Annotated in this window: 194 protein-coding genes and 3 pseudogenes (1 of these 197 only partly in view); 113 read left to right on the top strand and 84 right to left on the bottom strand. The window is 75.3% G+C overall.

What is annotated here, in order from left to right; translation table 11 throughout:
* Window positions 1–4,199 carry the 3' portion of an FxSxx-COOH system tetratricopeptide repeat protein gene (gene fxsT, locus ACIQBJ_RS14070; RefSeq protein WP_400708564.1) on the top strand. Its footprint begins 145 nt before the window's first position, so only the last 4,199 of its 4,344 coding nucleotides appear in the window; its start codon lies beyond the left edge, outside the window; its stop codon occupies window positions 4,197–4,199.
* Window positions 4,200–4,311: 112 nt separating this feature from the next.
* On the top strand, window positions 4,312–6,390 hold the full coding sequence (gene ligA, locus ACIQBJ_RS14065; RefSeq protein ID WP_400708562.1) for an NAD-dependent DNA ligase LigA: 2,079 nt from the start codon (window positions 4,312–4,314) through the stop codon (window positions 6,388–6,390).
* A 77-nt stretch (window positions 6,391–6,467) separates the two neighbouring features.
* Here ligA and ACIQBJ_RS14060 read toward each other — a convergent pair whose 3' ends face one another.
* From ACIQBJ_RS14060 to ACIQBJ_RS14030, 7 genes are all read right to left on the bottom strand, one after another.
* A complete protein-coding gene (locus ACIQBJ_RS14060) occupies window positions 6,468–6,599 on the bottom strand; it encodes a hypothetical protein (protein WP_400708560.1) in 132 nt (43 codons plus the stop codon).
* A gap of 74 nt (window positions 6,600–6,673) precedes the next feature.
* Window positions 6,674–7,804 carry a DUF4037 domain-containing protein gene (locus tag ACIQBJ_RS14055; protein ID WP_400708558.1) on the bottom strand — a complete coding sequence of 377 codons (1,131 nt, stop codon included), beginning with the start codon at window positions 7,802–7,804 and terminating at the stop codon, window positions 6,674–6,676.
* Window positions 7,805–8,088: 284 nt separating this feature from the next.
* Entirely contained in the window at window positions 8,089–8,469 is a 381-nt protein-coding gene (locus ACIQBJ_RS14050) for a hypothetical protein (protein WP_400708556.1), read from the bottom strand.
* Between the two features lie 296 nt (window positions 8,470–8,765).
* Complete coding sequence (locus ACIQBJ_RS14045; RefSeq protein WP_400708554.1) at window positions 8,766–9,422, bottom strand: hypothetical protein; 657 nt, start codon at window positions 9,420–9,422, stop codon at window positions 8,766–8,768.
* Between the two features lie 53 nt (window positions 9,423–9,475).
* Window positions 9,476–10,549, bottom strand: a complete 1,074-nt coding sequence (locus ACIQBJ_RS14040) for a MerR family transcriptional regulator (protein WP_400708552.1) — start codon at window positions 10,547–10,549, stop codon at window positions 9,476–9,478.
* 150 nt (window positions 10,550–10,699) lie between these two features.
* A complete protein-coding gene (locus ACIQBJ_RS14035; protein WP_400708550.1) occupies window positions 10,700–11,005 on the bottom strand; it encodes a hypothetical protein in 306 nt (101 codons plus the stop codon).
* Between the two features lie 327 nt (window positions 11,006–11,332).
* The gene (locus tag ACIQBJ_RS14030; protein WP_400708548.1) at window positions 11,333–11,923 is read right to left on the bottom strand and encodes a TetR/AcrR family transcriptional regulator; all 591 of its coding nucleotides are present in this window, start codon (window positions 11,921–11,923) and stop codon (window positions 11,333–11,335) included.
* A 100-nt stretch (window positions 11,924–12,023) separates the two neighbouring features.
* Between ACIQBJ_RS14030 and ACIQBJ_RS14025 the strand changes: the two genes are divergently transcribed.
* From ACIQBJ_RS14025 to ACIQBJ_RS14015, 3 genes are all read left to right on the top strand, one after another.
* A complete protein-coding gene (locus tag ACIQBJ_RS14025; RefSeq protein ID WP_400708546.1) occupies window positions 12,024–12,602 on the top strand; it encodes a dihydrofolate reductase family protein in 579 nt (192 codons plus the stop codon).
* A 121-nt stretch (window positions 12,603–12,723) separates the two neighbouring features.
* Window positions 12,724–13,473 (top strand): dienelactone hydrolase family protein, encoded by a 750-nt coding sequence (locus tag ACIQBJ_RS14020; RefSeq protein ID WP_400708544.1) that lies wholly within the window; start codon window positions 12,724–12,726, stop codon window positions 13,471–13,473.
* Between the two features lie 164 nt (window positions 13,474–13,637).
* Window positions 13,638–13,847, top strand: coding sequence for a hypothetical protein (locus tag ACIQBJ_RS14015; RefSeq protein ID WP_400708542.1), 210 nt, complete (start codon window positions 13,638–13,640; stop codon window positions 13,845–13,847).
* A 68-nt stretch (window positions 13,848–13,915) separates the two neighbouring features.
* Here ACIQBJ_RS14015 and ACIQBJ_RS14010 read toward each other — a convergent pair whose 3' ends face one another.
* Window positions 13,916–14,701 carry a GNAT family N-acetyltransferase gene (locus ACIQBJ_RS14010; RefSeq protein WP_400708540.1) on the bottom strand — a complete coding sequence of 262 codons (786 nt, stop codon included), beginning with the start codon at window positions 14,699–14,701 and terminating at the stop codon, window positions 13,916–13,918.
* Between the two features lie 673 nt (window positions 14,702–15,374).
* Between ACIQBJ_RS14010 and ACIQBJ_RS14005 the strand changes: the two genes are divergently transcribed.
* The 7 genes from ACIQBJ_RS14005 to ACIQBJ_RS13975 all read left to right on the top strand — a co-directional run bounded on the left by ACIQBJ_RS14005 (window position 15,375) and on the right by ACIQBJ_RS13975 (window position 25,199).
* Window positions 15,375–16,373 (top strand): TauD/TfdA dioxygenase family protein, encoded by a 999-nt coding sequence (locus ACIQBJ_RS14005; protein ID WP_400708538.1) that lies wholly within the window; start codon window positions 15,375–15,377, stop codon window positions 16,371–16,373.
* Window positions 16,374–16,438: 65 nt separating this feature from the next.
* The gene (locus ACIQBJ_RS14000) at window positions 16,439–17,689 is read left to right on the top strand and encodes an ROK family protein (protein ID WP_400708536.1); all 1,251 of its coding nucleotides are present in this window, start codon (window positions 16,439–16,441) and stop codon (window positions 17,687–17,689) included.
* A 63-nt stretch (window positions 17,690–17,752) separates the two neighbouring features.
* Window positions 17,753–19,381 carry an ABC transporter substrate-binding protein gene (locus ACIQBJ_RS13995; RefSeq protein WP_400708534.1) on the top strand — a complete coding sequence of 543 codons (1,629 nt, stop codon included), beginning with the start codon at window positions 17,753–17,755 and terminating at the stop codon, window positions 19,379–19,381.
* A 3-nt stretch (window positions 19,382–19,384) separates the two neighbouring features.
* The gene (locus ACIQBJ_RS13990; RefSeq protein WP_400708532.1) at window positions 19,385–20,329 is read left to right on the top strand and encodes an ABC transporter permease; all 945 of its coding nucleotides are present in this window, start codon (window positions 19,385–19,387) and stop codon (window positions 20,327–20,329) included.
* Window positions 20,330–20,336: 7 nt separating this feature from the next.
* The gene (locus tag ACIQBJ_RS13985) at window positions 20,337–21,182 is read left to right on the top strand and encodes an ABC transporter permease (protein WP_400708530.1); all 846 of its coding nucleotides are present in this window, start codon (window positions 20,337–20,339) and stop codon (window positions 21,180–21,182) included.
* Between the two features lie 46 nt (window positions 21,183–21,228).
* A complete protein-coding gene (locus ACIQBJ_RS13980; RefSeq protein WP_400708528.1) occupies window positions 21,229–22,866 on the top strand; it encodes a dipeptide ABC transporter ATP-binding protein in 1,638 nt (545 codons plus the stop codon).
* Entirely contained in the window at window positions 22,863–25,199 is a 2,337-nt protein-coding gene (locus tag ACIQBJ_RS13975; protein WP_400708526.1) for an arylsulfatase, read from the top strand. Before ACIQBJ_RS13980 ends, ACIQBJ_RS13975 begins: the two co-directional genes overlap by 4 nt.
* A 39-nt stretch (window positions 25,200–25,238) precedes the next feature.
* Here ACIQBJ_RS13975 and ACIQBJ_RS13970 read toward each other — a convergent pair whose 3' ends face one another.
* Window positions 25,239–25,661, bottom strand: a complete 423-nt coding sequence (locus ACIQBJ_RS13970; protein ID WP_400708525.1) for a GNAT family N-acetyltransferase — start codon at window positions 25,659–25,661, stop codon at window positions 25,239–25,241.
* A 187-nt stretch (window positions 25,662–25,848) separates the two neighbouring features.
* Here ACIQBJ_RS13970 and ACIQBJ_RS13965 point away from each other — a divergent pair, with 187 nt between their 5' ends.
* Window positions 25,849–26,532: a maleylpyruvate isomerase N-terminal domain-containing protein gene (locus ACIQBJ_RS13965; RefSeq protein ID WP_400708523.1), complete on the top strand. Its 684-nt coding sequence runs from the start codon at window positions 25,849–25,851 to the stop codon at window positions 26,530–26,532.
* Window positions 26,533–26,684: 152 nt separating this feature from the next.
* A complete protein-coding gene (locus tag ACIQBJ_RS13960; RefSeq protein ID WP_400708521.1) occupies window positions 26,685–27,449 on the top strand; it encodes a metallophosphoesterase family protein in 765 nt (254 codons plus the stop codon).
* A 20-nt stretch (window positions 27,450–27,469) separates the two neighbouring features.
* On the opposite strand, the gene ACIQBJ_RS13955 is transcribed toward ACIQBJ_RS13960, so the two are convergent.
* Window positions 27,470–28,072, bottom strand: coding sequence for a DUF2867 domain-containing protein (locus ACIQBJ_RS13955; protein WP_400708519.1), 603 nt, complete (start codon window positions 28,070–28,072; stop codon window positions 27,470–27,472).
* A gap of 100 nt (window positions 28,073–28,172) precedes the next feature.
* On the opposite strand from ACIQBJ_RS13955, the gene ACIQBJ_RS13950 reads away from it, so the two are divergent.
* Window positions 28,173–28,811 carry a TetR/AcrR family transcriptional regulator gene (locus ACIQBJ_RS13950; protein WP_400708517.1) on the top strand — a complete coding sequence of 213 codons (639 nt, stop codon included), beginning with the start codon at window positions 28,173–28,175 and terminating at the stop codon, window positions 28,809–28,811.
* Here the strand turns inward: ACIQBJ_RS13950 and ACIQBJ_RS13945 are convergent.
* Together ACIQBJ_RS13945 and ACIQBJ_RS13940 are read right to left on the bottom strand one after the other, a co-directional pair.
* On the bottom strand, window positions 28,760–29,428 hold the full coding sequence (locus ACIQBJ_RS13945; RefSeq protein WP_400708515.1) for a response regulator: 669 nt from the start codon (window positions 29,426–29,428) through the stop codon (window positions 28,760–28,762). The two genes, ACIQBJ_RS13950 and ACIQBJ_RS13945, sit on opposite strands and share 52 nt — an antisense overlap.
* Window positions 29,425–30,702 carry a sensor histidine kinase gene (locus tag ACIQBJ_RS13940; RefSeq protein ID WP_400708513.1) on the bottom strand — a complete coding sequence of 426 codons (1,278 nt, stop codon included), beginning with the start codon at window positions 30,700–30,702 and terminating at the stop codon, window positions 29,425–29,427. The genes ACIQBJ_RS13945 and ACIQBJ_RS13940 overlap by 4 nt, the downstream gene beginning before the upstream one ends.
* 275 nt (window positions 30,703–30,977) lie before the next feature.
* Here ACIQBJ_RS13940 and ACIQBJ_RS13935 point away from each other — a divergent pair, with 275 nt between their 5' ends.
* The gene (locus ACIQBJ_RS13935) at window positions 30,978–31,571 is read left to right on the top strand and encodes a TetR/AcrR family transcriptional regulator (RefSeq protein WP_400708511.1); all 594 of its coding nucleotides are present in this window, start codon (window positions 30,978–30,980) and stop codon (window positions 31,569–31,571) included.
* 367 nt (window positions 31,572–31,938) lie between these two features.
* On the opposite strand, the gene ACIQBJ_RS13930 is transcribed toward ACIQBJ_RS13935, so the two are convergent.
* Together ACIQBJ_RS13930 and ACIQBJ_RS13925 are read right to left on the bottom strand one after the other, a co-directional pair.
* Complete coding sequence (locus ACIQBJ_RS13930) at window positions 31,939–32,454, bottom strand: STM3941 family protein (protein ID WP_400708509.1); 516 nt, start codon at window positions 32,452–32,454, stop codon at window positions 31,939–31,941.
* 38 nt (window positions 32,455–32,492) lie between these two features.
* The gene (locus ACIQBJ_RS13925) at window positions 32,493–33,617 is read right to left on the bottom strand and encodes a hypothetical protein (RefSeq protein WP_400708507.1); all 1,125 of its coding nucleotides are present in this window, start codon (window positions 33,615–33,617) and stop codon (window positions 32,493–32,495) included.
* A 203-nt stretch (window positions 33,618–33,820) separates the two neighbouring features.
* Here ACIQBJ_RS13925 and ACIQBJ_RS13920 point away from each other — a divergent pair, with 203 nt between their 5' ends.
* Window positions 33,821–34,477, top strand: a complete 657-nt coding sequence (locus ACIQBJ_RS13920) for a hypothetical protein (RefSeq protein WP_400708505.1) — start codon at window positions 33,821–33,823, stop codon at window positions 34,475–34,477.
* A gap of 34 nt (window positions 34,478–34,511) precedes the next feature.
* Here the strand turns inward: ACIQBJ_RS13920 and ACIQBJ_RS13915 are convergent, their stop codons facing one another.
* Entirely contained in the window at window positions 34,512–35,210 is a 699-nt protein-coding gene (locus ACIQBJ_RS13915; protein WP_400708503.1) for a class I SAM-dependent methyltransferase, read from the bottom strand.
* 385 nt (window positions 35,211–35,595) lie between these two features.
* Here ACIQBJ_RS13915 and ACIQBJ_RS13910 point away from each other — a divergent pair, with 385 nt between their 5' ends.
* Entirely contained in the window at window positions 35,596–36,750 is a 1,155-nt protein-coding gene (locus ACIQBJ_RS13910; RefSeq protein WP_400708501.1) for an ROK family protein, read from the top strand.
* Window positions 36,751–36,770: 20 nt separating this feature from the next.
* Here the strand turns inward: ACIQBJ_RS13910 and ACIQBJ_RS13905 are convergent, their stop codons facing one another.
* Both ACIQBJ_RS13905 and ACIQBJ_RS13900 read right to left on the bottom strand, forming a co-directional pair.
* Window positions 36,771–37,460: a hypothetical protein gene (locus ACIQBJ_RS13905; protein WP_400708499.1), complete on the bottom strand. Its 690-nt coding sequence runs from the start codon at window positions 37,458–37,460 to the stop codon at window positions 36,771–36,773.
* Window positions 37,461–37,634: 174 nt separating this feature from the next.
* Window positions 37,635–38,402: a GntR family transcriptional regulator gene (locus tag ACIQBJ_RS13900; RefSeq protein WP_400708497.1), complete on the bottom strand. Its 768-nt coding sequence runs from the start codon at window positions 38,400–38,402 to the stop codon at window positions 37,635–37,637.
* A gap of 253 nt (window positions 38,403–38,655) precedes the next feature.
* Here ACIQBJ_RS13900 and ACIQBJ_RS13895 point away from each other — a divergent pair, with 253 nt between their 5' ends.
* Window positions 38,656–39,483 carry an exodeoxyribonuclease III gene (locus tag ACIQBJ_RS13895; RefSeq protein WP_400708495.1) on the top strand — a complete coding sequence of 276 codons (828 nt, stop codon included), beginning with the start codon at window positions 38,656–38,658 and terminating at the stop codon, window positions 39,481–39,483.
* 298 nt (window positions 39,484–39,781) lie between these two features.
* Here ACIQBJ_RS13895 and ACIQBJ_RS13890 read toward each other — a convergent pair whose 3' ends face one another.
* Window positions 39,782–40,315 (bottom strand): hypothetical protein, encoded by a 534-nt coding sequence (locus tag ACIQBJ_RS13890; RefSeq protein WP_400708493.1) that lies wholly within the window; start codon window positions 40,313–40,315, stop codon window positions 39,782–39,784.
* A gap of 641 nt (window positions 40,316–40,956) precedes the next feature.
* Window positions 40,957–41,424 carry a hypothetical protein gene (locus tag ACIQBJ_RS13885; protein WP_400708491.1) on the bottom strand — a complete coding sequence of 156 codons (468 nt, stop codon included), beginning with the start codon at window positions 41,422–41,424 and terminating at the stop codon, window positions 40,957–40,959.
* Window positions 41,425–41,696: 272 nt separating this feature from the next.
* Here ACIQBJ_RS13885 and ACIQBJ_RS13880 point away from each other — a divergent pair, with 272 nt between their 5' ends.
* Window positions 41,697–42,029: a hypothetical protein gene (locus ACIQBJ_RS13880; RefSeq protein ID WP_400708489.1), complete on the top strand. Its 333-nt coding sequence runs from the start codon at window positions 41,697–41,699 to the stop codon at window positions 42,027–42,029.
* Window positions 42,030–42,156: 127 nt separating this feature from the next.
* Here the strand turns inward: ACIQBJ_RS13880 and ACIQBJ_RS13875 are convergent, their stop codons facing one another.
* Together ACIQBJ_RS13875 and ACIQBJ_RS13870 are read right to left on the bottom strand one after the other, a co-directional pair.
* A complete protein-coding gene (locus ACIQBJ_RS13875; protein ID WP_400708487.1) occupies window positions 42,157–43,041 on the bottom strand; it encodes a geranyl diphosphate 2-C-methyltransferase in 885 nt (294 codons plus the stop codon).
* 64 nt (window positions 43,042–43,105) lie between these two features.
* The gene (locus ACIQBJ_RS13870; protein ID WP_400708485.1) at window positions 43,106–44,503 is read right to left on the bottom strand and encodes a family 2 encapsulin nanocompartment cargo protein terpene cyclase; all 1,398 of its coding nucleotides are present in this window, start codon (window positions 44,501–44,503) and stop codon (window positions 43,106–43,108) included.
* A 473-nt stretch (window positions 44,504–44,976) separates the two neighbouring features.
* On the opposite strand from ACIQBJ_RS13870, the gene ACIQBJ_RS13865 reads away from it, so the two are divergent.
* From ACIQBJ_RS13865 to ACIQBJ_RS13840, 6 genes and pseudogenes are all read left to right on the top strand, one after another.
* A complete protein-coding gene (locus tag ACIQBJ_RS13865) occupies window positions 44,977–45,780 on the top strand; it encodes an NUDIX hydrolase (protein WP_400708483.1) in 804 nt (267 codons plus the stop codon).
* A gap of 102 nt (window positions 45,781–45,882) precedes the next feature.
* Entirely contained in the window at window positions 45,883–47,052 is a 1,170-nt protein-coding gene (locus ACIQBJ_RS13860; protein WP_400708481.1) for an AAA family ATPase, read from the top strand.
* A pseudogene (locus ACIQBJ_RS13855) lies at window positions 47,049–47,420 on the top strand (hypothetical protein); the annotation flags it as partial. The gene ACIQBJ_RS13860 and the pseudogene ACIQBJ_RS13855, both read left to right, overlap by 4 nt.
* A pseudogene (locus tag ACIQBJ_RS13850) lies at window positions 47,357–47,638 on the top strand (hypothetical protein); the annotation flags it as partial. The pseudogenes ACIQBJ_RS13855 and ACIQBJ_RS13850, both read left to right, overlap by 64 nt.
* 39 nt (window positions 47,639–47,677) lie before the next feature.
* Window positions 47,678–49,405, top strand: coding sequence for a hypothetical protein (locus ACIQBJ_RS13845; RefSeq protein WP_400709817.1), 1,728 nt, complete (start codon window positions 47,678–47,680; stop codon window positions 49,403–49,405).
* 85 nt (window positions 49,406–49,490) lie between these two features.
* Window positions 49,491–52,391 (top strand): bpX6 domain-containing protein, encoded by a 2,901-nt coding sequence (locus ACIQBJ_RS13840; RefSeq protein WP_400708480.1) that lies wholly within the window; start codon window positions 49,491–49,493, stop codon window positions 52,389–52,391.
* Window positions 52,392–52,398: 7 nt separating this feature from the next.
* On the opposite strand, the gene ACIQBJ_RS13835 is transcribed toward ACIQBJ_RS13840, so the two are convergent.
* From ACIQBJ_RS13835 to ACIQBJ_RS13820, 4 genes are read right to left on the bottom strand one after another with little or no spacing between them, the layout of a single operon-like run.
* Window positions 52,399–55,728 carry an SAV_2336 N-terminal domain-related protein gene (locus ACIQBJ_RS13835; protein ID WP_400708478.1) on the bottom strand — a complete coding sequence of 1,110 codons (3,330 nt, stop codon included), beginning with the start codon at window positions 55,726–55,728 and terminating at the stop codon, window positions 52,399–52,401.
* 3 nt (window positions 55,729–55,731) lie between these two features.
* Complete coding sequence (locus tag ACIQBJ_RS13830; protein WP_400708476.1) at window positions 55,732–56,838, bottom strand: AAA family ATPase; 1,107 nt, start codon at window positions 56,836–56,838, stop codon at window positions 55,732–55,734.
* A complete protein-coding gene (locus ACIQBJ_RS13825) occupies window positions 56,835–59,027 on the bottom strand; it encodes a hypothetical protein (RefSeq protein WP_400708474.1) in 2,193 nt (730 codons plus the stop codon). Before ACIQBJ_RS13825 ends, ACIQBJ_RS13830 begins: the two co-directional genes overlap by 4 nt.
* A 1-nt stretch (window position 59,028) precedes the next feature.
* On the bottom strand, window positions 59,029–59,394 hold the full coding sequence (locus ACIQBJ_RS13820; protein ID WP_400708472.1) for a trypco2 family protein: 366 nt from the start codon (window positions 59,392–59,394) through the stop codon (window positions 59,029–59,031).
* Window positions 59,395–59,619: 225 nt separating this feature from the next.
* Between ACIQBJ_RS13820 and ACIQBJ_RS13815 the strand changes: the two genes are divergently transcribed.
* The 8 genes from ACIQBJ_RS13815 to ACIQBJ_RS13780 all read left to right on the top strand — a co-directional run bounded on the left by ACIQBJ_RS13815 (window position 59,620) and on the right by ACIQBJ_RS13780 (window position 67,841).
* Entirely contained in the window at window positions 59,620–61,371 is a 1,752-nt protein-coding gene (locus ACIQBJ_RS13815; protein WP_400708470.1) for a hypothetical protein, read from the top strand.
* Window positions 61,372–61,591: 220 nt separating this feature from the next.
* Window positions 61,592–62,287: a Crp/Fnr family transcriptional regulator gene (locus ACIQBJ_RS13810; RefSeq protein ID WP_400708467.1), complete on the top strand. Its 696-nt coding sequence runs from the start codon at window positions 61,592–61,594 to the stop codon at window positions 62,285–62,287.
* A 115-nt stretch (window positions 62,288–62,402) separates the two neighbouring features.
* On the top strand, window positions 62,403–63,296 hold the full coding sequence (locus ACIQBJ_RS13805) for a hypothetical protein (RefSeq protein ID WP_400708465.1): 894 nt from the start codon (window positions 62,403–62,405) through the stop codon (window positions 63,294–63,296).
* A gap of 40 nt (window positions 63,297–63,336) precedes the next feature.
* Window positions 63,337–65,259 carry a hypothetical protein gene (locus tag ACIQBJ_RS13800; protein ID WP_400708463.1) on the top strand — a complete coding sequence of 641 codons (1,923 nt, stop codon included), beginning with the start codon at window positions 63,337–63,339 and terminating at the stop codon, window positions 65,257–65,259.
* On the top strand, window positions 65,256–66,122 hold the full coding sequence (locus ACIQBJ_RS13795) for a hypothetical protein (protein WP_400708461.1): 867 nt from the start codon (window positions 65,256–65,258) through the stop codon (window positions 66,120–66,122). The genes ACIQBJ_RS13800 and ACIQBJ_RS13795 overlap by 4 nt, the downstream gene beginning before the upstream one ends.
* Window positions 66,119–66,616, top strand: coding sequence for a Pycsar system effector family protein (locus tag ACIQBJ_RS13790; RefSeq protein WP_400708459.1), 498 nt, complete (start codon window positions 66,119–66,121; stop codon window positions 66,614–66,616). The genes ACIQBJ_RS13795 and ACIQBJ_RS13790 overlap by 4 nt, the downstream gene beginning before the upstream one ends.
* A 120-nt stretch (window positions 66,617–66,736) precedes the next feature.
* Complete coding sequence (locus tag ACIQBJ_RS13785) at window positions 66,737–66,922, top strand: hypothetical protein (RefSeq protein ID WP_400708457.1); 186 nt, start codon at window positions 66,737–66,739, stop codon at window positions 66,920–66,922.
* Between the two features lie 172 nt (window positions 66,923–67,094).
* On the top strand, window positions 67,095–67,841 hold the full coding sequence (locus tag ACIQBJ_RS13780) for a class I SAM-dependent methyltransferase (RefSeq protein ID WP_400708455.1): 747 nt from the start codon (window positions 67,095–67,097) through the stop codon (window positions 67,839–67,841).
* A 27-nt stretch (window positions 67,842–67,868) separates the two neighbouring features.
* Here the strand turns inward: ACIQBJ_RS13780 and ACIQBJ_RS13775 are convergent, their stop codons facing one another.
* Both ACIQBJ_RS13775 and ACIQBJ_RS13770 read right to left on the bottom strand, forming a co-directional pair.
* Entirely contained in the window at window positions 67,869–68,954 is a 1,086-nt protein-coding gene (locus ACIQBJ_RS13775) for an LLM class flavin-dependent oxidoreductase (protein ID WP_400708453.1), read from the bottom strand.
* On the bottom strand, window positions 68,951–69,706 hold the full coding sequence (locus ACIQBJ_RS13770) for a GNAT family N-acetyltransferase (RefSeq protein WP_400708451.1): 756 nt from the start codon (window positions 69,704–69,706) through the stop codon (window positions 68,951–68,953). Before ACIQBJ_RS13770 ends, ACIQBJ_RS13775 begins: the two co-directional genes overlap by 4 nt.
* 264 nt (window positions 69,707–69,970) lie before the next feature.
* Between ACIQBJ_RS13770 and ACIQBJ_RS13765 the strand changes: the two genes are divergently transcribed.
* The 5 genes from ACIQBJ_RS13765 to ACIQBJ_RS13745 all read left to right on the top strand — a co-directional run bounded on the left by ACIQBJ_RS13765 (window position 69,971) and on the right by ACIQBJ_RS13745 (window position 74,241).
* Complete coding sequence (locus ACIQBJ_RS13765) at window positions 69,971–70,129, top strand: hypothetical protein (RefSeq protein WP_400708449.1); 159 nt, start codon at window positions 69,971–69,973, stop codon at window positions 70,127–70,129.
* A 130-nt stretch (window positions 70,130–70,259) separates the two neighbouring features.
* Window positions 70,260–71,522, top strand: coding sequence for an LLM class flavin-dependent oxidoreductase (locus tag ACIQBJ_RS13760; RefSeq protein ID WP_400708447.1), 1,263 nt, complete (start codon window positions 70,260–70,262; stop codon window positions 71,520–71,522).
* Between the two features lie 28 nt (window positions 71,523–71,550).
* On the top strand, window positions 71,551–72,939 hold the full coding sequence (locus ACIQBJ_RS13755) for an NtaA/DmoA family FMN-dependent monooxygenase (RefSeq protein WP_400708445.1): 1,389 nt from the start codon (window positions 71,551–71,553) through the stop codon (window positions 72,937–72,939).
* Window positions 72,940–72,997: 58 nt separating this feature from the next.
* Window positions 72,998–73,837: a DUF1684 domain-containing protein gene (locus ACIQBJ_RS13750; RefSeq protein WP_400708443.1), complete on the top strand. Its 840-nt coding sequence runs from the start codon at window positions 72,998–73,000 to the stop codon at window positions 73,835–73,837.
* A gap of 50 nt (window positions 73,838–73,887) precedes the next feature.
* A complete protein-coding gene (locus tag ACIQBJ_RS13745; protein ID WP_400708441.1) occupies window positions 73,888–74,241 on the top strand; it encodes a hypothetical protein in 354 nt (117 codons plus the stop codon).
* Between the two features lie 10 nt (window positions 74,242–74,251).
* Here ACIQBJ_RS13745 and ACIQBJ_RS13740 read toward each other — a convergent pair whose 3' ends face one another.
* Window positions 74,252–74,725, bottom strand: coding sequence for a hypothetical protein (locus tag ACIQBJ_RS13740; protein WP_400708439.1), 474 nt, complete (start codon window positions 74,723–74,725; stop codon window positions 74,252–74,254).
* A 173-nt stretch (window positions 74,726–74,898) separates the two neighbouring features.
* On the opposite strand from ACIQBJ_RS13740, the gene ACIQBJ_RS13735 reads away from it, so the two are divergent.
* Both ACIQBJ_RS13735 and ACIQBJ_RS13730 read left to right on the top strand, forming a co-directional pair.
* Window positions 74,899–76,668, top strand: a complete 1,770-nt coding sequence (locus ACIQBJ_RS13735) for a hypothetical protein (RefSeq protein ID WP_400708437.1) — start codon at window positions 74,899–74,901, stop codon at window positions 76,666–76,668.
* Between the two features lie 128 nt (window positions 76,669–76,796).
* Window positions 76,797–77,882, top strand: a complete 1,086-nt coding sequence (locus tag ACIQBJ_RS13730) for a PQQ-binding-like beta-propeller repeat protein (protein ID WP_400708435.1) — start codon at window positions 76,797–76,799, stop codon at window positions 77,880–77,882.
* A 127-nt stretch (window positions 77,883–78,009) separates the two neighbouring features.
* Here the strand turns inward: ACIQBJ_RS13730 and ACIQBJ_RS13725 are convergent, their stop codons facing one another.
* The gene (locus ACIQBJ_RS13725; RefSeq protein ID WP_400708433.1) at window positions 78,010–78,453 is read right to left on the bottom strand and encodes a VOC family protein; all 444 of its coding nucleotides are present in this window, start codon (window positions 78,451–78,453) and stop codon (window positions 78,010–78,012) included.
* A 309-nt stretch (window positions 78,454–78,762) separates the two neighbouring features.
* Here ACIQBJ_RS13725 and ACIQBJ_RS13720 point away from each other — a divergent pair, with 309 nt between their 5' ends.
* Window positions 78,763–80,049 carry an MFS transporter gene (locus tag ACIQBJ_RS13720; RefSeq protein ID WP_400708431.1) on the top strand — a complete coding sequence of 429 codons (1,287 nt, stop codon included), beginning with the start codon at window positions 78,763–78,765 and terminating at the stop codon, window positions 80,047–80,049.
* Between the two features lie 100 nt (window positions 80,050–80,149).
* Here ACIQBJ_RS13720 and ACIQBJ_RS13715 read toward each other — a convergent pair whose 3' ends face one another.
* Window positions 80,150–81,037 carry a GyrI-like domain-containing protein gene (locus ACIQBJ_RS13715; protein WP_400708429.1) on the bottom strand — a complete coding sequence of 296 codons (888 nt, stop codon included), beginning with the start codon at window positions 81,035–81,037 and terminating at the stop codon, window positions 80,150–80,152.
* 231 nt (window positions 81,038–81,268) lie between these two features.
* Here ACIQBJ_RS13715 and ACIQBJ_RS13710 point away from each other — a divergent pair, with 231 nt between their 5' ends.
* Entirely contained in the window at window positions 81,269–82,378 is a 1,110-nt protein-coding gene (locus ACIQBJ_RS13710) for a hypothetical protein (protein ID WP_400708427.1), read from the top strand.
* 7 nt (window positions 82,379–82,385) lie between these two features.
* Here the strand turns inward: ACIQBJ_RS13710 and ACIQBJ_RS13705 are convergent, their stop codons facing one another.
* Window positions 82,386–83,510: an NlpC/P60 family protein gene (locus ACIQBJ_RS13705; protein ID WP_400708425.1), complete on the bottom strand. Its 1,125-nt coding sequence runs from the start codon at window positions 83,508–83,510 to the stop codon at window positions 82,386–82,388.
* A 137-nt stretch (window positions 83,511–83,647) separates the two neighbouring features.
* On the bottom strand, window positions 83,648–84,115 hold the full coding sequence (locus tag ACIQBJ_RS13700; RefSeq protein ID WP_400708423.1) for an ester cyclase: 468 nt from the start codon (window positions 84,113–84,115) through the stop codon (window positions 83,648–83,650).
* Window positions 84,116–84,272: 157 nt separating this feature from the next.
* Here ACIQBJ_RS13700 and ACIQBJ_RS13695 point away from each other — a divergent pair, with 157 nt between their 5' ends.
* From ACIQBJ_RS13695 to ACIQBJ_RS13680, 4 genes are all read left to right on the top strand, one after another.
* The gene (locus ACIQBJ_RS13695) at window positions 84,273–85,250 is read left to right on the top strand and encodes a universal stress protein (protein ID WP_400708421.1); all 978 of its coding nucleotides are present in this window, start codon (window positions 84,273–84,275) and stop codon (window positions 85,248–85,250) included.
* Window positions 85,251–85,463: 213 nt separating this feature from the next.
* Complete coding sequence (locus tag ACIQBJ_RS13690; protein ID WP_400708419.1) at window positions 85,464–86,516, top strand: ADP-ribosylglycohydrolase family protein; 1,053 nt, start codon at window positions 85,464–85,466, stop codon at window positions 86,514–86,516.
* A gap of 378 nt (window positions 86,517–86,894) precedes the next feature.
* Window positions 86,895–88,139: a 2-isopropylmalate synthase gene (locus ACIQBJ_RS13685; protein WP_400708417.1), complete on the top strand. Its 1,245-nt coding sequence runs from the start codon at window positions 86,895–86,897 to the stop codon at window positions 88,137–88,139.
* On the top strand, window positions 88,136–88,864 hold the full coding sequence (locus ACIQBJ_RS13680) for a hypothetical protein (RefSeq protein WP_400708415.1): 729 nt from the start codon (window positions 88,136–88,138) through the stop codon (window positions 88,862–88,864). Before ACIQBJ_RS13685 ends, ACIQBJ_RS13680 begins: the two co-directional genes overlap by 4 nt.
* Here ACIQBJ_RS13680 and ACIQBJ_RS13675 read toward each other — a convergent pair.
* Window positions 88,827–89,366, bottom strand: a complete 540-nt coding sequence (locus ACIQBJ_RS13675; RefSeq protein ID WP_400708413.1) for a hypothetical protein — start codon at window positions 89,364–89,366, stop codon at window positions 88,827–88,829. The genes ACIQBJ_RS13680 and ACIQBJ_RS13675 overlap by 38 nt on opposite strands.
* Before the next feature lie 144 nt (window positions 89,367–89,510).
* On the opposite strand from ACIQBJ_RS13675, the gene ACIQBJ_RS13670 reads away from it, so the two are divergent.
* Window positions 89,511–90,095, top strand: coding sequence for a flavodoxin family protein (locus ACIQBJ_RS13670; RefSeq protein WP_400708411.1), 585 nt, complete (start codon window positions 89,511–89,513; stop codon window positions 90,093–90,095).
* Window positions 90,096–90,119: 24 nt separating this feature from the next.
* Here the strand turns inward: ACIQBJ_RS13670 and ACIQBJ_RS13665 are convergent, their stop codons facing one another.
* The 3 genes from ACIQBJ_RS13665 to ACIQBJ_RS13655 all read right to left on the bottom strand — a co-directional run bounded on the left by ACIQBJ_RS13665 (window position 90,120) and on the right by ACIQBJ_RS13655 (window position 92,759).
* Window positions 90,120–90,737, bottom strand: a complete 618-nt coding sequence (locus ACIQBJ_RS13665) for an XRE family transcriptional regulator (RefSeq protein ID WP_400708409.1) — start codon at window positions 90,735–90,737, stop codon at window positions 90,120–90,122.
* A 61-nt stretch (window positions 90,738–90,798) separates the two neighbouring features.
* Complete coding sequence (locus ACIQBJ_RS13660) at window positions 90,799–91,254, bottom strand: VOC family protein (RefSeq protein ID WP_400708407.1); 456 nt, start codon at window positions 91,252–91,254, stop codon at window positions 90,799–90,801.
* A gap of 74 nt (window positions 91,255–91,328) precedes the next feature.
* Window positions 91,329–92,759 (bottom strand): cell surface protein, encoded by a 1,431-nt coding sequence (locus tag ACIQBJ_RS13655; protein ID WP_400708405.1) that lies wholly within the window; start codon window positions 92,757–92,759, stop codon window positions 91,329–91,331.
* 450 nt (window positions 92,760–93,209) lie between these two features.
* On the opposite strand from ACIQBJ_RS13655, the gene ACIQBJ_RS13650 reads away from it, so the two are divergent.
* Genes ACIQBJ_RS13650 through ACIQBJ_RS13640 form a run of 3 tightly spaced genes read left to right on the top strand, consistent with a single transcriptional unit; the run spans window position 93,210 to window position 95,736 of the window.
* A complete protein-coding gene (locus ACIQBJ_RS13650; RefSeq protein ID WP_400708403.1) occupies window positions 93,210–93,569 on the top strand; it encodes a PadR family transcriptional regulator in 360 nt (119 codons plus the stop codon).
* On the top strand, window positions 93,566–94,486 hold the full coding sequence (locus ACIQBJ_RS13645) for a hypothetical protein (protein WP_400708401.1): 921 nt from the start codon (window positions 93,566–93,568) through the stop codon (window positions 94,484–94,486). The genes ACIQBJ_RS13650 and ACIQBJ_RS13645 overlap by 4 nt, the downstream gene beginning before the upstream one ends.
* A 56-nt stretch (window positions 94,487–94,542) precedes the next feature.
* Window positions 94,543–95,736 carry an MFS transporter gene (locus ACIQBJ_RS13640; RefSeq protein ID WP_400708399.1) on the top strand — a complete coding sequence of 398 codons (1,194 nt, stop codon included), beginning with the start codon at window positions 94,543–94,545 and terminating at the stop codon, window positions 95,734–95,736.
* Window positions 95,737–95,772: 36 nt separating this feature from the next.
* Here ACIQBJ_RS13640 and ACIQBJ_RS13635 read toward each other — a convergent pair whose 3' ends face one another.
* A complete protein-coding gene (locus tag ACIQBJ_RS13635) occupies window positions 95,773–96,318 on the bottom strand; it encodes an EF-hand domain-containing protein (protein WP_400708397.1) in 546 nt (181 codons plus the stop codon).
* A 272-nt stretch (window positions 96,319–96,590) separates the two neighbouring features.
* Between ACIQBJ_RS13635 and ACIQBJ_RS13630 the strand changes: the two genes are divergently transcribed.
* Both ACIQBJ_RS13630 and ACIQBJ_RS13625 read left to right on the top strand, forming a co-directional pair.
* Window positions 96,591–97,865 carry an esterase gene (locus ACIQBJ_RS13630; RefSeq protein ID WP_400708395.1) on the top strand — a complete coding sequence of 425 codons (1,275 nt, stop codon included), beginning with the start codon at window positions 96,591–96,593 and terminating at the stop codon, window positions 97,863–97,865.
* Window positions 97,866–97,979: 114 nt separating this feature from the next.
* The gene (locus tag ACIQBJ_RS13625; RefSeq protein WP_400708393.1) at window positions 97,980–99,344 is read left to right on the top strand and encodes a Fic family protein; all 1,365 of its coding nucleotides are present in this window, start codon (window positions 97,980–97,982) and stop codon (window positions 99,342–99,344) included.
* A 306-nt stretch (window positions 99,345–99,650) separates the two neighbouring features.
* On the opposite strand, the gene ACIQBJ_RS13620 is transcribed toward ACIQBJ_RS13625, so the two are convergent.
* The gene (locus ACIQBJ_RS13620; RefSeq protein ID WP_400708391.1) at window positions 99,651–100,175 is read right to left on the bottom strand and encodes a 2'-5' RNA ligase family protein; all 525 of its coding nucleotides are present in this window, start codon (window positions 100,173–100,175) and stop codon (window positions 99,651–99,653) included.
* Window positions 100,176–100,272: 97 nt separating this feature from the next.
* Here ACIQBJ_RS13620 and glgB point away from each other — a divergent pair, with 97 nt between their 5' ends.
* Window positions 100,273–102,246 carry a 1,4-alpha-glucan branching protein GlgB gene (gene glgB, locus ACIQBJ_RS13615; protein WP_400708389.1) on the top strand — a complete coding sequence of 658 codons (1,974 nt, stop codon included), beginning with the start codon at window positions 100,273–100,275 and terminating at the stop codon, window positions 102,244–102,246.
* A 40-nt stretch (window positions 102,247–102,286) separates the two neighbouring features.
* Window positions 102,287–103,225 (top strand): transaldolase family protein, encoded by a 939-nt coding sequence (locus tag ACIQBJ_RS13610; protein WP_400708387.1) that lies wholly within the window; start codon window positions 102,287–102,289, stop codon window positions 103,223–103,225.
* A gap of 79 nt (window positions 103,226–103,304) precedes the next feature.
* Here ACIQBJ_RS13610 and pabB read toward each other — a convergent pair whose 3' ends face one another.
* Together pabB and ACIQBJ_RS13600 are read right to left on the bottom strand one after the other, a co-directional pair.
* Entirely contained in the window at window positions 103,305–105,449 is a 2,145-nt protein-coding gene (gene pabB, locus ACIQBJ_RS13605; protein ID WP_400708385.1) for an aminodeoxychorismate synthase component I, read from the bottom strand.
* A 20-nt stretch (window positions 105,450–105,469) separates the two neighbouring features.
* Entirely contained in the window at window positions 105,470–106,156 is a 687-nt protein-coding gene (locus ACIQBJ_RS13600; protein WP_400708383.1) for a methyltransferase domain-containing protein, read from the bottom strand.
* A 312-nt stretch (window positions 106,157–106,468) separates the two neighbouring features.
* On the opposite strand from ACIQBJ_RS13600, the gene ACIQBJ_RS13595 reads away from it, so the two are divergent.
* The 6 genes from ACIQBJ_RS13595 to ACIQBJ_RS13570 all read left to right on the top strand — a co-directional run bounded on the left by ACIQBJ_RS13595 (window position 106,469) and on the right by ACIQBJ_RS13570 (window position 114,319).
* Window positions 106,469–108,241 carry a helix-turn-helix domain-containing protein gene (locus tag ACIQBJ_RS13595; protein ID WP_400708381.1) on the top strand — a complete coding sequence of 591 codons (1,773 nt, stop codon included), beginning with the start codon at window positions 106,469–106,471 and terminating at the stop codon, window positions 108,239–108,241.
* Window positions 108,242–108,487: 246 nt separating this feature from the next.
* Entirely contained in the window at window positions 108,488–109,843 is a 1,356-nt protein-coding gene (locus ACIQBJ_RS13590; RefSeq protein WP_400708379.1) for a sugar phosphate nucleotidyltransferase, read from the top strand.
* 72 nt (window positions 109,844–109,915) lie between these two features.
* A complete protein-coding gene (locus tag ACIQBJ_RS13585) occupies window positions 109,916–110,620 on the top strand; it encodes an NAD(P)H-binding protein (protein ID WP_400708377.1) in 705 nt (234 codons plus the stop codon).
* A 44-nt stretch (window positions 110,621–110,664) separates the two neighbouring features.
* Complete coding sequence (locus ACIQBJ_RS13580; RefSeq protein WP_400708375.1) at window positions 110,665–111,852, top strand: IS701 family transposase; 1,188 nt, start codon at window positions 110,665–110,667, stop codon at window positions 111,850–111,852.
* A complete protein-coding gene (locus ACIQBJ_RS13575) occupies window positions 111,849–113,330 on the top strand; it encodes a maltokinase (RefSeq protein WP_400708373.1) in 1,482 nt (493 codons plus the stop codon). Before ACIQBJ_RS13580 ends, ACIQBJ_RS13575 begins: the two co-directional genes overlap by 4 nt.
* The gene (locus tag ACIQBJ_RS13570; RefSeq protein WP_400708371.1) at window positions 113,327–114,319 is read left to right on the top strand and encodes an NAD(P)/FAD-dependent oxidoreductase; all 993 of its coding nucleotides are present in this window, start codon (window positions 113,327–113,329) and stop codon (window positions 114,317–114,319) included. Before ACIQBJ_RS13575 ends, ACIQBJ_RS13570 begins: the two co-directional genes overlap by 4 nt.
* Here ACIQBJ_RS13570 and glgA read toward each other — a convergent pair.
* The 6 genes from glgA to ACIQBJ_RS13540 all read right to left on the bottom strand — a co-directional run bounded on the left by glgA (window position 114,283) and on the right by ACIQBJ_RS13540 (window position 121,581).
* Window positions 114,283–115,452: a glycogen synthase gene (gene glgA, locus ACIQBJ_RS13565; protein WP_400708369.1), complete on the bottom strand. Its 1,170-nt coding sequence runs from the start codon at window positions 115,450–115,452 to the stop codon at window positions 114,283–114,285. The two genes, ACIQBJ_RS13570 and glgA, sit on opposite strands and share 37 nt — an antisense overlap.
* Before the next feature lie 62 nt (window positions 115,453–115,514).
* The gene (locus ACIQBJ_RS13560) at window positions 115,515–116,483 is read right to left on the bottom strand and encodes an aldo/keto reductase (protein WP_400708367.1); all 969 of its coding nucleotides are present in this window, start codon (window positions 116,481–116,483) and stop codon (window positions 115,515–115,517) included.
* Window position 116,484: 1 nt separating this feature from the next.
* Complete coding sequence (locus ACIQBJ_RS13555) at window positions 116,485–118,128, bottom strand: MFS transporter (RefSeq protein ID WP_400708365.1); 1,644 nt, start codon at window positions 118,126–118,128, stop codon at window positions 116,485–116,487.
* Window positions 118,125–118,811 carry a type 1 glutamine amidotransferase domain-containing protein gene (locus ACIQBJ_RS13550; protein WP_400708363.1) on the bottom strand — a complete coding sequence of 229 codons (687 nt, stop codon included), beginning with the start codon at window positions 118,809–118,811 and terminating at the stop codon, window positions 118,125–118,127. Before ACIQBJ_RS13550 ends, ACIQBJ_RS13555 begins: the two co-directional genes overlap by 4 nt.
* 86 nt (window positions 118,812–118,897) lie before the next feature.
* The gene (locus tag ACIQBJ_RS13545; RefSeq protein WP_400708361.1) at window positions 118,898–120,070 is read right to left on the bottom strand and encodes a ferritin-like protein; all 1,173 of its coding nucleotides are present in this window, start codon (window positions 120,068–120,070) and stop codon (window positions 118,898–118,900) included.
* A 140-nt stretch (window positions 120,071–120,210) separates the two neighbouring features.
* Window positions 120,211–121,581, bottom strand: a complete 1,371-nt coding sequence (locus ACIQBJ_RS13540) for an MFS transporter (protein WP_400708359.1) — start codon at window positions 121,579–121,581, stop codon at window positions 120,211–120,213.
* A gap of 245 nt (window positions 121,582–121,826) precedes the next feature.
* Between ACIQBJ_RS13540 and ACIQBJ_RS13535 the strand changes: the two genes are divergently transcribed.
* The 15 genes from ACIQBJ_RS13535 to ACIQBJ_RS13465 all read left to right on the top strand — a co-directional run bounded on the left by ACIQBJ_RS13535 (window position 121,827) and on the right by ACIQBJ_RS13465 (window position 137,267).
* Window positions 121,827–122,534, top strand: coding sequence for a DJ-1/PfpI family protein (locus ACIQBJ_RS13535; protein ID WP_400708357.1), 708 nt, complete (start codon window positions 121,827–121,829; stop codon window positions 122,532–122,534).
* Window positions 122,535–122,560: 26 nt separating this feature from the next.
* A complete protein-coding gene (locus ACIQBJ_RS13530) occupies window positions 122,561–122,851 on the top strand; it encodes a putative quinol monooxygenase (RefSeq protein ID WP_400708355.1) in 291 nt (96 codons plus the stop codon).
* A 28-nt stretch (window positions 122,852–122,879) separates the two neighbouring features.
* On the top strand, window positions 122,880–123,410 hold the full coding sequence (locus ACIQBJ_RS13525; protein WP_400708353.1) for a VOC family protein: 531 nt from the start codon (window positions 122,880–122,882) through the stop codon (window positions 123,408–123,410).
* Window positions 123,407–124,915, top strand: coding sequence for a mycofactocin system GMC family oxidoreductase MftG (gene mftG, locus ACIQBJ_RS13520; protein ID WP_400708351.1), 1,509 nt, complete (start codon window positions 123,407–123,409; stop codon window positions 124,913–124,915). Before ACIQBJ_RS13525 ends, mftG begins: the two co-directional genes overlap by 4 nt.
* A gap of 76 nt (window positions 124,916–124,991) precedes the next feature.
* Window positions 124,992–125,417 carry an ester cyclase gene (locus ACIQBJ_RS13515; RefSeq protein WP_400708349.1) on the top strand — a complete coding sequence of 142 codons (426 nt, stop codon included), beginning with the start codon at window positions 124,992–124,994 and terminating at the stop codon, window positions 125,415–125,417.
* Entirely contained in the window at window positions 125,414–126,493 is a 1,080-nt protein-coding gene (locus tag ACIQBJ_RS13510) for a nuclear transport factor 2 family protein (protein WP_400708347.1), read from the top strand. The genes ACIQBJ_RS13515 and ACIQBJ_RS13510 overlap by 4 nt, the downstream gene beginning before the upstream one ends.
* Before the next feature lie 5 nt (window positions 126,494–126,498).
* Window positions 126,499–127,776, top strand: a complete 1,278-nt coding sequence (locus ACIQBJ_RS13505; RefSeq protein ID WP_400708345.1) for a low temperature requirement protein A — start codon at window positions 126,499–126,501, stop codon at window positions 127,774–127,776.
* Window positions 127,769–129,604 carry an AGE family epimerase/isomerase gene (locus tag ACIQBJ_RS13500; RefSeq protein WP_400708343.1) on the top strand — a complete coding sequence of 612 codons (1,836 nt, stop codon included), beginning with the start codon at window positions 127,769–127,771 and terminating at the stop codon, window positions 129,602–129,604. The genes ACIQBJ_RS13505 and ACIQBJ_RS13500 overlap by 8 nt, the downstream gene beginning before the upstream one ends.
* The gene (locus ACIQBJ_RS13495; protein ID WP_400708341.1) at window positions 129,601–129,954 is read left to right on the top strand and encodes an STAS domain-containing protein; all 354 of its coding nucleotides are present in this window, start codon (window positions 129,601–129,603) and stop codon (window positions 129,952–129,954) included. The genes ACIQBJ_RS13500 and ACIQBJ_RS13495 overlap by 4 nt, the downstream gene beginning before the upstream one ends.
* On the top strand, window positions 129,951–132,095 hold the full coding sequence (gene glgX, locus ACIQBJ_RS13490; RefSeq protein WP_400708339.1) for a glycogen debranching protein GlgX: 2,145 nt from the start codon (window positions 129,951–129,953) through the stop codon (window positions 132,093–132,095). Before ACIQBJ_RS13495 ends, glgX begins: the two co-directional genes overlap by 4 nt.
* Before the next feature lie 32 nt (window positions 132,096–132,127).
* Window positions 132,128–132,439, top strand: a complete 312-nt coding sequence (locus ACIQBJ_RS13485) for an STAS domain-containing protein (RefSeq protein WP_400708337.1) — start codon at window positions 132,128–132,130, stop codon at window positions 132,437–132,439.
* 4 nt (window positions 132,440–132,443) lie between these two features.
* Complete coding sequence (locus tag ACIQBJ_RS13480) at window positions 132,444–132,944, top strand: ATP-binding protein (RefSeq protein WP_400708335.1); 501 nt, start codon at window positions 132,444–132,446, stop codon at window positions 132,942–132,944.
* Between the two features lie 5 nt (window positions 132,945–132,949).
* Window positions 132,950–134,188 carry a PP2C family protein-serine/threonine phosphatase gene (locus ACIQBJ_RS13475; protein ID WP_400708333.1) on the top strand — a complete coding sequence of 413 codons (1,239 nt, stop codon included), beginning with the start codon at window positions 132,950–132,952 and terminating at the stop codon, window positions 134,186–134,188.
* Between the two features lie 11 nt (window positions 134,189–134,199).
* Window positions 134,200–134,955 carry a MinD/ParA family protein gene (locus ACIQBJ_RS13470; protein ID WP_400708331.1) on the top strand — a complete coding sequence of 252 codons (756 nt, stop codon included), beginning with the start codon at window positions 134,200–134,202 and terminating at the stop codon, window positions 134,953–134,955.
* A 170-nt stretch (window positions 134,956–135,125) separates the two neighbouring features.
* Window positions 135,126–137,267, top strand: coding sequence for a maltotransferase domain-containing protein (locus ACIQBJ_RS13465; RefSeq protein ID WP_400708329.1), 2,142 nt, complete (start codon window positions 135,126–135,128; stop codon window positions 137,265–137,267).
* Here the strand turns inward: ACIQBJ_RS13465 and ACIQBJ_RS13460 are convergent.
* Both ACIQBJ_RS13460 and ACIQBJ_RS13455 read right to left on the bottom strand, forming a co-directional pair.
* A complete protein-coding gene (locus ACIQBJ_RS13460) occupies window positions 137,254–137,544 on the bottom strand; it encodes a DUF427 domain-containing protein (RefSeq protein ID WP_400708327.1) in 291 nt (96 codons plus the stop codon). The genes ACIQBJ_RS13465 and ACIQBJ_RS13460 overlap by 14 nt on opposite strands.
* A gap of 77 nt (window positions 137,545–137,621) precedes the next feature.
* The gene (locus tag ACIQBJ_RS13455; protein WP_400708325.1) at window positions 137,622–137,792 is read right to left on the bottom strand and encodes a hypothetical protein; all 171 of its coding nucleotides are present in this window, start codon (window positions 137,790–137,792) and stop codon (window positions 137,622–137,624) included.
* Between the two features lie 121 nt (window positions 137,793–137,913).
* On the opposite strand from ACIQBJ_RS13455, the gene ACIQBJ_RS13450 reads away from it, so the two are divergent.
* On the top strand, window positions 137,914–138,486 hold the full coding sequence (locus tag ACIQBJ_RS13450; RefSeq protein WP_400708323.1) for a TetR/AcrR family transcriptional regulator: 573 nt from the start codon (window positions 137,914–137,916) through the stop codon (window positions 138,484–138,486).
* Window positions 138,487–138,489: 3 nt separating this feature from the next.
* On the opposite strand, the gene ACIQBJ_RS13445 is transcribed toward ACIQBJ_RS13450, so the two are convergent.
* Together ACIQBJ_RS13445 and ACIQBJ_RS13440 are read right to left on the bottom strand one after the other, a co-directional pair.
* Window positions 138,490–138,993, bottom strand: a complete 504-nt coding sequence (locus tag ACIQBJ_RS13445; protein WP_400708321.1) for a hypothetical protein — start codon at window positions 138,991–138,993, stop codon at window positions 138,490–138,492.
* A complete protein-coding gene (locus ACIQBJ_RS13440; protein ID WP_400708319.1) occupies window positions 138,990–139,925 on the bottom strand; it encodes a class I SAM-dependent methyltransferase in 936 nt (311 codons plus the stop codon). The genes ACIQBJ_RS13445 and ACIQBJ_RS13440 overlap by 4 nt, the downstream gene beginning before the upstream one ends.
* Window positions 139,926–140,049: 124 nt before the next feature.
* Between ACIQBJ_RS13440 and ACIQBJ_RS13435 the strand changes: the two genes are divergently transcribed.
* A complete protein-coding gene (locus ACIQBJ_RS13435) occupies window positions 140,050–141,102 on the top strand; it encodes a hypothetical protein (RefSeq protein WP_400708317.1) in 1,053 nt (350 codons plus the stop codon).
* Window positions 141,103–141,109: 7 nt separating this feature from the next.
* Here the strand turns inward: ACIQBJ_RS13435 and ACIQBJ_RS13430 are convergent, their stop codons facing one another.
* A complete protein-coding gene (locus ACIQBJ_RS13430) occupies window positions 141,110–141,808 on the bottom strand; it encodes a type 1 glutamine amidotransferase domain-containing protein (protein WP_400708315.1) in 699 nt (232 codons plus the stop codon).
* A gap of 192 nt (window positions 141,809–142,000) precedes the next feature.
* Between ACIQBJ_RS13430 and ACIQBJ_RS13425 the strand changes: the two genes are divergently transcribed.
* On the top strand, window positions 142,001–143,038 hold the full coding sequence (locus ACIQBJ_RS13425) for a potassium channel family protein (RefSeq protein ID WP_400708313.1): 1,038 nt from the start codon (window positions 142,001–142,003) through the stop codon (window positions 143,036–143,038).
* A gap of 35 nt (window positions 143,039–143,073) precedes the next feature.
* On the opposite strand, the gene ACIQBJ_RS13420 is transcribed toward ACIQBJ_RS13425, so the two are convergent.
* The gene (locus ACIQBJ_RS13420) at window positions 143,074–144,117 is read right to left on the bottom strand and encodes an FUSC family protein (protein WP_400708311.1); all 1,044 of its coding nucleotides are present in this window, start codon (window positions 144,115–144,117) and stop codon (window positions 143,074–143,076) included.
* A gap of 173 nt (window positions 144,118–144,290) precedes the next feature.
* On the opposite strand from ACIQBJ_RS13420, the gene ACIQBJ_RS13415 reads away from it, so the two are divergent.
* The 3 genes from ACIQBJ_RS13415 to zwf are packed head-to-tail and all read left to right on the top strand — an operon-like array spanning window position 144,291 to window position 148,134.
* Window positions 144,291–145,202, top strand: coding sequence for an aldose 1-epimerase family protein (locus ACIQBJ_RS13415; protein WP_400708307.1), 912 nt, complete (start codon window positions 144,291–144,293; stop codon window positions 145,200–145,202).
* A gap of 27 nt (window positions 145,203–145,229) precedes the next feature.
* The gene (locus tag ACIQBJ_RS13410) at window positions 145,230–146,669 is read left to right on the top strand and encodes a sugar porter family MFS transporter (protein WP_400708305.1); all 1,440 of its coding nucleotides are present in this window, start codon (window positions 145,230–145,232) and stop codon (window positions 146,667–146,669) included.
* Window positions 146,670–146,715: 46 nt separating this feature from the next.
* Window positions 146,716–148,134, top strand: coding sequence for a glucose-6-phosphate dehydrogenase (gene zwf, locus ACIQBJ_RS13405; protein ID WP_400708303.1), 1,419 nt, complete (start codon window positions 146,716–146,718; stop codon window positions 148,132–148,134).
* 49 nt (window positions 148,135–148,183) lie between these two features.
* Here the strand turns inward: zwf and ACIQBJ_RS13400 are convergent, their stop codons facing one another.
* Window positions 148,184–149,239: a PP2C family protein-serine/threonine phosphatase gene (locus ACIQBJ_RS13400; protein WP_400708301.1), complete on the bottom strand. Its 1,056-nt coding sequence runs from the start codon at window positions 149,237–149,239 to the stop codon at window positions 148,184–148,186.
* Window positions 149,240–149,646: 407 nt separating this feature from the next.
* Between ACIQBJ_RS13400 and cobF the strand changes: the two genes are divergently transcribed.
* A complete protein-coding gene (cobF, locus tag ACIQBJ_RS13395) occupies window positions 149,647–150,408 on the top strand; it encodes a precorrin-6A synthase (deacetylating) (protein WP_400708299.1) in 762 nt (253 codons plus the stop codon).
* Between the two features lie 21 nt (window positions 150,409–150,429).
* Here cobF and ACIQBJ_RS13390 read toward each other — a convergent pair whose 3' ends face one another.
* The 4 genes from ACIQBJ_RS13390 to ACIQBJ_RS13375 all read right to left on the bottom strand — a co-directional run bounded on the left by ACIQBJ_RS13390 (window position 150,430) and on the right by ACIQBJ_RS13375 (window position 153,612).
* Window positions 150,430–151,035: a histidine phosphatase family protein gene (locus ACIQBJ_RS13390; RefSeq protein WP_400708297.1), complete on the bottom strand. Its 606-nt coding sequence runs from the start codon at window positions 151,033–151,035 to the stop codon at window positions 150,430–150,432.
* Between the two features lie 452 nt (window positions 151,036–151,487).
* A complete protein-coding gene (locus tag ACIQBJ_RS13385) occupies window positions 151,488–152,408 on the bottom strand; it encodes an NADP-dependent oxidoreductase (protein WP_400708295.1) in 921 nt (306 codons plus the stop codon).
* 205 nt (window positions 152,409–152,613) lie between these two features.
* Window positions 152,614–153,369, bottom strand: a complete 756-nt coding sequence (locus ACIQBJ_RS13380) for a CbtA family protein (RefSeq protein WP_400708293.1) — start codon at window positions 153,367–153,369, stop codon at window positions 152,614–152,616.
* A gap of 24 nt (window positions 153,370–153,393) precedes the next feature.
* Complete coding sequence (locus ACIQBJ_RS13375) at window positions 153,394–153,612, bottom strand: CbtB-domain containing protein (RefSeq protein ID WP_400708291.1); 219 nt, start codon at window positions 153,610–153,612, stop codon at window positions 153,394–153,396.
* 278 nt (window positions 153,613–153,890) lie between these two features.
* Here ACIQBJ_RS13375 and ACIQBJ_RS13370 point away from each other — a divergent pair, with 278 nt between their 5' ends.
* The 3 genes from ACIQBJ_RS13370 to ACIQBJ_RS13360 all read left to right on the top strand — a co-directional run bounded on the left by ACIQBJ_RS13370 (window position 153,891) and on the right by ACIQBJ_RS13360 (window position 158,860).
* Window positions 153,891–154,481: a histidine phosphatase family protein gene (locus tag ACIQBJ_RS13370; RefSeq protein WP_400708289.1), complete on the top strand. Its 591-nt coding sequence runs from the start codon at window positions 153,891–153,893 to the stop codon at window positions 154,479–154,481.
* Between the two features lie 130 nt (window positions 154,482–154,611).
* On the top strand, window positions 154,612–155,880 hold the full coding sequence (locus ACIQBJ_RS13365; RefSeq protein WP_400708287.1) for a response regulator: 1,269 nt from the start codon (window positions 154,612–154,614) through the stop codon (window positions 155,878–155,880).
* 46 nt (window positions 155,881–155,926) lie between these two features.
* Window positions 155,927–158,860 (top strand): ABC transporter substrate-binding protein, encoded by a 2,934-nt coding sequence (locus ACIQBJ_RS13360; protein ID WP_400708285.1) that lies wholly within the window; start codon window positions 155,927–155,929, stop codon window positions 158,858–158,860.
* A gap of 98 nt (window positions 158,861–158,958) precedes the next feature.
* Here ACIQBJ_RS13360 and ACIQBJ_RS13355 read toward each other — a convergent pair whose 3' ends face one another.
* Complete coding sequence (locus ACIQBJ_RS13355) at window positions 158,959–161,142, bottom strand: carbohydrate-binding module family 20 domain-containing protein (RefSeq protein WP_400708283.1); 2,184 nt, start codon at window positions 161,140–161,142, stop codon at window positions 158,959–158,961.
* A gap of 357 nt (window positions 161,143–161,499) precedes the next feature.
* On the opposite strand from ACIQBJ_RS13355, the gene ACIQBJ_RS13350 reads away from it, so the two are divergent.
* From ACIQBJ_RS13350 to ACIQBJ_RS13340, 3 genes are all read left to right on the top strand, one after another.
* Complete coding sequence (locus ACIQBJ_RS13350) at window positions 161,500–163,896, top strand: ABC transporter (RefSeq protein ID WP_400709749.1); 2,397 nt, start codon at window positions 161,500–161,502, stop codon at window positions 163,894–163,896.
* A gap of 280 nt (window positions 163,897–164,176) precedes the next feature.
* Complete coding sequence (locus tag ACIQBJ_RS13345) at window positions 164,177–164,497, top strand: trypco2 family protein (protein ID WP_400708281.1); 321 nt, start codon at window positions 164,177–164,179, stop codon at window positions 164,495–164,497.
* Between the two features lie 2 nt (window positions 164,498–164,499).
* Entirely contained in the window at window positions 164,500–167,619 is a 3,120-nt protein-coding gene (locus tag ACIQBJ_RS13340; protein ID WP_400708279.1) for an NACHT domain-containing protein, read from the top strand.
* A 159-nt stretch (window positions 167,620–167,778) separates the two neighbouring features.
* Here the strand turns inward: ACIQBJ_RS13340 and ACIQBJ_RS13335 are convergent, their stop codons facing one another.
* From ACIQBJ_RS13335 to ACIQBJ_RS13320, 4 genes are all read right to left on the bottom strand, one after another.
* On the bottom strand, window positions 167,779–168,546 hold the full coding sequence (locus ACIQBJ_RS13335; RefSeq protein ID WP_400708277.1) for a TIGR04222 domain-containing membrane protein: 768 nt from the start codon (window positions 168,544–168,546) through the stop codon (window positions 167,779–167,781).
* A gap of 117 nt (window positions 168,547–168,663) precedes the next feature.
* Window positions 168,664–169,470 (bottom strand): SUKH-3 domain-containing protein, encoded by an 807-nt coding sequence (locus tag ACIQBJ_RS13330; protein WP_400708275.1) that lies wholly within the window; start codon window positions 169,468–169,470, stop codon window positions 168,664–168,666.
* A gap of 113 nt (window positions 169,471–169,583) precedes the next feature.
* Window positions 169,584–170,825, bottom strand: coding sequence for an RCC1 domain-containing protein (locus tag ACIQBJ_RS13325; protein ID WP_400708273.1), 1,242 nt, complete (start codon window positions 170,823–170,825; stop codon window positions 169,584–169,586).
* A gap of 35 nt (window positions 170,826–170,860) precedes the next feature.
* Window positions 170,861–172,108, bottom strand: coding sequence for an RCC1 domain-containing protein (locus ACIQBJ_RS13320; RefSeq protein WP_400708271.1), 1,248 nt, complete (start codon window positions 172,106–172,108; stop codon window positions 170,861–170,863).
* Between the two features lie 381 nt (window positions 172,109–172,489).
* Here ACIQBJ_RS13320 and ACIQBJ_RS13315 point away from each other — a divergent pair, with 381 nt between their 5' ends.
* From ACIQBJ_RS13315 to ACIQBJ_RS13305, 3 genes are read left to right on the top strand one after another with little or no spacing between them, the layout of a single operon-like run.
* Window positions 172,490–173,389: a hypothetical protein gene (locus ACIQBJ_RS13315; RefSeq protein WP_400708269.1), complete on the top strand. Its 900-nt coding sequence runs from the start codon at window positions 172,490–172,492 to the stop codon at window positions 173,387–173,389.
* Complete coding sequence (locus ACIQBJ_RS13310; protein WP_400708267.1) at window positions 173,389–174,843, top strand: hypothetical protein; 1,455 nt, start codon at window positions 173,389–173,391, stop codon at window positions 174,841–174,843. Before ACIQBJ_RS13315 ends, ACIQBJ_RS13310 begins: the two co-directional genes overlap by 1 nt.
* A complete protein-coding gene (locus tag ACIQBJ_RS13305) occupies window positions 174,840–175,754 on the top strand; it encodes a hypothetical protein (RefSeq protein ID WP_400708265.1) in 915 nt (304 codons plus the stop codon). The genes ACIQBJ_RS13310 and ACIQBJ_RS13305 overlap by 4 nt, the downstream gene beginning before the upstream one ends.
* 55 nt (window positions 175,755–175,809) lie before the next feature.
* Here the strand turns inward: ACIQBJ_RS13305 and ACIQBJ_RS13300 are convergent, their stop codons facing one another.
* Together ACIQBJ_RS13300 and ACIQBJ_RS13295 are read right to left on the bottom strand one after the other, a co-directional pair.
* Window positions 175,810–176,748: a hypothetical protein gene (locus ACIQBJ_RS13300; protein ID WP_400708263.1), complete on the bottom strand. Its 939-nt coding sequence runs from the start codon at window positions 176,746–176,748 to the stop codon at window positions 175,810–175,812.
* Complete coding sequence (locus tag ACIQBJ_RS13295) at window positions 176,745–177,677, bottom strand: hypothetical protein (RefSeq protein WP_400708261.1); 933 nt, start codon at window positions 177,675–177,677, stop codon at window positions 176,745–176,747. Before ACIQBJ_RS13295 ends, ACIQBJ_RS13300 begins: the two co-directional genes overlap by 4 nt.
* Window positions 177,678–178,102: 425 nt before the next feature.
* On the opposite strand from ACIQBJ_RS13295, the gene ACIQBJ_RS13290 reads away from it, so the two are divergent.
* A complete protein-coding gene (locus ACIQBJ_RS13290; RefSeq protein ID WP_400708259.1) occupies window positions 178,103–181,282 on the top strand; it encodes an AMP-binding protein in 3,180 nt (1,059 codons plus the stop codon).
* Here ACIQBJ_RS13290 and ACIQBJ_RS13285 read toward each other — a convergent pair.
* Window positions 181,254–181,523 carry a hypothetical protein gene (locus ACIQBJ_RS13285; RefSeq protein WP_400708257.1) on the bottom strand — a complete coding sequence of 90 codons (270 nt, stop codon included), beginning with the start codon at window positions 181,521–181,523 and terminating at the stop codon, window positions 181,254–181,256. The two genes, ACIQBJ_RS13290 and ACIQBJ_RS13285, sit on opposite strands and share 29 nt — an antisense overlap.
* The gene (locus ACIQBJ_RS13280; RefSeq protein ID WP_400708255.1) at window positions 181,520–181,885 is read right to left on the bottom strand and encodes a winged helix-turn-helix transcriptional regulator; all 366 of its coding nucleotides are present in this window, start codon (window positions 181,883–181,885) and stop codon (window positions 181,520–181,522) included. The genes ACIQBJ_RS13285 and ACIQBJ_RS13280 overlap by 4 nt, the downstream gene beginning before the upstream one ends.
* Before the next feature lie 70 nt (window positions 181,886–181,955).
* Here ACIQBJ_RS13280 and ACIQBJ_RS13275 point away from each other — a divergent pair, with 70 nt between their 5' ends.
* Window positions 181,956–182,603: an NADPH-dependent F420 reductase gene (locus tag ACIQBJ_RS13275; RefSeq protein ID WP_400708253.1), complete on the top strand. Its 648-nt coding sequence runs from the start codon at window positions 181,956–181,958 to the stop codon at window positions 182,601–182,603.
* A gap of 39 nt (window positions 182,604–182,642) precedes the next feature.
* Here the strand turns inward: ACIQBJ_RS13275 and ACIQBJ_RS13270 are convergent, their stop codons facing one another.
* The 4 genes from ACIQBJ_RS13270 to ACIQBJ_RS13255 all read right to left on the bottom strand — a co-directional run bounded on the left by ACIQBJ_RS13270 (window position 182,643) and on the right by ACIQBJ_RS13255 (window position 195,463).
* Window positions 182,643–183,149 carry a DUF2004 domain-containing protein gene (locus ACIQBJ_RS13270; protein ID WP_400708251.1) on the bottom strand — a complete coding sequence of 169 codons (507 nt, stop codon included), beginning with the start codon at window positions 183,147–183,149 and terminating at the stop codon, window positions 182,643–182,645.
* A 104-nt stretch (window positions 183,150–183,253) separates the two neighbouring features.
* Complete coding sequence (locus ACIQBJ_RS13265) at window positions 183,254–186,433, bottom strand: amino acid adenylation domain-containing protein (protein ID WP_400708249.1); 3,180 nt, start codon at window positions 186,431–186,433, stop codon at window positions 183,254–183,256.
* The gene (locus ACIQBJ_RS13260; RefSeq protein WP_400708247.1) at window positions 186,430–192,234 is read right to left on the bottom strand and encodes an amino acid adenylation domain-containing protein; all 5,805 of its coding nucleotides are present in this window, start codon (window positions 192,232–192,234) and stop codon (window positions 186,430–186,432) included. The genes ACIQBJ_RS13265 and ACIQBJ_RS13260 overlap by 4 nt, the downstream gene beginning before the upstream one ends.
* A 67-nt stretch (window positions 192,235–192,301) precedes the next feature.
* Window positions 192,302–195,463 (bottom strand): amino acid adenylation domain-containing protein, encoded by a 3,162-nt coding sequence (locus ACIQBJ_RS13255; RefSeq protein ID WP_400708245.1) that lies wholly within the window; start codon window positions 195,461–195,463, stop codon window positions 192,302–192,304.
* On the opposite strand from ACIQBJ_RS13255, the gene ACIQBJ_RS13250 reads away from it, so the two are divergent.
* Window positions 195,386–195,688, top strand: coding sequence for a hypothetical protein (locus tag ACIQBJ_RS13250; RefSeq protein ID WP_400709814.1), 303 nt, complete (start codon window positions 195,386–195,388; stop codon window positions 195,686–195,688). The two genes, ACIQBJ_RS13255 and ACIQBJ_RS13250, sit on opposite strands and share 78 nt — an antisense overlap.
* A 161-nt stretch (window positions 195,689–195,849) precedes the next feature.
* Window positions 195,850–196,458, top strand: a complete 609-nt coding sequence (locus tag ACIQBJ_RS13245; protein ID WP_400708243.1) for an SMI1/KNR4 family protein — start codon at window positions 195,850–195,852, stop codon at window positions 196,456–196,458.
* A gap of 22 nt (window positions 196,459–196,480) precedes the next feature.
* On the opposite strand, the gene ACIQBJ_RS13240 is transcribed toward ACIQBJ_RS13245, so the two are convergent.
* Both ACIQBJ_RS13240 and ACIQBJ_RS13235 read right to left on the bottom strand, forming a co-directional pair.
* Window positions 196,481–197,689 (bottom strand): enoyl-[acyl-carrier-protein] reductase FabV, encoded by a 1,209-nt coding sequence (locus ACIQBJ_RS13240; protein ID WP_400708241.1) that lies wholly within the window; start codon window positions 197,687–197,689, stop codon window positions 196,481–196,483.
* A 664-nt stretch (window positions 197,690–198,353) separates the two neighbouring features.
* A complete protein-coding gene (locus ACIQBJ_RS13235; RefSeq protein WP_400708239.1) occupies window positions 198,354–198,944 on the bottom strand; it encodes a TetR/AcrR family transcriptional regulator in 591 nt (196 codons plus the stop codon).
* A 178-nt stretch (window positions 198,945–199,122) separates the two neighbouring features.
* Here ACIQBJ_RS13235 and ACIQBJ_RS13230 point away from each other — a divergent pair, with 178 nt between their 5' ends.
* Window positions 199,123–200,364, top strand: a complete 1,242-nt coding sequence (locus ACIQBJ_RS13230; RefSeq protein WP_400708237.1) for an FAD-dependent monooxygenase — start codon at window positions 199,123–199,125, stop codon at window positions 200,362–200,364.
* 122 nt (window positions 200,365–200,486) lie between these two features.
* Entirely contained in the window at window positions 200,487–201,866 is a 1,380-nt protein-coding gene (locus tag ACIQBJ_RS13225; RefSeq protein ID WP_400708235.1) for a glycosyl hydrolase family 28-related protein, read from the top strand.
* Between the two features lie 102 nt (window positions 201,867–201,968).
* On the opposite strand, the gene ACIQBJ_RS13220 is transcribed toward ACIQBJ_RS13225, so the two are convergent.
* The gene (locus ACIQBJ_RS13220; RefSeq protein ID WP_400708233.1) at window positions 201,969–203,492 is read right to left on the bottom strand and encodes a flavin-containing monooxygenase; all 1,524 of its coding nucleotides are present in this window, start codon (window positions 203,490–203,492) and stop codon (window positions 201,969–201,971) included.
* 150 nt (window positions 203,493–203,642) lie between these two features.
* Between ACIQBJ_RS13220 and ACIQBJ_RS13215 the strand changes: the two genes are divergently transcribed.
* The gene (locus ACIQBJ_RS13215) at window positions 203,643–204,860 is read left to right on the top strand and encodes a PucR family transcriptional regulator (protein WP_400708231.1); all 1,218 of its coding nucleotides are present in this window, start codon (window positions 203,643–203,645) and stop codon (window positions 204,858–204,860) included.
* Window positions 204,861–205,076: 216 nt separating this feature from the next.
* Entirely contained in the window at window positions 205,077–206,981 is a 1,905-nt protein-coding gene (locus ACIQBJ_RS13210; protein ID WP_400708229.1) for a cellulase family glycosylhydrolase, read from the top strand.
* A 94-nt stretch (window positions 206,982–207,075) separates the two neighbouring features.
* Here the strand turns inward: ACIQBJ_RS13210 and ACIQBJ_RS13205 are convergent, their stop codons facing one another.
* Window positions 207,076–207,882 carry an SAM-dependent methyltransferase gene (locus ACIQBJ_RS13205; RefSeq protein ID WP_400708227.1) on the bottom strand — a complete coding sequence of 269 codons (807 nt, stop codon included), beginning with the start codon at window positions 207,880–207,882 and terminating at the stop codon, window positions 207,076–207,078.
* Window positions 207,883–207,989: 107 nt separating this feature from the next.
* Between ACIQBJ_RS13205 and ACIQBJ_RS13200 the strand changes: the two genes are divergently transcribed.
* On the top strand, window positions 207,990–208,463 hold the full coding sequence (locus tag ACIQBJ_RS13200; protein ID WP_400708225.1) for a MarR family transcriptional regulator: 474 nt from the start codon (window positions 207,990–207,992) through the stop codon (window positions 208,461–208,463).
* A gap of 220 nt (window positions 208,464–208,683) precedes the next feature.
* Window positions 208,684–209,040: a PRC-barrel domain-containing protein gene (locus ACIQBJ_RS13195; protein ID WP_400708223.1), complete on the top strand. Its 357-nt coding sequence runs from the start codon at window positions 208,684–208,686 to the stop codon at window positions 209,038–209,040.
* A 31-nt stretch (window positions 209,041–209,071) separates the two neighbouring features.
* Here the strand turns inward: ACIQBJ_RS13195 and ACIQBJ_RS13190 are convergent, their stop codons facing one another.
* Entirely contained in the window at window positions 209,072–209,467 is a 396-nt protein-coding gene (locus ACIQBJ_RS13190) for an SsgA family sporulation/cell division regulator (protein WP_400708221.1), read from the bottom strand.
* A gap of 92 nt (window positions 209,468–209,559) precedes the next feature.
* The gene (locus ACIQBJ_RS13185; RefSeq protein WP_400708219.1) at window positions 209,560–209,940 is read right to left on the bottom strand and encodes a hypothetical protein; all 381 of its coding nucleotides are present in this window, start codon (window positions 209,938–209,940) and stop codon (window positions 209,560–209,562) included.
* A 325-nt stretch (window positions 209,941–210,265) separates the two neighbouring features.
* Here ACIQBJ_RS13185 and ACIQBJ_RS13180 point away from each other — a divergent pair, with 325 nt between their 5' ends.
* From ACIQBJ_RS13180 to ACIQBJ_RS13170, 3 genes are all read left to right on the top strand, one after another.
* On the top strand, window positions 210,266–211,105 hold the full coding sequence (locus tag ACIQBJ_RS13180; protein WP_400708217.1) for a SigB/SigF/SigG family RNA polymerase sigma factor: 840 nt from the start codon (window positions 210,266–210,268) through the stop codon (window positions 211,103–211,105).
* 127 nt (window positions 211,106–211,232) lie between these two features.
* The gene (locus ACIQBJ_RS13175) at window positions 211,233–211,601 is read left to right on the top strand and encodes an STAS domain-containing protein (protein ID WP_400708215.1); all 369 of its coding nucleotides are present in this window, start codon (window positions 211,233–211,235) and stop codon (window positions 211,599–211,601) included.
* Between the two features lie 235 nt (window positions 211,602–211,836).
* On the top strand, window positions 211,837–212,304 hold the full coding sequence (locus ACIQBJ_RS13170) for an ATP-binding protein (RefSeq protein WP_400708213.1): 468 nt from the start codon (window positions 211,837–211,839) through the stop codon (window positions 212,302–212,304).
* 40 nt (window positions 212,305–212,344) lie between these two features.
* On the opposite strand, the gene ACIQBJ_RS13165 is transcribed toward ACIQBJ_RS13170, so the two are convergent.
* The 3 genes from ACIQBJ_RS13165 to ACIQBJ_RS13155 all read right to left on the bottom strand — a co-directional run bounded on the left by ACIQBJ_RS13165 (window position 212,345) and on the right by ACIQBJ_RS13155 (window position 214,456).
* Window positions 212,345–212,644 carry a WhiB family transcriptional regulator gene (locus ACIQBJ_RS13165; RefSeq protein WP_400708211.1) on the bottom strand — a complete coding sequence of 100 codons (300 nt, stop codon included), beginning with the start codon at window positions 212,642–212,644 and terminating at the stop codon, window positions 212,345–212,347.
* Window positions 212,645–212,807: 163 nt separating this feature from the next.
* On the bottom strand, window positions 212,808–212,990 hold the full coding sequence (locus ACIQBJ_RS13160) for a hypothetical protein (protein WP_400708209.1): 183 nt from the start codon (window positions 212,988–212,990) through the stop codon (window positions 212,808–212,810).
* A 497-nt stretch (window positions 212,991–213,487) separates the two neighbouring features.
* Window positions 213,488–214,456, bottom strand: a complete 969-nt coding sequence (locus tag ACIQBJ_RS13155) for an oxygenase MpaB family protein (RefSeq protein ID WP_400708207.1) — start codon at window positions 214,454–214,456, stop codon at window positions 213,488–213,490.
* Window positions 214,457–214,627: 171 nt separating this feature from the next.
* Here ACIQBJ_RS13155 and ACIQBJ_RS13150 point away from each other — a divergent pair, with 171 nt between their 5' ends.
* The 3 genes from ACIQBJ_RS13150 to ACIQBJ_RS13140 are packed head-to-tail and all read left to right on the top strand — an operon-like array spanning window position 214,628 to window position 218,677.
* Entirely contained in the window at window positions 214,628–216,016 is a 1,389-nt protein-coding gene (locus ACIQBJ_RS13150) for a hypothetical protein (protein ID WP_400708205.1), read from the top strand.
* A 58-nt stretch (window positions 216,017–216,074) separates the two neighbouring features.
* Window positions 216,075–217,361, top strand: coding sequence for an AAA family ATPase (locus ACIQBJ_RS13145; protein ID WP_400708203.1), 1,287 nt, complete (start codon window positions 216,075–216,077; stop codon window positions 217,359–217,361).
* Window positions 217,358–218,677: a VWA-like domain-containing protein gene (locus ACIQBJ_RS13140; protein ID WP_400708201.1), complete on the top strand. Its 1,320-nt coding sequence runs from the start codon at window positions 217,358–217,360 to the stop codon at window positions 218,675–218,677. Before ACIQBJ_RS13145 ends, ACIQBJ_RS13140 begins: the two co-directional genes overlap by 4 nt.
* Before the next feature lie 12 nt (window positions 218,678–218,689).
* Here ACIQBJ_RS13140 and ACIQBJ_RS13135 read toward each other — a convergent pair whose 3' ends face one another.
* The 4 genes from ACIQBJ_RS13135 to ACIQBJ_RS13120 all read right to left on the bottom strand — a co-directional run bounded on the left by ACIQBJ_RS13135 (window position 218,690) and on the right by ACIQBJ_RS13120 (window position 221,846).
* Window positions 218,690–219,574 carry a biotin-dependent carboxyltransferase family protein gene (locus ACIQBJ_RS13135; RefSeq protein WP_400708199.1) on the bottom strand — a complete coding sequence of 295 codons (885 nt, stop codon included), beginning with the start codon at window positions 219,572–219,574 and terminating at the stop codon, window positions 218,690–218,692.
* 19 nt (window positions 219,575–219,593) lie between these two features.
* A complete protein-coding gene (locus tag ACIQBJ_RS13130; protein ID WP_400709746.1) occupies window positions 219,594–220,226 on the bottom strand; it encodes an allophanate hydrolase subunit 1 in 633 nt (210 codons plus the stop codon).
* Between the two features lie 407 nt (window positions 220,227–220,633).
* A complete protein-coding gene (locus ACIQBJ_RS13125) occupies window positions 220,634–221,227 on the bottom strand; it encodes a DUF6114 domain-containing protein (RefSeq protein WP_400708197.1) in 594 nt (197 codons plus the stop codon).
* Window positions 221,217–221,846 carry a DUF6230 family protein gene (locus tag ACIQBJ_RS13120; RefSeq protein ID WP_400708195.1) on the bottom strand — a complete coding sequence of 210 codons (630 nt, stop codon included), beginning with the start codon at window positions 221,844–221,846 and terminating at the stop codon, window positions 221,217–221,219. The genes ACIQBJ_RS13125 and ACIQBJ_RS13120 overlap by 11 nt, the downstream gene beginning before the upstream one ends.
* Before the next feature lie 695 nt (window positions 221,847–222,541).
* Between ACIQBJ_RS13120 and ACIQBJ_RS13115 the strand changes: the two genes are divergently transcribed.
* Window positions 222,542–223,504 carry a hypothetical protein gene (locus ACIQBJ_RS13115; RefSeq protein ID WP_400708193.1) on the top strand — a complete coding sequence of 321 codons (963 nt, stop codon included), beginning with the start codon at window positions 222,542–222,544 and terminating at the stop codon, window positions 223,502–223,504.
* 191 nt (window positions 223,505–223,695) lie between these two features.
* A complete protein-coding gene (locus ACIQBJ_RS13110) occupies window positions 223,696–224,361 on the top strand; it encodes a Tat pathway signal sequence domain protein (protein ID WP_400708191.1) in 666 nt (221 codons plus the stop codon).
* 69 nt (window positions 224,362–224,430) lie between these two features.
* On the opposite strand, the gene ACIQBJ_RS13105 is transcribed toward ACIQBJ_RS13110, so the two are convergent.
* Window positions 224,431–225,156 (bottom strand): helix-turn-helix domain-containing protein, encoded by a 726-nt coding sequence (locus ACIQBJ_RS13105; protein WP_400708189.1) that lies wholly within the window; start codon window positions 225,154–225,156, stop codon window positions 224,431–224,433.
* 64 nt (window positions 225,157–225,220) lie between these two features.
* Between ACIQBJ_RS13105 and ACIQBJ_RS13100 the strand changes: the two genes are divergently transcribed.
* The 3 genes and pseudogenes from ACIQBJ_RS13100 to ACIQBJ_RS13090 form a co-directional block, all read left to right on the top strand.
* A complete protein-coding gene (locus ACIQBJ_RS13100) occupies window positions 225,221–226,837 on the top strand; it encodes an FAD-dependent oxidoreductase (RefSeq protein ID WP_400708187.1) in 1,617 nt (538 codons plus the stop codon).
* Between the two features lie 149 nt (window positions 226,838–226,986).
* Window positions 226,987–227,433 (top strand): hypothetical protein, encoded by a 447-nt coding sequence (locus tag ACIQBJ_RS13095; RefSeq protein ID WP_400708185.1) that lies wholly within the window; start codon window positions 226,987–226,989, stop codon window positions 227,431–227,433.
* Between the two features lie 124 nt (window positions 227,434–227,557).
* A pseudogene (locus ACIQBJ_RS13090) lies at window positions 227,558–227,649 on the top strand (electron transfer flavoprotein subunit beta); the annotation flags it as partial.

The following is a 227,649-nucleotide window of genomic DNA, read 5'->3' as shown; positions in this document are numbered from 1 at the left end:
GGGACCGCACCCCGCCGGTCCCCCGGCGGCCGGCCGACCGGCCCGACCCGCCGCCGGACCCCGGTCACGGGCCGGCGGCTCCGGAACGGACCGCCCCGGTGTCCGCGAGCCGGCCGGGCGGCGGCACGCCCGTGCGCGGGGTCCCGCTGTCCCTGCGGCGCCCCGGCGCGCTGCCCGACGCGCCGGCCCTGGGGCGGGCCCTGCGGTCGTTCCGCCGTCCCTGGCGGGGCGGCCCGCGGGTCGTCCTCGACGTGGAGGCGACCGCGGACGGCTACGCTCGCGGCGGCAGCCTGCTCCCGGTCCTCGTCCCCGCGCCGGAACGCTGGTTCGACGTCGTCCTGGTCGTCGACACGGCCCTGACCATGGCGCCGTGGGCCGGGCTGGCGCGCTCCGTCGGACGGCTGCTGGAGGACCTCGGCGCCTTCCGCAGCGTCCGCACCTGGCACCTCGGCTGGGACGGCGACGAGCCCCGCCTGCGCGACCACCGCGACCGCCCCGTCCCCGGCCGGCGCGCGCCGCAGCACAGCGGCAACCCCGTGGGCCGCCGGCTGTTCCTCGTCATCACCGACTGCGCGGCCCCCGGGTGGCGGTGCCCCGAGCCCTGGCTGCTGCTCCGGCACTGGGCGCGCTCCTGCCAGACCGCCCTGCTCAACCCCCTGCCGCGCCGCCTGTGGCACCGCTCGGCCCTCGACCAGCCCGCCGGTCGCAGCGTCTCCCCCGCCCCCGCCGCCCCCGGCCGGACCCCGCAGGACCGGCGGCGCCCGGACTCCGGCGCGCCGTTCGCGCTGCCGGTGCTGACCTGCACCGCCCCGGCGCTCCGGTCCTGGGCCCGCGCCGTGATGCGCGCCGATCCGGCCGGCTGCGCGGCCGTCCTCGTCCCCGCCGAGGGCCGCGCCGTCCGGACCGCCGGGCCCGCCGCCGGACCCGCCGACCTCGCCGACGCCTTCCTCGCCTCCGCCCCGCCGGGGGCCGTCCGGCTCGCCCTGCTCGCCGCCGTCCTGGACGGCTTCACCGTGCCGGTCCTCGAGGTGCTCCGCGCGCACCTGCCCGGGTCCGGCCCGTCCGATCTCGCGGAAGTCCTGTGCAGCGGCCTGCTCACCGTGGCCCGCCCCGCGAGCGGCGAGGCCGTGCTCCGCTACGAGCCCGCTGCCCGCGCGCGCCTGGCCGAGGGCCTGACCCGCCGTCACGCCCGCCTGGTGCACGAGGCGATGAGCGCCCACCTCGCGGCCCACCCCCACGGGCCGCACGGCATCGGCGCGGTGGTCGCCGACCCGGAGGCCGACCAGGACGTTCCCGCCGACCTGACACCGTTCGCGGAGGCCGGCGCCGCGACGCTCGCCCTGCTCGGCATCGGCGCGGGCCGGGCGTCGGCGCCGCCGCCGTCCCCTCCTTCGGCACCGCCGCCGCCCTCGGTACCGTCGCCGTCGCCGTCGCGGACGACCGGCTCGGCTCCCGGCCCCGGCCCGGGCCCGCGTCGGCTGCCCCGCGGCGTTCCCGACGCACCGCGGGCGCCGCTCCGGCCCGTCCGCCGACCGGAGGCGAGCGCCTCGGACCTGGTGATCGACCGGAGCACGCCCCTCTCGATCGTGGTCGGCGCGCAGGCGGCCGCCCCGATCCCCCAGTCGCCCCACCCCGTCGCCTTCGCCGCAGCCGACCAGGTCTCGGTCAACCTGCACGGGGCCGCCCCCGCCGTTCCGCAGGACCCGCACGACCCGGCGTCCCCGCCCCGGCACAACCTGCCGCCGGTGGGCCGGTGCCACGGCCGGGAGGACGAACTCGCGCTGATCCACGGGCTGCTGAACGACCGTGCCTCCGATCCCCGGAGGACCGTGGTCCTGCAGGGCATCGGCGGTGCCGGGAAGAGCACCCTCGCGGCCACCTACGCCCACCGTCACCTGGACGGATACCGCCTGGTCTGGTGGGTCGGCGCCGACTCGGCCGCCCGGATCGAGCAGTCCCTGGCCGACCTGGCCCGGAGCCTGGACCCGGCCCTGGCGCAGCACCTGTCGGGGGCCGAGCTGGCCGAGCGGGCGACCGACTGGCTGGCGTCCCACGGCGACTGGCTGCTGGTCCTCGACGACGTCGACGCCCCGGAGGACCTGCTCCCCCACCTCGCGGCCCTCCGCTCCGGGCACGTCCTGGCCACCAGCCGCAGGCAGGACGGTTGGCCCTACCGGGCCGAAACCCTCCGGCTCGGCTCCTTCACCCCCGACGACTCGACCGCGCTCCTGTGGTCACTGGCCTTCGGCGACGCCCCGCCGAGGGACGCGGACCTCGACCGGGTCCGGCTGCTGGCCGAGGACCTCGGGCACCTGCCGCTCGCCGTCGTCCACGCGGGCGCCTTCCTCCGGCAGAACCCGGACGTGACGGTCGAGGACTACCGGGCGCGGCTGGCCACCGTGCTGAACACCGCCCCCGAGGGCTTCGACAGCGAGCAGACCATCAGCCGGATCTGGACCCGGACGCTGCGGGTGCTGACCGAGCAGGACGCGAGCACCGTGGCGCTGCTGCACACCTTGGCCTGGCTCGCGCCCGAGCGCGTCCCGCTCACCCTGCTGGAGGCGCCCGACGGTTCCGGCCACCCCGACGGCCCCGACGAACGGCTCCGGGCCGCCCTCTCCCTGCTGGCCTCGTACAGCCTGGTCACGCTCTCCACCCAGCACGTCGGCGTCCACCGCCTGCTGCAGACCGTCCTGCGCAACACGGCCCCGGCCGCCCCCGACGGCACCCCCGCGGGGCGGCGCACCGCGGAACGGCTGCTGACCGCCGCCCTGCTCGCCCCTGCCGACGACTCCGCCGACCCGTCGTCCCGCTGGGAGGCCCTGCTGCCGCACGTGATGGCCCTCGCCGCCGGCAGCCCGCCGGGGCACGACGACGCGGACGCCGTCCCGCTGTACCGGGCGGCCGCCCGGCACCTGTCCGCCCAGGGGCACGCGGCACGGGCCGTCCCCCTGCTGGAGCTGGTGCTCGGCACCCTCGAACGGGCCCCGTCCGCCGCCCGTCTCGACACGGTCGACGCGCGGAGCGAGCTCGCCGCGTCCTACTGGGAGGCCGGGCGCGCCGCCGAGGCCGCCGACCTGCTGGAGCAGGTCCTCGCCGACCGGCAACGCCTCCTCGGCCCCGACCACCCCGACACCCTGACCAGCCGTCACAACCTCGCCGTCTCCTACCAGCAGGTCGGCCGCCTCTCCGAAGCCATCGACCTGCTGGAGCAGGTCCTCGCCGACCGCGAACGCGTCCTCGGCCCCGACCACCCCGGTGCCCTGACCAGCCGTCACAACCTCGCCGTCTCCTACCAGCAGGTCGGCCGCCTCTCCGAAGCCGTCGAACTGCTGGAGCAGGTCCTCGCCGACCGGCAACGCCTCCTCGGCCCCGACCACCCCGACACCCTGACCAGCCGTCACAACCTCGCCGTCTCCTACCAGCAGGTCGGCCGCCTCTCCGAAGCCGTCGACCTGCTGGAGCAGGTCCTCGCCGACCGCGAACGCGTCCTCGGCCCCGACCACCCCGGTGCCCTGACCACCCGCAGCAACCTCGCCACCGTCCACAGCGACCTCGGCGACCTCACCCAGGCGACCACCTTGCTGCGAACCGTCCTCACCGACAGCCAACGCCTTCTCGGCCCCGACCACCCCGACACCCTGACCAGCCGAAACAACCTCGCCTTCGTACTCCACAGAAACGGGGACCTCCCGCAGGCCACCGCGCTGTTCGAGGGAGTCGTCGCCGACAGCGACCGCGTCCTCGGGCCGAACCACCCCGACACCCTGGCCACCCGCAGCAACCTCGCCGCCGCCTACCGCGACCTCGGCGACCTCACCCGGGCCACCGCACTGTTCGAGGGCGTCCTCGCCGACCGTGAACGCGTCCTCGGGCCGAACCACCCCGACACCCTGGCCACCCGCAGCAACCTCGCCACCGTCTACCGCGACCTCGGCGACCTCACCCGGGCCACCGCACTGTTCGAGGGCGTCCTCGCCGACCGTGAACGCGTCCTCGGACCCGAGCACCCCGACACGCTGCGCTCCTCCTTCGCCCTCGCCCTGGCCCTCCTGGAAGCGGGCGACTCGGCGCGCGGCCTCGCCCTGCTGGAGGACGTCCACCGGCGTCGGCGGGTGCTCCTGGGCGAGGACCACCCCCAGACCCGTGCCGCCCTGGACGCCCTCGCCGCCGCCCGCGGGAGCGCCTCCGGCTCCTGACGGCCCGCCCCGACGACGCCGTCCGAACGGGGCCGCGGCGGGGGCCGCGGCGGGGGCCTCGGCGGGGGCCTCGGCGGGGTCGATTGTCAGTGCGAGCAGGGAAGATGGGTCCATGACCGAGACCGCTCTGCGCTCCTCCGGCGCGTACGCCGATGCCGTTGCCGCCGCCGTTCAGGCTGCCGCCGCCTACTACACGGACGGCGTGACGCCGCTCGGGGACGACGAGTACGACGCACTGGTGCGGGCGATCGCCGCGTACGAGGACGCGCACCCGGACGAGGTGCTGCCGGATTCGCCGACCGGGAAGGTCGCGGGCGGCGCGGTGGTCGGCGACGTGCCGCACAGCGTGCCGATGCTGTCGTTGGACAACGTGTTCTCGGCGGAGGAACTCGCCGACTGGGCGGCCGGGTTGGAGCGCCGGCTGGGGCGCGCCCCGGCGGGGTGGTGCGTGGAGCCGAAGCTCGACGGGCTGGCGGTCGCGGCCCGCTACCGGGGCGGGAAGCTGGAGCGGGTGCTGACCCGGGGCGACGGTCTGGCGGGTGAGGACATCAGCCATGCCGCCGAGGCCGTGCTCGGGCTGCCGGCGGTGCTGACGGAGCCGGTCGACGTCGAGCTGCGCGGTGAAGTCCTGCTGACGACCGCCCAGTTCGAGGAGGCGAACCGGATCCGGCTGGCGCACGAGGCCCCTCCGTTCGTCCACCCGCGCAGCGGCGCGGCCGGGACGCTGCGGGCCAAGGACCGCCCGTACCGGATCGAGCTGACGTTCTTCGCGTACGACGCCGTCGGCCTGGACGAGGAGTCGGCGCACAGCGCGCGGCTGGAGCGCCTCGCCGCGCTGGGCGCGAACACGGCGGCCAGCACGGCGGCGGCGCCGCTGCGCTGCGGGAGCGTCGAGGAGGTGCAGCAGCGGGTCGAGGAGATCGCCGCGCTGCGGTCCCGACTGCCGTTCGGGATCGACGGCGTGGTGATCAAGGCGGACGACGCGGGCGACCGGCGGGCGGCGGGTTCGGGTTCGCGGGCGCCGCGCTGGGCGGTGGCCCGGAAGCTGGCGGCCGAGCACAAGGTGACCAGGCTGCTGGGGGTGGAGTGGGCGGTGGGCCGCACCGGCATCATCGCGCCGCGCGCCGTCCTGGAGCCGGTGGTGATCGACGGCGTCACCGTCACGTACGCGACGCTGCACAACCCGGCCGACATCACCCGGCGCGGCCTGATGCTCGGCGACCAGGTCTTCGTCTACCGCGCGGGCGACGTGATCCCCCGGGTGGAGGCCCCGCTGGTGGAGCAGCGCACGGGCGAGGAGCGGCCGATCGTCTTCCCGGAGGTCTGTCCCCGCTGCGGGGACGCGATCGACGCCTCCGAGCAGCGCTGGCGGTGCGTGCGCAGCCGCAACTGCCAGGCGGTGGCGTCGATCGTCTACGCGGCGGGCCGCGACCAGTTGGACATCGAGGGCCTCGGCGCCACCCGCGCCGTCCAGCTGGTCGAGTCCGGCCTGGTCAACGACATCGCGGACCTGTTCACGCTGACCCGCGACCAGTTGATGACGCTGGAGCGGATGGGCGAGACCAGCACGGTGAACCTGCTGGCCGCGATCGAGACGGCCCGGACCAGGCCGCTGAACCGGGCGCTGTGCGCGCTGGGCATCCGCGGCACGGGGCGCAGCATGTCGCGCCGGATCGCCGCGCACTTCGGTTCGATGGCGGCGATCCGGGCGGCGGACGCGGAGGCGCTGGCCGGGGTCGACGGCATGGGGCCGGAGAAGGCCCGCGTGATGGTCGGCGAACTCGTCGAGCTGGCACCGCTGTTGGACCGCCTGGCGGCCCTCGGCGTCGGCACCGCCGTCACCGAGCCCACCGCGCCCCGGCCGGTCGAGGCGGCCGAGGCGGCCGGGGCCGACGGCGCGGCCCCGGCCGACGTGGCTGCCGCCGCCGGTACCGGCCCGCTCAGTGGTGAGGCCGTGGTCGTCACGGGCTCGATGACAGGCCCGCTCGCCGCGCTGTCCCGCAACGAGATGAACGAGCTGATCGAACGCGCGGGCGGCAAGGCGTCCTCCTCCGTCTCGAAGCGGACCACCCTGCTGGTGGCCGGCGAGAAGGCCGGCTCCAAGCGCGCCAAGGCCGAGGAGCTCGCCATCCGCATCCTCACCCCCGACGAGTTCGCCGCCCTGGTCGCCGAGCACCTCCCCGCCGCCTGACGCCCCGTCACCTCCTGTCACCACCCGACGCCGGGCGGGGTCGTCCGCCCGGCGTCGGTTGCCGACGCGGTTTCGGTTCAGGCGGTGAATCCTCCGTCGACGGCGATCTCGGCCGCTTGCGCGTAGCGGCCCGGCGCGGTGGACCCGGCGATCGCCTCGGTGCCGGGGAGCGGCCCGGGGCCCGTACCGGAGTACTGCCGGAGCCGCACCGGAGCAGTGCTGGGAGGCCCGTCGACGCCGAAGCGCCCGGCCTCCGACCGCCCCGCTGCCGCCGGGCGCTTCGTCACGTCCCTTGCCCCGAGGAGTCGGTGAGGGCTCGGACGGCGGCCCGGACCGGGGCGGGGCGGGCGAGCAGGTCGGTGTTGTCGGCCCACTGGTCGACGGCGCCGGTGAGGGGGAGGGCGCGCAGGCGGGGGTCGGTGAGGGTGGCGGCCAGGGCGCGGGCGAAGCGTTCGGCGTGCAGGACGAGGTGGGGCCGGCCGTGGTACGGGCGGCGGGCGGGGTCGACCGGGGCGGTGAGGCCGGTGGCGTTGTGCAGGCGGGCCACGGTCTCGTACGCGTCGCACAGGTGCCGTTCGCGGTCGGCGGGGTCGGTGGCGGCCAGGGCGTCGCGCAGGACGGGGGTCAGCCGGGGTGCGGCGGCGGTGCGGGCGAAGGCGCTGCCGAGCCACTTGGTGTAGGGCGCGTACCGGTGTTCGAGCAGGAGGCACAGGCGCATCAGGTCGCGGACCAGGCGGCCGGCGGCGAGCGCGGAGCCGAGTTCGTCGCCGACCTCGGCGCAGCGGCCGACGAAGGACTCCTCCTGGGCGAGGCGCTGCCACTGGCAGGCCAGCAGGTAGCGCCGGACCTGGTCCGGGTAGCGGGCGAGGCGGTGGCGGGCCGCGGTGAGGATGCCCGGGTCGTCGTGGAAGACCGCTCCGCCGGTGGCCTCGGCCAGTCGCTGCTGCGGCATCGCCAGCCAGTCGGACAGGGTCGGGCCCGGGTCGGTGGCGGCGGTCGCGGTGCCGAGCCGGTCGGTCAGCCAGGTGTCGACCCGGCGGACCACCACCCGGTGGGCGACCGGCCCTTCGGTGGCTTCGAGGTGGCCGACCGGGTCGTTCGGGTCGCCGCTCGCCCGGAAGTGGGTGGGCCAGCCGCGGACCTGCTTGGGCAGGCGCCGGGCGAACAGGTCGTGGAGGTCGGCGGCGTACCGGTCGGCGTCCTCGGCGGTGAGGAACAGGTCCAGGCGCGGGCCCCAGTCGTGGTCGACGGAGCGCGGGGTGTCGAGGCCGAGCACCTCCGAGCCCGGCCCGACCAGGGCGGCCGCGTGGCGCAGGCCCGGGTGGGCGGCGTCCAGCAGCGGGCGCACCGCCTCCGTGTAGAGGATCCGGGAGAGTTCGACGCCGGGGAGGAAGGCGGGTGCGGGAGTGGACATGGGTGCCACTGTGGCCGAGGGTGGTCGCCCGGTTCCAGCCGTTTACTTCCGTGAGACCCTCTCACGGGCGTGAGCGCCCCATGCGTGCATGAGAGCCCGTTCACGGACGTGACGATCCGTCACGGACGTTGGAAGGTCTCACCCGAGTGACGGCCTGCCGTGGATGTCAGCGGGTCTCGCAGAAGTGACGCGTCGTCATGTGGGCAGGACCGTCTCGCCGAGGTCATTGGTCATTGCGGACGCAAGACCCTCTTACCGATCATTTCAGCATGAGAGCTGGCCGGTCATTCCTCGTCGATGTCGACTCGCCGGAGGACCTGCGTGAAGTCGCCGTCGTCGAGCAGTCCGGCCAGCACCTGCGTCATGTTGTCGATGCCGGGCTCTCGGACGACGAGGCCGTCGGAGCACCAGAAGTAGCGGCCGCCCAGGGCCTCGCCGGTGCGGGACCACCTGTCCATGATGCGTTCGACCTCGGCGAGCGTGAACACGGTCGCACTCCAGCGTGAGCCGTCCGCCGTCAACCGGACCTCGACGTCGACGTTGCAGACCGCGTCCAGGGGCTCGTCGGCGTCGGGGACGAACGACGCCTCGAACCGATTCGTCCGGACCCGGTAGAAGGGACCGTCCCACCCCTGCGCCACGGTTTCGCCCCCGGTGTTCGCCACCCGGGGAGTATGTCCGGTCGGCCCGAACTGCTCAACCGGTTTCCCCGGCGGGCTCAGTGGTCGACGCTCGAAGTCCTTCGGGGGGTGACCCAGCAGCGCACCGCGGACCCGGAGACGGTGTCGGTGGTCCCGCGTGCGGTCGGCGCCACCGCCGCGGCAGGCGGATGGGCCGGCGTGCTTCCGACCGTCCACCGCTCTTCCCGCTGCCGCGTCGGATGCCCGAGGAGACGGAAGGAGGAGCGGTGGCGACCGGCATGTCGACGGCCCACACGCGTGTCACCGGGGAGCGGGGACGCTCACGCGGCGGCGGACCGGCCCTTGATCGCGTGGCTGAGGGCGGCCTGCTCGTCGTCGGGAAGGCGACGCTCGACGTGGAGCATGCGCAGGGCGGTGGTGATGCGTTCCTCGTCCTCGGGTGTGCCGAGGCTGCCCATGTACGGGGGCAGCAGCAGGCTCAGGGCTTCGAGGTCCGCGCGTGCGCAGAGCGTGGTGAGGAGTGCGCCGACCGGGTCCTCGTGCGGCCGGGGGGCGGCCGGAGCGGTGGCCCGCAGTCCTGCGGCGATGCGGTGGCGGAGCCACTGCTGGTGGGGGCCGGCCGGGACGTCGTCGATGCGCGAGGCGGCGGACTCGAAGTGTGCGCGGGCCCGGTCGACCTGGCCCAGGTCCCGGTGGGCCCGGGCGATGTTGGCGTGCAGGGAGGCGTAGAAGCCGCGGACGCGCTCGTCGCCGACCTTGTCGGCCCGGTTCAGGCACTCCTGGTTCCAGCGCAGGGTCTCCTGCGGCGTGGGCTGGTGCCGGGCGAGGTAGTGCGCGGCGATGCAGGCGTCGTAGTCGTCCTCGGCGGCTTCCCACGCTCGGAGGAAGAGGTCCCGTGCCCGGGCGTCCTGTCCTTCGGCCTCGGCCTGCATGCCCTGGGCGCACAGCTGCACGACGGTGTTCTCGGGGTCGATCACGGTTCTCCTGGGGTGAGGGGGATGCGGTACTGGGAGAAAGGGGAAAGGGGAAATCAGCGGGAGGCGTCGAGGGCGACGGGCATGACCAGCGTGGTGAAGCTGCCCTGGTCCGCGGACCGCACCACGACGGGCCGGTCCACGGCGGAGATCTCCAGCAGGACGTCGGGCCCGACACCGGCCTCCAGCGCGGGGCCCAGGACGGCGGGGTCGAAGCCGATCCGCCGGGGCAGGTCCTGGTGGCAGACCGCGGGCAGGGTGACGGCGCTGGAACGATCGGCGAGCGAGACGGTCAGCTCGTCGCCGGCGAAGCCCAGAGCGATGCGTGCGGCGCCCGCGTGGCTGTTGACCGCCTCGCACAGCGCCGGGCGGTCCACGATCACGCGGTACTCGGGCGGGGCCAGGGCCGAGAGCGTCTCGCGGTAGTCGGGGAAGAGATCGTCGACCGTCGCCAGGACACGGGACTCCGACGTACTGCGTGCGCGGGCGCCGTCCGGTCCGACCTGGAGGGTGACCTCGTGGACCCGCGCCGCCCATTGCCCGAACTCGATCAGGTCGGCCGTCCGCACCAGCAGGCGGCGGGGACCTCCGTCGAGTGCCGCCGGCCTCAGGACGCGCATCGACAGGCGGTAGCGATCGGTGGCCACCAGACGCACCTCGCCGTCATCGATCTCGACGAGGACGCAGCCCAGCGCGGGGAGTTCCACGTCGGAAGCCGCGGCCGGCACCACCTGGCGGACCGCGCTCGCCAACTCCACGCCGCCGATCCGCGCTTCCGTCGTGCCGCCGGCGGTCGAGAGGGAACGCAGCACCACGGCGATGGCGGCCTCGGCCTTCCGCGTCCGGTCCCGCATCCTCTCCAAGTGCCGCTCCAGCACCTCCCGGCCCTCGTGCTCGGGCCCGTCGAGCACCACGGTGACCTCGGCCAGCGGCAGTCCCGCTTCTCGCAGACCGCGCAGGAGAGCGGCCCGGGCCTCCTGCGCGGGGCTGTAGAAGCGGTATCCCGTCGTGCCGTCGACCCACGCCGGCAGCAGCACGCGGCAGTCGTCGTAGAAGCGCAGGGCGCTCGGAGCGAGGCCGACCCGCCGTGCGAAGGCGCTGATGCCGAGTAGTTCCGTGGTGCCGTCCATGGCCCGATTGTCGACGTTCATCCCACTTGAAGGTCAACTCGCCCTTCGTCCCGGCGACGGGTTCCGCGGCACCGCCGTTCCGCCGTTCCACCGTTCTGCTCCGGCGCCGGTCGCCGTGCGGGCCGGTGGTCGACGTCCGGGGCCGGGTGATCAGGGCATCCGCTTCAGTCGCACGGGTCGACGGGTGGCGGGTGTCCTCATGACCCGGTCGCCGGTGCTGAGCCTGCGGTAGGTCACGCCGTCCACGTGGACGGTGAGCTCGCATCCGTCGTCGGTGCGGATGCGCATCCGGTAACTGGTGGTCGGGCCGTGGGTGCCGGTCTCCGTCGTGGTCCACCGTTCGACGACCTCCCCGACGTAGGAGTCGTCGAACGACCTTCTCCGCCGGTCGGCGCGGGCCACCAGGACCAGGACGAGCGGCCCGGCGACGAGGGCCAGAAGGACGAGGTACGACATGTGCCCCCCGTGTCGGTGGCGGCGCGGCCTGTTCGCAGCAGCGTACCGACCGCGCGGGCATCGGCCCAGAAGGCTTGCACGGCAAGGGACGGCAGGGGACGGCAGGGGAGGGCAAGGGGATGGGGACGGACACGGCTGCGTGATCGACCCGTTCCGGGCGCGGGGACGAAGACGCGCGGCCGGGTGGCGTGGCGCCGTGGGCACCACGGCCCCTCGGCGGGGTGGCGGGGAGCCGCTCTCGCCTGTCCCTCTCACCGAGGTGACACCCCTTCACTTGCACAACGGCCTCTCACCGGAGTGAGGGGGTGTCACTTCCGGGTGCGCCCTTCACTCCGGGTGGAGTTCTCCGGCGAGGAGGCGGGTGACCAGGGCGTCGACCAGGGCGGTGCGCTGCTGGGGGGCGAACAGGTCGGGGAGGGTGAGGCGTTCGAGGATGAGCCAGTTGAGGGCGAGGTAGAGGAGCTGGACGGTGGTGGCGTCGCCGGGGAGGCCGGAGGCCCGGTGGTGGTCGACGTTGAAGCGGAGGTCGGCGGCGATCCGGGTGGTGAGCACGGTGCGCAGTTCGGGGCGGCGCAGTGCGGCCAGGCGCAGTTCGAGCAGGGCGAGGAAGCCGGTGGGGAAGTCGGCGACGCGGTCGACGAGTTGGTGCATGAGTTCGGCGACCCGGGCGGCGTCGTGCGGGCCGGTCAGGCTGCGGGCGAGGGTGTCGGCGTCGGGTTCGAGGCGTTCGTAGACGCGGGCGGCGCTCTGGACGAGCAGGGCGTCGCGGTTGGCGAAGTAGTTGGAGGCGGTGCCGGCGGGGACGGCGGCGCGCTGGTCGACGGCGCGGAAGGTGAGGCCGCGGGCGCCTTCCTCGGCGAGGACGTCGATCGCGGCGTCGAGCAGTGCCGCCCGGCGTTCCGGATTGCTGCGGGCCATCGGTTGTCACCACTCCACTCGTAGTGCTAAGTTCCTACCACTCCACTCAGAGTACTACGCACCGAGTGGTCACCTGATTCCCTACGAGAGGTTTCTCGGCTTGCGCAAGCTCGTGTACTACGTCGCCGTCTCGATCGACGGCTTCATCGCCGGCCCGTCCGGCGAGTTCGACTTCTACCCGGAGGCGCCCGACATGGTCGAGTACCTGCGGGCGGAGTTCCCCGAGACCATGCCCAGCCACATCCGGCCGGCCATCGGTCTCGCGGACACCCCCAACAAGCGGTTCGACACCGTGCTGATGGGGCTCAACAGTTACCGCCCCGGCCTGGAGGCCGGTCTCACCAGCCCCTACGCGCACCTGAAGCAGTACGTGGTGTCCTCCTCCCTCCCGGAGATCGACGACCCGGCCGTGACACTGGTGCGCAGCGACCCCGCGGCCCTGGTCCGGAGCCTGAAGGAGCAGCCCGGCGAGGGCGACCTGTGGCTCTGCGGCGGCGGCCTGCTGGCCGGTGCGCTGCTGCCGGAGATCGACGAACTGGTCCTCAAGCGCTACCCGGTGGTGGCGGGCGGCGGTGTCCCGGCCTTCGCCGGCGGATTCCGTCCGCGCCCGTTCGCGCCGGTGGAGACGCTGACGTTCAGCCACGGCGGCACCGTCACCACGTACCGCCCGGTCGGGTAACGGCCACCCGGGCCGCGCCCCCGCCGCCCGACCGGCGCCCGCCCGGCGCCCGACCGGCCCCACCCGTCCGCCCGCGCCCCGGGAGTAGCCTGGGCGGGGACGCGGGGGACGGGGGAACGGGATGAACGGGCAGGCGCCGGAAGGCCGTTGGGTGCGGCCGGTGGCGGGCGGGCCGGAGGTGTACGCGGTCGTGCCGGAGCGGCCGCGGGCGACCGTGGTGGTCGGCATGGAGCTGTTCGGGGTGACGGCCTGGGTGCGCGGGGTCTGCGCACGGCTGGCCGGGGCCGGGTACGCGGCCCTCGCCCCCGACTTCTACGGGCGGCAGGCCGAACGGGTCGAGCTGCCGTACGACGACACCGGCCGGGTGGACGGGTTCCGGCTGCTGGGGACGGTGACGGCCGATCAGGTCGTCGCCGACACGGCCGCGGCGCTCGCCGCGGGCGAGCGGGCGGGCGCGGGCCCGGGCCGGGCGTTCGTCGGCTTCTCGGTCGGCGGCCACCTCGGCCTGCTCGCGGGCGCCCGCCTCCCGCTGGACCTGATCGCCGCCTGCTACCCGGGCTGGGCGCTGGAGGACCCGACGCCGCTGGCGGCCTCCGCCCCGCCGCTCGGCGCGGAGGGCGCGGCCGCACTCGCCGCGTACGACCCCTCGGTGCTCGGCCTGGTCGGCGCGGCCGACCACGTGGTGCCGCCGGAGCAGTGGGCGCGGATCGGCGAGCGCCTGGCCGGGGCGGGCGTCCGCCACGAACTGGTGACGTACCCGGAGGTACCGCACGGCTTCCTGTGCGCGGACCGCCCCGGGACGTTCCGGGCGGCGGAGAGCGCGGACGCCTGGTCCCGCATCCTGTCCGCGCTGGGGGAACTGCCCTCCTGACGGCGCGACCGGTCGCCCGGAGGCGTTCCGGGGTGCCCGGGAGGGGCGTCGGGAGTTTTCTTGCGTCCGAACGGGCGGTGCCGCGTCACCGGCACCGCCCGCGGCGCGTTGAGCCTCCGTCAGCACTGTCAGCACCGCCCGTCCGTACGCCCGGAGGACCCGCCATGCGCACCGCACTCTCCGCCCTCGCCCTGGCCGCCGCCGCCCTGTTCGCGGGCGGGGTGCCCGCCTCGGCCGCGGCTGCGGCCGAGGAGCCGGCCGGTCCGGTCCCGAACCAGGGCTACAGCATTCCGGTCGGCGCGATCACGGACCTCGGCGCGCTCCCGATGCTGGGCGGCCTGGGCAAGGACTTCGCCCACCTGCTCGGCCAGTAGCCGGAGCAGGCGGGGGCGGGACAAGGTCGGCGGGGCGGGTTCGGCGGGGCGGGTTCGGCGGGGCGGCGTCAGCGGAGCGGGACGGCGTAGACCGGTTCGGGGCCGAAGGGGGTGAAGCCGACCTTGCGCAGGATCGGGCCGGAGGTGGTGGGGTTGGCCTTGACCAGGGCCATCCGGGCGCCGTGGGCGGCCGCGTAGGCGAGGCGGGCCCCGATCAGGGCGCGGTAGACGCCGCGGCCCCGCCACTGTTCGGCGACCACGCCGCCCGTCAACCGGGCGACGCCGTCGACGAGTTCGACGCCCGCGCTGCCGACGGGGACGCCGTCGAGGTGGGCCACCAGGGTGCCGCCCCGACCGGCCGGGACACTGTCCCGGTTGCGGGCGGCGGCGGCCTCGAAGCGGTCGGCGGGCGGGAGTTCGCCGCCGAAGGCGGACTGCTGGAGGACCAGCGCGTCGCGGGCCGTCGCCGGATCGGTCGCCCAGCTCGTGGCGACGTCCAGGTCGGACGGGCGCAGCGCGGGCACGCCGTCGGACAAGTCGGCCGCCAGCACCTCGAGTTCGAGCTTGACCCGGCCGCCGCGGGCGGCGAGTTCGGCGGCCAGTCCGGCGGGGGCGCCGATCAGCACCTGCCAGTCCAGGACCGGCACGTCGAAGGTGCGGGCCCGCTCCAGCAGGGCGTCCACGGCGGGGCCGAGCGGTCCGGCGGGCGTGAACGAGACCACGGAGAGGTCGAATTCGAAGTAGTCGGGGAGACGGACCAGGGTGTACCCGTCCGTGCTGACGACCTCGGCGTCGGGCGGCGACCAGACCCAGGCGTCACCGGCGGCGGCGACTTCGGTGGCGGAGAGACTCATGCCGAGCAGCCTAGGGACCGTTCCGACACGTATCGCCGCCGCTCGGGACACCGTTGCCGGACCCGGACCCGACAGTGACACGGCCGGTGCACCCGCGCGGGAACCGAACGGGCCGCCACGGCGTGCAGCGGCGGGGCGGACCCGCCCGGGCAGCGGGGCGCCGACGGCAACCGGGGAGGGGCAGGGCAGGGGGCGGCTTGTTTCCGCTCCGAGAGTTTTGCCGGGCGGCGGGGCGGTGACAAGGGCGGACGGGGGTTCGTGGTGGCCCCTTCACTACTGCGCAACGGGCCGAAATACTCCGCAACACCCTCTCCCAACTGGGAAGATGGCGATTGACAGCGGGCGTCCGGCCCGAGCACGATGAGCGCCGAGCCCACTCGCAGCGAGCCGGAAGGAGGGCCGATGCGTACCGCCGTTGTCGTGTGTTGTCCGTCGTGCCCGGTCCCGGTGGACGTGTGCCGCGAGGGCTGTTGTCGGCGCCGCCGCGCGTAGCCCTTCCCCGCTTTCCCGCTCCCTCTCCGTCACGGCAGTGCGCGGTGCGCCCTCGGGCTGCCCGGCGGCCGTGGCACCTCCGACCGACGTGCCCGACCGACGTGTCCGGTCGGCGCGCCGGCGCCCGTGCCTCGGCGCGCCCTGTTTCCGCTTCCCCCTTTTCTCCCGGAGGAGTTCGACCATGTCCGTTTCCACTCCCACTTCCGCTCCCGCTCCCGTTTCCGCTCCCGTCGGCACCGAGCTGCGGCTGACCCCGGCGGCGGGGCGGATCGGCGCGATCGTGCACGACGTCAGGCTGGGGGCCGAGCTGCCGACCGCGACGGTGGCGGCGCTGGAGGCCGCGCTGTACGAGCACAAGGTGCTGTTCTTCCGCGGCCAGCAGCACCTGGACGACGCCGAACACGAGGCGTTCGCACGGCTGTTGGGGCAGCCGGTGTTCCACCCGACGGTGCCGAGCGCGGACGGCCGGTACATCTTCGAGCTGGACGCCACCAAGGGCGTGCGGGCGAACAACTGGCACACCGACGTGACCTTCGTGCCCTCGTACCCGAAGGCGTCGATCCTGCGGGCGCTGGAGCTGCCGCCGGCGGGCGGCAGCACGGTGTGGGCGAACACTGCGGCCGCGTACCGGGACCTGCCGGAGCCGCTGAAGGCGCTCGCGGAGAGCCTGCGGGCGGTGCACACCAACGACTACGACTACGCGGCGAACCTGGCGCTGGCGCCGGAGCTGGCGGAGAACGCCGAGATCGCGAAGCTGTTCCGGCAGGTGTTCGTGTCGACGGCGTTCAAGACCGAGCACCCGCTGGTGCGGGTGCACCCGGTGACGGGTGAGAAGAACCTGCTGCTGGGGTCGTTCGCGCAGAAGATCGTGGGCGTGTCCGGCAAGGACAGCCGGGCGCTGATCGAGCTGTTCCAGCGGTACGTGGAGCGGCTGGAGAACACGGTGCGCTGGGACTGGCAGGTCGGCGACGTGGCGATCTGGGACAACCGGGCGACCCAGCACTACGCGGTGAACGACTACGGCGACGAGCCGCGCCTGGTGCGCCGGATCACCCTGGACGGCGACCTGCCGGTGGGTGTGGACGGGCGGCCGAGCCGCCTGCTGGAGCCCGCCGACCCGCCGCGGGTGGCCGGTCTGGTCCCGGCGGCCGAGCTGGAGGCCGAGTCGCTGGCCCGCTGAGCCCACCCACCCCCTCCGCAGCCCCGTCCCCCGATCGCCTTGCGCAGAAGCGGAGTTCGACCGCCGTGACCAGCACCGTCGTGACCGGCGCCGCCACAGGCAGCATCGCCACAGGCAGCGCCGCCACAAGCAGTACCGCCACCGCGCCGCGGGCCGGGGACGACCGGCGGGAGGCGAACGCGTCCACCGTGCTGCGGACGGTGCTGGACCACGGGCCGGTGGCCCGCAGCACGGTGGCCCGGTTGACCGGGCTCAGCCCGGCCGCCGTCTCGCGCCAGGTGGTGGACCTGATGCGGCTCGAACTGGTCTCCGAGCGACCGGAGTTGGCGTCGAACGCGCCGGGGGTGCGGGGCCGTCCGCAGCTGCCGCTGGAGGTGGACGCGGAGCGGCTGGCGGTGGCGGGCCTGCACGTCGGGGTGCCGTACAGCACCTTCGCGGTGCTGGACCTGCGCGGCCGGGTGCTGTTCCGGCAGGAGCTGCCGAACGGCGGGCGGCGCGGATTCGCGGTGCTGCGACCGCTGTTGGCGCGGTTGCCGCGCCTGCTGGCGGTGACGGCGGCGGGGCGCCGGCTGGTCGGGCTGGGCGCGGTGACGGGCGGCGCGGTGGACGCCGAGCGTGGGGTGACGGTCCGTCATGACCCTTTGGAGTGGCGGGAGATGCCGCTGCGCGGACTGCTGGAGCAGGCCACGGGGCTGCCGGTGCGGGTGGACAACCACGCCCGGGCGCTGGCGGCGGCCGAGGTGCTGTTCGGCGCCCCGGCGGCCCGGCGCTCGATGGTGCAGCTGTTCGTCGGGCACGTGGTGGACGCGGCGATCGCGGTGGCGGGGACGGTGCACCAGGGCCCGCCGTCGGTGACCGGCGACGGCGGGCACCTGCCGGTGCCGGGCAGCACGGCCCGATGTCACTGCGGGCGACGCGGCTGCCTGTCGGTGGCGGCCTCGGACACCACGCTGTTCGAGGCGGCGGCCGCGCAGGGCGTGATCGCCCGCCCGGACCGGCAGTTGCTGCTGGCGGCGGTGCGCGCGGGCGACGCCCGGGCGGACGCGCTGGTGCGGCAGCGGGCCCGGACGGTGGGCGGTGCGCTGGCGCTGCTCGCCGACGTGGTCAATCCGGACCTGCTGGTGCTGACCGAGACCTTCGCGCTGGCCGATCCGGTCTACCTGGACGCGGTGCGCGCGGAGTTCGCGCTCCGCTCGCACCTGCACAAGGACGCCTCGCTGCTGGTGGCGCAGCGTTTCGGTGCGGACGCGCTGGCCGTGGCGGCGTGCGCGCCGGTGCTGGGCGAGCTGTACGCCCGGCCCCTGCCCGGCCCCTGACTTCCCCCTGCTCCCCCTCCTCCTCTCTTCCCGCAACTCGCTTCTTCCGAAGGACTGTTGACGATGACCCTGTTCTCCGCCGATCCGCTCCCCCGTTCGGCGTCCTCCGCTTCCGCGCTCCCCGTTTCCGCGCTCTCCCGCCGGTCCGTGCTGCGCGGCGGTCTGGCGGGCGTCGGTCTGCTGGCGCTGTCGGCGTGCCGTTCGGCGGCGGACTCCGCGCCGGGAGCGGAGGCGGCGGGCGGCGCGGCCCCGCCGCGCCGGGGCGGGGTGCTGACGGTGGGTGTCGGGGTGGACTTCACGCCGGCCCTGCTGTTCGCGCAGAGCGCCAACTCGCTGCTCCAGCGCCTGGTCTTCAACACGCTCACCCGCTACGACGACCAGCTGCGCCCGCAGCCGGAGCTGGCGAAGAGCTGGGAGGTGGCGGCGGACGGGCTGAGCGTGACGTTGAAGCTGCGCGAGGACGTGGTCTTCCACAGCGGGCGGAAGTTCACCGCGGACGACGTGGTGTTCGCGGTGAAGAACCTGCAGAACCCGGTGCGTTCGGCGCAGTTGAGGTCGACGGCGCTGACCGTGACGGACTTCCGGAAGAACGGCGACTTCGAGCTGACGCTGGTGCTGGCGCACCAGGTGTCCAACCTGTTCGACCTCTTCGAGTTCATGATCATCCCGGATTCGGCGAGCGTCGAGGACGCCGTCGCGGGCACGAAGCTGATCGGCACCGGCCCGTTCACCTTCACCGACCGCAAGCCGGGCTCCTCGCTGAGCTTCGCCCGCAACGAGAAGTACTGGAACCCGGGCCGGCCGTACCTGGACGGCGTGGAGATCAAGGTGATCCCGCAGGCCGAGACGCTGCTGTCGTCGGTGAAGACCGGCCAGGTGCACCTGTCGTACGCGGTGCGCGGCAAGGACGTGGCGACGCTGAAGGACGACAAGCGGTTCCGGATCACCCAGTACGACACCGGCGCGGGCGCGTACTACATCGGCGCGAACCTGTCCGTCCCGGAGGTGCAGGACAAGCGGGTGCGGCAGGCGATCGCCTGGGCGATCGACCGGGACCGGCTGGTGCAGCAGGCGCTCGGCGGGTACGCGACGGTCTCCTCGGTGCCGTGGCCGAAGTCCTCCCCGGCGTACCGGGAGCAGGACGCCGTCCGGTACCGCCACGACCCGGAGAAGGCCCGGGCGCTGCTGAAGGAGGCGGGCGTGACCTCGCTGTCGCTGCCGCTGGCGCACCAGTCGGACGCCGGGTCGACGGCGGTCGCGCAGATCCTGCAGTACGACCTGAAGCAGGTCGGCATCGAGGTGCAGCTGCAGCCGGTGGACTCGCCGACCATGCAGAAGCAGCTGATCTCGCAGACCATGCCGGCGCTGTGGACGCTCAGCCACAGCTTCTCGCAGGCGCACCCGGCGACACTGGCGGTCAGCGCGTACCCGTTCAACGAGGCGAAGAACACCTCGAAGTTCTCCTCGCCCGCGTACACCGAGGCGGTGCAGAAGGCCTGGAACCGCTCGGACGCGGACAGCCCGGAGGCGAAGGCGCTGTACCAGCAGGTGACCGACATCCTGCTGGAGGAGCAGTTCATCATCGACCTGGCGATCGCCGGGCTGGTGGAGGTCGCGGGCGCGCAGGTGCGCGGGGCGACCCTGAACAAGTACTCGTACCTGGTCCTCGACGACGCCTACCTGGCGGGCTGAGCCGTGCGGACCTTCCTGTTCAAACGGCTGCCGAGCGGGCTGGCGGTGCTGCTGGCCGCCTCGTTCGCGGTGTTCCTGATGCTGCGGCTGATCCCGGGCGACCCGGCGACCACGCTGGCCGGGCCGGACGCCTCGCCTGCCGCCGTCGCGGCGATCCGGCAGCGGCTGGGGCTGGACGCGCCGCCGGCCGCGCAGTACCTGCACTGGCTGGGCCAGGTGCTGACCGGCGACCTCGGGCCGAGCTACGCGATCGGCGGGCAGGTCTCCGCCCTGATCGCGGACGGCCTGGCCGCGACCGTCCAGCTCACCCTGGCCGCGCTGCTGCTGGTGGTGGCGCTGGCCGTGCCGACCGCGCTGTACGCGGTGGCGGGGCGGCGGCGGGCGCTGACCGGGGCGCTGCGGGCGCTGACCACCGGGGCGCTGGCGGTGCCGCCGTTCGTGACCGGCGTGGTGCTGGTGCTGGTGTTCGCGGTGGGCCTGGGCCTGCTGCCGGCCGGCGGGCACGCCTCGCTGTTCGACGCGCCGGACCTCGCGGTGCAGTACCTGGCGCTGCCGGCGCTCTGCCTGGCGCTGCCGAGCGCGGCGATCCTGGCCCGCTACCTCCAGGACGGCCTGGAGCGGGCGCTCGCCGAGGACTACGTGCGCACCGCGACGGCGCTCGGGGTGCCGCGGCGTCGGATCCTGTGGCGGCACGCGCTGCCGAACGCGCTGCCGTCCGCGGTGACCGTGCTCGGCCTGCAGATCGGACAGCTGATCGCGGGCGCCGTGGTGGTGGAGCGGATCTTCGCCTGGCCGGGCCTCGGCCAGCTGATCGAGCAGGGCGTGGCGCGCCGCGACTACCCGGTGGTGCAGGACCTGCTGCTGCTGGTGGTCGCCGGGTACGTGGCCGTGCAGCTGCTCACCGACCTGTTGTACTCCTGGCTCGACCCGCGCGTGCGGTGGGAGTGATGCGACGATGACCACGATCCCCCTTCCCGCGGCGGCCCGTCGGGGCGGCCGCTACACCGCCGGGCTGCGCTCCTGGCGGGGCGTGACCGGCCTGGTGCTGGTCGGGGCGGTCACGCTGGCGGGGCTGCTGGCCCCCTGGCTGACCGACGCCGACCCGAACGCGCAGGGCGCGCAGGCGCTGGCCGGGCCGGGCGGCGACCACCCGCTGGGCACCGACGACCTCGGGCGGGACCTGCTCAGCCGGATCCTGCACGGCATCCTCACCGACCTGTCGATCATCCTGACCGCCGTTCCGGCGGGCGCCCTGATCGGCGCGGCGCTGGCGCTGCTGGCGGGCACCTCGCGGGCCGCCGACCTGGTGGTGCAGCGGCTGTTCGACCTGGTGCTGTCCTTCCCCGGGCTGATCCTCGGCCTGGCGGTGACCGCGATCCTCGGCCCGGGCCGCTGGCCGGTGGTGATCATCGTCGCGCTGGCCGAGATCCCGTACTTCGGGCGGCAGTTGCGGGCCGGCGTGCTGGTCCAGCGGGAGCGCGAGTACGCGCTGGCCGCCCGGATCGGCGGCGCGGGCCGGGCCCGGGTGCTGCTGCGGCACGTGCTGCCGAACGCGGTCGACCCGCTGGTCGTGCAGGCCGCGGTCGCGCTGTCGGTCGGCGTCTTCATCGAGGGCGCGCTGAGCTTCCTCGGCCTGGGCGTCCGCCCGCCGGACCCCACCCTGGGCAGCCTGATCAGCGGCTCGGTCGCCTACCTGGACACCCGTCCGGTGCTGGCCGCCGCCCCGCTGGCCGTCACCACCGCCCTCGTCCTGGGCTTCACCCTGCTGGCCGAGGCCCTGAACCGGGGCGTGCGCTCGTGAACGCCCCGACCCGTCCGAACCCCGGCCCGCTCTGGAGGGCAGCCCGATGACCGAACTGATCACCCGTCCTCCGCTGGACGGCCGGCCGGCCTCCGCCACCGCCGCGCTGCTGCGGGTGCGCGGCCTGCACGCGGCGTTCGGGGAGCGGACGGTGGTGCGCGGGGTGGACTTCGCGCTGGGGGCCGGGGAGAGCCTGGGGATCGTCGGCGAGTCCGGGTCGGGGAAGTCGACGACCGCGCTGGCGCTGCTGCGGATGCTGCCGGCCGGGGGCCGGATCACCGGCGGGTCGGTGGAGCTGGACGGCCGGGACCTCGCGGGGCTGCCCGAGGAGGCGCTGCGGGCGGTGCGCGGCAAGCGGATCGCGATGATCTTCCAGGATCCGATGTCCTCGCTGAACCCGGTGCTCTCGGTGGGCCGCCAGCTGGACGAGGCGCTGCGGGCGCACGGCGGGCGCCGGCCGAGGGCCGAACGGGCCGCGCGGGCGGCGGAGTTGCTGGAGCTGGTGGGGGTGCCGAAGGCGGCGTCCCGACTGGGCGACTTCCCGCACCGGTTCTCCGGCGGCCAGCGCCAACGGATCATGATCGCGCTGGCGCTGGCGCACGACGCGCAGGTGCTGGTCGCGGACGAGCCGACCACCGCGCTGGACCCGACCGTGCAGCGGCAGATCCTGCGGCTGCTGGCCCGGATCAACCGGGAGCGCGGCACCGCGCTGGTGGTGATCAGCCACGACCTGGGCGTGATCGCGGAGACCTGCTCCCGGCTGCTGGTGATGCGCGACGGCGAGGTGGTCGAACAGGGGCCGACCGAACGGCTCCTGACGGATCCTCAGCACAGCTACACGAAGTCCCTGCTGACCGCCGTCCCCCGGCTGGACGCCCCGTCCCGGTCCGCCGCCAACAGCACCCCGGGCACCGAACCGCTGCTGGTGGTAAAGGGGTTGGCGAAGGAGTACGGCCCGCGCCGGCGCCGCACGACGGCGCTGGAGTCGGTCGACCTGGAGCTGCACCCGGGCGAGACGCTGGGCCTGGTGGGCGAGTCCGGTTCGGGCAAGTCGACGCTGGCCCGGGCCCTGGTGGGCGCGCACGCGCCGAGCGCGGGCAGCGTCGTCTTCGACGGGGAGCCGCTGCTCGGCGGCCGGGCCCGGCGGGAGATCCAGATGGTCTTCCAGGACCCGTACGCCTCGCTGAACCCGCGGCTGACGGTGGGCCGGATCGTCGCCGAGCCGCTGATCGCGCACCGGATCGGCGACCGGGAGCAGCGGCGGGCCCGGGTGGCCGAACTGCTGGAGCAGGTGGGCCTGGAGGCGTCGGCGGCGGACCGTTCGCCGCGCGAGTTCTCCGGCGGCCAGCGGCAGCGGATCGGCATCGCCCGGGCGCTGGCGCCGCAGCCCCGGGTGCTGGTCTGCGACGAGCCGGTGTCGGCGCTGGACGTGTCGATCCAGGCCCAGGTGATCGACCTGCTGGCGCGCCTGCAGCGGGAGTTGGGCCTGGCGGTGCTGTTCATCGCGCACGACCTGGCGGTGGTCCGGCAGGTCAGCCACCGGATCGCGGTGCTGCACCAGGGCCGGATCGTCGAGAGCGGCCCGGCCGACCGGGTCGTCACCGCCCCCGAACACCCTTACACGGCGGAGCTGTTGGCGGCCGTCCCGTCCCTTCCCACCACGACCTCCAGGAGCCGGGCATGAGCGAGACCGAGGCGGCGGGCCACCGCCGCGACCCGTACCAGGGCTTCCCCGGGCGGGTGGGGCGGACGTTCGGCGAGTCGGTGCCGTCCTGGCCGGACCGGGTGCGGCCGCGCGCGGGCGCGCCGAACGTGGTGGTGGTGCTGGTCGACGACCTGGGCTACAGCGACATCGGGCCGTTCGGCTCGGAGGTGCCGACGCCGACCCTGGACGGCTTGGCCGAGCGGGGCGTGAAGCTGGCCAACTACCACACCATGCCGCTGTGTTCACCGGCCCGGGCGGCCCTGCTGACGGGGCTGAACCCGCACCGGGTGGGGTACTCGTTCGTGGCCAACGCCGACCCGGGCTTCCCCGGCTACGGCATGGCGATCGCGGACGACGTCCCGACGCTGGCGCAGACCCTGCACGACGCCGGGTACGCGACGTACGCGGTCGGCAAGTGGCACCTGACCCGGGACTCGGCCTCCTCGGCGGCCGACGACCGGGCCAACTGGCCGCTGCAGAAGGGCTTCGACCAGTACTACGGGGTGCTGGAGGGCCTGACCAGCCTGTTCCACCCGCACCAGCTGGTGTGCGACAACTCGCCGTTGGACATCGACGAGTTCCCGGACGGCTACTACTACACCGACGACATCACCGACCGGGCGATCGGCATGGTGAAGTCGCTGCGGGCGCACGACGCCGACAAGCCGTTCTTCCTCTACCTGGCGCACAACGCGGTGCACGGCCCGCTGCAGGCCAAGCCGGAGGACCTGGCCCGGCACCGGGGCCGCTACGACGGCGGCTGGGACGAGCTGCGGGCCGAGCGCTTCGCCCGACAACTGGCGGCCGGGCACTTCCCGCCCGGCACCGGACTGCCGGAGCGCAACGGCGAGGCCGGGTACGAGGTCGGGGCCTGGGACGAACTCGACGAGGTGAAGCGGAAGTTGTACGCCCGCTACATGGAGGTGTACGCCGCGATGGTCGACAACGTCGACCGGAACCTGGGCCGGCTCACCGATGTCCTGGAGCAGCTCGGCGAACTCGACAACACCGTCGTGGTGTTCACCTCCGACAACGGCGGCACCGGCGAGGGCGGCGCGGAGGGCACCCGCAGCTACTTCAGCCGCTTCGTCCACCACCCGAACCTGCCCGCCGACTGGAACCCGGACGTGCAGCGGGAGATCGACCTGATCGGCGGGCCGCAGTCGCTGGTGCACTACCCGCGCGGCTGGGGCATGGCCTCCAACACGCCGTTCCGGCTGTACAAGGGCCAGACGTACGCGGGCGGGGTGCGCGTCCCGTTCGTGCTGTCCTGGCCGGCCGGGCTGCCGCGCGCGGCGGGCGACGACGGGGTGCGCGGCCAGTACCAGTACGTCACCGACCTGCTGCCGACGCTGCTCGAACTCGTGGGCGTGGAAAGGCCGGTGGAGCGCGGCGGGGCACCGGTGCAGGAGTTGGACGGGGTGTCGTTCGCGTCGGTGCTGCGGGACGGCGGCGCGCCGTCCACCCACCGCGAGCAGTACTGCGAGATGACCGGCAACCGCTCGTACTACCGGGACGGCTGGAAGCTGGTCACCCTGCACCGCCCCGGCGCGCCGTACGACGACGGCGAATGGGCGCTGTACGACCTGCGCGCCGACCCGACCGAGATCCACGACCGGTCCGCCGAACACCCGGAGCTGGTGAAGGAGTTGGCGCGGGCCTGGGAGGACGCGGCCTGGCGCAACGGGGTCTTCCCGCTCGCCGACGCCTCCGGCGGCTTCGTGCTGCGCGGACCGGCGGAGGAGGCGCTGCGCCGCCCGGTGACCCTGCTGGCCGGCACCCCCGAGCTGGAGCGCTACCGCTCCTCCCGGCTGATCGCGTTCCGCTCGTTCACGGCGGAGGTCGCGCTCGACCGCCACGGCGTCGACGACCAGGGCGTGCTGGTCTCGCACGGCGACCAGGGCGGCGGCTACAGCCTGTACGTGGAGGACGGCCGGCTGCGCCTGGCGTACAACCAGTACGGCGAGCTGTTCGAGACCGACGCGGGCGAACTCCCGCCCGGGGCGCACCTGGTGGCGCTGGAGGCGACGGCGGTGGCCGACCTGAGGTGGCGGTTCGAGGTGCGGGTGGACGGTGCGGTGACGGGCGCGCTCGGGCCGGTGCACCAGCTGATCGGGATGGCCCCGTTCCAGGGCATCAGCGTCGGCGTGGACCGCAAGTCCCCGGTGTCCTGGCCGCTGTGGGAGCGGCACCGGACCTTCCGCTACACCGGCGGCCTGCGTTCGGTCACCTACCGGCCGGGCCCGGCCGCGCCCTACGACCCGGAGACGGTGGCCCGGGCGCTGCGGGAGGCGGCGGCGGCCTTCGAGTGAGGGCGGGCCGCCACCCGGGGCGGCGGAGGTGACGGTGCGTCAGGTCAGCGGCCTGGTCCAGCGGCGCCACTGCTCCTCCGGGGCGTAGCCCGCCGCGCGCCAGGCGGCCCGGCCGAGGTCGTTGTGCTCCAGCACCATCGCGTCGGCCCGGCGGCCGCCGAGCGCCTCGAACCTGGCGTGCGCGGCGGCCAGCAGCGCGCTGCCGACGCCCTGGCGGCGGGCCGCCGGGTGGACGGCCAGCCGGTACAGGTGGCAGCGCCAGCCGTCCCAGCCCGCGATCACCGTGCCGAGCAGCACGCCGTCCCGCTCGGCCAGCAGCAGCGCCCCCCGGTCCCGCTCCAGCAGCCGGGCGACGCCCGCCCGGTCGTCGGAGATGCTGGTGCCCTCGGCGGCCAGCGCCCAGAACGCCAACACCGCGTCGATGTCGTCGGGGCCGGCCGCCCGCAGTCCGTACTCGCTCATGCACCCCTTCCTACCAGCGCGAACGCCGCGCCCACCAACCCTTTACGGCTCAGCTGCCCGCCGTCGATCATCCCGAGGCGGCGCAGCTGCCCGTCATGCTCCGGAGCCTTCCCGGCGGCGGTGCCGGGGAGTCCGGCGAACTGGCGTGCGGTCGGCGGCCCGTGGACCGGCCGGTAGCATGCCGATCATGGATCTGGCCGAGGTGTCGACGGTGTTCGCAGCGGAGTCCGAGGCGCTCGGCCGGGCCCTCGACGGGCTGCCCGAGGGCGGCTGGGACCGGCCGACGCGGTGCGAGCCGTGGCCCGTGCGCGAGTTGCTGGGGCACCTCTGCGTGGTGCTGGACTGGGTGCCCGGCATGGTCGACGCCCCGGCCCCGCCCGTCCCGGAGGTCTCGGCCACCGGGTACTACCGGCCGGACCACCGGTTCGACGCCGCGACCGACGCCGCCCGGATCGGCCTCGGCCGGGACCGCGCCGCGCACCACCCGTCGGGGCCCGCGCTGCTCGCCGACTTCACCCGCACCTGGCGGACCGTGGCCGCCCGCTGCCGGGACGAACCGGCGCGGCGGGTGGTGCGGACCCGGCACGGCGACGCGATGCTGCTCGCCGACTTCCTGCTGACCCGGATCGTCGAACTCGCCGTGCACGGGCTCGACCTGGCCGACGCCCTCGACCGCGAGCCCTGGCTGACCGCACCCGCCGGCGACGCGGTGCTGCACCTGCTGGCCGGGCCCGGGGCGCGGGGCGCCGCGGCCGAACTGGGCTGGAGCCGGGCCGACTTCCTGCGGCGCGGCACCGGCCGGGCCCCGCTGGCCCCCGACGAGTCCGCGCGGCTGGCCCGACTCGGCGTCAACCGGCTGGCCCTGGGCTGACTCCGGCGGGGCCGCGCCCCGCCGGGGCTCCGGGCGGCTGCGGTTCGGCTGCCTGCGGTTCGGCCGTCTGCGGTCCGGCCGTCTGCGGTTCGGCCGTCTGCGGTCGGCGAAAAACCGGGGTGCCGGGCCGGTCGTGGCGCACAGTGGTGGGCATGTTGAACCGCGTAGCCGTCCTGTCCGATGTCCACGGCGTCCTGCCCGCGCTGGAGGCCGTGCTCGCCGAGCCCGAGGTGGCCGCCGCCGACCGGATCGTGCTGACCGGCGACATCGCCGCCGGTCCGCAGCCCGTGCAGGTCCTCGACCGGCTGCTCGGCCTCGGCGGGCGGGTGGTGTGGGTCGGCGGGAACGCCGACCGCGAGCTGGTCGAGCACCGCCGCGGCGGGTCCGGACCGTCCCCCGACCCGGTCGTCCCGTGGGCCGCCGAGCAGTTGCGCCCGGACCTGCTCGACCTGCTGGCCCGGCTCCCCCGGTCGGTCACGCTGCCGGTGCGCGGCCTCGGGGCGGTGCTGTTCTGCCACGCCACCCCGCGCGACGACGAGGAGGTGGTCCTGGTCGACTCGCGCCCCGACCGCTGGCGCGAGGTCTTCACCGGCCTCGCCCCCGAGGTCCGCACGGTGGTCTGCGGCCACACCCACATGCCCTTCGTCCGCCTCGCCCACGGCCGCCTCGTGGCCAACCCGGGCAGCGTCGGCATGCCCTACGGCCGCCCGGGCGCCCACTGGGCCCTCCTCGGCCCCGGCACCGACCTGCGGGTGACCGCCTTCGACCCGGCCGCCGCCACCGCCGCCGTCAGCCGCGACTCCGCCTACCCCGACGCCGCCGCCTGGGCCGACCACTACCTGTACGCCCGCTCCACCGACACCGAGGCCCACGAAGCCTTCGCCCCGCGCGACGGCCGCACCGCCCCGCCCCGCTGAGGCCGGGAGGGGCGAGGGGGTCAGGGCGCGCTGGGCGGGGTGGGGCGGTCGCGCCAGGCGCTTTCCCAGCGCCGGGTGAGGGAGGGGTAGATGACGAGGTGGCGGAAGGGGGCGATCAGGGCCATGTAGAGGCGGCCGAGGCGGCCGTTGGGTTTGACCAGGACGGCCATCCGCAGTTCGTGGTCGCCGTCGGCGCCGCGGACCCAGCCCAGGTGCATCACGGTGTGGACCGTGCGGTTGGCCAGCTCGCGGGCGGACTCGTCGTGGAGCTCGTAGACGGCCTTGAGCGGGAGGGAGTCGTCGTCCGTGCCGCGCGGGGCGTCGCGGAGGTCGGCGGGCAGCCGGTCGCGGAGCGAGGCGACCCGCGTGCCGGCGCCCTGGGCCGGGTCGTCCCAGCCCAGCAGGGCGCCGAGCCGCCGGCGCACCGCGAACAGGAAGCGGGCCACCGCGGGCTGGTTGTCGATGCCGCCGGCCGTCCGGAGGGCCTCGACCATCACCGGGAAGTCGTCCGGCCCCGCCCCCGGCGTGCGGAAGGACCACACGTCCTCGACCGCGAAGTCCCCGGCGATCGCGTGGACCCGCCACGGTTGCCCGGTGAAGGCGGCAGTGCTGAGTCGCGCCATGGCCCGCTCCCTTTTGTACGGCACCGAATATTTGATCTGTACGGCAGCGTATAACATGGGTGCGCCCGAAACCACCGAACCGACCGCAGGAGGTGTCCGGATGCCCGCCGTCGCCCGCACGACCCGGGAGCGCTGGATCGAGGCGGGCCTGCAGGCCCTCGCCGAAGGAGGGCCCGACGCCGTCCGGGTGGAGGTGCTGGCCGGACGGCTCGGCGTCACCAAGGGCGGTTTCTACGGGCACTTCGACGGCCGCCCCGCGTTCCTGGCGGAGATGCTCGACACATGGGAGCAGCAGAGCACCTCGGAGGTCATCGCCCGGGCCGAGGCCGAGGGCACCGACCCCGCCGAGACGCTCCGGACGGTCGGCCGGCTGACCTACTCGGCGGACGCGCACCCGATCGACCTCGCGGTGCGGTCCTGGGCCCGCCACGACCCGGAGGTGGCGGAGCGCCTGCGCCGCGTCGACAACCGGCGGATGGCGTTCCTGCGGAAGATGTTCGGCGCCTTCCTCACCGACCCCGACGAGGTCGAGGCGCGCAGCGTCCTGATGTTCTCGCTGGCGATCGGCCGCCACTTCATCGGCGCCGACCACCCCGGGCACACCAGGCCGCAGGCCGTGCAACTGGCCGGCGAGTACCTGCTCCGGCCTTCCCCGGTTCAGCCGTCCCCGACTCAGCCGTCCTCGGTTCAGCCGCCGCCGGTCCGGCGGTCCCCGGCCGTGACGAAGCCGCTCTCGTAGGCGGCGACGACCGCCTGGGTGCGGCCGCGCACCCCGAGCTTGCCGAGAATCCGGGCCACGTGGGTCTTGACGGTCTCCGCGCCGACCCGCATCCGCTCGGCGATCTCCGCGTTGGTCAGTCCCGCCGCCATCAGCCGGAGCACCTCGCGCTCCCGTGCCGACAGCCGGTCGGTCCGCGCCCGGTCGGGGGCCAACGGCGCGTGCCGGAGCGCGAGTTCGCGGACGGCCGCGGGGAAGAGCAGCGCGTCCCCGGCCGCCACCAGGCGCACCGCGTGCACCAGCGTCTCGGCACGCGAGCGCTTGGGCAGGAAGCCCTGCGCCCCGGCCCGCAGCGCCTCGTGGACGTGCACGTCGTTCTCGAAGGTCGTCACCACCAGGATGCGCGGGGCGTCCGGCACGGTGCGCACCAGGTGCGCCGTCGCGTCGATGCCGGAGAGGCGCGGCATCCGCACGTCCATCAGCACCACGTCGGGACGCAACTGCCGGGCCAGCTCGATCACTTCGAGGCCGTCGGTGGCCTCGCCGACGACGTCGAGGTCGGGCTCGGAGCCGAGGATCGCGCGGAAGCCGGTGCGGATCAGGTGCTCGTCGTCGGCGATCAGGACGCGGATGCTCACGCCCGCCCCCGCAGCGGCAGGCGGACGGCGAGCCGCCAGCGGCGGCCGGATTCGTCGGGCCCGGCCTCGCAGCTGCCGTGCAGCGACCGCGCCCGTTCGCGTATCCCGGCCAGCCCGCGGCCGCCGCCGGGGCCATCGGGGCTCCCGGGTCCATCGGGGCCCCCGAGCCCGGGCGCGGTGCTGCGCGGTCGCAGCGGGTTCGTCATGGCGATCTCCACCCCACCCTCCCGGACGGACAGTTGCAGAAGGACGCCCGCGCCGCCCGCGTGCTTGAGCGCATTGCCGAGGCCCTCCTGCACGATCCGGTACGCCTCCCGGGACACCGCTCCCGGGAGCGCCGCGAGGCCCGACCAGGTCTCCTCCTGCACACAGTCCACCACGGCCCCGGCGGCCCGGGTGCGCGCCAGCAGGGCGGGCAGGTCGGCCAGCGTGCGCGGCCCGGCCCGGTCCTGCTCGTCCCGCAACAGGCCCAGGACGTGGTCGAGTTCGGCGGCCGCCTCGCGCGCGGCCTCCTCGATGGCGGTCAGCGCCGTGGCCGCGAAGCCGGGATCGGTGCCCAACTGCCGTGCCGCCGCCGCGGCCTGGATGCCGACCACGCTCAGCGCGTGGCCCACCGAGTCGTGCAACTCCCTTGCCACGCGGGCGTGTTCGACCACCGGGCGGGCGGGGAGGTCGGCGGGCGGGTCGGTGAGCGGATCGGCGGGCGGGTCGGCGGAGGCCGGGCCGAGGAGGCGCGGGGCCAGCCGGGCGAGCCACCGGCCCGCCGCGCCGGAGAACAGCACGGGCAGCGCCAGCAGGACCGGGCCCAGCAGCGGCAGCACCCACGGATGCGCCAGTACCGTTGCACCCCGGGGCAGTTGGGCTTCACCGATCCCGAGCAGGGGCCACAGCAGGAGCAGCACCCCGGCGGGCGGCAGGGTCAGCGACAGCACGCCGGTGGCCGTGCCGAGCAGCGTGTGCAGGGTGAACCAGAGCGAGGTGCGGCGGCGGGCCGCCCAGGTGTCGGCCGGGGCGGCCGGCACCTCGCCGGTCGCGCCGCACAGGGTGCGGGCCATCGCGCCCTCCAGGGAGCGGGCGACCGGCAGCAGTCCGGCGGCGGCCGCCAGCGGGACGGCCAGGGCGAAGGCGAGCAGTTGCGGCAGCGGGGCGAAGCCCGCCGGGAGCGGGACGACGACGCCGACCGCGGTGGTCGTCAGCAACTGGAAGGGCGTCAACAGGGCCGCGCCGAGCAGCAGGTGCATCCAGCGCAGCCCGGCGCGACGGTCGACGAGCACGCGCAGGCCCCGGGCAGCCCTCGCCACCCTCGCCGCCCTCGCCCCGACCCCCGCCACCCCGACCCCGCCTCCCTGCGGTGAGCGCCCTGCCCCGCGCGACCGCGCAGAACGTCCGGGCCCCGTCCACCGCGTGAGCCGGGAACCCGCCGTGCACGGAACCGTTCTGCCGCCGTCGGCCCCGGTGGACGAGGGCCTTCCGGACCGGACCTCGGACGGGGCGGCTCCGGGTGGTGGAGCGCTGGCTCCCGAACGTTCTGGAGCGTACTCTCCAATTCATGGCCCGACCACCCCGTTACGACGAGGCACTGCTGCTGGACACCGCCGTACGGCTCGCCGCCACCGCGGGCCCGGCGGCCGTGACGATGTCCGCCGTCGCCAGGGCCGGGGGCGTCCCCAACGGGTCGCTCTACCACCGCTTCCCCCAACGGCTGGCGCTGATGGCCGAGTTGTGGCTGCGCACGGTCGAACGCTTCCAGCAGGGCTACCTCGCCGCGCTGCACTCCGACCCGGACCCGCTGCGCGGCGGGGCCGCCGCGGCCCGGCACGTGGTGGCCTGGAGTCGCGCCCACCCGCAGGAGGCGGCGGTGCTGCTGCACGGACCGCAGTCCTTCGGCCGGGACGAGTGGTCGACGGAGTACGCCCGGCGCGCCGAGACCGGCAACCGGCGGGTCCTCGACGCGGTGACGGAACTCGCCGCCCGCGCGGGCGCCGCCACCGAAGCGGACCTCGACCGGGCCGTCCTGGCCCTCGTCGAACTCCCCCTGGCCGTGGTCCGCCGCCACCTGCGCGCGGGCAGCCCGCTGCCGCCGCACGCCGAGGACCTCGCCGAGCGCTGCGCGACGGACCTGCTCGACCGGCAGTGCGGGTGAACACAAGCGCGGGCGAGCGGGCGAGCAGCGACCGACCCGGCCGCGCTCCCGCGCCCGGGTCGGTCGCCCACCGCTCCCACCGGCGCGACCATGACTTCGGCCGCCGACGGTCCGTCAGCCCCTGTCCCCGGCAGGGCGAACGTCAGGTCGAGCAGGCCGTCGCCCGGCCGGTCACCGCCCGCCGGGTGGGTCCGGCCGCGGTTGGCCGCGTGTCGGCCGGCACCTCGACGCAGCATCGGCCCCTCGCCCGCCACGCCGCGCGGATCGGGTCGGCCGCCGCGTGCGGGTCGCGGCCGGCGTCGGCATCCGCTCGCCCGCGCGATGACGTCGGGCAGCCCGGCGGCGGCCCCCGGTCAAGGGCGCCCCGTCACGGTCGGTGCTGGAGCCGCGGGTGGTGGCGAACCATCACCTCGACGAGCCGGTCCAGGTCGACGGGGAGGGTGTTGGCGGCGATGTTCGTCGGGGCGAAGCCGAGGCCGCGGTTGAGCGGGGCGGTGATCCGGGTCGTCCTGGGCGCGCGGGCGAGGTAGGCCGCGGGGTCGTGCAGCACCAGCTCCAGCATGCTCTGGCCGGACCCGAGCTGCCGGACCCGGACGACGGCGATCTCCTCCCAGGCGATCCGTCCGAGCCGGTCGTGCTCCAACCCGGCGGTGTCCAGCACCAGTTCCGGGCGGCGGCGCAGCAGCTTGCCCGCGTACAGGACGGCGGTGAGGCCGAAGAACGACACCGACAGGACGCCGACCAGCACCACGAGGGCGCTGCCGGAGAACAGGAACGCCGTGCCGACCGCGACGAAGCCCAGCGAAGCCAGCAGCAACCTCAGCACCTTGCGCGGGACGAACGGGTACACGGTCGGGGGCGGGGCAGGTATGTCCTCGTTCACGCGGGACAAGGTACCGCCACCCGTCCGCGCGCCGGGGACTACTCCCCGTCGAGCCCGTCGAGCCCGTCGAGCCCGTCAGCCGGTGCCGAGGCCCGGCCGCCGAGCGCCGCCAGACCGGCCCCGACGACGAGGAATCCGGCGGCCGCCTCCGCGAGGCAGACGGCGGTGGCGATCGCGGTGGGTAGCCGGCCGGTGGGGAACGCGCCGAGGCCGCCGATGAAGCCGCCCCAGCCGAAGGCGGTGGCGCTGCCCACCCAGGCCGCGACCAGGGGAACCCGGACCCGGGTTCCGGCGCGGCCGCGGGCCAGGACGGCGAGGCCCCCGGCGGCGGCCAGCGCCAGCACGCCCTGGACGGCCTCGACGAGCCGCAGGGAGGAGCGGTTCGCGCCCGCGACCTGTACGGCGCTCAGGCCGAACTCCGCGCCGGACGCCCAGGCGATCCGCACGGCGGCGGTCACGGCCAGCAGCCCGGCCGCGACCGCGACGGCGGTCCGGACGCCGCCCGGCACCCGCCGGGCGAAGGCCCGGACCGGCGCGTCCAGGACCGGCCCGAGCCGGTCGTGCGCGTACAGCGCGAACGCGCCCAGCAGCGCCACGCCCTCGACGAGGAAACCGCCGTACACCAGGCCGAAGACCCAGGGTTCGAGGAACCCGTCGGGCTTCCCGAGCAGGCCCTGCCCCCGGAACAGCCCGGCCAGGGTCTGCAGCGGGACGGCGATCATGATCGGGGCGAGCAGGCCGGAGGCCACCCACATCGGCAGGGCCAGGAACGGGCCGCGCATCCGGGGCCCGCCGGGCCGGGCCAGTTGACGGGCGATCAGGGCGGCCGTCGCGTCCATCAGGAAGGTCAGCAGGTTGGCCACCGCCCAGGCGCCGACGCCCAGCCGGCTCCGGTCGACCACCCCGACGTCCACCCCGCAGACCCAGAGCAGTTTGAGGCCGAGGTAGGGCAGGCAGGCGATGACGGCGGCGAGGCCGAGGCGGCGGCGCAGACGCTCCCGGCGAGGATGTCCGGCGGCCGGGGCGGCGCCGGGCGCGGCGGCGGGCGCGGCGGCGGCGATCGGGGCGGCGGCCGGGGCGGCGGCCGGGGCGGCGGTCGGCACGGCGGCGATCGGGGCGGCGGCGATCGGGGCGGCGGCCGGTTCGAGGTTCGTGGGCTCCATGGCGCCAGCCTGTCCGCCGTCCCCGGGGCGCGGCCTCCGGCGCGGTGCTGATCCCGGTCCCCCGTACGGGGGACAGCGGCCGCGTGACCGGACGTCAACCCGCGCCCGACGGTCGCCCCTTGACGCGGCGGGACCGGAACGGCACGCTGTGGGCCACTCCCCCGCACCGCTGACCATCGGTACTCCCCCACACCGGAGATGGCATGCGTGCACCCCTGAACGGATCGCGCCGGCACGTCGGCGACGCCTCCCCGCTCGCGCTCGGCCTCGGCGCGCTCGCGCTGGCCGCGACGGCCACGCTCGGCCTCGGCGGGAGCGCCGCCGCCGGGCCGCAGAACGTCGAGCTGCTGGTGAACGGCGTCTTCGACTCGGTGCCGTGGATCTGGGACTGCCAGCACGCCTGGCCCGCCAACGTGCCGCACGAGCACTGGATGGAGGGGCGGCCCACGGACGAGGACACCGCGGGGTGCACGCAGCGGGCGGCGGTGCTGCCGAACTCGACGTACACGCTGCGGGCGACGGTGCGCGGGCCGTTCGCGTTCGTCGGGGTCCGCGGGACGGGCACCGGGACCGGGGAGGTCGCCACCTGGTCGAGCGGCGCGGACTGGAACGACCTGTCCACCACCGTGACGACCGGCCCCGACACCACCTCCGTGACGGTGTACTTCCACGGCTGGTACGGCCAGGACCCGTACCGCGTCCGGTGGATCTCCCTGGTCGGCCCGGGCGTCCCGCCCAACCCGTGCGGCCCCGCGACCGGCACGGCGACCGGCCCGGCGGGCGGCACCGCGACGGCGGGCGGCGGTTCGCCCACGCCCACGCCGTCGTCCAGCTGCGTCCGCACGCCGATCGGCTTCTGACGCGACGTCGCTCCCCCACCGGGCCGCAGAGCCGTCAGGGGCGCAGCGACCAGACCGTGGTGGTCTTGACGGCGGTGTCCTCCAGGTCGGCGGCGACCGGGACGGCGTACTCGGCGAGCGCGGTGAAGCGGCCGCGCGGCAGGTAGGCCCGGCCGGGGTCGCCGACCACCACGGTCGCGCCCCGGGCGGCGGCCCGCTCCAGGAAGGGCAGGAAGCGGGCGGCCATCGCCCGTTCGTAGAACACGTCGCCCGCGAGGACGACCTCGCAGGGCGCGCCGTCGCCGTCCAGCACGTCGGCGAGTTCGGCGTGCACGGCGACGCCGTTCAGCTCCGCGTTGACGGCGATCGAGGCCACCGCGTACGCGTCGATCTCGGCGGCCCGCACCTCGGCCGCGCCGCGCAGCGCCGCCGCGACGCCGACCAGGCCGGAGCCCGCCGCCAAGTCCAACACCCGCAGTCCGGCGACGAGTTCGGGGTGGTCGAGGACGTAGCGGGCGACCGCCACGCCACCCGCCCAGGGGAAGGCCCAGAACGGCGGCGCCAGCCCCTCCGCGCCGCGGGCCCGCTCGGTCAGCTCCCACAGCGCGATCGCGTCCTCGGCCATCCGCAGCCGCACCTCGGGCACGAACGGCACCGGCCCGGGCTCGGTGTGCGCGCGGACGAACGCGGTGTCGGCGGCGGCGGGCCCCTCGGCGGCAGCGGCGGCTTCGATGGTGGCGGCGTCGTTCCCCATGGCGGAAGCCTATGGCCACCGGAACACCGCGCCGGACACGACGTGGCCGACCGGGCCGGACCCGACCTGCCGACCGTGCCGACCCGCACCTGCCGACCGTGCCGACCGCGCCCGGACCCGGCCTGCCGCCCCGCACCGTCACCGGGCCATCACGCAGGACGTACCGTTTCGATACCGAAGCCGTTATGAGCTGCGGAAACGCTCGCCCCGCGCAGGTCGCCCGAGTACGATCCGGGCAGACGCCCCGGTCCGGGCACACGGTCGTGCCGGCCTGCGGGCGAGGGCTCCTCGCTGGCGCGTTCCGACCGTCCCACACCGGTCGGCGCACGCCCGCGTCCACGGCACCGCGCGCCAGGGCAGTCGCGCGAAGCGGAAGGGCAGCGACTTGACGGACCGGCTCACCGGAGGGGACTCCTCACTGCTGCGGCGGATCAACGCGGCGGTCACCCTGCGGTCCCTGCGCGACGGAGCGGCCGTCACGCTCACCCAACTCGTCGGCGACACCGGCCTGTCCCGGCCCACCGTCGAAGGAGTGATCGAGGGGCTGCTGGAATCGGGGCTGGTGGCCGAGGTCGAGCACGTCCAGGAGTCGGGGCGGCAACGCGGCCGCCCGGCCCGCTGGTTCCGCTTCCGGGCCGAGGCCGGGCACGTGCTGGGCATCGAGATCGGCGTGCACGACCTGCGGGTCGTCCTCGCCGACCTGGCCGGGCAGATCCTCGCCGGCCACGCCAAGTCCGTCGACGAGGCGATGGAGGCCGAGGAGCGGCTCACCCTGGTCCGCACCACGGTCGCCGAGGTGCTGCGCAAGGCGGGGGTGTCCCGCGACAGCCTGTGGGAGGTCGCGGTCGGCACGCCCGGCGTGGTCGACCGCGAGGGCACCGTCCGGCTCGGCACCGCGATGCCCGGTTGGACCGGGCTCGACCTCGGGGCCCGGCTGCGGCGCTCCTTCCGCTGCCCGGTGGTGATCGAGAACGACGCCAACCTGGCCGCGATCGCCGAGCACTGGAAGGGCTCGGCGGTCGGCAAGGGCGACGTGGTCTTCGTGATGGCCGGGCTCAGCCCGGGCGCGGGCTCGCTGATCGGCGGGCGGCTGCACCGCGGCCACGGCGGCGCGGCCGGCGAGATCGGCGCGCTCCACCTGCTGGGCCAACAGGCCACCCCGGAGCGGCTGTTGTCCACCACCGGCAAGCCGCTCGACCCGCTGGACGAGGCCGCGGTGGCCCGGGTGCTGCGGCTGGCCCGGGAGGGCGACGAGGTCGCCCGGGACGCGCGGGACCGCTTCCTGGGCCGGCTGGTGCACGACGTCACCGCACTGGTGCTGGCCCTCGACCCGGAGCTGGTGGTGGTCGGCGGCTGGGCGGCCGGCCTGGACGGCGTCCTGGGGCCGCTGCGCGAGCAGTTGGCCCGCTACACGCTGCGCGCGCCCGAGGTGGCATTGGCCGCGCTCGGCTCCGAGGTGGTGGCGATGGGCGCGCTGCGGGTCGCCCTGGACCACGTCGAGGAGCAGCTGTTCGCCGTCGACCCGCCGACCGCCCGCTGAGCCTGCCGGCTCCTGCGCGGCTACTGCCCGTCCGGCAGGCAGACCAGGTCGTACTCGCCCCCGAAGCGGTCCCGGGCGTGCGTCCGCATCCGGTGCGCGTACCGGACGTCGGCCTTCAACGAGTCGTACCCCTCGGCCAGTTCGGCGTCCTCGGCGTCCTCACCGTCCCCGTTGTCCCCGGCGCGGACCAGGACGCCGGCGGTGTCGGCGAGGTACACGTCGAAGCCCGGGTACATCAGGACCGCGCACGGCAGGTCGTCGACGTCGAGCGCGAACACCGGGTACTCGCCGAGTTCGTCGCGCTCGCCGTGCGGGCCGACCGAGAGGATGCGGCGGGAGTCGGAGCCGCCGGGCAGCAGGAAGCACTCGCCGAACCGGTCGGAGAACGGGGCGAAACAGGAGCCCCACATGTCGCCGAACTCGTCCTCGGCGATCTGCGCGAAGGTGCGCGGCGCGAGCGCGCCGTCCGCGTCGAACCAGCCGTGGCGCTCCAGCATGCCGCTGTCGTACGCCAGCCAGGTGCGCAGGCTCGGCGGCAGCGGGTGGCCGCTGGGGAACGCCTCGATCGTGCGCGGGCCCGGCCCGTCCTCGACCCACGGCCCGGCGAACCGGTTGTACGCCAGCACCGGCCGGGACGGGTCGGCCCGGACCGCCTCGATCGCCCGCTCGGCGAGCGCGCTGCCGTGGTCCTGCGGATCGGTCGAACTCATCGCCGTGCCACCCCTGTTCACTGATCGCCAGTACTCCGGACCCCGGCAGGCTGCCGTGCCGGTGAGCGGGAGCGTAGCGGGGACGGCCGACAGCCCCGGCGGGGGCTGCTGCCTGCCGGGGCTGTCGGGGGGCGTCGGGTGGCGCGTCGGGCTCGGGGCGTCGGGCGCGGCGCGTCAGGAGACGGCGGCGGCCGCGGTGGCGGGGACGGCGGCGACCTGGACGATGCCGGACTCGCCGAACGTCAGCTTGCAGGTGTCGGCGCGGTAGGTGGAGACCGCGACGGCCGCCAGCCGGCCCGCCGAGGCGTACTGGGTGGTGACGACCAGCACCGGGGTGCCCGGGGGGCGCTCCAGCAGGGCGGCCTCGCCGGCCTCGGCGACGCCCAGCTCCACCGAGCGGGACTCGCCGTCGATGCCGAGCCGGTCGAGCTGGCGCAGCACGCCGCGGGCGCGGTCGTTCTCGTCGACCACGACGGCGAGGTGCGGCAGCGCGGCGGACGGCACGTGCAGCGACTCGGCGGCGACCGTCACGCCCTGGACGACCCGCAGGCGGCGCACCGTGTGCACCTGCTCGCCCTCGGCCAGGCCGAGCGTGCGGGCCAGCGCGGCGGGGGCGGGGCCGGTGACGCAGTCGACGACCTTCCAGTCCTGGCCGCGGGTGGCGCCGGGGCGGCCGGCCTCCCGGTCGGTGACGGGGACGCCGACCCGCGGCGCGGCGACCAGCGTGCCGATGCCGCGGCGGCGGACCAGGCGGCCCTCCAGCTCCAGCTGGTCCAGCGCCTGCCGGAGCGTCGCCCGGGCGACGCCGAAGCGGGCCGCGAGGTCGCGCTCGTTGGGCAGCACCTGGCCGGTGGAGAACTCGGCGTCCATGGTGCGCAGCAGCACCGTGCGCAGGTGCCAGTACTTCGGCTCCGGCGTCGCCGTGAGCGTTCCTTGCCCCACCGTGTCCTCCGCCCTGAAGGACGACGGGCCGTCCTCCTCCTGCCGTTCGGGCTGGTGGGGAGGGCGGGCTTTATCCGTCCTTCTTTATTAAAGGTCTTTGCAGTAAGTGACAGTAGGGCGTGGCTCGGGAGATGGTCAAGACCAATGGTGGGGTTTCCTTGCGGATCGCCCGGCGACCCGGTATGGCGCGCCACCGGGGCCGCCGGAGGTGGTTCGCCGGTGCCGGCCGGGGCCCGCCCGGTAGGCTCGCCGGGTGCAGAGCAACGCGACAGCCATCACGACAGTCAACGTCAACGGGATCCGGGCGGCCGCCAAGAAGGGCTTCCTGGAGTGGATGGACGCCACCGGGTCGGAGGTGGTCTGCCTCCAGGAGGTGCGGGCCGAGCAGGAGCAGTTCGCCGAGGTGATCGCCCGCCTGGACGGGTGGCACGCCGTGTGGGCGCCGGCCGCGGCGAAGGGCCGGGCCGGGGTCGCGGTGCTCTCCCGCCGGGCGCCGGAGGCGACCCGGATCGGCTTCGGCTCCACCGAGTTCGACACCTCCGGCCGCTACGCCGAACTGGACCTGCCGGGGCTCACGGTCGCCTCCCTCTACCTGCCCTCCGGGGAGGTCGGCACCGAGCGGCAGGACGAGAAGGAACGCTTCATGGCGGAGTTCCTGGTCCACCTCGGGGAGCTGAAGGCCCGGGCCGCCGCCGGCGGCCGCGAGGTGCTGGTCTGCGGCGACTGGAACATCGCGCACCGCGAGGCCGACCTGCGGAACTGGAAGGCCAACCAGAAGAAGGCCGGCTTCCTCCCCGAGGAACGCGCCTGGCTCTCCCGCGTCCTGGACGAGCACGGCTACGTCGACGTCCTGCGCAAGCACCACCCCGACCAGGAGGGCCCCTACTCCTGGTGGTCCTACCGCGGCCGCGCCTTCGACAACGACTCCGGCTGGCGGATCGACTACCACATGGCCACCCCCGGCCTGGCCGCCCACAGCCTGGAGGCCCGGGTCGAACGCGCCGCCACCCACGCCGAACGCTGGTCCGACCACGCCCCGGTGACGGCGGCCTTCGACCTCGACCGACTCCTCCGCCCCTGAACCGAGTTCGGGAAGCCGGCTTCAGCCGTGGCGGTTCGTCGCACACCCCGCCGGCACTGCAACCGCGCGGTGCGGCGATCCGTCGCTCCGACCGATGGACTCGGTGGTCGGCCGACGTTCGGCGTCTCGCCGCCCCCGCCCCCGCCCCCGCCCCCGCCCCCGCCCAATCCGACCAGGAGCCCGCCGCCCTCCAGCAGTGGCCTCGGCCCGACGGACGCCGCCCCGGGGAGGGGACGGGCGACCCGGACACCGGGCGGGGCCTCCGCCTCCTTTCCGGATCAACGCGACGAGATGCGCGTCAGTCCTCGACGACGAGTCGGACCTCGGGGGCGAAGGCCGTGACCGCCGCCCGGAGACGGGCGGGGTCCAGCTCGCACCAGGACAGCCGCTTGCTCGCCGGCGGGAGCAGGGCCGCCACCTTCGCCGGACGGAGGAAGTCCGGGTGGCCGTGGAGGGAGGGGGCGCCGCTGCGCTGCTGGAGGCTGAGGTACTGCCCCCTCGACTTGGTGCTGTTCCCCATGCGCAGGTGGTGCACGCGGATCAGCTCGATGTCCTCCCAGGCAACGGTCTGGGTCCGGGAACCGGTGGGCAGCGGCACCCGCCCCAGCACCACTCCGCGGTCGTCGACCCGCACGGCGACGCGACGGCTGCCGGCCACCACCACCGTCGTGACGAAACCGATGCCACCGGTGAAGACCGCGGCCAGGACGGCGCACCACACCGGCGCCTGCAGAGCGACGACGGCGGTGGGAAACAGGCTGAAGAACGCCCCCAGGACGGATCGGCGGTACCAGCCGTAGCGCGCTTCGTAGGCAGAAGGGTGCGATTCCATGACCGCGATCATGTCGGACCCGACCGCGCGGGCGAAAGGGATATGCGAACAGCTCACGCGCGGCAGCGGGCGGGGCGGGCGTCGGGTTGGCGTGGCGCTCGCGCAGGCGGCCGACGTGGGCGCAGGTGCGGGGACGGGCGGTGGCGGCCTGCCACTGCCGGGCCGTACCGCCCTGCTGCCCGACAAGCCCCGGCGGATCGGCGCCGAACTGCCGGCACCTGTCCCGTCCTGTGGCGCTCCGGAGGGTTCAGCACGGTCCGGTTCGACTCGGCTTCCTCCCCGCCGCCCAAGCAGGGCGTCGTATTCGGCGAGCCGGCTCCCACGATGACCATGAGCATGGGCGCCGTACGCGTCAAGGGAGTTGCCCAGCACCTCAAGCAGGCATTCACCGACCCGGGAAGCACGCCTCCGGTGAAGTCCGGCAATTCACCCAAGGCTGTCCCGGGGAACGCCCAGCGGGGCTCCACGCCGTCTCGCCGCTGCTCCGGAGCCAACCCGTTGGCCGCCCGGGCGTATGCGGGCCACCGCAGTGCCGTGGGCAGGGCGTGCGCCCCCTTGCGAGGAGTGCGACGAATTCCCGTTCTCAGCGGGTTCTCCACGACGACAAATTCAAGGCCCCGGCCACCCCGCAGGGCGGTTGGTCACCGGCAGGGCGAGAAGTGGAACCAGTATTCTTCAAGATCTTCCGGCACACCGAGCGGAATCTCCTCAGCGGGGAGAGCCCCCTCCGGCCTCCTGCGGAAGATCTGCAGCCACAAGACCGACTGCGGCTCGCCGAGTTCGAGCTCAACACCGGCCGGACCCGAGAAAAGCGACCACAGCTCCACCGCGGCGCCCCGAGTGACGTACCGGTACGCGCCGATCATTTCCCAACCGTGCGCCGTTGCGAGAGCGTCCTGACCGTACTCCAGGGTGACTGAGGCGTAATGGTCCTTGTACTGGCTCCGCACTTTGACACGGCCCTCGTCGACGGTGGCGAAGGACGGAGGGTCCGCGATCTCCAGAGCCGTCCAATAACCGCCCCCTTCATCGAAAGGGTCGTCCTCCCAGAGACCGAACTGGCTGTTCTCGACCGACACCTCGCCGCTGACCCGCCCCGATGGACCCATGCTTCACATCGTGCCATGGGCAATACGGCCCATGAGGTAGCCGTAGAAGGTGATGCACTGCTTGGCCGACCGGCGCGTCAAGCGTGTCCGGGTCGGCGCCAGGCTGTGGGACCGGCCGGATGTCAGTGCCGGGCGAGACAATGTATGTGCTGGCCAAGAGGGGTGCAGCACCTGATTCACCCGCTTTTCGCCCCCGACTTCCGTGTCCTTTCCGCTCACTTTGGAGGCTTGCTGTGAAGACCAATATCGGCACGGCCGTTTCCTTCCAGCCCGTGGGAACGCCCGGTGAGGTCTGCCGTGCGCACTCGCGGGCGGCGCTGGCGACCGGTGCCGCCGCGATCGCGCTGCGCCGCGGCCTGGGTCCGGACCTGACCGACGATCAGCTGCTGGAGTGCATCGCCGAGGCGCGGGACAACGACGCGGCGCCGGCCCCTTCGCCGGAGACCCGCCTGGCGGTCCGGGGCGCCCTGCGGGAGCCGCTGACCCGGGCCACGGACCCGGAGGCGGTGGTGGACGCCGTCTTCGAGTCGCTGCCCGACACGCCGCTGCGCATCGTGGGCCCCGACGGGCGCGCGTTCTTCCTGGTGCCCATCGCCGCCCCGTGAGCACTGCGGGGTGAACCGCCCGGAGCCCCCGACCGGCCGGTGGCGGGAACGGCCGGTCCCCGGTGCCGGGCACGGCACCGGGGACCGGTGGGGTGACGGCCCGTCACCCGGGGCCGGGGCGGCCGGGTCAGACCCGGTCGGCGGCGATCAGGACGTACTGGAAGGAGCCGTCCTTGTAGGACTCGATGAAGGCCTCCTCGATGCCGGTGACCAGCGAGGAGGTGGCCCGCAGCTCCCAGTACGGGAGGGTGTCGGGGGTCAGGTCGATGATCGCCTGCGGGACGAGGCGGTTGTCGGCCATCGCGCGCAGGTACTCGCGGCGGGAGTGGATGTTGCACTCGAAGTGGGCGTTGATCTGCGAGACCCACTTGGAGGGCTGGCCGTAGCGCGGGTTCCAGCAGCCGGTGATGGTGACGTAGCGGCCGCCGACCTTCAGTACCCGGGAGTGCTCGGCGAACAGGTCGTGCAGGTCGACGTACATGCTGGACTCGTTGTTCCAGGAGCCGGACATCTGGCCGTTCTGGAACGGGGTGTCGAGCATGTTGCAGACCCGGGAGTGCACGTGGTCGGCGATGCCCAGCTCCTCGACCCGCTGGTTGCCGAACTCGGCCTGGGTGGAGGAGAGCGTGACGCCCTCCACCTTGCAGCCGAAGCGCTGGTGGGCCATCACCATCGAGCCGCCGCGGCCGCAGCCGGCGTCCATCAGGGTGTCGCCGCTGCCGATCGCGCCGAGGTGGTCGAGCAGGACCTCGGCCTGGGCCGACTCCAGCCGGTGCAGTTCGGCGACCAGCTTCTTCTCGTACTCGGCGTCGGCCGGGTCGCCGAGCGCCGCGTGGTCGACGTCGCCGATGCCGTAGTGGTGGTGGTAGAGCCCGTCGACGTCGCCGAGGCGCAGGTTCACCGGCCTGGCCTCGTTGTTCCAGTAACGGGCGATGTCTCCCTGGTAGGGGGTCGCGGGCGACGGGACGAACGCGGAGGTGCCGGCGGTGGTGCTGAACTCGGTGCTGGTCACAGAAGTGCAATCCTTTTCGTAGCCAATAGTCGGGGCTGGTCGGGCAGTTGACAGGTGCCCCGGCTCACCAGAAATCGGGCAGCCGGTAACGGTAGGTGTTGGTCCGGTGCCAGTAGTGGTTGCCGTCGACCCAGGCCGCGACGCCGCGCAGGAAGCGCAGCATGGTCGGCGCGGGGCAGGCGAGGGCGAGGGCGGCGGACTCCGCCTCGTAAGCGTGCATGAGTTCGTTGTGGACCTCGACCGCCTTCAGGTAGCCCTCCTTGGCGGAGAGGCCCTCCTGTTCGGCGATCACCACCGGCAGGTTGAGGTGGCGGCCGGGGCTGTCCAGCTCCTTGGTGTAGGAGTACAGGTCGTTGACCAGGGTGGTGGCGTTGCCCGCCAGCGCGATCACCCGCTGGGTGGCGGGCAGCGCGTGCAGGTCCGCGGGCAGCTCGTAGCCGCCGACCGTGTCGGTGATGGTCGGGCAGGGGCGGAAGTTGTTGAACTGGCGCATCGCCAGGTACTCCCACACCTCCGGCACGTGGTCGGTCTCGGCCCAGGCCGCCTCCGCCAGGTAGCCCAGGTGCAGCCGCGCCATGTCGTGCCGGTACCGGTCGGCCTGCGACGGGGTGGACATCGCGGTGAAGTGGCCCATCGCGGACCGGTAGGCCCGGCGGGGCGCGTCCGAGCCCAGCGACGCCAGCCAGGCCGGCTCGTACTCCGGCGTGGTGTGCAGCGGGTCGAGCGCGGTGTGGGCGAGCAGCAGCCGGCTGCCGAGGCCGACCGGGGAGCCGCCGTGGTCCTCGCAGTAGCAGTCGTCGACGGCGTTCTCGGCGACCATCAGGCGGGTGGCGAGCATCAGGTGGTCGACCGTCGGCGCGTCCGGATGGCAGGCCACCATGTACCGGCCGACCGAGAAGCCGTCGAACTCGCCCTCCCACTCGTCCGGGAAGAGGTCGACCTCGTCCACCGCCCAGTCCTTGATCCGGCGGCTGACCTCGGCCACCCGGACCGGGTCGGGCTCGGCGATCGGGTGGAAGTAGAGGCCGGGGACGGGAGTGCCCTCCGCCAGGTCCAGCGGCGCGACCGCCTCCAGCAGCCCCGCCAGCGTCGGCACGCCGGGCAGCACCGGAGCGGCGGGCAGCACCGGCGCGGCGGCGGGCTCCGGCACGGCGGCCTGAGCGGCGGCCGGGGACGGAGCGGCGGCCTGAGCGGCGGGTGCTTCCGGGGCGGCGGCGGGCGGCTCCGGAGCGGTGGTCGGCTCCGGAGTGTGGACCGACCAGAGGCCGGACGTCCCGAGACCGCTGGGGCCGCGCAGGATGCGCTCCAACTCGGCGGCGGGGACCGGTGCTTCGGCGGGCGCCGGCACCTCGACCCCCACGGAGAGGAACGGCAGCGGGGGCGGACCGGGCAGCGGCGGCGGGAGGACGGACGGTGCGGCGGCCGGAGCAGGGGGCGGCGAGGAAAGCCCGGGGTCGGGCATCCGTGGCTCCTTCTGGCAGGACGGGTGCGGGGAAGGGGGCGGAGAAGGGGTGCGGGAAGGCATGCGTGAAAAAACGGGGAGGTCGAACGGACGGGGGCGCCGGCGCTCGTGACCGGCGCGGTCGGCCCGGGTGGAACCGTATTGCGCCGTGCATGCCGTTCGCCCGGAAGGCGGGGGGCGGTTACCTCGATACGGTGATCCCCAGGACCGGGAGGTTTATCAGGCGGACGACAGCGTTCCGGCCAGCCGCCCCGGACGGCCGCCCTCTCCCGCCCCCGTCACCACCCCGCCCACGCTCGGGTTTCCGGCCCCACCCGCCGGGCCCGCCCCGGCACCCGCCCCGGCGCTGTTGATCACTTTTCGGCCATCGGCCCGGGGCACGCGCTCTCACCCGCACGGGCGACCCCGCCCCCGCGCCGACGGGCCGTCAGGATGGACCCGGCCACCCCAGGACTCCGAAAGGGACACCCCCGTTGAAGAACTCCCCCGTCACCCCTCCCCCGGCCCCCGCCGACATGCCCGCCGACGTGCCCGCCGGCGTCCGGCCCGTGCGGGTCCTCGACGCCGCGGACCTCCGGCTCGTCGAGACGCCCGTTCCGGTGCTGTCCGCCGAGCACGAGGAGGGCATGGAGCGGGCCTGGGCGCGGGCGGTGGCGGCGCAGCCCTCGCTGTTCGACGGCCCGGCCGCGGTGTGCACGGCCCTGGAGCCGGAGCCGGACGGGTCCGCGCTGCGCCTGTCCTGGGCCCGGACCAGCTACCGGCGGCTCGCGCTGCGGCGGGTGCCGGGCGCCCCGGTGGTGTCCTCGGTGTTCGTGTCCGTGGTGCTGCCGGTGGAGGGCGGCCGGATCGTCGTCGGGCGGATGTCCGCGTCGACCGCCGCGCCGGGCCGCTGGCAGCTGCCGGGCGGCAATGTCGAGCCCCCGGCCCGGCACCGGGCCCTCGACGAGGGCGAGTTGCGGCGGCAGGCCGCGAAGGAGCTGTCCGAGGAGGTCGGCGTCGACACGGACCCGGCCGGACTCGTCCGGCTGGCGGTCACCGTCGGCGAACACGGCAACGTCGGCCTGCACTACCTCGCGCCGCCGCTGCCCGAACAGGACGTCCTCGCCCGGTTCGCCACCCTGCTGGCCGCCGAGGCCGCCCGGGGCCGCGCCGCCGAACTGGCGGAACTCGCCCTGCCCGCCTCCCCCGCGGACCTGGCCGGGATCGACGGCCCCCACGTCGACTACCTGGCACCCCTGCTGGAGCACTGGTCGATCCGGCGCGGCGCGCCCTCCTAAGACCGGCCCGGAGGCGTCGTGCGGCAGTCCCGCCCGGGGGCGGTGGGGTGATCGTTTATTCGGATGGTGTGGCCGGCGTTCTTGCCCGTAGGCTGCCCGGTCGTGAACGACTTCTGGGACGCGGGCCTGACGGCGGATGCGAAGCGGGTCGGCGAGGCGGTGGCCGTCGCCGGGGCCGGGACGGTGGATCGGGAGGTGCTGGCCGAGGTGGTCGCGCTGTGCGCGGTCGCCGGTGAGCACCTGCTGGTGGTCGGGGCGCCCGGCACCGCCAAGTCCGAGGTGGTGCGGCGGGTCGCGGGGCAGTTGGGCGGCCGGTACTTCGAGTACCTGTTGGGCCGGTTCACCGAGCCGAACGAGCTGTTCGGCTCGGTCGACCTGGCGCGGCTGCGCGAGGGCCGGGTCGAGTACGAGACCGGGGGCATGCTGCCGGAGGCGGAGATCGCCTTCCTGGACGAGGTGTTCCTCGGTTCCACCGCCGTGCTGAACACCCTGCTCGGCCTGCTGAACGAGCGGGTGTTCCGGCGCGGCGCGACGGTGCTGGCCAGCCCGCTGCGGGTCTGCGTCGGTGCGGCCAACGGCCTGCCGGAGGACCCGGCGCTGGAGGCCTTCGCGGACCGCTTCCTGGCCCGGCTGTTCGTCGAGCCCGTCCCGGACGACCGGCTGGAGGACCTGCTGGAGGCCGGCCGCCGCCCCGCGCCCGCGCTCCCCGAGGGCCCCGGCCTGGTCGGGGCCCTCGACCGGCTGGCGGCCGCCGCCCGCCACTGCGCGCTCGACCGCGTCACCCCCGAACTCGCCACTGCGGTACGGCGGCTGCGCGCGGCCGGCATCCCGCTCAGCGACCGGCGGGTGGTCCGCTCGCAGCGGCTGGTCGCGGCCGCCGCGACGCTCGACGGACGCACCTCGGCCGCCTCCCGCGACCTGTGGGTGCTGCCGCTGATCGCGCCGACCGCCGACGCCCAGGCACTGGCCCGGAACACCCTCGCCGACCTGGTCGGCGACGCCGCCAACGCCGGACTCGTCTACGCCGCCGAGGAGTTGTCGCGCGGACCGCGGGCCCGGGCCGCCCGGCTGGCCCGGGTCGGCGCCGGACTGCTCGCCGAGGCCGCGGCGGCGGACCCCGAGAGCGGCGCCACTGCCGGCAGCGCCACCGCCGATCTGCGGCTGCGCCTGGAGGCGACCCTGCGGGAGATCGACGCCTCCTTCGAGCCCGCCGACCTGCCGGAGGAGCTGGCGGCCGTCCGGACCCGGCTGGTCGAGGCGGTCCGGCCGTGACCGCTGCCGGGACCGCTGCCGGGACCGCCGGTGCGCCCGCCGTCGCGCTGGGCTGGGAGCGGTGCGAGCCGCCGCTGGCGCCCGTCGCGGTGGTCGCGCTGGGCCCGGCCGTTCCGGCGCTGGCCGAGGCGGCCCGGCAGCGGACGGGCGCCGGGGCGGTGCTGCGGGCGGCGGCGGACGGGGAGGCGCTGGTGGTGCTCGGCGACGCCGGGGACCTGCCGTGGGCCGCGGACGTCCGCTACCTGGGCTGGGACGGCGGCGTCCTGGTGCCGACCACGGCCCGCCCGCGCCCCGCCGCGGCGCTCTGGCGGGACGCCCTGACCGGCCCCGGCGCGGCCGCCGCCTTCGACCACCCGCTGCTGGTGCTGCTCCCGCCGGGCCTGGTCCTGGTCACCGAACTGCCGACCCGCCAGGCCGACCCGGCGGCCCTGGCCGCCCTGGCGACCCCGGCCGCGCCCGCCGTTCCGCGCCCGCGCCCGCGGACGGAGATGGAGACGGAGACGGAGACGGAGACGGAGACGGAGACGGAGACGGAGACGGAGACGGAGACGGAGACGGAGACGGAGACGGAGACGGCAGTGGAGACAGGCGCGGGTGGACCGGTCGGCGGCGGGCGGGACGACCGGTGAGCGCCACCCCCGCTGCTCCCACCGGCCTGCTGCCGGCCGCTCTCGCGCCGTGGGCACCGGAACTGTCCGCGCTCACCACCGCGTTGGCGTCGGCGCTCGGCCCGCTGGTGCGCGGGGTCGACACGCTGATCGCCGAGCGCGAGTCGCGCACGGCGGCGTTCGGCGAGCCGGACGGCTGGGGCGGGTTGGCGCGGCGCGGCCGACCGGACCGGCTGCGGCCCGCCGAGTGGCTGCTCGCCCAGGAGCTGCCGGAGGAGTTCGTCCGTCGGCACCAGGACGGCGAACTGCTCTACCTGGCACCGGAGTTCCGGAAGCCGGGGCGGACCGGCCGGGTCGTCGTGCTGGCCGACACCGGGCCGCGGGCGGCGGGGGCGGCGCGGCTGGTGCAGCTCGCGGCGCTGGTCGCGCTGCGGCGGCGGGCGACGGCCCGGGGTGCCGAGCTGGTGGTGCACGTCCTCGGCGACCCGCCGGAGGAGGTGCTGACGGGCGACCTGCCCGAGCTGCTGCCGCAGTGGCTGGGGGCCCGCCGCACCGCCGACCCGGACGCCGCGGCGGTGGCCGGGGCCCTGGCCGTCCTGGCGGCGCCGGACGAGTCCTGGCTGCTGACCACTCCCGAGCTGGCCGCGCACCTCCCGGACCGGCGGCGTACGTTGACCGCCGAACCGGTCGGCTGGGGCGCGGGCGGGGCGACCGGAGTCCGGATCGCGCTGCGCGGATCGACCAGTGAACTCCCGTTGCCCGAAGTCGAGTTGGCTGTCCGGGCGCTGCGCGGGGCGGAGTTCGCCCGGGTTCCGGAGCAGGCCGCCGCGACCGAGGTGTTCCGGCTGCCGGTCTTCAACAGCGTCGCGTCGGCGCTGCTGGCGCGCGGCGCGAAGACCGGCCAACTGGTCACCACCGCGCTCCGCCCGGACCGGCCCGGCTTCCCGGTCCGGGCCCGGGTGCACGGTCTGGGCCTGCCCGTCGTCGCCGCGGCGCAGTACCCGCGCCGCCTGGTCGCTCTGGTCCACGACCAGGGAAAGTTGCGGGTCAAGGTGGTCGGCCGCCCGCTCACCCCGTCCGAGTGGGTGCCGGTGGACGCGCTCCGGCTCGGCCTGGACCGGGCCGACCTGGCGGCGCTGGCGGCGGGCCCGGTCCTGCCGCTGCTCCGGGGGGACGGCAGCGTCACGGTGCCGCTGGCGGGCCACTGGTGGACGCTCGGCGCCGACGGCGGAGCCTCGAACGACGGCCCCCTCGCACCCCGGAACGCCGACCGGGACGCCGACCGGAACGCCGACCGGAACGCCGACCGGAACGCCGTCGAGGGCTTCCGCTGGGCGTACGAGCCGCGCCTGTACGGGGACCGCCTGCCGCCCGGGGCCGTCGACGCGCCGCACCGGGTGTTCGCCCCGGACGCGGTCGCCTGGTCGCAGGACGGTGCGCACTGGCTGGCGGCCCACCGCAGCGGCGGGAGCGTCGAGTTGACGGTTCCCGAGGGGCACGCGCCGATCGGCCTGGTGGACCGGAACGGCGAACTCGCCCTGGTCACCTGCTCCGTGGCGGGGCTGCTGGTGCGCAGCGTCCGCCCCGGCGGTTCCCGTACGCTGAGCGGCCTCTCCGGCGGTCGCAGCGCGCCCGTGGTGCATCCCGGCCTGCCGCTGATCGTGGCCGAGCCGGAGCCCGGCCGGGTGGTGGTCGGCGACGCCTTCAGCGGGAAGGTCCACGCCCGGATCGAGGCCGCGTCGTGATCCGCCGCCCCGACACCGCCCTCCCCTCCTCCGGACGGCCGTTGCCGCCGTCCGGGCCGATCCGAACCGCCCTCGGGAGCACGACGTGACCGCCACCGCCGCCGGCCGCCACCGCGCCTCGGTCGACGCCGCCGGCTTCGTCCTGGACGTCCCCCTGCTGGGGGCCGACGAGGCGGCGGCCCGGGTGCTGCGGTACTGGCAGGACGGCGCCCGGCTGACCGAACTCCCGTGCGGTTCCTGGCTGTTGCAGTTGGCCGAACCGGTGGCGGGGCGGGCCGATCGCGGCCCGGGCCTGCCGCTGCTGGCCCGCTCCGGCGGGCTGGTGTCCCCGGACGCACTTGAGGGGGAGGACGGCGAGGAGGCCGCCGGGTACCTGGTGCGGCTGCACCACGGCGTCCGGGAGCGGCACTGGCTCGCCGACCTGCCGCCCGTTCCGCTCGCGCACCGCCTCGACACCGGAAGCCTGACGGTCCGTCGGCTCGCTTCCCTGGAGCGGGAGCCGGAGCCGGAGCCGGTGGTGGAGTCGCTGCTCCGGGTACCGCGTCCCGACCTCCGCGCGGCGGCCCGGGTGCGGCCCGCCTCGGAGCGCGCCGTCCGGGCCCGGAGCACCGATCCGCGCACCGCCGGGGCGCCGGGGTTCCCGGCGGGTGTGCTGCCCGCCGTGGGACTCGCGGCAGTGCTGCTGGCACTGGGCTGGACGTCCGCCACGCTGTTCGGGGCGTCGACCGGGCCGGCGCTGTCCATCGCGGTGGTGTACGCCGTGCTCGTGGCGACGGCCGCCGGCCTGGCCGCGGCCCGCCGGGCCCGGGCGGCGTCCCAGGAGCCCTCGGCGTCCCCGGCGGACGGGGCGCGTGCGACGGGCGGGGCGGCGGCCGGCACCCGGCGAGGCCGCCCCCGGTGGTTCGCCCGGTTCCGGCGCTCGAACCGCACGACCGGCACCGGCACCAGCCCCGGCAGCAGCCCCGGCCGCCCCGCGCGCACCGCCCGCCCCCGGCTGGCGGCCCTGACCGGGCTGCTCTCCGCACTGGCCCTGCGCACCCCGGCCGACCGGCTGATCCGGGGGCGGCACGTCCGCTACCTGGACGACCTGACCGGCGCGTTCCGGCGGCGCGACTGGGACGAGGCGCTGCGGGAGGCGATGGCGCTGGGCGGGGAGCGGGAGCCGGGCGGCGCGTCCTGGCTCAGCCTGGCGCTGCCCCGGCGCCGGACCGGACCGCTCCGGCCGAGCCGGGCGCAGGGGACGACGGGGGCGGTCTCGGCGCTGTCCGGCCCCACCGTGCACCAGCACCTGACGGAGCTGTACCGGAACGCGGCGGAGGCGCTGGAGCGGGAGGGCCGGACCGACGAGGCCGCGTTCGTGCTGGCCGACCTGCTGTCGGCCCCGGCCGAGGCGGTGGCGCTGCTGGAGCGGCACGGCCGGTACGCGGACGCGGCCGCGCTGGCGGAGGGGCGCGGCCTCGATCCCGAACTCGTCGTCCGGTTGTGGTGGCGGGCGGGCGAGCGCGACCGCGCGGTCCGGCTGGCCGAGCGGCACGCGGCGTTCGCGGTGGCGGTGCGGCGGCTCGCGGACGTCGCCCCGGACCAGGCGCTCCGGCTCCGGGAGGCGTGGGTGCGCTCCCGGCAGGCGGCGGGCGACCGGATGGGCGCGGTCGAGGCGGCCTGGCCCGAGGAGCGGCTGCGGCCACTGGTGGCCGGGGACCTGCGGGACGCGGTCGCGCTCGGCGGCACCGTCCGGGCCCGGGCGTTCGCCCACCTGCTGGCCCTCGGCGCGGGGGCGGCCTGCGCGCCGCCGGTGCGCGCGATCCTGGCCGGCGGTGAGCCCGAACTGACGGATCAGCGGGCGCAGTTGGCTCTCTCGATGGCCCGCCTGCCGGGCCTCGACCCGGCCCTGGACCGGGAGTTGGCGACCGCGGCGGCCCGCGCGGTGGTGCGGGACGGCGGCTTCGGCCCCGACCTGGACGTCCGCGGCGGCCGGGAGGCGCTGCGGTCCCTGCTGGAACGCGCCGACCCGCTCGCGGCGGCCGACCTGCGCCCGCCGACCGCCCGCCCCGCCCCGGCGCGGCCGGACACCGTGACGGCGGACGGGCTGCCGGGCCGGCTGCGGCTGTCCGACGCGGTCGCGCTGCCGTCCGGGGGCGTCCTGGTGGCCTGCGGGCAGGCGGGTGTCCGGCTGCTCATCGCGGACGGCCGCACCAAGGCCCGCTGGGACGTCCCGGCGGACCAGCTGGTGGTCGCCGACCACGGCGGCACGGTGCTGCTGGTCGCCCACTACGGGCGGGCCCGCGAGTTCTCCCGGCTGGACCTGGCGACCCGCGCCGTCCGGCCGTGGACGGTGCTGCGCGGCGGCGAGCCGCTGCCGTCCTTCGACGGCCGGCTGCTCACCGTGGTCGAGGACCGCGCGCTCACGGTGTACGACACGCACGCGGACCGGCCGACCGTGGTCTGGCGTGAACTCGGCTCCGGGACGGTCCTGTTGGCGCCGCCGGTCCGCACGCCGGGCAGCACCGCGGCGCTGGTCGCCACCGGCGCGCTGTTCGAACGCTGGCGCTGGGACCTGCCGGACTGGCAGCTGCGCTCCCGGCTGCGGGTGGCGGACCCGGAGCCGTCGAGCGCGGTGCTGGCCGACGGCAGCGTGCTGGTCCTGGAGCCGGACGGGCACCGCTGGACGCTGGCCCGCACCAACGAGAACGGCACCTTCCGCCGCCCGCTCCCGCCGCTCTCCGGCGAGGAGCCGGTCCTGCTCGCCGACGGCGACCTGTGCGGCGTCGCCACCGCTGCCCCGGACGGCGGCACGACCGTCCGACTCTTCCGCGGCACCGGCCTGGACGTCCTCGCCCAGCTGCGCTTCCCGGCCGCCGAACCGGCCGACCTCGCCCTGCGCCACCATCCGGGCACCGTGACCGTCCGCCACCGCGACGGCCGCCTGCTCGCCCTGACCGACGACGGCATCCGTCTGCTCGCCAACCTCCGCCTCACCGACGCCTGACGGTTCGTCAGCTCTCCTGCCCGGAAGCCAGGTCGAGCCATTCGCCGACCTGGCGGGCCCGGCGGAGCGCCTCCTCGTCCGGGGGGTCGGGGGTCGCGGCCAGGTCGCGGCGGATCTGCTCGGCCTCGTGGTGCGCCGCGCGGGCCTCGGTGTGGTTGCCGACGACCGCGAGGCGGACCGCGAAGTTGTCGAGGGCGACGGCGAGTTCGGCCAGCGCGGGGGCGGGCTGCCGCCGAACGGCCAGCCGGTAGAGACTGACGGCGTCCAGGGCCGCGTCCACGGCCTCCGTCGAACGGCCCACCGTCGCAAGACGGTTGGACAGGGCGTGGAAGGCCCGGGCGATGTCGGCGGTGTGCTCGTGCGGGTGGGTTCCGGGCAGCTCCTGATAGCAGGCCACTGCCTCGGTGGCGGCCGCGAGCGCATCGGCGGGCCGACCGGTGTCGGCGAGCAGGTTCGACAGGTTGGTCAGGGTCAGCCCGAGGCCGGGGTTGTACACGACCGGGTCCTGCGCACACGCCTCCCGGTACAGGTCGACCGCCTCGCCGGCGGCGTCCAGGGCCCGTGCCGACCCCCCGGCCGCACGGGAGCGCACCGCCAGGTTGCTGAGCGCCCGGGCGAGTTCGGTCCGGGAGGCCGTGGTCCCGTCGTGGAGCGCGAGTTCGCGGAACACGGCGACCGCCTCGGTCCCGGCGGCGGCCGCGGCCGCCCACTGCCCGGCCTCGGCCTCCCGGTCGGCGAGGGCGTTCAACGCCCTTGCCAGCAGCAGACGGTGAGGGTTGCCCGGGTCGTCCGAGGCGCGCAGCAGCTCCACCTCGCGGCGGGCGGCGGCCACCGGATCGGTCCGGCGGCGCGCCGCCGAGCGTGCCAGGATCGCGCGGTCGAACGACTCGACCAGGTCCTGCGCGGTCGGCCGGACCGACTCCCCGCTGTCCAGGCAGCGCCACAGGGTGTCGGCCAGCGCGGGGGCGAGGCCCGCGGCGTCGAGTTCCGCCCGGATCGCGCGGTCGGGCCCGATCTCGTCCCACCGGTCGACGGCCAGGGCGATCAGCAGCGCGCCGACGACCGTCGTCTCCCCGCGCGCGGTCGGCCGGCGGTCCGTCTCGCTCCGTTCGCCGGAGGCCGTCATGCCCAACTCGTAGAGGCGGTTGCGCCGGTGCGCGGCCCGGTACGGGCTGTGCTGCCCGTCCACCGAGGCGGTGATCCAGCCGATCAGCCGGGCCTCGTCGTCGGCCACCAGGACGTTCTGCGGCGTCAACGAGCCGTGCAGGATGCCCAGTCGGTGGGCCCGGCGCACCGCGTCGGCCAGCGAGCGGCCGATCCGCAGGTACCGGTCGAGGTCCGGCGGGCCGTCGTTGTCCGCGCAGAGGCCCTGCAGGTCGAACACCGGTCCGCCGTCCCCGGCCTGCACGAAGGAGGCCGCCAGCCACGGGGTCCGCGACTCGTGGCTCGGCGAGACGCCGAGCAGGCGGGGGGCGCCGATGCCCTCCATCCGCCGCAGGCAGGTCGCCTCGGTGCGGATCAGGTGCTGGGCCTGCTTCGGGTCGGAGGCGAGCAGCCGGTCGGCGGCCCGGACCGTGGCCAGGCCGCCGTCCCGGTCCCGGGCCAGGTAGAGCCCGAGGTGCGGCCAGCCGTGGTCGCTCCGGGCGATCAGCCGGAACTCGCCCAACTGCCCTTCCTCCTGGGCCCGGAGCGGTCTCCAACCCGGGGGGAGCACCTCCTCGCGGCGGATCGGCGCCCGCCCCGGCGGGCTCGCCGGGGGGACGCCGAGGTGGTGCAGGAGGCGGTCGGTGAGCCAGCCGAAGGACGGGGTGTCGGCCGTGGTGCGGGTCCGGCCCTGCGGGTGGCCGACCCAGGCGGGGAACTCGGCGGAGCGGCCGAGGGTCGCTTCCAGGCGTTCGGCGACCGTCCCGGCGGTGCGGAGCAGTTCGTGCGGGGCGACCGCCCTGAGCAGGGCGCGCCGGATCGGCGGGGCGAAGTCGAACAGCCGCTGGTGGGGCGGCGGTTCCGTCCCGCCGGAGTCGACCTGGTGCATCAGTCCGCCGAGGAAGACCTCGGCGAGGTGGCCGCTGTCGACCGGCGCGCCGAGGGCCGCGCGGACCAGCCGCATCACCGGCGGGCTGACGGGTGCAACGGCGGCGAGGTGCGCGGCGAGCCGGTACGCCTCGGGGGAGGCGGCGTCCCGGAAGCGCAGCACGGGGTCGTCCGGCCCGGGCACGGCCGGGCCGGGACCGTCGGAGGGGGCGGGGTCGGGGGTGTCCTGCCAGAGCGGGAGCAGGGCGCTCCCGCCGGGCGCGGCGAGCAGCTGGGCCCAGGTGGCGAGGGCGGCGGGCGAGGGTTCGAGGACGGGGACCGGGACGGCCCGGTACTCGGCGAGGGCGGCGGGCAGGACGGGGTCGGCGGCCTTCCAGTGGGCGGTCGGGCCGCCGCGCCGGTGCGAGCGGACCTGCCAGGGGCGGGCGGCGATGCCGGAGCCGCGCCAGAGCCGGGTGGGCAGGGCGTGCACGAGGGCGGTCGGGCCGCAGTGCGCCCACCGGTCGACCGCGGTCCGCATCCGGCCGTCGCGCCAGGCCGGTCCGACGCCGTCGCTGACGACCAGGACCAGGGTGGTGCCGGTGGGGTCGGCGAGGACCGCGGGCGGCAGTTGCGGCCCGCCCGTGCGGTAGGGCCGGGCGGTGAGGAGCGGGGCCCGGTCGCTGCGGCTGTCGAGCCCGTACACCCGCACGTCGCGGAACGCGCCCGCGCGCTGGAACAGTTTCCGCAGGTCGGAGGCGATGCGCTGCCACAGCACCATGGACAGGCCGTCGTCGACGACCAGGGCCAGCGAGAGCCAGCGGCTGCGGCGGGGGCGGGAGGCCGTCACGGGCAGGCCGGTCTCGGCCATCGCGGCGACCGTGCGGGCGAGGTCGAGTTCGGGGCGGCGCGGGTCGGGGAAGCGCTGCCGGAGCGGGCGCAGCGACCGGGCGGAGGCGCGGGTGTCGGCCTCGGCCGGGCGGGCGTCGGGCACCCGGACGCCGAACGCCCTTTCCGGGGTGGGCGGTTGGCTTGTGGGCGGCGGGGCCGGGGGGCGGTCCGCCGGGCGCGGCGGGCCGACGTGCAGGGGGTGTTCGGCGGCGGGGTCCGGTGCCGGGGCGTCGTCGGGCCCGGCCTCCGGCACCCCGGGAGCGGCCGGGCCCTGCCGGGCCTCCGACCCGACGCCGGGCGGGGGCGCGGGGGCGGTCCGGGCGGCGGGGCCGACGCCGGGGGGCAGGGTGCGGGCGAGCCAGAGCGCGTCGAGGAGTTCCTCCTCGGCGAGCTCCAGCCCGCTGCCCGCCAGTACCTCCCGCAGCCGTTCGAGCATGGCTCAGACCGCTCCGCCGAGCTGGTGCAGGACGGCCTCCAGCAGGCGTCCGGCGTCGAGGTCGACGCCGCCGCGGCGTAGGAAGACGGCGTTCAGGAGCTGGTCGGTGGCGAGTTCGCCGGGGGCGCGGCGGCCGAGGAACTCGGTCAGCAGGTCGTCGATGTCGGCGGTGGCGTCCGGGCCGAGGTGGGCCTCGACGATGGCGCGCAGGCGCTGCTCGTCGGGCTCGGGCAGGTCGAGTCGGACGCAGCGGCGCAGGAAGGCGGGCGGGAAGTCGCGTTCGCCGTTGCTGGTGATGACGACGACGGGGAAGGCCCGGCAGCGGATGCGGCCCCGGGTGACGGGGGCGGGCCGGTCGGGGTCGTCGGTCTGCACCTCGACGGGGCGGTCGCCGTCGGCGAGGCGGACGAGTTCCGGGACGGTGAACTCGCCCTCCTCGAAGACAGTGAGCAGGTCGTTGGGGAGGTCGACGTCGCCCTTGTCGAGTTCGTCGATCAGCAGGACCCGGGGCCGGTCGGCCGGGACCAGGGCGTTGCCGAGCGGGCCGAGCCGGATGTACCGGCCGACGTCGCCCGCCCCGCTGTCACCGGCGGCGGTGCCTCCGGTGCTGCCGCCCGGGCCGCCCGCACCGTCCGCTCCCCCGCCGTCGCGGCGCAGGTGCGCCTCGCGGAGGCGGCCGACGGCGTCGTACTGGTAGAGCGCGTCCTGCAGGGTGGAGCGGCTGTTGACGGGCCAGTGCAGGACCCGGCCGAGGCCGAGTTCGCGGGCGACGGCGTGCGCCAGCGAGGACTTGCCGGTGCCGGGGTGGCCGGTGACCAGCAGCGGCCGCCGCAGGTGCAGGGCGGCGTTGACGATGTCGGCCTCGTCGGGGCCGATCAGGTAGGGGCGCGGCCCTGCACCTGCGGCGGCCTCGTCCGGCCCGGCGGCGGTGAAGCGGCGCCACGGCGGGGGCGGGGGGAAGTCGACGGCGCGGACCGTCCCGTCGCCGCGGAACAGCCGCCACGTGGACGACGGGGTCTGCTCGCCGGGGGCGCCCCGGTCTTCGGGGTCCTGTCCCGTGGGGTCCTGGCCGGTGGGGTCCTGGCCCGTGGGATCGGTGCTGGTGGTCATCCGGTGTGCGTCCCCTTCCGAGGGTCCGTCAGCTGCAGCGGCGCGGTCTTCGGGCGCCCGTCGACGCTCTCCCAGAGCAGCGCGGGGCGGGCCGGGTCGGGGGCCGGCCGGTTGCGGAACGCCCGGACCCGTTCGGGGAGTTCGGGCAGCGGGCCGGTCGGTTCGAGCGGCCGGAGCCGGTCGGCGTCGGCGTGGCCGGCGGCCTGCCGGTCCCACAGGACGACGGGCACGCCGAGCGCCAGACAGTACGTCAGCATGGTGGTGCGGCGCTCGGGCGGGCCGTGCAGCACCACCCGGGCGGTGTCGCGGTGCCCGGTGTCCAGCAGGCTGTGCAGCTGGGCCTCGGTGGCGGTCTCCGGGCCGACGACCAGGGTCGCGGAGCGGCCGTGCTCCCAGCGGCGGCGCAGGTCGTCGGCCCGGCTCTCGACCAGGTCGCCGATCTCGGGGCAGCTCAGCGTGACCCGGTACTCGGCGCCGATCGGGCGGCCGGGCAGCAGCGGGTTGGGGGCGCCCGGGTTCCACTCGTCGACGGCGAGGCCGAGCCCCTCCCGGTCGACCAGCACGGTCACCCAGGGCGCGTCGGCGGCCAGGTCGCCGCGGGCGGCCGCGGCCCGGACCTCGTCGCGCAGCCGCCGGGCCACCTCCTCCGGCGTCCGGAGCACCGTCTCGGGCTCGTGCAGGACGGTGCGGCTGCCGTCCTGCCGGGCGAGCAGCACCCGGCAGGTGTACCGCTGCCCGTCGGCGGCGCCGTCCGCCCCCGCGGGAGCGGCGGCGGTGAGTTCCAGCTCCACCCGGGTGACGGGCGACGGGGCGCGGTCGGCCCAGCGGCGGGCGTCGCCGCGGCGCTCGCCGAGGGCGGTCGGGTGGATGCCGGTGCGCCGGGCCACCTCGTCGGTCCAGGCCCGCAGTTCGCCGGCCAGCACCGGGTCGGTGACGGCGGCGGCCGCGTACTCGACCACCTTCACCAGCGCGGGCACCGGCGGGGTGCCGTCCGGTCCGGGGTCGTCGGCGGGCAGGTCCTCCAGTCCGGTGACGATCCCGTCCAGGTCGTCGGCCGCCGGGCCGGGGCGGGACAGCGCCGCAGGCAGCACGGCGTGGCGCAGCGCCTCGCGGGAGGCGTGCGCGAGCAGGGCGGGGCTCAGTTCGGCGACCCAGCCCAGCAGGTCGAGCAGGCGCTGGTGCTCGCCGAGCGAGAGCAGCGGGGCGCCGCGCAGGACGCGGTCGCGCTGGAGCAGCCGGGCCAGGTCGGCGCGCCGCTCCGGGTCGGCGAGGGCTTCGGCGAGGGTGCCGCTGAGCGTGGCGAGGCCGCGCGGGTGCACGCCGGCCAGGGCGAGCAGCCGTCCGATCGAGGGCTGTTCGCCGGTGGGGACCCGGTAGCCGAAGGCCGCGGCGAGGGCCCGGTACTGGGCGGCGCAGGCGTCGGCGCCGGGGAGGCACTGCCACAGGGTCTGCTCGACCTCGCGTTCCCAGCCGCTGTACTGGGCGGCGGGCCGTTCCGGCGGCAGGGCGGCGCCGATCTCGGCCAGCGGGGGCGGCCCGCCGGCGTACTGGTCGAGGGCGGCGGTGAAGAAGCCGTCCGCCAGGAAGACGTGCGCGGGGCAGGCCAGCAGGCGGCCGCTGCCGAAGCTCCGGCGTTCCTGGACGACCACGCACACCAGGTGGCCCTCGCAGAACACGGCGGCGCCGGACGCGCCGGACCAGAGCACCCGGTCGCCCGGCCGGGGGTCGGGCACGGTGTCCTGGTCGAGGACGTAGCGCCCGCCGCCGCCGGACAGCGGCGGCAGCGTCCCGCGCAGGTGCTCGACCTCGCGCTCGACCTCGCGCCCGGCCCCGTCGACGGTGCTGGCGGCGGGGTAGCCGAGGCCCTGGTAGGGCAGCGGGTCGCGCCCGACGGGGCGGCCCCAGCGGACGGGGTCCGGCACCTCGTGGTCGCGGTCGAGCAGCAGCAGCGCGACGTCCAGGTCGGGGTGCAGCCACGCCTCCGCGACCCCGGACGCCTTGGTGCCGCCGTCGCGCACGTGCCCGATCCACACCTTGATCCGGGGCCGGCGGACGCCGGTCTCCTTCTCCGTCACGACATGACGGGCCGTCAGGACCAGCCGCGGGGCGATCAAGTAGCCCGAGCCCAGGCCCACGGGGTCGCCGACGGCCGCCCCGCTGCGGATCAGCGCCAGCCTGCGCGCGTCCATCTCACTCCCCGGAGCCGCCCGCGGCCGCGTCCGGTGCGGCGGGCTCGCCGTCCTCGTCGCCCCAGCCCCCGGTGTTGCCGCTGTCGCTGACCTCCGGGTTGGCCCCGCCGGCGGCCCGGTCGTGGATCTCCAGCTTCAGCGTCAGCTTGTGCGTCCGGACGCTGCCGTGCTCGCCGCCGAGGCCGACCGTGGCGACGCCGAACGCGAGCTTGGCCTCGCCCTTGCCGACGTTGCGCAGCTCCAGCAGCAGTTCCAGCTGGGCCTCCTTCACGGTGAAGCCGAACTGCTGGTCGGCTCCGCGCTCCTGCGCCGTGTACAGCTCCTGCCGCAGCTCCTCGATCGCCGCGGCCAGCCCGATCTCCGCCATCCCCTGACCCCCCAGGTGCCTGCCGTGCCTGCCGTGCCCGTCCGCGCACCGTGCCGCCCGACCAACGGGAAACCGCTTTCCGACCAGACGGATTGACGGTGCGTCACGTCACGTTACCGTCCGCCGGAAGGGTTGCGTCAAGCGGCTGCCGGGCGCTCCCGGCGGCAGTACGCTGCGGTGGCATCGGGGCGGGCCGGTCGGGGCCGCCGGGGGAGGTGCGGGCACGTGGTGGACCTGGTCGCGTTGGCGACGGTGTCGGCGAACGCGCTGACCACGGCGGCCGGGACGGCCGCCTGGGCCGAGATCCGGGAGCGGGTCGTCCGGATGCTCGCCCGGGCCGACAACACCCCGGACGGGCGCGCGGAGACCCTGGCCGACCTGGACCGCACCGCCGGGGAGGTCGCCGCCGCCGACCCGCGCCGGGCCGAGGACGCCCAGCGCCGGGCGGCGAACACCTGGCGACACCGCTTCCTCGACCTGCTGGAGCAGAGCGTCGGCGACGACCGCGAGGCGCTGCTCGGCGGCCTGGAGGAACTCGCCGCCCTGGCCCGCGACCGCTCTGCCGGGGGCGGCATCACTGTCAGCGGCAACGTGAACGTCCAGGCAACGAACGGTTCGGTGGCCGCCCACCACATAGGACGGGTGGATCAAGGGTGGTTCCCGGACACGGAGGGGCGCGGCCCCACCGGCCGCTCCCCCGACCTCTCCGTCGGCCGGGACGCCTACACGGTGCACGAGCCGCCGTACCTGCCGCCGCTGCGCTGGCCGGTGCAGGTCGGCGGTGTTCCCCACCCCGCCGCCGCCTTCCGGCCCCGCCCGGCCGTCCGCGAAGGGGCGCTCCGCGTCGGCGCGTCGGCCGCCCAGGTGCTCTCCGGCGGTGCCGGCACCGGCAAGACCCAGCTGGCCGCCCGGTACGCGCGCGAGGCGCTCGCCTCGGGCACCGAGCTGGTGCTCTGGGTGGACGCCTCGCTGGTCGCGGGGATCGTGTCCGCCTACGCCGAGGCCGGGACGAGGGTGCACGTCACCGGCCGCAACCGGGAGGAGACCGCCCGCGCCTTCCTGGACTGGCTCACCGTCACCGACCGTTCCTGGCTGGTGGTCCTGGACGGGCTCACCGATCTGGAGGCGGCCCGGCCGTGGTGGCCGCTGCCCACCCGCAGCGGCCGGGTGCTGGCCACCACCCGCCGCCGGGACGCGGCGGTCACCGCCGCCGACCGGGTGCTGGTCGAGGTGGGCGCGTTCACTGCCGAAGAGTCCGTCGAGTACGTCCGGGAGAGGTTCGCGGCCGTCGGCATGGCCCACCTCGGCGACAGCCGCACGGCGGACCTCGCCGAGTACCTCGGGCACCTGCCGCTGGCGCTCGCACACGCCGCCACCCTCATGATCGACGAATACCTGGGCTGCTCCGCGTACCTCGACCGCCTCACCGACCGGGTCCGCACTCTGGGCGAGCTGCTGACGCCGGAGGCCGACGTGGACGGGTACGGCCGCTCGGTGGCCGCCTCGCTGCTGACGGCCCTGGAGTCCGCCGACCGGCGCGGCCCCACCGGGTTCGCCGGGCCGGCGCTCCGCCTCGCCGCACACCTCGACCCGGCCGGCCATCCCGACGGGCTCTGGGCCACCGCCGCGGTCGGCGCGTACCTGGGAGCCGATCCGGACCGGGCCCGGGCCGCCATGCGGCTGCTGCACCAGCACCACCTGCTCCAGCACGCCGACGGCACCGTCCGCCTGCACCCGCTCACCGCCCGGGCCGCCCGCGAGGCCACCCCGGCCGACGAACTCCCCGCCCTGGCGGAGACTTTGACCGCAGCCCTGGCCGAACTCCGGGCCGCCCTCCCCGCCACCGCCGGCCCCGTCCTGGACGCGAACGCCGCCGCCCTCGCCGACCACCTCCCCCACCTGGCCCCTGCTCCCGCCCCCACCCGCTCCGTCCCGGAGCCGCCGCCCGCCACCGACCTGTACGGGCTGTTCTCCTGAACCCGGACGCTGACGAACCACTCGGGTTATGCGAAATCGCGAAGCCCGCGTCCGGGATTCATCAGGAGAGGGACGTTCCCCCGCCACGCCCTGCGTCCAACGGGGTACCCGAGCTGCCCGGACAGGCAGCCCGTCGCGTCCTCCGGCGGGTCCGCACGAATCGAGCCATTGTCGGCGAACGCGGATCCACGTCTCTCCTCCCGGCGGTAGAACCGTGGGCATGGCAACCGCTTCGGAAACGATTCCCGAGAACTCCCACCGGCTTCCCATGGAAATCTGGCAGGAACTCTGTGCGCTCGGCCGCGAACGGCGTTATCCAGCGGGAAGTCTGATGCTCCATCAGGGTGATCTGGGGCTGCACCTGCTGGCACTCACCGAGGGCCTGGTCAAGGTGGTGCGGCGGGAGGAGAACGGTGAGACGACCCTGCTGGCGTTCCGCGGGGCCGGCGACCTGCTCGGCGAGGGCACCGCGTTCGACCGACTGCATGCCCGGATCGCGGACGTGGTCGCGCTGCGGCCCTGCCGGGCCGTAGTACTGGAAGCCGACCGGTTCCGGCGGTTCGTGGAACAGCCGAACCGGGGCAGTCACGTGATGCGCCAGACCATCGCACGGCTGCGGGAGTCCGACCTGCGGCACGCCGAACTGCGAACGCTGTCGCTGTGCACCCGCCTGGCCCGAACGCTGCTGCGCCTGGTGCGGCTCACCACTCCGGCCGTGGGCGCCGCACCGCTGGTGCTCACGGGGCTCACTCAGGAGGAACTCGCGCACTCGATCGGGTCGAGCCGGGCCGCCATCGTGGTCGGGCTGCACCACCTCCGGGAGGCCGGGGCGATCGGAACGGCCCGCCGGGCCATCACCGTCCTGGACCTGGCGGTGCTGAACTCCTGGGCCCACGAGGCACCTGACGGTCTGTGACCGCCGTCACCGCCCGAACGCCCAGCGCTGGGCATTCGCGGGTCTCCGTCCTCCCGATGCTTGGTGACGCCGCCACCGCACCGGTGGCGCACCGCCGGACCGAGGAGATCCCGACGTGACCGTCCCCCTGCCCGTCCCGTGGGCCGAGAGCCTGCCGATGCCCGACTACTCCGCCCTGCTCGCGGTCGACGCCAAGGACTTCACCGGGTTGCCGTCCGTGCTGCACGCCCCGGTCAGTGAGCTGATCCCGGAACTGGTCGACCTGGCCCTCGCCAAGGCCGGCCTGGACGACCTGGTGGCGGGAAAGCGTTTTCCGGCCGGCACCGGCGACGGTGTCGTCTTCGGGTTCGCTCCCACCCGACTCCCGTTCGTGCTGTCGCCGCTCCTGGACGTCCTGGACGAGGCACTGGCCCGGTACAACGCCGAGACCACCGGCCCGCGCATCCGGCTCCGCGCCAGCGTGCACGTCGGCCCGCTGCCCGTCGACGACCGGCCGGGCGACGGCAACGGAACCCCCCGCAACGACACCCACCGACTGCTGGACTCCCGCCCGGTCAAGGCGGTGCTCGCCGCCTCCAGCGACCGCACCACCCACCTCGCCGCGATCATCTCCGACCGGGCGTTCACCGACGCGGTCCTCGGCGGCTACGCCGGGCTGCACCCGGACCGCTGCATCGAGGTCCCCGCCACCGTGGAGGGCAAGCCCTTCGCCCAGCGGGCCTGGCTGTACGTCCCCTCCCCGTCCGGGGAGCTGCTCCGCTCTGGTGTCCTGCCGCAGCCCGCCGAGGAGCCCGAGCGGCCTGCCGAACCGGCGGGCCCCGCACCGGCACAACCGCAGAACACCCAGCACGTCCGGGACGGGGTCGCCGTGGTCGGCGACGTCTCCGGCGGCATCAGCTACACCGGCGCCGCCCGCTACCGGGCCGCCAACCAGCACTGGGGCAGCGGCGACAACGTGTCGGGCGACAAGCGGGCCGACGGCTCCGAGGGGCGGGGCCGGAATGTCTGACCCGCTCGCCCGACCGGCACCTCCCGATACCCACCAGCGGGTGAGTCACGGTTTCGCCATCGGCGGCGACGTCGCGGGCAACGTCATCTTCCAGCAGGTACTGGGCTTCGAGGAGAAGATCGAAGCACCCCGGTTCCGCGAAGGCCCGTACCCGGTCGAGGAAGTGACGGAGCGGTTGCACGCGTTCGTCGAACCGCCCGGCTACGACCAGATGCGGAAGAAGCTCGTCTCCCGTCAGTTACTCCTCCTGGTCGGTGAACCGCGCACGGGCACCGGTACCACGGCGCTCGCACTGTTGGACGATGTGACCGGCGGAGCGCAGATCATGGGCGTGGACCCGGAGACCGATCTCACCTCGTGGGTGCCCTCCGCCTCCACCGGCTACCTGGTGCAGGGCCTCACCCCTGACATGTGCGCCAGGCTGGACGAGGTCGCGCTCAACCGCCTCAGGGCGGCCTTGGAGGCACAGCAGGCCCACCTGCTCGTCGTCGTGAACCGCTCCACCGGGCTCCCCCGCGCACCGGCCGACTGGCGTGAGGACTACCTGCCGCCCGACCCCCTGCACATCGCCCATGCGCGGCTCGAACAGATGACCAGGGACGGGCTCATGGACCCTGAGCAGCTCCTCACCGGCAGGAGCATGCTCGCAGAGCCGCCGTTCATCGACTACCTGGCGGCGGCCCACTCCCCGGCCGCCGGCGTCGAGGCCGCGGCCGAGCTGTGGGAGGTCGTCACCAACGGCCGCAGACGCGAGACCGCTGCGGAGAACCTCCGCACCAACAGCGCCGAGACCGTCGTCCACGTGTTGGCCGCGGCCGCCGGAAGCGCGGACGACCTCGCACTCGCCGCAACGGTCGCGCTCCTCGAACAGCAGGACAGGTCGGTGGTCGAGCACTGCGCCGCGCAGTTGCGGGACCGGCTCCGGGCCCGGGCCGGTTCCGAGGGCGTGTCGACGCCCCGGGCGAACCTCCTGGGTCGCAGCACCGAGGAACGTCTCAAAGCGGTGCAGGTCCGATTGCTGCCCCGCAGCGTGTCCCTGGCCGGCGGTCTCCGCCACTGGTCCCAGCCGGTGGCCTTCCGGGGCAAACACCTGGCCGAAGAGGTGCTCCGGCAGCTCTGGCTCGACTACGAGGGGTTCTCCGAACTCCTTCTGGAGTGGCTGTTCACGCTTCCGCACGCACCCGGTATCGAACGCGTCGCCGGTCGCCGGATCGGACAGGTCCTCTGCCACGCGTCCGGCTCGAAGGTCCTGCGACCGCTCAACCGGTTCGCGGATTCCCAGACCCGCTGGCATCGGCAGCTGGTCGGCCACGCCTTGGGCGAGGCGATCGAGGACACGGTGCTCTCCCAGTCGGTTCGGACCAGGCTGCGGCAGTGGAGCCAGAACGCCTCGGTCCCGAACCGCTGCACGGTGGCCGAAACCTGCGCAGGAAGCGTCGGGCTCGCCCTGCCGGCCTTCGCCCTCTCCCTGCTTCACAACGTGCTGGCCATCGCCCCACTCGACGAACAGGTGCGCAGGTCGGTGTCCGGGGCGCTGGCCGCGCTGCTCACCGAGAGCGCCAATCGGGCACCGGTCCTCGAACAGCTCACCGCCTGGCTCGCCGCACCCTTGGACACGGCCAGGCACGCGTTCGCCGCACACGCGGTCGAGGCTCTGTGCCACGGCGGCTTCCCGGCCACCGCCAGAGCCGGCAGCCGTCTGACCTTGGCCGGTCTGCTGGCCGACGGAACGGAGTCGTTGGTGCCGTTGGCGCTGGCCGCGCTGGATGACCCGACCCTGCACGAAACCATCCACACGGCACTCGTCGAGATGCAGCGGTCCGGGCCGGAGGGCCACGAGCGGGCGTACCGGTTCGTCACCGCTCTGGCCACGGCCACAAGCGGCCACCCCGGTTTGCAGAGGTTCATGCTCTCCGCGTACCGGCACCTCCCGCAGGTCCTCGCCCCGGCGGTGGTCCGATGAACGACAGACTGGTCGAGACGATCGCCGTGTCGCCGCTGCGGAGCCTGTTCCAGGCCCGGTTCGGGTCGCGGATCGACCGGGCTCTGGTGTTCCTGTCCCGGGAGGGCGACCACCGGATGGTCCATCCGCTCGGGCCGAAGGCCGCCGCCCGTCCGCCCTCCTTCGCCATGGTGCACCGCCGGGCCTTCGGCCGGGTCTGCTGGGTGTCGCTGGCCGACCGGGAGGCACAGGTGGAGGTGGCCACCCGGACCACCGGGGGGCGTCGGCTCTCGACGCTCCGGCGGACCGTGACCTGGCGGGCCTCCGACCCCGTCGAGGTCGCCCGGCGGTGGCTCTCGGCCGAGGAGGCGCTGCGCTGGATCGCCAGGGACGCGGAGCACGCGTACCCGGAGCCGTACACGCAGGACGGGCAGCCGGTGTCCGAGCGACAGGTCGCCGAGATCGGCATCGCATACCGGCTCCGCAGCTTCCTGCCGGAACCCGCCGAGGTGCCCTCGCACTCCCCCGACACACCGGCGGGCTGGGGCCAGGAGCAGCGCGACACCTACCGCTTCTATCAGGAGGCGTTCGCACAGGGCCCGCGGAGCCTCGCCGCACTGTGGCTACTGCACCACCCCGACCAGGCCCGGGACGTCCTGGAGTGGAGCGTGCAGCACAAGGCGCTGCTCACCGAGCGCGCGGAGTGGGAGTCGGCCCTGGTCGGCCTGCTGCAGGGCCTCGGGGCGGAGCACCGGGCCTTCCTGGGGGTGAAACTCGCCGAAGTCCTGGGCGAGTTCGGGGTGGCCGGAGCGGGCCCGGTCCTGGACCGGATCCGCGGTGAACAGCCGCCGCACCCGCCGCTGGCACCGGGGGTGGCTCCGTGACGGCCGCACGGCCCGAGCGGGACATCCCCGCTGAGCAGGTGTTGAAGGACCTGCTGGAGCAGAACTTCGCCGAGATCGGGCGGGCGGACGGCAAGGCGGGCATGCTGCTGGCCCTGACCGTGGCACTGCTCGGACTGCTGACGGTCGGTCACGGGGAGCAGCTCGCTCTGGTGGCGGCCGTCCGGTGGGCGGCCTGCGGGGCAGCCGTCGCCGCCCTGCTGAGCACGCTGCTGGCGCTGCGTCCCCGGCTGACCGGGGAGCCGCGGCACGGGCTCCGGACGGTCGCCTACTTCGAGGATGTCCGGCGGACCGGGTACGGTGGCGCGCTGGCTGCGTCCGTCGACCGCAGCGCCGCGGTGCCCCGAGTCCGGCTGGCCCGGGCGGTGGAGGGGACCAGCCGGATCGCGCACGCGAAGAACCGCTGCCTGCGCTCTGCGGTCGCCCTGCTCGTCCCGGCGGTCGTGGCCCTGCTCTGCACCTCGTTGCTCCGTTGAGCCCCGTTCCGTCCTGTCGACCCGGGTTCTGGGAGGAACCGTGTTCGCGATCGTTCGCATCCGCCGCGCCTCGACGGCGGCCCGGCTGTCGGCGGGGCCGGGGTGAGGAGTGCGGCCCGAGTGGCGGCCGCCCGTTGGCTGCTCGACCCGGCGACCAGCGTGCTGGCCCTGTTGGTGTACTGCCGCCGACCCCGGGCACTGTCCTTCGACACGGCCTGGCAGTTGGCCCGGGTGGGCCGGCACCCCGACGACCTGTCGTACCGGGTCCAGCGCCGCCGGGACGGGGTCCGCGACCGGCCGCGGTGACGTGACACCGGACGCCGACCGGCCCGGGCGGGCGGCCCGCGCCCGGACCGCCGCCGCACTGCGGACCGAGTAGCGCCGCAGGCCCGCCGCCCCGGCCCGACGAAAAATCAACTCCCCTTCGGGAGAAGGTAATTCGGTTGGCGGGGCGGTGGGGTCCGCCGATACTGGGGCGGTGTACTCGGATGCCGAAGCCGCCGTGCTGTACGACCTGCTGAACCCCTGGGACCCGGAGGGGTGGCCCGGCGACGCCTTCTACGCCCGGCTGGCGCACCGGGCCGGAGCGGTGCTGGACGTCGGGTGCGGGACGGGCGCGATGCTGCACCGCCTGCGGGCGGACGGGCACACCGGCCGGCTGGTCGGCCTCGACCCGGACGGCGCCGCGCTGGCCCGGGCCCGCCGCCGGGCGGACGTCGAATGGGTGGCGGGCACCGCCGCGACCGCCGACCGCTGGGACGGCGAGTTCGACCTGGCCGTGATGACGGGGCACGCCTTCCAGTTCCTGCGCACCGACGAGGAGATCCGGGCCTCGCTGGCCGCCGTCCGCGCCGCGCTGCGCCCCGGCGGCCGGTTCGCGTTCGAGACCCGCCACCCGGCGGCCCGCGCCTGGGAGCAGTGGAACCCGTCGAACGCCGCCGAGGTGACGGACGCCGCGGGCCGCGCCCTGCGGGTCTGGCACGAGGTCGAGTCGGTGGCCGACGGCCTGGTGACCTTCCTCGGCCGGATCGCCGACGCCCGGGACGGCGCCCTGCTGCGGACCGACCGGGAGCGCCTGCGCTTCCTCGCCGAACCGGAACTGGACGCGCTGCTCGCCGAGGCCGGTCTCGCCGTGGCGGCCCGCCACGGCGACTGGACGGGCGGGCCGGTCGGCCCGGCCAGCCGCGAGATCGTCACGGTGGCGGTGGCCGCCCCGGGCGACTGAGCGTCGTCACAGCGGTCGCAGCAGCCGTCACAGCAGCGGGCGGACGCGCTCCGCGAAGGTGTACGCCTCCTCCAGGTGCGGGTAGCCGGAGAGCACGAACTCCTCGACGCCGACGGCCCGGTACTCGGCGATCCGTTCGGCGACCTGCTCGTGCGAGCCGACCAGCGCGGTGCCCGCGCCGCCCCGGACCAGGCCGATGCCCGCCCACAGGTTCGGCGCGACCCAGAGCCGGTCGCGGTCGCCGCCGTGCAGGTCCAGCATCCGCCGCTGGCCGACGGATTCGAGCGCGCGCAGCCGGCGCTGCCCGGCGGCGACGGCGTCCGCGTCCAGTCCGGCGATCAGCGCCCCGGCGTCGGCCCGGGCCCGTTCCGGGGTGTCCCGGCTGAGCACGTGCACCCGCAGGCCGAAGCGCGGCGCGCGGCCGTGCGCGGCAGCGAGTTCGCGCACCCGGGCGATCTTCTCCGCGACCTGCGGGACGGGTTCGCCCCAGGTCAGGTAGGTGTCGGCATGCCGGGCGGCGACGGCGAGCGCGGCCCCGGAGGAGCCGCCGAAGTGGATCGGCGGCACCGGGTCCGGGGGCCGGCGCAGGTGGCCGCCGTCGATCCGGTAGTGGGCGCCGCGGTGCTCGTAGGGCTCGCCGCGCCAGGCGGTGCGCAGCACGTCGAGGAACTCGGCGGCGCGGGCGTAGCGTGCGTCGTGGCCGAGCGGGTCGCCGTAGGAGCGCTGTTCGGCGTCGCTGCCGCCGGTGACGACGTTGAGCAGCAGGCGGCCGCTGGAGAGGCGCTGGAAGGTGGCGGCGCTCTGGGCGGCGAGCGCGGGTTCGACCAGGCCGGGCCGGAACGCGACCAGGAACTTCAGCCGCCGGGTGGCGGCGATCAGCGCGGCGGTGGTGATCCAGGCGTCCTCGCAGTGCGCGCCGGTCGGGGTGAGCACCGCCTCGTAGCCCAACTGGTCCGCGGCCTGGGCGAGTTGGGTGAGGTAGCCGAGGGTGGCCGGGCGGTCGGCGGCGGCCGTCCCGGCCCGGGCGGGCCCGCCGATGCCGGTGCCGTGGGCGGCCCCGCCGAGGTCGCGGGCGTCGCCGCCGGTGGGCAGGAACCAGTGGAAGGCCGTCACCGCGGGTCGTTCCCGCCGGGGCTGCGGACCAGCAGGAAGGCGGTGCGGCGGCGCAGGGTGAAGCCGAGCGACTCGTAGAGCCGGATCGCGGCGGCGTTGTCGGCGGCGGTGTGCAGGAACGGGGTGTCGCCGCGCTGCTCGATGCCGTGGGCGACGGCCCGCACCAGGCGGGTGGCGAGGCCGCGGCCGCGGTGCGCGGGGTCGGTGCAGACGGCGCTGATCTCGGTCCAGCCGGGCAGGCGCAGCCGTTCGCCGGCCATCGCGACCAGGCGGCCGTCGACCCGCAGGCCGAGGTAGTCGCCGAGCAGCACCGTCCGGGACAGGAACGGCCCCGGCTTCGTCCGGGCGACCAGGTCGAGCATCTCGGGGACGTCGGCGGGGCCGAGCCGGACGGCCTCGGGCGCAGGTTCGGTGCGCAGCGCGGTGGCGACCAACTGGACGCCCGCGCCGGACTCCTGGGCCTCCCAGCCGTCGGGGGCGTGCTCGGCGGCGGTGACGGCGAGGGTGCTGCCGGGGGCTCCGGCGAGCGCGGCGAGGTCCTGCCAGGCGCGCGGGTCGGCGGGGTCCTCCAGGGCGGTGAACGGGGAGACGTCGACGGGGTAGCGGGCGGCCCGGCCGAGGCGTTCGGCGAGGTGCGCGTGCGGGCCGGTGAGCGCGGCCCAGGCGGGGTTGTCGAGCAGGGCGGCGTCGGCGGGCGGAACGGGATCGGCGGGCGGGGCGGCGTCGGAGGGCGTGGCGGTGCGGACGGTCACGGCGGCGGTACTCCCGGGAGCAAGAGGGCAGCGCGGCGCGGCCCGGAGCGGGCGGCGGCATGGTGGGTGAGCCGTCAAGCTAGGCGCGCCCCGGGGCGGCTGTCAACGTCCGACGGACCGTCAGGAAGTGCTTCGTTACCGCTGCGTGAACAGCACCGGGAACAGCGTTGTGCCAGGCCGGGGGCCGGGGTTACGGTGCGAGGACGGCGGCGCCCGGTGCCGCGGGGCGCGGGGCCGGACGACGGTCGAACGGTGGAGGCGGTGATGGCGGTGCGGTTCCCGAACGCGAACGCGCGGGTCGCCGTCAAGGCCGCCTGCCGGGTCACCACCACCCGCGCCCGGCTGCACATCGACCTGCTGCGCGTGACGACCGCGCTCTGTCGCCCCGTGCCCGCGCTCCCCGCGCCGACGCCGGCGGTCTGACCACCCGACCCGCCGTCCGCCCGGCCGCTCCCGTTCTCCCCTTCTCCGCTGCCCTTCCCCGTGCCGCCGCGCGCCCGCGCGGACCCGGCGCGTCCCCTGTCGCCCGCCTGTCGAAAGTCGTAGGTCCGCCATGCCCGAGAACCCCGTACCCCTGCACCTGGCCGTCGCGCTGGACGGCGCCGGCTGGCACCCCGCCGCGTGGCGGGAGCCCGAGGCCCGGCCCGGGGAGCTGTTCACCGCCGGGTACTGGGCGGACCTGGTGGCGGAGGCCGAGCGCGGCCTGCTCGACCTGGTGACCTTCGAGGACGGGCTGAGCCTGCAGTCGGAGCACCCGTTCGAGCCGGACGCCCGGACCGACCGGGTGCGCGGGCGGCTGGACTCGGTGCTGCTGGCGGCCCGGATCGCGCCGCTGACCCGGCACATCGGGCTGGTGCCGACGGCGGTGGTGACGCACACCGAGCCGTTCCACCTGTCGAAGGCGGTGGCGACGCTGGACTTCGTCAGCTCGGGCCGGGCGGGGGTGCGGGTGAAGGTGTCGGGCCGGGTGGACGAGGCCGCGCACTTCGGCCGCCGGACGGCGCCCGCGCTGCGGCTGGACGCGCTGGACGACCCGGCGGCGCTGGCCGTGCTGGCGGCGGAGTTCGGCGAGGCCGAGGAGTACGTGGAGGTGCTGCGCCGGCTCTGGGACAGCTGGGAGGACGACGCGGAGATCCGGGACGCGGCGACCGGCCGGTTCGTCGACCGGGACAAGCTGCACTACATCGACTTCACGGGGTCGCGGTTCAGCGTCCGGGGCCCGTCGATCACGCCGCGCCCGCCGCAGGGCCAGCCCCCGGTGGCGGCGCTGGCGCACCGGGGCGAGCCGTTCCGGCTGGCGGGGCGCGCCACCGACCTGGCGTTCACCACGCCCGCGGACGCCGCCGACGCCCGCGCGGTGCTGGCCGAGATCCGGGCCGCGCAGGACGGCGCGGGCCGGGCGGACGACACCGTGCACGTCTTCGCCGACCTGGTGGTGTTCGTCGACGAGCGGCCCGGCGCGGCGGCGGAGCGGCTGGCCCGGCTGGACGCGGCGGCGGGCGCGCCGTACGCGAGCGACGCCCGGGTCTTCGCCGGGACGTCCGCCGAACTCGCCGACCTGATCGAGGAGTTGGCGACCACCGGGCTGACCGGTTTCCGGCTCCGGCCGGGCGCGCTGCCGTACGACCTGGAGCGGATCACCCGCGACCTGGTGCCGGAGCTGCAGCGCCGGGGCCGGTTCCGCACCGCCTACGAGGCGGCCACCCTGCGCGGCCTGCTGGGCCTGCCGCGCCCCGACAGCCGCTACGCGGGGGCCGCCTCCGCGACCGCGACCGCGACCGCCACCGCGCCCGCGACCGCCTCCGCCTCCGCCTGACCCGCCCGCCGAGCCCCGAGGACATCCCATGAGCACCGACCGCACCGACCGCACCACCGGCAAGCCCGTCAAGCAGATCCACCTCGCCGCGCACTTCCCGGGCGTCAACAACACCACGGTGTGGAGCGACCCGGCGGCGGGCAGCCAGATCGAGTTCAGTTCCTTCGTCCACCTGGCGCGGACCGCCGAGCGCGCCAAGTTCGACTTCCTGTTCCTGGCCGAGGGCCTGCGGCTGCGCGAGCAGAACGGGCGGATCTACGACCTGGACGTGGTCGGCCGGCCCGACACCTTCACGATCCTGGCGGCGCTGGCGGCCGTCACCGACCGGCTCGGCCTGGCCGGGACGATCAACTCGACCTTCAACGAACCGTACGAGGTGGCACGGCAGTTCGCCTCGCTGGACCACCTCTCGGCCGGGCGCTCGGCGTGGAACGTGGTGACCTCCTGGGACGCGTTCACCGGCGAGAACTTCCGCCGCGGCGGGTACCTGGCCGAGGCGGACCGGTACACCCGGGCCCGGCAGTTCCTGGAGGCGTCCTGGCGGCTGTTCGACTCCTGGCGCGGCGACGAGGTGCTCGCCGACCGGGCCTCCGGGGAGTTCCTGAGCACCCCGGAGGCGGGCCGCTTCGCGCACCGGGACAGCCAGTTCGACATCGCCGGGCGGTTCGACGTCCCGCGCGGCCCGCAGGGGCGGCCGGTGATCTTCCAGGCCGGGGACTCCGAGCAGGGCCGCGAGTTCGCCGCCGCCTCCGCCGACGCGATCTTCTCCCGGCACGGCACCCTGGAGGCCGGGCAGGCGTTCTACGCCGACGTCAAGGGCCGGCTGGCCAGGTACGGGCGCACCCCGGACGAGCTGAAGATCCTCCCGGCGGTGACCTTCGCGCTCGGCGCGACCGACGCCGAGGCGCACGAGCAGGCCGAGCTGATCCGCCGTCAGCAGGTCAGCGGGCAGACCGCGATCCGGCTGCTGGAGCAGGTCTGGAACCGCGACCTGAGCGACCACGACCCGGACGGCCCGCTGCCCGCGGTCGACCCGCTGGTCGGCGAGCACACCGTGGCGCAGGGCCGGGCCTCGGTCCGGATGAACCGCGACCCGCTGGCGGTGGCCCGCGAGTGGCGGGCGCTGGCCGAGGCGAAGAAGCTCTCGGTCCGCGACCTGATCATCGAGGTGACGGGCCGCCAGACCTTCATCGGCACGCCGTCCCGGGTCGCCGAGGAGCTGAACCGCTTCGTCCAGCAGGACGCCTCGGACGGCTTCATCCTGGCCCCGCACCTGACCCCGGGCGGCCTAGACGAGTTCGCCGACACCGTCGTCCCGCTGCTCCAGGAGCGCGGCGTCTTCCGCACCGAGTACGCGGGCAGCACCCTGCGCGACCACCTCGGCCTGCCCGCCCCGCGCACCGCCGTCACCGCCTGACCCCCGCCGTCCCCCTCCGTCCCCCCTCCGCCCCTTTCCGCCGCACCGAGGAACCGCCATGACGACCGCCCCGCCCACCGACCCCGCCCTCGACCCCGCCGCCTTCGCCCGCGAGTGGGAGGAGTGGCACACCGCCAAGGACCGCGCCCTCGGCGACCCGCACGGCTTCCTGGCCGTCACCGGCCTGCACTGGCTGGACACCGAACCGGCCCGCTTCCCCGACGCGCCCGGCGCCTGGTCGACCGGCCCGGACGGGGTGGTGGTGGAACTCGACGCGGGCGAGGAACTGCTGCTGGACGGGGTGGCGCTGCGCGGGCGGCACGCCTTCGGGCCGATCGCCGAGCGCGACAGCGTGTACGCGGCGGCGGGGGACGCGCTGGTCGAGGTCGCCCGGCGCGGCGGCCGCGACATCGTCCGGCCCCGGCACCCCGACCACCCGCCGGTCCGGGACTTCACCGGCACCCCGGCCTACCCGGCGGACCCGCGCTGGGCGCTGACGGGCCGTTACCTGCCGTTCGACGCGCCCCGACCGGTGACCGTCGGCGCGGCCGTCGAGGGCCTGCGGCACGTGTACGACGCGCCCGGCGAGATCGAGTTCGAACTGCCCGACGGCTCCACCCACCGCCTGACCGCCTTCAACGGCCACCAGCCGGGCAGCCTCCAGGTCCTGTTCACCGATGCCACCTCCGGCGTCACCACCTACGCCGCCAACCGCTCCCTGCACATCCCCGCCCCGGACGCCGAGGACCGCGTCACCCTCGACTTCAACCGGGCCACCAACCTCCCCTGCGCCTACACCGACCTCGCCACCTGCCCCCTCCCGCCCACCGAGAACCGCCTCCCCGCCGCGATCGAGGCCGGCGACCTCACCCCGTACGAACGCACCGGCCGCCCCTGACCGCCCCGCACCCCCGGGGAGCGTCGGACCCCCGTCGTACGCTCGGCCCCATGAGCGTCTCCGTGTACTACTCCGCCAGTCGCGCCACCGCCCTGACCGCCGCCGAGACGGCGGCGGTCGGGCGGGTCGCGGCCGACAGCGCCACCGCCTTCCCGTTCCCGGACGAGGAGTCCCTCTGCCTGTACGAGGGCGACTCCGAGCACGTCGTGCACGGCTCCACCAAGCTGCCGTCCGACCCCGAACGGATGCTGCCCGCCCTGGCGGCCGTCCTGGGCTCCGTCACCGCCCTGCGCCGCGCCGTCCCGGACGCGGACTGGCACGTCCACCTGGACGACCTGGACGTCCCGTGGGACGAGACGGAGGGCTACGCCTTCCCCGGCCTGTCCGGCGGCGAACTCGCCTGACCGGGGCGGGCTACGACGCGCCGATGCCGGTCGACCAGGCCCAGGGCGAGCCGTTGCCGTTGCTGGAGACCCGGGAGATGGCCCACAGGCCGTTCGCGCAGTGCAGGCCGTAGACCTCGCCGGTGGTGAACCAGCCGGACTGGCCGACGTAGTAGTGGTTGGCGTTCGAGTCGCCGTTGATGCCGTACGTGACGCCGTTGCAGGAGTCGTAGACGCCGCTGTACACCCGGACGTCGGTGGTGCCGCCGGTCAGGTAGGTGGTGGTGTAGAAGCCCCCGTCATTGGCCTGGACGATGCAGGGGGTGAGCTTCCACCGGTTCCAGGGCGAGCCGTCGGCGCCACCCTGGTTCACGGTGCCGCACCGCTGGGCGTCGGCGTGGGCGGGGACGGCACCGAGGAAGGTGGCGCCGGCGGCGAGCGAGAACCCGGCGGTGGCCACGGCGATGCCGCGGCGGAGCCCGGGCAGCTTCGAGAGGATGGGCACGACGTTCCCCCGTACTTCGTTCGATCGTCTGACATGGCCACGGGCACCGGTGCCCGGCGGCCTCCTCCCCGTCCGAAGATCTGACGAACCCTCAAATCTGGTGAAAATCACGCACGGTTGACGGTGGCGGGTGTCACTCTTCCTGTGGGGGCGGGTCACGGGGAGGAGTGGGCATGTCTCGGCGTGAGATACGGAACACCCTGTTGGGGTTGGCGGCCTGGTGGCTGTGGATGCCGCTGGTCGCCCTGCTGGTGTGGGTGGTCAAGCACTTCGTGTTCGGCGGGTTCGGGCAGCAGGACCAGAGCTACGTGCTGCTGATCCGGCAGGAGTTCTTCCCGCACGGCGGGCCGTGGGACGCGGCGCCGCTGTTCTGGTTCTGGGTGGCGGCGGGCCTGGTCGGCACGGCGTTCGGCTGGTCCCTGGTGGCGTCGGAGACGGGCGTCAGCACGCGCGGGTGGCGTTGGCGGCTGACCGTGGCGGTGACGGTGCTGGCGGTGGTGGCCTCGCTGGTGCGGGCGGGGACCGGGTTGTGGGACGACGACAAGGACGTGGGCCGGTTCTACGCCTCGGCGACGGTGCTGGACGTTCCGGGCACGGGGGCGGGTACGCCGCGTTCGGTGCTGCCGGTGACGGAGGGCGCGAAGCCGGGCGACGGCAGGCGCTGCGACCTGGTGGGCGCCGCGGACGTGCCGGCCTGCGTGAAGACGGAGCCGATGCCGGACTTCCGGTTCGAGGCGCGGACCGCCTCGTACGCGGCGGCGACCAAGGCGCTGACCGACAGCGCGGGCCTGGCCTCGGGCGTCCAACTGCTCGGGCACAGCCTGCACTACCTGCCGGACGGGCGGGGGTCGGGCCGGTGGACCGCAGTCCTGGACGGGTCGGACGAAACGCCGTTGGAGGGCGTCGCGGTCTGGGACGGCCGGACGAACGAGGTGGCGAGCTGCACGTTCCGCGACGACCACGCTTTCGACCGGGCGTTCGGCGGCACGGGGGCGGTCAGCCTGCGCAACCTGCTGGCCGAGCGCTTCCCCGACCTGCTCTACAGCGACCAGGACATCTGGGGCTACTGCGACGGGCCGGACGTGCGGACGGCGCAGCCGGTGGTGGTGGTCTCGGTGACCCGGCAGGTGGCGTGGAAGCAGCGGACGGTGCTGGAGCCGGCCGGCGTGCTGGAGCTGCGGGGTTCGGCGGACGGGCACCCGGCGGTGACGTACCGGGAGAAGGTGGCGGCGGGCGAGCTGCCGGGCGGGGTGTACCCGGCCTCGGTGGTGCGGGAGCAGATCCACGAGGTGCAGTGGCTGGCCGGGCGCGGCGCGAAGGACGACCGGGGCTTCGGCTACGACCACACCTCGGCGTCGACCAACGCCACCAACCCGGGCGAGTTCCTGCTGCGTTCGGAGAGCGACGGGCACCTGTACTACGTCACGCCGCTGGTGCCGCGGGAGAGTTCGTCCCAGCTGGTGGTGGCGTTCGCGGTGCTGCGGGCCGACACCGTCGGCACCGGGCTGAACGACCTGCACGTGTACGTGCGGGCCGACAACGCCCCGTCGGTGAACCTGGACGTGCTGGCCAGCCGGATGGTGTCGTACATGGCGCAGCGGACGGCGATCACGATCAGTGCCGGGCAGGGCGGGGCGCTGCAGGAGATCGTGCCGTTCGGGACGGACATGTGGCGGGGCTTCGTGGACTTCAACGGGCAGACCCAGGACTACATCGACCTGTCCGGCGACGCCACGGTGACGCCCAACCTGGTGGCGTTGAACGGCAGCATCGCCGCGCCGGGCGGCCAGCCGACCCCGGCGCCCTCGCCGTCGGCCGCCCCCTCGTCCGGACCGGCGCAGGGGGCGAACTGCGGCTCCGATCCGGGGCAGTTGACGACTCCTCAGCTGGCGGCGTGCGTGGCGGATCTGTCGAAGGCCCTGCAGGGCCGGGTCCAGCAGTAGCGGCGGGTGGCCCGGCTCCGCCCATGGTCGGATTGACCGGGGCGGGGCCGGGCCGCACCCTGGAGCCGCTGGCGTCGGCAAGTCTCTTGCTGCACAAGACAGTTGGTTCCCGCCCTGGGGAGAGTCGGATGAAACGGCTGCGCGTCCTCGGCCCCCTGCTGGCCGCCCTGCTGACCCTGTTCCTCGGCGCCGGCCCGGCCGCCGCCGTCCCGGGCGCCGTCCTGTGGACGGGGAGCACCGGCGGCTCGCAGGCGGGCGTCCCGCCGGTGGTGTCCGGCGGGATCGCCTACTACGGGGCGGGCGGGCACACCCTGACCGCCTTCAACGCCACCACCGGCGCCGTGCTGTGGACGTACTCCTTCCCCGGCACCACCTCGGCGGTCAACGCCGCCCCGGTGATCGTCGGCAGCACCCTGTACGTCGGCGGCATCGCCGGGCCGATCGCCGCGCTGAACGCCGCCACCGGCGCGGTCCTGTGGATGGGCAGCGCGGGCAGCTCGCAGGCGGGCGTGCCGCCGGTGGTCTCCGGCGGCATCGCCTACTACGGGGCGGGCGGGTCCGCGCTGACCGCCTTCAACGCCACCACCGGGGCCGTGCTGTGGACGTACTCCTTCCCCGGTTTCGGGACGGCGGTGAACGCCGCGCCGGTGGTCGTCGGCACCACCCTGTACGTCGGCGGCGTCGGCGGCGGGATCGCCGCCCTGAACCCCGCCACCGGGGCCGAGCTGTGGAGCGGCAGCGCGGGCGGCTCGCAGGCGGGCGTCCCGCCGCTGGTCTCCGGCAGCACGGTCTACTACGGGGCGGGCGGCCACACCCTGACGGCCTTCAACGCCACCACCGGCGCGACCCGTTGGACGTACTCCTTCGCCCTCGGCTACAGCGTCAACGCGGCGCCGACGGTCGTCGGCAGCACCGTCTACGTCGGCGGTATCGGCGGGCCGGTCGCCGCGCTGAACGCCGCCACCGGGGCCGAGCTGTGGAGCGGCAGCGCGGGCGGCTCGCAGGCGGGCGTGTCGCCGCTGGTCTCCGGCAGCAGCGTCTACTACGGGGCGGGCGGCCACACCCTGACGGCCTTCAACGCCACCACCGGCGCCGTGCTGTGGACGTACTCCTTCCCCGGCACCACCTCGGCGGTCAACGCCGCCCCGGTGGTCGTCGGCAGCACCCTGTACGTCGGCGGGATCGCCGGGCCGATCGCCGCGCTGACGGCCTGACGGGGCGTCGGCGCCGGCCCCGGTCCCGGCGGGGCAGCGGGGAGTCGGGCAGCGGCGGCGGGTCGGGTCCGGCGTGGCGGACGGCCCTCCGGGTGCCCCGCTCCGGGCCGTGGGCGAGGACGGTGCGTCAGCGCAGTTCCTCGGCGAGGCCGACCACGATGCCCTCGGGGCCGCGGACGTAGCAGAGCCGGAACAGGTCCTCGTAGGGCACCACCTCGCCGACCAGCTCGGCGCCGTGGCCGCGCCGCAGGCGGGCCAGCAGGTCGTCGAGCTCGTCGACGGCGAACATGACGCGGCGCAGGCCGAGGGTGTTCGCAGGGGCGTCGACGGGCCCGGACCGGACGGCGGGCGGCCGGTGGAACCTGGCGAGCTCCACCCGGCCGTGGCCGCCGGGCACCCGCAGCATCGCGACGTCCTGGCGGACACCGGTGAGGCCGATGACGCGCTCCGCGCCGGGCCAGTCGAGCGGGCCGCTGCCCTCCAGCTCCAGGCCGATCTCGACGAAGAACGCGACGACGGCGTCCAGGTCCTCGACGACGATGAGCACGTTGTCCAGCCGGCGGACCGCCACGGCGGGGCCTCCTCGGGATGTCCTGGGGATGTCCTCGGGTGTCTCCGGGAGCTCTCCCGGGTGTCCCCGCCACCGTAACGGGGTCGGCCGGGCGGTGCGCGGAGGCTCCGCCTGACGGGCCGTGAAACCTGTCCGGCCGGGGGACTGATGGCGAATATCGGGACAAATGATCACGGCGGGCTTCCCCCGCGCCCCGTCCTGGCCCCACGATGGCCTCTGCTCCGGAGCCCCCCGTTCCGGTGCGCCCGGGTGCGCGCCACCGCCGTCGCCGTCCGGGCGGTACGTGTCCGCCCCCGAAACGGAGCAGCCATGCCCCCCGCCATACCCACCGACGCCGCGTCGGCCCCCGCGCCCGAGGCCGCCCCGGCCACCGCGTCCGAGGCCGCCGAGGCCACTGAAGCCACTGAGGCCGCCCCCGTCGCACTGGCCCGTCCCCGGCTGACCGCGGTCCTGCTGATGGCGGGCAGCTGCCTGCCGATCCTGGGCGCCGTGCTGATCGCCCCCGTGCTGCCGAAGCTGCAGGAGCACTTCGCGGCCACCCCCGGCGCGGACGCCCTCGCCCCGATGGCGCTGACGATCCCCGCGCTGTCGCTGGCGGTGATGGCCCCGTTCGCGGGCGCGATCATCGACCGGCTCGGCCGCCACCGCCTGCTGGTGGTCGCCACCGTGCTGTACGCGATCGTCGGCACCGCCCCGCTGTGGCTGGACTCGCTGCCCGCGATCGTCGCCAGCCGGGTCCTGGTCGGCATCGCCGAGTCCGCCATCATGACCTGCTGCACCACCCTGATCGGCGACTACTGGTCCGGCAAGCAGCGCGAGAAGTACCTCGCCCTGCAGGCCATGTGCGCCTCGATCTCCGCCACCGCGTTCTTCGCCCTGGGCGGCGCGGCCGGTTCGGCCGGCTGGCGCGCCCCGTTCTGGGCGTACGCCGTCGGCCTGCTGCTCGCCCCGCTGCTCGGCCGGTACCTGCGCCCCGCCGTCGGCCGCGCGCAGGGCACCGCCCGGGCCGCCGCCGGTGGGCGCGCCCCGCTGCTGCGCCGCCTGCTGGCGCCCTGCGCGCTGACCTTCTTCGGCGCGATCGTGTTCTACACCGTGCCGGTCGAGACGTCCTTCCTGCTCGACGACCTCGGCACCACCGCGCCCGCCACCATCGGCCTGTGCACCGCGATCGCCAGCGTCGCCACCGTGGTCGGCGCCGTCGCCTTCACCCGGCTCACCGACCGGGCCGAGCGCCTGCTGCCCGCCGTCCTCACGCTCTGCGCACTCGGCTTCGGCGTCATCGCCGTCGCCGACAGCGTGCCGCTGCTGGTGGCCGGCGCGGTCGTCAACTGCCTGGGCGGCGGCATGCTGCTGCCCACCCTGATCACCCGCACCATGGTCCTGCTGGGCGCCGCCGACCGGGGGCGCGGCACCGGCCTGTGGAACAGCGCCTTCTTCCTCGGCGAGTTCGTCTGCCCGCTGATCCTGCTGGGCGCGGCGAAGCCGGCCGGCAGCCTGGCGGGCGCGGTCGGCGTGCTCGGCGCCGCCACCCTGGCGGTCGCCGCCGGCCTCGCCGTGCTGCGCGCCCGCCGACCGGTCGCCGCCACCGCGGCCTGACCGCACCGGGCCCGGGCCCCGGGGCGTTCGAAGCCCCGGGGCCCGCAGGAGCCCCGCCACCGATCCCCGACCCGCCCCCGGCCGACCCCGCCGTCCCGCGCTACCTCGCGGTCCGCAGCACCGGGACCCACAGCTGCGACACCGACTGCGCCGGGTCCTCCGGCAGCGCGCGGGTCCGCAGGATCTCCGGGCCCGGCCGGTACTCGTACGGGTTCGACGGCATCCACTGCGCCGCGACCTCGCCCCACATCCGCTGCAGCGCCTCCGGGAACGGCCCGGTGTTCTCGAACACCGCCCAGCTGCCCGCCGGGCACTCCAGTACGTCCAGGTCCGCCGGAACGTCCTGACGGTTCGTCACCACGGCCTGGTAGTAGTCGAGTTCGCTGCCCTCCTCGAAGCCGTCCCTCCCGGACGGGTCCGGCAGCCGGACGGTCGCCGAGACCACGCCCTCCGGGTCCTGATCGGAGAGCGCCGCGATCCGCAGCATGGTCTCCGGCGGGATGCCGCGGATGTGCTCCGCGATGTGCGGGTTGACCCCTTCGTGGATCAGGGGGACGCGGGCCTTGCTGCCCACGACCCGGAACGCTTCCTTCTGCACGATGCGGTACCGCATGGTGGTGCTCCCTTCGACGACGAGACGGAAGGACAGCCGGGGCTGCGCGTTCAGCGCCGCGCCGGGGCGTCGCGCCTCGCCGGGGCCGACCCCGTGCACGGCGCGGAACGCCCGGGCGAACGCCTCCCCCGAGGTGTAGCCGTACCGGACGGCGATCTCCAGCAGGGTCGGTTCCCCCGCCAGCACCTCGGCGCCCGCGACGGTGAGCCGGCGCCGCCGGACGTACTCCGACAGCGGCATGCCCGCCAGCGAGGAGAACAGCCGCCGGAAGTGGTACTCCGACGTGACCGCGATCCGCGCCAGCTCGGCCGCCTCGATCCGCCCGTCCAGGTGTTCCTCGACGTACTCCATCGCCAGGTTCAACCGCTCCAGCACCCCGGCCTCCTCCCGTTTTCCCTTGCGCCACCGACGTTACGGAGCCCCCACCCTGCCGCACCCGACATCCGGTGCCCGCTCCGGTCGGGCCCCGCGCGCCGGGCGCGCGCCCGCCGCCGGGCCCGCTCCGGCGCGCCCCGGCCGCCCCGTCCGACCCGGTGGACAGGCCGACGGGGCGTCACTAGCGTCACCGTCCGGGGGACATCCTTGCGACCGATGGGGGGCCATCGCATGTACACCGTTGCCGGTCAGCAGTACACCGGGCAGCAACTCCTCGACCTGCTCCGCCAGTTGGCGGCCCCGGTGGGCAGTGCCGTGGTCTGGCACGACGAGTACGTGGCCGCGCTGCCCGAACTCACCCGGACCGACTACGCCTCCACCGACGCCGTCCTGCTCAGCCTCGGCGGCTGCCTGGTGGCGGGCGACAGTTACGCCTACAAGTACCGGGCCCAGATCGACATCCTGGCCCGCCGCATCCTGGCCGGCCGCCCGCGCTTCGAGAACAGCGGCACGCCCAAGGCGTACAACCGGCTGAACTGGACCCAGCAGGGCGTCGGCGACGACGCCTACCTCCAGCTCAACAACAACCGCTCGCCGCACGCCGCCCTGCTCGACCTCGCCGCCACCTCCGGCACCTGGACCCTGGACTGCGCGACCTTCGTGCAGGCCGTCCAGCTCGCCGCCCGGGCCGTCGCCCTCGGCCCCGCCGAGTTCGACCGGACCGCCCGCCGCCCCTTCCTGCTGAAGGAGCACGACTCCACCGGCCTCACCCACGCCAAACTCTGGTACCGCACCACGCACGGCGGCGAACTGCGCCTGCGCACCCCCGCGAGCGACCGCGGCCAGACCGGCGAATCCACCGTCACCACCCCGGACGACGCGCTGCTGCTCGCCGCGCCGCCCGGCAGCCGGGTCGCCTTCGTCAACTCCGACCCGAGGGCCGAGGGCACCGACTTCGAACGCGAGAACACCGTCAAACTCCCCGACGGCACCTTCGCCTCCCACCCCTTCGGCATCCTCACCGCCGCCGCGATGAAGCGGCAGCTCGCCCTGCAGACCGTCCAGCGCTACGGCGACGAGATCGACGCCACCCTGGCCCGCGCCGCCGACGGCCGCCACGACACCATCACCCCCGCCGAGGCCCGCACCGCCCAGGCCGCCCTCGACCGCCTCCTCCAGGCCGGCGACCGCGAGGCCCTCGCCGCCTGGATCATGGCCCACCGCACCTGGACCGAGAACCTCCTCTACGACGACCTCGACGAGTACCTCGACGACCTGCTGTACCTCGGCGAGATCGAGGTCTACACCATCACCCCGGAGACCACCGCCAAGCGCCAGTGAGCCCCCGTCAGGGCGAGGGCGACGGCGAGGGCGACGGGCCCGGCTGCGCGGGGGCGTCCGGGTCGGGGCGGACCGCGCCCAGGATCGGGAGCATGGTGATCGGGGCGAGCTTGACCACGGTGCCGGTGTGCGGGGCGTGCACGACGGTGCCGCCGCCCAGGTAGAGGGCGACGTGGCCGGCGTCCGCGTGGTAGATCACCAGGTCGCCGGGGCGGAGGTCGCGCAGGGCGACCCGGTGCAGGCCCGCCCACTGCTCCTGGCTGGTGCGCGGGATCGCGGTCCCCGCCGCCCGCCAGGCCTGCGAGGTGAGGCCGGAGCAGTCGAAGGCGTCCGGGCCGGTGCCGCCCCACAGGTAGGGCTTGCCGATCTGGGCGAGCGCGAACGCGATCGCCCGGCGGCCCGCCGCCGACGCCTCGCCGCCCGGCCCGAACGCCCCGGCGGCGAGCAGCTGTTCGCGGGCCCGGTCGGCGAGCGCGCTCTCCCGCTGTTCGAGCAGGCCGAGCTGTTCGGCGGTCGCGGAGGCGAGGAGCTGCTCGGTCCGGGCCTGCAGGGCCTTCGCCTCGTCCAGGGCCCGCTGGGCGTCGGCCGCCGAGCCGGCGGCCGAGCGCTCGGCCTGCTGGGCCTGCTCCGCGGCGAGCACCAGCCGGTTGCGGGCGTCCTGGAGTTGGCGCAGCACGTTCGCGGCGCTGTGGGCGTGCGAGCCGTCCTGCTGCTGCCGGTCCAGGAAGTCCTCGGGGCGGTCGGCGAGGAACAGCCGGGCCAGCGGGCCGAGTCCGCCGCTGCGGTACTGCGCGCCGACCATCCGGGCGGCCTCCGTCTCGGCCTCGGCGACCCGGTCGCGCTCCGCCCCGGCCTGCGCGGCGGCGGTCGCGGCGGCGGCCCGACGGTCCGTCAACTGCCCGGCGGCGGCGGTGTAGCGCTGCTCGGCGGCCTCGGCGGCGTGCCGGGCGTCCTCGACGTCCTTCGCCAGCCGGTCGAGCGCGGCCTCCCCCGTCCCGGTCCCCGCCGCGGCCGAGGCCTGCGCCCCGGGGACCGGGACGGGGTCGGCGGCGGCCGGAACTGCCGGGGCCAGCACCAGGGTTGCCACCAGCAGGGCGGCGGCCCGCCAGGAGCGGGGGGTTCCACGGGACACCGCTGCGCACCGTCCTCGGTCGGATGATCGGACGTCCGACACTGTGGCATCCGCCCCGCCCGCCCCCGGGGACCTCGCCCCCCGGCCCCGGCACGCTCACCCGCGTGGCGCAAACCCCCGCCCCCGCCGGGGCCCGCTCAGAACGGCGGTATCCGCTCGGGGACCAGCCCGGCCTGCCGGAGCAGCCCGTACAGGTCGGTCTCGCCCCAGAACTCGACGATCCGGCCCCCGTCCAGCCGGTACGACTTCAGCCCGGTCATGGTGAGGTCGCGGCCGGTGCGGTCGTGCGTGTAGGTGAGCGTGAAGGCGACGGTGACCCGGTCCCCGGCGGCGGCCAGGTCGTCGACCCGGACCCGGCAGTTCGACAGGCCCGGGGTCAGCACGGCCCCCTCCGGCAGGTGCCGCCCCCGCCCGTGGATGCCCGCGCCGTGCACCAGCACGTCCTCGGCGACCAGTTCGGCGAGTTCGGCGACGTTCCTGGTCTCGAAGACCCGCAGGTAGCGGCGGACGGTCTCGGTGTTGCGCCCGGCCTCGGTGTTGCGCCCGGCCCCGGTGGTCGGGTCGACGGTCGGGTCGGCGGACGGGTCGGCGGTTTCGGTGGTCATACCGGCACGCTACGCCGGACGGGTCGCCCGCCGGGCGGAGATCACGGGGACCGGCATGCGGCGGCCCGCCCGGGGTAGCCGAGGCGGTGCCCGGGGCCGAGTCGCGCACCGGGCGGGGGCGGCGGACGGGCCGTCCGGAGGAGAGGAGACGCGGAAGATGCAGGAGACGGCGGAGCAGACGGTGCCGGTGACGACGGCGACGGCGACGGCAGTGCCGGAGGCCGCCCCGGAGGTGGCCCCGGAGGCAGTGCCCGGGGCGCTGCCGGAGACGGTGCGGGAGACCGCGCCCGGGGTCGTCGCCGGGTACGACGGTTCGGCGCAGTCCCTGGCCGCGGTGGAGTGGGCCGCCGCCGAGGCGGGACGCCGGGGCGCGGAGCTGACGGTGTTCCGGGCCTGGCCGTGGCTGGGCCTGAACGACCCGGAGGCGGACGAGTCACTGGACCCGGCGCAGTCCGCCGAGCTGGCCGAACTGGAAGCGCTGGCGGTCGGCCTGGCGGCGCGCCACCCCGGTCTGGTGGTGTTCACCCGGACCGGCGCGGGCGACCCCGCGGACGCCCTGGTCGCGGTGGCCGAGCACTACGACCTGGTGGTCCTGGGCTCGCACGGGCCGGGCGGCCTGTCCGGGATGCTGGCGGGCTCGGTGGCGCTGGCCGTCGCGGCCCGGGCCGGACGGCCGGTGGTGCTGGTCCGCGAGGAGCCCCTCCCGGCCCCGGCGGGACCGCCGGAGGTGGTGGTCGGCCTGGCCGGCGAGGAGTCCGCGGCCGCCGTCGAGTTCGCCCTCGAAGGGGCCGGACGGCTCGGCGGCCGGGTCCGGGCCGTGCACGGCTGGGACATGGTGCCGCTCTGGTCGGCGGCCGTCCCCGGCTGGATGCCGCCGATCACCGACACCGACGTCCAGGACGCCGCCCTCCGCGAGGAGCTGGCCCGCGTCACGGCGGCCCGGGCGGCCGCCCACCCGGACGTCGAACTGACCGTCGAGACCGCCCTCGGCGGCGCCGGCCGGGCCGTGCTGGAAGCCGCCGACACCGCCGCCCTGGTCGTCGTCGGCCGCCCCGGCCACCACCTCGGCCCGGTCGCCCACGCCGCCGTCAAGCACTGCCTCGCACCGGTCGCCATCGTCCCGCACGGCGCCTGAACCCCGCTGCCGCGCCCCGGCCCGGGCCCCACTCCCCTCCGGCGCTGTGAGGGACTGTCACTCCTGGACCGCTGACGGGAACGGGGGCGACGGCATGGCACTGCCCCGCCCCTGTCGCCGTTGCCCCGCGCCTTCCCCCGGCCCCGCTCCCCCTTCCCCTCCGCCGCTGTGATGGAGTGTCCCTCTCGGACGACCGACGGGAACGGGGGCGGCATGGCACTGCCGGTGCGGGTGGACGAGGCCCGGGTGCGCGGGCTCGTCCTCGGGGCGGCCCTCGGGGACGCGGCGGGCGTGGTGCGCGGCAACTGGCCGGCCGGCGGGCCGCTGCGGACCGGCGTGGCCACCCAACTGGCCGCGTTCACGGTGGAGGGGACGATCCGGGGCTCGGTCCGGCGCAACCACCGGGGCATCTGCCACGAACCGTCGCTGATCCGCAGCGCCTACGCCCGCTGGGCCGTCCTGCAGGGCGTCCGCCCCGAGAGCCCGCTGGACGGCTGGCTCGCCCAGGTCCCGGCACTGCGCGAACGGCGCGGGTACGCGCCCGCGACCGTCGACGCCTTCACCGACCCCGAACCCGGCCGGCCCGCCGCACCCGCCCGGCCGAGCCGGGGCGCGCACGCCCTCACCCGCGGCCTACCGCTCGGACTGTTCTGGCTGCTCCGCGGCCAGGGCGAGTGGGCGGAGCAGGTGATCCGGGAGACCGCCGCGCTCACCCACGGCGCGCCGGACGCCCAGGAGGCGGCCCTCGCCGGCGCCGAACTCGTCGGCCACTGCCTCGTCACCCCCGACCCGTTCCGGGCCTGGACGACCACCCCCGCCGGGCCCGGACACCCGCTGCACGACCTGCTGCACCGCCTCCCGCTGCCGGGCGGCGCCACCCCCGCGGACATCCTGGCCCTGCTCCGCGACCCCGCCGCGCCCGCCCCGTTCGCCGACCTCGCCCCGGACGCCACCGCCGTCTCCGCCCTCCTCGGCGCCCTCCTCGTCGTCACCCGCCACCCCGACCGCGCCACCGTCGAAACCGCCCTGCGCCACGCCGCCACCGCCCCCGACGCCTCCTCCGTCGCCACCACCACCGGCGCCCTCCTCGGCGCCGCCCACGGCATCGACGCCCTCCCCGTCCCCCTCCTCAGCCGTCTCGAACTCGCCTGGGAACTCGACACCCTGGCCCGCGACCTCCTCCAGGAACTCACCGACTCCCCCGCCGGCAGCGAATACTCCCCCGGCCGCGACCCCCACTGGTGGTCCCGCTACCCGGGCGGCTGACACCCCCTCACCCCGCACCACCCGCCTGCGACTCCCCACCCCCCGCCGCACAGCAGTTCAGACGTTCCCCCACCCCACCCGGCAGCGCTGCGGCGGGCCGCCCCCGCCGCGCAGCGTTCCTGTCTCTCCCTCACCCCACCGGGCGGTACTGCCGTGTGCCGCGTCCCCCTATCCCTCTCCACCCCTGCCGCGCAGCGTTCCTGTCTCTCCCTCACCCCACCGGGCGGTACTGCCGTGTGCCGCGTCCCCCTATCCCTCTCCGCCCCCGCCGCGCAGCGTTCCCGTCCCACCTCACCCCACCGGGCGGTACTGCCGTGTGCGGCGGCGTGGCGGGCCGGTAGGTTCTGTGGCGGATCGGCCGGGGCGGGAGGGGCGAGGGTGGATGCGGTGCGGGAGTCGGCGGCGGCCGGCCGGGTTGTGGTGTGGGAGGAGTCGGCGCGGGACGGGGCGCAGGCGAAGACGTTGATGTCGGGGGCGTTCCGGGTCCGGTTGGCGCGGGAGAGCGGGCGGGTCTTCGGGGCGGACGGCCCCCGGCACGTGGTGTTCGCGGCGGGCTTCCCGGCCGTCTGCGGCGAGGAGTTCGAGGCGGTCCGGCAGGTCGCGGTGGAGGCCGAGGGCAGTGTGGGGGTGGCGGCGGTCTGTCGCGGCCACCGCCGCGATCTCGCGCAGGCGCTGGCCGCGGTGCGAGGCAGTCGGCACGCGCGGGTGATGGTGGTGGTGCCGGCCTCGGAGGCGATGGCGGGGGTGATGGTGCACCGGTCGGCCGCGCAGGCGCTGCTGGACGGGGTCGACCTGGTGAAGGCGGCCCGCGACCTGGACCCGGACGTCGCGGTGGACATCTGCCTCGCGGACGCTTCCCGCGCCGACACCTCGCTGATGGGCGGGGCCGCCGCGGCGATGACGGCGGCGGGCGCGGGCCTGGTGCTGCTCGCCGACACGGTGGGGGCCCAACTCCCGCAGCAGTGCGGGCGGATGTTCGCGGAGGTCGCCGCCGCGGCCGGGCCGGAGGCCGTCCTCGGTTCGCACCTGCACAACGACCTGGGGCTCGGCCTGGCGAACACCCTGCAGGCACTGGCCGCGGGGGTGCGGGTGGTGTCCTCGTCGTGGCTGGGCCTGGCGGAGCGGGCCGGGATGGTCGCCACCGAGCAGCTCCTGCTGCTGCTCGCCCGGCATCCGGGCGAGTTGCTCGGCCCGGACGCCCGGCCCTGGTGGACGGCGCCGGACCTGCGGCGGCTGCCGCCGATCGCCCGGATGGTGGCGGAGGAGACCGGTGTCCCGCTGACCGTCACCACGCCGGTGGTGGGCACGGGCGTGGGGACGATCTCCACCGGCACGCCGTTCGTCCACCCGGAGCTGTTCCAGCCGTACGACCCGGCCGAGGTCCTGGGCGTCGAACCCCGGGTGCTGCTGACCCAGTTGGCGAGCGCCCGGGTGGTCGCGGCGGTCGCGGCCCGGCTCGGGCACCGCCTGGACGAGGCGCAGACCCGGGCCGCGCTGGGCTGGGCCAAGTCCCGGGCCTTCCGCACCGGGCGGGCCGTCGTCCCGGACGCCGACTTCGCCGCCTACCTGGACGGCCTCACCCACACGCCCGCGCCCGTCCCCTCCCCCGGAGCCGACCGATGAACCGGACCCCCGCCGCTGCCCCCGCCACCGCCACCGCCGCCGAGGTCGCCGCCGCGCTGGGCGACGGGCGCGCCGTCGTGCTGCCCAATCCGGCGCCGCTGACCCGGGTCGTCGCCGGGCGCCGCGCCCCGGCGGTGAACGAGGCCAAGGGCCGCCCGGCCGCGCAGCCGGTCGCGCTCTGGGCGCACCACCCGGAGACCCGGCGCGCCCTGGACGGGGTCTGGGACCTCCCGGCGGACCGGCTCCCGTTCGTCCACCGGCTGCTGACGGAGGAGCACCTCACCGTGCTGCTGCCCGTCCGCGCCGACGCCGCCCTGCCCGGCTGGGCGGCCCCGGCCGTGCAGGACGGCTGGATGCTGCTGTTCGGGGCGCGCTGGGAGCCGCTGCGCCCGCTGCTGGACCCGCACCCGGTGCTGTACGTCAGCAGCGCCAACCGGACCGGGCAGCCGCCCGCCGCCACCGCCGCCGACGCCCTCGCGATGTTCCCGCCGACCGTCCCCGTCCTGCCGGACCCGGACCCGGCCCCGGACCCGGTCGCCGGAGTGCCGACGACCCGCCGGGCCACCACCACCGTCCGCCTCCACCCGGACGGCACGCCCGCCCTGCACCGCCACGGTGCCCAGGACGCGGGCGCCCCGGACGCCGCCCACTACCTGCGCGGGCTCGCCGCCCGTCTGGACCGACCCGTCACGGGGCCGAATTCCCTTCGAAGTCACCGAAGTTGATCAGGCTCACCCGGTTGCCGCAGGCGTCCCAGGCCACGTGCTTCCGCGCGCCCCAGTAGTAGGCGTCGTAGCCCATCAGGTCGCCGTACTGGACGTCCTCGCGCACCCGGTCGGGGGTGCCGAACGCGGCGAGGAACTGCTCGTAGGACGCCAGCCCGGGGAAGCGCCGGTGCAGGTCGGGACCGTAGAGGGCGAAGCCCACCACGCTGCCGCCCACGACCTTGTAGCTGAACCCGCCGACGCAGTAGAGGCCCCCGTCCGACCGGACGACGTGCGCCACCACCTCGTCGAGGCTCAACGGCCGTCCCTCGGCGTCCTGGTACTCGCTCTCGACGTCGTCCCCGCCCCGGTACCGGGCGACCAGCGCGGAGTGGGCCTCGTCGATCCCCGGGCGCGGGACGTCGGCGGCCGGGGCGCCGAGGGCCACGCCGTTCAGCGTGAGGGCGGAGAGGTCGAGGTGCGGCCGGTACAGCGCTTCGGTGTCGTCGAGGATCTCGGTCATCGGCCGAGTCTAGGCCCGTCGGCAGCCGCACCGCGTGCACGTTCCCGACCGGCCCGGGTTCCCGGAATGCCCGGCAGCCCCGGCCGGTTGGTCCTTGCACACGCAGGTACCCATGGTGTGCAAGGACCAGCTCCGGAGGCCCAGATGACGAACCGCTCCTTCCTCTTCCTGCTCGGCAGCACCCGTACCGGCGGCAACACCGAGGCGCTGGCCCGGGCCGCCGCCGAGCAGCTGCCGTCCGACGTCGGGCAGCGCTGGCTGCGGCTGGCCGAACTGGACCTGCCGGACTACGCCGACGTGCGGCACGGCTCGGGCGACGCCGAGGTCGCGCCGGGCGCCGAGCGCCTGCTGCTGGACGCCACGCTCGCCGCGACCGACCTGGTGATCGCCTCGCCGCTGTACTGGTACTCGGTCTCCACCCCCACCAAGCGCTACCTGGACCACTGGTCCCGCTGGCTGCGCACCCCGGGGCACGACTTCCGCGCCACCATGGCGGGCCGCACCCTGTGGGGCGTCACGGCGATGGCCCACGCCGAGGAGGAACTCGCCCGCCCGCTCGAACTGACCCTCCACCACTCGGCCGCGTACCTGAAGATGCACTTCGGCGGCGTCCTCCTCGGCAACGGCACCGCCCCGGGCCAGGTCCTCGCCGACACCCGCGCCCTGGCCCGCGCCAAGACCTTCTTCACCGGACCGGCCCCGCTCGCCCGCTTCCCGCACGAGCAGTAGCCGGGCCCGGCCCGACGCCGGCCGCTACCTGCCGCCGGGGTCGAGCCCGGCGATGATCATGACGTCCTCCTCCGGCATCCCGAGGGCCTCGGCGACACCGCGCGTGAGCATCGGCGTCGGGTTGTGCCAGCCCCCGCCCAGACCGCGGACGGTGCTCTGCGACAGGGCGGCCCCACGGGCCATCTCCAGGACCACGATGCCGCGCCGACGCATCAGCCCCCGGAGGGTCCGCCCGAACGGGTGCGGCTCGTGCTGCCCCGCCGGAGTGGTGGCGGGGCCGACGACCGCGTCCCCGACCTTGGCCCGGAACTCGATCAGTTCGTCGCCCGCGAACCCGACCTGCCCGACGAAGGGCAGGTCGGCACCGCCACCGGGGCCGACCGTTCCGGGCACGGACACCTCGGTGAACCGCGCGGCGTGGCCGCGATGGTCGCTGCGGACCTCGTGCGGGCGGGCCGGTTCGACGTGGGTGACCCGCCAGTCGGGGTTCCACCAGGGCAGTTCGCGCAGCACCTCGTCGAAGAACGGGCACAGCACCGCCGCCACGTCCGGCGGGTCGACCCGCTCTCCCCCGACGACGCCGGGCCAGTACGTCAGTGCCGAGAGCACGTCCACCGTCAGCACGCGATTCGCCTTCTCCACGGCCTCACCCTCCCACGGCCGGCGGGGCGCGGACAGCCCCCGGCCCCGGCCCGACGCCCCGTCAGACGATGTCGAACTCGTTGCCCTCGGGGTCCCGCATCGCCGCGGCGTAGCAGCCGGTGTCCGGGTCGTCCTTGATCCGCAGGACGGTGGCCCCGGCGTCGACCAGTCGTTCGACCGCCGCCGTGACGCGGCGGACGCGGACGTCGCGGGGGACGTCGCGGCCGCCGCCGGCCTTGAGGTCGAAGTGCCAGCGGTTCTTGGCGGTCTTCGGCTCCGGGACCTGCTGGAACCAGACCCGCGGTCCGCGCCCGGCGGGGTCGACGATCGACTCGGGGACGTCGCCGGCCCCGGGCGGCAGTTCCTCCGCCGGGACGCCCAGGGACGTCCAGTAGGCGCGCCAGGTGGGGTGGCCGTCCGGCGCGGGCTCGGGGACGTAGCCGAGGGCCTCGGCCCAGAAGGCCGCCATGCGCTGCGGGTCGGCGCAGTCGATCGTCACCTGCACGGTCATCTCCATGCGCGGAGGATGCCGGACGCCTCCGACAACCGCCCCGGCCCGGGGGCCGGGGCGGGGCGTCGACGCCGGCGCGGTCAGGCGCAGTTGACGATCAGTGCGGTGAGCGCCGCGCAGCTGCGGCTCGCGCTGTCGTTGGACGGCTCCGGGTCGGCCGGGCTGGAGGCGGTGCGGGTGGCGGTCACCTTGTAGGCGGTGCCGAGCAGGCCGAGCGGGAGGCTGAAGGTCCGGGTCGCGGTGGCGCCGGGGGCGATCGCCGGGAAGGCGCAGGCGACGGTGCCGGGCCCGGCGGTGCAGCCCGCGGCCAGTGCGGTCGCGGTGACGGTGTTCGGGGTGACGGCGGCCGAGACGGTCGCGGTGGCGGTGGCGGTGGCGCTGCGGTTGGTGACGGTCAGCGTGTAGTCGATCCGGCCGCCGAGCAGCGCGGGCGCGGGCACCGCCGTCAGTCCGACGGCGAGGTCGGCCTGTGCGGGCGGGGTCGGCGGGGCGGGCGCGGCCACCAGCACGTCCACCGGCCGGTCGCCCGCGCGGACCCGGTCGACGACGGCGGCGGTGGCGACGTCCACCACGGTCAGGTAGCCGTTCTGCGGGTTGGCGATCCAGAGCCGGGCGCCGTCGGGGGTGAGGGCGAGCGCGCCGGGGCTGTCCGGGGTCTCGACGATCGGGCCGACCTGGCCGGTGGCGGTGTCGAACCCGGCCATGGTGGGGCCGAGTTCGGAGGTGGCGTAGGCGTGCGCGCCGTCCGGGGCGACGGCCACGCCGACCGCGCCCGCGTAGAGCTGGATCTCGCGGCCGACGGTGCGGGTCGCGGTGTCGAGGACGGCGACCACGCCGGTGTCGTACTCGGTGACGTAGGCGTGCCGCCCGTCGGGGGCGAAGGCGACCTGCCGGGGCGAGCCGGGCAGGGCGACGGTCGCGGCCACGGTGTTGGTGCGGGTGTCGACCACGGTGACGCCCTGGGGCTGCGTCAGGTACAGCTCGGTGCCGTCGGGCGAGACCGCGGCGTCCTCGGCGGTGGCGCCGATCGGCACGGTCGCGGTGACGGTCCGGGTCGCGGTGTCGACCACCGACACCCGGCCGGCGCCGTTCCGGTCGCCGACGTACAGGTGCGCGCCGTCGGGGGCGACGGCCGCGGCCTGGGTGGCGCCGCCGGTGGCGACGGTGCCGAGGACGGTGCCGGTGTCGGCGCCGATCACCGAGACGGGCGCGCCGCCGCCGTCGGTGACGTAGATCCGGCGGCCGTCGGCGGAGGCGGCCAGCCGGGCCGGGTCCGCGCCGACGGCGATCTGCCGGACCTGCTGGCGGGTGGCGGCGTCGACCACCGTCACGGTGCCCCGCCCGGCGTTCGCCACGTACGCGAGGGGTGCGGCCGTCCCGGCGGCGTGCGCGGGGGCGGCGGCCAGCACGGGGGCGCCGAACCCGGCCAGGGCCAGCGCGAGCACCCCGGCGGCGGCCCGGGCGGGTCGGGGTCTGCGGCGGGACGGGGACGCCTGGGGATTCGATCGCACGGCTACCTCTTCTGCTGGGCCACGGGGACGCGGGCGTCGGCGGACCGGGGCGCCGGTGCCGGAGGGCACCGCGCCGCGCCGGGGCCCGCCCGCGGGCGACCGACGGTGCGACCGTGATCACCGGGAGTGCATGCTGCTGGCCCGCCCGCGCGCCCCGCAAGAGCGCTTTCGCGCCACCCCGGCGGCCCGCCGGACCCGTTCCGGCCATCGGTGCTGGCCGCCGGGCAGCCGCCCCGGCGGGGGTGTCCGAAACCGCTCCCCGCCGGTCGCACACGTCATTTCCGGCCAACCCCCTTTGTCCGCAAGGGAGTTCGACTCCGGGCCGATCATCCGAACATCCGCCCGCAGCACCCCGGGGGCCCACCGCGCACCCTGATCCGCCGTCAACCCCCGCCCCTCCCGGGCCGATCCCCCTGGACCATAGTCAGTCAGCCGGTATATACAGGGTGCATGAGTGAACGCAGCAGCCACAGCCAGCCGATGCGGGAGCCCACCCTCCTGCTGCTGGCCGCCCTCGCGGACGCGCCCCGGCACGGGTACGCCCTGCTCGGCGAGGTGACCCGGATCTCCGACGGCCGGGTCCGCCTCCGCGCGGGCACCCTCTACGGCGCGCTCGACCGCCTGCTCGCCCAGGGCCTGGTCCGGGTCGAGCGGGAGGAGGTCGTCGACGGGCGGGCCCGCCGGGTGTACGCCCTGACCGAGCAGGGCCGGGCCGACCTCGACGCCGAGGTCCGCCGGATGGAAGCCGTGGCCACGGAGGCCCGCCGCCGGATGCGGCAGGCCCCTCGAGCACAGGGAGCGACGGGATGACCGACGAACGACTGCTGGCGTGGGCCCTCCGGCTCCACCCGGCGCCCTACCGCCGGCAGCACGGGCCCGAACTGGCCGAGGCCGCACGGGCCTCGATGGCCGACCGGCCGCGCGCGGGCGTCCTGGCCGAGGCCGCCCACCTCGCCGCCCACGGCCTGCGCCTGCGCCTCGGCCTGGGCGCGGACCGCCCGACCGGCCGGGCCGCCGCCGGGGCCGCCCCGCTGGTGCTGACCGTCGCCCTGGCCGGCGGCACCGGCCTGCTGCTGCGTCAGCGGTGGGACCTGGGACACCAGTTGCTGCCCCCGGACGGGCCGCTGCTCACCGGCGGCGACCGCCTGGTCGGAGCGGGCCTGGCGCTGACCGCCCTGGCACTGCTCGCGCTGCTGCTCGGCCGGGTCACCGCCACCCGTCTGCTCGCCACCGCCGCGGCCGGGGCGGCGGCGGCCGCCACCGTCCTGTCCGCGCACAGCTGGGTCGGCGCGGGCGCCTCGCACCTGCTCGGCACCCTCGGCGGCCCGCTGGCGGTCTGCCTGTTCCTGTGGCTGGCCCCGCTGAGCCTGACCGAGCGGCCCGACCGGCGCACCGCCGCGCTCTCCGTCGCGGGCGGCCTCGGCGTCGCGGCGGTGGTCGGCGCGGTCCCGGGCCTGCTCGACACCCTGGTGCTCGACGCGGCGATGCTGCTGGCCGCCGGCCTGGGCCTCCGCCGGACCGGACGCCCCGCCCTGGTCGGACTGCTCGCCCTGCTCCCGCTGCTGCCCCGCGCCCTCGGCCCGGTCACCCTGTTCGCCTCCTACGCGCAGCACTCGCTGCTGGCGGGCGCGCTGGCGGCCGCCGTCGCGGCGGTCCTGCTCCGCCTGCCGGCCCGCACCCCGACGGCCCCGGCGGCCCCGGCGGTCCCCACGGCGGACGAGGACTGACGGGCCGTCACCGCACCCTGCTGCGGCCGCCGCACCCGAGCACCTACCGTGGACGGATGACCGACCGACCGCGCCGTGCCTACCTGGGGGCGGCGGCCGCCTTCGCCGCCTGCATGACCGGCACCACCCTGCCCACCCCGCTGTACGGGCTGTACCAGGAGCGGCTCGGCTTCTCCGAGCTGATGGTGACGGTGGTGTTCGCGGTCTACGCCTTCGGCGTGATCGGGGTGCTGCTGCTGTTCGGCCAGGTCTCGGACACGGTCGGCCGCCGGCCCGTGCTGCTGTGCGGGCTGGCCTGCGCGGCGGCCGGTTCGGCGGTGTTCCTCGCCGAACGGGGCCTGGCCTGGCTGTTCGCGGGCCGGCTGCTGGCCGGGTTCGCGGCGGGCCTGTTCACCGGCACCGCCACCGCGTACGTGCTGGAGCTCGCCCCGCCGGGCCGGACCGCCCGGGCCGCGTTCGCCGCCACCGCCGCCAACATGGGCGGCCTCGGCTGCGGGCCGCTGCTGGCGGGCGTGCTCGCCGAGTACGCCCCCGCGCCGCTGCGACTGCCCTTCCTGGTGCACCTCGCCCTGCTGGCGGGCGCGTTCGCGGTCGTCCGCGCCCTGCCGGAGACCGTGCCGGACGCCCGGCCGGCCCGCACCGCCCGGCCGCGCCGGCCCGTCCTGCCGCCGCAGGTGCGCGGGGTGTTCGGGCCCGCCGCGGTCGCCGCCTTCGCCGGGTTCTCGCTGCTCGGCCTGTTCACCTCGGTCACCCCGGCCTTCCTCGCCGGGAGCCTCGGCGTGCACGACCACGCCCTGGTCGGGCTGATCGTCTGCGCCGCCTTCCTCGCCTCCACCGGCGGCCAGCTGCTGGTGCCCCGGCTGGGCGCCGCGCGGGCGGTCCCGACGGGCTGCCTGGTGCTGATCGGCGGCCTCGGCCTGCTCGCCCTCTCGCTCGCCACCGGCACCCTCGCCCCGCTGCTGCTGGCCGCCCTGGTCGGCGGCGCGGGCCAGGGGCTGGGGCTGCGCGGCGCCGTCACGCTGGTCGCCGCCGCCGCGCCCGCCACCCACCGGGGCGGGGTGCTCTCCGCCCTGTTCGTGGTCGGCTACCTGGGGATCTCGATCCCGGTGATCGGCGTCGGCCTGCTGGACGGCCCGCTCGGCCTGCCGCACGCCGGGCTGGTCTTCACCGCCTGCATGGCGGCGCTGGCGGCCACCTCCGCCGGGTGGCTGCTGCTGCGCCGCGGCGGCCGGCCTGCCGACGACCACTGACCCTCCGCCGGCCTGCCGACAACCGCCGACCCGGCGTCAGCCGCCGACCGGCAGCGGGCCGCAGAGCAGGTTGCCGGGCTCCGCCGGGTCGCCGCTCATCCAGAACTGCGCCCAGAGCTCACGGAACTCGGGGCGGCTCAGGTAGCCGTCGCCGTCCAGGTCGAGCCGGTCGAAGACGTCGCCGGTCTCGGTGGGGCGGCCGTGCCAGAGGTCGACCAGGCGGCGGTGCTCGGTGCGGGAGATCTGCCCGTCCCCGTTCTCGTCCACCGCGTCGAAGACGGTGTCGGCGGTGGCCAGGACGGTGTCGCGCAGCTCCGGCAGCCGGTCCACCATGGCGAGCAGCTCCTCCAGGTCGACCCGCCCGTCGCCGTTGGCGTCGGCGGCGGCCGAGAGCAGGTCCCACCAGCCCGTCATCAGGCTCTCCACCCGGGCGGTCAGCCCCGGGTCGCCCGCCACCCGGGGCAGCCGGTGCCAGCGGTCGGCCAGCGCCCGGAAGTCGCTCCGGTCGAGGTAGCCGTTCCCGTCGGCGTCGAAGGCCTCGAACATCTCGGTCATCTTGATGCGCTGGAACGCGTTCGCCACGGCGCCGCCCTTCTCCCCGGAGGTGTCCGGCCCGCTCCCCGGCGGGCCGTGCGTGACGGGAATCCTCTCCACCGCCCCGCCCGAACCACCGGCGCACCGGTGCGCGACCGGCGCACGCGCCACACCCGCACGCCCCGTCCGGCGCGCACCACCTGAACGGGCGTCATACCCGGGTACCACCCGGCCGATTGGCTCCCGAGTATGACGCGGAACGCCCGTTCGCCCCCGTACGGTACTGCCGTTCGAGACGGCGTGGACGAGGAGGACCGACGATGGGCACACGGGGACGGATCGTGGCGGCGGCCGCACTGGCGGCGGTGACGGCGCTCGCGCCGATCTGCGCGCCGGGGGCGCAGGCCGTGCAGCGGGCCCCCGACCAGCACCGGGCGCGGGCGCTGCTGCCCGAGCCGGGCGGGCCGTACCCGATCGGCACCACCTCGCTGCGGCTCGCCGACCCGGGACGGCCGGACCCGTGGGTGGCGGGGCGGTCGCGCGAGCTGATGATCAGCCTCTGGTACCCGGCCGCCCGCGCCCCGGGGCCCGCCGACCGCCGCGCGCCGTACATGGCGCCCGCCGCGGGGGAGCACTTCGGCGGCCCGGACGGCACCGCCCTGCTCAACTACGGGGTGACGCCCGGCAGCACCGACTGGTCGGGCATCCGCACCCACGCCGTCGCCGACGCCCCCGCGCTGCCCGGCGCGCCGCGCCCCGTCCTGCTGTACTCGGCGGGCCTCGGCGACCCGCGGACCTGGGGCACCGCCCTGGTCGAGGACCTCGCCTCGCGCGGCTACGTGGTGGTCACCGTCGACCACACCTACGAGGCGTCCGAAGTCGCCTTCCCCGACGGCCGGTTGGCCACCTCCGTGCTGCCCGGCATGCTGGGGTCGCCCGGCCTGGACATCGGCGCGGTGCTGCGGACGGCGATGGCCGCCCGGGTCGCCGACACCCGGCTGGTCCTGGACCGGCTCCCCGGCCTGGGCGGACTGCCGGGCCTGCCGGAGCACCTGGGCTCCGTCCTCGACCCGACCCGGATCGGGATGCTCGGCCACTCGGCGGGCGGCTTCACCGCGCTCCAGGCGATGCACGACGACCCGCGGATCGCCGCGGCCGTCGACCTCGACGGCCAACTCCACTTCCCCGGCCCGGACGGCACCGGCGTCCACCTCTCCGAGGTCGCCGAGGACGGCCTCGACCGGCCGTTCCTCCTCCTCGGCACCCGCAGCGAGGACTCCGGCGGCCACCGCGTCCAGCCCGGCTGGGACGCCCTGTGGCAGCACAGCACCGGCCCGCGCGCCGACTTCACCCTGGAAGCCTCCCGGCACGGCTCACTCACCGACGCCGAACCCCTCCTCCCCGCCCTCGCCCACCAGGGCGCCCTCCCCACCGACCGCCTCCGCGCCGACCTCGGCGACCTCCCGCCCGCCCGCGCCGGGACCGCCCTCCACACCTACGTCGCCGCCTTCTTCGACCACTGGCTCCGCCACCGCGACACCCCCCTCCTCGACGGACCCTCCCCCCGCTTCCCGGAGATGACGTACCACCCCTGACCTTGCCGGGGGACGACTCCGCGCAACGCAAGCGGCGCCCGAGTCGCATTCCTCGTTCGGTCGGCCGGGGAAATGCCGTTGCCCGCACCGCCGGTCCCCGTGCACCCTGGCCGGGTGTCCAGAGTGCCTTACCCCGGGGACCTGTCCTGGGACGATGTCGATCCCGCCGGCCATCCCTTCGACCCCGATGCGGTGGCGCAGGTGGTCCAGTCCCTCGGCCCGGCGAGGCGGGTGCCCTCCCGGACGGACCCGGACGTCGACCTGACCAGGGTCAACTGGGCTCACGAGGTGGCCAGGCCCTGGTCCGACGCCATGACGCATGCGCTGGTCGAGCATTACGACCCGTGGGCGGCAGGATGGCGCTGGTCGCACGGCGAGGGGGACATCGACGGAGGGCCGATCGGGAGCTGGTGTTGCGGCTCGCACTCGATCGCCACCCCGCAGCAGACCCTCGAGCGGGTCGCGGCGGCGCTGTGCGAGTGGCGTGACTGGCTGGAGCGTCTCGTGGAGTGGTTCGAGGCCTACCCGCTGGACCCGGAGACCGTGACGGCCGACCGTGTCCTGTGGGAGAGCGCCGCCCGCAACGTGATCCTGCAGGTGGCGGACTGGACGGGTGCCGAAAGCGGCTGGCACGGGCACTGCGAGCAGGTCCTGGGCTGGTTCCTCACCTACTGGGGTGTCGCCCCGGAGACGGCCAAGAACCTGGTGGGCCAGGCGGTCGGGGGCCGGTTCAAGAGTTGGACCGCGCCGGACACCGTCCTGGCCGATGACATCGCGGAGCGGCTCGTCGGCCCCTTGCGGCCCGAGGACACCCGCTGGTCGCCCGAGCCCGGCGAGTTCCCGGACCACCTGGAGCGCTGGTTGGTGGTGCGCGAGACCGTGCCGTGGCCGGAACACGAGGCCAGTGCGGTCGTCGGACCGGTGGTGCCCGCCCGGGACGGCGCGGTCGAGGAGTTCCGCTTCTTCGACACGGCCGTGGACGCCGCTCGCGGAGCGGGCTTGCTCGCCGCACTCGAACTGGTACGGGCCGACGCCGCACGGGGCGCCGCACTCGACTTCGAGCTGATGCGCGGCTGGCAGCAGCACGTACTCGGCGCCCCTGGGCTGCCGCTGCTGCGCACCCACCCCGCCTTCGCCAAGGGCGGTGCCGAGCGCTACGGGATCGGCCCCGACACCCGCGCCCGCCTCGACACCTGCTTGGCACAGGCCACCGACGGCCGGCTCTCGCTCGCCGCCAGGGCGGCCCGCGCACATCTGGACGTTTGCTTCTTCCACCCGTTCGACGACGGCAACGCCCGCGCCGCCCTGCTCACCTTGCTGTTCGTGCTGGCCCGCGAAGGCGTCACCCTCGACTCGGTGTTGCTCATCCGTCGGTTCAGCCGCCGGGCCGACAACCCGCAGGACGCCCTGGGCCTGTGCGGTTCCGTCGAGTACCACCTTGAGCAGAGCCGTGCCTCTGTCGCTCAGCTCGGCGGTTAACCGTTTGCAGCGGTTCGTCGCGGTCTGGTGCCCTTCTTGTGGTGGGCGGGCCGGGCGTACGCCTCACCGGTGGCCAGGACTCTGCCCACCTGGTGGATCCGGCGCCGGATCCACCAGGGTCTTCACCGGCCCGTCGGTGCACAGCACCGCGCCTGCCAGTTCGAACAGTGCATCGCGCCGCCCGGTCGGGGGGTCGGAGAAGACTCCCCGGAAACACCCGCACGAGTGATCAACGGGGCCGCCTGTTCGAAGCCGGACGTCAAACGTCAAGCCGACGCCCCGTCACCCGGGCTCCGTCGGGGGCGGTCAGGGGTGGAGCGGGAACGAGGCGCCGCGCTGCCAGCGGGTGCCGTCGTGGGTGAGCAGGTGGGCGGCGGTGATCCGGGTGGTGACGGGCAGGCGGGGGGCGAGGGCGGCCTCGATCAGGTCCAGTCGGGCGGGGTCCGGGTGGTGGGCGACCGTCAGGTGCGGGACGAGTTCGGTGAACCGCCCGCCGAACGGCGGGACTTCGGGCCAGCGGGCGGCGAGCGCGGCCATCAGGGCGCGCAGCGGCCCGTCGGGGTCGGGGGCGAGGTACAGGAGGCCGGGGAACCGTCCGCAGGCGGCGAACCGGACGTCGAAGGCCCGGTGGCCGGCGAAGAGTGCGCGGAGCGCGGCCAGGACCGGGCCGTCCACCGCGGCCGCGTCGAGGAACGGGAAGTGCAGCGTCACGTGGGCGGGCACGCCCGCCCGGGCGCCCGGGTCGTACTCCTCGCGCAGGCACGCGACGGCGGCCTCCGCCTCCGGCACCTGCACCACCAGACCGGTCTGGCCGGCCCGAAACTCCGCCATGCCCGACATCCTGTCACGGGGCGCTGCCGGGACGGGACTTCAGGAAGTGCGCGGGAGTCGGTCGCCCGGCGGTGGGCCGGGTGTGAGGGTGGGGGGCGTGACCGTGGTGGTGGGGCAGGGGGAGACCGGAGAGCCGGAGGGCGCCGGGGCGGGGGCGGAGCCGGGTGCGCTCGGCGCGCTGGACCTGCACCTGATCGGGGAGGGGCGCCACGAGGAGCTGTGGCGCGTCCTCGGCGCGCACGAGCGCCGGACGGTGCGGGACGGCCGGCCGGTGCGCGGCGTCTCGTTCGCCGTGTGGGCGCCGCGCTGCCGGGAGGTCCGGGTGGTCGGCGACTTCAACGGCTGGGACGGCTCCGACCCCCGGTGGGCGATGCGTCCGACCGCGTCCGGCGGCCTGTGGGAGCTGTTCGTCCCCGGGGCCCGCCACGGCGACCGGTACAAGTTCCGGCTGCGGACGGCCGACGGGCGGTGGCTCGACAAGGCCGACCCGCTGGCCCGGGCCGCGGAGGCGGCGCCGGGGACGGCCTCGGTGGTGCACTCCTCGTCCTACGCCTGGGGCGACGACGCCTGGCTGGCGGGGCGGGCGGCCGCGGACGGCAGCGGGCCGATGCGGGTCTACGAGGTGCACCTGCCGTCCTGGCGGCCGGGGCTCGGCTACCGCGAGCTGGCCGGGGAACTGCCCGCGTACGCGCGGTCGCTGGGGTTCACCCACGTCGAGTTCCTGCCGGTCGCCCAGCACCCGTTCGGGGGCTCCTGGGGCTACCAGGCCACCTCCTACTACGCGCCGATGGCGGCGCCGGGCTCCCCCGACGACTTCCGCTTCCTGGTGGACCGCCTGCACCGGGCCGGGGTGGGCGTCCTGCTGGACTGGGTGCCCGCGCACTTCCCCCGGGACGACTGGGCGCTGGCCCGCTTCGACGGGGAGCCGCTGTACGAGTACGCGGACCCGCGGCGCGGGGAGCACCCCGACTGGGGCACCCTGGTCTTCGACCACGGGCGGCCCGAGGTGCGCAACTTCCTGGTCGCCAACGCCCTGTACTGGTGCGAGGAGTTCCACGTCGACGGGCTGCGGGTCGACGCGGTGGCCTCGATGCTCTACCGGGACTACTCGCGCGGGCCCGGCGGCTGGACGCCGAACCGGTACGGCGGGCGCGAGGACCTGGAGGCGATCGCCTTCCTCCAGGAGTTGAACGCGACGGTGCGGCGGCGCTGCCCCGGCGTGGTGACGATCGCGGAGGAGTCGACGGCCTGGGAGGGCGTGACCCGGGAGCCGGAGCGCGGCGGGCTGGGGTTCGGGCTGAAGTGGAACATGGGCTGGATGCACGACTCGCTCGGCTACATCGGCACCGACCCGGTGCACCGCCGGCACCACCACCGGGCGCTGACCTTCCCGATGCTGTACGCCTACGCGGAGCGGTTCCTGCTGCCGGTCAGCCACGACGAGGTGGTGCACGGCAAGGGGTCGCTGCTGGGCCGGATGCCGGGCGACCGCTGGCAGCGGTTCGCCAACCTGCGGGCCTACCTGGCCCTGATGTGGGCCTGGCCGGGGCGCCAACTGCTCTTCATGGGGCAGGAGTTCGGCCAGGAGAGCGAGTGGTCGCACGACCTCGGCCCGGACTGGCGGGCGCTCGGCGACCCGTCCCACCGCGGCGTCCTCGACCTGGTGCGGGACCTCAACCTGGCCGCGTCCGACCTGCCCGCGCTGTGGCGGCTGGACCACCACCCGGACGGCTTCCGGTGGATCGAGGCGGACCGGGCCGACGAGAACCGCTACTCCTTCGTCCGGCTGGACGGCGACGGGACGCCGGTGGTCTGCGTGTTCAACTTCCGTCCGGCGCCCGCCCGGGTGCGGCTGGGCCTGCCCCGGGCCGGGGGCTGGGCCGAGGTGCTGAACACCGACGCGGCGGCGTACGGCGGCAGCGGCGTCGGCAACGCGGGCCGGGTGGTCGCGGAGCCGCTGCCCGGCCACGGGTTCCCGGCCTCCGCCGAGTTGACGGTGCCGCCGCTGGCCGCGCTGTGGCTGCGGCCGGAACAGCCCGGGATTCACGACCTGACAAAGCAGGCCCCATGATCTGGTCAGCCCTCCTCCGCATAACATAATCTGCTGAATCATGGTGAGTTCTACTGCCGCCTCCTTCCTCGCCCAACTCTGCGCCGAAGGCGTCTCACTGTGGCTCGACGAACCGGATGCGCAGGTGGACCCGGTTCAGGTCCTGATGGAGTCCCGCCTCGACTCCCCCCCTGGCTTCAGCGGTTTCGTCGCCTCACCGGAAACCACCCTGCCGACGATCCGGGCGGTCTGCGACGCGCTGCGGCCGGCCTTCGAGGAGACCGGCGGGCTGATGGGCCGCACCTCGGTCGGGCTGGCGCCGTGGGCCGCGCACGACAGCGCCGGACTGGTGGCCGCGGCCCGCGCCGTCGTGCGGGAGGTGGAGCGCCCCAACCTGCTGGTCCGGCTGCCCGCCACCCCCGCCGGACTGGAGGCCCTCTCGGCCTGCCTCGGCCTGGGCATCGCCGTGCACATCGCCGACGTGTACTCCGCCGGGCAGTACGCGCGGGTGCTGACCTCCTACCTCGCCGGCATGGAACAGGCCCTGGCCAACGGCGTGGGCCTGGCCCGGCTCGCCTTCACCGCCTCCGTCCCGGTGGGCCTGCTCGACGACACCGCCGACGCGCTGCTGGACCGCCACCCCGCGCCCCCCTCCGCCCCGCTGCGGCACCAGGCGGGCGCCACCGTCGCCCGACTCGCCTACCGGGAACGCGAACTGGCCCTCTCCAGCCACTGGTGGCGGGTCCTGCGCAGCGCGGACGCCCCGCTCCCCCTGCTCGCCTGGACCCGCACCCGCCCCCGCCACCTCGGCGCCCTGGTCGGCGGCAACACCGTCCTCGCCGTCTCCCTCGCCACCCTGGAGACCGCCGCCCGCGAGGTCCAGCTCTGCGGCGACACCCTCCTCGGCACCCACGAACAGGCCGCCCGCACCGCCGACACCCTCCAGACCCACGGCGTCGACCTCTCCGAACTCGGCACCGCCCTGGAGGCCCGCCTCTGAAGCCCCCGGCACGGCCGCGACCGGCCGCGGAGAGGGGTGCACCTCCGCGGCCGGTCGGTCAGTACTGCGGGCACGGACCTTATCGGACGGCCTCCGGGAGCGGGGTGCCGAGGAGGGTGTGCAGGGGGGCGGACTTGACCATGGTCTCCTCGAACTCGGCGGCCGGGTCGGAGAGGGCGGTGACGGCGCCGCCGGTGCCGTAGCGGAGGCGGCCGGGGGTGATCACGGCGGTGCGGATGACGATGCTGAAGTCGGCGGCGCCGGAGAGCGAGAAGTAGCCGAGGGCGCCGGAGTAGACGCCACGCGGGCCCTCCTCCAGGCGGTCGATCAGGCGCATGGTGCGGATCTTGGGGGCGCCCGTCATGGAGCCGCCGGGGAAGGCGGCCCGGACGCAGTCCACCGCGCTGCGGCCCGGGGCGAGTTGGGCCCGGACGGTGCTGACCAGCTGGTGCACCGAGGCGTGCCGCTCCACCTCGAACAGGCGCGGCACCCGGACGCTGCCGGGCCGGGCGCACCGGCCGAGGTCGTTGCGGACCAGGTCGACGATCATCAGGTTCTCGGCCCGGTCCTTGGGGTCGTGCGCGAGTTCGTCGCGCAGCGCGTCGTCGTGCTCGGGCGAGCCGCCGCGCGGCCGGGTGCCCTTGATCGGGCGGGACTCGGCGAGGCCGCCGCGGTCGACCCGCAGGAAGCGTTCGGGCGAGGTGCTGAGCACCGCCGTCCGGTCGAACTGGAGCAGGGCGGCGAACGGGGCGGGGTGGGCGCGGCGCAGCAGGCGGTAGCTCTGCCAGGCGTCGAACTCGCCCTCCGCCTCGGCCATGTTGGTGAGGCAGACCTCGTAGGTCTCCCCGGCGGCGATCTCCTCCTGGCAGGCGCGGACCAGCCGCAGGTAGTGGTCGCGGTCGTGGCGCAGCCGGACCGGTGCGGCCGGGGCCGGGACGGGCGGGGCCGGGGCCGGGGCCGGGGCGGGCGGCTGTCCGGCGAGTTGTTCGAGGCGGCGGGCGGTGTCGTCGAGCCAGACCCGGGCCTGCCGGTCGGTGGCCCGGTCCGCGCCGAGGGCGAGCAGGTGGGCGTCGCCGCCGAGGTGGTCGATCAGGACGGCGCGGTCGGCGAAGACCATGGCGGCGTCGGGGTCCTCGGCGCGGTGCGGGGCCTCGCCGCCGCACTGGGCCTTGAGTTCGTAGCCGAGCCAGCCGACCCAGCCGAGGGCGAAGTCGCCCGGCAGGTCCGGGAGTTCGACCTGCCGGGCGCGCAGGTCGGCGTCGATCCAGTCCAGGAAGGGGGTGGTCAGCACCTCGGTGGCGCCCGCGCCGGTGACGGTGACGGTGCCCGCGGCGACGTCGGCGCGGGCGATCCGGCCGAGCGGGCCGTCGGCGCTGCCGAGCACCGAGAAGCGGCCGAACTCGCCGCCGGGCCGGCTGCTGTCGAGCCAGAAGGAGTGGTCGAGGCCGCGGAAGAGCAGGTCGTAGGCGGCCTCGGCGTCCCAGCGCCGCGGGACGCGCCGGTGCAGCACCCGCAGCCGGCGGTCGGGGGCGGCGGGCTCCCCCGCAGGCTCCCCCGCGGAGTGCCCCGCGGGCGGCCCGGACGGCGGGCGGGGGGCGGCCGTCCGCTGCCGGGGGATGTGCCCGGGGACGCGCCGGGGGTCCTCGCTGCGCGCCAACCGGACGAAGTTGCCGAGCAGTTCGCGCCCGTACTCGGTGCAGACCGACTCCGGGTGGAACTGCACGCCCCACACCGGCCGGTCCCGGTGCCGCAGGCCCATCAGCACGCCGTCGGCGGTCCAGGCGGTGGCCCGCAGGTGCGGCGGGAGGCCGGTGACGGCCAGCGAGTGGTAGCGGACCGCCCGGAACGGCGTGGGCAGTCCGGCGAAGAGGTCCCGGCCGTGGTGGTGCACCTCGGCGGTGCGGCCGTGCACGGGCTCGGGGGCCCGGTCGACGGTGGCGCCGTGGGCGTGGCCGATGCCCTGGTGGCCCAGGCAGATGCCGAGCAGCGGCAGGTCGCAGTGCCGGGCGAGGTCGGCGCCGTGCCCGAGGTCGGCGGCCCGGCACGGGGTGCCGGGGCCGGGCGACAGCACGACCGCGTCGAAGTCCCGCAGCAGGGCGGGCCGCCAGCCGGGCTCGTCGTTGCGGATCACCTCGGGTTCGGTGCCGCAGACGTCGGCGAGCAGGTGGAACAGGTTGTGCGTGAACGAGTCGTAGTTGTCGACGAGCAGGGTGCGGGTGTGCATGGAACGGGTCCCCCCCGGGGTCAGTCGGCGACGATCTCCAGCAGCAGGTGCTCGACGGTCATGTCGCCGTAGACGTTCTCCGGGACGTGGACGGAGCGCCGGGTGCGCAGGGTCCGGCCGGTGTCGGCGGCGATCCGGCGCAGGGCGTCCAGGTCGCCGCGGCTGCTGAAGTGCAGCAGCACGGAGCCGCCGTCGGCGAGCCAGTGGTGCGCGCCCTCGACGAAGGCCCGGTGGGCCCGGTAGCCGACGTCCACGTAGGCCGCCTCGTGCAGGTCGCGGTAGGCGTACCAGTCGGGCGCCAGGACGTAGTTGGAGCTCCAGAAGACGGTGTCGAAGCGCTCGCCGGGGGTGAGTCCGGCGAACATGTCGCCGTGCACGGCGCGGGCCCGGCGGCCGACCCGGTGGCGGGCGATGTTGAGTTCGGCGTTGCGCACGGCGGCGGGGTTGACGTCGGAGGCCACCACCCGCCGGCAGCCGGCCAGGGCGGCGGTGACCGCCACCACGCCGGTGCCGGCGCCGATCTCCAGGAAGGAGCCGGGCCAAGGCCCCGCCCGCTCCCCGGTCAGGCCGAGGAGGTCGAGCGCGGTCTCGGTGGAGGGCGAGTAGACGGGGGCGAACACACCGTCCAGGAGGTCCCACTCCCGCCCGCCGAGGGTGAACCGGTCCGGCCGGTCCGGCCGGCTGAGCGAACATCTGCTCCGCTCCAACGATCGTTCATAGCTTCGGAGTTCAGGAACCCTTGCGACCTGCACGACCATCTTCTCCCCCTGTCCGGTCGAGCTAGAATTGATCGGTCCTTGCTACGATTCGGCCACCCTCACACAGGGCGGGAGGGGCTCAGAAGGTGGTCAGGTCACACCTGCGCCGCGGGTCACGGTGGGCAAACCACTGGTGAACGTTCTGTGCTGGAGTTTTGACAGTTCGTCCGGGGGTGACATGCGTCACATGCGCCGCTGATCGCGCTTTCCCGGTCGCTTCGGAGTTTCGGAGTTCAGGGGGTGGCGCACGTGCCTCGGAACATGCTGTGGACGGATGGGGGCCATGAGGCGGGGGGCGGTCCGCCGCCGCCGTCCCGGCGCCGCCGCGAGGCGGGGCTGGCCGCGCTGGTCGACACCGCCCGGGAGCTGGCGCTCCCCTACGAGCTGGACGTCCTGCTCGGCGTGATCACCCGTCGGGCCCGGCTGCTGCTCGACGTCAGCATGTCCTGGGTGACGTTCCATCAGGACGAGGGCCCGTCCGTGGTCCGCGCCGCCGACGGCCACGCCTCGGCGATCACCGTGGGCTTCCTGGTGCCGCGGCTCGGCGGGGTCGGGAACGAGGCCACCTCGCGCTCGGCGCCGTTCTGGTCCCCCGACTACCTGGAGGACCAGCGCTTCACCCACTCCACCCAGATCGACGACGTGGTCCGGGCCGAGGGGCTGCGCGCCCTGGTCGCCATCCCGCTGCGCGGGATGTCCGGCACCATCGGCGTGCTGTACGCGGCCGACCGGGCGGTGCGGCACTTCGCCCCCGAGGAGGTGACGCTGCTCTCCTCGCTGGGCGACCTGGCCAGCGTGGCGATCGAGAAGACCCAGCTGATGGAGCAGATCCAGGCCAAGGTCACCGAGCTGGAGAACTTCGCGGCCCGCGCCGTCGACTCCTCCTCCACCGACCGGCAGCTGCGCGAGACCCAGCACCGGCTGATCGACGTGGTGCTGCACGGGCGCGGCCTGCACGCCCTGGTCAGCGCGGCCGCCGAGGAGCTGGGCGGCGCCCTGCAGGTCCGCGACCCCGCCAACCGGAGCCTCGCGCTGGCCGGCGAGGTCCCCGACCTGGACGAGTCCACGCTCGCCCAGGCGTCGTTGGACGCGCACACCCGGCGCTGTCCGATCAGCTCCGGCGAGGACCTGTGGCTGCACCCGATCAGCGCCGGGCCGGAGATCCTCGGCACGCTCTTCCTGCACACCGTCGAGCCGAGCACCGCGCAGCAGGTCGAGCTGATGGCCCCGGTGGCGCAGGTGGTCGCCACCCAGATGCTGATGCAGCACGGGGCCGCCGCGGCCGAGGGCCAGGTCCGCGAGGACCTGTTCAAGGACCTGCTGAACCCCCGGCAGACCGCCCAGCAGCTGGCCGAGCGGGCCCAGCGGGTCGGGCTGGACCTGGGCCGGCCGCACGTCGTGGTGGTGGCGAGACCGGAGTCCCGGATGCCGGGGCGGGCGGTGATCTGGGCCTCGTCCTACGCGCACCGGACGGCGGGCCTGAAGTACGTGGACGGCGGCTGCCTCGCCTTCCTGCTGCCGGGCTCCGACGCGGAGACCGCCGGGCAGACGGTCTCCCGCGAGCTGGGCTCGGTGCTGGAACAGCCGGTGACCACCGGCGTGGCGGGGCCGGTCGCCGGGGCCGAGGCGGTCCGCGGCGCCTACCACGAGGCCCGGCGCTGCCTGGACGTGCTGGCGGCGCTCGGCTCGGCCGGCTCGACCGCCTCGGTCCGGCAGCTCGGCTTCCTCGGCGTGCTGCTCTCCGACGACCACGACATCCCCGGCTACATCGACGCGGCGCTCGGCCCGGTGATCGACTACGACGCGCAGCAGGGGACGGAGCTGCTGCGCACCCTCCAGGAGTACCTGGTGGCCGGCAACAGCCCGACCCAGGCCGCCAAGGCCCTGCACGTCCACCCGAACACGGTGGCCCGCCGGCTGGAGCGGATCGGCCAACTGCTCGGCCCGGACTGGCAGGAGCCGGTCAAGGCGCTGGAGATCCACCTGGCGCTCCGCCTGCACCGCACCCGGCAGGCCCTCCGCCCGCGCCCCTGACACCCCGCCGCCCCGGCGTCCCCGCACCCCGGCACCCCCGTCCGGGCACCGGGCGGTGGTGGCCCCGGCACCGGGCGGGCGGTGGTCGGACCACCACCCGCCGCGGCAACAGTGTGGCCGGTGCACCTCCTCCCCGGCTCGGGTCATCCACGACTGTGGGTGGTGAGCCGGGCGGGGGCCGGACCGATGCACCGGGTGCTCCCCCGCCCGTCCGCCGAGCCACCGGGCGTGACGAAGGGGGTTGTGGTGAGCGGAAGCCACCGCGCGACGGTCGGCATCATCCTGGCGGGGGGACGCGGTGAACGGGCCAAGCCGATCACCCTGGCCTCCGCCGACTACATCCGCAGCAAGGCGCTGATCCCGCTGGTCGGCCAGCGACTGGTCGAATGGATCGTCAGGTCCTGCGTGAAGCAGGGCGTCCGGCGGTTCTACGTGGTCTCGCACGGCCTGGAGAACCGCAACCAGATCAAACTGCTGCTCGGCCACGGCGAGCGCTTCGGGGTGGAGGTCCACTACTCCCGGGCCCGCTTCGACCGCTACAACGTCGGCTCGGCCGGCGCGACCCTGCACAACCTGGAGCAGTGGGACCTGCAGGGCGAGGCCCTGGTGCTGCCCGTCGACTCGCTCTTCGACTTCGACCTCGACCGGCTGGGCGCCACCCACCGGCGGCTGGGCGCGGTGGTGACGCTCGCGGCGGTGGCCCGGACGGCGCCGGAGATCGCCGGCAAGTACGGCGTGATGCAGACGGACGGGCGGGGACTGGTCACCGGCTTCGTGGAGAAGCCCGACCGGGACCGGCTCGGCCGGCTCTTCCCGCGGACCCTGGACGACCCGGCGGCCACCCTGCCCACCAACGCCGGGATGTACCTGGTCGACTGCGGGCGGCTCCGGCTGCTGGCCCGCGAGCCCGAACTGCTGCGCCGCTCGCACCAGCGCCTGGACTGGGGCGGCGACCTGCTGCCGCTGCTCGCCGAGCGCGGGCACCCGGTGGGCGTGCACACCGTGCCCCGGCTGGGCGACCTCGGCAACGTCGCCGACTACCTGGCGACCCTCCAGGACGTGCTGACCGGCGCCTACCCGCAGATGGACGCCCTGATGGCGCAGGTCTCCGGCCCGCCCGACGACCCCGCCACCCGCCGCTGGGTGCACCCCAGCAGCCTGCAGACCAAAGACGACCTGACCGGCACCACGCTGGCCCAGAAGATCGAGGACGGCCTGGTCGTGCTGGGTCCGGGGGTGCGGATCGGCCGGGCGGTCGAGATCGGCCCCGGCGTCCGGATCGAGCACAGCGACATCGGCGACGGCGCGGACATCCGCGAGGGCGCCACCGTGATCCGCTCGGCCTGCGGCGAGTCCGCCGTGGTCGGCCCGTACGCGAGCGTGGCGGACAGCTACCTCGGCCCGATGGTCGAGCTGCGCTCGCAGCGCCACGGGCAGGTGGTGCTGGAAGGGGGCACGGCGATCGGCGACGGCGCCGTGGTGTCCGCCGGGACGCACCTGTACGGCGTCAGCGTCCACCCGCGGCTGCACCTGCCCCCGCTCACCGGCGTCCCGGCCGGCACCCGGCTGACCAGCGCCGACGACGTCCTGCAGCGGCTGTGAGCCGCGCCGCCCGACTCCGGGCGGCACCACCCGAGGCGCCCGTCCGGGGCGCCCGTCCGAGGAGGAGACCCCATGGACAGACCCGTCGTCGTGATCGGCGGCACCGGCCGGCTGGGGCGGCTGCTGCTGCCCCGGCTGCACCGCTCCGGACGGCCCGCCCGGGCCGTCGGCCGGGGCGGGTGCCAGGACCCGGCCCGGCTGCCGGGCCGGTCCACCGCGCACACCGCCGACGTCCGCGACCCGGACTCGCTGGTCGCGCCGCTGCACGGCTGCGGCGCGGTGGTGTTCTGCGTCGAGCCCGGCACCGCCGAGTCCGGGCCGGACAGCCCCGAGGCGACCATGTACGAGGGCGTGCGCAACGTCCTGGACGTGCTCGCCGCCGCGGCGGCCGCGCCCCGGTTCGTGCTGGTCAGCCAGATCCTGGTGACCCGCCGGGACCACCCGATGAACGCCTACGGGCGACTGCTGGACTGGCGGATGCGCGGCGAGGACGCCGTGCGCGCCTCCGGGCTGCCCTACACCGTGGTCCGGCCCGGCTGGCTGACCGACGTCCACGACCCCGGCGAGCGGGTCCGGCTGGAGCAGGGCGACCGCGGCGAGGGCTGGGTCTCCCGGGAGTCGGTGGCCGAGGCGTGCGTGCAGTCGCTGCGCCACCCGACCGCGGTCGGCCGGACCTTCGAGCTCTACAACGAGCCGGGCCCGGCCACCACCGACTGGCTGCTGCACTTCGCCCGGCTGGCCGCCGACCCGGTCCTGACCGCCCGCGCCGCCCTCTAGGACCCGTACCCCCTGCCTGCCCACCGTCTTGAAGGACGCTCACCGTGACTCCTGACAAGAACCGGCAGCCGCCCGCCGCGCAGCACGCGCGGGCGGCCGAACTCATCGACGCCGCCCTGGCCTCGGTCCCGCGCAGCGACCAGCGCCGGTGGGGCAGCCTCTACGTCCGCGGACTGCAGACCGCCGAGGGGCGCAAGACCGTCCGGGCGGTGGCCAACTCCGTGGGCCACCGCATCGAGCAGAACCTCAACCAGTTCATCAGCAAGTCGCCCTGGGAGTGGGAGCCGGTCCGCCGGACCCTCGCCGAGCACCTCCAGCAGCTGGCCCGGCCGCGCGCCTGGGTGGTGCACCCGCTGGTGATCTCCAAGCTCGGCGCGCACTCCGTCGGCGTCGAGGAGCGCTTCGTCGCCGAACTCGGACGGGTCGTCAACTGCCAGCGGGCGACCGGGGTCTGGCTGGCCGCCGACCACTTCAGCTGCCCGGTCGACTGGCGGCTCGACCTGTCCGAGCGCTGGGCCGGGCACCCGGAGCGCCGCCGGCGCGCCGCGATCCCCGAGCCGGTCCGGCCGGAGAGCGGGCCGCAGCACGCGGTGGCGATGCTCGCCGCGATGGCCGGGCGCTGGGGCCTGGAGCGGCGCCCCGTGGTGATGGACCTGCGCGGGGCGGAGGCCGCGCCGGTCTGCCGCGCGCTGCTGGCGCACCGGCTGCCGTTCGTGGTGCGGATCGACCCGCCCGCCCGACTGCCCGAGCTGCGGCCCGCCGAACGGGCCGCGGTCCGCTGCCCCGACCCGGCCGCCGCCTGGGACGCCCGGCTGCGGCTGCGGCGGCTCCCGGTGGAGTGGCTGGACCACACGACCGGCGCGGTCCGGGTGACGGCCGTCGGGTCGGCGCCGGTCGAGCTGGCCGACGCCCCCGGCGACCCGGCGGACCTGGTGCTGCTGGCCTCCTGGAACGACCGGGGCCGCCCGGGGTCCGGCGGCCACTGGCTGTCGAACCTGGGCCGGCACCCGGTCGGGCAGCTCTACCGCACCGCCCGGCTCAGCCTGCGGGTCGAGCGCGACCAGGCCGAGGTCGGCTCCGGGCTCGGGCTGCGCGACTTCGAGGGACGGTCGTTCCCCGGCTGGCACCACCACATGACGATGGTCTCGCTCGCGCACGCGGTGACGCTGCTGCCCGCCGCCGACGCCGCCCGTCCCGCCGCCACCGCCGCCCGGGTGGAGCCCGCCGCGTGAGCGCCCGCCCCGCCCGGGCCGCCGCAGCAGCCGCGCCCGGGCCCGCCGCCGTCGAGTCCGAACTGCGCCGGCTGCTGCCGGACTGGCTGCCGCGGCAGCGCTGGTACGCGGCCAAGGGCCGCGCCGCCGTCCTGGAGGAACTCGCCGTCACCGTGCTGGAGCCCGGCGACCCGGCGCTGCTGCACGTGCTGGTCCGCACCGGCCCGCAGGAGTGGTACCAGCTGCTGCTGGGCGCCGCCGCCGGTCCCCCGACCGGCCCGGGCCGCGGCGCGCTCCCGGCGCTGCCCGCCCTGCCCGCCCTGCGGGACGGCGACGGGGGCTGGTTCCTGTACGAGGCCGCCGCCGACCCGGTGCTGATGGACCGGCTGCTGCGGCTGCTCGCCGACCGCCGGGAGACCGCCGCCGTCCGGTTCCGGCACCCGGCGGGCAGCGCCATCCCGCTGGGCCTGCCCGAGCACCCGAGCACCGCCGAGCAGAGCAACACCTCGCTGGTGTTCGGCGACCGGCTGATGCTGAAGCTGCTGCGCCGCCCGGTGCCGGGCGCCAGCCCCGAACTCGAACTGCTGCGGGCGCTGCAACGCGCCGGGGACGTCCGGAGCGCGGCGCCGCTGGGCTGGATGGAGACGGCCGGCGGTCCGCTGGGGCCGGGCGCGACGCTGGGCATCCTGCAGCAGTTCCTGCCCGCCCGGTCGGACGGCTGGGAGCTGGCGCTGGAACGGGCCCGGGCCTGGATCGCGGGCGAGGACGCCCCCGACCGGCCGTCCGCCTTCACCGCCGAGGCGCGCGCGCTGGGCGGGGAGACGGCGCGGGTGCACCGGGCACTGGCCGCGCGGCTGCCGACCCGGGTGCTGGGCCCGGCGGAGCTCGCCGAACTGGCCGGGGCGGCCCGGCGGCGGCTGCGCGCGGCCGCCGCCGAGCTGCCGGAGCTGGCCGCCCTCGCCCCCGGCCTGGACCGCTCGTTCCGGGCGCTGGGCGGGCTCGGCGCCCTGGCGGTGCAGCGGGTCCACGGCGACCTGCACCTCGGCCAGGTGCTGGACACCGCCGACGGCTGGGTGCTGATCGACTTCGAGGGCGAGCCGGGCCGGCCGGTGGCCGAGCGGCGCCTGCCGCAGCCCGCGCTGCGGGACGTGGCGGGCATGCTGCGGTCCTTCGACTACGCGGCCCGGCACGCGCTCGGCTCGCTCCCCCGCGACCTGGCCGGGCGGCCGCGGCTGCGCCGCCGCGCCGACGGCTGGCGCGAGCGCAACCGGCTGGCCTTCTGCGAGGGCTACGCCGCGGCGGGCGGCCCCGACCCGCGCCGGCACGGCGCGGTGCTGCGGGCCATGGAGGCCGACAAGGCCGTGTACGAGGCCGTCTACGAGGCGCACAACCGCCCGCAGTGGCTGGAGATCCCGATGGCGGCGCTGCGCCGCCTGGCCGCCCCGGAGCACCGGGTGCGGCCCCCGGAGCCGAGCACCGCCGAGGAGGCGATCGCGTGAACCGCAGCACGGACGGGCCCGCCGACGACCGGACGGCCGCCGAAGTGGCGGACACCGCGGCGGCGCCCGCCGAAGTGGCCGACGCCGCGGTGGTGGGCGCCGGCCCGGCGGGGCTGTCGGCGGCCCTGTACCTGGCCCGCTACAACCGCCGGGTGCTGCTGTTCGACACCGGCCACGGCCGGTCCACCCACCACCAGGTCAACCACAACTACCTGGGGTTCCCGGACGGCGTCCCGACCGTCGAGCTGCGCCGGCTGGGCCTGGCGCAGCTGGCCCGCTACCCGCAGCAGGTGCGGGTGGCGCGGCACCGGATCACCGGGGTGCGCGGGAACGGCGCGGACGGTTTCGTGCTGGCCGCGCAGCAGCACCGCTGGCGGGCCCGCACGGTGCTGCTGGCCACCGGGGTGCTGGACCACTTCCCGCACTTCCCGGGCTGGGAGCCCTGCGTGGGCCGGTCGATGTTCTGGTGCATCACCTGCGACGGCTGGGAGAACCGCGGCCGCCGGGTCCTGGTGGTCGGCCACACCGACGCGGCGGCGGGCGAGGCGATGCAGCTGCACGCGCTCACCGACGACGTGACGCTGCTGACGAACAGTCAGCAGGACGGGATCAGCGGGAAGTTCCGGGCCCGGCTGCGGGCGGCGGGCATCCCGGTGCTGCACGACCGGCTGCGCGGGGCCGAGGCGGTGGACGGGCGGCTGCGGGCGGTGCTGACCGAGCGCGGGCGGCGGATCGCCCTGGACGCGCTGTTCTCGATCCAGGGCGCCACGCCGGAGAACGTGCTGGCCCGGGAGCTGGGCCTGAAGCTCGCCGACACCGGCCACATCGTGGTCGACACCGAGCAGAAGACCTCCGTCCCCGGCGTGTACGCCGCCGGGGACATCACCTCGCTGCACTCGCACCAGGTGACCGCGGCGGTCCACGAGGGCGCGCAGGCCGCCTCGGCGGCCAACTACTTCCTGTACCCGCCGGAGCTGCGGGCGGACTGATAGACCTCGACGGTGCGGCGCGCGGCGGTGTCCCAGCCGAACAGGGCGGCCGCGCGCCGCCGGCCCGCCGCGCCCAGCGCGCGGGCCCGGGCCGGGTCCGCGGTGAGCGCGTTGACCGCCGCGGCCAGCTCGGAGGCGGTGCGCTTGTCGTCGGCCGGGTCGAGCGGCACCAGCCGGCCGGTGTCGCCGTCGGCGACCACCTCGGGGATGCCGCCGACGGCGGTGGCGACCACGGCGGTGCCGCAGGCCATCGCCTCCAGGTTGACGATGCCCATCGGCTCGTACCGGGAGGGGCAGACGAACACCGTGGCGTGGGTGAGCAGTTGGCGCAGCGGGTCCGGGTCGAGCATGCCGTCGATCCGGACCACGCCGGTGCGGGTCCGGTGCAGCGCGGCGACGAGTTCGGCGGTCTCGGCGGCGATCTCCGGCGTGTCGGGGCGGCCGCAGGCCAGCACCAGCTGGGTGTCCGGGTCGAGTTCGAAGCCGGCCCGGAGCAGCAGTTCCAGGCCCTTCTGCCGGGTGACCCGGCCGACGAACAGGGCGATCGGGCGGTGCGGGTCGATGCCGTACCGGTCGAGCGCGTCGGTGCGCGGGTCGGGGCGCTGGACGGCGGTGTCGATGCCGTTGTGCACCACGTGGACCTTCTCCGGGTCGACGCCGGGGTAGACGTCGAGGATGTCGGCGCGCATCGCGGCGGAGACCGCGACGACGGCGTCGGCGTACCGGATCGCGGTGCGCTCCAGCAGCGAGGAGAGGGCGTAGCCGCCGCCGAGCTGCTCGGCCTTCCAGGGGCGCAGCGGCTCCAGGCTGTGCATGGTCATCACGTGCGGGACGCCGTGCACCACCTGGGCGAGCCGGCCGGCGCCGTTGGCGTACCAGGTGTGGCTGTGCACGAGGTCGGCGCCGGCGCAGTCGGCGGCGATGGCGACGTCGGCGCCGAGCGCGCCGAGCGCGGCGTCGCCGGGGACGGTCTCGGGGTAGGCGGTGACGCCGGGTTCGGTGCGGGGCGCGCCGAAGCAGCGCACCCGCAGGTCGACCAGGCGGCGCAGTTCGCGGGCGAGTTCGCCGGCGTGGACGCCCGCGCCGCCGTAGACCTCGGGCGGGTACTCCTTGGTGAGCAGATCGACGCGCACGGCGGGCCCTTCTGGTGGCGGCCCGGCCCCCGGGGCGGGGGCCGGGCCTGGCGGGGCGGAGGTCAGCGGCGGGCGCCGGCCGTCCGGGAGGCGACGGTGTCGAGGCGCAGCAGGTCCTGCGGGGTGAGGACGAGGTCGAGGGCGGCCAGGTTCTCCTCCAGGTAGGCGACCCGCTTGGTGCCGGGGATCGGGACGACGTCCTCGCCCTGGGCGTGCACCCAGGCGAGGGCGACCTGGCCCGGCTTGGCGCCGTGCTCGTCGGCGATCTCGCGGATCGTGGCGACGATCAGCTGGTTGGCGTCGAGGGCCTCCTTGCCGAAGCGCGGCATGCCGCGCCGCATGTCCTCGGGCGCGAAGCCGTCGGTGGAGGAGATGGTGCCGGTGAGGAAGCCGCGGCCGAGCGGCGAGAACGGCACCAGGGAGATGCCGAGCCGGCGGGCGGTGGGCAGCACCGACTCCTCGACGCCGCGGGTCCACAGCGAGTACTCGCTCTGCACCGCGGTGATCGGGTGGACGGCGTGGGCGCGTTCCAGTTCGTCGGCGGTGACCTCGGAGACGCCGAGGTGGCGGACCTTGCCCTGCCGGACCAGGTCGGCCATCGCGCCGACCGAGTCCTCGATCGGGGTGCGGGGGTCGACCCGGTGCAGGTAGTAGAGGTCGATGTGGTCGACGCCGAGGCGGGCCAGCGACTCGTCGGCGCTGCGGCGGATGTAGTCGGGGTCGGCGCGCAGCACCATGCCGGTGTCCGGGCGGACGTCGTGGATGCCGACCTTGGTGGCCAGCACGACCTCGTCGCGGCGCTCCCGGATCGCGTGGCCGATCAGCTTCTCGTTCGAGCCGACGCCGTACAGGCCGGTGGCGCCGTAGACGTTGGCGGTGTCGAGCAGGGTGAGGCCGAGGTCCAGCGCGCGGTGCACGGTCTCCAGGGAGGCGACGTCGTTGGCCACCCCGTAGGACTGGCTCATTCCCATGCAGCCGAGGCCCTGTGCGGAGACCCGCAGGCCCTGGGAGCCGAGGTTTCGCTGGAGCATGTCAGTTCCTTTCGGTCGCCGCCGCCAGCGGCGGGCGCGGCCGCGCCCGGTCGGCGTGCGGTTCGTGCTCGTGGATCCAGTGGGTCAGCCATCCGACGGCGTGACCGCCCGTCAGGTGGAAGTGGGCGTGCGCCAGGCCGGTCCTGGTCCCGTGCCGGGCCCAGGGGAAGTGCCGGTGGCGCTCGGGCGGTCCGGGCTGCGGCAGCCGCTGCACCAGGGCGACCACGGCGAGCGCCAGGACGACCAGCAGCAGCAGCGAGGCGGCGTAGGCGGAGTGGTAGCGCTCGGCGGCGCGGGCGACGCCGGGGCGGGCGCCGAGGGCGGCGAACAGCGTGCCGAAGCCGGCCAGGCCCAGGGTCTGGCCGAGCTGGAAGGCGGTGGACAGCGCGCCGGAGGCGGAGCCGCGGTCCTCCGGGCGGACGCCGGCCAGCACGGTGCCGATCAGCGGCGACATGGCGAAGCCCTGGCCGGCGCCGACCAGGACCAGCGGCCCGGCCAGCTGCCACGGCGACAGGCCGGTCCCGGCGGAGCGGACCACGGCGAGGTCGGCGGCCAGTCCGGCCGCGAGCAGGGCGCAGCCGAGGCTGAGCGCGCCGCGGCCGCGCAGCAGGGCGAGCCGGGGGCCGAGCAGCGAGGCGGCGAAGAAGGCGACGCCGACGGGGGTGAAGGCGAGTCCGGCGTGCAGCGGGGTGAGTCCGCCGCCCAGTTGCAGGGTGAGCGTGGTGTAGACGGTGAAGCCGACCACGGTCACGAAGTAGACGGTGCCGATCACCATGCCGAGGGTGAAGGAGCGCTGCCGGAACAGTTCGGGCCGCAGCAGCGGGACCCGGCCCAGCCGGACCTGGCGCAGTTCGCAGGCGACCAGCCGGGCGAACAGCAGCGGGGCGGCGGCGAGCATCGCCCAGGTCCACCAGGGCCAGCCGGTGTCGGGGCCGAGCAGCAGCGGGGCGACCAGCAGCAGCAGGCCGCCGGCGATGGCGCCGATGCCGCCCCAGTCGATCCGGACCGGGCCGGGGCGGGGGCCGCCGCGCAGCACCAGGGCGCCGGTGCCGAGGGCGGCCAGTCCGACCGGGGCGAGCAGCAGGAAGGCGGGGCGCCAGCCGAGTCCGGCCAGGTCCCACTGGATGACCGCGCCGCCGAGCAGCTGCCCGGCGACGATGGCCACGCCGATGGCGGCGCCGAACGCGCCGAGCGCGGTGGTCCGCTCCCGGCCGGTGAAGGTGTCCTCGATGACGGAGAGCACCTGCGGGTAGACCAGGGCGGCGCCGACGCCCTGGAGCAGCCGGGCCGCGATCAGCACCGGCGCGTCGGGGGCGAGCCCGCAGGCGGTGACGGCGAGGGTGAACAGCGCCAGGCCGGCCAGCAGCACGGGTTTGCGGCCGAGCAGGTCGCCCAGCCGTCCCCCGGTGGTGAGGAAGACCGTGTAGGACAGGCCGTAGCCGGCGACGGCGAGCATCACCTCGGCGAAGCCGGTGTGCAGGCCGCGCTGCATCGAGGGGATGGCCAGGTTGGCGATGGAGACCCCGCCGACCACCAGGCAGGTGCTGGTGAGCGCGACGGCGAGGACGAGCCAGCGGTCGGCCGCCGGCCCGGGACCGTCCGCCGAGGGCCCGGGACCGTCGGTGACCGGCCCGGGGCTGCTCACCGCCGCCCGTCCAGCACGTCCACGACGGCCCGGGCGGTGTCGGCGGCCGAGGCCGGGTTCTGGCCGGTGACCAGGCGGCCGTCCACCACCACGTGCGACCGGAAGGCGGCGGCCCGCAGGTGCTTGGCGCCGCGCAGTTCCAGGGCCTCCTGGAGCGAGAACGGGACGACGCCGGTGAGGCCGACGGCGGCCTCCTCCTCGTCGGTGAAGCCGGCCACGTTGCGGCCTTCGATCAGCCGGGTGCCGTCGGACAGCCGCACTTCGAGCAGGCCGGCCGGACCGTGGCAGAGCGCGGCGACCACGCCGCCGGCCTCGTGGACGGCGCGGGCGACGTGCTGCAGGCCCGGGTCGTCGGGGAAGTCCCACATGGTGCCGTGCCCGCCCGCGTACAGGACGGCGTCGTAGCGGGCGGGGTCGATCCGGTCGGGGGTGGGGGTGGTGTCGAGGGCGGCCTGGGCGGCGGTGTCGGCGGCGAAGGCGCGCAGCACCGGGTCGGCCGGGTCGTCGCCGTAGTGCGGGGGGCGGCCGCCGCGGGTGGAGACCAGTTCCACCCGGCGGCCGGCCTGCTCGAACACCTGCCAGGGGTGGGCGAGTTCGGGGAGGAAGTAGCCGGTGGGGCGGCCGGTGTCGCCGAGCGTGTCGTGGCTGGTGAGCACGATCAGGACGGTGTCGGTGCGGGGCATGGCGGCCTCTTCTCGGGCGTCGCGGGACGGCGCGGGACGGCGCGGGGCGTCTCCGGGTGCGGCGGGGCGTCTCGGGGGCGGGGCGCTCAGGGGCGCGGGGCGGCGAGGTTGCGGAAGCGCGGCCCGTAGAACACCGGCCGGTCCAGGTCGGTGTAGGCGCGCAGGTGGCCGTACTCGGTGGGGTAGATCCGGGGCAGGTCGGCGACCAGGTCGGCCGGGACCTCGCGGCGCATGAAGGTGAAGCAGGAGGTGACCCGGAGCTTGGACATCTTCTCGACGGCCTCGCCGAAGGTCGCCCACTGGGTCATCGGGTCGCTGGAGCCGTTCCACAGCTCGTCGAGGTGCTGGAGCATCTCGGTGTAGACCTGGTCGAAGACGGTGAGCTCCTCGGCGACGGCGACGCCGTCCTTGTCCTCGGAGAGCAGCGCCTCGTAGCCGTCGGCGGGCACGGCCAGGGTGTTGACCACGGCGGGCCAGTCGATCCGGTCGCCCTGGAACCAGACCGCCTCGGAGTCCTTCGTGAGTGCGAGCGGCGGCTGCGGGGCGCGGAAGGTCCGGCCGTAGTACAGCTCGGCGAACTTGGCGTAGTGGGACTCCTCGTGCTGGTAGTCCGCGCCGGTGTGCAGCGAGCCGGCGCTGGCGCCCTCGCCCTGTTCCAGGATCTCGTCGATGCCGGCCAGCAGTTGGTCGACCGGGTCGACGCCGGAGGCGGGGACGATGGTGGTGAAGCCGATGTTGTCGCCGACCTGGTTGGCGACGTGGCCGCCGTTGACGGCGGCGCGCAGTTCGGCGGCGTTCTCGACGACGGCGTCGCGGATCTCCGCGTACAGCCGGCCGATGGTCGGGTAGCTCTCCCTGCGGTACTCCTCGGGCAGCAGGAAGTACGGGGACTCCAGGCGCATGAAGTTCCGCAGCTGGGCCTTGGAGAGCTGGGTCAGGCCGAGGTGCAGGTCGGGCTCGACGCCGCCGGGCAGGCCGCGGGCCGGGTAGGCGGGCGCCAGGTCGCGGATGCGGGGGCGTCCGCCGATCGCCGCCAGCATGTTGGCGGCGATCGACATGTGCACCATCTCCTCCATCAGCACGCTGCGGACGGAGTTGTAGCTGGTGTAGTTCTGCACCTCCAGCGAGAGCATCGCCGCGGTGTAGACGGGGAGCGTGGCGTGTTCCAGTTCGATGGCCCGCTGGAGCGCTTCGCGCACCCAGACCACGTTGTGACGGGTCGTCGGCCGATTGCCGGTTTCCTCTGCGGCGGTTGCCATGGCGGTCTCCCTCTCAGGTCCGTCGGCGGGGGCGTGGATCGGGCGGTGCGGCGGTGCGGCGGTGCGGACGTACGGTCGTGCGGACGTACGGTCGTGCGGCGGTGCGGACGTGCGGCGGTGCGGGGCCGGACGGCGCGGGCTCAGGCGGGGCGCCGTCCGGTGAAGGTGACGACCAGCAGCGAGAGCGCGGCGAAGACCGCGACGGCCAGGCCCACGGCGGGCATCGAGCCGAGCGTGCCGAGGACGGCGACGCCGAGCGCGGCGCCGCCCTGCCGGGAGGCGTTCAGCGCGCCCTGGGCGGTGGCGGCCAGTTCGGCCGGCGCGGCGACGGCCAGGTCGGCGGTGGCGCCGGGGATGGAGGTGGCGCTGGCCAGCGCGAGGGCGATCTCGGCGACCATGATCAGCGCGTAGGGCGGGTTGTCGCCGGACAGCGCGAGCACCGCGCCGGAGACGGCCCCGGCGCCGAGGCCGAACAGGATCACCGGGCGGGTGCCGAGGCCGGCCACGAACCGGCCGGTGAAGATCGGCAGGACGGCCAGCGGCAGCGTCATCGGCAGGAAGGCGAGGCCGGTCTGCAGCGGCGTCAGGTGACGGTCGTTCACCATCCACAGCGTCATGGCGAACAGCAGCCCGTAGAAGATGAACGAGGCCACCGCGCCGGCCAGCAGGTCGGCCCTGATCCGGGCCTGGGCGAGCAGCGCGGGCGGCAGCGCGGGCCAGGCGACCCGCCGTTCGACGACGGCGAGCGCGATGCCGGCCGCCACCGCCAGGGCGAGCGCGACCAGCGGCACGGGGCGGCCCCAGCCGTCCAGCCCGGCCTCGACCAGGCCGTAGGTGAGCGCGCCCAGGCAGAGCACCGACAGCGCCAGGCCGGGCAGGTCGACGGGCCGGTGGGCGGCCGCCCGGTCGGCCCGGAAGCCCCGGGAGCCGAAGAAGGCGACCAGCGCGATCGGGGGGTTGACCAGGAAGACCAGCTTCCAGCCGCCGAGGGCGACCAGCGCGCCGCCGAGCACCGGTCCGGCGACCAGGCCGAGGGCGCTCAGCGCGGCCCACACGCCGACCGCCTTGGCGCGGTGGGCCTTGTCGGGGTAGAGCCCGGCCAGCAGCGCCAGCGAGGCGGGGACCAGGCCGGCCGCGGCCAGGCCCAGCAGGGCGCGGCCGACGATCAGCATCCAGGCGGCGCCCGCGCCCGCGCAGAGCAGGCAGAGCACGGCGAAGGCGAGCAGCGCGCCGCGGTACATCCGGCGGGCGCCGAAGCGGTCGGCCAGCGCGCCGGAGGCGAGCAGCAGGCCGGCGAACAGCACGGTGTAGGCGTCGACCGTCCACGGCAGGGCCGCGGCGGAGGCGTGCAGGTCGTCGCGGACCGAGGGGAGCGCGACGTTCAGGATGGACGCGTCCATCAGGACCATGAAGTTGCCGACGACGACGGCGGTGAACAGCCCGGTGGTGCGTGGTGGGCGGGCCGCCTGCTCGTCGGCGAGCACGGGGGCGCCGCTGATCCCTGTAGTCATGCTTGCGAGCGTCCCGCCGCCGCGGGGTGCGGGCCAAACCGGCGGCGGACACTTTGTGATGTCCGCCCCCGGCGCGCTCCGGGCGAAAACGCGCCCGATCTGCGAACACGCCTTCGACGTCATGAAGTGCGGGTGCACTCCGGCCGGATTCCGGGGGCCCGGCGCTAGCTTTTCCTCCGGACCCGGGAATTGCGGGTCGGCCGGCGCTCGCTGGCAGCGCCCGCACGGAAGGGAAATACCGGACCATGACCGACATCAGGACGATCGGCGTGCTCGCGTACCACCGGTGCAGCGAGTCCGACACCATCATTCCCTGGGAGATTCTCACCGGGGTGGCGATCCATCTGAAGAACACCACCGGCGAGCAGCTCGACGTGAAACTGGTGGCCCTGAAGGAGGGCCCGATCGAAATGCAGATGGGCGCCATGGTGCAGCCGCACGAGGTGCTCACCGACGACGTGCTCTACGACGTGCTGTACGTGCCGGGCGGCAACGGCTCGGGCGAGGCCACCAAGGACGAGCGGGTCCTCGACACCATCCGGCACCACTACGTCAACGGCCGCTTCATCGGCTCGAACTGCGTGGGCGTCGGCATCCTGCAGCGGGCCGGCATCCTCGGCAGCACCCCGGTGACCTGCAGCCCGCCGATCACCCGCCGGCTCAAGGAGGAGGGCGCCAACGTGGTGGAGCCCCGCCTGATGTGGCTGGGCGCGCCGGAGGCCCGGCTGTGGACGACGGCCGGCGCCAGCTCCATCAACGCGGGCACCGTCGCCATGGTGGCGCACCTGTTCGGCGAGGAGGTGGGCAAGGAGATGTCGCTCTGGTTCGACACCCTCGGCGCGGTCGGCGCCCAGTTGTTCAAGAACGAGGGCCCGGAGTACTACCACTACCCCGCCGAGGAGGCCGCCCTCCAGGACGCCACCGCCGACGTGCTGCTGCCGCCGCTGCGCTGACCGCCGCCGGCCGAGAGGAGCCCGCCGTGATCACCTGCACCACCGTCCTGGACGTGGCCGAGGGCCGCGAGGCGGAATTCGAGGAACTGCTCACCGACCTCGTGCTCGAGGTCCGCGCGAACGAGCCGGGAACGCCGTTCTTCGAACTGGTCAGATCCCGCACCGCGCCCCGGCGCTACCTCGTCGTGGAGCAGTACGCGGACGAAGCGGCGTTCGCCGCCCACGCGCGCACCGACTACCTGGCGCGATTCGTCCCGAGAATGCTGCCGCTGCTCACAGGCGACCCGGTGATCGATTCCTACGACCCGGTCGCGTGACGTTTCCGCGGCCGCTTTCGGAGCTGCCATGAACGACGATCCGACGTATTTCCACATCGGGGTGGTGGTCCGCGATCTCCCGAAGGCGATCGAGGACTTCTCCCGGGTGCTGGGCCTGACCTTCACCACGCCCGCCCGGGTGCCCAACCCGTGGCTGGAGGACCCGGAGCCGCACGAGCAGACCGTGCACGTGGCCTTCTCCAAGGAGGGGCCGCCCTACTACGAGCTGATCGAGTCCCGGGGCGACAGCGGGATCTTCTCCACCCGCGAGGAGAACAAGATCCTCTACCTGGGCCTGTGGGAGGCCGACATGGCCGGCCGGATCAAGGCCCTGGAGGCCGCCGGCATCGGCATCGACGCCGCCTCCCGGAGCGGCCCCGGCGCCACCCCGGACTGGATCATCACCGCCCCCGACGTGCTCGGCATCCGCCTGGAGTACGTCGACCTGGCCGAGAAGCCGATCATCGAGGGCTGGATCGCCACCGACGTCTTCCCGGGGGCCGGGCCCGCCGCACGCGAGGGAGCCGCCGATCCGGCCCCCGGAAGGGACGCCTCATGACCTACGACCACATCGTCATCGGAGCCGGCTCCTCGGGCGCCGTGCTCGCCGCCCGCCTCTCCGAGAACCCCGACTGCCGGGTGCTGCTGCTGGAGGCCGGCCCGGACTGGCCGTCCGTCGAGGACCTGCCCGAGGACATCGCCAACGCGCTGACCGTCTCGGTCGAGGACCACGACTGGGGCTACCTGGCCGAGGCCGTCCCCGGCCGCAGCCTGACCTACGCCCGCGGCAAGGCGGCCGGCGGCTGCTCGGCGGTGAACGGCGCGATCGCGCTGCGCGGCATCCCCGCCGACTACGACGAGTGGGCCGGGCTCGGCAACGACGCCTGGTCCTGGCGGGAGCTGCTGCCGTACTTCCGGCGGATCGAGAGCGACCAGGACTTCGGCGGCCCGCTGCACGGCGCCGACGGCCCCACCCCGATCGTCCGGGCCACCCGCTCCGAGCTGGTGCCGTTCCAGGCCGCCTACCTGGACGCCATGCTGGACAAGGGCTTCGGCTACGTCGCCGACCACAACGACCCGGAGAGCACCGGCGTCGGCCCGATCCCGATGAACCGCCGCGGCACGCTGCGGATCTCCAGCGCGATCTCCTACCTCGCCCCGGCCCGGCACCGGCCCAACCTGACCGTCCGGTCCGGCGCCGAGGTGCACCGGGTGCTCTTCGAGGGCACCCGCGCGGTCGGCGTCGAGGTCGTCGTCGACGGCCGGCCGGAGCAGGTCCGCGGCGGGCACGTGACGCTGTCCGCGGGCGCCCTCAACACCCCGGCCCTGCTGCTGCGCTCCGGCGTCGGCGACCCCCGGCAGCTGCGCGCCCTCGGCATCCCGGTGGTGCTGGACGCGCCCGGCGTCGGCGCCAACCTGATCGAGCACCAGCAGATCACCGTCGGCCTGCTGCCGAAGGAGGGCGTCACCTCCCCCGACGACCCGGACGTCCAGGTGATCGCCCGCTACACCAACCCGGGCAGCAGCCGGTTCAACGACATGCAGATGTACTTCGTCAGCCGCTACGTGCCGGTGACGCACCGTCCGATCAGCGTGATGAGCGTGCTGCAGAAGCCGGAGTGCCGCGGCCGGGTGTCGCTGCGCAGCGCCGACCCGTCGGTGCAGCCGGAGATCTTCCTGAACTCCTACGGCGAGGCCGCCGACCGGGCGATCGCGCTGGACGGCGTCCGGCTGGCCTGGGAGGTCGCCAACGCCAAGCAGATCCGGGACCTCTCCGCCGGCACCTCGGACGCGCTGACCCAGCGTCAGGTGGACGACGACGCGGCGCTGCTGGAGTACGTCCGGCAGCACTCGGCCACCCTGTGGCACCCGGTGGGCACCGCCCGGATGGGCGCCGAGGGTGACCGGGACGCGGTGGTCGACCAGCGGCTGCGGGTGCACGGCGCCTCGAACCTGAGCGTCGTCGACGCCTCGGTGATGCCCACGCACGTCAGCGGCAACCCCAACCTGACCTGCTACGTCATCGGCGAGCGGGCCGCGGAGTGGTTCCTCGCGGACGCCTGACCGGGCGCCCCGGCCGGCCCTCCCCGGCCGGCCGGGGCCGCCGCGCCGCCCCATCTTCACGAGAGCGAGGAATCCCATGTCCCAAGGAGGGGCAGAACTCGTCCGCAGGTACTACCAGGAGTTCCTGACCAGCCCCGGCAACCTGCAGCTCGCCGACGAGCTGATGGCGCCGGACGTGGTCTTCGACAACCCGATCTCCCCCGACGGCATCCACGGCCTCGCCGCCTACAAGGAGTTCGCCCTGCGCTGGTACGGCGGTTTCCCCGACCGGGTGTTCACCGTCGACGAGCTGCTGGAGCAGGACGACAAGGTGGCGGCCGCGTTCACCATCACCGGCACCCACCAGGGCGTCTTCATGGGGGCCCGGGCCACCCAGCGGCCGATCCGGGTCCGCGGCATGAACATCTTCCGGATCGAGGACGGCCGGATCAAGACCGTGACCGCGTTCTTCGACCCCGGCCAGCTGCTCGGCCCGCTCGGCCTGGCGGGGGGCGAGCGGTGACCGCGCCCGCCGCGGCCGTCCCGGACGGCCCCCGCCGCACCGTCGGGGTGCTGATCGAGGACCACTTCGACGCCACCGAGTTCCGGCTGTTCAACTCCTGGCTCCCGGCGCACGGCTACCGGGTCCGCTACCTGTCGCACCTGTGGGGGCAGCCCTCGCTGACCTTCGGCTCCAACCCGGACGACGGCACCGTCGAGGAGCACGTCACCGTCACCGAGGAGGTGGCCGGGGCCGATCCCGCGCAGTACGCCGGGATCATCTGCATCGGCGCCTACGCGATGGACCGGCTGCGCTACCAGGCCGAACTGCCGCCGCCCGGCGCGCCGAGCACCGCCCCCGCCGTGGCCTTCGCGCGGGCCGCGCTGGCCGAGCCGGGCGTCAAGGTCGGCGCGATCTGCCACTCGCTGTGGCTGCTGTGCGCGGACCCGGGGCTGCTCCGCGGGCGCCGGGTCACCTGCGCCCACAACATCGTCGGCGACGTCGAGAACACCGGTGCCGTGGTCGTCCGGGACACCGTCGGCGCCGCCACCGCCGACCTGGTGGTGGACGGCGACCTGGTGACCGCCCGGCACCCGGAGGTGACCGAGGAGTTCCTGGCCGCCTTCGTCCGCGAGATCGAGACCGCCTGGGCCGCCCCGGCCGCCCGCACCGCCCCCGCCGCCGCCCCCGTCCGAGGAGACGCCGCCATGCCCACCGAGCAGCAGGTCCGCACCGCCGTCCAGGGCTACGTCGACAGCTTCAACACCCGCGACCGGGACAAGTTCCTCGCCCTGCTGGCCGAGGACGTCGTCCAGGTCGACCCGGTCGGCTCGCCGGCCAACACCGGCCGGGCCGCCCTCGCCGACTTCTGGGACGGCCTGTTCGGGTCGGTCGAGAAGGTCGAGTTCGCGGTCACCGACCTGATCGTCAGCGGCGACGAGGCCGCGCTGACCTTCCACATCGTGCAGACCACCCCGGGCGGCCCGGTCGTCGTCGACGGCGTCGACGTCTTCCGGATCGACGGGGACGGCCGGATCGCCGAGGTCCGCGGCTACGTCGACGCGGCGCACGTCCGCGCCGGGAGCGCCGGGAGCTGACCCCGATGAGCGCTCTGGACACCCCGCCCGCCGACGCGGCCGACCCCGTCACCCCCGTCGCCCCGGCCGATCCGGTCGATCCGGCCGCCCCGGTCGACCCGGCCGGCGGCCCGGCCCGGCGGCGGCTGCGGCTGCGGACCTCGGTCGAGGAGGAGGGCCGCGCCACCTCGCCGCTGGAGCTCTTCTTCGACCTGGTCTTCGCCGTCGGCATGGCCGAGCTGGTCGCGGTGCTGCTGCACCGGCCCGACTGGGTCGGCGCCGCCCGGTTCGCGGCGCTGTTCGTGCCGGTGTGGTGGACCTGGGTCTGCTACACCTTCTACGCGGACCGCTTCGACAACGACGACCGGCTGTACCGGCTGGTGATGATCGTCGCGATGACCGCGGCGCTCGGTCTGGCGGTGATGGTTCCGGGCGCGTTCGCCGACGGCGCCGGGGCGGTCCGGTTCGCGCTCGGCTACCTGCTGGTCCGGCTGATCCTGATCGGCCTCTACCTGCGGGCGCACCACCACGCCCCGGAGGCCCGGCCGCTGACCCGCCGCTACCTGCAGGGGTTCGCGGCCGGGGCGGTCTGCTGGGGCCTGGCGGCCCTGCTGCCGCCGCCGCTCTGCTACGGCCTGTGGGCGCTCGGCCTCGGGCTGGAGATGGCGACCCCGCTGGTGTCCGCCACCGCGATCGGCCGGGTGCCGTTCAACCGCTCGCACATCCCGGAACGGTTCGGCCTGTTCACCATCATCGTGCTGGGCGAGGTGGTGGCGCTGAACGCCGCGGGCATCGCCACCAGCCACCTGCGCCCGGCCGCGCTGGCCACCGTGTTCGGCTCGCTGCTGGTGGGCGCCGCCCAGTGGTGGCTGTGCTTCGACTTCGTCGACGACACGCCGCTGCGGCAGTGGCGGCTGACCGGGCAGGTCTACGTCTACGGGCACCTGGTGGTGCACGCCGGCATCGCGGCCACCGGCGTCGGCGGGCTGCTGGCCACCGAGGCCGCCAACTCGGCGGGGGCCGGGAGCGCCTGGCGCCCGGTGCTGTGCCTGGGCATCGCCGCCTTCCTGTTCGGGATCGGCGCGATCCACCTGGTCAACGTCCGGCCGCCGGGGGACCTGCGGGCCTGGTCCCGGATCGGCCTGGGCGGGCTGCTCGCGCTGCTCGCCCTGGCCGGCCCGCCGCTGCCGCCGATCGGCCTGGAGGCGGTGCTGCTGGTCTGCCTGGCGGCGCAAATCACGGTCGAGGACAAGGTCCCCGACGTCCACACGATCCTGGCCCGCTCCGGAGGAACCCATGGTTAACCGACTGGACTTCACCTTCTCGGACACCGTCGCCGGCCGGGTGACGGCGGTCGAGCCGCTCGCCCGCCGCTTCACCCTGGCCACCATCGACGGCCGCCGCTTCGAGGTCTCCACGGCCGGCGGGCCCAGCGCCGAACTGCTGCGCAACCTCGACGAGCCGTACGTCGACGCGGGCGGGCACCTGGACGCGATGCTCGTCCCCGGCCGCTTCCTGTTCGTCCGGGGCGTGTTCTACCCGGGCGGGGAGCGGGCCCGCTTCGACGCCAAGCACCTGCTCTTCACCGGGCGCGGCCCGGAGGACCACCGCTTCGAGGAGTCCTCGTGGTGGGTCGACCAGCTGCGCGGCCTGGCCCGGTTCTACCGGCGGGCCCAGTTCGGCGACGGCCCGGTCGACTACCGCGACTACCGCACCGAGATCCGGCTCGGCGGCGAGAAGACCGCCAGTCACGTCCAGGAGACCGACACCATCTCCCGGCTGGTCTACGGCATGGCGACCGCCTACCTGCTGACCGGCGAGGAGGACTTCCTGGACGTCGCCGAGCGCGGCACCGAGTACCTGCGCGAGCACATGCGCTTCGTCGACGCCGAGGAGGACGTCGTCTACTGGTACCACGGGCTGAGCGTGAACGGGGACCTGGAGAAGAACCTGTTCACCTCCGAGTTCTCCGACGACTACGACGCGCTGCCGATGTACGAGCAGATCTACGCGCTGGCCGGCCCGGTGCAGACCTACCGGGTCACCGGCGACCCGCGGATCAAGGCCGACGCGGACGCCACGCTGCGCCTGTTCGACCGCTTCTACCTGGACCGGGAGCAGGGCGGCTACTTCTCGCACATCGACCCGATCCTGCTCACCCCCGACCACCCGTCGCTCGGCCCCAACCAGGCCCGGAAGAACTGGAACTCGGTCGGCGACCACGCCCCCGCGTACCTGATCAACCTGTACCTGGCGACCGGTGAGAAGGCGTACGCCGACATGCTGGAGTACACCTTCGACACCGTCGTCGAGCACTTCCCCGACGAGGGCAGCCCCTTCGTCCAGGAGCGGTTCCACCGCGACTGGTCGCACGACACCACGCACGGCTGGCAGCAGAACCGCGCCGTGGTGGGCCACAACCTGAAGATCGCCTGGAACCTGATGCGGATGCACGCGCTGCGCCCCAAGCACCGCTACCAGGACCTGGCCGACCGGATCGGCCGGACCATGCCCGCGGTCGGCAGCGACCGGCAGCGCGGCGGCTGGTACGACGTGGTGGAGCGGATCAACCCGGACGCCGCCGGGCGGCACGACTTCGTCTGGCACGACCGCAAGGCGTGGTGGCAGCAGGAGCAGGCGATCCTGGCCTACCTGGTGCTGTTCGCCGGCCTGGGCCGGGAGGAGTTCCGCGCCGAGGCCCGCTCCGCGCAGGCGTTCTACAACGCGTGGTTCCTCGACCACGACGAGGGCGCCGTCTACTTCAACGTGCTGGCCGACGGGCTGCCGTACCTGCTGGGCACCGAGCGGCTCAAGGGCAGCCACTCGATGAGCATGTACCACGCCTCGGAGCTGTGCTACCTCGCGGCGGTCTACGGCAACCTGCTGGTGGCCGGCCGGGCGATGGACTTCTGGTTCAAGCCCGACCCGGCGGTGGTGCCGGACCGGCTGCTGCGCGTCTCCCCCGACCTGCTGCCGCCCGGCGCGGTCCGGATCGACCGGGTGCTGGTCGACGGGGAGCCCTACGAGGACTACGACGAAGCCGAACTGACGGTGCGTCTGCCGGAGACCTCGGGCCGGATCACGGTCCAGGTGCGGCTCGCGCCCGCCCTGGTGCAGGAGGAGATCCGATGAGTGTGCTGTTGCGTGCGCGGACGGTCGGGAGCACCGTCACGGCGACCCTGGCGGGCGAGATCAACTCGACCACCTCGGGCGGGCTGCAGGCCCAGCTGCTGCCGCTGGTGGCCGAGGACAGCACGCTGCTGGTGGACCTGAGAGCCGTCGACTACATCTCCAGCGCGGGCCTGCGGACCCTGCTGATCGTGCACCGGCAGGCCCAGCGGCTGCGGGCCCGCATCGTCCTCGTCGGGCTGACGGAGGAGGTGCGCTTCGTGATGTCGGCCACCGGCTTCCTCGACTTCTTCCAGATCGGCGACGACCTGGAGGACGGCCTGGAGGAGGAGCCGGAGCGCGTGGGCCGGTGACCGGGCAGGACTTCCGGGAGCGGGTCGACGGGTACCCGACGCACCGGATCGCCGGGTACCCGGTCCGGGCCGGCCGGCCGTTCCCGCACGGGGCGGTCCCGGTGCCGGGCGGCGTCAACTTCTCGGTCTACTCGGACCGGGCGACCCGGATGAGCCTGGTGCTGTTCGAGCACGGCGGCGCCCGGCCGGTCGCCGAGCTGGAGTTCCCGCCGGAGTTCCGGATCGGCAGCGTGTACGCGATGACGGTGTTCGGGCTGGACGTGGAGGACCTGCAGTACGGGTTCCGCGCGGACGGGCCGTTCGACCCGGCGCGCGGGGACCGCTTCGACCCGGCGCGGGTCCTCGGCGACCCCTACGCCAAGCTGGTCTCCGGCCGGGACGTGTGGGGCCGCGAACCGGACCGGTCCGACCTCTACCCGTACCGCTCCCAGGTGGTGGCCGAGGACTTCGACTGGGGCGGCGACACCCCGCTGCGCATCCCCTACGAGGACCTGGTCGTCTACGAGGCGCACGTGCGCGGCTTCACCCGGCACCCGTCCTCGGGCGTCTCCGCCCCCGGCACCTACGCCGGCCTGGTCGAGAAGATCCCGTACCTGGTCGAACTGGGCGTCAACTGCGTGGAGCTGCTGCCGGTCTTCGAGTTCGACGAGTTCGACAACCCGCGCAGCGACCCGGTCACCGGGGAGCGGCTGCTCGACTACTGGGGCTACAACACCGTCCACTTCTTCGCCCCCAAGGCGGGCTACGCCGCCACCGGCCGGCACGGCATGCAGGCCGACGAGTTCAAGCACCTGGTGCGCGAACTGCACCGGGCCGGCCTCGAAGTGGTGCTGGACGTCGTCTTCAACCACACCGCGGAGGGCAACGAGCACGGCCCGACGCTGTCGTTCCGCGGGCTGGACAACGCGACGTACTACATGCTCACGCCGCAGGGCGAGTACTACAACTTCAGCGGGACCGGGAACACCGTCAACTGCAACCACCCGGTGGTGCGCGACTTCGTGCTCAACTGCCTGCGCTACTGGGTCGCGGAGTACCACGTCGACGGCTTCCGCTTCGACCTGGCCGCGATCCTGGACCGCGGCCCGGACGGCACCCCGCTGCCCAACCCGCCGCTGCTGGAACAGCTGGCCCACGACCCGGTGCTGCGGCACACCAAGCTGATCGCCGAGGCCTGGGACGCCGGCGGCCTCTACCAGGTCGGGCAGTTCCCCAACTACGGCCGCTGGTCGGAGTGGAACGGCCGGTTCCGGGACGCGGCGCGGCGCTTCGTCAAGGGCGAGCCCGGGGTCGCGGGCGAACTGGCGACCCGGATGGCCGGCTCGCCCGACCTGTACCGGGACCGCTCGGCCACCGCCTCGATCAACTTCGTCACCTGCCACGACGGCTTCACCCTGCACGACCTGGTCTCCTACAACGGCAAGCACAACGAGGCCAACGGCGAGGACAACCGGGACGGCTCCGACGACAACCTGAGCTGGAACTGCGGCGAGGAGGGCCCCACCGCCTCCCCGCACGTGGCCGCGCTGCGGCTGCGGCAGATGAAGAACCTGCTGCTGATCCTGCTCACCAGCCAGGGCGTGCCGATGCTGCTGGCCGGCGACGAGGTGGGCCGCACCCAGCACGGCAACAACAACACCTACTGCCAGGACAACGAACTCTCCTGGTTCGACTGGGACCTGCTGGACGACCGGGCCGAACTGCTGGAGTTCACCAGGGCGCTGATCGCCTTCCGCCGGGCGCACCCCTCGCTGCGCCGCGCCGACCCCCCGGTCGGCGCGGCGGCGCCCGGGCAGCCGCTGCCGGACGTCAGCTGGCACGGCGTCCGGCCCTGGCAGCCCGACTGGTCCGCGCACGTGCGCCTGCTCGCCCTGCTGCGCGGCGGCCGGCCCGAGGGCGGGCCGGCCGGGGCGGGCGACGAGCACGTCTACGTCGCCCTGAACGCCCACTGGGAGGCGCACGACCTGGAACTGCCGCGGCTGCCCGACGGCGAGACCTGGCACCTGTTCACCGACACCGGGGCGGCGCACCCCCACGCGCTGCACCCGATCGGCGCGGAGCCGCCGCTGCTGCACCCCGAGCGCTACCACCTGGGCCCGCACTCCGCGGTCGTCCTGGTGGGCCGCCCCCGCACCGCCTGACCCGTCATCACCTTCGAGGAGGAGCCGGAACCATGGCCTTCGACGTACGCCTGCACGTGGACAGCGACAGAGCCACCATCGAGCTGCTGGGCGAGCTGGACGCCTCCACCGCCACCCACTTCCACGACACCATCGACGCGGTCGTCCGCACCGGCGTCGACGTGCTGCTGATCAACGCCGAGCAGCTGACCTACATGTCCAGCGCCGGGCTGCGCTCGCTGGTCTTCGCCCGGCAGAAGATGGGCGAGCGGGCCCGGATCAGCATCTCGGGCGCGGCCGACCCGGTGGCCCGCTCGATCCGGCTGGCCGGCTTCGACCACAGCATCGAACTCCTGGAAGCCTGAGCGGATGCGCGGCGACACCATGGACCGGGAGAACCCGACGGCGGCGACCCTCGCCGTCCCCGCGGCGCTCGGATCGCTGCACCAGGTCGCCGACTTCGTGCGGGGCCTGGCCGACCGGGCCGGCCTGTCGACCGAGGCGGCCTACCGGCTGCGGCTGGCCGCCGACGAGCTGGCCACCAACATCGTGGTGCACGGCTACCGGGGCGCGCCCGGCCCGATCCGGCTGGCCGGGCACGTCGACGGGCAGGAGGTCCGGCTGCGGTTCGAGGACGACGCCCCGCCCTTCGACCCGCGCCGGACCGCGCTCCCGCCGGACCTGGACCGCCCGCTGTCCGAGCGGCGGATCGGCGGGCTGGGCGTCTTCCTCGCCCTGACCTCGGTCGACTGCTTCGACTACGAGCGCACCGACGGGCACAACGTGTGCACGCTCGCGGTCCGCGGCGCCGGCCCCGGCTGCCTCGCGGCACCGACCCCCCACGGGGCCACCGACACGACGACGGGATGACTCCGATGCCGACCAAGACCCGGGTACTGGTGCTGAAAGGGCGTCAGCAGGTGCCGTCCGAGCTGCTCTCCGCACTGGAGCTGATCGGCGTGGAGGTGCTGCTGCGCTCCCCCGGCGAAGTGCTCACCTCGGACCCCGGGCGGCTCGGCGCCACCGACGTGCTGCTCGCACCGGCGGAGCTCGCGCCCCGCTCGGTGCGGGCGGTGCAGCACCGGCTGCAGGACGAGGGCCGCACCCCGAGCATCGTCGCCTTCGCCGCCGACGAGCTGCACGCCCTGGACCGGCACGTCCGCGCCGGGGCCGACTACCTGGCGCCGCCGTTCCACCCGGAGCTGGTCCGGGCCCGGCTGCGGGACTGCCACGAGCACTCCGGGTTCGGCCACGCCATGGAGGACGTCACCGCGCACGCCGAACTGCTCAGCTACGAACGCGAGCTGGAGATCGGCCGGGAGATCCAGCGGGGCTTCCTGCCGGAGCAGCTGAGCATCCCCGAGGGCTGGGACATCGACGTCCGGTTCCGGCCCGCCCGGACCGTGGCCGGGGACTTCTACGACGTCTTCGAACTGGTCAACAACCGGCGGCTGGCGCTGGTCGTCGCGGACGTCTGCGACAAGGGCGTCGGCGCGGCGCTGTTCATGGCGCTGATCCGCAGCCTGCTCCGGCACACCGCCGAGCAGAGCGGCCTGCAGAGCCTGATCGCCGCCGAACTGCTCGGCACCGACGCCGTCCGGCAGCAGCAGAACCGGGCCATCCCCGTGGTCGGGGCGACCCCGCTGCTGAACGCCGTCACCGGCACCAACAACTACCTGATCCGCAACCACATCAGCCAGGGCTACTTCGCCACCATGTTCTTCGGGGTGCTCGACCCGGCCACCGGGAACCTGGTCTACATCAACGGCGGCCACAACCCGCCGGTGCTGGTCAGCGGCGGCGAACCGGTCCTGCTGGAGCCCACCGGACCGGCCGTCGGCGTCATCCCGGACAGCGTGTTCACCCTCGGCTACACCCGGATCTCGCCCGGCGAGAGCCTGTTCATCTACACCGACGGCGTCACCGAGGCCCGCTCCGAGTCCGGCGCCTTCTTCGGCGAGGAGCAGCTGTACGGGCTGCTGCGCCGCCGCCCCGAGTCCGGCCGGGAGCTGGTCGGCCGGCTGGACGAGGCGCTGCGCGACTTCGTGGGCGCGGCCGAGCAGTCCGACGACATCACCATGATGGCGGTCCACTGGTCCGCCGCCACGTCCTGAGGAGCGGGAGCGTGTCGCAGATCGTCACCGTGCACTCGTACCGCGGCGGCACGGGCAAGTCGAGCACCGCGGCGAACCTGGCCGTGCTGCTGGCCCGCGCCGACCGGCGGGTCGGCCTGGTCGACCTGGACATCCAGACCCCGGCCCTGGACGCCGTGTTCGACCTGGCCCCGGCCGGGCCCCGGTACACGCTCGCCGACTACCTGGTCGGCCGGTGCGAGATCGAGGAGGCGGCCGGGGCGGTGCACGCCGACGCCGGGCACGCCGGCCTGTTCCTGGTGCCCGCCCGCAGCCGGGTCGCGGGCGGCGGCGAGGTGATGGGCCACGGCTACGACGTCGGCCTGCTCCGCGAGGGCTTCGACCGGCTGATCGACTCGCTCGCCCTGGACGTGCTGCTGCTCGACACCCGGGCCGGCTTCACCAACGAGACGGTCACCGCGATGGCCAGCGCCGACGTGCTGCTGGTGCTGGCCCGGGCCGACCGGCTCGACCTGGCCGGCGCCGCGGAGACCCGGGCGGTCGCCGAACGGCTGGGCTGCCCCGAACCGGTCGTGGTGGTCAACCACGCCTCCGGCGGCCGCCTCCCGCCCGGCTTCCGCGAACAACTGGGCGCCGGCCTGGGCGCCCCCGTGGCGGCCGTCCTCCCCTACGCCCCGGAAATGGCCCTGCTCGCAGGCGAACGCCTGTTCAGCAACGCCTACCCGCACCACCCGCTGGTCTCCGGCTACCGGCGCCTCCTGACCACCGTCCGCACCCCCCGCCCCTGACCCACCGTCACCCCCCGCGCAGCTCGTTCGTGTCCGCAGTCCCGCAGCCTCCCCTCCCCCACCCCTCCGCCCCGCGCAGTCCCCGTCCCCGTCCTGTCCCCGCCCCTCCCCCGTTTCCCGCACTGCCCCGCACGCCCCTGTCCGCAGTCCCGCAGCGACCTGGAGAGAGCATGATCGGCACCGGAATCGGCAGCAGAAGCACCGGCACGGCCTCCCCGCAGGCGCCACCCCTTCCGGTCCTGCGGACGGTGCCGATCGAGCGGGCGGCCCGGCCCGCCGTGGCGTCCGTCGGGCGGATTCCCGTGCTGGACGTGCGGCCGCGGGTGGACGGCGGGCGACCGGCCAGGGCGGTGCCGGGCGAGGTCTTCGAGGTGTCGGCGACGGTCTTCCGGGAGGGCCACGGCGCGGTCGCCGCGCAGGTCGTGCTCACCGACCCGGACGGCCGGTCGGCGCCGCCGGTCCGGATGCGGCAGGTCGCCCCGGGCACCGACCGCCACGCCGCCGAGGTGTCCGCCGACCGGACCGGCGACTGGACGTACCGGGTGGAGGGCTGGTCGGACCCGTTCGCGGACTGGCGCCACGCCGCCGAGGTGAAGGTCCCGGCCGGCCTGGACACCGGGCTGGTGATGGCCCAGGGCGCGGTGCTGCTGGTCCGGGCCGCCCTGGAGGCCGGGGCCGGACCGGCCGGGCCGGAGGCGGCGCGGCGGCTGCGGGCCGCGGCGGCGCAGCTGCTCGACGAGGGGCTCGACCCCGCCGGGCGGCTGGCCGCGGCGCTGTCCCCCGAGGTGGTCGCGCACCTGGAGCACCGGCCGCTGCGCGACCTGACGACCCGTTCGGCGGAGTTCCCGCTCCGGGTGGACCGGCAGCGGGCCCTGTACGGCGCCTGGTACGAGTTCTTCCCGCGCTCGGAGGGCGCCGGACCGGACCCGGACCGGCCGGGCCGGCTGCGCCCCGGCACGCTGCGCTCCGCGGCCCGGCGGCTGGACGCGGTGGCGGGGATGGGCTTCGACGTGGTCTACCTGCCGCCGGTCCACCCGATCGGCACCAGCCACCGCAAGGGCCCCGGCAACAGCGCCGCGGCGGGGCCGGACGACCCGGGCTCGCCGTGGGCGATCGGCTCGGCCGCGGGAGGCCACGACGCGGTCCACCCCGAGCTGGGCACCCTGGAGGACTTCGACGCCTTCGTGGCCCGGGCCCGCGCGCTCGGCCTGGAGGTGGCGCTCGACCTGGCGCTGCAGTGCTCCCCCGACCACCCGTGGGTCACCGAGCACCCCGAGTGGTTCCGCCACGAGCCGGACGGCTCGATCGCGTACGCCGAGAACCCGCCCAAGAAGTACCAGGACATCTACCCGTTGGACTTCGACACCGACCCCGAGGGCCTGTTCGCCGCCTGCCTGGGCGTGGTGCGGCACTGGATGGCGCACGGCGTGCGGATCTTCCGGGTCGACAACCCGCACACCAAGCCGGTCGCCTTCTGGGAGCGGCTGATCGCCGCGCTGCACGCCACCGACCCCGACGTGGTGCTGCTGGCCGAGGCGTTCACCCGGCCCGCGATGCTCAGGACGCTGGCCCGGGTCGGCTTCCACCAGTCGTACACCTACTTCACCTGGCGCAACTCCAAGCCCGAGGTGGAGTCCTACCTGTCCGAACTGGCCGGCCTGGACGGCTCGGAGAGCGCCGCCTACCTGCGGCCCAACCTGTTCGTCAACACGCCCGACATCCTCAGCTCCTACCTCCAGTACGGCGGCCGCCCGGCATTCGAGGCCCGCGCGGTGCTGGCCGCGACCGCGGGGCCCAGCTGGGGCGTGTACGCGGGCTTCGAACTGGGCGAGAACCTGGGCACCCGGCCCGGCGGCGAGGACTACCTGGACTCGGAGAAGTACCAGCTCCGGCCGCGCGACTGGGACGCGGCCGCCGCCGAGGGCCGCACCCTGGCACCGCTGCTGACCCGGCTGAACGGGCTGCGCCGCGCCCACCCCGCCCTCCAGCAGCTGCGGAACCTGCGCTTCCACCGGGCCGACGACGACGCGGTGGTCTGCTTCTCCAAGCGGGCCGCCCGCCCCGACGGCGGCACCGACCGGGTGCTGGTGGTGCTCAACCTGGACCCGCACGCCGTCCGGGAGACCACCGTCCGCCTCGACCTGCCGGCCCTCGGCCTGGAGCGCGGCGCGCGGTTCGCGGTCCGGGACGAGCTGACCGGCGAGGTCTACGACTGGGGCCGGGACAACTACGTCCGGCTGGACCCGCGCCACCAGGTCGCGCACGTCCTGACCTGGGTGGAGCCGGACCCGGCCGGGGCTAGTCGGCCGTGACGACCTGCACGCCGCGCCAGAACGCGACCCGGTCGCGGACGTGCTCGGCCTCCGGCTTCGGGTCCGGGTAGTACCAGGCCGCGTCCGGGTTCTCGGCGCCGTCCACCGCGACCGTCCAGTACCGGGCGGTGCCCTTCCAGGAGCAGACCGTGGTGGTGTCGCTGGGGGCGAAGTACTCCCGGTTCAGCGCCTCCGGCGGGAAGTAGTGGTTCCCCTCGACCAGCACCGTGTCCGCCGACTCGGCCAGTACCGCGCCGTTCCACACCGCACGCACCATCGGTGCCACCGCCTTCCGTGTTCCGCCGGTTCCTGTCCCGTCGTCAACTCCCGCCGCCGCCGGAACATTCCGCGCCGTCAGCGGAGGCGGGCCGCGGCGACGGCGAGCAGCAGCAGGAGCAGGAGCAGCACGGTCGGGACCAGGCAGGCCCAGCCGCCGAGGGCGCGGCGGGTCTCGACGTGGCCGCCCGGGGCGGTGCCGGGCAGTGCACCGGCTACGGGCCCCGCCTCGCGGCCTCCTTCGCCCACCCCGCCTGACCCCGCCCCCTCCGCCCCCCTCCGCCCGCCGGCCGGCCCCGCTCCCCGGGGCCGGCCCTCCGACTAGAATGTGAACATCGTTCACATGCAGGCAGGCCAGGAAGGGCGGACGATGACCCGCACCAGCTCCCCGTACCACCACGGCGACCTGCGCGCCGCCTGCCTGCGCGCCGCCCGCGAACTGCTGGAGGAGGACGGCAGCGCCGCCCTCTCGCTGCGCGCCGTCGCCCGCCGGGCGGGCGTCTCGGCGACCGCCCCCTACCGGCACTACGCCGACCGGGAGGCGCTGGTCGCGGCGGTCGCCGCCGAGGGGTACGGCGAACTCGCCGCCGCGCTGGCGGCGGCCCACCCCGCCCCGCGCACCCCCGAGGACCTGGCCCGGGTCGCCGTCGCCTACGTCCGGTTCGCCCTCGACCACCCGGCCCTGTTCCGGACGATGTTCGCCGAACCCTGCGACCCCGCCGATCCGGACCGGGCCGCCGCGACCGGCGCCATGCGGCAGTACGTCCGCGACCTCGTCACCGGCGTCTACCCCCGCGCCGACCCGGACGCCCTCTCCACCGCCGTCTGGGCCGTCGTCCACGGCCTGGCCTTCCTCCACCTCGACGGCAAGCTCGACGCCGCCTCCCCCGAAACCGTCGCCACCCAGGTCCGCAGCGCCGTCGAGGCCCTGCTCACCCGCTAGGGACTAGCGGTACCAGCGGCGGTGCACGACCGGTCCGACGGACAGCGTCGCCGCGGCGGCCACCGCGCCGACCAGGAGGGAGGGGCGGCCGCCGCCGTTGAGGAGGGCGCCCAGGCAGGCGGCGGCGAGAACCGGGGGGCGGAGCAGGGTGAGCGGGCCGAGGCCGACGACCACGGCGAGGGTGCTGGCCCGGAACGGCAGCAGGAAGTACGCGGCGAACGAGAGCAGCACGGCGGCGGCGTAGGCGGTGAGCAGAAGCAGGTAGCCGAGGCCGCCGGCGGCCAGGGTCGCGTAGGCGCGCGCCGGGTCGGCCGCGGTGAGCAGCAGGAGCAGGGCGGTCAGCGCGGGGGCGAGCAGCAGGACGGCGCCGACCGCCAGGCCGCGCAGCGCGGCCCGCAGGGTGGCGCGGTGCTTGCGGATGCGGGCGTCGCGGCCGGCGTAGGCCCGGAAGCCGCTGAACGCCGCGTCGACCAGGGCGAGCACGGCGAGCGGCAGCGCGGGCGTCACCGGGCGGCCCGGGCGAACTGCTCGGCGTCGAGGAGGCGGCGGGAGGCGCGGCCGAGGGCCTGCCGGAGCGGTGCCTCCAGTTGCGGGCGGACGCCGAGGACCGGGCGCAGCGTGGTGCAGAAGGGGTTGGCCACCCGCCGGGGTTCGTAGAGCAGCGGTCGCATGCCGGGCGCCGCGGCGGCGGCCCGCAGCAGGGACTCGTCGCCGTGCGCCCGCCGGGCGGAGGCGACGCCGTCGTGGCGGCCCAGCGGGTGGCGCATCCGGGCCCGGTGGAACACCCAGGCCCCGACAGGGGCGAGGCCGGTGGCGGCGATGTCGTAGTGGCAGAACGCCATCGCGGGGGATGCGCCCTGGGCCCGGAAGAACTCCGCCAGCGCGGGTTCGGGGAAGTGGTGCAGCACGCCGGTGGAGACGTAGACGGTGGCGGCCTCCGGCAGGGCGAAGGCGTTGCCGTGGACGAAGCGGCAGTCGAGCCGTTCGGCCCGGGCCAGCCGGTCCGCCTCGCCGACCAGGGCGGCGTTGAGGTCGACCCCGACCAGCTCGACGTCCGGGCCGAGGGCGCCGGTGGCCGCCAGCCAGCGGATCAGGAAACCCAGTCCGCAGCCGATGTCGACCAGGCGGAACGGCCCGGGGTGGCCGGTGGCCCGGATCGCGGTGCGCAGCGGGCCGATCAGGTGGACCAGCCGTCGGCCGAGCCGGAGTTCCTCGCTCAGGCGCTGGAGTTCGGTGTGCACGCGGATCAGCAGGCGGTCCACGGCGTCCGGGTCCAGCACCCCGTCCCGGTCGGCGGGCAGTGCGGCGACCAGCCGGGCGGCCCGCAGGTCGCCGTCGGCGCGCAGCAGTTCGACCGCTTCGGCGCGCCGTACCGGCAGCCGTCGGCCGCTCTCCGGGTCGACCGCGGTGATCAGGTCGGATATCTCCAGCTGCGGCACGAGGCAGCACCCTACGCGATCGGCCCCGCCCGCCGTCGAACGGCCGTCCGGACCGGGCCGGTTCAAAGACGGCTCCTCGCCGATCCGGCCGTCCCGGGAGGGCGCGGCGCTCTAGGGTGTGGCCGTGGAGGAGTCGGAGCGGACCGCGGTCGCGGTCGAGGAGATCGCGGAGATCGCGGCGCTGGCCGACCCCGTGCTGCGGAACCTGCGGATCACCCTGGCCTATCACGAGCTGGCCGTGGCGACGGCCCGCGTCCTGGGCCGGGAGAACGTCAGCTGGTGCGCGTTCGGGGCCTGGGCGTCGAACACCGCCGGGCGGTCGATCCGCGGGGAGAGCGCCCCGGCGGCGGTCCGGGCCGCCGTCGCCCTGGCCCGGCGGGCCCCGGCGCCGCTGCGGCCGCTCGGAGAGCTGCCGGGGCGGGTCGTCCGGCAGGTCGCCGCGCACGTGGCGGACGGGAACCTGCTGGTCTTCCGGGACCTCGGGCCGCTGTTCGCCGACCTGGTCGAGGAGTTCGGCCGCCCGGGGCCGCCGGGGCCGGTCCACGGGCGGGCGGTGGAGCGCTGCGTCGCCCGGCTCCGCCCGGGGCCGGCGGAGGACGGCGGCCAGGACCTGCTGGTCGCCGCGGTGCACAGCTACGGCCGGGCCTTCCTGGCTGCCGACCCGGGCGAGCGGGCCGAGCACGTGCTGCTCGCCAACCTCCGGGTCGGCCTGCACGAGCAGATCAGGCTGCAGCAGGCGATCGCCGGGGCGCTCGCCCCGCCCGCGGGCGTCCCGCTGCTCGGCCTGCTGCGGCGCTCCTGGGAGGCCGTGATCACCCGGCGGCTGATGGACCTGGCGCTGCCCGCCGCGGACTTCGGGACGACCGGCCGCCCGGTCTCCCAGCGGATCGGCGCGGACGTGCGCGGCGGCGGCCCGGCCGGGACGCCGTTCCCGGCGGCCCTGACCCGGCTGCGCAACGTCGAACTGAAGGCCCTGCTGTACGACATCGACCGGACGCCGAACACCCTGGCGGGCAGCGCCGCCGCCGACTGGGCGCTGCTGGGCGACCGGATGAACTTCGTCGCCGACCTGTTCCGGTCCCGGCAGCAGGAGCAGTCGCTGCTCCGGGCCCCGTTCACGGCGGAGCAGGCGGCCGCGATCCGCCGGGGCGCGGTGCCCGCCCCGGGGCCGTGGTGACGGACCGTCAGTCCAGCGCGGCGAGCAGGCGTTCGGCGAGCTGCCGGGACGAGGCGGGGTTCTGGCCGGTCCACAGGGAGCGGTCCGCCTCGGTGTGCGGCAGCAGCGGGAGCCGTCCCTTGGTGTAGCGGGCGCCGTTCTCGCGCAGCCGGTCCTCCAGGAACCAGGGGGCCTTGCGGCCGAAGCTGTTCAGCTTCTCCTCGGTGGTGGAGAGCGCGGTCATCCGGTAGCCGGCGAACGGCCAGGAGCCGTCGTCGGCGCGGGCGGCGAGCAGCGCGGCGGGGCCGTGGCAGAGCAGCGCCAGCGGACGGCCGGAGGCGAGGCGGGCGGTGAGCAGCGCGCCGGAGACCGGGTCGTGCGCGAGGTCCTCCATCGGGCCGTGGCCGCCGGGGTAGAAGACCAGGTCGAAGGCGTCCGGGTCGACCCGGTCCAGCGCGGCCGGGCGGTCGAGCACGTCCCGGACGGCGGCGAGGTGCTGTTCGACCTCGCGCAGGGTGCGGGGCAGTCCGGCGGTACGGCCCATGCTGATCCGGTCCAGGGTGGGGGGCCGGCCGCCGGGGGTGGCGACGACGGCCTGCCAGCCGGCGCCGGTGAAGAGCTTGTGGGGCAGCGCCAGCTCCTCGCCCCAGAAGCCGGTGGGGTGCTCCGTGCCGTCCTTGAGCGTCCAGTGGTCGGCCGCCGTGACGACGAACAGGACTCGGGTCATGGTTCTCGCCCCTCCTCGGGGTGCGTGCTGTCGGGCCCTCTCCCCCACCGTGTCACGGCCCGGCCGCCGGGGCGGATCGCGGCGGCGGGCGCGGGCCCGACGAGCCGGGCCGTCGAGATCCGGTGGTAGAAGTTCGGGGCGGGCCGGGTCGGCGCGATCGCCGGGACCGCGGGACTCCCGCAGACTCGGAGCGTGGTGGAGCACGGCGAGGGCGCGGGCCCGCAGCGGTCCCGGCTCCGGATGCCCTACCGGGTCCGGGGCCCGGCGGGGCTGATCGCGTGGCGGCTCGCCCTGGTGCTGGCGATCGTCCTGGCGGCGGCCGTCGTGGTGTTCCTCGGCCGGGCCGGCTACCGGGACTCGGACGGCGCACCGGTCGGGTGGCTGACCAGCTTCTACTACGCGGCGGTCACCCTGACCACGATCGGCTACGGCGACGTGGTGCCGGTCAGCGACACCGCCCGGCTGGTCAACACCCTGGTGATCACCCCGCTGCGGCTCGGCTTCCTGCTGGTCCTGGTGGGCACCACGTTCCGGGCCCTGACCGAGCGCACCCGGGCGCAGTGGCGCGAACAGTCCTGGAGGCGCAGGGTGCGCGGACACACCGTCCTGATCGGATACGGCACCAAGGGCCGGGCGGCCGCGGCGACCCTGCGGGCCCGCGGCGTGGCCCCGCGCGACATCGTCGTGGTCGACACCTCGGCCGCCGCGGTCGACGACGCCAACCGGCACGGCCTGGTCGGGATCGTCGGCGACGGCACCCGCGCGGAGGTGCTGGCCCGGGCCGAACTCGGCCTGGCCGCCCGGGTGCTGATCGCCACCACCCGGGACGACACCGCGGTCCTCGCCGCCCTGACCGCCCGCCGGATGAACCCGGGCGCGCTGGTCACCGCGTCCGTGGAGCACGCCGAGAACGCGCCGCTGCTGCGCGACAGCGGCGCCGACAACGTCATCACCGCCGCCGACACCGCGGGCCACCTGCTCGGGGTCGCCTCGCTCAGCCCGGACGTCGGCACCGTCCTGGAGGACCTGCTGTCCGCCGGACTCGGCCTGGAGGTCGCCGAACGGCGGCCCGCCCCCGAGGAGGTCGGGCAGGACCCGCGCCGGCTCGCCGAACCGGTCCTCGCCGTGGTCCGCGACGGCCGCCCGCTGCGGTACGGCGACCCGAGCATCGGCACCGTCCGGGCCGGGGACCGCCTGATCGTGGCCCGCGAGACGCCCCCCGCGGCCTGAGCAGGCACCGGGGCACCGGGCCGCCCGGCGGGGCGTCAGAGCGCGGGCGGGGCCTGCGGCGCGTCCGGGGCCCGGGCGTCGACGGCGGCCGCGGCGGCGTCCGCGGCGACCCCGGCCACCACCAGCAGGTCGCGCACGGCCAGGCGGACCGCCTCGGTCGGCGGGCCCTGCCGGGGCGGGGCCTGGGCCGCCGCGGCGAGCGCGCCCCGTACGCAGGTCTCCCGGGCGGCCCGTCCCGGCTCCGCCGCCGCGTACGCCGACAGGGTCGCGGCGAGCGTCTCCACCGCCGGCAGCAGCGCCCGCCGGTCCGGTCCTCCGGCGTCGGCCGTGAACCGGGCCAGGGTCAGGCAGCTGTTGGCGAGCATCCCCAGCCGCAGCGCCGTGCCGCTCGACGCCCGCACCGAGTGCCGCTGCCGCCGCCAGCGGGGCGTGCGCCGGGCGACGTCGACCATGTCGGTCCTGGCCCGGTCCACGTCCCCCAGCAGGCGGTACAGGGCGTGCGACTCCAGCGGCAGCAGCAGGTCCGGGTCGCCCGCGTCGGCCCGGGCGCCCAGCCGCAGCAGCCCCGCCAGGCCCCGGAAGGTCTCCGCCTCCGCGCCCCGGAGCAGCTTCAACGGGTGGGCGGGGAACAGCAGTTGACTGAAGAGCAGGGCGACGCCGGCCCCGACCAGCACGTCCAGCACCCGGTCGACGCCGGCCTCCCGGCCGGAGGCCAGCGCGATCACCGCACTGGCCGCGGCCTGCGCCATCGTCACCCGCTCGCCGTCCAGCGCGAGCGCCACCAGCAGCGACAGCAGCACCGCGCAGCCCACCGCGAGGGCCCCGTGGCGGTGGCCGAAGAGCGCGTACGCGCCCTGGCCGACCAGCACGCCCCACACCACGCCGAGCACCACCCGGACGGCGTTGGTGCCCCGGCCGCCCACCGGCGTGTTCAGCGCCACCACCGCGGCCATCGGGGCGAACAGCGGCAGGTGGTGGTCGAACAGCATCCGCGCCACCCACCAGGCCAGCGCGCACGCCACCGCCTGCTGGAGCACCGGCCACAGCTGCCCGCGCGTCCGCCGCCGCACCCCGCCCACGCCACCCCTCCGGACCCGCCGCCCCCGTCCCGGCGCGGGGGAACCGGACAGGTCCCGCGTCCGCCGCCGCCGCACACCCGGTGGGGACCGGACGGCCCAAGGGGTTCACCCGCCCCGGGGAGCGCGCCGACCGGCAGGCCGGGTCGCGGCAGGCAGCGGCTATCCATCCCGGTATGAGCACAGAGACCAGCGGGGCGCAGTACCGCCTCGCGGCCGGCGACTTCCACGCCACCGTCACCGAATCGGGCGCGGGGCTGCGCGAGCTCCTGCACCGGGGGGAGCCGCTGCTGCTCTCCTACGGCCCCGACGAGCCCGCACCGGCGGCGTTCGGCCAGCTGCTGATCCCCTGGCCCAACCGGGTCCGGGACGGCCGCTACACCTTCGACGGGCGGACGTACCAGCTCGACCTGTCCGAACCCGAACTGGGCAACGCGATCCACGGGCTGACCAGGTGGGCGCCCTGGCAGGCCGCCGGGCAGGGGTCCGACCGGGTCATCCTCACCCACCGGCTGACCGGCTCCGCCGGCTACCCGTTCCGCCTCGACCTGACCGCCGCCTACACCCTGGACGCCGACACCGGCCTCACCGTCCGCCTCACCGCCCGCAACACCGGCACCCGCACCGCCCCCTACGCGCACGGCATGCACCCGTACCTGACCGTCGGCGAACCCGTCGACGACTGCGAACTGCAGCTGCCCGGGCACCGGTTCCAGCCCGTGGACGAGCGGATGCTCCCGGAGGGGCCGCCACTGCCGGTGGCCGGGACGCCCTACGACTTCACCGCGCCCCGGAGGATCGGCGACCTGCCGATCGACCGGGCCTTCACCGACCTGGTCCGCGACGGCGACGGCCGGGCCTGGGTCCGGCTGGCCGGCTCCCGGCGCGCGGTGCGCTTCTGGTCCGACCGCGCCCAGCCCTGGCTGGAGGTGTACACCGCCGACAACGTGCCCGACGACCGGTGGCGCCGCGGCCTGGGCGTGGAGCCGATGACCGGCCCGCCGAACGCGCTGGCCAGCGGCACCGACCTGATCCGGCTCGCGCCCGGCGAGTCGTGCACCGGCTCCTGGGGAGTCCTGCCCGGCTGACCGGCCGGGTCCGCAGAAAGGACAGACATGGTTCAGGGCTTCTCCCGGGAACCCGGCACGCACGGCCCGCTCACCGCGGTCCCGCCGGCCGGCCTCCGGAAGATCCAGTGGTGGGCCGCCGCGATCGCGGTCGGCGGCTTCCTGTTCGGCTTCGACACCGGCGTGGTGTCCGGGGCCCTGCTGTACATCCGCGACGACTTCCACCTGAACTCCTTCGAACAGGGCAGCGTGGTCAGCGTCCTGCTGGTCGGCTCGGTGATCGGCGCGCTGGTCGCGGGCCGGCTCGCCGACCGCTGGGGCCGGCGCCGACTGCTCGGCGCGGTCGGCGCGGTCTTCCTGGTGGGCACCGCGATCGCGGTGTTCTCCACCGGCTACCCGATGCTGCTGGCGGCCCGGATCGTGCTGGGCCTCGCGGTGGGCACCGCCTCCGCGCTGGTTCCGGTCTACCTGTCGGAGATCTCGCCGACCTCGATCCGCGGCCGGCTGCTGACCCTCAACCAGCTGATGATCACCATCGGCATCCTGGCCGCGTACCTGGTGAACCTGGCCTTCGCCAGCGGCGGCCGGTGGCGGGAGATGTTCGCCTGCGGCGCGGTGCCCGCGCTGGTCCTGGTGGCCGCCGCGCTGTGGTTCCTGCCCGAGTCCCCGCAGTGGCAGATCGCCCGCGGGCAGGACGAGCGGGCCCGGGCCGCGATCGCCCGGGTGACCGGCCCCGACACCGCCGACCAGGTGGTCGAACTGGCCCGGCAGCGGATCGCCGAGGACCGCGCCAAGCAGGCGGCGGGCGACGGCGGCCGGGGGCTGCGGGCCCCGGACGTGCGCCCCGCGCTGGTCGTCGGCCTGACCCTGGCCGCCGTCCAGCAGTTCGGCGGCATCAACACGATCATCTACTACGCGCCGACCATCATCGAGCAGACCGGCCTGAACGCCTCCAACTCGATCTTCTACTCGGTGGCGATCGGCGTGATCAACCTGCTGATGACCCTGGTGGCGATCCGGCTGGTCGACCGGGTCGGCCGCCGCCCGCTGGTGCTGGTCTCGCTGGCCGCGATGGCGGTGTCGGTGTTCCTGCTCGGCCTGGCCTTCGTCGCGCACCTCGCGTCGGGGCCGACCCTGCTGTTCATGGTGGTCTACATCGCCGCGTTCGCCGGCGGCCTGGGCCCGGTGTTCTGGACCCTGATCGGCGAGATCTTCCCGCCCGCCGTGCGCGCGGCCGGCTCCAGCGCCTCCACCGCCGTCAACTGGGTGTCCAACTTCGTCGTCAGCCTGGCCTTCCTGCCGGTGGCCAACGCCCTCGGCCAGGGCGAGACCTTCTGGATCTTCGCCGGGATCTGCGCGGCGGCGTTCGTGTTCGTCCGGCGCTACCTGCCCGAGACCCGGGGCCGCGACAGCGAGCAGATCCAGGACGACCTGGCCCGCCGCTTCGGCCACGACACCGAAGCACCCGTCCCGGCGGAACGGCACTGACCCCCTCCCCCGCGCCCACCGGCCCGACCAGAACGGACCCGCCCCCGTGACCACCGCCTCGCTGCCCCCGTCCGCGCTCGAACCCGCCGACGTCCTCGTGCTCCACGGCATCACCGGCGACCTCGCCCGCAAGATGCTGCTGCCCGCGCTCTACCAACTCAGCACCGCCGGGCGGCTGACCTGCCCGGTGATCGGCGTCGCCGCCGGCGACTGGGACGACGAACGGCTGCGCCGGCACGCCCGCACCGCCGTCGAGGCCACCGGCACCACCGTCGACGAGCAGGTGTTCGACCGCTTCGCCGCCGGACTGTCCATCGTCACCGGCGACTTCACCGAGGACGCCACCTTCGAACGACTCAAGGGGGCCCTGGCCGGGCGCGGCTTCGCCGCCCACTACCTGGCGATCCCGCCGGGCCTGTTCACCACCGTCGCCGCCGCCCTGGCCCGGGCCGGCCTGAACCGGGACGCCCGCCTCGTCGTCGAGAAGCCCTTCGGCCACGACTCCGCCTCCGCCCGCGAGCTCCAGCAGGAACTGGGCCGGTACTTCGACGACGACCACCTGCTGCGGGTCGACCACTTCCTCGGCAACGCCGCCGTGGAGTCGCTCATGGTCGCCCGCTTCGCCAACACCCTGCTCGCCCCGATCTGGCACCGCAGCTACGTCGACAACGTGCAGATCAGCCTGGCCGAGGACTTCGACGTCGCCGACCGCGGCTCGTTCTACGACGCCGTCGGCTGCCTGCGCGACGTCGTCCAGAACCACCTGCTCCAGGTCCTCGCACTGCTCGCGATGGACCCGCCCAGCGCCGACAACCACGCCGCCCAGGGCCTGGAGAAGTGGCGGGTCCTGCACGCCGTCCGCCCGATGGACCCCGCCACGACCGTCCGCGGCCAGTACGAGGGCTACCTCGACGTGCCCGGGGTGAAGCCGGACTCCACCACCGAGACCTACTTCGCCACCACCCTGCACGTCGACAACTGGCGCTGGGCCGGCGTCCCCTTCCACCTGCGCAGCGGCAAGTCGCTGGCGGTCTCCGCGGCCGAGGTGGTGGTCGAGCTGCGCCGCCCGCCGCTGGAGCTCTTCCGCGGCGCGGACGGCCAGGCGCCGCCCAACCTGGTCCGGTTCCGGATCGACGGCGACACCGGCATCCGCGCCGACCTGCTGGTCGCCAAGGGCTCGGGCGGCCACCGCCCGGTCCAGGTGCCGATCGGCGTCGAGTACGCCTCCGTCTTCGGCCGGCTCGAACAGCCCTACGAGACGATCCTCGGCGGCGCGGTCAGCGGCGACCCCGAGCCGTTCGCCTTCTACCCCGCCGTCCTGGAGTGCTGGCGGATCGTCGACCCCGTCCTCGAACCGGCCGACCCGCCCCTGCGCTACCGCCCCGGCAGCTGGGGCCCGGAGCCCGCCGCGCACCTCCCCGGCCCCGCGGGCTGGCACCCGCTCGGCCCCACCCTGTTCGACTGACCGGGACGGCGGCCCGCCGGGGCCCGGCCGTTCGTTCGGGCCCGGCCGGTCAGGGGCGGTGCCCGGCGGGCTCCCAGGCCAGCACCAGCAGCGCCGAGTCGTCGTCGCGGACCCCGCCCGCGAAACGGTCCGCGTCCTGCCGGAGCCAGTCCACGACGGCCTGCGGCCCGGCCGGGACGGGACGGGCGGCCAGCCGGGGCAGCAGCGGGTAGAAGGCGCCGGACGCGTCGCGGGCCTCGCTGAGCCCGTCGGTGTACAGCAGCAGCACGTCGCCGGGGCGCAGCCGGACGGCGGGGCCGGGCTCCGGTTCGGCGGCGCCCAGGACGCCCAGGCCGAGCGGCAGGCCGGGGGCGGCGGGCAGTTCGGTGACGGCGGCGCCGCGCAGCAGCAGCGGCGGCGGATGGCCGCAGGACAGGGCGCGGGTCGAGCCGTCCGGCGCGATGTCGACCAGGGCGGCGGTGGCGAAGCCCTCCGGGTCGGTGAGGAAGCGGCGCAGGCTGGTGTCGAGCCGCCCGGCGAGGGCGTCCTGGCCCGGTTCGTCGTGGGCGGCCTCGTAGAACGCGCCGAGCACGGCGGCGGCGGTGGTCACCGCGTCCAGGCCCTTGCCCCGGACGTCGCCGATCAACACCCGCAGGCCGAAGGCGGTGTCGGCGACGGCGTAGAAGTCCCCGCCGATCCCGGCGTGCTCGGCGGCGGCCCGGTAGCCGGCGGCGATCGCGACCGGCCCCACCGCGGCGGGCACCGGACGCAGCACCGCCCGCTGGGCGCTCTCCGCGACGGAGGTGATGCTGACCAGCAGCGCGGCGGCCCGTTCCCGGCGGCGCACCACGAAGCAGCCCAGCGCGGCGATCCCGAGCACGGCCGCCGTGGTGCCGACGGCGGTGGCGGTCCGGCCGGGCTCGCCGAGGGCGAACGCCCACCGGGTGGCGACCGCGACGGCGGCGGCCGCCAGGATCGTGGCCGGTCCGGAGCCGAGCGCGACCACGGCCGGGACGGCGACCAGCACCGAGGGAATGTGCCAGTTGTCGGTGGTGACCTGCAGAACGACCACCAGCGCGTACAGCACGGCCGCGGCGGCCAGCGACGCCGCACGCGTGGCCGGCACCGGATCGGGCCCGGCCCCCGTCGGACGGCTGCTGATGAGAGTGGCTCCTGTCCCGGCGCTGCACGACCGGCCGCCGGAGCCCCGCCCCGCGCACCGGCCGACCCCCAGTCCACCACACGACCCCCCGGAAGCCCGGCCACGACACGACCCGCCCCCGACGGACCACCGCCCCGCCCCGGCCCGCTCGCCCGTTCCGTCCGCTGCCGGCCCGCCCCTTCAACTCCTTCTTTCCCACCTGCTTCCCCTGTCCCCTCCCCTGCCCCCTCCCCTGCCCGCTTCTCCTGCCCCCTCCCCTGCCCGCTTCCCCTGCCCGCTTCCCCTGCCCCCCTCCCTCCGCCGCTGCCTCGACTCTCCTTCCGACCCCTCCCCGTACCCGGCCGCCGGGCCGAGCGGGCAGAATCACCCGCATGCGTACCCTTCTCGTCATCGGCATCGGCGCGGGCGACCCCGACCACCTCACCCTGGAGGCGGTCAAGGCGATCGGCCGGACCGACGCGTTCCTGCTCCTCGACAAGCCCGAGGAGCGGCAGGACCTGATCCGCCTGCGGCGGGACATGATCGCCGAGCACGGTCGGCCCGGGCACCGGGTGGTCGAACTGGTCGACCCGGCCCGCGACCGCTCCACGCCCGCGTACCGGGAGGCCGTCGAGGAGTGGCGCGACCGGCGCGCCGACCTGGTGGAGCGGGCCGTGGCCGAGGAACTGGCGGACGGTCAGACCGGCGCGCTGCTGGTCTGGGGCGACCCGGCGCTGTACGACAGCGTGACGGCGGTGCTGGACCGCGTCCTGGACCGCGGCCGGACGGAGTTCGCGTACACGGTGGTCCCCGGCATCAGCAGCGTCTCGGTGCTGGCCGCCCGGCACCGCACCACGCTGACCCGCACCGCCCGCCCGGTGCGGATCACCACCGGGCGGCGGCTGGCCGCCGACGGCTTCGGGCCGGGCGCGGAGGACGCCGTGGTGATGCTGGACGGCCAGGACGCCTACGCGCGGATCGACCCGGCGGGCGTGCACATCCACTACGGGGCCTACCTGGGCACCGAGGACGAGATCCTGGTCTCCGGCCCGCTGGCCGAACAGGCCGACCGCATCAGGGAGTTGCGGGCCGAGGCGCGCGAGCGCAAGGGCTGGATCATGGACAGCTACCTGCTGCGCCGCACCGAGGACTGAGTCCGGGCCTCCGGGGCGGTGTCAGATCCGCAGGCCCGTCCGGGCCGGGTCCGACGACAGGTGCCCCTGGTCGTTGTGGACCAGGACCGCGGGCGGGCGGCCGGGGGCGTAGCGGATCACGGTCAGGCCGGTGTGGGCCTGGTTGATGCCGAGCCAGCGCCAGGCGGGGGCGTCCAGGGCGTGCCGGACCAGCCAGCCGACCAGGAAGTTGTGGGTGACCAGCAGTTCGTGGCGCTCCTGGTCCCCGGCGACCGGTCCGGTGAAGCGGCGCTCCGCCTCCCGGGCCAGTTCCCGGCCGGTCGCGGCGTCCCGCGGGGTGGCCCAGGAGAGGAAGTCGAGCAGGAAGTCCGCGCTGTCGGGCGGGAGTTCGGCGCGTTCCGGCAGGTGCGGAACGTAGTCCCCGGCGCACTCGGCGACCGTCGGCGCGACCCCGGCCAACTGCGCGGCGGCCAGCCGGGCGGTCTGCGCCGCCCGGGGCAGCGGCCCGTGGTGGACGGCCTCGATCGGCCGCCCCGCCAACCGGCGTCCGAGCGCCTCGGCCTGCCGGCGGCCGTTCTCCGACAGCCCGCTCTCGTCGGGCAGTGCCTCTCCGTGCCGCACCAGGTACAGACAACGGGCCGCCGCCATCCGTTCCACCCCCTCCGTCCGTCCTCCCGTACGCCACGGGGACGCCCCGGCCCGGCCGTCCGGTTCCCGGGCGCGGCCCCGCTGCGAACACGCCAAGGGCGCCGGGAGGCGGCAGCCCGAGAACGCGCCGCCCGGCTTCGAGCTGGTCCTGAAGAGCCCCCGCTACGCGCGGGCGCGACAGAACCTGTGCACGCCGGACGGCGAGAAGCGCGTCGACCGGCTCGTCCCCGTCGACGCGGCCGGCATCCACGCTTGGACCGACCCGACCGAGATCGGCGCGAACTGCCGTCCAGCCACGGGGTGACCCGCCGAGCACCTGCCCGGCGCCCCACCCGCGTGCCGTCACGGGCCCGCACCGCTCCTTGGCACCGCAGCGCGCCCAACAGCCGGACCGGGCAGTGGAGCTGCCGAGGCGTCACGGCGCCTCGGCCCACGAAGGTCCCCTCCGGCCGTCACGGCACGACGACCAGCTTGCCCCGGGTGTGGCCGGTGCGGCTGGCGTCGAAGGCGTCGCCCACCTGCTCCAACGGGAAGGTGCGGGCGACCTCCACGGTCAGTACCTCCCGGTCGGCAGCCGCCGCCAGTTCGGCCAGTTCGGCACCGTCCGGACGGACCCAGATCCAGTGGCCGCCGTGCTGCTCCACCGTCGGGTCGGCGACCGAGACGTGCCGGCCGCCGTCGGCGAGCACGGCCAGCGTCGCCTCCAGTTGACCGCCGACGAAGTCCGCCACCGCCGACACACCGTCGGGCGCCAGCGCCCGCACCCGCTCGACCAGGCCCTCGCCGTAGCTCACCGGCTCGCCCCCCAGCCCCTTGACGAACGCGTGGTTGCGCTCGGAGGCCGTACCGATGACCCGGGCCCCGCGGGCCCGCCCGAGCTGCACCGCCAGGCTCCCCACGCCGCCGGCCGCGCCGTGCACCAGCAGCACGTCACCGGGCCCGACCTCCATCCGCTTCAGGCTCCGCAGCGCGGTCATCCCGGCCAGCGGCAGCCCGGCCGCCTGCGCCCAGTCGAGCGCGGCGGGCTTGCGCGCGACCGCCGGCGCCGCGACCGCGACGTACTCCGCGAAGGTGCCGGCCTGCACCACGTCCTTGCGGGCGTAGGCCATCACCTCGTCCCCGGGCCCGAACTCGGGCGTGTCGGGGCCGGTCCGGACGACCACCCCCGCCACGTCCCAGCCGGGAATGACGGGGAAGACCGCGTCCATCATGCCGTCCAGGCCACCCGCCATCACCTTCCAGTCGACGGGGTTGACCGCCGCCGCCCGAACCTCGATCAGCACCTGCCCGGGGCCCACCTTGGGCTCCGCCACCTCCCCGCAGCTCAACCGCGAGTTGTCCGGAGCGTACGAGTCGTAGGTCACCGCGCGCATGAACCGACCTCCAGGGGTGCCGTTGCCACCGTCCGACGCACCGTCATCCGAGGTGCGGACGCCACGGCCCACGCTATCCAGAGCGGGACGCCCAGCCTCCGCGACAGGCCGTCGGAACCGCGATCGAACAGACCGGTGACGTCGATCGCCCGAGCGCCCCGGCCGCCCGGTGGATCGGGCGCGGGCCCGATCCACCGGGCGGGTCCTAGTCGGCGACGGGTGCCGCCACGGCCGGTTCGGCGGTCCGGGCGGTCTCGGGCAGGAGCAGGCGCTCCGCGAGGTGGCCGAAGATCAGGCCGAAGGAGAGCCACAGGGTGAGCTGGATGGCGAGGGCCGCGGTGCGGAACTGCCAGAGCAGGGTGGCGGAGAAGTCCTCGGGGACTTCGTTGATCGCGGGCAGCAGGAGGTACCCGAGGCCGATCAGCACGGCGTAGCCGAGGCCGGCGGCGAGGGTGGCGTTCCAGTTGCCCAGGCGCGGGGCGAGCTGTCGGCCGGCGACGACGGCGGCGACGGCGAGCAGCACGCTGAGCAGCATCATGAGGAAGTAGAGCGTGGTGCGGTGGCCGATGGTGTCGGGGTCGCCGACGGACGGCGGGTTGGCGGGGTACTTGAGGAAGGGGACGAGGTAGACGGCGACCAGGGCCGCGCCGGAGAGCAGCAGGGCGGTGGCGCGGGGGCCGATGCGGCCGGTGCGGCCGAGGGCGAAGCAGTAGGCGAGGGCGGCGATGCCGCCGAGTGCGAGGCCGTAGAGCAGGATGCCGGTGGCCAGGCCGGCGGTGGACTGCAGGGCGCGGCTGACGAGTTCCTCGCCGTGCTCGTGGCTGTGCGAGTCCTCGAAGGCGATGGCGGCGTCGACGCGCGGCTCGCCGAGCAGGTAGGCGACGATCAGGGCGAGGACGCCGGCGCCGAGGCCGGCGAGCATGCCGCGGACCAGCAGGTCGCGGACGGTGTGGTTCTTCATCTCAGGTGCTCGCTGTCCCCGTCGTCAGTGGCAGGGGAAGCCGAGCAGGTGCCGGCCGTCGTGCACCCATTCGTGCACGCTCTCGCCGGAGATCAGCGAGGTGGCGCCCTGTTCGGCGCCGACGAAGTAGAGCACGGTGAGCAGCAGGACGCCGAAGAACAGCGCCCACGGGGCGACGGCCCGGACGGAGAGGGGGGTGATGGCCGGCGTGGTGACGGCGGCGGGCGCGACGGTGTGAGCCATGGCGGGGTGACCTCCTTGCGGGAACTCGCGTCCCGGTCGTGTGGAGCAGGGGCGACGGAGGCGGGTCTGACTTCCCCCCGGCCGAGCCCGGCCGGGGCGTTCACAGTGGCGCGACCGTACCGGGTTTGCACCGGACTTCCACGCACCGTCGCTGATATGGGGTTGTACCGCCGAGAAGGTACCGTTCCGGGCGGGCCCCGCCAAGGGGTGCGGCAGGCCGCGTCGACGATTCGACGGCGAACGACCTCTGGGAGGGGTGCAGCGTGACGGTCCGGGTGATGTTGGTCGCACCGGCGCTCGGCGCGGAGGGCCGGGAGGCCCGGTTCGGGGACGACCGGCCGCTGACGGACGCCGAACTGGCCCCCGTCCGGGCGCTGGCGGCCCCGGCGGCGCGCCTGGCGTTCAGCGGCCCGGCGGCACGCTGCCGGCAGACCGCGGCGGCGCTGGGACTGGCCCCGGCCGTCGAGCCCGCGCTCGCGGACCTGGACGCGGGGGCCTGGCGGGGCCGCCCGCTGGCCGAACTCGTCACCACCGCACCGGAGTCGGTCGCGTCCTGGCTGTCGGACCCGGCGTTCGCCCCGCCCGGCGGGGAGTCGGTCGCGGCCCTGTGCGCCCGGGTCGGCGGCTGGCTGGCGGGACTGCCGGACGGGGGCGGCCGGGTGCTGGCGGTGGTCGACCCGGCCGTGGTCCGGGCGGCGCTGGTGCACGCGCTGGCGCTGCCCCCGGCCGCGTTCTGGCGCCTGGACGTCGCCCCGTTGACGGCGACGGAGCTGAGCGGCCGCTCCGGACGCTGGAACCTGCGCTGCGGCGCCCCGCTGCCCCTCGCCCGACCGGTGGCAACTGGCGTCACTTCCAGCACAATTGACTGATCGTCAACTTCCGTCCCGTTGCCGTATTGTCGCCGGTCTCGCCCCGGAGGCGTTGCGGCCCGCGCAACGCGCCGGGGGTGGGGCAGGCTGCTGCCCTCGGAACGGTCGGGTGGAACGGGTGGAGGTACCGGTGACGGCATTCGCCGCGCAGGACGCACAGCACGCACAGCACGGACAGGACGCACAGCACGGGCAGGACGGACAGGACACGCAGGACACACCGGGCGGGCGGGACGGGCAGAACGGGCGGGACGGCGGCGGGCTCCAGCCGTTGGACGCCGAACTCAACCGGGAGTGCCGGGAGTTCGCCGAGTCGCTGCGCCGGCTCTTCCTCGGCCTCGGGGTGTCGGTGCGCCGGTACGCCAGCCGCAGCTACCTCAACCCGGGGACGCTCTCCCGCTACCTGGCGGGCAGCCGGATCGCGCCCTGGGAGTTCGTCGAGGAACTGCTGCGCAACCTCGCCGACGACCACAACGTCCGGCTCGACGAGGCGGCCCGCGCGCACCTCCAGCAGCAGCACCGGGCCGCGCTGCGCACCAGCGCCTCGATCGGCCGGGCCGTCCAGCAGCTGGAGGGCCAACTGCACGCCGCCGACCGGGAGGCCCGGCAGGCCGGGGCGCGCGAGGAGCAGCTCGACCACGCGCTGGACGACACCCGGCAGTCGATCGCCGACCTGGAGGCCCGGCTGGGCCGCCTGGAGGCCGACCGGGCCGCCGAAGCTCCCGCCGTCACCGACCCCGGCACCGGCCCGGACACCGGCACCGGCACCGGCCCCGACACCGGCCCCGACACCGGCCCCGACACCGCGCTGCTCGCCGAACGCGACGCACTGGCCCTCGAAGTGACGCGTCTCGCCGAGGAGTTGAACCGGGTCCGGGAGCACGCCGCGCTCGCCGAGACGCGCTGCGCGGTGCTGGAGCGCCAACTCGCCCTGATCGAGCAGCAGCAGGGCGCGGACACCGCCGCCCCGCCCGCCCCGCGGGCCCGCCACCCCGAGCCGGGGGCGCCGCCGAAGGTGCTGCTGGTGGACGACCGGCCGGAGAACCTGCTGGTGCTGGAGGCCGTCCTCGGGCCGCACGGGCACGAGCTGGTCTCCGCCGCCTCCGGCCCGGACGCGCTGCGCGCCCTGCTCGACCCCGACGACTACGCCGTCATCCTGCTGGACGTGCAGATGCCGGGCATGGACGGCTACGAGACCGCCGCGCACATCAAGCGGCGGGCCCGGACCAGGGACATCCCGATCATCTTCGTCACCGCGATCGGCGGCGACCCCGACCACTCGATGCGCGGGTACGCCGCCGGGGCCGTCGACTTCATCCCCAAGCCGGTCGACCCCTGGGCGCTGCGCGCCAAGGTCGCGGTCTTCGTCGAGCTGCACCGGGAACGTCGGTCACGATGAGATCATGACGGCCCGTCAGGAAGCCGGCCCCGATATCCTGTGCGCCGTGACAGTCGAGGACGGCAGGCTCATCGGGGGACGGTACCGGCTGATCGAGCCGGTCGGGCGGGGCGGGATGGGCCGCGTGTGGCGGGGGCGGGACGAGACCCTGCACCGCGAGGTGGCCGTGAAGGAGATCCTGTTCCCGGCCGGGCTGGACGAGCAGCAGCGGGAGCTGCTGCTCCAGCGGGTGCTGCGGGAGGCCCGGGTCGCGGCCGGGCTCAACCATCCGGGGATCATCACGGTGTTCGACGTGGTCGAGCACGAGGGCGCCCCGGTGATCGTGATGGAGTTCGTGGTCGGCGCCTCGCTGGCGGTGACCGTCCGCGAGCAGGGGCCGCTGCCCGCCGAGCGGGTCGCCGCGATCGGCCTGGCCGTGCTGGACGCGCTGGCGGCCGCGCACGCGGCGGGCGTGGTGCACCGGGACCTGAAGCCCGACAACATCCTGCTCAGCGGCAACCGGGTGGTGCTGACCGACTTCGGCATCGCCAGCGTCGCCGACGCCACCGTGGCGCTGACCGGCACCGGCACCCTGCTCGGCACGCCCGCCTACATGGCCCCGGAGCAGCTCGACGGCAAGCCCGCCACGCCCGCCGGGGACCTGTGGTCGCTCGGCGCGACCCTGTACACCGCCGTCGAGGGCGAGGCCCCGTTCGCGGCCGGCACGCTGACCGCCCTGTACGTGGCGATCCTGACCCAGCCGCCGCGCGCCGCACGGCACGCGGGCGCGCTCGGCCCGACCCTGCTCGGCCTGCTGGTCAAGGACCCGGGGCTGCGGCTGACGGCCGACCAGGCCATCCGGACGCTGACGGCCGCCCTGGCGCCCCCGGTGCCCGCGCCGGCCCCGCCGCCCGTCCCGGAGCCGCACCACCCGACCGTCCGCGACGCCGCGCCCGCCCCGGCCCCGGGCCCCGTCGTCCGCCACACCCCGTGGTCCCCGCCCGCCGGAACGCCCGGACCGCTCCCGACGCCCAACCCGGCGCCGACTCCCGTTCCCGCGCCCAATCCCACGCCCGCGCCCGGACCCGCCGTCCCCGCCCCCGTGCCCGCTCCCCGGGACGCGAATCCGTTCGCGCCGCGCGACCTCCCGCCCGCGCCCAGCCGTCCGCCGCGCCCCGCCCCGGCCGGGACGGCGAAGCGGCGGCGCCCGCTGCTGTTCGGCGCGCTCGGCGTGCTGGCCGTGGTGGTGCCGACCTCGATCGTGATCGCCAACCTGCCGGACCGCACCGACCCGGGCGGCGGTGGCGGTAGCGGCGGCGCCTCCCCCTCCACCCCGAAGACGGCCGTCACCCGGGCGTACAACGCCGCGATCGGCCAGGTGCTGGCCCCGTCCGACCAGCAGGGCGGCACGCTCAACCTCGGCAGCGTGCTGGACCCGGACTCGCTCGACCCGGCGAACAGCTACTACGGATCGAGCTGGAACTTCCAACGCCTGTACGCCCGCACGCTGTTCACGTACGCGGGGAAGCCGGGGCAGGCCGGGGCCGAGGTGGTGCCGGACCTGGCCGCCGGGCCGCCGGAGATCTCGGCGGACGGCCTGACGTACACCGTGCGGCTGCGGCAGGGGCTGAAGTTCGAGGACGGCACGGCGATCACCTCGAAGGACGTCAAGTACGCGATCGAGCGGCCCTTCGACTCCGAGACCTTCGGCGGCGGCCCGACCTCGCTGGTGGACGCGCTCGACCAGGGCCAGAACTACCGCGGCCCGTACAGCGATTCCGCCCCGGACAAGCTGGGCCTGAACTCGGTGCGGACCCCGGACGACCTGACCCTGGTGTTCACGCTGACCGCCCCGAACGCCGACTTCCGCTACCTGCTGACCCTGGGCAGCACCTCGCCCGTCCCGCAGAAGGCCGACACCAGGGCCGCGTACGCGAAGAAGCCGGTGGCCTCGGGGCCGTACCGGTTCCGCACCGTCCAGCCGGGCACCCTCTACGAGTTGGAGCGCAACCCGGCCTGGGACCGGGCCACCGACCCGCTGCGCAAGGCGCTGCCGGACCGGATCAAGCTGACCGTGGTCACCACCGGCGACGCGGTGGACAGCGCACTGCTCTACGGCCAGATGGACCTGGACCTGGGGCAGGCCGGGCTGCAGCCCGCCACCCGGACCAAGGTGCTGGCCGACAACTCCCTGAAGGCCAACACCGACACCCCGTTCTCGGGCGCGCTGCGCTACGTCGCGCTGGTCCCGGCGGTCGCGCCGTTCGACAACCAGCACTGCCGCAACGCCGTGCTGTACGCGGCCGACACCGGGGCGATGCGGACGGCCCGCGGCGGGCCGGAGACCGGCGACTCGATCGGCTCGATGCTGCCGCCGACCGCCACCGGCTGGGACGACTACGACCCGTTCGGGCTCCGGTCCGGCAAGCCGGACCAGGCGAAGGCGAAGGCCGAACTCGCGGCCTGCGGCAAGCCGGACGGGTTCTCGGCCACGATGGCCGTGCGCGCCGACAACAGCAAGGACATGGCGGCCGCGGCGGCCCTGAAGGACTCGCTGGGGACGGTCGGGATCTCGGTCACGGTCGACACCTTCGAGACCTCCAAGTACTCCTCCACCGTGGGCACGCCCGAGCAGGTCAAGGCGAAGAACTACGGGATGATCATCAACGGTTGGCTCCCCGACTTCCCGTCCGGCGGGTCCTTCCTCCAGGAACTCGCCGACGGCCACCGGATCAGGGCCACCGGCAACTACAACCTGCCCGGGATCAACGACCCGGAGATCAACGGCTGGTTCGACCAGGCCGCCCGGCAGACCGAACCGGCCAAGGCCGTCGAGCTGTACCGGAAGATCAACCACAAGGTCACCGACGGCGCCTACTACCTGCCGTTCTCGGCCTCCCGCAGCCTGAACTGGCGCAGCCCCCGGCTGACCAACGTCTACGTCACCGACGCCTACGGCGGCGTGGACCTCCAGGCACTGGGCCTCGTCGACGGCAAGTGACCTCCCGTGCAGGGGAGTCGGCGGAGAACGGCGGAGCCGCCGCCCGGTGACCGGGCGGCGGCTCCTTCCCTGCTCCGCTGTTCTCCCTGCTCCCGGGGCTACTTCCAGGTGTCGTCGAGCGTCAGGCCGGCGGACGTCCCGGTGTTGGCGGCGCGGTTCGCCCCGCTCTCCCAAGTGACGTTCCCGGCCGCGTCCTTGACGATGTACTTGTACTCGAACGCGGTGTTCGCGGGGAGGTTCAGCGCCAGCTTCCAGACCGGGTAGGACGCGCTGGACAGCGGCAGCGCCGAGCCGGTGCTCCAGCTGCCGAGCTGGGCGATCGAGCCGACCAGGTACACGTTCTGGCCGTAGACGGTGGTCTTCGTCTCGGCGAAGCTCACCGTCACCTGCCCACTGACGCCGCCCCAACTGTCGTTCAGCGTACCGCCGTTGGCACCGGTGTTGGCGGTGTGGTTGGCTCCGCTCTCCCAAGTGACGTTCCCGGCGGCGTCCTTGACGATGTACTTGTACTCGAAGGCGGTGTTGGCGGGCAGTCGGACGCTGCCGCTCCACACCGGGTAGCCGGCCGGGGAGAGCGGGACGGCCGCGGCCGGGGCCCAGTTGCCGAGCTGGGGGACCGAGCCGACCAGGTAGACGTTCTGCCCGGTCACGGTGGTCTTCGTCTCGTTGAACACCTCGGTCACGGTGCCGCTGGACGGCGACGGGGACGGGGGCGGGGACTGCGACGGCGAGGCCGACGGGCTCGGCGAGGCGGAGCCGCTCGGGGACGGGCTGGGGCTGGCGGTACCGGTGGTCGCGGCGTACAGCGCGACGGCGTCACCGGGATTGACGGTGACCGTGGCCAGGCCGGAGCCGTCGACCGCGACGGTCGGGCCGGTGCAGGCGGAGCCGCTCACGTCGCCGTGGATGACGTCGCAGTAGGTGCCGGCGGCCAGGCCGGTGGTGAACGTCCGGGTGACGGCGGAGCCGCTGTTGTTGACGGCGACCCAGCCCTTGCCGCCGCGGCTGAACGCGATCGCGTTGCCTCCGTTGTCCCACCAGTTGGCGACGGCCTCGCCGCGGGTGGCGTTGTGCCAGCCGACCATGTTGGCGATGCCCTGGTCGCGGTCGGTGCAGGTCCAGGTGTTGTTGGCGCAGTTGGTGTCGGTGACGAAGCCGCTGCCGTCGGCGGGCGGCGAGTCGTCCTTGTTGTTGAATCGGAAGCCGGAGTAGACCTGCGGGGTGCCGTAGCCCCAGGCGAGTTCGAAGATGTGCGCCAGCTTGTACTTGGAGCCGTCGTTGTACGTCAGGGTGGTCCTGTCGCGCTCCAGGTCGTGGTTGGTGACCATGACGTTGGACTTGTCGCTCGGTTCGAGGCCCCAACTCTGGCCGAAGGTCTTGAGGTTGGCGATGTTGCCGTTGAACTGCTGGGAGAGCTTCGAGGCGTAGGTGAACTCCAGCACGCTGCCGTTGCCCTCGAACGCGGCGGGCGCCAACTGGCCGCTGCTGCCCGGGAAGACCTCCTGGTAGACGTACGGGCGGCCGCCCCACCGGGTGTCGTCCAGCCGGGAGACGATGTTGCCCATGTCGGCCTGCGCGATGTGCTTGGCCGCGTCCACCCGGAAGCCGTCGACGCCCGCGCCGATCAGCGTGTTCAGGTACCCGGCGATCCTGCCGCGGACGTAGTCGCTCTCGGTGTTGAGGTCCGAGAGCTGGAGCAGCTGGCACTCCTGCACCTGGGTGACGTTGTTCCAGTCGTTGATGCCCAGGTCGGCGTTGGGGCACGGCGGGGAGCCGTGGAAGTCCGACTTGGCGTAGGGCACCGCCGCGTAGCTGTACGCGGCCGGGCTGAAGGACGAGCCGCCGTACCCGGTGGTGCTGGTCTGGTTGCTGCCGGCCATGTGGTTGATCACCGCGTCGGCGTACACCTTCACGCCCGCGTTGTGACAGGCCGTCACCATCGCCCGGAACTGGGCGTCCGTGCCCATCCGGCTGTTCAGGGTGTACGAGACCGGCTGGTAGACCTCCCACCAGGGGTGGCCGGGCAGCGAGATCGACTCCTGCGGCGGGGCGACCTGCACCGCCCCGTAGCCCTTCGGTCCGAGCACGTTCGTGCACTCGGCGGCGACCGAGTTCCAGTTCCACTGGAACAGGTTCGCGATCACGTCGCCGCCGTTGGGGGCCGCGGCGGCCTGTGCGGTGCCCTGTACTCCCAGCGGCAGCAGCACGCCGAGCACGAGCGCGCCGGCCGCCGCGACGGCGGCGGGCGCGACTCTCCGGCCTCTTCTCCGGACAGTGGTCATCGTCGGATCTCCCAAGGTGGTGGGGGACTTGAGGGGGGACTTGCGGAACGGGAAGACCATCCACCCCGGTCCGACGCACCGTCAAGACATCTGTGAAAGAAATTTCATCTCCTTGCATTCGTTTTCACACCCGCCGGACACACCCACCGGCTACCCGACCGCCGCAAACCGGTCTACACCTCCACCGACCTCGCCCAGCTCACCGCCCATCGATGGCAATTTCTTGCAGAAATTTTCATGCCCGTGCCGCTCCGGGGGACCGGCCCGCCGCCGGGTTAGCGTGACGCGGTGAACTCCACCGGCAACAACTCCGACCCCACCGACGGCCCCACCGACGACGGCCCCGTCGACGACGGCATGGTGCGGGTGCGCGGCGCCCGGGTGCACAACCTGCGGGACGTGACGGTCGCGGTGCCGCGCGGCGCGGTGGTGGCGTTCACCGGCGTCTCCGGCTCGGGCAAGTCCTCGCTGGCCTTCGGCACCCTGTTCGCCCAGGCCCAGCACCGCTACCTGGAGTCGGTGTCCCCGTACGCGCGGCGGCTGCTGCGGCAGGTCGAGTCCCCGCGGGTGGACGCGGTCACCGGCATGCCCCCGGCGGTGGCCCTGGAGCAGCGCCGCTCGGCGCCCTCCTCCCGCTCCACCGTCGGCACCGTCAGCACCATGTCCAACCTGCTGCGGATGCTGCTCTCCCGCTGCGGCGCCTACCCGCCGGGCGCGACCCGGCTGGACTCCGACGCCTTCTCGCCGAACACCCCGGCGGGCGCCTGCCCCGAGTGCCACGGGCAGGGCGTGCTGCACCGGGTGACGGAGCGTTCGCTCGTGCCGGACGACTCGCTGTCGATCCGGCAGGGCGCGGTGGCGTCCTGGCCCGGGGCCTGGCAGGGCAAGAACCTGCGGGACCTGCTCGGCACTCTCGGGTACGACCTCGACCGGCCCTGGCGCGACCTGCCCGCCGCCGACCGCGAGTGGATCCTGTTCACCGACGAGCAGCCGGTGGTGACGGTCGATCCGGAACGCGAGCCCGGCCGGGTCCAGCGCCCCTACCGGGGCCAGTACAGCAGCGCCCGCCGCCTGGTGCTGAAAGCGTTTTCCGAGTCCCGCAGCGAGCGCGCGCGGGCCCGCGCCGCCGCCTTCCTCACCCAGTCCACGTGCCCGCTCTGCGGCGGCCGCCGACTGCGCCCGGAGGCCCTGGCGGTCACCTTCGCCGGCCTCGACATCACCGGCCTGGCCGCCCTGCCCGCGGCCGAACTCGCCGAGCGGCTGCGCCCGTTCACCGCCCAGGACGGCCCGGCCGGGCTGATCACCACCGACCTGGCGGACCGGCTCGCCGCCCTGGAACGCCTCGGCCTCGGCTACCTCTCGCTCGACCGCTCCGCCCCCACCCTCTCCACCGGCGAACTCCAACGCCTGCGCCTGGCCACCCAGTTGCGCTCCGGCCTGTTCGGCGTGGTGTACGTCCTGGACGAGCCCTCGGCGGGCCTGCACCCCGCCGACACCGAGGCGCTGCGGCACGTCCTGACCGAACTCCGGACGGCCGGGAACTCGGTGTTCGTGGTCGAGCACGACATGGCGGTGGTGCGCGGCGCGGACTGGCTGGTCGACGTCGGCCCCGCCGCGGGCACCGGCGGCGGCCTGGTGCTGTACAGCGGCCCCGTCGACGGCCTGCGCGCGGTCCCCGACTCCGCCACCCGCCGCTTCCTGTTCGACCCGCCGCCCCCGCCCGCCCCGCGCGGCCGCACCCCCTCGGGCGTGCTGCGCCTGCGCGGCGTCACCCGGCACAACCTGCGCGGCGTGGACGTGGACGTGCCGCTGGGCGTCCTGACGGCCGTGACGGGCGTCTCCGGCGCGGGCAAGACCACCCTGCTGGGCGCGGCGGGCGCGGCGGCGACCGGGAACCGGGGCCCGGACGCAGCCGCCGCCCCGGACGGCACGGCGGCGGACGGCGCGGCGGCGGAGGGCGGCGCGGTCGCCCGGGTGGTGACCTTCGACCAGACGCCGCTGGGCCGCACCCCGCGCTCCAACCTGGCCACCTACACCGGGCTGCTCGACACCGTCCGCAAGCTGTTCGCCGCCACCCCGGAGGCCCGTTCGCGCGGCTACGGCCCCGGCCGGTTCTCCTTCAACGTCGCGGCCGGCCGCTGCCCGACCTGCGAGGGCGCGGGCGCGATCGAGGTCGAGCTGCTGTTCCTGCCCACCGCGTGGAGCCCGTGCCCGGCCTGCGGCGGCAGCCGCTACAACCCGCAGACCCTGGAGATCGCCTACCGCGGCTCGACCGTCGCCGACGTGCTGGCCCGCACCGTGGACGAGGCCGCCGACTTCCTCGCCGACGTCCCGGCCGCCGCCCGGGTCCTGACCACCCTCCGGCAGGTCGGCCTGGGCCACCTGCGGCTCGGCCAGCCCGCCCCCGAACTCTCCGGCGGCGAGGCCCAGCGGGTCAAGCTCGCCGCCGAACTCCAGCACGCCCACCGCCGCCGCACCCTCTACCTGCTCGACGAGCCCACCACCGGCCTGCACCCCGCCGACAGCGCCGTCCTCACCGCCCAGCTGCACCGCCTGGTCGACGCAGGCGCGACCGTGCTGGTCGCCGAGCACGACCTCGACCTGATCGCCGGCGCCGACCACGTCATCGACCTCGGCCCGGGAGGCGGCACCGGCGGCGGCCGCGTCCTCGCCACCGGCACCCCCGCCGAGGTCGCCGCCTCCCCCGCCTCCCCCACCGCCCCGTACCTCGCCGCCCGCCTGGGCCCGCGCTGACCACTCCCCCGGCCCCCACCCGCTTCCGCCACCGGCCCGTGGCAGCCGGCGCTGCGCCGTGCATCGACCTGCCTCACGCCCTGCCGCCCCGTTCCTCCTCCCGCCCCACTCCTCCTCCCGCCCCGTCCCGTAGCGGCCTCCGCTCCGCAGTCCGCCGACCGGCCTCGCGCCGCCTTCCGGCCCGCGCCGCCGTCCCGCCCCGCACTGATCGATTCCGCCCCGGCCGCCCGCCCGCTCCTCTACGCTCGGCAGCGGGCAACCCACCACCGCCGGAGGACACATGGCCGACCGTCAGGACATCGAACTCGCCGACGCCGTCGAAGCGATCCGCGGCCAGCTCGCCGAGGCCGCCGAACGCGGTCGCGGCCAGGCGGTCCAGTTCGAGGTCGGCCCGGTCACCCTGGACTTCACCGTCGAGCTGACCCGCGACGTCCGCGCCAAGGGCGGCGTCAGGGCCTGGGTGCTGTCCGCCGACGCCGAGGCCGGCGCCTCCGTCACCCGCACCCACCAGGTCACCGTCACCCTGACGCCCAAGGATGCCGCCACCGGCGGCAGCCTCGACATCTCGCACGAGGACCTCGGCGGCCGGGACGGATTCTGAGCGTGCCCTTCCACGCCGACCGGGTCGCGGCGGTCCGCGCCGACGGCCAAGCCACCGGCTGCCTGCTGACGCCCCGGCTGGTCCTCACCGTCTCGCACGTCCGCGACGCCTTCGCCACCTCGGCCGCGCCCGGCATCGAGGCCGCCGTCCTCGGCGGCACCGGCTGGACGCCGTGCACCGTCGTCTGGCAGAACCGCCTGCTCGACGCGGCCCTGCTGCTCGCCGAACGCGACCTGGTGGCCGCCCCTCCCGGCCCGCTGCGCTGGGGGGCCGTCGAGTCCCTGGAACCCGTCCCGGGCTGCCACGTCACCGGGTTCCCGGCCGCCGAACGCGACGCCGAAGGGCGGCTGGACACCGCACAGGTACTGGCAACCCTCGCCCCCGGCACAGGACTTCGCACCGGCGGCCGGGCCCTGGTCCTCCAGCAGCAGCCGCCGCGGGAACGGCCCGGCACCGGCTCGCCGTGGGCCGGCCTGTCCGGCTCCCCGGTGGTGTTCCGCGACCGCCTGCTCGGCATCGCCCTGCGCGACCGCCGCCCCGGCAGCTGGGAGCACTCGCAGCTCGACCTGCTCCCGGTGACGGCCCTGCTCGCCGACGACGGCTTCCGCGCCGCCCTCACCGAACACCTCGGTGAACTCCCGCGCCCCGAAGGCATCTCCGCCACCGAGATCGCCGACGCCGACTTCGAGCGCGACCACGCCAGGGCGATCGAGGCCGACTACGGCCGCATCCGGATCTTCGGCCTCCGCCAGGCCGGCCGCCGCGGCTGGGACCTCACCACCTCCTACCTGAGCCTGGAGATCCACGAACGCCCCGGCACCGGGCGCAACGCCCTGTTCGCCCAGGGGCCGCAACGCGTCGACCGGATGCTGCGCGGCCGCCGCCGCGTCCTGGTCCGCGGGCAGGCGGGCTCCGGCAAGACCACGCTCGTCCAGTGGCTGGCCGTCGGCGCGATCAAGGGCACCCTCGGGCCGGAGCTCGCGGAGTTCAACCACCGCGTCCCGCTCGTCCTGCAGCTGCGCAAACTGCACCGCAAGGGCAACCTGCGGCCCCGCCCCGAGGAGTTCCTCGCCCTCGACGACCGGATGTGCGCCGACCGCCAACCCGACGGCTGGGCCCACCGGTTGCTGAGCGGCGGCCGGGCCCTGCTGCTGGTCGACGGCCTGGACGAAGTCCCGGACGAGCAGCGCGAGGAGGCCCTCGACTGGCTCGAACAGCTCCTCGGCCACTACCCCGGCACCGTCACCCTCGCCACCGTCCGCCCGTCCGCCGTCGCCGGCGACCGGCTCGACCACCTCGGCTTCGACGACCTGCTGCTCTGCCCGATGAACGACCGGGACCGCCGCCGGTTCGTCGAACGCTGGCACCTCGCCGCCCTCGGCGAACTCCTCGCCGCCCCGCACACCGACAGCGAGGCGCAGCGCTGGCGCCACGAGATCGCCCAGGACCAGGCCGACCTGCTGCGCATCCTGGAGACCGTCCCCGAACTCTCGGCGCTCACCGACAGCCCCCTGCTGTGCGCGATGATCTGCGCCCTGCACCGGGAGACCGACGGCGCGCTGCCCCGGCACCGGATGGCGCTCTACCGGGACGCGATGTCGATGATGCTGGTCAAACGGGACGAGGGCCGCAAGGTCCAGGGCCCGGAGCACCTGCATGCCACCGAGGAGGAGCAACTCGCCCTGCTCCGCCGGATCGCCCACTGGCTGGTCCGCAACAACCAGGCCGAGGGCCGCCGTTCGGACGCCCTCACCCAGATCCGCCGCGCCCTCGCCGACCTCCCCGGCCTGCGCGGCAGCACCCCCGAACAGGCCTACACCCACCTCCTCAACCGCACCGGCCTGCTCACCGAGACCGGCCCGGACACCTTCCAGTTCATCCACCGCACCTTCCAGGACTACCTGGCCGCCATGGAGTTCCGCGAGGAGCACGACTTCGGCCTGCTGGCCGGCCACGCCGAGGACGAGCAGTGGGGCGACGTCATCCGGATGACCGTCGGCCACTGCGGCCGCCGCGAACGCGGCGAACTCCTCACCCACCTCCTCGACACCGCCCCGGACTCCCCCGCCCTCGCCCTCCTCACCGCCAGCTGCCTCCCCAGCGCCCCGGAACTCGACGGCACCGTCCGCACCCGCATCCTCGACCGCCTGCGCACCCACCTGGCCGCGCTGCTGTCCACCGGCACGCACCTGCCACGGCTGTCCCTCGTCGGCGAGGAACTGCTGCCGCTCCTCCGGGACGCCGTGGACGGGACGATCGACATGCCGGGACCTGCGGTACGCATCCACGTACCGGATCTGCTCGGATTGATCGGCGGAAGCGAAGCGCTCCTCGTCCTCGAGGAACTGGCCGCACGACAACCTTCCGTCTCCGCCCGGCAGAACGTGATCGCCCAGTGGCGCCACTTCGACGCGAAGGAGTTCGCCCAGCGCCTGGTGTTGCCGGTCGATCTCTCCGACATCCAGGTCCAGGCCTCCTCGACCGACCGGATCGCCGAACTCGTCGGCCATCCGACGCTTCGCCACCTCTGGGTCGGCGGAAATGATTTCATGGTCGGACCACAGCTCTGGGAGAGCCTTCCGCAGGACCTGAGGCAACTGCACCTCGTGGCGCTGCAGGGGATTTCGGACATCGCTTTCGTCCAACGGTGGGGACGGTTGGAGGGCCTGTCGATCATCGGATGCGCGGATCTCCACGATCTGGCACCGCTGCACGGTCTCGGCCTGTCCCGCCTGACCCTCCGTGCCGTTCCGGCCGAACACGACGTCGACGCCCTCTTCGCCACCCTGAGGAGTCTTCCGGACTTGGAGGAGGTCGTCCTGCAGGCTCCCGACCTGGCTGCGCTGTCCGACTGGACGCCGCTCACCGGAGCAACAGACCTGACATTGCACAATCTGACGACCGACTACCGACTGGGGCCCATTGCCGCGTTGTTCCCATCCCTGACCCAACTGTGGCTGCTGCTCGACGACTCCGGCTGCAGCACGCTGGACTTGACTCCATTCGCAGGTTTCCCCGGTCTTTCCTTGCAGGTTCTGGGCTGGAACCAGCAGCCGGAACTGATCGGAAGCGCTCTCTTCCCATCGGATCGGCTCTCCGTCCGCAACTTCACACGCGATTGACCCGGTCTGTCCGGACATCGAGGCTGCCGAGCCAGCGCGTTCGGCCGCCAGGCAGTTCTCATCGGCTTCCTCCAGGACCGTACAGGTGACGGACGGCGGCAAAGCAGGGGATCAGCTCCGGGAGGGAAGTCAACAGCCCTTCCTGACAAGGGGTTTCGCTCAAAAGTCGCCGCCGGTGGCGACCGAGCCGAAGTCCTCGTAGGGGCCGCCACCGGTGCGGGCGACGGTGTCGCGGGCGGTGCGGCCGCCGAGCAGGCCGGCGAGGGCGGCGAATTCGGGATGGAGTCGGCGCAGGGCGCGGCGGCCGTGCAGGGCGACCAGCAGGCCGGTCTCCTCGGGGGCCGCGTCGGCGGCGGTGGCGGGCAGCGGGTGGCGGCGGCGCAGTCGGCGCAGCAGGCGGTGCCCGGCCAGCGTCCTGGCGGGGGAGGCCAGGACGGCGAGCGCCAGGACGGCCGGCGGGAGGCCCGTCCCGAGGTTCCCCTGCAGCGCGACGGCCCCGGCCGTGCCGGCGGCGGCGAGGGCGAGCAGCCCGGCGAGGGCCAGTCGGGCCCGGCCGCAGCGCAGGCCGCGTCCGGCCAGGTCGGTGCGGAGTTCGTCACCGGCCCGCCGCACGGCCGGGGTGACGGAGACGTCGGCCAGGGACAGGCTCCGGCCGAGGGACGCCCGTACCGCGCGGTGCGCCGAACTCTCGTTCCGGGCGGGCCCGTTGTGCTTCAGGCGGCGCAGTCGGCCGCCCCGGCCGGCGTCGAGCACGCCCGCGACCCCCAGTTCCACCACGGCCACCCCCAGCGCGGCCTTCGGGCCGCCCCGCACCCCGGCGACCTCGGCCGCCGTCAGTCCGCCCGCCCGGCCGCGGACGGGCAGCCACCTCAGCAGCCCCGCCCCCACCAGCCCGACCACCGCGCACACCACGCCGATCGTTCCCACCCTGCCCCCCGACACCGGCTCCGGCCCGTCCCCAGCAGGGTGGCACAGCGAAGGGCCGCCCGCCCAGACGTCGTCCACTCCTTCCGCCGGCCCACCGCCCTTGCCCGGCAACGGACTTCAGGTTCGGTCGAGCCGCCGTCCCTTGATGCCCAGGACCAGTTTCTCGAGGCCCTGCCGGAACGGGCCGTAGCTCTCCACCCAGGTTTCGACGAGGCAGATCTCCCCGGTCGCGTCGACGGCGAGGAAGAACCGGCCGTGGTCGAGTTCGCCGATCGGGAAGAGGTCGCGGCCGAGGCGCTCGCTCCAGTCGGCGAAGCGCTCCTCCTCGCCGACCGCGAGTTCGGGGTCGAGGTGGAACGCGGTCCTGGCGACGTTGACGCCGGGGCCTCCGTGGCCCACCTCCAGGCCGCCGAACTCGGCGAGGAACCGTGCGGCGGCGGCGTGCATCCGCAGGTGGCCGGAGGCTTCCAGCAGTTCGCGCCACCGCCGGACCGGAACCTGCCGCCCGGGGTGCCAGCCGGCGGCGGCAAGGGTCCGGTCGACCTCGCCCGCCGCGCGCAGCGCCGTGGCGGCGGCGTCCACCCACGCTTCGTCCACCGGCACGTCCTCCGGCCAGTGCGGGCGCGCCTCGGCGGCCCATGTCGCGAAGTCCTCCCGCAGGTGGCGGGGGTCGACCGGCTTGAGCCGGATCTGCGGGCGCAGGCCGGCCCACCAGAGCTCGAACTCCGCCACCGTGCCGACGGACGGCCAGCGGCCGACGTCCACCGGCAGCAGCAGCACGTCCACGAACCCGCCGACGTCCAGGCCGAGTTCGACGAATATCCCGGTCGCTCCGGGGGTCGGCACCTTCGCCACCCGGCCGACCATTCGCTGCCCGAGGCGCAACCCGCTGCGGACCCGTTCCCACTCCCCTGGACTGATCACTCGCCCATCGTGCCAGAACCGGAACCGTCCGGCCCCGCCCGGAACCGCCCACGCAGGCGTGCCGAGCGGACCGCACCGGCACGGCGGACCGCTCGGCGTCCTTGCGCGGGGCCTCAGTTGGCGAGGCTGAAGTCGCCGCCGACGGGTGCGGCGATCTTGTCGACGCCGGTGAGGGCGGTGAGGGTGGTGACGGGGGTGGGGCTCTCGGTGGTGGTGCCGTTGCCGAGTTGGCCGGAGCCGTTGGCGCCCCAGGAGCGGACGGTGTTGTCGCCGAGCAGGACGACGGTGTGCTCGCGGCCGCCCGCGACCAGCTGGATGCCCTTGAGGCCGGGCACCGGGACGGGCGTGATGCGGTAGTCGGTGGTGCCGTCGCCGACCTGGCCGGAGGTGTTCTGGCCCCACGCCTTGAGCTTGTTGTCGCTGTCGGTGACGGCGAGGCTGTGGTTGCAGCCCGCGGCGATCTGCGAGACGCCGCCGAGCCAGATGCCCTGGGTGTCGACGGGGGTGTAGCGGTTGAGGGTGCTGTTGTCGCCGAGCTGCCCGGTGGCGTTGTAGCCCCACGCCTTGACGGCGTTGCCGCTGGTGGGCTTCACCCCGCCGCTGGGCGGGCCGACCAGGGCGAGGTTGTGGTTGCAGCCGGCCGCGATCCTGGTGACGCCGGTCAGGCCGCCGACCGGGGCGGGGACGTTGCGGCTGGCCGAAGTGCCGTCGCCGAGCTGGCCGTTGATGTTGTAGCCCCAGGCCCAGACGGTGCCGTCCTCGCGCAGCGCCAGGCTGTGGTTGAGACCGGCGGCGATGGCGACGACCTTGTTGAGGCCCTCGACCCGGACGGGGACGCTGCTGTCGCTGTTGGTGCCGTTGCCGAGCTGGCCGTAGTTGTTGCGGCCCCAGGAGACCACGGTCTGGTCGTCGAGCAGGGCGAGGCTGTGCCAGCCCCCGGCGGCGACGTCGCGGGCGTTGGACAGGTTGACGACCTGTCCGGGGGCGTTGTGGCTGAACACCGAGCCGTCGCCGAGCTGTCCGGAGCCGTTGGCGCCCCAGGACTGGACGGTGCGGTCGGTGAGCAGCGCCAGGCCGTGGCCGGTCGCGGGGCCGCCGCCACCGGCGGCGATCTTGACGACCTCGGCGCTGGTGAGGCCGAGCACGGTGGTGGCGGTGGTGCGGAAGTCGGTCCAGGTGCCGTCGCCGAGCTGTCCGGCGCGGTTGTTGCCCCAGGACTTGAGCCGTTTCTCCTGGGCGTGCGCGGTCCCGGCGGGGACGGCGGCCAGGCTGAGCGCGGTGAGCGCGGCGAGGCCGGCCGAGAGGGCGGGGCGCAGCAGGCGGCGGCGGGGGCCGCCGGCGGTCGTTGTCGTCATGAACAGCCTTCCTGGTTCGGTGAGTTGTCGGCGGGTCAGCGGGCGAGGCTGAAGTTGCCGTTCGAGGGTGCGGCGATCATGGAGACGCTGCCGGACTTGGCGAGCACCTGGACGGGGGTGGTGCGCTGGGTGGTGGTGCCGTCGCCGAGCTGGCCCTTGTCGTTGGCGCCCCAGGCCTGGACGGTGCCGTCGGCGAGGACGGCCAGGTTGTGGGCGGAGCCGGCCGCGACGGCCTCGATCCCGGCGACGCCGGGGACGGGCACGCCGGTGTTGCGCTGGGTGGTGGTGCCGTCGCCGATCTGCCCCTTGTCGTTGGCGCCCCAGGCGCGCAGGGTGTGGTCCTGGAGCAGGGCGAGCGAGTGCTGGGCCCCGGCGGCGAGCGCGGTGGCGTCGGTCAGTTCCTGGACCTGCACGGGGTAGGGCTTGTTGGCGGTGGTGTCGTCGCCGAGCTGGCCCTTGTCGTTGAGGCCCCAGGCGTAGACGTGGCCGTCGGCGAGCAGCGCGAGGGCGTGGTTGGCCCCGGCGGTGATGCCCTTGACGGTGGTGAGGCCGGGGATGACCATCGCGGTGGTGCGGGTGGCGGGGGTGGGCGCGGGGACGGGCGCGGTGGAGCTGACGGGCAGCGGGGTGACCCCGAGCTGGCCCTTGTCGTTGTTGCCCCAGGTCTTGACGGTGCCGTCCTTGAGCAGCGCCATGCTGAAGGTGTCGCCGGCGGCGATCGCCTTGACGTCCTGGAGTCCGGCGACGGTGACGGGCAGGCTGGTGTTGGTGGTGGTGCCGTCGCCGAGCTGGCCCTTGTCGTTGAGGCCCCAGGCTTTGACGGTGCCGTCCTTGAGCAGGGCGAGGGCGTGCGAGCCGCCCGCGGCGACCGCGTCGACGCCGTTCAGGCCGGCGACCAGGCCGGGGACCGCCCAGTCGTCGGTGGAGCCGTTGCCGAGCTGGCCCTTGTCGTTGCGGCCCCAGCCCTCGACGGTGCCGTTGCCGAGCAGGGCGAGGGCGAAGCCGGTGGCCGCGGCGCTCGCGCCGGTGCCGGTGGTGGTGCCGCCGGCGGCGATGCCGTTGAGTTCGGCCCCGGCCATGCCGACCACGGAGGCGGGGGTGAGCCGCTGGGTCTTGGCGGAGCCGTCGCCGAGCTGCCCGTTGACGTTGTTGCCCCAGGCGCGCAGCCGCAGGTCGTAGGCGGAGGCTTCACTGGTCGGCAGGGCGGTGGCGCACACCAGGGTCATCCCGGCCACCACGGCGGGCAGGGTGACGGTGGGCAGGCGGCGCAGCGTGCGGTGCATCGGTGGTTCCTCCGGTGGGCGGGACGGATCGGGTCGGGCCGGAACAGGGACGGGACGGGGCAGGGGCAGGGGGCGCGGCCGGACGGGGCAGGACGGAGCCGGGCCGGGCGGCGGGGGCGGCGGGAGCTGACGGACGGTCAGCAGGGGGCCGGGGCGACGATCCGGCCGCCCCCATGCCTAACCAGGCGCCGCCCGCTTCGTGCGGACCCGAACCGCTTTCCATGCCAACGGACCAGCGCACCGTCCGCGCGCCCCCCGTTCGGTCCGCCATCGGTTGCGGTGCGTAATCGGCCCGTCAAGCATGACCGAGAACCATGATCGCCGAGCCTGCCGACGGCACGTCAAACCAACACTCCAGTAGCCGAGTTCGCGGAGGAACCGTTGCACCGGACCGCACGGGCCAGCGCCCTGCTCATCACCCTCAGTAGCGCCCTCGCGCTCGCCCTTCCGGCCCCGGCGGGCGCCGAGGACACCGAACCGGCCGTGGTGCTGAACGGCGCCTTCGCCTCCCCGGCCGTCCCGGACGGCCGGGCCTGGGCCTACCTGGCGATCGACGGGTGGGACGGCCCGGGCCTCGCCTCCGCCGGGCGGGCCGGCCACCCCCGCGGGTACCAGGCCGCGTTCCTCGCCGCCCCGGACTCGCCCCGGCCGCTCGGCACCCGGCTGCGCGCCGTCCGGGCGGGCGCCACCGTCACCCTCGCCTGGGACGACAACCCCGACACCTGCGCGGGCCAGGGCGTCCCCCGGCGGACGTACACGGTCTCGGTCGCGGGCGACGCCAACCCGCCCGGCGCGTTCGCCACCAACGACCCGAACGGGCGGGCGAACTGGTTCCTCGGCCGGACGTACTCCTTCACCGCCGCCGAGGACTCGCCGCGCGTCACCTTCTCCTTCGACGCCGCCAACGCGTCCCCCGGCTGCCAGCCGTTCCTCACCAACGTGACCGCCCGGCAGACCGCCCCGCCGCCCGGCGGCACCGACCCGTGCGCGGGCGACGCGGCGGGCACCTCCGCCTGCGCCTCGCTCGGCACGGCGAAGGAGCAGATCGCCGCCTGCCCGCCCACCGGCCGCGACTGCGTGGCGGGCGTGGCCGGGGACGGCAAGCAGACCACCGACGGCATCGCCGGGCAGAGCGGCGCAGTCCAGGACTTCGCGGACCTCCCGCGCGACCAGGACCCGGCCTCGGCCGCCGCCGGGCTCTGCCCGCTGTCGAACGCGCTGACCGACGGCGTCCCGCCCGAACACCTGGTGATCGCGCCGAGCCGCTGGGGGTCCTGCTGATGCGCCGTCACCCCGCCGCGCCCGCCGCGCCCGCCGCACCTTCCGCGCCCGCCCTGCCCGCCGCGCGTGCCCTGCCTGCCCTGCCTGCCGCGCGTGCCCTGCCCGCCGTGTTGCTGGCCGCCGTCCTCGTGCTGGCCGCCGTCCCGGGCCCGGCCGCGCACGCCGCCGACACGGTCGCCGCCACCGTCCCGAACGGGACCTTCGCCGAGCCCGCCGCTCCCGAGTACGGCACCCAGGCCGGGCACGCGGGCTGGTCGCCGGACGGCGGCGGCGTGGTGTTCGGCACGGGCCTGGCCCAGCACCCGCGGGGCTACCAGGCCGCCTCGCTGAACTGGAACGGCGCGCCGCAGACCCTGCGCACCCGGCTGTGGGGCGTGCGGCGCGGCTCCTCGGTCACGCTGACCTGGGACGACAGCCCGAGCACCTTCGGCGGCTGCCGGCCGGAGCAGATCAAGGACGGCCAGACCTACAACGTCTCGCTGATCGTGGACGGCCCCGCCCCCGACCCGCGGGTGACCACCAACGGCAGCGACCGGGTCGGCGCCGCCAACTGGTCGACGGGGCGGGCGTTCCCGTTCACCGCGACCGAGGACAACCCGATGGTGTCCTTCGACTCGGCCGAGCCCGCCGGGGCGATGTCCTGCGGCCCGCTGGTCACCAACGTCCGGGCCACCCAGACGCCCGCGCCCGTCGACCAGCAGGTCCGCAAGGAGCAGTTGCCGCCGCCGAAGGCGTACCGGGGCAACGGCCCGCTGGAGCCGGGCGTGGCGGTGGACGACTGCGAGGGCTCGCCGACGGCCTGCGCCTTCACCGTCGACCGGCGCTACTCGTACCAGTACTACGGGCAGACCCGGATCGTCGGCGAGGTGTACCTGAACTGCACCCGCAACCCGATCACCGACGACCGGCGGCTGGAGGTCACCGAGCCGCCCTACGACAGCCTGACCCAGTACTACGCGCTGAAGGGCGCGCCGCTGCTGCCCAGCCGCTCCGCACTCGCCGAGAGCCGCCCGCACGTGGCGGGCCAGGTCGAGGCCGGGTTCGCCGCGGCGGGCGGGAACCCGGCGGCGGTGTCCACCAGCAACCCGCTGACCTGGTCGCGGACCACCGCCAAGGCGCTGAACCCGGTGATCCAGCCGGGCGAGGTGAGCTGGATCGAGGTGCAGCCGGCCCGCGAACGGGTGGCCGGGTCCTTCGCCAACTCCCGCAACGACTACCGGCTGGACGCGACCTTCGACGTGCCCGCGACCTCGCTGCCGGACCGCTACTACCAGCGCACCGGCCCGCTCACCGAGACCGAACTCCAGCGCTGCGGCTCGGCCCGCCCCACCGCCGGGACGCCCGACAACACGGCCGGCCCCGACAGGCGCGGCGCCGACGCCGTCGGCCCGACCGTGCTGGACGCCCCGCCGCCGGGCCTCGCCGCCCGCACCGTCCCGCTGGAGGCCCGGTGACGAACCGACCGCGGACCCCCGCCCTGCTCGGCCGCGCGCTCGCCCTCGCGCTCGCGCTGCTGGTCCTGCCCGCCCCGGGGGCGGGCGCGACCGACACCGGTCCCGCCGTGGTGGTGAACGGCACCCTCTCCGCCCCGACCGTCCCCGCCGGGCAGGACTGGGGCGGCCGGGCCGACGACTGGGGCGGGGCCACCCTGCTGGTGTCGGCCGCCCGGGCCGGACACCCGCAGGGCTTCCAGGCCGTGGCGCTCGCCGCCCCGGCCTCCGCGCCGATCACCACCCGGGTGCGCGGGGTCCGGGCCGGGGCCACCGTCACCGTCGAGTGGGACGACAACCCGGACAGCTGCGTCGGCTCCGGCGGTGGCCGCCCCTACACGGTGTCCGTTGCCGGGGGAGGCAACAGCGCGGGCAGCTACACCACCAACGCGGCCAACAGCAAGGCCAACTGGGGTCTCGGCCGGTCCTACTCCTTCACCGCCGCCGAGGACGCCCCGACGGTGACCTTCACCTTCGGCACCCCCGCGGTCTCCCCCGGCTGCCGCCCGATGGTCACGGACGTCCGGGCCGCCCAGACCCCGCCGCCCGCCCCGGCCACGCCCCCGAAGGCCGACCCGTGCGCGGGCGGGGGCGGGGACGCCCCCGCCTGCGGCACCGCCGCCGGCAACCAGCAGGCGATCGACCACTGCCCGGCCACCAGCCGGGACTGCCTGGCGGGTGTGGCCGGGAAGGGCGAGCAGGAGAACGCCGGGATCGGCCAACAGACCCAGGCCCTCGACGAGTTCACCCACACCCCGCGCGACCAGGACCCGAACGCGGCCCTCGGCGGCCTCTGCGCGGTCTCCGGCGCCCACACCGGCAACCTGGAGCCGGGCGACACCGTCCTCGCCCCCGGCACCTGGTGGTACTGCTGAACCGGGAACGACGACGGGGGCCCGGGGCGACGCGCCCCGGGCCCCCGCCCGCCCCTCAGCCCGTCCGCACCCACTCCTGACGGTCCGTCAACTCGTACTGCTCCAGCGGACGTTCACCCGCCGTGTGCGGTCTCCCCTCGTGGATGCCGCCCTCGGACAGGGCCCGGCCCGGCTGCCGGAGGGACAGGCAGTAGTCCTTGGCCGTGAAGGTCTGCGCGACCACGGTGCTGACGTTGCTGCTGGACGGGCTGGTCACCAGGATGTTCTTGACCGCCGTCCCGGTGCCGTCGACCGAGAGCACGCCGACCGTGCGGGTCATCGCGTTGAGCATGCCGAACTGCAGCTCGCTGTCGGTGTCCACCATGAACTTCACCTGCGTGGTCTCGGTGTTGGTCCGCTTCCACTCGTGCGAGTACGCGGCCTTGAAGCCCAGCTGGAAAGCCGCCGTCGCGCTCAGCTTGAGCTGACCGGCGGCGGTGGCGCTGCCGCTGACGGTCGTCGAACTGCCGGTGGTGGTGTCGGTGTTGGGGCCCTTGTCCTTCGGCGCGGTGGTGTCGGTGTGCGAGGTGTCGGTCTTGTCCGAGCCCGCGATCGTGCCCGACACGGCGGTGGTGTTGTCGACCGTGCCCTCGATCGTGGCGGAGCCGGAGATCTCGCCGGCCAGGTTGTCGGTGGCGCTCGACTCCAGCACCACCGTCCGGTACACGGTGATCTTCTTGTTGGTGCAGTTGATGACGGTGTTGCCCACCGAGACGACGGCGGCGGTGCGTTCCGCCGACAGCCCCGGCAGCACCCGGAAGGTGCACCCGTAGTCGCGCCCGCACCCGTGCGCGACGGCCACCGCGTCCGGCAGCTCCCGCTCGCCGTCGAAGGCCCGCGCCACCAACTCCTCCGCGGCGTCCGGCCGGAGCGCCTCCTCGGCCCGCGCGGCGGCCGCGCCGGCGGCGGTCTGGGCGGCCAGCAGCGCGGCGGCCAGCGCCGCGGCCCGCCTCACCGTCGGCCCCACGTACCGTCGGCGGCGCGCACGTACGCCGCGTCGGGCACCCGTCCCGGCGGCTCCGGGACGGCCGCCACCGGCCCCGGCCGGGCCACCGACCGCCCCGGCGGGCGCAGCGACAGGCAGACGTCGGGCCGGGAGAAGGTCTGGGCGACGATCGAGCTGGCGGTGGCGATCGAGGGGCTGTCCACCACCACGTTCCTGATGAACTTCCCGGTGTGGTCGACCGACAGGACCCCGACCACCCGGGTAACCGCGGTGAGCGTCCCGAACTGGAGCTCGTCGTTGGGCGAGACGGTGAACACCACCCGGGTGCTCTCCCGGACGGTCGCCTGCCACTGCATGCTGTACGAGGTCTGGAAGGCGAGTTCGAAGCTCGCCTTCGCGCCCAGGTGCAGGGCGTTGCTCCCGGCCACGGTGCCGGTGGCCTGCGCGGTGTTCTCGAACTTGTCCTGGGTGGTGGGGCCCTTGTCCTTGTTCGGCCCGTACTGGGTGGCGCCGTTGGTGACACCGGCCGCCAGGCTGCCCTGCGCGGAGGCGGTCACGGTGGTGTCCACTCCGCCGCTGACCGTGGCCTTGCCCGAGATCGAGCCGCTGATGTTGTCGGTGCTGCTGCTGGCCACCGTCAGGGTGCGGTCGACCTCCATCGGGTCGCTGGTGCAGTTGATCGCCGCGTTGCCCACCGAGGCGACCGCGCTGCCGAACAGCCCGACGATCCGGTCGGTGGCCCGGAACGTGCAGGTGCCGGGCCGGTCGCAGAGCGCGGCCACCTCCTCGGGCGAGGACAGCGGGGTGTCGCCGTCGTACGCCTCGGCCACCGGCATCGGCGGCAGCGGCGCCAACTCGGCCGCCCCGGCCGGGGCCGCGAGCGGCACCAGCACGGCGAGGGCGGGCAGCACGGCGCGGGCGGCGGCGGGCAGCAGCACCGCACGGGCCCCGCGCCGCACGGGCCTTCGCGGACGCGCCGCGCCTCCCGGGCCTGCGGCTCCTCCCGAACCGGCGGGGCTCCTCGAACCGACAGGGCTCCTCGAACCGACAGGGCTTTCCGGACCGGCAGGGCTTTCCGGCGGGCATGCGGAACCAGGCACGGACACTCTCCTCACTCCTCGACGACCCCCGCGGCACTGCCCCCCGCCCCATCCTCCGGGACGGTTCGAACGTGGGCGAACGGTCGTCGGCGCGGGTGCGCCATTCGATGGGCCGTCACCCGCCGGACCGCCAAGAGCCGTTCCACGGTGACGGGGTGTCAGCGGGGTGTGGCGCGCCGCGCACCCGGTCCGCTAGCGTCCGGGGACCGGCCGACCACCGGGTCGGACCGCCGTCCGGCCGTCCGGCCGACCCGTCCACGTCCGTGTCCGCCCCGGGAGCCGTCATCAGCGTCCAGCCCGCCCAGTCCGCCCGCGCCGCGCGCCCGGCCCGGGCCGCCGCTCCCGCCGTGACGCTGCCCGAACTGCTCGACCACCGGGCCGCCGCGCAGCCGGACCGGACGGCGCTGCTGGTGCCCGGCGGCGGGAGCCTGACGTACCGGCAGTGGCGGGAGCGGGCGGTGCGGGCCGCGCACGGGCTGGCCGCGCGGGGCGTCCGCCCGGGCGGGACGGTGGCGCTGCTGTTCACCGGCCACGACTGGGACGGGTACGCGGTGGCGTTCCTGGCCGCGCACTACGCGGGTGCGGCCGCCCTGGTGGTGCGCGCCGACCTCACCGCCGGGGACGCCCGCCGCCTGGTCGCCGACACCGGCGCGGGCCTCGCCGTCACGGGCGCCGACCCCGCCGTCCCCGACACCGGCCTCCCCGCCGTCGCCCTCGCCGAACTCCTCGCCGCCCCCGCCGACTCGGCGGCCTCCCCGCCACACACCGTCACCCACGCCGACCCGGCGCAGATCATCGGGACCTCCGGCACCACCGGCACGCCCAAGGGCGTCCTCGCCGCGCACGGCAGTCTGACGGCCGGTCTGCGGACGGACCCGCGGCCGCGCCCGTACGCGCACTCCGCGTACGCGGTGCACGCCTTCCCGATCGGCACCAACGCGGCCCAGGTGGTGCTGGTCAACGCCCTGGTCGGGCAGCCCGCGACGATCTGCCTGCCGCGCTTCGACGCCGCCGGACTCGCCCGCGCCGTCGAGGAGTTCGGGGTCGGCACGGTGTTCCTGGTGCCGTCCATGGCGGTCGAGCTGCTGAACTCCGGCACCCTCGCGGCCCACGACTTCGGCAGCGTGCTGCTGGTCTCCTGCTCGGCCGCCGCGCTGCCGCCCGCCGTCGCCGCCGCGCTGGCCGCCGCCCTGCCGCGGGCCACCCTGGTCAACACGTACACCTCCGCCGAGTCCTCGCCCGCGCAGCTGTCGGTGATCGTCGACCCGGCCCGGCCCGGCTCGCTCGGCCGCCCCGCCGACCCGGGCGCCCTGCGCGTCCTCGCCCCCGACGGCCGCCCCGCCGCCCCGGGGGACACCGGCGAGATCTGGCTCCGGCAGCCGGGCCCGCCGCGCAGCTACGCGGGCGACCCGGACCGCTCCGGGGCCACCTTCCGGGACGGCTGGGTCCGGATGGGCGACCTCGGCCGGCTCGACGCGGACGGCTGCCTGCACCTGGTCGACCGGGAGGGCGACCTCGTCAAGTCCGGTGCGCTGAAGGTCTCCACGCTCCGGATCGAGGCGGTGCTGCACGAGCACCCGCAGGTCGCCGACGCCGCCGCGCTCGGCCTGCCGCACCCCGTGATGGGCGCCGTCCCGGTGGCGGCCGTCGTCCCGCACCCCGCCGGGCTCGACCCGGACGCGCTGCGGCTGTTCCTCGCCGAACGCCTCGCCCGGCCCGAACTGCCGGTCCGCATCCTGCTGGTGGACTCGCTGCCCCGCAACCCGAGCGGCAAGGTCGTCAAACACCTGCTGCGCAACAGATTTGACGAACCGTCAGACGCTTCCGCGCCGTCCCGTCCGCCGGGGGGCCCGACCGAGACCGCCCTCGCCGCCCTGTGGCGGACCGTCCTGGGCCGGCCCGTCACCGGCGTCGAGCAGGAGTTCTTCGCGCTCGGCGGCGACTCCTTCCGGGCCGTCCAGCTCGCCGCCGCGATCAGTGCCGAGTTCGGCGTCCCGGCCGGCACCGCCCTGGTCTTCGAACGCCCCGCGCTGCGCGCCCAGGCCGACTGGCTCGACCGGCACCGGGCCGCACCCCCGGCCCCCACCGGACCCGGCCCGGCCGCGCCCGCCGTCTCCCCCTTCCTCGCCGCGCTGCGCGCCCAGCCGCACGAACTCCCGCTCACCTCCCAGCAGGAGAACTTCCTGCGCTGGCTGGCCGAGGCGCCCGGCCGCCGGACCGGCAGCGTCGCCGTCGCCTTCCGGGTCACCGAGGCGCTGCGCACCGACCTGCTCGGCCGCGCCCTCACCGAGACCGTCCGCCGCCACCCCGCGCTGCGCACCCGCTTCGTGCCCGTGCCCGCCGCCGCCTGCGGCGGCCAGACCGGTGTCCGGCGGGCCGTCCTGGACGAGGACCCACGCGTCGACCTGGCCGTCCACCACCTGCCCGGCGCCACCGACGCCGAGGTCGACACCCTGCTGGCCGCCGAACGCGACCGGCCCGCCGACCTCGCCGCCGACCCGGCCGTCCGGCTCGCCGTCGTCACCCGCGCCCCCGACGACCACGTCGTGCTGCTCGGCGTCGACCACCTGGTCTGCGACGGCTGGTCCGTCGGGCTGCTGCTGCGCGAACTCGCCGTCCACTACTCGGCGTTCCGCCGCGACCGGCCCGCCCCCGCGCCGCGCGGCGGCCCCGGGCCGCAGGAACTCGCCGACCGGGCGCGCGCCCACTGGGCCGCCAACCGGGCCCACTTCGCCGCCGCGCTCGCGGGCGCGCCCGCCGCCGTCGACCCGTTCCCGGGCCGCGCCCCCGCCGGGACGGTGCGCGGCGCCGTCCACCCGTTCACCGTCGCCGCCGCACCCGCCGACGCGCTGCGCGCCCGGGCCGCCGAACTCGGCGCCACCCCGTCCCTCGCCGTCGCCGCCCTCTGGACCGGCCTGCTCGCCGCCCGCAGCGGCCAGGACGACCTGGTCCTGATGACGCCCGTGCCCGGCCGCACCCGGCCCGAGGACGAACACGCCGTCGGCTGCTTCGTCCAGTCGCTGCTGGTCCGGGTCGACGCCTCCGGCACGCCCGGCTTCGCCGAACTCCTCGACCGGCTGCGGGCCGCCACCTCCGCCGCCCTCGACCACCAGCTGTACCCGTTCGCCGAGTTCAGCCCGCAGGTCCCGTTCCCCGCCTGGCTGCGCCACGAAGCCTGGTCCGCCCCCGCCCACCTGCCCGGACTCGCCTGCGCGCCCTGGGAGTTGCCGCCGCGGGCCACCGACCCCTACCCCGTCCCGGGCGGCGACCTGCACGTCCCCGAACTCGCCGTCACCGAACAGCCCGACGGCTCGCTGCGCTGCCGGCTGCGCTACAACGCGCACGCCTTCGACCCGGCGACCGCCGCCGGACTCGCCGACGCCTTCACCGCGGCCCTGCACGCCGCCGTCCGGTTCACTCCCCCGCCGCCCCCCGCCGCCTGAACTCCGCCACCCACTCCCGGACCTGCTCCTCGCTGTGCAGGTAGGGCCCGTCCGGTCCGTGCCGCAGGTCGATCCCGAGCAGCTTCATCAGCGCCCAGCTCTCCCGCTCGCCCCACCGCAGGCCGTCGTCGCACACCCAGCGCTCCGCCCAGCGGTCCGCCGCGTCCCGGTCCGCCCGGCCCTCGGCGACGGCCAGCAGCCACCCCTGGATCTCCGCCGCGTCCGGCTGCCGCTCCGTCACCGCGCGCCCTCTTCCCGCTCGGCGGCCTCCCGGGCGGCCGCCACCTCGTCGCCGTGCTCGAAGGCCCAGACCCCGAACGCGCCGATCGGCTCCAGCAACGTCCGCCCCAGGTCGGTCAGTTCGTACTCCACACCGCTGCGGCCCGGCTCCGCCGCGCGCCGTTCGACCAGGCCGTCGGCCTGCAGGCGGCGCAGCGTCTCGGTCAGCACCTTGGAGCTGATCCCGCCGATCCGGCGCCGCAGCCCCGCCGGGCGGCACGGGCCGTCCCGGAGCGCCCAGACCACCACGGCGTTCCAGGTGTTGGCGAGCAGGTCGAAGGCCAGCCGGGCCCGGCAGTCGGCGAGGAACGGATCAGCGGTCACGTACCGAATGGTGCCCGACCCGCTCCCTAGGCTCGAAACCGACCCGTCCTCCCTCCTCCTGGAGTCACCCATGCGCATCGGCATCCTCGGCACCGGCAACATGGCCGACGCCCTCGCCACCCACTGGGCCCGGGCCGGCCACCAGGTGGTCGTCGGCGGCCGCGACCTCGCCAAGGCCCGCCGGCTCGCCGACCGGATCGGCCACCGCACCGGGGCCGGCGACCTCCGAACGGCCGCCGAACACGCCGAAGTCGCCCTGCTGGCCGTCCCGTTCGGCGCCGCCGCCGCGCTGGCCGGCACGCTCCGCGACGCGCTGGCCGGGCGCACCCTGATCGACTGCACCAACCCCGTCGGCCCCGGTTTCCGCCTGCTCACCGCGCACGGCCCGTCCGCCGCCGAACAGGTGGCCGCGGCCGCCCCCGAGGCCCTGGTCGTCAAAGCCTTCAACCTCTGCCACGAGAACGTCTGGCGGATGGACCCCCCGGTGTTCGACGGCCGCCCCCTCGCCGTCCCGCTCTGCACCGACCACCCCGCCGCCCTGGCCCTGGCCTCCCACCTCACCCGGGACCTCGGCTGCACCCCCCTGGCCGCCGGCCCCCTCGGCAACGCCGCCCTGCTCGAAGCGACCGCCGCCCTCTTCATCACCCTCTGGGTCGGCCAACACGCCGACGCCCAGGCCGTCGCGCCCCCGCTCAGCCACGCCGCCGGCCCCGCCTGACGGGCGGCCCCGCCGACGGCCGGACGGGCGGGTGGCGGCTCAGCTCTCCCAGTCGACGGAGAGCACCGCGCCGTCCCGGGTGAGCTTGACGGCGAGGAGCTGGTCGCCGAGGTCGGGTTCGAAGGCGTAGTCCACGACCACCGGGGCGCCGTCGGAGGCCCCGCCGGTCCACAGGCCGATGCCGGTCGGCCGCATCGCGGCCACGAAGGCGGCCGCCCCGACCTCCGCGCCGTCCGCGTCCCGGAGCAGCCGGGCGGCCGCCCGGCTGTCCGCCAACTCCTCGACGTGGAAGTCGACGAAGCAGCGGTCCTCCTCCAGGTACGCCCGCAGGGCCGCCCGCGCGGTCGCGTCCAGGGCCGGGAGGTCGGCGAGCCGGGCGGCCAGCTCGTCCAGCTCCCCGGCCTCGGGAGCGCTGCGGGGCCCGGCCCACAGCCGGACCTCGACCTCGCCGTCCCCGAGGCGCACAACGTCCTCCCAGACCACGTCCGGGTCACGGAGCGCCCCGGTCTCCAGCCGTCCGAAGCGGGCGTGCTCGACGGTGTCCATCCGTTTCGTTCCTCCCAGTGCCGTGGCGTCGTTCCGCTGCTGCCACGCTAGCGGGCGGGTGGGACAGTGCCCCGACGGCCGCCGCGGGCGGTCCGCCCCCGGCGTCAGGCCAGGCGCCGGGCGGCCTCCGTCTCGCTGAGGGCGTCGATCTCGGCGATCAGCGCGGCCTCGATCCGGGCGGCGAGGGCGGCGGCGGTGCGGCTCTCGAAGACCTCGCGGATCGACAGGTCGAGCCCGACCCCGGCCCGGATCCGGGCCGCGACCCGGGTCACCAGCAGGGAGTCGCCGCCGAGCTCGAAGAAGTCGTCCAGAACGCCGACCCGGGGCAGCCCGAGGACGTCCTGCCAGAGTTCGACCACCAGTTGTTCGGCGTCGCCGCGCGGCGCGAGGTAGCGGTCGGCGTCGGCGGCGGCCGGTTCGGGGAGCGCGGCGTGGTCGGGCTTGCCGTGGAGGGTGAGCGGCAGCCGGTCGAGCACCACCACCGCGTCGGGCACCAGGTACCCGGGCAGCACCCCCGCCAGGTGGGCCCGCAGCGCGGCCCCCGTGACCCCGGCCGCCACCGCGTACCCGAGCAGGCGCCGACCGTCCCGCAGCAGCACCGCGGCCTGGGCGACGGCGGGGTGGGCCGTCAGCGCGGCCTCGATCTCGGCGGGTTCGATCCGGTACCCGCGCAGCTTCAGCTGCCCGTCGCCGCGCCCGAGGAACTCCAACTGCCCGTCGGCGCGCCAGCGCACCCGGTCGCCGGTCCGGTACATCCGGGCCCCGGCGGCGGCAGAGGCCCCGGGGACGGCGGGGTCGAACGGGTCGGCGGTGAACGCGGCGGCGGTCAGGTCGTCCCGGCCGACGTAGCCGCGCGCCAACCCGGCGCCGCCGATGAACAGTTCGCCCTCCGCGCCGCGCGGCAGCAGCCCGCCCCGGGCGTCCAGGACGTACAGGCGGACGCCCGGCAGCGGGCGGCCGAGCGGCGGGCGGGTGGCCGACTCCCCGTCCCCGGGGGCGAGTTCGGCGGCGGTGACGACGACGGTGGCCTCGGTCGGGCCGTAGGTGTTGACCAGGCGGACCCGGGAGCCGTGCCGCCGGTACCAGTCGGCGACCGCCCCGGCGGGCAGCGCGGAGCCGCCCAGGACGACCAGCCGCAGCGCGGCGGGCCAGTGCGCGTCGGCGCCCTGGGCGACCAGTTCGGCCCAGTACGCGGTGGGCAGGTCCAGCACCGTGACGCCGTCCCCGGCCGGGGAGTTCAGCAGGTCGGGCAGGGTCCGGCCGCCGCCGGGGAGCAGGACGACGCGGGCGCCGGAGGCCAGCGCGGGCCACAACTCCTCGACGTGGGTGTCGAATCCGAGCGAGGCGAACTGCACCACCCGGTCGTCCGGGGTGAGCGCGTAGCCGTCGGGACCGGCCATCCAGGCCAGCCGGACGGCCAGCGCGGCGTGGTCGACGGCGACGGCCTTCGGGGTGCCGGTCGAGCCGGAGGTGTACAGCACGTACGCCGTCCGGGCCGGATCGGGCCCCGGCAACGGCGTCGGCAGCGTCTGTGACTGTGCCTGCATCGGCGTCTGCGTCTGCGCCGAACTGCCGTGCGGGCGGGCGTCGGTGAGGACGCGGACCGCCCCGGCCTCCTCGACCATCAGGCGGCGGCGCTCCTCCGGGTGGGCCGGGTCCAGCGGCAGGTAGGCCGCCCCCGCCTTCCAGACCGCCAGCAGCGCGACCACCAGGTCCGGCGAGGGCGCGATCGAGACCGCCACCACCCGCCCGGCGACCTCGCCCAGGCTGCACGCCAACGCGTCGGAACGGCGGTCGAGTTCGCCGTAGCCGAGCAGTTCGCCCGCGCACTCCAGCGCGACGGCGTCCGGCCGCTCGGCGGCCCGGGCCGCGAACAGCTCCAGCACGTGCGGGGCGGGGCCGGGGACGGGTCCGCTGCCGAGGGCCAGCAGTTCGGCCCGCTCGGGGCCGGTCGGCAGCCAGTCACCGAGGACGGGCAGCTCGGGGTCGGCGACGGCCCGGGCCAGCAGGGTGCGGCAGTGGCCGCCGAGCGCCGTCACCGTGGCGGCGTCCAGCACCTCCCGGTCGTAGCAGAACGAGAGCACCAGGCTGCCCTCGGCGTTGCGCCAACTGTCCAGCAGCAGATCGGTCTTGGCGTGCGCGAAACCGGAGTCCATGCTGCGGGTGGCGACCCCGGCGGGCAGCACCGGGCCCTCGCCCGCCACCCCGTACTGGCTCTGGTGGACGAAGACGGCGCGGTGCACGGGGGCCGAACCCGGCTCGGCGGGCAGGCCGAGGTGCGCGGCCAGGCGCTCCAGCGGGACGTCCTGGTGGGCGAGCGCGCCGAGCGTGCCGGTACGGGTCCGGCGCAGCACGGTGCGGAAGTCCGGCGCGCCGGTGAGGTCGGCGCGGATCGGCACCGTCCGGGCGAAGCAGCCGATCATCGCCTCGTGGGCGGCCTCGTTGCGGCCGGCCAGCGGGGTGCCGACGGCGAAGTCCGGGCAGCCCGTCCACCTGGCCAGCACGGTGCTGTACGCGGCGAGCAGCACCATGAACGGGGTGCACCGCTCGCGGCGGCCGAACGCGTCGATCGCGGCGGTGAGTTCGGGCCCCAGGTCGACCACGGCGAACCCGGCCGGGCGGCCCGGGTCGGCGGGGCGCGGCCGGTCCAGCGGCAGCCGCAGCGCGCCGGTCCCGGCCAGCTTCTCCGCCCAGTGGGCGAAGGCCGCCTCCCCGTCCCCGGCCGCCTCCCGCGCGGCCCGGGCGAACGCGCCGAACTGCAGCGGGAGTTCGGCGAGTCCGGCCGGCCCCTCGCCGATCGCCTCCCGGTACAGCGCCAGCAGTTCGCGCCACAGCACGGTGAACGACCAGCCGTCCGCGACGATGTGGTGGACCAGCACGCTCAGCGCGTGCTCCCGCTCCCCCGAGCCGACCAGCACCACCCGCAGCGGCGGCCCGGCCGCCAGGTCGAACGGCGCGTTCACGTACGGGCGGCAGGCCGCGGTGAACACCGACTCGTCGGCGCCCTCCGGGAGTCGCACCCGGATCAGCTCGATGTCCCGGACCGGCTCGACGAGTTGGACGGGCTGCTCGCCGCCGTCCGGGTCGAGGTCGAAGCGGGTGCGCAGGATCTCGTGCCGCTCGGTGAGCCGGCGCAGCGCGGTGCGCAGCGCATCGGCGTCGAGCGGGCCGCTCCAGCGCCGGTTCAGGTACATGTTGAACCCCGGGTCGTCCGGGCGCAGTTGCTGGAGGAACCAGAGCCGGCGCTGCTCGTCGGTCAGCGGGTGGAGGGCGGTGCTGCTCACCGGGCGGTCACCTTCGTCGGGTCGGGCTGCGATGCGGCGGACGGAACGGGGGACGGGGCTTCGGCTTCGGCTTCGGCGACGCGTTCCCGGACGGCCCGGAGGCCGATCAGGTCGTCGGGTTCGGCGTCGGGCACGTCGCGGTCGAAGTGGCGCAGCGCGGGGACGGCGAGGCAGGCCAGGACCAGGACGGCCATGGCGAGGCCGAACAGCAGGTAGAGCAGGCCGATCCCGCGGCCGGGGCCGGTGCCGATCAGGCGGCCGACGGTGCCGGCCAGGGTGCCGCCGGGCTCCATCAGGGGCTGCAGGAGCCGCGGGCCCAGCGGGGCGACCAGCGCGAAGCCGACCGGGAGGGTCGACCAGGCGACCATGGTGTTGACGGCGATGACCCGGCCGTGGAAGCGCAGCGGGACCTTGGTCTGCACGATCGTCGCGTAGACGCCGTTGACCAGGGCCAGGCCGAAGGCCATCGCGAACGCGCCGGGGACCACGGTGGCCAGCGACGGGCGCAGGCCGGTGAGCAGGCAGGCCGCGGCGAGGACCAGGGTGCACAGCAGGACGCCGCGCAGCCGCAGCCGGCGCGGCCCGCCCCACACCAGCAGGGTGAGCCCGCCGAGGACGGCCCCGGCCCCGGCGGCGGTGGCGACCCAGCCGGCGGCGGGCAGTTCGGCGAACGACAGCACCAGCGGGGTGGTGAGCAGGAACAGCGGGGACAGGAAGACGTTCAGCACGGCGAAGAACAGCAGCATGGCCCGGAAGTTGCGGCTGCCGAGGGCGCGCCGGAACCCGGCCCGGATCTCGGCGGCGACGCTCTCCCGGCGGACCGCGCCCATCAGGTCGGGGAAGCGGACCGCGAGGGTGACGGCCAGCGCGAAGGCGTAACTGCCGACGTCGAGGGCCAGGATGCCGCCCAGCCCGATCGCGGCGAGCAGGCCGACGGCGAACACCGGCACCAGGAACTGGGCCAGCCCGAACAGCATCTGGACCACGCCGTTGGCCCGCCCGAGGTAGCGCTTGGGCACCAGCTGCGGGACGGCGGCGTTCCAGGCGAGCCGCTGGAAGGTCAGCGCGGCGGAGAGCACGCCGATCAGCACGTAGGCGTGCCAGACCCGCAGGCTCCCGGTGAGGTGCAGGACGAGCAGCAGGGCCTGGGTGAGCCCGGCGGCCAGGTCGCCGCACAGCATGGTGCGGCGGCGGTCGCCGCGGTCGACGACCGCGCCGGCCAGCGGGGCGGCCAGGATGCCGGGCACGAGTCCGCAGGCGGCGAGCAGGCCGAACTGGGCGAGCGAACCGGTGCGCAGGTAGATCCAGACCGGCAGCGCGAACTCGGTCAGCGCGGAGCCGATCATCGAGACCTGCTGCCCGGAGGCGACGGTCAGGAAACGCCGCAAGGTCGGCCGGACGCCCCTCGAACTCTTCCCGGACACGGCCGAGTTGTCGCGCGAGACGCCCTCCAGCCACCAGCTGGAGCGCTCGGTGCGGCGGTGCCGGTCCTCCCGCCCGTCGGCGATCGAACGGTGCACGCCGGTGACGATGTCGGCGAGTTCGGCGGCCCGGTACTTGAGGTAGAAGTGCCCGGCCTCGTCGAGCACCACCACCGCGGCGGTGTCGCTGAGCCGGTGCCACTCGCGGTAGCGCTCCTGGTAGAACTCGGTGGACGGGTCGCGCTCGCCGCACACCGCGACGACCGGGGCCTTGATCCGGCCGTCGGCGCCCTCGAACAGGCGGGTGAAGTACCGCTCGGCCTCGCGCGTCCCGGTGCGCCGGTTGCGCACGATCAGGCGCAGCTGCTCCGGGTCGGTGTCCTCGGTGTCGAGTCCGGCCGCGGCCAGCGCGTTGATCATGTTCTGGTCGCTGCGCAGCCCGTCGACGGTCTCCGCCCACCACTCGCCGAGGGCGGCGCCGCGGCCGCGCGGCCGGGCGAACGGGAAGATGCCGCCGAGGTGCACGGCGTCGACGGTGCGCCCGGCGGCCTCGACCCGGCGGGTGATCTCGACGGCGAGGCGGACGCCGACCCCGCAGTGCCCGTAGAGCACGACCGGCCCGGTGATGCCGTCGACGATCTCGCGGGCGCAGCGCTCGGCGACCTCGTCGATGTCCATCTCCTGCTCGCCCAGCTCGTGGCCGGGCACCGCGAGCGAGTACAGCGCCCAGTCGGCGGGCAGCGCGTCGGCCAGCGGCTTGTAGATCAGCGCGCTGCCGCCGCCGTACGGGGTGCAGACGACGGTACCGGCGGTCCGGGCCCGGTCGGGGGTGAGCCGGTGCAGCAGCCCGCGCGGGCCGCGGTCGGCGTCCGGATCGGCGACCAGCGCGGCGAGCCGGCGCACGGTCGGGAACCGGAACAGGTCCATCACCCCGACCGGGGTGGGGAGTTCGGGGAAGGCCCGGCGCAGGCGGGCGACCACCTGGGTGGCGAGCAGCGAGTGCCCGCCGAGTTCGAAGAAGTCGTCGTGCGCCCCGACCCGCTCCACCCCGAGCAGCGCCGCCCAGATCCCGGCGACCACCGTCTCGGCCTCCCCCTCGGGCTCGGCGTGCTCGGCCGTGGACACGACGGCCTCCGGCTCGGGCAGCGCCCGCCGGTCCACCTTGCCGTGCGCCAGCAACGGCAACCGCTCCAGCACGACGTACCGCGCGGGCACCATCCAGTCCGGCAGCACCTCCCCCAACGCGGCCCGCAACCCGGCCGCCCCCGGCCCGCCCCCCGGACACTCGACATAGGCGACCAGCCCCTCCCGAACCCCCTCCCCCCGCACCAGCACCACCGCCTGGGTGACCCCGGGCAAGGCCGTCAGCGCGGCCTCGATCTCCCCGGGCTCCACCCGGTACCCCCGCACCTTGACCTGGTCATCGGCCCGCCCCAGGTACTCCAGACCACCATCGGCCCGCCACCGCGCAAGATCCCCGGTCCGGTACATCCGAGCCCCCTCGCCCGCCGCACCCCTGCACCCGGCCCCCGGCTCCCCCGCCCTCGTCCCCTCCCCCGTGGCCTTCCCTGCCTCTCGCTGCCCCGCCGGGTCACCTACCGCCCCGCACTCCTCATCCACTCCACCCTGCGCCGCGGCCTTCCCCGTCCCCTGCTGCCCCACCGGATCACCTACCGCCCCGCACTCCTCATCCACTCCACCCAGCGCCGCGGCCTTCCCCGCCCCCTGCTGCCCCACCGGATCACCTACCGCCCCGGGGGCGAACGGGTCGGGGAGGAAGCGTTCGGCGGTCTGTTCGGGGCGGCCGAGGTAGCCGCGGGCGAGGCGGTCGCCGCCAAGGTACAGCTCGCCGGTGACTCCGGGCGGCACCGGTTGCCGCCTCTCGTCGAGGACGTAGCAGCGGGCCCCGGCCAGCGGGGTGCCGATCGGTGTGCTGCCGGGCAGCGCCGCGTCCGCCGCGGTGACCTCGTGGACGGTGACGCCGACGGTGGCCTCGGTCGGGCCGTAGTGGTTGAAGACGGCGCACCGCCCGAGGGCGGCGAGTTCGGCGGCCCAGGCCCGGGCCGACGCCTCGCCGCCGAGGACCAGCGCCTTCGCGGGCAGCAGCTCCCCGGCCGGCGCGTCGGCGGTCAGCGCCGCCAGGTGGGACGGCGTCATCTTCAGGTAGTCCAGGCCGAGTTCGGCGTTCTTCGCGGCGAGTTCGGCCCCGGAGATCCGGCGCGGCAGCAGGTGGACGGTGCCGCCGGTGGTGAGCGCCAGGTAGAGCATGGTGATGCTGAAGTCGAAGGCCAGCGACTGGAGCAGGCCGTAGCGCCCGTGCGGTTCGATCCGCAGCCGTTCGCCCACCCCGGCCAGGTAGTTGAGCAGTTGCCGGTGCTGGACGGCGACGCCCTTGGGCTGCCCGGTGGAGCCGGAGGTGTAGATGACGTAGGCGAGGTGGTCCGGGCCGGAGACCTCCGCCGGAGCGTCCTCGCTCTCCGCCGGCCCCACCCGGTCGAGCAGGAGTTCCTCCGCGCCGTGGTCGCCGAAGCGCTCCCGCAGCACGGAGTCGGTGATCAGCAGCTTCGCGCCGGAGTCGGCGACCAGCCGGGCCAGCCGGGCGGGCGGCTGCTCGGGGTCGAGCGGCAGGTAGGCGCCGCCGGCCTTGAGCACAGCGATCAGGACGGCGGCCAGCTCGGGCGACTGCTCCAGGCCGACCGCGACCCGGTCGTCCGGCCCGACCCCGGCCGCCCTGATCAAATGGGCCAACCCGTTGGCCCGCCGATTGAGTTGACGGTACGTCAGCCCTGTCCCCTCGCCGCTCTCACCGACGACGGCCGTCCGGTCCCCGGCCGTACGGGCGGCCTCGGTGAGCAGCGCGGTCAGCGTGCCGGGGCCGCCGGGCGGCGGCAGTGGCGGTCCGGCGGACCAGGTCCCGGTGACGGCGGCGTGCTCCGCGCCGGTCAGCAGCGGGAGTTCGGCGACGGGGCGGGACGGGTCCGCGAGGGCGGCGGCCATCAGCGTTTCGTAGCGGTCGGCCAGGGCGCGCACCGTGGCGGCGTCGAACAGGTCGGTGCGGTAGGTGACCAGGCCGTACAGGCCGCCGTCGGGACGCTCGCGCAGGTAGAACGAGAGGTCGGCGTGCGTGCTGGTGGCCCGGTAGCCGAAGCCCTCCGCGTCCACGGCGGTCCCGGCCCCGGCCTGGACGGACCTGTCGCCGTAGTTCTGGAAGGCGAAGGTGGTCTGGAAGACGGCCGACCGGCTGACGTCCCGTTCCACGTCCAGGTCGGCGACCATCTGCTCGAACGGCACCTCCTGGTGGGTGTACGCGGTGAGCGTGGTCTCCCGGACCCGGCCGAGCAGTTCGGCGAAGTCCGGGTCGCCGTCCAGCCGGGCCCGGATCGGCAGCAGGTTGACGAACGCCCCGACCACGCCCTCCAGTTCGCGGTGCAGGCGACCGGCCACGGCCGACCCGATCGCGAAGTCGCGCTGCCCCGCGTGCCGGCCGAGCAGCACCTGCAGGCCCGCCATCAGCACCATGTACGGGGAGGCGTCGTACTCCCGGGCGCGGTCCCGGACGGCCGCGAACAGCTCGGGGCTCCAGTGCAGTTCGAGTGCCGCGCCGTCGAAGGTCAGCAGCGGCGGGCGCGGCCGGTCGACCGGGAGGTCCAGGGCGGGCACCCCCGCCAGCTCGGCCCGCCAGTGGGCGCGGGCGGCGGCCAGTTCCCCGGACTCCAGGCGCTCGCGCTGCCACTGCGCGAAGTCGCCGAACTGGACCGGGAGTGCGGGAAGGCCGGCGGGGGTGCCGTGGGCGTGCTCGGCGTACAGGGCGTCGAACTCGCGGTGCAGCAGGTCGATCGACCAGCCGTCGCAGCAGATGTGGTGCATCGCCAGCGCGAGGACGTGGTCCTCCGGGGCGAGGCGCAGCAGCAGCGCCCGCACCGGCGGCCCCGCCGCCAGGTCGAACGGGCGGGCCAGCACCCGGCCGATCTCCTCGGCCGCCCGGGCGGCCGGGTCCTCGGCCCCCGACAGGTCGGTGAACCCGGCCGGGAACGGCCCGGGTTCGGCGACCACCACCTCGGCGGTGCCGTCCTCGGTCGACGGGAACGCCATCCGCAGGCTCTCGTGCCGGGCCACCAGCGCCCCGAGGGCGGCGTCCACCGCGTCCCGGTCCAGCGGGCCGCGCAGCCGACGGGCCGGGGCGAGCGCGTAGGCGGTGCCGCCCGGCGTGAACTGGTCCATGAACCAGAGCCGTTCCTGCCCGCTGGACAGCGGCGGCCGACTCCCGGCGGCCCTCGGCCGCACCACCTGCACCGGTGCCGCGCCACCGCGCAGCCGACGGGCCAGCAGAGCCTTCTTGGCGTCGGACCAGCCCGCGGGCAGGTCCTGTGTCTCGGTCATCGGTGTCCGTTCGAGCGGGAGCAGCGGGAGCAGCGGGAGCAGAAGAGGGAAGTGCCGTCCGGGACGGTCAGCGGCCGTCGCGGACGGCGGCGGCGATGCCGACCGGCGTGGGGACGTCGAAGAACACGTCGAAGTCGAGTTCCACGCCCAGCGTTTCGCGGATGCGCGAGGTGATCTGGACGATGGTCAGCGAGTGGCCGCCGAGGTCGAACAGGTCCTCCTCCGGCCCGACCGAGGGCAGCCCGAGCACCTGCGCCCAGATCTCCGCCACCGCCTCCTCCAACCCGTCCCCGTCCCCGGCTTCGTCCGACACCGCCCCCTCCGGCACCGGCGGCGCCACCGGCTCGGGCGCGGGCAGGGCGGGCAGGGCGGACAGCGCGCGGCGGTCGAGCTTGCCGTTGGGGGTGAGCGGCATCCGCTCCACCCGGACCCAGCGGCGCGGCACCATCACCGCGGGCAGGGTGCGCCGCAGGTGCTCGACCAGGTCGGCGTCCGGCACCGGCTCCGCGCCGGGCACCAGGTGGCCGACCAGGACGGGCTCGCCGCCGGGCGGGGTGTGCACGACCACCGCCGCCTCGGCCACCCCCGGGTGGGCGAGCAGCGCGGACTCGATCTCGCCGAGCTCGATCCGGTGGCCGCGCAGCTTCACCTGCTGGTCGATCCGGCCGTGGTACTCGAGTTCACCGTCCGCGGTCCAGGCCGCGAGGTCCCCGGTGCGGTACATCCTTGTGCCGTGCGGGAGTTGCCCCCCACCGAACGGGTCGGCGCCGGTGAGGAAGCGCTCGGCCGTCGCCCCGGGGCGGCCCCGGTAGCCCTCGGCCAGGCCGTCGCCGCCGAGGAACAGCTCACCGGGGACGCCGACCGGGAGCGGCCGCAGCCCCGGATCGAGCACGTAGGCAAAGGTGTTGGCGATCGGTCGGCCGATCCGCACCGCCACCGGGTCCGGGCCGATCTCGGCGGCGGTCGACCAGACGGTGGTCTCGGTCGGCCCGTACACGTTGAGCAACCGGCCCACCGCCGACCGCAGTTCGCGGGCCAGCGGGAGCGGCAGCGCTTCCCCGCCGACCAGCGCGGTCAGACCGGACGGCAGCGACCCGCCGTCCAGCAGCACCCGCCACCCGGACGGGGTGGCCTGCACGTGCGTCACCCCCTCGCGGCCGATCAGGTCGCGCAGGCCGGGCCCGTCGGTGGCGGCCCCGTCCGGGGCGAGGACCAGCCGACCGCCGGTGGCCAGCGGCAGCAGCAGCTCCAGCCCGGAGATGTCGAAGGAGAGCGAGGTCAGGCCCAACCACACGTCCCCCGGGCCGGATTCGAGGTCCGCGGCGAAGGAGCGCACCAGGTTCAGCAGCGCCCGGTGCCCGACCTCCACACCCTTCGGCCGGCCGGTCGAACCGGAGGTGTACAGCACGTACGCCGATCCACCCCCGCCGACGCCTCCCCCCGGCTCCGCGCCGGAACCGCCCCCGTCGGCGCTCGCACCCGGCTCCGCGCCGGGCCCGTCGAGGCGCAGCACCGCCGTCACTGACCCGGTCGCCCCGGGGCCCGGGTCGCGGTCGGCGACCAGCAGCGCGGCACCGGAGTCGGCGAGCACGGACGCGGTGCGCTCCTCGGGGTGCGCCGGGTCCAGCGGCAGGTAGGCGGCGCCCGCCGCGTGCACGGCCAGCAGCAGGGCGGGCAGGTCGACCGTCCGTCCGACCAGCAGCGCCACCACGTCCCCGGGCCGGACCCCGGCCGCGCGCAGCCCCTGCGCCAACTCGCCGGTTCTTCGCTCCAGTCGGCGGTAGGTCAGCTCCCCGTCCACGGCGGTCACGGCACGCGCGTCCGGCCGCCGCCGGGCCTGCTCGCGCACCAAGTCGAGCACGGTGCGGGCGGCCCCGGGGGCGTGGTGGTCGGCGTCGTGGTCGATGCGGGCGCGTCCGCCGGTGGCCCAGCCGGCCAGCCGTTCGGCCTCCGGCGCAGTCAGCAACGGCAGCTCGCCGAGCGGCAGTTCGGGGGTGGCGACGGCGCCGTCCAGCAGGGTGCGGAAGTGTCCGGCGATCCGCTCGGCGGCTTCGGCGGCGAGCACCGAGGGCGCGTACTGGAGGGAGCACCGCAGACCGTCGACACCGTCCACCACCTGCAGGTGCAGGGTGTTGCGGGCCGCACCGGTGAACACGGCCCGGTCCACCCGGACTTCGCCGCCCGGGAACACCGCCTCGCCGTCCGCCGAACGGCGGTAGCCGAACGAGACGGGGGCCAGTGCCACCCGGGGGCCGAGACCGGGCACGGCCGAGGCGAACGGCACGGTCCGGAACGGGTACCCGGCCCGCGCCTCGGCCCGGACCGCCCGCGCGTACGCCGCGAACGGCGTCCCCGCGTCGACGCCGCCCGGCGCGCACACCGGCAACTCGTTGACGAACAGGCCGATCCGACCGGCCAGTTCGGGCGTCCGGGCAGACATCGGCACCGACACCGGCACCGACGTGCCGCCGTAGCGCAGCAGCAGACCGTGCAGGGCGGCGAGCAGGTACTCGAAGACCGTCACCCCGCTCCCCCGGGCCGCCCCGGCCAGCCGCTCCCGTCCCTCGGGGTCCACCAGCCACCGCACCTGCTCCCCCGGCGCGGCGGTCGTGACGGCCCGGGGCATCCCGGGCAGCACCGGTTCCCCGGCCGCCGCCCACCGCGGCCCGAACCACTCGGCGGCCCGCCGCACCTGCTCGGCCCCCGGCGGCACCCACTCGGGAGCCGCGCCCTCGCCGGTCCCGTCCCCGTCTCCTCCCGCCGCCCCCGCGCAGGCAGCCGCATAGGCCGCCGCCAGGTCGGCGAGCAGCACGTCCTTGGACTCGCCGTCGAAGACGCCGTGATGGACCGTCACCAGCAGGTCGGCCGCCCCGTCCTCGCCCCGGAACAGCCGGAACCGCGCCGAGGCCGCCCCGGGCCCGAACGGCCTGGACCACTCGGCCCGCAGCCGCTCGTCCAGCGCCTCCCCGGCCGCCCCGTCCACGGCCTCCAGCACCGGCACCGACGCGGGCGCCACCACGACCTCACCGTCCCGCTCCACCAGCCCTTGGCGCAACGCGGCATGCCGCCGCACCACCACCGACACCGCCCGGGCGAGCGACTCCTCGTCCACCCGCGCGAAGGACACGCGCACCGCGAGGTGGTACGCGCCGTGGACTTCGCCGAGGCGTTCGGTGAACCAGATGCCCTGCTGGAAAGGGGACGCGGGCAGGGCGGACGGTACGGACATGCGGCTGCTCGATTCGACGATCCGTATACGGTGCGCTTGCACGCCGGACCGATCGACCTCCCCCTGCGCACCGCCGGATCAGCATCGGTTCCCACCCGCACGGCGGGAGCCGTCGGCCCGGACCTCGGAGAGATTTTCAAAAAACACACAGACCGTCAAGAGTCCTTCACGGTAAGCGAACTGTCGGATTCCATCGCCAACCGGCCGCACCGCGCCGAATTTTGACCCCTCCTCGATCGAAAGAGCACCAACCCTTGCCCTTCCCAGGCGAGTTGACGACCCACCGCAATGACGTTGTCCGGCCGAACAGCGAGCTGCCGCAACGCGCTCGAAGGCGGTACGCGGCACCCGGCCCGGCGTCCGACCGCCGTGGTAGGCATGACGCCATGAACACCGAGTCCCCCGATCCGGCCGAACTGGCCGCCCTGCGCGCCGCGTTCGAGGCCGACGGCAGGAGCGGCCCGGCCCTCGGCCGGGCGGGCGTGCACGCCTTCGAGGCGGCGCACGGCATCGTCCTGCCCGAGCCCTACCGCACGTTCGTCGCTGAGGTCGCCGACGGCTCGCCCGGCGGCCCGCCCGCGTACGGCCTGCTCCCCCTCGCCGACCTGCCCGCCGACTGGGGCACCGGCCGACCGGAGCGCGACCTGTCGCGGCCGTTCCCGCTCGACGCCGCCTGGCTCTGGGAGGACGACGAGGAGACCCCCGAGGACGAGTTCGACGCCCTGGTCGGCGCGGTCACCGACCACGGCTCGATCGTCCTCGGCACCGAGGGCTGCGGCATGTACTGGCACCTGGTGGTCACCGGCCCGCAGCGCGGCCACCTCTGGCTCGTCACCGGCGAGGGCGCCGCCCCCTACGGCAGCACGTCCGGCGCGGACTTCGGCCGCACCACCGCCGCCCCCGGCTTCGCGGGCTGGGTCGCCCACTGGGCCGCCGGCCGCGACTGGTTCGACACCGACGAGGACGAGGACGCCGTCCCCGGCACCGAGGACTGACCCGCCGATCAGGCGGTGTCCCTCAACTCCCGTTCGGCCAAGGGACAGTGGTCTCGACCGGGGTGGCGTAGTCGGTGCCCGGCACGTGCCAGCCGTAGAGCCGGCCGACCTCGGCCCGGAACCACTCGGTGTCCGCCAGCCCCGCCACCGTCCCGGGGGTCGCGGCGGCCCAGCGCGCGTGCACCTCCGCCTGCACCTTGGCGTCCAACTCCCAGCCGTCCAGCCGGATCCGCTGCTCCGCGTCGAGCTGCAGCGGGGCCGCGCCGGTCAACTGCCGCCACAGGTCGGCGACCTGCTCGGCGGTGCTCCGGAACCCGTCCCCGAGGACCGCCCGGAGCAGGCCGGTGTAGAGGGCGATGGACGGGATCGCGGTCGACGCCTGGGTCACCGCCGCACCCGCCACCACGGTGTGGGCCTGCCCGCCCAGCGGGGCCAGCCGGGCGTGCAGTCGGCGGGCGGTGTCCTCCAGGTGCTGCTTGGCGGCGCCGATCGTCCCGGCCCGGTAGATCGGCGCGGTCAGCTCGGAGCCCACGTAGGACAGCGCCGCCGTCCGGAAGCCCGCCCCGACCAGCCCACGCTCCACCAGGGCCTCGACCCACAACTCCCAGTCCGCGCCGCCCATCACCTGCTCGGTCGCGGCCCGCTCCGCCCCGGTGGCCGGCTCCAGCTCCAGCGAGCCGACCGTCGGCGTGTCGCCCTCGTACTGCAGCGTCTTGGCCCGGTACGCGGAGCCCAGCGGCTTGATCGCCGAGTGGTGCACCTCGCCGGTCACGGGATCGGTCCGACGCGGCGCGGCCACGCTGTAGAGGACGTGGTCGACCCGGCCGTACCTGGCCGCCAGATGGTCGAGCGCCTGCTGCTTCGCCGCAGCCGAGAACGCGTCGGCGTTGAGGAAGGCGAACCCGCTCCCCTCCCCGGCCAGTTCCGCCGTCCGAGCAGTCCGGTACCAACCGGCCGAGGCCGTCCGCCGCTCGGTCTCCGGCGCCTCGAAGGCGATCCCGAGCCCCCGCATCCCGTACGTCCGCAGCGCCCCCACCGTGGCAGCGAGGCCGTACCCGGCGCTCGACCCGATGATCAGCGCAACCGGCCGCTCCGAGCCCCCGCCCTCCTCCACCCCGACCGGCCCCGGAGTACGCCGCCACAGGTCGTCGACCACGTCGGCACAGCCCTGCGGATGGCAGTTGACGTACAGGAAACCCCGGTTGCCGGGCTTGATCTCACGAACGGTCATCGGTCTCCTCGATTCGGAACCCTCGCCGCCATCGCACGGGGCCACCGACAGCACCCGCCGCCGCCCACCCCCGGCGACCTGGTCGGCCGGACCTCCATCCTTTCCACCCACCCGGAGCCCACAGGGTGGGGCCAGCTACCAGTTTCCGGGCGTCGATCTTGTCGGAGTCCCCCGTACCCACCCGGCGGGAAAGCGCTTACCAACCTTCGGCACGAGCCGCCGACCGCCCCTACTCCGCCGGCGCCGACCCTGCCAGCCCCTGCACCCACCCACCGGGAAAGCGCTTGCCGACCTCCCAGCCAAACCCTCCGACCGCCCCTACCCCGCCGGCGCCGACCCTGCCAGCCCCTGCACCCACCCACCGGGAAAGCGCTTGCCGACCTCCCAGCCAAGCCCGCCGACCGCCCCTACCCCGCCGGCGCCGATCTTGCTGGACCCCACACCCGGCGGGAAAGCGCTTGCCGACTCCCCAACCCAACCCCTCGGACCACCCCGCTCCGCCGGCGCCAGCCTTGCCGCCCCCTGCACCCACCCGAGGGGAAAGCGCTTGCCAAGTCCCAGCACGAGCCGCTCGCCCCCCACTCTCCCAGCGTCGATCTTGCCGAGCCCCGCATCCACCTACTGGGAAAGCGCTTGCCAACTCCCCAGCACACCCCCGGCCGCCCTACTCCGCCAACAGCGCGTCGAGGTAGCGGGAGGCGTCGGCGGCGAGTTCCGCCCGGGTCGGCGGGTGGGTGTGGCCGCTGCCCGCCGTTCCGTTGAACAGGACGCCCTCGCACCAGCGCACCAGCCGCCGGGCGTCCGCGACCGGGTCCGCCGCCCCGCAGCGCTCCAGCAACGAGACCGCCGCCGTCAGGAACCCGGCGCCCAGCCGATCGTAGACGGCGCGCAGTTCGGGCCGCCGGGCGGCCTCCAGCGCGAGTTCGATCCGCGCGACGGTCAGCACCCGCCCGGTCGTGAGCGCCTGGTGCAGCCCGTCCGCGACCACGTCCACGAACACCTCCCGGGCCCCACCCACCGACGCGCCGTCAGCACCCGCCACCGTGCCGCCCACCAGGCTGTCCGTCTCGACCTCGGCGATCCGCACCAGGGCCAGTTCGAGCAGCGCCGACCGGGTCCGGGCGAGGTTGGAGGTGGAGCCGGCGGGCAGCCCGGCCGCCTCGTCCACGGCGCGGTGGGTCAGGCCGCGGAGGCCGCGTTCGGCGATGACGGCGATCGCGGCGTCGGCGATCAGGACGGGGCGCGGCACGGTCATCCCCCGATCATGCCCCGCGCCCCTCCCGCGCCCCAAAACCACCGCACCCCTTCGACCGACTTCGACCGACTTCGACCCGACATCGCAGCGATCCTCACCCACTCCCGGAACTACAGACGTAGTAGGCTCGACTTCGGAGCCGCACACTACACCTGTAGTCGACAGGGAGGGCACTGCCATGACCTGGACCAGCCACCCGCACGCGATCGTCATCGGCGGGGGCATCGGCGGCCTGACCGCCGCCCTCGCCCTGCACCGCCGCGGCCTGCCGGTCACCGTCCACGAGCGCGCGGCGAGCCTGGAGCCGGTCGGCGCGGGGCTAGCCCTCGCGCCCAACGCCCTGCGCGCCCTGGACGCGCTGGGCGTCGGCGACCGGCTGCGCGCGCTCGCGGTGACGCACCCGGCGGTCGGCCTCCGACGGCCGTCGGGGCGCTGGCTGGCACGGACCGACACCGGCGCGGTCGAGGCGCACTTCGGCGACCCGGTGCTCGCCGTGGCCCGGGCCGAGCTGATCGCCGCCCTGCTGGACGCCCTCCCGCCCGGCACCGTCCGCACCGACTCGCCCGCCGCGCTGACCGATCCCGGCGACGCGCACCGGCCCGCCACCGTGACCACCCCGGACGGCGAACGGCGGGCCGCCCTCGTGGTGGCCGCCGACGGCCTGCGCTCCGCGACCAGGAGCACGCTGTTCCCGGACCACCCGGGGCCCCGCCACTCGGGGTTCACCACCTGGCGGACCGTCATCGACCGCCCGGCGCAGGCCCCGGCGGCCGTCGGCGAAGTGTGGGGGCGCGGCGCGCTGGTGGGCGTCGTCCCACTGGCCGCCGGCCGGGTGTACCTGTACGCGGCGGCCCTCGCCCCGGCCGGCGGGCGGGCCGCCGACGGCGACGAGCACGCCGAACTGCTGCGCCGCTTCGGCGCCTGGTGCGCGCCCGTCCCCGAGTTGCTGCGGCAGGTCGCGCCGGACCGGGTCCTGCGCCACGACGTCCTGGAGTCGGCGGCGCCCCTGCCCGCGTTCCACCGCGGCCGGGTCGCCCTGCTCGGCGACGCCGCGCACGCCATGTCGCCGTTCCAGGGCCAGGGCGCCTGCCAGGCCGTCGAGGACGCCCTCGTCCTGGCCGCCGGAGCCCTCCCGGCAGCCGCAGCCGCACCCGCACCCCCGGCCCCCGCCGCACCCGGCTCCGCCATCCCGGGCCCCGACCCGGCCGCCGCCCTCGCCGCCTACAGCGTCGCCCGCCTGCCCCGGACCTCCCGGATCGTGGCCGGCTCGCGCACCGTGGGACGCCTGGTGGCGATCCGCTCCCGACCGGGCGTCGCCCTCCGCGACAGCGCCCTCGCCCTGGCCGGGCGCCTACCCGCCCGGTTCCTGCTCGACCGGTCCGCCGAAACCTACAACTGGCTTCCACCGCAAAACTCCTGACTATCCTTCAGTACGCCTGTCCGCCCTCTCTCCGCCACCCCGTCATTGACCGCTGCTCCGTGTCCGTGCGATCTTGCCGTGCGCCCGGGACACGCCCGGGCGATCGCAGAGGGGGGCCTCTCATGACCAAGGACGCATCCGGCCGCGGCACCACGGCGGACGTGCTGCGCCGTCGCGCGCTGCTGACCGGCGCGGTGGCGGGCGTCGCGGGCGTCGCGGGCGCGACCGTAGCCGCCGGGGCCGGCACCGCGGCCGCCGCGGGGACGACCGGCGGGGCGGGCGACTGGTTCGACGTCAAGGACCACGGCGCGGTCGGCGACGGGACCACCGACGACACGGCCGCCGTCCAGGGCGCGCTGAACGCGGCGGCCGCGGCCGGCGGCGGCACGGTGTACTTCCCGGGCGGCCGGTACCTGGTGAAGCCGAACGGCGGCACGCCCGCGCTCACCGTCGGCGGCAACGGCATCCGGCTGGTCGGCGCGAGCAGCAAGGCCGCGATGCTGGTGAAGGGCGCGGACGGCGTCCTGCTCCGGATCTCGGGCGCGGGGCCGGACAACAGCGGTGCCACCCACCGGCGTTACTGCGCGGTGGAGGACCTCGGCTTCAACGGCAACAACAGGTCCGGCCTGGTCCTGGAGCTGTACTACAACGACAACACCGTGGTCCGGGACGTCTACATCACCAACAACCTGGACATCTGCATCGACGGCGTGGAGCTGTGGGACTCGCGGTTCAGCAACCTGGTGGTGGAGTCCAGCACCGGACCGGCGAACTCCGCCAAGCCCAACATGTGGCTGCGCAACGCGTCCGCGGCCTCCGGCTGGGGGTCCAGCGTCGACAACACCAACCAGGTGCACATCGTCGGCTGCCGGTTCGAGGCGTTCGGCACCGGCGCGCTGTGGATCACCGCGGGCAGTAACTCCAACAACCCGAACGGGATCTACGTCACGGACTGCAAGTTCGAGACCTCGCAGATGCAGGGCGGCCCGCACTTCAAGGTCGACGCCTCCAGCAAGCACGTGCACGCCCGCAACATCTACTGCTACGCGGGCAACTTCGCGTCCGGCAGCACCGCGACGCCGCAGAACATCATCGGCTGGGCGCCGATCGCCTCCAGCCTGGAGAACGTGCTGATCGCCAACGGCTCGGTGGCGACCGTCAATTCGGGCGTCGACCTGTACGCGGGGCCCGGCACCACCACGGTGCTGCGCGACGTGGTCGGCCTGTACGGCACCGCGCCGACCGGGCACCACGTGTACTACGAGCCCAGCGCGGGCGACTTCCGGTTGGAGAACACCTACGCCAACATCGGCAGCCAGGGCGGCAACACGGTGCCGGCGACCAACGCGCCCAACCCGCCGCTGCGGCTGGTCAACGGCCCGGTCTCGGACGCCTCGTTCAGCAAGCTCCCGGCCAACGGCACCCTCGCCGTCGACACGGCGAACCAGCGCCTGTACGTCCGCGTCAACGGCTCCTGGAAGTGGTCGGCGCTCAACTCCTGATCCACCGGGGCCCGTTCCGTCCCGGACGGAACGGGCCCCGCACCGCCGCCCAGACCTCACACCGCCCGAGCCTCACACCGCTCCGCGGACCGGGCCCGGGCCTCAGACCGCCGCCCGGGCCCGGTCCGCGGAGTGGGAGCAGCGCAGTTCGGGGTCGGCGATGCCGCCGGAGCGGAGGAGCCGGACGTCGTCGCGGTAGTCCATCGAGGTCAGCCACGGCATCCGGTCGCCCTGCCGGGGCAGCGTGTCGACGGCGCGCCGGACGTATCCGGCGCCGAAGTCGAGGAGCGGGCGGGTCGGCATGTCGGGGTCGGCGGGCTCGGGGCGGCAGGTGTCGTGGCCGTGGGCGTCCAGGTGGGCCAGCAGGCGGCAGAAGTGCTCGCACAGCAGGCCGATCTTCAGCGTCCAGGAGGAGTTGGTGTAGCCGATCGCGAAGGCGAAGTTCGGCACGCCGGAGAGCATCATGCCCTTGTAGGCGAGGGTGTCGGCGAGCCGCACCTCCCGGCCGTCGACGGTGAGCCGCAGGCCGCCGAAGGGCTGCACGTTCAGGCCGGTGGCGGTGACGACCACGTCCGCCGCCAACTCCCGCCCGGAGGCCAGCCGCAGGCCCGTTCCGGTGAAGGTGTCGATCCGGTCGGTGACCACCGAGGCCCGGCCCGCGCGGATGGCCCGGAACAGGTCGCCGTCGGGGACGGCGCACAGCCGCTGGTCCCACGGGTCGTACGGCGGGTTGAAGTGCTCGTCGACGGGATAACCGGCGGGCAGCATCCGGGAGTTGACCCAGCGAATCAGGCGGCGCGCCACCTTCGGGTGCTTGCGGCAGAACGACCAGATCAGGCGCTGCTGGGCGATGTTCTTGCGCCGGGTCAGCGCGTAGCCGCGCCGGGGGCCGAACAGCAGCTTCAGCGCGTTGGCGAACGGGTCCTTGCGCGGCACCGGCATGACGTAGCTCGGGGTGCGCTGCAGCATCGTCACGTGCGCGGCGGTGGCCGCCATCGCGGGGACGACGGTGACCGCGGTCGCGCCGCTGCCGATCACCACCACGCGCTTGCCCGCGTAGTCCAACTCCTCGGGCCAGTGCTGGGGGTGGACGACGGTGCCGCGGAAGTCCTCGCGGCCCGCGAAGTGCGGGGTGTGGCCCTCGTCGTAGCGGTAGTAGCCGCCCGCGCTGAACAGCCAGCCGCAGGTCAGCGTGGTGCGTTCGCCGGTGTCGGCGCGCTCGACCTCGACCGTCCAGCGGGCCCGGTCGCTCGACCAGGACGCGCCGAGCACCTTGTGGTGGTAGCGGATGTGCGGGTCGATGCCGTTCTCGGCGGCGGCCTGCCGCAGGTAGGCCAGGATGCGGGGCGCGTCGGCGATGGACTGCCGGTCGCGCCAGGGCTTGAACTCGTAGCCGAAGGTGTGCAGGTCGGAGTCCGAGCGGATGCCCGGGTAGCGGAACAGGTCCCAGGTTCCGCCGGACGCCCCGCGTCCCTCCAGGACCGCGAAGCTCTTCGACGGCAGTTCGGTCTTCAGGTACCGGGCGACGCCGATGCCCGAGATCCCGGCTCCGACGACGAGGACGTCCAGGTGTTCGGCGGCAGCGGCACCGGCGGTGGCGCCGGCGCTGGCAGTGGGCGAGGACACGGGCGACTCCGGCGTGCGTCGAGGGCGGCTCCGCGGGGGCGCGGCAGGCGGGTGGGTTCATGGTGGTGCCGGCGGGAGCACTCCGGCAAGGTGCGGACTGCACCATCCGATCGGCCCAAGGTGGCGATCCGCACCACTAGGATGGGCCGCATGTCGTGGCCACCACCGTCGCCCCGGGTCCGGGAACTGATCCGCCGCGGGGCCGAGCTCGCCCTCACTCCCCCCGCCGAGTGGCTCGCCGAGCTGGACGCGGCGGTGCTGACGGGCGAGTCCCGGCAGCAGATCGCCGCCGACCCGGTGCTGGCCGCCGGGACGCGCCGGACCAACCGCTCCAACCTGCTGTTCTGGGCCGCCTCCAACGTCCGCGCCCCGGGCGAGCCCGTCCCCGCCAACGACACCGAGGCGCCGCTGGCGGTGGCCCGGGACATGGTCCGGCGCGGCCTCGACGAATCCGCCCTGGACGCCTACCGGGTCGGCGAGAGCACCGCCGTGCGGCTCTGGACGCAGATCGCCTGCACCCTCACCACCGACCCGCAGGAGCTGCGCGAACTCCTCGACGTGTCGCTGCGCTCGATCTCCGCCTTCGTGGACGACACCGTCAGCGCGATCTCGGTCCGGATGCGCGCCGAACGGGACGAGCTGACCCGCGGCACCCACGCCGAGCGCCGGGAGACCGTCGCCCTGCTGCTGGAGGGGGCGCCGATCACCCGGGAGCGCGCCGAACTCCGGCTGGGCTACCGGCTGCGCGGCCCGCACACCGCCGCGATCGTCTGGACCGACGCCACCGACACCGACCTGCAGCAACTCGACCGGGCCGCCGACGCGTTCGCCGAGGCCGCCGACCGGCCCCGCGCGCTGAGCGTGCTGGCCGGCACCGCCACCCGCTGGCTCTGGGTGGACGGCCGCCCCGACCGCGACCGGGTCCGCGCGGCGCTCGACCTGCTGCCGGACGTCCGGGTCGCGGTCGGCTCCACCGCCCCCGACCTCGACGGCTTCCGCCGCAGCCACCTCGACGCCCTGACCACCCAGCAGATGCTGGTCCGCCTCACCTCGCCCTCCCGGCTGGCCTTCCACCACGAGGTGGAACTCGTCGCCCTGCTCAGCACCGACCCCGAGCGCGCCGACCGGTTCGTCAAACGCACCCTGGGCGCACTGGAGACCGCGCCGCCCGAACTCGCCGACACCGTAAGCGCGTTCCTCGCCGAGCAGTGCAACGCCACCCGCGCCGCCGAGCGGCTCTTCACCCACCGCAACACCCTGCTGCGCCGACTGGCCCGCGCCGACCGGCTGCTGCCCCGCCCACTCGCCGAACACCCCGTCGAGGTCGGCGCCGCCCTCGCCCTGCTCCAGTGGCGCGGCCGCCCCTGACTCCCCGGGGGAGGCTTGTACGTTTCAGCGCCCCGCCCGCTGCTCCCTCACCCCAACTGGGAGCGCTCCCAAGCATCTTGACGAACACTCCCCCATCTGGCTTCATGTGCCCAGCCACACCACCCAGTTGTGGGAGCGCTCCCTTTCGAGGCGTTCCACTCCTCCCCCCTCTCCCCCACCCGGACGTCCCCACGCGTCCAGAGAGGAACGAGCCCCATGCGCACCTCCCTGCGCCGGCGCCTGTCGCACCGGCTCACGGCCCTGGCCGCCCCCGCCCTCGCGGCCGCCCTGCTCCTCCCGGCGGCCCCGGCCGCGCACGCCGCCCCCTCCGCGACGGGCACCACCGCCTCGGCCTCCACCTCCACCTCCACCTCCACCTCCACCTCCACCTCCACCTCCGCCGGCGCCGGCGCCTCCACCTCCGCCACCGCCGGTTCCGGCTACTGGCACACCAGCGGGCGGCGCATCCTGGACGAGGCCGGGAACCCGGTCCGGATCGCGGGCGTCAACTGGTTCGGCTTCGAGACCGCCAACTACGTGGCCCACGGGCTGTGGAGCCGCGACTACAAGTCGATGATCGACCAGATGAAGTCGCTGGGCTACAACACCATCCGGCTGCCCTACAGCGACGACATCTTCAAGAACACCACCCCGGCCAGCCTGAACACCGCGAACGGGATGAACGCCGACCTGGTCGGCCTGAACTCGCTCGGTGTGATGGACAAGCTGGTCGGCTACGCCGGCAGCATCGGCATGAAGGTGATCCTGGACCGCCACCGCCCGGACTCCGGCGGCCAGTCGGCGCTCTGGTACACCTCCGCGGTGCCGGAGTCGACCTGGCTGGCGGACCTGAAGTCGATCGCCGCCCGGTACACCGGGAACTCCGCGGTGATCGGCATCGACCTGCACAACGAGCCGCACGACCCGGCCTGTTGGGGCTGCGGCGACCTCGCCACGGACTGGCGGCTGGCGGCGCAGCGCGGCGGCGAGGCGGTGCTGTCGGCCAATCCGAAGCTGCTGGTCTTCGTCGAGGGCGTGCAGAGCTTCAACGGCAGCTCCTACTGGTGGGGCGGCAATCTGCAGGGCGCGGGCCAGTACCCGGTCCAACTGAGCGTCGCCGACCGGGTGGTGTACTCCGCGCACGACTACGCGACCAGCGTGGCGCAGCAGACCTGGTTCTCCGACCCGAGCTTCCCGTCGAACATGCCGGGCGTCTGGGACAGGAACTGGGGCTACCTGTTCAACCAGAACATCGCACCGGTGTGGGTCGGCGAGTTCGGCACCACGCTGCAGTCGACCGTCGACCAGACCTGGTTGAAGGCGCTGGTGCAGTACCTGCGCCCGACGGCGACGGCCGGCGCGGACTCCTTCCAGTGGACGTTCTGGTCGTGGAACCCCAACTCCGGTGACACCGGCGGCATCCTGAACGACGACTGGACGACGGTGAACACCGTCAAGGACGGCTACCTCGCGTCGATCAAGGCCCCGGGCTTCGGCGGCAGCGGTGGTGGCGGCGGCACCGGTGACGTCCAGGCGCCTTCCGTGCCGGGCGGGTTGACGGTGACGGGCAGCACGGCGAGCAGCGTGTCGCTGTCCTGGACGGCGTCGACCGACAACACGGCGGTGACCGGCTACGACGTGTACCGGGGCGGGTCGAAGGTGGCGTCCGTCGCCGGAACCTCGTACAGCGACAGCGGGTTGGGCGCGGCGACGACGTACAGCTACACCGTCCGGGCGAAGGACGCGGCGGGCAACGTGTCGGCGGCCTCGGCGGCGGTGTCGGCGACCACCTCGGCGGGCGGCGGGGGCAGTGCCGGGTGCTCGGCGGTGGTCGCGCTGAACGACTGGGGCAGCGGCCTGACCGCGACGGTGACCGTCACCAACACCGGCAGCGTGCCGACGAAGGGCTGGCAGGTGTCCTGGCCGTGGCCCGGCGGCCTGCAGATCAGCGGGAGTTGGAGCGCGAACGTGAGCCGCGGCGGCCAGCTCGTGACGGCCGCCAACCTCTCCTACAACGGGGTCCTGGCGCCGAACGCGTCGACGGGCTTCGGCGTCCAGGCGACCCGGACGGACGCCTCGGCGTCGGCCGCCACGACGGCGGTCTGCACCGCGACTTCCTGACCAGACCGCCCCAACGGCCTTCCGCCGCCACCCGGTTCGTCCTGCCGGGCGGCGGCGGATCGTCGTCGACATAACGAGTCGACATGACGATTCGTCAATTCCTGTCGGCCTCCAGGAAACCGGGGCCGGTCCCGCCCGGAGTGCCGCCACCCGCAGGCCGGACGGCCGGCGGGAGGGGACGGCCGAGGGAGTCGGCGAGGTCGGCGAGCGCGGTGAAGGCGGTGGTCCAGCCGTGCGCGTCGAGCCAGTCGCCGGTGCCGGGGCCGAGGCCGCCGCGCCACAGGTCGGTCATCCCGGTCAGGCCCTCCTCGACGGGCGTGCCGGTGACGTCGCGGCCCTGTTCGAGCAGCAGTCGGCTGCCGGGGGCGGACAACCGGCCGACGGTGGTGAGGAGTTCGGCGGCCCGGTCGGCCTCCAGGTAGACCAGCAGGCCCTCGGCGAGCCAGGCGGTGGGTCGGCCGGGGTCGAACCCGGCGGCGACCAGCCGGTCGGGCCAGGCCGGGTCGGTCAGGTCGGCGGGCACGACGGTGCGCGCGCACCGCGCCCGGGCGTCCTGCTCGGCCAGGACCCGTTCCTTGAAGGCCAGCACGGGCGGCAGGTCGAGTTCGAACAGCCTTGTCCCGTCCGGCCATGCGAGGCGGTGGGCCCGGACGTCCAGCCCGGCGGCGAGCAGCACGACCTGCTCCGCCCCGGCGGCGAGCAGCCGGTCGTCGTAGTACCGGGTGCGCAGGATGCCGTGCGCGACCAGCCGCCGGGCGAACGGCCCGGTCGGCCCGCCGGTGGGGCGCTCGGCACCGGCCGCCGCGATGAACGCGAGCGCGTACGGGTCGATGAACAGCGGATCGGGCCGGGCGCTCTCGTACGCCCGCACCCGGGCCACCGCCAACGCGGTCCGGGACACGGGGCTCAACCCCGCGGCAGAGCCGACGGGGGTATCGGGCTCGTCTGTTGTCATGACGGAAAACTACATCGGCACCGATGCATCTGTGAAGATGTACTCTCGCCGCCATGGAGACGCCCCCGCCCGCGCAGCAGCCCGCACCACCGCCCCCCGCCGATCCGGTCGGGGTCGACGGCGTCCGGCTGCTGCGCCTCGGCAAGCGGCTGACCGAACTCGGCCGGGAGACGGTCACCGACCACGCCGCGCGGACGCTCACCCCGGGCGAGATCGCGGTGGTCGCCGACGTGTACCGCCACCCCGGCAGCTCGGTGCAGGACATCCGGGCCCGCACCGGGTTCGCGCAGAGCCACGTCTCCACCTCGGTCGCCCGGCTCCGCGAACGCGGCCTGCTGGACGCCGTCCCCGACCCGTCCGACGGGCGGCGCACCCTGCTGTCCGCCTCCGGGCTCGCCCGCGACTACGTCCGGGACCGGGCCGCCCGCCCGGCCGGACCGGTCATCGCAAAAGCGGTCGGCGACCCCGCGCGGGCCCGCCGGGTCGCCGAACTGCTCGACGAACTGGCCGCCCTGCTGCTGCCCTGACCCGACCGAACGCCCCGCCACCCGCCTGCCGGCCACCCGACGGCCCACCGACGACCGGCCGGCAGACGGTCGGCCGAGAATCGGCTGACGACCACTGACACCGCCCGCCGCCGTCCGGTCCAACGCCGCAGGTCCGGGCGGGCGGGCCGGGCCCGGCTCAGTGACCATGGACGGGTCGGGGCGCCCGTGCCGGGTGCCCGCGCAGCCAACGGAGGCCCGCATGATCCAGATCGCCGACATCCGGGAGTGGCGCAACCACGACGTGGTCGACCAGGACAGCAAGAAGATCGGCAGCCTGGAGAACATCTACGTGGACACCGCGACCGACGAGCCGTTCTTCGCCACCGTCACGGTCGGCATGCTGGGCCGCCACCGCCTGGTGTTCGTGCCGGTCACCCAGGCCGTGGCGGGGCCCGGCTACCTGCGCGTCCCGTACGGGCGCGGCGACGTGAAGAACGCGCCGTCCATCGACCCGGACGGCGTGCTGCCCGCCGAGCAGGAGCCCGAGGTGTTCGCGCACTACCAGTTGGAGTACACCCCCGGCGGGGGCGGCGAACGGCGCCTGGCCCGCCGCTGAACCCGCCCGGGGGCGGGGCGGCCCCTGGCGGTCAGGCGGACAGCAGCGCCGCCAACCCGCCGTCCCAGTCGATCCGTTCGGACTCGGTGCCGAGCGGCACCAGTTCGGCGGTGGCGTTCAGGAAGCCCTCGACCGGGGCGGCGTCGGTGCTCAGCAGCACCACGCCCGCCCGCGAGCCGAGCGCCAGGCAGAGCAGCCCGTCCTCGGTGGGCGCCAGCCGGATGTCGCCCTCCCCGACGGGGCCCTGCAGCGCCGCGACCAGCATCTCGCGGGAGAGCACCCAGCAGGCGCCAGCGGTCTCCGGGCCGAATTCGAGCCGGACGGCGTACGGGTCGTCCGGCCGGTAGTTCCAGTCGGTCTCCAGGGCGGCGGCGGTGCCCTCGGGGGTCAGCAGGTACAGGGTGATCCGCTCGCTGACGGGGCCCATGGCGGTACTCCCTTCCGTGGTCTCGCGCGGTCCCGCGGGCTTGCTTGCGCGCGCGGGAGGGTGGGGCAGGACGTGGCCCTGGCCGCCCCGGCTCAGGCGGCCAGGCCGGAACCGCCGGACCCGCCGTGCTCCACGTGTTCCTTGAACGCCGTGAGCACGTCGATGATCCGACGGTCGGTGAAGCCGAGGCCCTCCACCAGGTGGTCCCACAGGCCGTGGGGCTCCGTGTCGAGCTGCAGCATCAGTCGGGTGGTGCGGTCGGTGACGCGGTGGAAGGTGACCACGCCGGAGTGCCCGGAGAGGTCCGGGCCCCCGTCCCAGGCGATCCGGTCCTGCGGTATCACCTCCGTCGCGGCGGCGCCGTGCTCGGCGCCGCCCCGCATGCAAACGGGAACCGCTCGATATTCGGTCCACTCCCGGTAGACCGCGTCGATCGGCGCGTCGACCTCGACGGATTCCTCGATCCGGCCCATGGCGTCTCCTCCCGTACCCGGTACGGCCGCACCCACTGCGACCCGCGTCCGGACACCGCCTGCCCGCTCCCCGGCCGCCCATGCGCCCGAGTCCGCCCGCAACCGGGACCGCCCCACAGACCGCCATCACCCCCCGAATCGCACCCTCACAAAAACTTCACACTTTCGGGTGGCATGCTCTTCGGGGGACCGGGTACCCGGGGACGGACCGGCCGGAGACGAGGAAAGGACTGGCATGCCTGTGCCCACTGATGAACTTCTCCCCACCGCACCCATCGGAGCGGACTCCGACCTGCCCGGAGCCGCCGGTGCCATCGGCACCGTCATGGGAAACGGCCTCGGGGAGCTCGGGGAGATCGAGGGCATCGACCCGGAGGCCCTGGCCGACCCGGCGAACACCGCGCCCGCGGACGCCCGCGCGATGACCAAGGTGCTGCTGCGCCGCCTGGCGGGCCTGGAGGAGGGCACCCGGGAGTTCTCCTACGTCCGGGCCACCCTGATCGAGCTGAACCTGTCCCTGGTCCGGTTCGCGATCCGCCGCTTCGGCCACTCCAAGGAGCCGTACGAGGACCTGCTGCAGGTCGGCTCGGTCGGCCTGATCAAGGCCATCGACCGGTTCGACCCGGAACTGGGCGTGGAGTTCACCACGTACGCGGTCCCGACCATCGTCGGCGAGATACGCCGCCACTTCCGCGACACCACCTGGTCCGTGCACGTGCCGAGGCGGCTCCAGGAGCTGCGCCTCGACCTGGCCAAGGCGCAGGACGCGCTCGCCCAGACGCTGGACCGCGAGCCCACCGTCGCCGACCTCGCGGAGTACCTGTCGCTGCCCGCGGAGGAGGTGATCGAGGGCCTGGCCGCGGCCAACGCCCACACCGCCGGGTCGCTGGACCTGACCTCGACGGGCGAGGGCGACGGGCAGCAGCCGGCCGAGCGCCTGGGGGCGCTGGACGGCCGGTTCGCGCTGATCGAGAACCTGGTCGCGCTGAAGCCGCTGATCGCCCAGCTGCCGGAGCGGGACCGCGAGATCCTCTCCATGCGGTTCACCGAGGACCTCACCCAGTCGCAGATCGGCGCCCGGCTCGGCCTGTCCCAGATGCACGTGTCCCGACTGCTGTCGCGCGCCCTGGCCAAGCTCCGGGCCGGCCTCACCGCCACGGACTGACGCCCCGTGAGACACCTTTCCCGGGGCGGCGGCCCGGCCGCCGCCCCGCCCATCGGGCCCCCGTCTCGACCGCCGGGCCCGGCAGTGCGTAAGGTCGAGGCAGAACGGTCGAGGGAACAGGACGAGGATGCCAGCCGAGAACATGCCGATGGCCCCGCTAGCGGTCGAGGTCCGGCACGCACCGGACGGCGCGGCGGTGTGCGCGCTCGCGGGCGATCTGGACATCGAGAGCCTGGAGCCCGCCCGGGAGGCGCTCGACCGGCTGATCGCCGAGCGGCCCCGGATCCTGGTGGTCGATCTGGACCGGATCGACTTCTGCGACTCCTCCGGGCTCAACCTGCTGCTGCAGGCCCGGATGTCCGCCGTCGACAGCGGCCTGTCCCTCCATCTGGCGGCGCTCTCGGGCAATGTCCGCCACCTGCTCGAACTCACCGGTGCGAAAGCCGTGTTCACCATTCACGACACGGTGGACGAGGCGCTCTCCGCGACCGGCTGACCCTCTCCGCCGCGCGTCAGGCGCGGCCCCGCGACCACCGGCGGTCCCTCCTGTGACACCTCCTTCCGGCACGCCCCGCGCCCGCTCCGTCCCCGTGGCACCGGGCGCGCCGCCCGGGTCCCGCCCGCGCGGCGCCCGCTACTCTGTCCGTCCTGCCGGTCGCACCCGGCATAATCCGAGCGCGGGCGGGAAACCGATCTGTGAACCCGCCGTCGAGCCCGAAGGGAACCCGCACGTGACACCCAGCCGGGGAACCCTCGACGGCGACCGTCCGAACGCCGGGCCCGCCCTGCCGCCGGGCGGCCAGCGGCGCCGCCTGCGGCTGGCCTCGGTGCCCCGCCCGGTGGCGCGCGCCCGGGCCTTCACCGCGGAGGCGCTCGCCGACTGGTCCTGGGCCACCCCGCCGGACCCGGACCTCGCCGAGGACGTCGTCCTGCTGGTCGCCGAACTGGTCGGCAACGCGATGCTGCACGCCGGCGGCCCGATCGAGCTGGTCCTGGACGCCACCCCGGCACGCCTGCGGATCGAGGTCAGCGACGCGTCCTCCGTGCTGCCGACCCTGCGCACCCCGCACCGTCCGGGCGTGCCCGGCGGCCACGGCCTGTACATCGTCCAGCGCACGGCGGACCGCTGGGGCGCCGACCCGCACGCCCAGGGCAAGTCGATCTGGGCCGAGGTCGACGCCAGCCGCCTGCTGGCCTGAGCCGCACCGGCGGCGCCGACCTCGCTCGGCAGCGGTGGCCTCAGCGACCTCGGTTGCGGTTGCGGCGACGGGGGTGGAGCAGGCGGCGCCGCTCCTCCTCGGTGCGGCCGCCCCAGATCCCGTAGCGTTCGCGGGTCTCCAGGGCGTGGCCCAGGCAGCGCTCCCGGACCGGGCAGTGGGCGCAGACCTCCTTGGCGGCCCGGTCCCGGTCCTCGTGGGCCTGGCCGCGTTCCCCGGGCGGGTGGAAGAACAGCCGCGCGTCGGCCGAACGGCAGGCGCCGCGCAGTTGCCAGTCCCATTCCTCCTCGGTGGCCCCGGGGAGCCGCGAGATCACGGTCATCGGATGCTCCTTCCGTCGAACGATCGGATCAGCAGATGAACGGATGAACATGTCACCCGTTCGTCTAACCCGGTTCGGCGACGCGATGCACCCGCGCGCGGTCCCGCTCCCGTTGCCGCCCCCGCTCCCGTTGCCGCCCCTGCTCCCGCTCCCGCAGGGGCGGTCAGTCCTCCTCGGGCTCCGGCGGGGAGGAGACCGGCACCGCGAACTCGGGGCCGTCCGCCGGGGTCTTCTCGGCCTCGTCCGGGGGCGGCGCCCCCTCGGCGGTCATCCGGGCCTCGGGCGTCTCGGTGGGCGGCCACTCGTCGGCCGGCGCGTCGTGGTGTCCGTGCGTGTGGTGCGACATCTCGTCTCCCGGTGCTGGATGCGGCCCCCCTGCTCCCCACTCTCCCCGGTGCGTCGGCGTCCGGCCGTCCGCGACGCGCGGGCGACACGCCGGGTTCCGGCACCTCGGCTGGCGGACCCGGGCGAGCCGGGGCACCGTGGACGGGGGGCCGTTGTGCACCGCCGTGAGAGGAGAAGGCCATGTCATCGAAGCGACGCCGCAAGAAGAAGGCCCGCGCCAGGCGTGGAGCGAACCACGGCCGTCGGCCCCAGTGCTGACATCCGTCCGTTCCGCACCGATCGCCGAGCACTGACGACAGCGACACAGCGGCCGCCCCCGGTCCCAGCCCCGGGCAGCGGCCGCTTCGCCGTGCCCGCCCCACCTGGCGAGCCCGCCCCGGCACTCCCCGGGCCCCGGCACTCCCCGGGCCTCGACCCTCGCCCCCTCAAGCCCTCGCACTGTCGATCCTTCGAGTCCCTCGAGCCCTCGAGCCCTCAAGCCCCAGAGCCTTCGAGCCCTCAGCCGCTCGCCGCCCGGACCGCCGGTTCGGCGTGCGCCCGGGCTTCGGCGGCCGCACGGATCGGGGACAGGCCGCAGGCCCACACCAGGGCCGCGCCGAGCGCCCGGGCGAGCGGGCGGTCCCAGCAGCGGCGGACCGCCCAGGGACGGCGGATGCCGAGTTCGCGCCGCGCCCAGCCCGGCAGCAGGCCGACCGCCGCGTTGGTGAGCACGCGCACGGCCAGCCGCTCGCGCCGCGTCCGGCCGAAGCCGCGCAGCAGGGCGACGGCCTCCAGCGCCTCGGGGGTCGCCCGCAGCTCGCCGCGCACCCGCCCGAGGTAGCGGGCCAGTTCGGCCCGCGAGGCCGGCACCTCGTGCGCCCCGAGCAGTTCGCCGATCAGCGCGACCTCCGCCAGGTACGCGTCGCACTGCGCCCCGTCGAGCCGCCCGCGAGAACCTGCCGCGCCGCCCCCGGCGACGGGTGCCCCGGTGCGCGGCGGGCCGCCCGCGAAGACCTGGTGCCCCGCCAGGAAGCAGGAGACCTCGGCCGTGTGCACCCAGCACAGCAGCGCCGGGTCGTCGGCCCGGTAGGGGCGGTCCCGCCGGTCGAAGCCGCGGACGTGGGTGTGGATGCGCCGCACGGCGGCTATCGCGCCCTCGGCGGCGGCGGACGAACCGAGGGTGGTGGTGGAGACGAAGCGCGCGGTGCGGTGCAGTCGGCCGGTGGGGTCGGAGCGGTAGTCGGAGTGCTCGGCCACCGCCCGCATCGCGACGGGGTGCAGGGACTGCAGCATCAGCGCGGCGAACCCGCCGACCAGCATGCCCGCGGGGTGCCCGTGCACCTGCCAGACGACGCTGGAGGGGCCGAACAGCCCCGGGTCGCCGGGCGGGCGGTCGTAGCGTTCGAGGTGCAGATCGGCCCCGTGCACCGTGGAGTTGATCTCCCGCAGCAGCCTGTGCCGCAGCGCCTCCACCGGCCGCCTCCCCATGCCTGCCACCGCCGCGCACCTCCCGCTCCGGGCCGGCTCCGGCCCCTGCCGTCAGCCTACGTCGGGGTGGGCCGTCGAAGAACGGGGCTGACAGAACGGCCGGGGCACCGTTACGATCGCCGCGATGACTACGTATGGATTGGAGGCCCCGTCCGTTCGAAGTGAGTGCTGATGCACGACACTTCCCTCCCGGACGAGGACCCTCGTACCCGTTTCTGGTCCCGCGTACGGCAGTTCGCCGTCCCCCCGACCATGATCGATACCGCCACCGCCCGCCGCGAGTCCGGCGACTGGGGCGGCGCCTGCGCGGCCGCCGGCTTCGATCCCCGGATCGACCTGCGCGCCGTGTCCCGCACGCACGGTGCCGGAACGGCCGCCCGACTGAGAGCCGATCTGCGCCACCTGGCACCGGACTTGCTGCGCTGGCACCTCCCGCGCACCGCCCCGGACGGGCTGCTGCGGACCGGCCTGACGCTCACGCTGGCCCGCTACCCGCGCGACGGACCGGTCCAGGACGCGCGGGCCGCGCCGCTGCACCTGGTGGCGCGCACCGCCCCCGCCCGCGCCTCGGCCGGCCAGCGGGTCGAACTCGCACTGTGGGACGGGGCGGACGGAACACCGCACCCCGACCCGCGCTTCCGGTTCGACCTGCACCCGCACCTCTGGGACGCCCGCCGCACCCCCGAACTCACTGTCCGCGCACCCCACTCACCATCCGTCGACGATGAACTGACGGACCATCACTTCGCCGACACCATCTGGACGTTCGAGGCCGAGCTGCTGCGCGCAGCGGACGGGCTGCCCCCGGACGCCCCGGTCGCGGTGCGCCTCGGCACCCGCCGCCACCTGCTGCTGCGCCCCTCGGACGAGGCCGAACCGGTGCGCGACGCGCGCGGCCGCCCGATCCTGCCCGACGCCGCGACCTGGACGCCCCCGGACGTCCTGCTGCTGCGCGCGGGCCTGATCGACCCCGGCCGCCTGCACCCCCTGGTCGCCGCCGCGCTCGCCCCCGGGTACGAGGCGGGGCACGGAGCAGCGGGCCACGGGGCGGCGCGGCCGGACAACGACCCGCTGCGGGTCGAGTGCCGGGGCGAGCTGCACGCACTCGCCTTCGTGGACGGCCTGCTGGTGCCGCTCGACCATCCGCCGGAGCAACTGCGGCGCGAGGAAGTGCTGGTGGCGCTCGGCGGCACCCCGCTGCCCTGCCTGCGGGCGATCGACCGCGCGCACCGCACACCGGAGAGCCTGGACGCGATCCGGCAGCGGCTGCTGCACGGCGACCGCCCCGGGGCGCTCGCCGCGGTGCGCCAACTCCTCGGCGAGCAGGGCGTTCCCCGCGAAGGGCCGCTCGCCGAGGCGCTGCGCACCGACTCCCGGCGGCGGGTCGACCACGGCCTGTACGCCAACGGCCTCGACCCGGACCGCCGCTTCAACGGCCCGGCCCCGGTGGTCCACGACCGCGTCCGGCTGCCCGACGGCCATCCGCACCGGCCACGGCCGGCCGCGCGCACGAGCCGGACCCGTCGGTCCCGGCCGTGCCGGTGCGGCCACGCCCACTGAACGCCCTTGAACGCCAGGACCTTCGACTTCCCTCCTCCCCACCACAGGTGATTCCGCCATGCCTTCGACCATGCCCCTGACCGCCCTGCCGCCGACCGCCCCAGCCACCTTCCCGTCCACCGCCACACGGTCCCGGCTCGACGTCGCCGACGAACTGCTGGCGCTGCTGCGGCAGTCCAGCACCGAGCCGCGCCGCAACCTCCAGCTCGAAGCCCTCACCATCGCCGTCGCCGCCGACCTCCCGGTTCTCCTGTGGGGAGAGCCCGGCATCGGGAAGACCGCGGCGCTGACCCAGCTCGCCGCCGAACTCGACCTGCCGCTGACCACGGTGATCGCCAGCGTGCACGAGCCCTCCGACTTCGCCGGCCTCCCGGTGATCGGGGACGACCCGGCCCGCCAGGGCGTGCCGCTCGCCCCGCCGGACTGGGCGGTCCGGCTGGCCCGGCAGGGGCGCGGACTGCTGTTCCTGGACGAGCTGTCCACCGCGCCGCCCGCCGTGCAGGCCGCGCTGCTCCGCCTGGTCCTGGAGCGTCGGATCGGCTCGCTCGAACTCCCGCCGGGCGTAAGGATCGTGGCGGCCGCGAACCCGCGCTCCTCGGCGGCCGACGGCTGGGAGCTGAGCGCCCCGCTGGCCAACCGCTTCGTCCACCTGGACTGGGTGCACGAGGCGGAGGTGGTGGTGCGCGGCCTCGGCGGCGTGTGGCCGCGCGCCGAACTGCCCCGGCTCGACCCCGAACGGCTGCCCGCCGCCGTGGACTTCGGCCGCCGCGCGGTCTGCGGCCTGCTGACGGTGCGGCCCGAACTGACGCACCGCATCCCGGGCCACGAGACCGGGCGCGGCCGGGCCTGGCCGTCGCCGCGCAGCTGGGAGATGACGGTGCGGCTGCTGGCCTTCGCGACCGCCGCCGGGGCCGACCGCGAGGTGGTGTCGCTGCTGGTGCGCGGCACCGTCGGCGACGGGCCCGGCCTCGAACTGCTGGCCACCGTCGACCGGATGGACCTGCCCGCCCCGGAGGACCTGCTCGCCGACCCGGCCGCCGCCGTCCTGCCGAGACGCGGCGACCTGCGGCAGACCGTGCTGGACGCCGTGGTGGCGGCGGTCCGCGCCCGGCCCTCCCGCGAACGGTGGGACGCCGCATGGGAGTTGATGGCGCTGGCGCTGGCCGACGGCGCGCCGGACGTCCTGGTGGTGCCGGTCACCACGCTCGCCGCGCTGCGCCAGGACGACTGGGAGGTACCGGAGTTGGTCGAACGCTTCACGGGCGCGTTGCAGCTCTCCCGCCGGGCGGACGTCTCGGCCGCCCGCGTCGCCGCCCACCCCACCCGGGGCCCGGTGCGCCGATGAGCACCTCCCCCGTCCCCCGCCCTCCCGTCCCCCGCACACCCACCGACCGGCCGCACCGGCCGCACCGGTCGCACTCACCGGACCGGCCGGACCGGCTCGCCCCGGAGCACCGGGAGAAGCTGTACGCGGCCCGGCTGCACGCCGCCCGGGCCCGCCCGTACCTGGCGACGGCGCTGTTCGCGCTGCACGTGGTGGAGACGGCGCGGGTGCCGACCATGGCGGTGGACCGGCACTGGCGCTGCTACGTGTCCCCGGCGTTCGTCGCGCGCACCGAGCCCGAGGTGCTGGCCTCGGTGTGGGTGCACGAGGTGGCGCACCTGCTGCGCGACCACGCCCGGCGCGGCGACCGGGTGGTGCGCGCGCTCGACCTCGACGGGCCCGGCCACCGGCTGCGGATCAACCTGGCGGCGGACTGCGAGATCAACGACGACGCGTTCGGCGACGGCCTGGTCCACCCCGCCGACGCGGTCTACCCGGCGACGCTCGGCCTGTCCGAGGGCGGGCTCATGGAGGAGTACGTCCGGGAGTTCTCGCTCGGCACGCAGTTCCAGGACCTGGTGTGGCTGGAGTGCGGCAGCGGCGCGGACGGCCTGGAACGGCCCTGGGAGCTGGGGCCGGACGACGCGCACGGGCTGAGCGACCAGGAGCGCGACCTGGTGCGCTTCCGGGTCGCCGAGGGCATCCTCGCCCGGCCCGGCCGGGCCCCGGCGGGCTGGCGGCGCTGGGCCGAGCAGGCGTTCCACCCGCCGCAGCCGTGGCGGCGGCTGCTGGGCGCGGCGGTGCGTTCGGCGGCCGCGGCGGCGGGGCGCGGCGACGACTACAGCTACGGCCGCCCGGCCCGCCGCGCCGCCTCCCTGCCGGGCGTGGTGCTGCCCGCGCTGCGGCGGCGGCCCCCGCGGGTCGCCGTGGTGGTGGACACCTCCGGGTCGGTCGCCGACGGCGAGTTGGGCACGGCGCTGCTGGAGACGGCCGCGATCGTCCGCGCGGTCGGCGGCCGGCGGGAGCTGGTGTCGGTGGTGTCCTGCGACGCCGCCGCCCGGCAGGTCCGGCAGGTCGCGGCGGAGGGCGGCCTGGAGCTGATCGGCGGCGGCGGCACCGACCTGCGCGCGGGGTTCGCGGCGGCGCTGCGCCGCCGCCCGGCGGTGGACGTGGTGGTGGTGCTGACGGACGGTCAGACCCCGTGGCCCTCGCAGCCGCCGCCGTGCCGCACCGTGGTCGGCCTGTTCCCGCGCCCCCGGGCCGAGGTGCGGGAGGACGATCCGGACTACCGGCCGGACCTGCCGCCGTCCTGGGCGCGGGTGGTGGAGCTGGGCTGAGCGGCGCGCGGGCTACCCGTCGAGCCGGAAGTGCAGGGTGTCGCCGGGCCGGGCCTGGGCGGCCGTGCCGAGATCGGAGCGCCGGACCACCGCGATCACGGGGTAGCCGCCGGTGACGGGGTGGTCGGCGAGGAACAGGATCGGCCGGCCGCCGGGCGGCACCTGGAGGGCGCCCGCGACCATGCCCTCGGAGGGCAGTTCGCCGCTGCGGGCCCGGGCCAGCGCGGGTCCGTCCAGGCGCATGCCGACGCGGTCGCTGTCGGCGGTGACGGTGTACGGCCCGGTCAGCAGGGTGTGCAGGGCGTCGGCGGTGAACCAGTCGTCGCGGGGGCCGGGGACGACGTGCAGCACGGTCCGTCCGGGGGCGGCGGGCGGCGGGGCGAGGTCGGCGGCGGGCCAGCCGGTGGCGGCGCGGCCGACGGGCAGCAGCCGTCCGGCGGCGAGGCGTTCGGGGCCGAGTCCGGCGATGGTGTCGGTGGCGCGGGAGCCGAGTTCGGCGGGGACGTCGAGTCCGCCGCGGACGGCGAGGTAGACCCGCAGGCCGCGGGCCGGGGTGCCGAGGCGCAGCCGGGCCCCGGCGGGGACGGTGAAGGGGGTGCGGGCGTCGACGGGCCGCCCGGCCGCGTGGGCGGGGCAGTCGGCGCCGGCCAGCGCGCAGGTGGCGGTGGCGCGGAACTCCAACTCGACTCCTCCCATCGGGGCTTCGAGACCGGCGGCGTCCTCGGGGTTGCCGACCAGGCGGTTGGCGAGGCGCAGCGCGTCGGGGTCAGCGGCGCCGGAGCGGCCGACGCCGAGGGCGGCCAGGCCGGGGCGTCCGAGGTCCTGGACGGTGGCTCCGTAGCCGGCCCGGACGACGAGGATGCGGGCAGTCGGAGCGGTGGGGCGCGGTTGGCTCATCCGATGATCCTCCGGTCTGTCAATCCGTCTCGACGAAGCGCACCGAGGTGCCGGGGAGCAGCCGGGTGGGCGGGTCGGCGGCGGTGTCCCAGAGGGTGAGCGCGGTGCTGCCGAGCAGCCGCCAGCCGCCCGGGCTGGGGCGCGGGTAGACGCCGGTGTACTCGTCGGCGACGGCGACCGCCCCGGCGGGCACCCGGGTGCGGGGCTCGGCGCGGCGCGGCACGCGCAGCACGGGGTCGAGTCCGGTGAGGTAGGCGAAGCCGGGGGCGAAGCCGCAGAACGCGACGCGGTAGTGGGCGGCGGTGTGCCGCTCGACGACCTGGCGCACCGTCAGCCCGGTGAGCGCGGCGACCTCGGCGAGGTCGGGCCCGTCGTAGCGGACGGGGATCAGCACCGCCCCGGCGTCCGTCGGCACCCCGGCGGTCGCTCCGGGGAGCGCTTCGGCGAGCGGGAGGGCAGTGACGGCGGTGGTCAGGCGCTGCCAGTCGGTGACGCCGGGGTCGTAGCGGACCAGGACGGTGCGGGCGGCGGGGACGAGTTCGACGACTCCGGCCGGTGCGGCGGCGCGCAGCGCGTCGTGCAGCCGCCGGGCCCGTTCGGCGTCCCCGGCCTCGACCAGGACGGCGTCGCTGCCGCACCGCAGCACCCGCACCGCGTCCGTGCGCCCCACTCGCCCACCCACCTGTCGGTTCACCGCTCCGCCCACGGGCCGTCAGCGGCCAAGCTACCAAGCCCCGCGCCGGGACGCCGTGCTTCACCGACGGTCCACCGGGCGCCCTGCCGAACCGCCGGGCTGCGCCGCGCTCCGATCGGACCGGACCGGACCGGAGCGTCCGACTGTCGGATCATCCGATTCGGACGACCGTTCTGTCGGCTGGTCGGATCATCGGCTCGTCGACCCTTCGGTCCATCGGCTCGTCCGACCGGCGTCCGCTCGGCACGCGCCCGGGGCGCTGCGGGGGCCGTGGGGGCCGGTCGCGGTTCCCGCCCGCTCGGTGTGCGGGGACCGCGACCGGTCGTACCCGGTGGCGGCCACGCTCCGCCACCGGTCCGCCCCGGTCAGGCCGGGGTCGCTCGGCGTTCGGCGCGGCGGGCCCGTCGGCCGGCGCGCCGGGGCTGGTCGGGCAGCCAACCGAAGGCGAGGGTGCTGCCGATCAGCCCCAGGAGCAGGCCGATGAAGAAGCCGCCCAGGTTGGAGGTGACCCAACTGCCCAGGGTGGCGAGGACGGAGAGCAGGGAGTAGAAGACCCGCTGCACGGGGTGGAAGATCAGCAGCAGGCCGCAGAGCACCATCAGCACGGGGATGACGTAGCCGGCCAGGCCGAGCAGTCCGATCCGGATCATCATCCGCATCGGGGCCTTCTCGGTGAGCAGGATCTCGGCCCCGGCCAGGGCGACCATCAGCCCGCCCCAGAACGGGCGCCGTCCGCGCCACCCGGCGAAGCCGCCCGGAGGCGCGGCCGCGACGGCCCCGGACTCCCCGTCGGCACTTCCCTCACCGACGCTCCCGGCGTCCGCGCTTCCGGGCCCGGCGTTCCCGATCCCGGTGTTCCCGGGCCCGGCGTTCCCGGCTTCGATCTTCCCGGCCCCGGTGGGCCGGGCGGCCGTGGGGTCGGCCGCCCGGTCCGGTGCCGGGTCGTGCTCAGCAGCCATCGGCGCTGAAGCTGAGGTGCATGTTGGGCAGCCGGAAGGTGCCGGCGGTGGTGGCGTAGTTCTGCTGGCGGAAGTGGTCGACGGCCACGGTGTCGCCCTGCTGGCCGAACATGCCGGGCGGGCCGGCCACCCCGCCCTTGTCGAAGGTGCTGGCGTCCCGGCCGACCTCGAGTCCCTTGAACTCGGCGTCGCCGCTCATCAGGTCGGAGTCGGTGGTGAGGTTGTCGGCGGTGACGGGGGTGCCCTTGTCCCCCGCGGTGATCAGCAGGTTGATGCCGCCGAGGTTGACGCTCTGGCAGAGCTTGGTGAGCGAGGCGCTCTTCACCACTGTCTGGATCAGGAACAGCTGGCCGCCGGTGTCACCGGCGTTGGGGCTGTTCTCGATCATGTTGTCCAGGGTGCCGAACTGTTCGAACCCGGAGCCGTCGAGGCGGTCGGCGGTGACCTGGAAGGCCATGCCGGAGATCGCGAACTGGTTGGCGAGGACGTTCTGCGCGGTCAGCGTCACCAGGACGCCGGCGGTCACGCAGGCGGGTATCGCCATCAGTGCGGCGCGGCGCAGCCGGACCCGGCCGCGCCCGGTGGAGGTGGCGGCGGGTTGTTCTGCGGTGGGGGCCATGTGCAGCTCCAGAGGGTCGAGTGGGGATTCCTCAGCACACCGGCGAGGCCCTGGCGTGGACGATCGATCGATCGGTCAACTCTCTTGCCCGGCAGCACAGTTGACGATCATTCTCACAACGGCGAGCTGACTGGAAGTTACCCCGGGGTACATGGCCGGTCAATACTTCGCGCACTACTTCCAACGGGCGGAACTTCAGTCAACTCCTGTGACTGAAAAGGAAATTGAGCACGATAGCGACCCCAACTCCACTCACCTTCCTTCCAACTTCCGTCCCCCGCCTTGACGTTGAAGCGGAGCGCGGCCTAGAACTTGGCGAGTACCCGGCGGTAACCGCGTCGTCACGGCGCGCCCACCGACCGATCGACCCACCGACTCCACTCGCCGGCCCCTCCAGCACCACGGGGCGCCCGCCCCCGGCAGGGCGGACCGTCGCGGCGCACCGGTGGCAGTCGTGCACCCCGGGCCCGGTCGCTCGTGGCGTCGAGCGACCCACCCCCGCGCCCCGCTCCGTGCCACGTTCCCGCACACCTCCTGTGCCACGTCCGCCGCACCGCGCCCCGCCCGCACCGCGCGACACGCGACACGCCGCACGCCACCGTGCCCGCCGCCCGCCTCCGCGCCCTGCCGCCCCACCGTCGCCTGCCGCCCTGCTGCCCCACCGTCTCCTGCCGTCCTGTCCCTGAGGAGCCCCCATGCGCCCCACCCCGCGCGCCAGTTCCCCCCGTACCGCCTCGCGCCGCCGCCGGATCGGACGCCTCGCCCCGCCGGTCGCGGTGTTCGCCGCCGCCGCGCTGCTGGCCTCCACCGCCCCGGCGTCCGCGGCCGCCGTCACGCCGGGCGCCCCGTACACCGGGATGGGGAACTGTCCGCTGGCCGCGCCGGCCATGACCAACCCGGAGAACCTGCAGGTCGGCTGCCTGGTGTCGGTCACCAACGCGGGGAAGTTCACCCTCGGCAGCACGGTGGTGCCGTTCAACTCGCCGATCAAGCTGCAGTTCGGCTTCTACTGGGACAAGTCCGCGCCCGAGGTGTCGTTCCCGGACGGCAGCACCGCCAACCAGTACACCGTGGTGCCGCCGACCAGCGGGCCGCTGATGAGCGCGCCGATGGTGCAGATCACCATCCCGGGCATCCAGAACTTCCTGCCCGGCATCACCAGCGTCTTCGCCCAGGTCGAACTCGCGGGCCCGGTCACCAAGTTCACCCCGCTGGCGACCGGCGAGCCGTACCCGGTGTTCCAACTGCCGGTCAAACTCCACCTCTACAACGCGCTGTTCGGCTCGCACTGCTACGTCGGCTCGGACTCCGCGCCGCTGATCCTCAAGCCCACCACCGGGATCACCGCCCCGCCCGCGCCGGCCTCCCCCATGACCGGCGACCCGGGGACGCTCGGGTACGACATGGACCCCAACGGCCACAACGCGCTGGTCATTTCGGAGACCAACGCCGCCATGGTCGACAACACCTTCGCCATCCCGGGGGCGAACGGCTGCGGCCTGCTCGGCTCGCTGGACCAGATCATCGACTGGACCATGAACCTGCCCGCCGCCCCCGGCAAGAACTCGGTGAGCTTCCAGCAGACCAACGCCTCCTTCGTGCTGGACACCGACATCACCGACCTCACCGCCGCACTCAAGGACAGCGCCCCGCACTGAGCCACCAAGAGTCACCGGGAGCCGCCGAGAGCCGCCGGCCGGCCCCGCTTCCCCGCCCGCGCCCCCACCGACTCGTGCCCGCCCCACCCTCGACCGGGGCGGGCACGGGCTCCGCGCCGCGGAGCCGCACGTCCCGGCAACACCGCCGGGGCGGCACCACCCGGATGCCCCACCCACCGGAAGGAACCCTCGTGCGCAACCGTCTCTACGCCGGCGCCGCCGCCGTGGCCGCCGCCACCGCCCTGCTCGCCCTCACCACCGCCCCCGCCGGGGCGGCCGGCACGCCCGTGCTGACCATCGCCGGCACCTCCACCGCGGTCGCGGTCGGCGACAGCCTCTCGGCGGGCCTGGTCAGCGGCACCCTGGCGACGATGTACAACCCGGGCACCACCACCGGCGTCAAGTGCACCGTCTCCACCATCGGCGGCACCGTCAGCAGCAACCCGACCACCCCGGGCACCGCCTCCGGTCCGGTCTCGACGCTGACCTTCGCCGGCTGCACCTCCAACGTGGTCGGCGTCACCGGCGTGAACAGCCTGACCATGACCAACCTGCCGTACACGCTGAGCATCTCGGACGCGGCGGGCCTCCCGGTCAGCCTCACCCCGACCGCCGCCGGCTCCATCCAGGCCGCCGTCAACCTCAAGACCCTGGCGGGCAACGCCATCTGCACCTACAAGTCGACCTCCGGCAGCCTCAACGGCAGCGCCACCAACACCCCGCCGAAGATCACCATGACCAACCAGAACTTCACCAAGCTGACCGGCCCGAGCATCTGCTTCGCGTCGATCGACTTCTCCGCCTCGTACGGCCCGGTCACCGACACCACCCTGGGCGGCACCGTCTTCGTCAACTGAACCACCCGGCAGGACAGTCAGGACGCCGCGCCCCGAACCCGGGGCGCGGCTCTCCGTTCTGACGGCCCGTCAGTTCTCCTTGCCGCCCTTGGAGTCGGCGGTCCTGGCCCGGACGTGCACCCGCTCGCCCTGCGGGCCGAACAGGCTCAGGAACTCCACCGGCCGACGGCCGACGTTGGTGAACAGGTGCGGCGTCCGGGTGTCGAACTCCGCGGCCTCGCCCGCCTTCAGCACCACCTCGTGCTCGCCCAGCTTCAGCAGCAGCTCCCCCGACAGCACGTACAGCCACTCGTAGCCCTCGTGGGTCCGCTGCTCGCAGTCCTCCCGGCTGCTGCCCGCCGGGACCACCATCTTGTACGCCTGCATCCCGCCGAGGTTGCGGGCCAGCGGCAGGTACGTCCACCCGTGCCGGACGAACGGGCGCAGCCGCACCCGCGGGTCACCCGTCGGCGGGGCGTCCACCAGCTCGTCCAGGGCGACGCCGTACGCCCGGGCCAGCGGGAGCAGCAGCTCCAGGGTGGGGCGGCGGCCGCCCGACTCCAGGCGGGAGAGCGTACTGACCGAGATCCCGGTCGCCTCGCCGAGCTGCGCCAGCGTGGTGCCGCGCTGCTGCCGGAGCGCCCGCAGCCGGGGGCCGACCGCCGTCAGCACCGCCTCGAAGTCCTCGCCCGCCCCCTCCTCCGCGACCCGCCCGCCCTTGCCGCCCTGTCCGCCGTGCTCGCCGTGCTCGCCCTGCTCGCCCATGGCCCGCTCCTTGCGCTCCGCACCCGCGCCCGCACCCGCTCCTGTGCCCATCCCACTATTTGCCGTCCCAGCAACATTGTTTGTCAATCCGGCGGACCGGACGCACCATCGGACCATGACCACGACGCACCACCACCAGCACCAGCAGCCCCCGAACCCCGCCCGCCACCACGACGTCCTGGTCGTCGGGGGCGGCGCCGCCGGACTCGGCGGCGCCCTGACCCTGGCCCGGGCCCGCCGCTCCGTCCTGGTCGTCGACGCGGGCCGGCCGCGCAACGCGCCCGCCGCGGGTGTGCACGGCCTGCTCGGCCGGGAGGGCGTCTCCCCGGCCGACCTGGTCGCCGCCGGGCGGGCCGAAGTCGCCTCGTACGGGGGCGAGTTCCACGACGCCGAGGTGCGCTCGCTGGTCCGCGAGCCGGACGGCGGGTTCCGCGCCGAGCTGTCCGACGGCACCGCCGTGCACGCCCGCCGCCTGCTGCTGGCCACCGGCAGCACCGACCTGCTGCCCGAGCTGCCCGGCCTGGCCGCGCGCTGGGGCCGCGAGGTGCTGCACTGCCCGTACTGTCACGGCTGGGAGGTCCGCGACCACCGGATCGCCGTCCTCGCCGCGCACCCGGCGGTGGCCGCGCACCAGGCGCTGCTGTGGCGGCAGTGGACGGCCGACGTCACGGTGCTGGCGCACACCGCCGAGCCGTTCACCGAGCAGCAGCTGCACGAGTTCGCCGCCCGCGGCATCAGCGTCGTCGCGGGCGAGGTCGCGGCCGTGCTGCCCGAGGACGGCGACGGCGAGCTGACGGGCGTCCGGCTCGCCGACGGCACCGTCGTCGCCTGCGAGGCGCTGGCGGTCGGCGCCGAGTTCGCGGTGGACGCGCCGTTCCTGGCCGGCCTCGGACTGGCCGCCACCGACCTGGTCCGCGAGGGCGTCCGGTTCGGCACCCGGCTGGCCACCACCGACCCGACGGGCGCCACCGGCGTCCCCGGCGTCTGGGCGGCCGGCAACCTCACCGACCCGCTCGCGCAGGTCGCCGTCGCCGCCGCGGACGCCCTGCGCGCCGCCGCCGCGATCAACGCCGACCTGGTCGCCGAGGAGACCCGGCTGGCCGTCGAGGCCGTGGAGTTCTGGGAGCGGCGCTACGGCGAGAGCGAGCAGATCTGGAGCGGCCGCCCGAACGCCTCGCTGACCCGGGAGGCCGCCGGCCTCGCCCCGGGGAGCGCGCTGGACCTGGGCTGCGGCGAGGGCGGCGACGCGATCTGGCTGGCCGGGCAGGGCTGGCAGGTCACCGCCGTCGACCTCTCCCGGGTCGCCCTGGAGCGGGCCGCCGCCCGGGCCGCCGTCGAAGGTGTCGCCGACCGGATCGACTGGCAGCGGGTGGACCTGGCAAACGCTTTCCCGTCGGGTTCCTACGACCTGGTGTCCGCGCAGTTCCTGCACTCGCCCACCGAGTTCCCCCGCGAACGGGTGCTGCGCCGGGCCGCCGAGGCGGTCGCCCCCGGCGGCACCCTGCTGATCACCGGGCACGCCGTGCACCCCGCCCGGCCCGGCCACCCGCACCCCGACCTGCACTTCCCCACCCCGGAGGAGACGCTGGCGGCGCTGCGGCTGGCTCCCGGCGCGTGGACGGTGGAGCGCGCCGAGGAGCACCCCCGGCACGACCACCCCGGCCACCCCGTGGCCGACCCGGACGCCCGGCCGCACCGCGACTCCACCGTCCGCCTGCGCCGCACCGCCTGACCCGCCCGGCGCACGGCCGACGCCGCCAAGCCCGCACCGCCGCCGGCCCGCACCGTCCCCGGCCCGCGCTTCCCGAGGCCCGCACCGTCCCCGACGCCACCGGCCGGGAGGGTGCGGGCCGGTGGCGTCGGCCGCCCTATGATCGCGGGGTGTTCGACTTCCGAAAGGCGGTGGCCCGCCACGAGGACACCGTCCTGCGCGTCCTGCCGATCGTCCTGCGGGTCGCCGCCGTCCTGCTGCTGCCCTGGATCGTCGACCTGGCGCTGACGGTGCACGGCCGCTTCGGCGCCCGCAACCTGGCCAACTCCTGGATCTGGCTGGACGTGATCGAGTCCTCCTCCCTGCTGCTGCTGGCCGCCCTGGTCCGCCGCCGCCACCCGGCCACCAGCCCGATCGCCTCCGCCACCGCCGTGCTGCTCGGCATGGACGCCTTCTTCGACCTCTGGTCCGCCCACCGCGGCGAGGCGTTCCGCACCGCCGAACTGCTGGCGTACACCGCCGAACTCCCCAGCGCCGTCCTGCTCGCCCTGCTCTCCTGGTACGCGCTGCGCTGGGCCGCCCGGCCCCGCCCGCTGCCACTGCGCGAACCCTCCTGACACTCAGTTCCCTCCACACCGGACACTGAGGCCCCCATCACTCCCCACGGGAGTGGATCTGTGGCACGGAGTGTGGTCTAGTGGGGGTACTGAGTTCCCTCCGGCAGGAAAGGACGACGCAGCCGTGAGCTTGAGGATCGTTGTCTGTGTGAAGTACGTGCCCGACGCGACCGGTGACCGTCGCTTCGCGGACGATGCGACCACCGACCGGGAGGG

The organism is Kitasatospora sp. NPDC088391, from assembly GCF_044753345.1.
Classification (GTDB): domain Bacteria; phylum Actinomycetota; class Actinomycetes; order Streptomycetales; family Streptomycetaceae; genus Kitasatospora.
This window is presented reverse-complemented; position numbering and strand designations above follow the sequence as displayed.

Bases quoted from the DNA above. Each gene is read 5' to 3' on its own strand.
- ligA (WP_400708562.1), top strand. From the start codon at position 4,312: ATGACCGAGACCGCTCTGCGCTCCTCCGGCGCGTACGCCGATGCCGTT.
- ACIQBJ_RS14055 (WP_400708558.1), bottom strand. From the start codon at position 7,804: ATGTCCACTCCCGCACCCGCCTTCCTCCCCGGCGTCGAACTCTCCCGG.
- ACIQBJ_RS14040 (WP_400708552.1), bottom strand. From the start codon at position 10,549: ATGGACGGCACCACGGAACTACTCGGCATCAGCGCCTTCGCACGGCGG.
- ACIQBJ_RS14035 (WP_400708550.1), bottom strand. From the start codon at position 11,005: ATGTCGTACCTCGTCCTTCTGGCCCTCGTCGCCGGGCCGCTCGTCCTG.
- ACIQBJ_RS14030 (WP_400708548.1), bottom strand. From the start codon at position 11,923: ATGGCCCGCAGCAATCCGGAACGCCGGGCGGCACTGCTCGACGCCGCG.
- ACIQBJ_RS14020 (WP_400708544.1), top strand. From the start codon at position 12,724: ATGAACGGGCAGGCGCCGGAAGGCCGTTGGGTGCGGCCGGTGGCGGGC.
- ACIQBJ_RS14015 (WP_400708542.1), top strand. From the start codon at position 13,638: ATGCGCACCGCACTCTCCGCCCTCGCCCTGGCCGCCGCCGCCCTGTTC.
- ACIQBJ_RS14010 (WP_400708540.1), bottom strand. From the start codon at position 14,701: ATGAGTCTCTCCGCCACCGAAGTCGCCGCCGCCGGTGACGCCTGGGTC.
- ACIQBJ_RS14005 (WP_400708538.1), top strand. From the start codon at position 15,375: ATGTCCGTTTCCACTCCCACTTCCGCTCCCGCTCCCGTTTCCGCTCCC.
- ACIQBJ_RS13995 (WP_400708534.1), top strand. From the start codon at position 17,753: ATGACCCTGTTCTCCGCCGATCCGCTCCCCCGTTCGGCGTCCTCCGCT.
- ACIQBJ_RS13985 (WP_400708530.1), top strand. From the start codon at position 20,337: ATGACCACGATCCCCCTTCCCGCGGCGGCCCGTCGGGGCGGCCGCTAC.
- ACIQBJ_RS13980 (WP_400708528.1), top strand. From the start codon at position 21,229: ATGACCGAACTGATCACCCGTCCTCCGCTGGACGGCCGGCCGGCCTCC.
- ACIQBJ_RS13975 (WP_400708526.1), top strand. From the start codon at position 22,863: ATGAGCGAGACCGAGGCGGCGGGCCACCGCCGCGACCCGTACCAGGGC.
- ACIQBJ_RS13970 (WP_400708525.1), bottom strand. From the start codon at position 25,661: ATGAGCGAGTACGGACTGCGGGCGGCCGGCCCCGACGACATCGACGCG.
- ACIQBJ_RS13965 (WP_400708523.1), top strand. From the start codon at position 25,849: ATGGATCTGGCCGAGGTGTCGACGGTGTTCGCAGCGGAGTCCGAGGCG.
- ACIQBJ_RS13960 (WP_400708521.1), top strand. From the start codon at position 26,685: ATGTTGAACCGCGTAGCCGTCCTGTCCGATGTCCACGGCGTCCTGCCC.
- ACIQBJ_RS13955 (WP_400708519.1), bottom strand. From the start codon at position 28,072: ATGGCGCGACTCAGCACTGCCGCCTTCACCGGGCAACCGTGGCGGGTC.
- ACIQBJ_RS13950 (WP_400708517.1), top strand. From the start codon at position 28,173: ATGCCCGCCGTCGCCCGCACGACCCGGGAGCGCTGGATCGAGGCGGGC.
- ACIQBJ_RS13935 (WP_400708511.1), top strand. From the start codon at position 30,978: ATGGCCCGACCACCCCGTTACGACGAGGCACTGCTGCTGGACACCGCC.
- ACIQBJ_RS13925 (WP_400708507.1), bottom strand. From the start codon at position 33,617: ATGGAGCCCACGAACCTCGAACCGGCCGCCGCCCCGATCGCCGCCGCC.
- ACIQBJ_RS13920 (WP_400708505.1), top strand. From the start codon at position 33,821: ATGCGTGCACCCCTGAACGGATCGCGCCGGCACGTCGGCGACGCCTCC.
- ACIQBJ_RS13915 (WP_400708503.1), bottom strand. From the start codon at position 35,210: ATGGGGAACGACGCCGCCACCATCGAAGCCGCCGCTGCCGCCGAGGGG.
- ACIQBJ_RS13905 (WP_400708499.1), bottom strand. From the start codon at position 37,460: ATGAGTTCGACCGATCCGCAGGACCACGGCAGCGCGCTCGCCGAGCGG.
- ACIQBJ_RS13890 (WP_400708493.1), bottom strand. From the start codon at position 40,315: ATGGAATCGCACCCTTCTGCCTACGAAGCGCGCTACGGCTGGTACCGC.
- ACIQBJ_RS13885 (WP_400708491.1), bottom strand. From the start codon at position 41,424: ATGGGTCCATCGGGGCGGGTCAGCGGCGAGGTGTCGGTCGAGAACAGC.
- ACIQBJ_RS13870 (WP_400708485.1), bottom strand. From the start codon at position 44,503: ATGCCCGACCCCGGGCTTTCCTCGCCGCCCCCTGCTCCGGCCGCCGCA.
- ACIQBJ_RS13835 (WP_400708478.1), bottom strand. From the start codon at position 55,728: ATGCTCGAACGGCTGCGGGAGGTACTGGCGGGCAGCGGGCTGGAGCTC.
- ACIQBJ_RS13830 (WP_400708476.1), bottom strand. From the start codon at position 56,838: ATGACCACCAGCACCGATCCCACGGGCCAGGACCCCACCGGCCAGGAC.
- ACIQBJ_RS13825 (WP_400708474.1), bottom strand. From the start codon at position 59,027: ATGGACGCGCGCAGGCTGGCGCTGATCCGCAGCGGGGCGGCCGTCGGC.
- ACIQBJ_RS13820 (WP_400708472.1), bottom strand. From the start codon at position 59,394: ATGGCGGAGATCGGGCTGGCCGCGGCGATCGAGGAGCTGCGGCAGGAG.
- ACIQBJ_RS13810 (WP_400708467.1), top strand. From the start codon at position 61,592: ATGGCAACCGCTTCGGAAACGATTCCCGAGAACTCCCACCGGCTTCCC.
- ACIQBJ_RS13795 (WP_400708461.1), top strand. From the start codon at position 65,256: ATGAACGACAGACTGGTCGAGACGATCGCCGTGTCGCCGCTGCGGAGC.
- ACIQBJ_RS13765 (WP_400708449.1), top strand. From the start codon at position 69,971: ATGGCGGTGCGGTTCCCGAACGCGAACGCGCGGGTCGCCGTCAAGGCC.
- ACIQBJ_RS13760 (WP_400708447.1), top strand. From the start codon at position 70,260: ATGCCCGAGAACCCCGTACCCCTGCACCTGGCCGTCGCGCTGGACGGC.
- ACIQBJ_RS13755 (WP_400708445.1), top strand. From the start codon at position 71,551: ATGAGCACCGACCGCACCGACCGCACCACCGGCAAGCCCGTCAAGCAG.
- ACIQBJ_RS13750 (WP_400708443.1), top strand. From the start codon at position 72,998: ATGACGACCGCCCCGCCCACCGACCCCGCCCTCGACCCCGCCGCCTTC.
- ACIQBJ_RS13745 (WP_400708441.1), top strand. From the start codon at position 73,888: ATGAGCGTCTCCGTGTACTACTCCGCCAGTCGCGCCACCGCCCTGACC.
- ACIQBJ_RS13735 (WP_400708437.1), top strand. From the start codon at position 74,899: ATGTCTCGGCGTGAGATACGGAACACCCTGTTGGGGTTGGCGGCCTGG.
- ACIQBJ_RS13730 (WP_400708435.1), top strand. From the start codon at position 76,797: ATGAAACGGCTGCGCGTCCTCGGCCCCCTGCTGGCCGCCCTGCTGACC.
- ACIQBJ_RS13720 (WP_400708431.1), top strand. From the start codon at position 78,763: ATGCCCCCCGCCATACCCACCGACGCCGCGTCGGCCCCCGCGCCCGAG.
- ACIQBJ_RS13710 (WP_400708427.1), top strand. From the start codon at position 81,269: ATGTACACCGTTGCCGGTCAGCAGTACACCGGGCAGCAACTCCTCGAC.
- ACIQBJ_RS13700 (WP_400708423.1), bottom strand. From the start codon at position 84,115: ATGACCACCGAAACCGCCGACCCGTCCGCCGACCCGACCGTCGACCCG.
- ACIQBJ_RS13695 (WP_400708421.1), top strand. From the start codon at position 84,273: ATGCAGGAGACGGCGGAGCAGACGGTGCCGGTGACGACGGCGACGGCG.
- ACIQBJ_RS13690 (WP_400708419.1), top strand. From the start codon at position 85,464: ATGGCACTGCCGGTGCGGGTGGACGAGGCCCGGGTGCGCGGGCTCGTC.
- ACIQBJ_RS13680 (WP_400708415.1), top strand. From the start codon at position 88,136: ATGAACCGGACCCCCGCCGCTGCCCCCGCCACCGCCACCGCCGCCGAG.
- ACIQBJ_RS13675 (WP_400708413.1), bottom strand. From the start codon at position 89,366: ATGACCGAGATCCTCGACGACACCGAAGCGCTGTACCGGCCGCACCTC.
- ACIQBJ_RS13670 (WP_400708411.1), top strand. From the start codon at position 89,511: ATGACGAACCGCTCCTTCCTCTTCCTGCTCGGCAGCACCCGTACCGGC.
- ACIQBJ_RS13660 (WP_400708407.1), bottom strand. From the start codon at position 91,254: ATGGAGATGACCGTGCAGGTGACGATCGACTGCGCCGACCCGCAGCGC.
- ACIQBJ_RS13650 (WP_400708403.1), top strand. From the start codon at position 93,210: ATGAGTGAACGCAGCAGCCACAGCCAGCCGATGCGGGAGCCCACCCTC.
- ACIQBJ_RS13645 (WP_400708401.1), top strand. From the start codon at position 93,566: ATGACCGACGAACGACTGCTGGCGTGGGCCCTCCGGCTCCACCCGGCG.
- ACIQBJ_RS13640 (WP_400708399.1), top strand. From the start codon at position 94,543: ATGACCGACCGACCGCGCCGTGCCTACCTGGGGGCGGCGGCCGCCTTC.
- ACIQBJ_RS13630 (WP_400708395.1), top strand. From the start codon at position 96,591: ATGGGCACACGGGGACGGATCGTGGCGGCGGCCGCACTGGCGGCGGTG.
- ACIQBJ_RS13620 (WP_400708391.1), bottom strand. From the start codon at position 100,175: ATGGCGGAGTTTCGGGCCGGCCAGACCGGTCTGGTGGTGCAGGTGCCG.
- ACIQBJ_RS13610 (WP_400708387.1), top strand. From the start codon at position 102,287: ATGGTGAGTTCTACTGCCGCCTCCTTCCTCGCCCAACTCTGCGCCGAA.
- pabB (WP_400708385.1), bottom strand. From the start codon at position 105,449: ATGCACACCCGCACCCTGCTCGTCGACAACTACGACTCGTTCACGCAC.
- ACIQBJ_RS13595 (WP_400708381.1), top strand. From the start codon at position 106,469: ATGCTGTGGACGGATGGGGGCCATGAGGCGGGGGGCGGTCCGCCGCCG.
- ACIQBJ_RS13585 (WP_400708377.1), top strand. From the start codon at position 109,916: ATGGACAGACCCGTCGTCGTGATCGGCGGCACCGGCCGGCTGGGGCGG.
- ACIQBJ_RS13560 (WP_400708367.1), bottom strand. From the start codon at position 116,483: ATGCTCCAGCGAAACCTCGGCTCCCAGGGCCTGCGGGTCTCCGCACAG.
- ACIQBJ_RS13550 (WP_400708363.1), bottom strand. From the start codon at position 118,811: ATGCCCCGCACCGACACCGTCCTGATCGTGCTCACCAGCCACGACACG.
- ACIQBJ_RS13545 (WP_400708361.1), bottom strand. From the start codon at position 120,070: ATGGCAACCGCCGCAGAGGAAACCGGCAATCGGCCGACGACCCGTCAC.
- ACIQBJ_RS13540 (WP_400708359.1), bottom strand. From the start codon at position 121,581: ATGACTACAGGGATCAGCGGCGCCCCCGTGCTCGCCGACGAGCAGGCG.
- ACIQBJ_RS13535 (WP_400708357.1), top strand. From the start codon at position 121,827: ATGACCGACATCAGGACGATCGGCGTGCTCGCGTACCACCGGTGCAGC.
- ACIQBJ_RS13525 (WP_400708353.1), top strand. From the start codon at position 122,880: ATGAACGACGATCCGACGTATTTCCACATCGGGGTGGTGGTCCGCGAT.
- mftG (WP_400708351.1), top strand. From the start codon at position 123,407: ATGACCTACGACCACATCGTCATCGGAGCCGGCTCCTCGGGCGCCGTG.
- ACIQBJ_RS13515 (WP_400708349.1), top strand. From the start codon at position 124,992: ATGTCCCAAGGAGGGGCAGAACTCGTCCGCAGGTACTACCAGGAGTTC.
- ACIQBJ_RS13505 (WP_400708345.1), top strand. From the start codon at position 126,499: ATGAGCGCTCTGGACACCCCGCCCGCCGACGCGGCCGACCCCGTCACC.
- ACIQBJ_RS13500 (WP_400708343.1), top strand. From the start codon at position 127,769: ATGGTTAACCGACTGGACTTCACCTTCTCGGACACCGTCGCCGGCCGG.
- ACIQBJ_RS13495 (WP_400708341.1), top strand. From the start codon at position 129,601: ATGAGTGTGCTGTTGCGTGCGCGGACGGTCGGGAGCACCGTCACGGCG.
- ACIQBJ_RS13485 (WP_400708337.1), top strand. From the start codon at position 132,128: ATGGCCTTCGACGTACGCCTGCACGTGGACAGCGACAGAGCCACCATC.
- ACIQBJ_RS13480 (WP_400708335.1), top strand. From the start codon at position 132,444: ATGCGCGGCGACACCATGGACCGGGAGAACCCGACGGCGGCGACCCTC.
- ACIQBJ_RS13475 (WP_400708333.1), top strand. From the start codon at position 132,950: ATGCCGACCAAGACCCGGGTACTGGTGCTGAAAGGGCGTCAGCAGGTG.
- ACIQBJ_RS13465 (WP_400708329.1), top strand. From the start codon at position 135,126: ATGATCGGCACCGGAATCGGCAGCAGAAGCACCGGCACGGCCTCCCCG.
- ACIQBJ_RS13460 (WP_400708327.1), bottom strand. From the start codon at position 137,544: ATGGTGCGTGCGGTGTGGAACGGCGCGGTACTGGCCGAGTCGGCGGAC.
- ACIQBJ_RS13450 (WP_400708323.1), top strand. From the start codon at position 137,914: ATGACCCGCACCAGCTCCCCGTACCACCACGGCGACCTGCGCGCCGCC.
- ACIQBJ_RS13430 (WP_400708315.1), bottom strand. From the start codon at position 141,808: ATGACCCGAGTCCTGTTCGTCGTCACGGCGGCCGACCACTGGACGCTC.
- ACIQBJ_RS13415 (WP_400708307.1), top strand. From the start codon at position 144,291: ATGAGCACAGAGACCAGCGGGGCGCAGTACCGCCTCGCGGCCGGCGAC.
- ACIQBJ_RS13410 (WP_400708305.1), top strand. From the start codon at position 145,230: ATGGTTCAGGGCTTCTCCCGGGAACCCGGCACGCACGGCCCGCTCACC.
- cobF (WP_400708299.1), top strand. From the start codon at position 149,647: ATGCGTACCCTTCTCGTCATCGGCATCGGCGCGGGCGACCCCGACCAC.
- ACIQBJ_RS13390 (WP_400708297.1), bottom strand. From the start codon at position 151,035: ATGGCGGCGGCCCGTTGTCTGTACCTGGTGCGGCACGGAGAGGCACTG.
- ACIQBJ_RS13385 (WP_400708295.1), bottom strand. From the start codon at position 152,408: ATGCGCGCGGTGACCTACGACTCGTACGCTCCGGACAACTCGCGGTTG.
- ACIQBJ_RS13380 (WP_400708293.1), bottom strand. From the start codon at position 153,369: ATGAAGAACCACACCGTCCGCGACCTGCTGGTCCGCGGCATGCTCGCC.
- ACIQBJ_RS13375 (WP_400708291.1), bottom strand. From the start codon at position 153,612: ATGGCTCACACCGTCGCGCCCGCCGCCGTCACCACGCCGGCCATCACC.
- ACIQBJ_RS13370 (WP_400708289.1), top strand. From the start codon at position 153,891: ATGTTGGTCGCACCGGCGCTCGGCGCGGAGGGCCGGGAGGCCCGGTTC.
- ACIQBJ_RS13355 (WP_400708283.1), bottom strand. From the start codon at position 161,142: ATGACCACTGTCCGGAGAAGAGGCCGGAGAGTCGCGCCCGCCGCCGTC.
- ACIQBJ_RS13350 (WP_400709749.1), top strand. From the start codon at position 161,500: ATGGTGCGGGTGCGCGGCGCCCGGGTGCACAACCTGCGGGACGTGACG.
- ACIQBJ_RS13345 (WP_400708281.1), top strand. From the start codon at position 164,177: ATGGCCGACCGTCAGGACATCGAACTCGCCGACGCCGTCGAAGCGATC.
- ACIQBJ_RS13325 (WP_400708273.1), bottom strand. From the start codon at position 170,825: ATGACGACAACGACCGCCGGCGGCCCCCGCCGCCGCCTGCTGCGCCCC.
- ACIQBJ_RS13320 (WP_400708271.1), bottom strand. From the start codon at position 172,108: ATGCACCGCACGCTGCGCCGCCTGCCCACCGTCACCCTGCCCGCCGTG.
- ACIQBJ_RS13310 (WP_400708267.1), top strand. From the start codon at position 173,389: ATGCGCCGTCACCCCGCCGCGCCCGCCGCGCCCGCCGCACCTTCCGCG.
- ACIQBJ_RS13275 (WP_400708253.1), top strand. From the start codon at position 181,956: ATGCGCATCGGCATCCTCGGCACCGGCAACATGGCCGACGCCCTCGCC.
- ACIQBJ_RS13270 (WP_400708251.1), bottom strand. From the start codon at position 183,149: ATGGACACCGTCGAGCACGCCCGCTTCGGACGGCTGGAGACCGGGGCG.
- ACIQBJ_RS13260 (WP_400708247.1), bottom strand. From the start codon at position 192,234: ATGACCGAGACACAGGACCTGCCCGCGGGCTGGTCCGACGCCAAGAAG.
- ACIQBJ_RS13255 (WP_400708245.1), bottom strand. From the start codon at position 195,463: ATGTCCGTACCGTCCGCCCTGCCCGCGTCCCCTTTCCAGCAGGGCATC.
- ACIQBJ_RS13245 (WP_400708243.1), top strand. From the start codon at position 195,850: ATGAACACCGAGTCCCCCGATCCGGCCGAACTGGCCGCCCTGCGCGCC.
- ACIQBJ_RS13240 (WP_400708241.1), bottom strand. From the start codon at position 197,689: ATGACCGTTCGTGAGATCAAGCCCGGCAACCGGGGTTTCCTGTACGTC.
- ACIQBJ_RS13235 (WP_400708239.1), bottom strand. From the start codon at position 198,944: ATGACCGTGCCGCGCCCCGTCCTGATCGCCGACGCCGCGATCGCCGTC.
- ACIQBJ_RS13230 (WP_400708237.1), top strand. From the start codon at position 199,123: ATGACCTGGACCAGCCACCCGCACGCGATCGTCATCGGCGGGGGCATC.
- ACIQBJ_RS13225 (WP_400708235.1), top strand. From the start codon at position 200,487: ATGACCAAGGACGCATCCGGCCGCGGCACCACGGCGGACGTGCTGCGC.
- ACIQBJ_RS13215 (WP_400708231.1), top strand. From the start codon at position 203,643: ATGTCGTGGCCACCACCGTCGCCCCGGGTCCGGGAACTGATCCGCCGC.
- ACIQBJ_RS13210 (WP_400708229.1), top strand. From the start codon at position 205,077: ATGCGCACCTCCCTGCGCCGGCGCCTGTCGCACCGGCTCACGGCCCTG.
- ACIQBJ_RS13200 (WP_400708225.1), top strand. From the start codon at position 207,990: ATGGAGACGCCCCCGCCCGCGCAGCAGCCCGCACCACCGCCCCCCGCC.
- ACIQBJ_RS13195 (WP_400708223.1), top strand. From the start codon at position 208,684: ATGATCCAGATCGCCGACATCCGGGAGTGGCGCAACCACGACGTGGTC.
- ACIQBJ_RS13190 (WP_400708221.1), bottom strand. From the start codon at position 209,467: ATGGGCCCCGTCAGCGAGCGGATCACCCTGTACCTGCTGACCCCCGAG.
- ACIQBJ_RS13185 (WP_400708219.1), bottom strand. From the start codon at position 209,940: ATGGGCCGGATCGAGGAATCCGTCGAGGTCGACGCGCCGATCGACGCG.
- ACIQBJ_RS13180 (WP_400708217.1), top strand. From the start codon at position 210,266: ATGGGAAACGGCCTCGGGGAGCTCGGGGAGATCGAGGGCATCGACCCG.
- ACIQBJ_RS13175 (WP_400708215.1), top strand. From the start codon at position 211,233: ATGCCAGCCGAGAACATGCCGATGGCCCCGCTAGCGGTCGAGGTCCGG.
- ACIQBJ_RS13165 (WP_400708211.1), bottom strand. From the start codon at position 212,644: ATGACCGTGATCTCGCGGCTCCCCGGGGCCACCGAGGAGGAATGGGAC.
- ACIQBJ_RS13160 (WP_400708209.1), bottom strand. From the start codon at position 212,990: ATGTCGCACCACACGCACGGACACCACGACGCGCCGGCCGACGAGTGG.
- ACIQBJ_RS13155 (WP_400708207.1), bottom strand. From the start codon at position 214,456: ATGGGGAGGCGGCCGGTGGAGGCGCTGCGGCACAGGCTGCTGCGGGAG.
- ACIQBJ_RS13150 (WP_400708205.1), top strand. From the start codon at position 214,628: ATGCACGACACTTCCCTCCCGGACGAGGACCCTCGTACCCGTTTCTGG.
- ACIQBJ_RS13145 (WP_400708203.1), top strand. From the start codon at position 216,075: ATGCCTTCGACCATGCCCCTGACCGCCCTGCCGCCGACCGCCCCAGCC.
- ACIQBJ_RS13140 (WP_400708201.1), top strand. From the start codon at position 217,358: ATGAGCACCTCCCCCGTCCCCCGCCCTCCCGTCCCCCGCACACCCACC.
- ACIQBJ_RS13135 (WP_400708199.1), bottom strand. From the start codon at position 219,574: ATGAGCCAACCGCGCCCCACCGCTCCGACTGCCCGCATCCTCGTCGTC.
- ACIQBJ_RS13125 (WP_400708197.1), bottom strand. From the start codon at position 221,227: ATGGCTGCTGAGCACGACCCGGCACCGGACCGGGCGGCCGACCCCACG.
- ACIQBJ_RS13120 (WP_400708195.1), bottom strand. From the start codon at position 221,846: ATGGCCCCCACCGCAGAACAACCCGCCGCCACCTCCACCGGGCGCGGC.
- ACIQBJ_RS13115 (WP_400708193.1), top strand. From the start codon at position 222,542: ATGCGCCCCACCCCGCGCGCCAGTTCCCCCCGTACCGCCTCGCGCCGC.
- ACIQBJ_RS13105 (WP_400708189.1), bottom strand. From the start codon at position 225,156: ATGGGCACAGGAGCGGGTGCGGGCGCGGGTGCGGAGCGCAAGGAGCGG.
- ACIQBJ_RS13100 (WP_400708187.1), top strand. From the start codon at position 225,221: ATGACCACGACGCACCACCACCAGCACCAGCAGCCCCCGAACCCCGCC.